This window comes from Gemmatimonadota bacterium, assembly GCA_041390105.1.
Lineage (GTDB): Bacteria > Gemmatimonadota > Gemmatimonadetes > Longimicrobiales > Gaopeijiaceae > JAGQIF01.
Window position 1 is genome coordinate 1 of the sequence record JAWKQO010000004.1, and the last position, 230,686, is coordinate 230,686.

The following is a 230,686-nucleotide window of genomic DNA, read 5'->3' on the forward strand; positions in this document are numbered from 1 at the left end:
GACCACCCGGCGCACGCCTTCTCAGGCGTTCGATGGGTAGCGAGGAAAACTAGAAAAGGGGGTTGCCAACGTCAACGGGCGCGGCCGGTCTACGCCCTGAAGCGCGCGGGCCCAGCAGGGGCGCGCTCGGACACGGGACTCAGAGCGCCCGAGCCCGACCCTTGCCCAGACCGGCCCAGGGCTGCTCGGGCGGCGTGATGAGCGGCCGGAGCGCCGAATCCAGCTCCATGGCTCGACGCTGGGCCTCTCCGCGACCTCGTTGCCACTCCCGCACCCGCATCAGGTCAGGCACCGGGTCGAGCCAGTCGATATCCCCGTACGAAGCCGCTGTCCCCCCAGGCACCGTCGCGGCGCTCCGGCCCAGCAGCGCCTTCAGTTGGAGGGAGGCCTCCCGGGCCCGGGGAAAGGTGAACCGCCGACGTACCCCCACCCGGTAGGTCGGCTCACGCGTAGGGACGCGCCCCAACGCCGCCTCGCGGGCAAGCACAGGGAAATTGAGCCCGGCGTGGATCGAGAGGGCCAACGTCCCCCAGAACTTCGGATTGATCTCGATCAGGTGGTATTCGCCGCTGCGAGGATCATGACGGAACTCCACCTGGGCGGGCCCCGACCACTGCAGCGCGCCGAGGACGCGGTGCGCCAGCTCCCGCACTGTCGGGTTGTCGGTCGTGACGTTGACGGCACCGACCCCGCCATAGACCGGCACCATCACCTGCCGGACCTGGGTCAAGGTCGCGAGCGGACGGGCATCGTGCCACACGGCGCAGGCATCGTGCAGATGTCCCGAGATGAACTCCTGGACGAGCGGAGCCTCGAAGCGTTCCGCGGCACCGCGGGCCCTCCGCTGCATCAGCGTCTGAACTGCAGCGAGCAACTCATCGGCCGTCTGCACGACGCGGAGGCCTGTTGCCGACCCGCTTCGCGGCTTGACGATAAGCGGGAAGCGCGCCTCGCGTGCCAAGGCCCGGACGTCACCTTCGTCCTCGGGAGTGAAGCTCCGGGGAACGGAGATCCCTAGGTCGCGACAGAGCTCGCCCGTGCTCGCCTTGTCATTGGCGATCCGGAACGACTCCACGGAGGGGAGGAGCGAGGCGGCCTTCCCTTCGAGCAGGTGGCGGTGGTGCACCGCCGCGTAGTAGGCCGGAAGGCCATAGGGGAGCACGACGTCATGACCGTCGCCGGCAACCCGGTCCCTGACATCCGCCATGTAGCCCAGCGGGTCTGCGAAGGCGGGTCGGGAGGCATGCCAGCGTCGGACGCTGCGGCTCCAGGACCGAGCGCCCAGCGGGCGCTCCCAGATCAGATCACAGACGTCACCGTCCCGCCACAGCGCACGCGCCGCCGAAAGCTCGGCCGGCCCCGGAGTACCGGCGATGAGGACAAGCGACACAGCGTCGTCAGACCACTCCCAGACGCGGCCGCGACGAGGACGGCTGCGCTTCGACTGCGGGGGCTGCCGTAGCCGGGGTGTTGGGAAACGTCATCAGGGTGTCGGAGCGCAAGCCGAGTCGCAGCGTCTCCAACCCGATCACGTCGGTCAGGGCGATGTTGGCCAGGTTGGCGTTGGGTCCGATGCGGCGGATGAACTCGACCTGAAGCTCCTTGTTGGGCGCTTCGAAGATGAGTCGGTCCTTGGGCAGGGCCGAATCCAGGATCTCGGCCACCAACCCGTAACGTAGCTCACCATCCGCGCGGCAGATCCCTGACTTCCCGGACTCGCGCGCCTCGGTGATGACCCAGCGCGCCCCGGCCTCCAGGTCCTCCGCGATGTACTCGATCCACTGGGCAGGAAACAGCTCCTGCGAGCGAGCCACGTCCTTGTAGCCCACTTCGCTGAGCACCGTGAACTCCTCCGCGAACTCCCGGATGTACCGAGCCTTCTCGCGGTTGCTGAGCGTGATGCTCCCGTTCGAGACCTCGATGTGCGTGCATCCGCACGAGCGCATGAACGCACGCAGGCCATCGAGACGGCCCTGCAGCAGTGCCTTCTCGAAGAGCGTCCCCCCGAAGAAGAAGTCCACGCCGCAGTCCTTCAGCACTCCCAGCTTGCGCTGGAGGTCCGGCGTCACCAGCGCGGTGCCCCACCCGAACTTCACCAGGTCGATCAGGGAGCGCTGCGATTCCAGCACGTCGTGGAAACGCCCCCCTGGCACCCCGTTGTCGATCAGGACGGTCAGGCCCTTCTGACGGGGCTTTTCCGTACGCTCGGGGAGGTCTAGAAAGGACTGCGCAGCCATCGTCATCCTCCTGACGGGGTCGGCCTCCGCAACGCGCAGAGCCGGGAGCCGGGGGTCGGTCGGCTCCAAGCTGCGAGATCGATGCCACGCATCGTCGGACCTCCGCAGCAGGCCGGCACCCCGTAAATCACCATATTTCAAGGGTTTTCCCCTCCTCGGCCCCCTCGCCTGCCGGCATGTGCCTTGCTAGCTTGCCGGATCGAATCGAGCAGCGATCGACCGAAACGATCCACACCGAGGTTCCCATCTCTCCGTCGCGCCTCCAGGCCGAGACACAGACGCCGGGTAGCCCCGGCGATCCGCCTCCGGCGAGCCCGGGCTCTCTGGATCGGTCGCTGGTTACCGGGGTCGCCTGGACCAGTGCCGGCAAGTTCGCGGTGCAGCTGGTCCGCTGGCTTTCCACGCTGCTCATCGCGCGGATCCTCGCCCCCGCCGACTATGGCATCGTCGGCATGGCCGTGCTGTTCACAGGGCTGATCGCGCTTGTCTCGGAGTTCGGCGTGGGCGCGGCCATCGTGCACCGCCAGGACCGGCTGAGCGAGGATCAGATCGCGCGCCTGGGGGGTGTGGCGCTGCTCACCGGCCTGGGGCTGGCCGGCCTCTCGGCGCTGGCCGCACCACTCGTGGCTGGGTTCTTCTCCGAGCCCGGAGTCCGGCCCGTGGTGATGGCGCTGAGCCTCCAGTTCGTGTCCGAAGCACTGCGCGTGGTGCCTCGCTCCCTGATGACCCGCGACCTACAGTTTCGCGCGCTGGCGCTGATCGAGGTGGTCGAGGGGGTGGTCCTGGCGCTTGCGACCCTCACGCTGGCGCTGCTGGGCGCCGGGTATTGGGCCCTGGTCGGGGGTCTCCTCATCCACTCTGCGGTGGGAACCATCGCCAGCTTCCTGGTCCGGAGTCACCGCATCGCGTGGCCCCGAGACCTGCGGAGCATCCTGTCCGAGGTGAAGTTCGGGTTCCACCTCGTCTTGAGTCGCATCGGCTGGTACACGTATTCGAATGCGGACTTCGGGGTGATCGGCCGCATCTTCGGCAAGTCGCCTCTGGGCGACTACACCATCGGCTGGAACCTGGCCAGCGTACCGGTCGAGCGGATCACGAGCATCGTCTCGCGCATCGCCCTCCCGATCTTCTCGCGCCTGCAGGACGATGCCGTAGAGTTCCGCCGCTCCCTTCGCAACATCACGCAGGCCCTGAGCATCATCACCTTCCCCGTCGCCGTGGGGTTGGCCCTGGTGGCCGAACCGTTCGTTCTGGTGGTGCTGGGCGATAAATGGGTAGGAGCCATCGAACCCCTGCGAATCCTGGCGCTGGCGGCCGTCCTTCGCTCGATCACGCCGGTGCTGTCCCCGGCCTTGATCGGGATCGGCCGCCCGGACCTGGCATCCCGCTTCTCCCTTTTCGGAGCGCTGGTGCTCCCGGCCGCCTTCGTCGTGGCGGCCTTGCGCTGGGGCATGGTCGGCGTGGCCTGGGTCTGGTTGCTCGTCTATCCGGTCCTGGCCTTTGGGCTGCAACTGCGCTGGACCTGCCGCGAATCGGGGTTGCGGGTACGCAACTACCTGCTCGCCCTTTGGCCGGCCACCGCCGGGACGGCGGGAATGGCCGCGGTCGTGCTGTTTGTGGAGTGGGAGTTCCTGCGGGGCACTGCGCCCGTCGTATCGCTGTTTGTGAGTAGCGCGGTGGGAATGATCGCCTATGGGCTGATCATGGGTGTGGTGTTCCGAGAGAAGTCGGTGCGGATGCTGGAGCTGGTGCGGTCCCTCCGGAGTTGAGTCCGAAGTCGCGCGTCACGGTTCGTCTCAGCAGCTGGCGGCCGGGGTTGGTCGGCCCTGGTGCGCCTGGACGCTACAGACCCCGCCTCGCCAAGAACTCCGCGATCTCGGGCGCTTCGACGTAGAAGGTCCCCAGCGTCCCGTCCTTGGTGCCGTGCCAATCCGATCCGCCGGTCATCACGAGCCCGTGCCGCCCGGCCGCCTGCTCCAGTTGGGCTTGATACTCTCGAGAGTGGGTGGGGCGGTAGACCTCGAGGCCTTCCAAACCGTCGCGGACGAACCCAGGGAGCAGGGACTCCATGCTCTCGCGGGGCGGATGGGCCCAGACGGCTACGCCGCCTGCCTCGTGGATGCGCGCAATGGCTTCGGCCGGGGACTGCAGGGCCGTGGGCACGAACGCCTCGTGGTCATCGGAGATGAAGCGGTCGAACGCCTCCTGGACCGTGGCCACGTACCCCGCGTCCAGCAACGCCCTGGCCAGGTGGGGACGGCCGATGCTCTTGCGGCGCTCGTCCGCTCCCGCGATGACCCGTACGGCTTCGATGGTCACGTGCACGTCCTGGCGCGCCAGACGCTCGATGATGCGGACCATGCGGCTCTCGCGGAACGTACGGGCCCGGTCTGCGTGCTCCAACAGAACGGGCGCAGCCGGGTCCACGAAATACCCGAGAATGTGAAGGTCGCGCTCCTCGTGGGTGCTGGACATCTCCACGGCGGGGATGACCTCGACGGATAGCTCGGCACCGGCCGCGGTGGCGGCCGCCACGCCCGCAGTCGTGTCGTGGTCCGCCAACGCAATCAGGTCCAGGCGACCGTCGCGCGCGAACTGGGCTACCTGCTCCGGAGCGAATTGGCCGTCCGAAGCCGTCGAGTGCATGTGGAGGTCGATCCGCATGCTGGGAACGCGCGCTCCTCGGCCGCCTAGGCCGGGACCGTAGCCACTCCCTCGCCGACGTGATCGGTCAGAACGATGACATCGTCGTTCTGGACACGAATGAGCCCTCCGGCGATATGGAACCGCTGGCTGCCCCCTCCGGGAAGATCGATCGCGAGCTCACCCGCACCGAGCGCCGCAATCAGAGGCGCGTGCCGGGGCAACACCCCCATACGCCCGTCCCAGGCTGGCGCCACGATCGAAGCCGCGTCACCCTCGAAGACGATCTGCTCGGGAGAGACCACGCGGACGCGCAACATCAGGTCCGCCATCAGCCTGCCATTCTCTCGGCATCGGCGATGACCTCCGCGATGCCGCCCTTCATGTAGAAGGCCTGCTCCGGCAGGTGGTCGAACTCACCCGCTGCCACACGCTCGAAGGACTCGATGGTCTCCTCGAGCTTGACGTAGCGGCCCGGTAGACCGGTGAACTGCTCGGCGACGTGGAACGGCTGCGAGAGGAAGCGCTCGATGCGGCGAGCGCGGCCCACCAACACCTTGTCTTCTTCGGAGAGCTCGTCCATGCCCAGAATCGCAATGATGTCCTGCAGCTCCTTGTAGCGCTGCAGAATCCGCTGCGTCTCCCGGGCCACCCGGTAGTGCCGCTCGCCGATGAAGTTCGGATCCAGGATCCGGGAGGTCGAGTCCAGCGGATCGACCGCCGGATAGATGCCCTTCTCCGAGATCGCGCGGGAGAGCACCGTGGTCGCGTCCAGGTGCGTGAAGGCCGTGGCGGGCGCCGGATCGGTCAAGTCGTCGGCGGGCACGTAGATGGCCTGCACCGAGGTGATGGAGCCCTCGCGGGTGGACGTGATGCGCTCTTGCAGCTCGCCCATCTCGGTGCCGAGCGTCGGCTGGTATCCGACGGCCGAGGGCATGCGCCCCAGCAGGGCGGACACCTCGGAGCCTGCCTGCGTGAAGCGGAAGATGTTGTCGATGAAGAGAAGCACGTCCTGCTTCTCCACGTCGCGGAAGTACTCGGCGATGGTCAGGCCAGCCAACCCGACCCGAAGGCGGGCACCCGGAGGCTCGTTCATCTGCCCGAAGACCAACGAAGTCTGCTTGATGACTCCCGACTCGGTCATCTCCAACCAGAGGTCGTTGCCTTCACGGGTCCGCTCACCCACCCCGCAGAACACGGAACGTCCGCCGTGCTCCATGGCGATGTTGTTGATGAGCTCCTGGATGATCACCGTCTTGCCGACGCCCGCTCCGCCGAAGAGGCCGGTCTTGCCGCCCTTCACGTAGGGCGCGAGCAGATCGATGACCTTGATGCCCGTCTCGAAGATCTCGGTCTTGGGCTCGAGCTGGTCGAAGCGCGGAGCCTCGCGGTGGATCGGCCAGCGCTCCAGCTTCTGGCCCTCGCCCACGGGGCCCATCTCGTCCACCGGCTCGCCGAGCACGTTCAAGATGCGGCCCAGCGCCGCCTCACCGACCGGAACCGTGATCGCCTGACCGGTGTCGAGCACGTCCATGCCGCGCAGCACGCCGTCCGTCGACGACATCGCGACCGCGCGCACCTGTCCGCGCCCGATGTGCTGCTGGACCTCGGCCACCAGATCGATGCTCTGGCCGCTCTCGGTGGTGCCCTTCAGAGAGAGCGCGTTATAGATCTCGGGCAGGTTCTCGGGGTCGAACTCGACATCGAGGACGGGGCCGATGACCTGGACGACCTTTCCAACGTTCGCCATGACGGTTTGATCTCCGCTATTCGAGAGCGGCGGCGCCACCCACGATCTCCGCGATTTCCTGCGTGATCTGGGCTTGGCGCGCCCGGTTGTACGTGCGTGTGAGCGACTCGAGCATCTCGCCCGCTTTGTCTGTCGCGTTCTTCATCGCCGTGCGTCGAGCACCTTGCTCGGCCGCGGCATTCTCCACGAGCGACCGATACACGGTGTTTCGGACGTAGGCGGGAAGCAGGCCCTCCAGAATGTCACCGGCGGAGGGAGATAGGATGAACGCGTCGGCCGTGGACTTGGCCCCGGGCTCCGCCTGTACGGGCAGCAACAGACGGGACACCGGCGGGGCGGACATGGCCGACCTGAAGATCGAGCTGATCACGTAGACGGCGTCCAGCTCGCCCGCCGCGAATCGATCTCGGAGCGGTGCCACGAGCCGCTCGGCATCCTCCGGCGTGGGGCGATCCGTCACCGAGAGGTCCGTAGAAGCGATGGGCTCACCCCGAAAACGGAAGTACACAGCCCCCTTCTTCCCGACCACGTGCAACTCCACCTCCATCCCCTGGCTACGCAACTCGTGCAAGAGGCGGTTGCCTTCGCGGATGAGGTTGGCGTTGAAGGCCCCGGCGAAACCTCGATTGGCCGTAAGCAGCAGCACGGCTGCCCGACGGACCTCGGCAGGCTGGCGCAGCAGAGGGTATTCCTTCCCAAGCGACGGGGAGAAGAGGCTCTTCACCACGTCGCCGATGGCCTCCGCGTACGGGCGTGCCGCGTGAACACGGTCGGTAGCACGCTTCAACTTGGAGGTGGCGACCATCTCCTGGGTGCGTGTGATCTTCGCCGTATTGTCGACGGAGCGGATCCGTCGCTTGATCTCGCGTGCTTTGGCCACGGTCGATCCTAACCGTTGCGCGCCTGGAAGGCGGCCTGATACGAGCCGATCACCTCGATCAGCTCCTTCTCCAGCTCATCGGTCAACTGACCGGAAGACCGGATCCCTGAGAGCAGCCCGGGCGCCTGTGCCGCCATGTAGTCATGGAAGCCGTGCTCCCATTCCTTGACGTCGCTGACGTCCACCGTGTCCAGGTATCCGTTGGTCACGGCATAGATGATGGCGACCTGGTTCTGCACCGGCATCGGCTGGTACTGCGGCTGCTTCAGCACCTCGATCGTGCGCTGGCCCCGCGCCAGCTGGCGCTGGGTGGCCGCGTCGAGGTCGGAGCCGAACTGAGCGAATGCCTCCATGGCACGGTACTGCGCCAGGTCGAGGCGAAGACGCCCCGCGACCTTCTTCATCGCCTTGATCTGCGCGTTGCCGCCCACACGCGACACGGAGATCCCGACGTTCACGGCAGGTCGCACGCCGGCGTAGAACAGATCGGGCTCCAGGAAGATCTGCCCGTCGGTGATCGAGATCACGTTCGTAGGAATGTAGGCGGAGACGTCCCCGCCCTGCGTCTCGATGATGGGCAAGGCCGTCAAGGAGCCGCCGCCATGCTCGTCGGAGAGCTTGGAAGCCCGCTCCAGGAGCCGGCTGTGCAGGTAGAACACGTCCCCGGGGTACGCTTCGCGGCCCGGAGGCCGGCGCAGCACCAGGGACAGCTGACGGTAGGCCTGGGCTTGCTTCGACAAGTCGTCGTAGATGACCAGCGTGTGCTTGCCCTGCCACATGAAGTGCTCTGCCAACGCCGTAGCCGAGTAGGGCGCGATGTACTGCATGGGAGCCGGATCGGAGGCGCTGGCCGCCACCACGATGGTGTAGGCCATCGCTCCCTGCTCGCGCAGGATCTCGACCACGTTGGCCACCTTGCCCGCGCGCTGACCGATCGCGCAGTAGATGCAGATGACGCCCGTGTCCTTCTGGTTGATGATGGTGTCGATAGCGATGGCGGTCTTGCCCGTTCCGCGGTCGCCGATGATCAGCTCGCGCTGCCCCCGTCCGATCGGGATCATCGAGTCGATCGCCTTGATCCCCGTCTGCAGGGGCTCCTTCACTGGCTGACGCTTGACGATTCCGGGAGCGACGATGTCCATGGCCCGGCGCGTCTCCGCGGCGATCGCGCCCTTGCCGTCGATCGCCTCGCCCAAGGGGTTGACCACGCGCCCGACGTAGCCCTCACCCACGGGCAGGTCCAGCACGCGTCCGGTGCGCCGCACCTGGTCTCCCTCACGCAGCCCCGTCCAGTCTCCGAGGATGACGGCGCCGATGTTGTCTTCCTCGAGGTTCAGGGCCAGGGCGGTCACCGCCTCGCCGGTCTCGCTCGAGACGATCTCGAGCATCTCGCTGGTCATGGCCTTGGTCAGGCCGTAGACCCGCGCGATCCCGTCCTTTACCTCCAGCACCTCGCCGATCTCCTCGGCCTGGAGCTGCTCGTCGTAGCGCTCGATCTCTTTGAGCAGAACGCCCTTGATCTCGCTCGCCCGGAGCTGGGAATCCGCGGTTGCCATCGTCTATCGTTCCTCAGGGCCTAAGGTTCGTTGCTGTTCTCTCGCCGGCGATGCCGCTCAGAGCTCCGTCTGGAGCATCCGGCGCCGCAGGCGTTCCATCTTGTGGCGCACGGAACCGTCGAAGATCCGGTCGCCGGACTTCACCACCACGCCCCCCAGGATGTCCGGCCGCACCCGCACCTGGGGAATGGCCTGTTTGCCGAGCAACCCGCTGAGGTGCGTGGCCAACTCCGCTCGCGCATTCTCGTCCAATGGGTGCGCCACGGTCACTTCCACCCGCTCCCTACCCAAGCGCTCGTCCAGGAGCCGTTGGTAGGCCTCGTTGATCGCGCCGAACAAGCGTTGCCGACGCTTGTCGATGGTGATCAGCAGAAAGTTCAGGAACGGACGGGGGACCTGATCTCCCAGCGCGGTCTTGAGCACCCGCTTCTTGGCCTGTGCGTCGATGCGCGGCGTACCCAGGAAGAGAGCCAGCTTCCGGTTCTGGGCGATGAGCTCGGCCACCGACTCCATCCAGGAGCCGTACGCCTCGATTCCTTCATGACGCTCGGCCAGTTCCAGCAGCGCCTCGGCATAGTTGCGGGCGACGGACTCGTCCCTCACGCCTCCGCTCCCTGACTCTTCGAGATCCGGCTCAGATAGTCCATGACCAACGCGCGATCGGACTCGGAGTCCAGGTTGCGCTGGATCAGCTTGGAAGCCGCCGAAAGGGCCAGCTCCACGGACTCCTTGCGGAGCGCCTCGATGGCCGCGTCACGCTCGTGCTCGATGTCACGACGGGCCCGCTCGAGGAGGGTCTGACCCTCCAGCCGGGCCTTCTCTTCGATGTCCTTGCGCACGCGCTCGGCGGCCTCGCGGCTCTCGGCCACGATGCGCTGTGCTTCGCGTCGGGCTTCGGCCAGCTGCAGGCGGTTCTCCTCGAGGAGCGTTTCGCTCTCTTCCTTCAGCCGCCGCGCGTCTTCGATGGTCGCGCGGATGCGAGCCTCGCGCGCGTCGAGCGCTGAGAGCAGCGGCTTCCAGGCGAAGCGCGTGAGCACGAAGAGCAGCGCCCCGAAGGTGAGCACCGTCCAGAAGGACAATCCCCAATCGACGCTGAACAGCCTGTCCCACCCACTCGCATCCTGCGCGCTCAGTGCGGTCGGCCAAGCGACCAGCGCCAAGACGGCGGCGGTTCTTTTCAGGTTCTTCATCGGTATTCCCGCAGGGTTCCTGGGCGGGGAGCGCCGGCAGGTCCGGCGCTCCCGGATCCCAGACCCTAGTTGATGAACTTGAACAGCGCCGCCACCACGATCGCGAAGAGTGCCGCGCCTTCAACGAAGGCGGCGAGCAGAATCGCGAGTCCGCGGATGTCGTTGGCCGCCTCGGGCTGGCGCGCGATACCCTGGGTCGCGCCGTCACCGATCCGGCCGATACCGAGGCCAGCTCCGATCACCGCCAGACCCGCGCCGATGCCGGCACCGAGCAGGGCCAGGTAGTTCTTGGCCGTGACGGGATCGAGGTTCGCCGCGCCTTCCTGGACCGCGGTCAGCATTGCGTGCAGCATGGTGTCTCCATCCTAGGGATTACGGTTTTGCAACCAGGTTGAACTTGTGCGTCAGTGCTCGTGCTGCATGAGGCCGATGAAGACGGCCGAAAGCATGGCGAAGATGTACGCCTGGATCAGGGCCACCAGCAGCTCGAGCAGCATGATGGCGCTCACCATGGCAAACGACGCCCCCGCCACGAACCAGCGGGCCACGACGTAGCTCTGGAACACGAAGATCAGGCCGAGCAGCGAAAAGATGAGCATGTGCCCGGCTGTCATGTTGGCGAACAGCCGGATCGCGAGTGCGAACGGCTTGGTGAACTTCGAAAGCAGCTCCACCGGGGTCATCACCAACAGCATGATGATCTTCCAGACCCCTTCCGTGCCCTCGGGGATGAAGAAGATCGTCTTCGCGTATCCTACGGGCCCCAGCTTGATGAAGCCTGCGATCTCCACCACCAGGAAGGTGATGACCGCCAGGGCAGCCGTGACCGAGAGGTTCCCTGTCGCGGTCCCCCCCCAGGGCAACAGCCCGAAGAGGTTCATGGTGAGGATGAAGAAGAACAACGTCAGGATGAACGGCACGAACTTCTCGTAGCCGTGGCCGATGTTGGTCTTGCACACGTCGTCGCGGAAAAACACCACCATGGCCTCGACCGCGTTGGCGAAGCCGCTGGGAGCGTCCTCCACGTACTTGCGACGCACGGCCCGGGCGACCACCAACATGGCCAGCCCGCTGAGGAGTGCCGCCAGCAGCATGAGCACCAGGTGCTTCGAGGGCGACAGGTCCAGGGCGATGGGACCGAGATGGATCGGTTCGAAGTGCGGGAAGTGCACCGGACCGATCAGGGGAAGCTCGTACTCGGCAGCGTCCAGGATGTGGTGCGAGAGCATCTCGCCCAGGTCGAACGCACCCTCGCCGTGCCCGGCGGCCTCGGCGGCGTGTTCGGCCGCTTGGGCCGCCTCACCGGCATGTTCCTGCAGAAAGGAAAGTCCCAGCATCTACGGATGGGCGGCGCGCGGCCGCATGAGGTCGAGGTTCTCCAGGACGGACTCGAACAACAACAGGGCCACCAGGTAGACCGTCAGCGCCAGCAGGAACGGGACGGCCCAGGCCGTGGGAGAGAGCGCGAGCCAAATGATCGCACCCAGCAAGACGACCATACGGGTCGCCGCCCCGGCGACCACGCCCACGGCGAAGCGCTTGGGGTCGCGCCGCACCCGGCGCAGCGCCACATAGAGCACGAGCTGGGTGGTCAAAGCAATGGCCGCCGCCAGGCTCACCCCGAACCAGGAAACGGGAGGAAGGAACAACCGCAACGCGAGCGCGGTCAGGCCAACGGCCAGCACCGATCCGCCAACGAAGGTCGTCGACCGTGTCACGTGTCCTCTTGGTCCTCTCGCCTCTTGCGCGGCTCCACGATCACGTGGAGGTACAGGTTGTAGAAACCCGTCGCACCTCCGAAGAACGCGCCCCCGATGGAAAGCCAGGGTACCGTTCCCAACCGCTGGTCCAGCCACAGACCGAGGAGGAAGAAGATCAGGGTCGACAGCGCCCAGGTCAGACCGAACCCGACGTAGCGTCCCTGCTCCCGCCACACTCTCCCCGGATCGTCTTCGGGCTCGGGCTTCTTCGATGCCACCGGAAGACCTCCGTGGGGTCCACAGCCTGACTATTCTAGGCGCTTGTGAAAAAAAGCGCAAGCGGATCGGCCGCCCCATTCCGAGGCCCGGATCGCTTGACGCCGCAAGGCCTTTTCGGACATTATCCGCCGGCCCGGTCGCCTGCCCGCTGGAGGCTGGCGGCCCCCCGCGTCCGGGGGGCGGGTCCGGCTTGATCGATTCCCGTGCCGGCGGAACCCAGCGTCGTCCTCCAGGGGGGGCCGGCCGTCCCCGGCCGACCGGCCACCAGTGCACCGGCGGTCGGGGCACCAAGGCGATGCCGGACGAGGGCTCCAAGGAGGGCCTACCCAAGGGTGACACAGGGACAGATGGTATCGGAGGATCGCGACGCGGCGCTTCTGAAGCGGGTGGCCGAGGTCGCAGAGACCTTGAGGCGGGAGGTCGAACAGCGGATCGTCGGACAACACGAGGTGGTGGAGGGGATCCTCACGGCGCTGCTGGCCAATGGCCACGCCCTTCTCGTGGGAGTGCCCGGACTGGCCAAGACCCTTCTTGTGCAGTCCGTGGCCGAGGTCCTCGACCTCGAGTTCAGCCGGATCCAGTTCACGCCTGACCTGATGCCCACCGACATCACCGGCACCGAGGTGATCGAGGAGGACCGCACCACGGGCAAGCGCGTCTTCCGGTTCGTGCGCGGCCCCATCTTCGCAAATGTGGTCCTGGCGGACGAGATCAACCGCACCCCGCCGAAGACGCAGGCCGCCCTCCTCCAGGCGATGCAGGAGCGTGCGGTGACGGCGGCGGGTCAAACCTACACCCTCGAGCCACCGTTCTTCGTTCTGGCCACACAGAACCCGATCGAGCAGGAGGGGACCTACCCCCTCCCCGAGGCCCAGCTTGATCGGTTCATGCTGGAGCTCTCCATCGGCTATCCCTCGCGGGCCGAGGAAGAGGAGATCGCGAGGCGGACCACCGGGGATGCCGTTTCACAGTTGCGCCCTGTGGTGGCCGCCGCCGAGCTGATCCAGCTCCAGCATCTGGTCCGCCGGATCCCCGCCCCGCCTTCCCTGGTCGCCTTCGCCGTGCGGCTGGCGCGGTCCACCCGTCCCGAGGATGAGCTCGCCCCGTCGTTGATCAAGAAATACGCGTCCTGGGGCGCAGGGCCACGAGCGTCGCAGTTCCTGGTTCTGGGTGCCAAGGCGCAGGCCGCAGCGCGCGGAAGCGCACTGCCCACCGTGGACGACGTACGGGCGGTGGCGCCGGCGGTCCTGGCGCACCGACTGGTTCTCAATTTCGAAGCGGAAGCGGACGATCGGACTACCCGTGACGTGGTCGCGGAGCTGGTACAGTCAAGCACGTCATGGACGTAGACCCAGGTCCCTGTAGCGACGACCCCTTCCCCCGGCGGCGCGGCATGGCCCGCCCGGCGGCTTGGCCCCGGCCATGACCACGGCCTGGCTCATCACCCTGGTCGTCCTTCTGCTCGCCTCGGCCCTCCTGTCCGCGGCGGAATCGGCGTGCGGCTCGGTGGCTACCTCCAATCTCCGGGCCATGCAGGAAGAGGGGTTCAGCGGTGCCGCCGAGCTGCTCCAGCTACGGGCGCAGGCCCCACGCTCCGCGACCAGCGTTCTGCTGCTCAACCTCCTCCTCGATACCGGCGCGGTGGGGCTGGTCGTGGTATGGGCCTCGGTACGCTGGGGAGCCGGTGGTGGCTTTCTCGCCTTGGCTCTCGCCGCCCTCGTCACCTTCCTGGGTGCGGAGGTGCTTCCCCGCATGCTCGGGGCACGGCGTCCGGTGCGGCTGGCACTCGTCAGCGCCCCCGTTCTCCTGGTGCTGGTGAGGACCCTGCGTCCGTTCATGGCACCGCTTTCGGGACTGGAGAGCTTCCTGGAACGACAGGACTCGCTGGACGGCTCGACCCGCGGTCAGCGCGAGCTTCGCGCCATCACCGCGCTCGGCCGCGAGGCGGGTGTGGTGGGCGAGGAGGAACACGATCTGGTCGAGCGGGCCTTCCGTCTCGACGAACGCACCGCCTGGGACGTCATGACGCCGCGGGTCGAGATCTTCGCCTGGAGTGATTCCCTCACCCTGGCCGAGATCGTGCCCGAGCTGGGGCAGGTGCCCTACTCCCGGGTCCCGGTCTACCACGAGACCATCGACGAGATCACGGGGATCATGTACGTCCGGGAGGCCTACCGAGCCTTCGCCGCCGGACGAGGTGACCTTCCCCTGGCCCGCCTGGCGCGGGAGCCGCTGTTCGTGCCGGGATCGCTCCCGCTCACCCAGCTGCTGCGCTACTTCCAGGGTCGACGGATCCACATGGGCATCGTCGCCGACGAATTCGGAGGCACCGACGGGCTGGTGACGATGGAGGACGTGCTCGAGGAGCTGGTCGGCGACATTCGTGACGAGACGGATCTGGAGGAACCGTCGGTGCATCGTGTGTCGCGATCCGAGGTCATCGCGGAGGGGGCGGCCGAGCTCCGCGAGATCAACTACGCGATCAACATCTCGCTTCCGCACCTCGAACACCGCTCCTTGAACGGTTGGGTGTTGGAGGAGCTCGGGCACGTGCCTCAGGCCGGTGAGGTGGTCGAACACACCGACGCGCTCGTCGAGGTCATGGAGGCCTCGGAAACCCAGGTTCTCAAGGCCCGAGTTCGCCGCCGGTCCCCCGTCCTTGGAGCCGAGGCGAGCTGACGGTGGCCTTGGTCGTGCCCTTCGCGGGGAAATCCCCCCGCATCGCCCCGGATGTATTCCTGGCCCCGACGGCCGTGGTGATCGGCGACGTCGTGATCGGACCGGGGTCCTCGGTCTGGTTCGGCGCCGTGCTGCGAGGCGACCACCCTCGCAATTCCATCGTGATCGGCGCCCGCGTAAGCGTGCAGGACAACTGCGTCGTGCACGTAGGGGATCCGGCTCCGACGTCCATCGACGACGACGTGACGATCGGGCACGGCGCTCGCCTGGAGAGCTGTTCGGTCGGCCGCGGCACGCTGGTGGGGATGAACGCGGTGCTCCTGCCGGGGGCGGTGGTCGGAGAGGCCTGCGTGGTGGGTGCGGGCTCCGTGGTGAAGGAGCAGGCCCATTTCGAAGACCGCAGCGTGATCGCGGGCGTTCCCGCCACCCTCAAGAAATCACTGCAGGGCTCATCGGCCACCTGGGTGGGCCGCTCCTCGAGCCACTACGTGGAGCTCTCACGGCAGTACCTGGCCCAGGGCTACGGAGCCGCTCCGGACGATGCCCTGCAGGTATGTGAGCGTTGCGGCTTTTCGATGTACGACCGGCACTGCAAGGTCGTCTGCCCCAACTGCGGCTACCTGAGGGACTGCTCGGACCCCTAGCGGACCGTATCCACAGAAACAGGGGCCCCCGCCATCGCGGTCAACCCATACCCAGGATGGAGACCGTATACCACTGCAGCAGCGGCTCCCCCCACACGTAGGTGACGGCCGCGCCCAAGGACAGGAAGATCCCGAAGGGGACCAACTTCTCCGTCTTGATCGCGATCGGCCCGAAGATCAGCGACCCGAGGAGCGATCCCAGGAACAGGGTGAGCAGCACGCCGCTGGTCCCCAGGAAAGCACCGATCATCGCCATCATCTTGATGTCGCCCCCTCCCATCGCGTCCTTCTTGAACGCGGCCTTCCCGAGAAGCGCCACCAGCCACAACAACCCGAATCCGACTGCAGCACCGATGAGCGCCCTCAGCGGCTCGATACCCGCCGGGAGAAAGGACAACGCGAGACCGAGTACGGTCCCGCCGACCGAGAACTCGTCGGGAATGATGTAGAAGCGGGCGTCCGTGAGCGCGATGCCCAGGAGAAGGGTCATGAGCACCGCTCCCCGAGCCGCCTCCGCCTGCGTACCGAGCGCGTAGAAGCTCCCGGCCCAGATGAGGCCCGTAGCCAGCTCGACGAGCGGGTACTGGACGGAAACCCGCGAACCGCACCGACGGCAGCGACCGCGCAGGATCACCCAGGAGACCACCGGGATGTTGTCGTACCACGCGATCTGCATGCCGCAGGCACCGCATCGCGACCGCGGCCGTACCACGGACTCGTCCTGGGGCCACCGGTAGGCGCACACATTCAGAAAGGAACCAAGCATCAAGCCGAGAATCCCGGCCAGCACCGGATCCGCCACCGGTCCGATCATCACACTCGTCCCCCGCGAGTAGCGTTGGGGCCGTGGCCCCGCAGCGCGTGCAACAACACGGACCCGGCCACCGCTGCGTTGAGGGACTCGACCCCCCCCGCCAACGGAATGGCCACGGTCCGGGCGCCCGGGGCTCGGACCTCGGAGCGGACGCCTGCGCCTTCGTTTCCGACCACGAGGGCGCGTGCTGCGCTGGTCTCGGGAACGTCCTCGACGGCGGCGCCACTCGCTTCCGCGATCAGCACCTGAACTCCGGAGGCGTCCGCCGCCTCCCGCCAACGCGCAACGGTACACTGGGCCACCGGGATGCCGAAGCAGGTGCCCGCGGCGGCCCGCACCGCCTTGGGGCTCCAGGGGTCCGCGGTCCCGTCCAGCGCCACCACACCGGTGGCCCCGAACGCGCGCGCCGATCGGATGAGCGTGCCCACGTTCCCCGGGTCCTGCACCTGGTCCAACACCAAGACCACGCCCGCTCCTCTCGTTAGGGTTGCCAGATCGACGCGCCCGGGCTCCGCAACCACCGCCAGCACGCCTTGGGGGCTCTCGGTGGCAGACACGGCGGCGAGATCCTCGTCCGCGACGTCCAGGACGCTGTCCGCAGAGGCCGCCAGGGAATGAGCAAGCGCCGCGCCACCCTCGAGGGTCTCCAAGCGGGGGGAGCACAGCGCGAGAGAAGGGCGGGCCCCGTCCAGGAGCGCCTGACGCACCGAACGGATGCCTTCGACCAGAACCTGCGCCTCCCGCTCGCGCTGCTTGCGCCGATGCAGGCGCTGGACACGGCGGCGGGTCGAATCCGCGAGCCCCCCAAGAGGTTTCTCGCGCCGGCCCTCCCTTCTACTCTTCATTCCCGTGAAACCCTATCGTCGCCCTATCGCGTGTACGGTTGCCGGCTCGGACTCTGGAGGGGGCGCCGGAATCCAGGCGGACCTGAAGACGTTCCACCAGTTCGGCGTCTTCGGGACCAGCGTCCTGACCGCGATCACGGCGCAGAATACGCTGGGTGTGCGCGCGGTGCATACGGTCCCCCTCGATGTGGTCACACTCCAGGTCGAGGCCCTGGCCACCGACCTTCCGCCGGCGGCGATCAAGAGCGGCATGCTGGGCTCGGCCGAGCTGGTCGACGCCGTAGCCGACGCCGTGGAACGCTGGAGCTGGCGCCCGTTGGTCGTCGATCCGGTCATGGTGGCAACGTCCGGCGATCGACTCCTCGCCGAGGGAGCCGAGCAGAGAATCCGGGAGCGCTTGCTCCCCCTTGCCACGCTGGTGACGCCCAATCGCGACGAGGCCATGCTGCTCACCGGTCAGGCGATCGATTCGCCCGAGGACGCCGAGCGAGCCGCCCGCACGCTGGTTGCCATGGGAGCGGCCGCCGCGCTCGTGAAGGGCGGACACGGTCCCGCCCCCAGCGAGACCCTGGTCGACGTACTGTTCGACGGCCAACGGATCCATCGCTTCGCGCACCGAAGGATCCCGACTCGGCACACGCACGGAACCGGGTGCACGCTGTCCGCCGCCGTCACGGCCGGGCTCGCCTGGGGACGGGCTTTGCCTGAGGCGACCGAGGCGGCCGTCGCGTTCGTAGCGCAGGCCATCGAGCGTGCGCCAGGCCTGGGTGCGGGATCGGGACCCGTCGATCACTTCACGCCTCCACCGGCGTGGGCGTCCCCGTTGGTGCGCTGACCGGTCGCGGAGCGGCCGATCGCAGCGCAGGGTGGTCCATCGAAGCGGACGGTCTCCGCCTCGGACCGATCACGAGAGCCCCGCCAGGACGTCCTCGATCAACTCCCCGAGGCGCTGGCCGGCCGCCTTGCCCACCTCGAGCACCTCATCGTGCTGGAGCGGCTGGCCCGAGAGCCCCGCAGCCGCATTGGTGATCATCGAGAAGCCGAGGCAACGCATGCCCGCCGCCCGGGCCGTGATGACCTCGGCCACTGTGGACATCCCCACCGCGTGCGCTCCCAGGCCCGCGGCCATGCGGATCTCGGCCGGGGTCTCGAAGCTCGGGCCCAGCAGGCCCAGGTAGACACCGCGCTGCAAACGCTCTCCCCGCGCCGAGGCTGCTCGCTCAGCCAGGCGCTGCAGGTCGCGATCATAGGGTGCGCTCATGTCGGGGAATCGCGTCTCGCCGGGCCGTACCGCTCCCAGCAGCGGGCTGTGTCCGGTGAGGTTGATGTGGTCGTCGATCAGCATCAGGTGGCCGGGCTGCAGCCTGCGATCGATGCCGCCCGCCGCGTTCGTGAAGATGCCGATGCCTGCGCCGAGAGCCCGCGCCACCCGCACCGGGGCCACGACCGTATCGACCGGGTGCCCCTCGTAGAGATGAAAGCGGCCCGCTTGCACCAGCACAGCACGGCCCGCCAGCCATCCGATGCGAAACTGGCCGGCGTGGCCCAGAACGCCTGCGGCCGGAAAGCCCGGCACCTGTGAGAAAGGCACCACGGCGGCGCGCTCTACGCGCTCCGCCACGTGGCTGAGCCCGGAGCCCAACACCAGATAGGCAACGGGCGCCGGCGGGAAGGCGTCCGGCGCGGCCCCGCGCAGCACCTCGGCGGCGCGGGCCACCTCGTCGGTCACAGCAGCAGTCCCGCCACGGTGGCGGTCATGAAGGCCGCCAGCGATCCGCCGATCATCGCCTTCAGTCCCAGGCGCGCCAGATCGGATTTCCGGGAAGGGGCGATGCCACCGATCCCACCGATCTGGATGGCGATGGAGGAGAAGTTCGCGAAGCCCGAGAGCGCGTAGATGGCGATCAATGCCGAGCGTGGCTCCATGGCGGCCTCGCGGCCCAGGAGATCCGCCAGCTGGAGGTACGCGACGAACTCGTTCAGCACCGTCTTCACGCCCATCAACCCCCCGACCGTCACGGCGTCCGACCAGGGAACTCCCATGATCCACGCGAGTGGGGCCAGCACGTAGCCGAGCAGCAGCTCGAGCGTGAGTCCCTGGAGTCCCAACCAACCTCCAGCCCACGCCAGCAGCCCGTTCAACATCGCCACGAGCGCCACGAACGCCAGCAGCATGGCGCCCACGTTGAGCGCCAGGAACAGCCCTTCGGACGCGCCCCGCGCGGCCGCCTCGATGACATTCACGTCCGGGCGCTCGACGGTGACTCCCAGCGCACCTGCCGTCTCCGGGTGGCCTTTCTCCGGAAGCATGAGCTTGGCCATGACCAGAGCCGCCGGCGCCGACATCACCGAAGCAGCCATCAGATGGCCGGCGATGTCGGGAAACGAAAACACCAACATGCCCACGTACGCCGCCAGCACGCCGCCCGCCACGGTGGCGAACCCGGCCGTCATCACCGCCATGAGCTCGGAATCGGTCATGCGCTCCACGAACGGCTTGATCAGGAGCGGAGCCTCGGTCTGGCCGACGAAGATGTTGCCCGCGGCCGAGAGGGTCTCCGCACCCGAGGTGCGCATCGTCTTCTGCATGACCCAAGCGAAGCCCTTCACCACCATCTGCATCACGCCGAGGTGATAGAGCACGGTCATAAGGGAGGAGAAGAAGATGATCGTGGGGAGGACGTTGAAGGCGAAGAACGCCCCCGCGCTCGCGACGCTGCCGCCGGTAGGCGTGAAGGGTCCGTTGCCGGGGTCCCCTTCACCGATGGGGATGGAGTTCAGGACCAGGTTGCCGAAGAGGAATCGCGCTCCCTGCTCCACATAGCCGAGCAGATCGAGCACCACGCCGTTCAGGACCTGGAAGATCTCCACGCCGAGGGGCGTCTTCAGGATGAAGAGCCCGAACAGCAGCTGCAGCGAGGTGCCCCAGATCACGATGCGCCAGGGCACCCCTCTCCGATCTGCGCTCAGCAGCCACGCCAGCGCCAGCAGCAGGCCCATGCCCAGCAGCGACCGGAGCCGATCGAGCGGGCGACCCTGGATCGGAGCGCTGCGCACGTCCTGGAGTCGTTGTTGGTCGGCGTTCTCCGCGGCCACCTCGATCGTCGCCGAGGAGGATTCGGCCCACACGGCTTCCAAGGCAGGCACCGACGCCTCGGCAGCGAGTCGGGACGGAAACAACAGTGCGGAGAGCGACAGCAGGGCGGACAGCGCCAGAAGCGCCAGACGCGAGGTCAAAGCCACCCTCCGTGTTTGATTTGATCGCGTGAGAGTACGATCCCCGATCGCTTGGCGGAGACCAACTGGGAATTGGCGAAAAGCCGCACGAGCAGGACCCCGGCAACGAATCCGCCGATGTGGGCCCAGAAGGCAACGCCTCCCCCCGTCACGTCCTGGGTGGCGGAGGAAAGCAGCTGTACCACGAACCAGTACCCCAACATGGCCCAGGCCGGGACGTTCAGGATCGTGATGAAGATGATGAGCGGCACCAGGGTCTTCACGCGCGCCCGCGGGTAGAGCACCAGATAGGCGCCCATGATCCCGCTGATCGCCCCCGAGGCGCCGACCGTCGGTATGGCCGAGCCAGGGTCCGAGATCACGTGCGCGGCAGCGGCCAGGAGACCGGTGAGGAGGTAGAACACCAGGTAGCGCAGGTGGCCCATGGAGTCCTCGATATTGTTCCCGAAGATCCAGAGGAACCACATGTTGCCGATCAGGTGCATCCAGCTCCCGTGCAGGAACATGGAGGTGACGAGCGCGCCGCGCGTCAGGCCGCCGGCCCGGCACGTCACTCCCTGGCCGAGCTGGATGAGCGCTCCTGGTTCGATCCACCCGAGGACCTCACCGGGGATGGCACCGTACGCACAGAGCGATCCCACAAGGGCCGCCTCGGATGCCCCGGCCCCCTGAAGCAGGATCCAGACGAGCACACACGCGGCGATGATCCCGATCGTGACGAACGGGGTGATCTCGGTGGGGTTGTCGTCGCGGAGTGGAAACACCGGCTACCCTGCCAGGAACCTCTGAACGAGTGGGGCAGCGCACCCGCGGCGACCGCGGGACGGGCACGGGACGCAGCCGCGCGCCCAGCGAGCCTCATGTTAGGAGGGCAGACCAGTGGCGGCCAGACCACTGCCCATTCGGCAGGCGCGGACCAAAGTGCGGCCATTCTGGCCGATAATCGGCGGTCCTAGCCCGGCATGTCGGTTGCTCCTTGGGCGGCGGATTCATTCGTCGCCGCCCCGGAGCGGGCGTGACGTCACCTGTTTCTCGACACGCGATCTGAGGAGAGCATGGGCAAGATCATCGGGATCGACCTCGGTACCACGAACTCGGTGGTGGCCGTGATGGAAGGCGGCGAGCCGGTCGTCATCCCCAACTCCGAAGGGGGCCGCACCACGCCTTCCGTGGTCGGTTTCACCAAGGACGGGGAGCGCCTGGTGGGCCAGGTCGCGCGCCGCCAGGCCATCACCAACCCCAGGAACACGGTCTTCTCGATCAAGCGTTTCATGGGCCGCAAGCGGTCCGAGGTGACCGAGGAGATGAAGCTGGTGCCCTACGACGTCACCGGCGACGCCCAGGACCGGGTGCAGGTCAAGATCCCGAACGCGGACAAGTCGTTCAATCCGCCCGAGATCTCCGCGATGATCCTGCAGAAGATGAAGCAGACCGCGGAGGACTACCTCGGTCATGAGGTGACCGAGGCCGTGATCACGGTGCCGGCCTACTTCAACGACGCCCAGCGCCAGGCCACCAAGGACGCCGGCCGCATCGCCGGCCTCGAGGTCAAGCGCATCATCAACGAGCCCACGGCGGCCGCGCTCGCCTACGGCCTCGACAAGAAGAAGGACGAGAAGATCGCCGTGTTCGACCTCGGCGGCGGCACCTACGACATCTCCATCCTCGAGCTGGGTGATGGCGTCTTCGAGGTGAAGGCCACGAACGGCGACACGCACCTGGGTGGCGACGACTTCGACCAGCGCGTCATCAATTGGCTGGTCGCCGAGTTCAAGCGGGACCAGGGCATCGATCTGTCCCAGGACGCGATGGCACTGCAGCGGCTGAAAGAGGCAGGCGAGAAGGCCAAGATGGAGCTCAGCTCCACGATGCAGACCGACATCAACCTGCCGTTCATCACCGCCACGCAGGAGGGGCCCAAGCACCTCAACTATACGCTGACGCGGGCCAAGTTCGAGCAGCTGGTGGACGATCTCATCCAGCGCACCATCCCGCCCATGGAGGCGGCGCTCAAGGACGCAGGCCTCTCCAAGGAGCAGGTCGACGAGGTCATCCTGGTCGGGGGCTCGACACGGATTCCGAAGATCCAGGAAGTGGTGAAGCAGTTCTTCGGCAAGGACCCGCACAAGGGTGTGAACCCGGACGAGGTGGTGGGCGTGGGCGCCGCCGTGCAGGGTGGTGTACTGGCCGGAGACGTGACCGACGTGCTCCTACTCGACGTGACGCCCCTTTCGCTCGGCATCGAGACGCTGGGCGGAGTGATGACCACCCTGATCGAACGCAACACCACGATTCCCACCAAGAAGGCCGAGGTCTTCTCGACGGCCGAAGACAGCCAGACCACGGTGGAGATCCATGTGTTGCAGGGTGAGCGGAAGATGGCGACGGACAACAAGACCATCGGCAAGTTCCAGCTCACCGGGATTCCGCCGGCACCGCGGGGCATGCCCCAGGTCGAGGTCACGTTCGACATCGACGCCAACGGAATCCTGCACGTGTCGGCCAAGGATCGGGCGACCGGCAAAGAGCAGAAGATCCGCATCGAAGCGTCCAGCGGCCTGTCGGACTCGGAGATCGAGCGCATGGTGAAGGACGCCGAGTCGCACGCGGACGAAGACGCCAAGCGCCGGGAGCAGGTGGAATCGAAGAACCAGCTCGACTCCCTGGTCTACCGGGTCGAGAAGGATCTGAACGAGTGGGGCGACAAGCTCTCCGCAGGGTCCAAGGACCGGGTCAATCAGGCCCTGGAGAGAGCCAAGCAGGCCCTGAAGGGCGACGATGCCGGAGCCATGAACTCGGCCCGCGACGAGCTCACCCAGGCCTTCAGCGCCGCCGGGGCCGAGATGTATCAGGCCCAGGCCGCCGAGGCCCAAGCCGAGGCCGCGGAGCCGCAGACGGAAGCGGAGGCCGCCCAGGCGGACGACGAGCAGGTGGTCGAGGCCGACTACGAGATCGTCGACGAAGGTAAGTAGGCCAGGCAACCAACGGGGGCGCCCCAGGCGTCCCAGGACCGACTCGGGGGGTCGGGAGACGACGCCGGAACACCGGACCGTCCCCCGCCCCCCCGGTGTACACACGCCAACGCAACCACGATCGCCGAAGAGGCATGACTCGAGAGGCCGCTCCGTCGCCGGGCCGGCCATCGTAGAAGGAGGAACCGATGTTCGACCCCCTCCGGGCGAAAACCAAGATCGTCATCTACACGTCTCTGGCGTTCCTCTTCGGATTGGGGCTCGCCTCCAGCCTGGACTGGACGGCCCCCTCGCACGCGGCGCCCGTCTTCGGCACCAGCAACGCTCAGGTGACGGAAGCGGAAGTAAGGCCCGCCCTGGACTTGAGTGACGCCTTTATCCGCGTGGCCGAGGAGGTCACGCCAGCGGTGGTGCGCATCGACGTTTCGAAGCCGGTGCGGGTGGCCCAGCAGCGCGTTCCCGAACAGTTTCGGCAGTTCTTCCGGGACCCGGAGCAAGGCGACGCGCCGGACCGCCAGTTCGGGGGAGGCAGCGGGTTCCTGATCTCCGCCGACGGCTACATCATGACCAACAATCACGTCGTGGCGGACGCCGACGAGATCAACGTGCGCTTCCTGGACGGACGTACCATGGAAGCGCGGCTTGTGGGCGCGGACCCCACGACGGACGTGGCGGTCATCAAGGTCGACGGCTCCGCCTATCCGCACCTCTCCTTCGGCAGCTCGGACGAGGTCCGGGTCGGGGAGTGGGTCCTCGCAGTCGGGAACCCCGGATTCGGTGCCGGCAGCACGCTCGACTACACGGTCACGGCCGGCATCGTATCGGCCAAGGGGCGTCCGCTGCAGCTGCTGCAGAACGAGCTCCAGGACGATCCGCGCTACAACCAGGGCGGCACGGGCAGCTGGGCCATCGAGGACTTCATCCAGACGGACGCCGTGATCAACCCGGGCAATTCGGGTGGGCCGATGGTCAACCTTCGCGGGCAAGTGGTGGGAATCAACTCGGCCATCGCCAGCCGCACCGGTTTCTATCAAGGCTACGGCTTCGCAGTCCCGATCGACCTGGCCCGCCGGGTGGGCGAGGACCTGATCGAGTACGGCGCGATTCGACGGCCGTGGATCGGGATCGCCATGACCTCGGTGGACCAGGTGGTCGCCGACGGGTTGGGGCTGCCCCGCGTATCCGGCGCCCGTATCACCGACGTGCGGGACGGCGGCCCCGCCGCGAAGGCGGGCCTCCGTCTCGAGGACGTGATCACCAAGCTGGACGGTACCGAGATCGCCCAGCCCGGTCAGCTCCAGAATCTGATCGCCCGGCACCGGCCCGGCGATGAGGTCGATATCGAGTACTACCGGAACGGGAAGGCGAATGCGGCCCGGCTCCGTCTGGGTGAGGCCCCCATCAACGATGCGCCGGCCCCCGAGGCCGTGGCCATGGAGGAGGCCTCCGACACCAAGATCGGGATCCGCGTCCAGGAGATGGACCGGGAGTTGGCCGATGAGCTCGGCTACGACGACGCCAATGGCGTGGTCATCACGGACGTGGAGCGCTACAGCGCCGCCTGGCGGCGCAACATCCCGATCGGGTGGCGTGTCCTGGAGATCAACGGCAAGTCGATCCGCTCGCAGGCGGACGTCCGGCGGGAGCTCAGCGCCGCCCAGCCTGGCGACGTGGTCAACCTGACCCTGCAGAATCCGGACGGGACGTCCCAGCGGCACTACGTCCGGGTCCCCAGCTGAGGCGGCCCCGGGCCGGCAGCCCGGGCTGGGAACGACAGCGCACGCGGCGCGTCCCTGGCAGGGGCGCGCCGCGTTCCGTTGAACCCCCTTCCCCGAGGGGATTATCTTTCCTCACCCCGCGAAAGTGGCGGAACTGGTAGACGCGCGAGACTTAGGATCTCGTGGCCCCGGCCGTGGGGGTTCGAGTCCCCCCTTTCGCATCGTTCCCCGATCCCTGAGCCACGGCCGAGACGCTTGAGCATGAGCCTCCAAGGCGCAGATCTTTCCATCGACGTCCAGGAGCTGGAAGCGTGGCGTCGCCGCCTCACCGTGACGGTGCCAGCCACCGCGGTGAGCGGCGAGCGGGCCCAGGCCCTGAAGCAGCTCTCCGGCCGGCTGCGGCTGCCTGGCTTCCGGAAAGGCCATATCCCCGCGGCCGTGGTCGAGAAGCGGTTTGGGGCCAGCGTCGAGCGTGAGGTCCTGGACCGGGTCATCCGGGCCGCCTACCAGGAGGCCATTCAGCGCCAGGATCTCCATCCCATCAGCGAGGGAGAGATCGACGATCTCGACTACGAGCCGGGCAAGGACCTGGCCTTTTCCATCTCCTTCGACATCCGTCCTACGGTCGAGGTGGGCCGCACCGGAGGGTTCGTCGTCGAGCGGCCCCGGGTCGAGGTGACGGATCAGGAGCTCGAGGCCGTCCTCGAGCGTCTCCGCCACCAGCATGGGACCTGGGCTCCGGCGGAAGGTCGCCCGGAGAGCAACGACCTGGTCCATGTCGAGGTGACCAACCTCGAGTCCGAGGAGGCGGAAGCCCAGCCGTATGAATTCGTGCTGGGTCAAGGGGAGGCCATCCCCGACGTCGAGGACGCGATTCGCACCCTGGAGCCGGGCGCCGAGGGTGACTTCGTCATCACCTTCCCGGACGACTTCCCGAACGAGGCCCGGCGCGGGCAGCAGGAACGCGTTCGCATCGCGCTCAAGGGGCGGAAGGCCCTGGAGTTGGCAGCCCTCGACGACGATTTCGCCCGGAGCGTGGGTGACTTCGACAGCCTGGAGACCCTTCGAGCCCGGATCCAGGAAGACCTGGAGAAAGAAGCGGCCGACCGTGCCGAGAATCAGCTTAGAGGGCAGTTGCTCCAGCAGCTGGTGGAGGCCAATCCGCTCGAGGTGCCCGGCTCCATGGTGGATCGCTATGTGGAGGGGGTGCTGGGCAACCTGCAAGGCGGCGACCCCGAGCGCTTGGCGGGCCTCCGCGACAGCGTGCGTCCGGAGGCCCAGCGGGCCGTGGCGCGGATGCTGATCCTTGAGCGGATCGCAGAAGTGGAAGAGCTTTCAGCAACCGAAGAGGACATCGACGCCCGGATCGAAGCCATCGCCGAGCGCAGTGGCACAAGCCCTGCTGAGGTATATGGCCGGCTGCAGAAGGCCGGGCGGATCGAGGCGCTCGAGCGAGAAATCACCGAAGAGAAGGTCTTCGAGTTCCTCAAGGGGCACTCGGAAATCGTGGACCCGGCCTGAGACAGACAATGGCGATCTATCCTCCGTACGTCATCGAGCGCACCAGCCGCGGCGAGCGCAGCTACGACATTTTCAGCCGCCTCCTCATGGACCGCATCGTGTTCCTGGGATCGGCGATCGATGACAATGTTGCCAACGTGATCATCGCACAGCTCCTCTTCCTCGACGCGGACGATCCGGAGCGCGACATCTACCTGTACATCAACTCGCCCGGTGGCAGCGTCTACGCGGGACTGGCGATCTACGACACCATGCAGCACCTGAGGGCGCCCGTCGCCACGTACTGCGTGGGCATGGCGGCGTCGATGGGCGCGGTGCTGGTGGCGGCCGGTTCGCCGGGCAAGCGTGCCGCCCTGCCGAACTCCCGAATCATGATCCACCAACCGTCCGGCGGATCGCAGGGCACCGCCGCCGACATCGAGATCGCCGCCCGGGAGATCCTGGAAGCGCGCAAGCGACTCAATGCCATCCTGGCCAAGCACACCGGTCAGACCATCGAGCGCATCGGTGACGACGTCGACCGCGACCGCTTCATGAGCCCCGACGAGGCCGTCGACTACGGACTCATCGACCGGGTGTTGACGGCCCGGGAGAACGGGACGAAGCCGGCCAGCACGCTGCTTATGGACGACGGTCCCTCGAGCGGGGCCTGAGGCCTTCAAGGACGACGGAGCGATGACGACCGACTCCCATCTGCGCTGCAGTTTCTGCGGGAAGTCCAAGGAGAGTGTCAAGAAGTTCATCTCCGGACCCAACGTCTACATCTGCAACGAGTGCATCTCCCTCTGCAACGAGATTCTCGCTGAGGAGGAAGAACGCGAAGCGCAGGAAGCCGTCGTCGCCAGCCCGACCCCGACGGAGATCAAGGATGTGCTCGACCAGTACGTCATCGGGCAGGATGCGGCGAAACGCGCGCTGTCGGTCGCGGTCTACAATCACTACAAGCGCATCAACCACCAGGGCGTGCTGGACGACGTCGAGATCGACAAGGCCAACATCCTCTTGATCGGACCGACGGGAGTCGGGAAGACGCTCCTGGCGCAGACCCTGGCGCGCATGCTCCAGGTGCCGTTCACCATCGCAGATGCAACGACGCTGACCGAGGCAGGATACGTGGGTGAGGATGTGGAGAACATCCTTGTCCGCCTCTTACAGGCCGCCGATTTCAACGTTCAGGACTGTGAACGCGGCATCGTCTACATCGACGAGATCGACAAGATCGCCCGCAAGTCGGAAAACCCCTCCATCACGCGGGACGTCTCGGGTGAAGGCGTCCAGCAGGCCCTGCTCAAGATCCTGGAAGGAACGGTGGCTTCGGTGCCGCCGCAGGGTGGCCGCAAGCATCCGCAGCAGGAATACATCCAGGTCGATACGCGCAACATCCTCTTCATCTGTGGTGGCGCCTTCGACGGCCTCGACGAGATCGTGGAGACCCGCATCGGGCGCCGCCGGGTCGGCTATGCGGACAACGAGAACGGCAAGGCACGCTCGATTGATCGCGCTGATCTCTTCGCCCACGTCGAGCCCGAGGACCTCACTCGCTACGGCTTGATCCCCGAGCTCGTTGGTCGGCTTCCCGTGGCCGTCCACCTCGATCCCCTGGACGAAGACGCCTTGGTGCGCATCCTCCAAGAGCCGAAGAATGCGCTGGTGAAGCAGTACACCAAGATGCTGGAGTTGGAAGGCATCGGCCTGACGTTCGATCCGATGGCGCTGCGGGCGATCGCCCGTCAGGCGCTGGAGCGCGGCACCGGGGCTCGCGGCCTGCGCTCGGTCATCGAGAATCTGATGCGCGATCTCATGTTCGACATTCCGTCCCGGGACGACGTGCGCGAGATCGTCATCACGCCCGAAAGCGTCGAGGGAGGCGTTCAGCCTCTCCTGGTGCTGCACCGCGAGAACCGGAAGCGCGAGGCCTGAGCCCCGCGCACCTCCGGGCCGTGCACCTCCCTTCTTTCGGCCAGCCCTCCGATTCTCTAGTCTAGGGGTAGCCTCGGCACGGTCGTCGTGCCGCCTTCCCCACCCCGCACTCGGGCACGCATGCCGACCCTCGAGCGCGTCGACGATCGCTTCGATGTCCCGGCCGAAGTGCCGGTGGTCGCTCTGCGCGACCTGGTCTTCTTCCCCTACATGGTGTTGCCGCTGCTCATCGGCAGGCCAGCCTCCGTGGCGGCACTCGAGGAAGCGGAGCGCTCGGGCGGCTTCCTCCTGCTGCTCGCGCAACGCGATCCCCGCGCCGACGAGCCCATGGAGGCCGATCTCTGGAAGCGAGGCACGCTGGCGCGCCCACTGCAGGTTGCGCGGCTCCCCGATGGGACCGCACGCGTGGTGTTGGAGGGATTGGGACGGGCCGAGGCCACCATGCTCACGCACGGCCCGCGGGGCTTTCGGGCGCGCATCTCCGTCCTGGAGCCGTCGCGGGAAGCGGATCTCGACCTGGAGACCGGAGCCCTGGTCAATGAGGTGGTGGAGCTGTTCGAGCACTACGTCGCGCAGAACGCCCGTATCCCTGACGAGCTCAAGGACACGCTTGGAGAAGTACGCGACCGTTCTCGCCTGGGCAGCCTGATCGCCGGACATCTGCTGCTTCCCGCCGCTGAAAAGCAACCCATCCTGGCCGCAGTCGGCGTACGCGCCCAGTTCGAGCTCCTCCGCGACCTCCTGGGCCGCGAGTTGGAGATTGCCCGGATCGAGGCACGCCTGGACGCGCAGATCCAGAACCAGCTCGAATCCGAGCGCAAGCAGTACTACCTCCAGGAGCAGCTCAAGGCCATCCACCGCGAGCTCGGCGAGGGCGAGGACGAGTGGGCCGCCTTGGAAGCCCAGATCGCACAGGCTCCGCTGCCAACCGCGGCCCGGGAGCGGGCCGAGCGCGAGTTCCGCCGGCTCGTGCGCCTCAACGCCACGGCGCCGGAGGCGTCGGTGATCCGCACGTACCTGGACTGGATCCTGGGTCTGCCCTGGAGACGCAGGACCGAGGACCGCCTGGACGTGGAGCAGGCCGCCCGCCTCCTCGACGAGGCTCACCATGGGCTGGGCGAGGTCAAGGAGCGCATCCTCGACCATGTGGCGGTGCTGTCCCTGGTGGGGGAGATGACGGGTCCGATTCTCTGCCTGGTGGGCCCACCCGGGGTCGGCAAGACCTCCCTCGGGAAGAGCATTGCCGAGTCCGTGGGTCGCGAGTTCGTGCGGGTCAGCTTGGGCGGGGTCCGTGACGAGGCAGAGATCCGAGGGCACCGGCGCACCTACGTGGGTGCTCTGCCCGGTCGGATTCTCCAGGGAATGCGCCGCAGCGGATCGAGAAACCCGGTGTTCCTGCTCGACGAAGTGGACAAGATGGCGCGCGACTTCCACGGTGACCCGGGAGCCGCTCTTCTGGAGGTGCTCGACCCCGAGCAGAACCGGACCTTCACGGACCACTACCTCGAATTGGAGTTCGACCTCTCGGACGTCCTGTTCGTGGCCACAGCCAACACCTTGCAAGAGATCCCCGAGCCCCTGCGCGACCGCATGGAGGTGATCCGCATCCCGGGCTATCTCGACACCGAGAAGAAGTCCATCGCGCGCTCGTTCCTCTGGCCGCGTCAAGCCCGCAAGCACGGTCTGGATCCATCGCTCCTTTCCCTCTCCGAGGGTGCGCTCGACCGCATTCTGGACCGCTACACCCGCGAGGCCGGGGTGCGTGAGTTGGATCAACGCATGTCACGCATGGCACGCAAGCTGGCGCGGCGTCAGGCCACGGGGCGGGCCACCGAGGGGGAGATCGCCGTCGGCGCGGAGGACCTGCGAGAACTGCTCGGTCCCCCGCCCTACCTCCGCGCCCTCCGGGAGGAGGGCCTGGAGCGCACCGGAATCGCCAACGGCCTCGCCTGGACATCGGCGGGCGGCGAGGTGCTGGACGTCGAGGTCGCCGTGGTGCCGGGCACGGGACAAATCCAGCTCACCGGTACGCTCGGGGATGTGATGAAGGAGTCCGCGGCGGCGGCGATGACCTACGCCCGCTCACGCGGCCCCGTCTTCGGCCTGGACGAGCGCTTCTATCAGAACGTGGACATCCATATCCACCTACCCGAGGGCGCCACGCCCAAGGACGGCCCGTCGGCCGGCATCACCATCGCGGTCGCGCTGATCTCGGCCCTCACCGGGACGCCCACACGCGCAGACGTGGCCCTGACCGGCGAGATCACGCTGCGGGGACGGGTACTGGCCGTAGGCGGAATCAAAGAGAAAGCCGTCGCCGCTCTCCGGGGAGGCGTGCGCACCGTCCTACTGCCCCAGGCCAATCTCCCCGATCTGGAGATGCTACCGGACGAGGTGCGGGCGGGGTTGCGCTTCCAGCCCGTGTCCACCATGGACGAGGTCCTAGAGGCGGCTCTTCTGCATCGCCCCCTGCGAACCCCCCGCTCGCCGGCCCTGGGGAGCGCGGACCCAGGCGTGCAGATCTCGCAGTGATCATCCGCTCAGCCGAGTTCGTCACGTCCATTGCCGATCCCGGCACACCCCCTCCTGACGCGATGCCGCAGGTCGCGTTCGCGGGGCGCTCCAACGTTGGAAAGTCCTCGCTCATCAACACCCTGCTGGGACGCACGCGCAATCGCATTGCCAAGGTGTCGTCCACGCCTGGCAAGACGCAGACCCTCAACTACTTCCGGGTCAACGACGCTTTCTGGCTCGTCGACCTGCCGGGCTATGGCTTCGCCAAGGTGTCGCAGGCCCAGCGGGCGTCCTGGAAGCGCCTGATCGATGGGTACCTTTCCGGCGCTTTCGCGCCGCAAGGTGTCGTGCAGCTCATCGATATCCGCCATGATCCCACCACGGAAGACCGGGGTATGATCGAACGGCTGGCCGAGCTGGAGCTGCCTACGCTGGTGGTGCTCACCAAGGCCGACAAGCTGGGGCGCGAGCGGGTGCGCGACGCGGTCACGCGGACGGCGGCATCGCTGGGACTCGATGTGGACCAGGTGCTCCCCTTCTCCGCGAAGACCGGTGAGGGCCGAGAAACGCTCCTGGAGTCCATCGAATCCCTCCTGGAGGAGGAAGCGCCGTGAGACCGGGATGGCGGGGGGTGGGCGCCTGTGGAGTGATGGCGGCCGCGCTGGCGGGCTGCGCAGCCACCGCCGCCATCCCCGCCTCCGGCGACGCCGGTGACGCACCCGTTCCTGCAGGATTCGGAAGCCTGCGCCAGGACGAGATCACGCTCGATCTTCAGTACGAGTCCCTTCTGATCAAGGTCACACCTCTCGATGAGGCCGTGATTCGCCTCACCGCCCCGGACACCTACCAGCGCCTGGGCTCGTTGGCCCGCTCGCGGCAGGATGAGTTGGAGCGGCTGATCGTCCCCGGGGACGCCCACCTGTTCCTCGTGTCGTTCTTCTCCTACCAACCCGATGTTCCCTTCCAACCGGAGGACCTCAACCTCCTGAGCTTGGGACTGCGCTTCCGCCCTCGCGCCATCGTGCCGATCACGCCCGGCTGGTCGCTCCAGAGGCTACGGCAACAGGAGACGCAGATGGCCTTGTACGCCTTCGACGCGCGCGTGGATCTGGAATCGGATCTGGATGTGGAGTACCGGGACGCCGTTCAAACCGAGTGGGACCGCGTGCTCGCGCGCGTCGAGGCGGAGCGCGCTCGCGTCCGCGCCCGCTCCGTGCGTCGTCTGGACCCGGCCCGCTGAGTCTGGACGCCCGTCAGGCGTCCATCTCGTACTTCTGGAGCTTGCGGTAGAGGGTGCGCTCGCCGATGCCCAGCGCCCGCGCTGCCCGCCGCCGGTTGCCCCCGTGCTGGGCCAATGCCGCCGCGATGGCGCGCTGCTCCATGTCGTCCATGGTCAGTCCCGGCCGATAGACCACAACGCGCTCGTCCTCTTCGGGCGCACGCACCGATGCGACGGCCTGAGGCGCCGGGAGCACCGCGACCGGAGGGGCGCGCCGGACGGAGTCCTGCTGATACAGCTCGAACTGGCGGCGCAGGTCGTCCATGTCCATGCGCAGCTCGACCAACGTCCGGAAGATGAACTCGAGCTCGGGAGCAGGACGCGCGCTCGGGACCGGGGCCTCCACTCGAGCCACGGGAAGTCCTGCATGGAGCAACTCGGGCTCGATGCGACGGCGACGGATGTTGTCCGGGATATCCTCGGGTCGAATCTCCCGGCCCGGGGCCAGGACCACCATGCTCTCGATCAGATTGCGCAGCTCGCGTACGTTCCCCGGCCAGCGGTGCGATTGCAGCAATGCCATCGCCTCGGGGTTGATTCCTACGAAGGTGCGATCGTGGCGGGCGGTCAGTTCCCGAATGAAGGCTCTGACCAGCAGCGGGATGTCCTCCTTGCGCTCGCGCAGGGGAGGTAGCTCGATGCTGAGAACGTTCAGACGGTAGAAGAGATCCCTGCGGAACTCTCCAAGGGCCACGAGCCGCCCCAGATCCTGGTTGGTGGCAGCCACGATGCGGACGTCCACGCGGATGGGTTTCTCACCCCCGACCCGGATGAACTCGCGCGTCTCCAGGACGCGCAGCAGCTTGCTCTGCGTCGTCAGCGGCATCTCGCCGATCTCGTCGAGGAAGATCGTGCCCCCGTCGGCCAGCTCGAAGAAGCCCCTGCGCGAGTCGATCGCCCCGGTGAACGCCCCCTTCTCGTGCCCGAACAACTCGCTCTCCAGCAGAGTCTCCGGGAGCGCCGCCACGTTCACCGCGATGAAGCGCTTGTGCCGTCGCGGGGACAACGCGTGGATCCCGCGAGCGACCAGCTCCTTGCCCGTCCCGGACTCACCGGTCACCAACACGGTCGAATCCACTGGCGCGATCTGTACCACGCGCTCCAGAGCCTGCTGAATGGCAGCGCTCTCCCCCACGATTCCTGTGAGCTCCTGTAGACGTCGCCGACCGATCGTCGCCCGGGCGATGACCAACACGTCATCTGCAGTGGAGGGCGGGCTGAACAACTCATCCGCGCCGAGTTGCTCGGCCTGGGCGCGCTCTTCGGGGAGATCGCTCTCCAGGAACGCGAAAAGCGGGATGCTCAGTGTGGTCTGGGCCTGGTGTGCGAGGCCGGCGGCGTCCGCAGTGCCCGTCAGCACCAACAGTGTCGCCTCGTCGTACCGGGCAAGATCTTCGTCGGGCGTCACCAGCTCGACCTGGTAGCCTGCTCGCTGAAAGGCCTCGCGCAGCGCACCGGCCGCGGGGAGGCGATGGGTCGAGATCAGCACACTCTCGTTCACCGACCCTCCTCTTGAGGCAGCTCGTGCTCCGTCTCTCCAGCCAACAAGCGGCAGACGTGGTCGATCAGAGGACGCACCGCCTCGAGGCCATCGGCCACGCCCCGGGGGCTCCCGGGTAGGTTGACGATCAGCGTGCGACCGCGCACTCCGGCCAGGCCCCGCGACAACGACGCCATCGGCGTGTTGTGCTCGCCGGCCCGGCGCAGGCGGTCGGCGATTCCGGGAGCTTCGCGCTCGAGGACGGCACGCGTGGCCTCAGGAGTGACGTCGCGAGCCGCCAGGCCCGTTCCCCCGGTAGTGAAGACGACATCGACGGCAAGGTCGTCGGCCCATTCCAGGAGAACAGGCACGATCGCGGACGGCTCGTCCGGAACCGTGGCCCGCGCGCTCACCTCCCACCCCCGCTCCAGACACCACGCCTCCAGACGACCACCGCTGGTGTCGGCGCGGGCGCCTTGGTGACACCCATCGCTCACCGTCAGCACACCGACGCGGGTGGCGCTCACCGACGGATGGAGCCGTCTCGGTAGAACGGAGGGCGCTCGACCTGGGCCCCGAAGTCCTTTCCTCGGATGCGGACCGACAGCGCGGTTCCGGCCTTGGCCAGCGCGGCGGGCACGTAGGCCAACGCGACTCCGCATCCCAACGTGGGGCTGAGCGTGCCGCTGGTGAGCGCACCGACCTCCTCGCCCCCGGCCACCACCGGGTAGCCGGCCCGGGGGAAAGCCCGCTCCGTCAGCCGCAGGCCGACCAACCGCTGCGCCGGACCCTTCTCCTTCGTGCGCACGAGAACATCGCGGCCCACGAACTCGCCCCGATCGAGCTTGACGATCCAGGACAGTCCCGCCTCGATCGGATTGCGGCTCTCGTCCAGGTCGTTGCCGTACAGCGCGTATCCGAGCTCGAGACGCAGGCTGTCGCGCGCACCCAACCCCGCGGGCTTGAGTCCCAGGGGAGCGCCTACCTCGAGCAGCCTGCGCCACAGCGGAGCCGCTGCGTCGGCAGCCACGTACAGTTCGAACCCGTCCTCACCGGTGTAGCCGGTGCGGCTGATGATCGCGTCGATACCGTCCACGCTGCCTTGGGCGAAGTGGTAGTATTCGATCGAGTCCAGGTCCGTCTCGGTGAGCTGCCTCAGGATGGCCGGCGCCGCAGGGCCCTGCAGGGCCAACAACGCAATGGCATCCGAGCGGTCCTCCAACGACACGTCGAAGCCCTCGGCCTGCCGGCTGGCCCAAGCCCAATCCTCCGTCCGCCGTGCTCCATTGACCACCAGCATGTAGTGGTCGGGAAAGCGGTAGACGAGCAGATCGTCGATGATCCCCCCGTCCGGTCGGCACATGGCCGAGTATTGGGCCTGCCCCACCTCCAGCTTCGACGCGTCGTTCACGGCCAGGTGCTGCACGAACTCCAGCGCCTGTGGCCCTCTGACGAGGAACTCCCCCATGTGCGAGACATCGAAGAGGCCCGCTGCCTTTCGCACCGCTTCGTGCTCGGCGGTGATCCCGTCCGGATACTGCACGGGCATCTCGTAGCCGGCGAATGGAACGATCTTGGCACCTAGCGCCTGGTGCTCTTCGAAGAGCGGGGTTCTGCGCAGCACGGAGTCCTCGGAGTGGGGGGTGAGCGTTACAGGATATAGCGACGGAGGTCTTCGTCCTCGACGATGCTCTGCAGCCGCTCCCGGACGAAAGTGGGGTCGACCAGGATCTCCCTGGATCCCGATTCGGGCAGATCGAAGAGCACGTCTTCCAGCAATGTCGTGAGCACGGTCTGCAGTCTCCGCGCCCCGATGTTCTCCATGCGCTCGTTGACCTCCATTGCGATGCGGGCGATCTCGTCGACTCCCTCATCGGTGAAGCGCAGCTCCGCTCCTTCGGTCTCGATCATGGCGCAGTACTGTGTCACGAGTGCGTTCTGGGGCTCTTTGAGGATGCGCACGAAATCATCCCGGCCCAGGCTCTTGAGCTCAACCCGAATCGGAAAGCGGCCTTGCAGCTCTGGAATCAGATCGCTGGGTTTGGCGACGTGGAATGCACCGGCTGCGATGAAGAGGATGTGATCGGTCCGGATCATTCCGTACTTGGTCTGGACGTTGGACCCTTCCACGATGGGCAACAGGTCTCGCTGCACCCCGCCCCGGCTGACGTCCGGGCCATGAGTGCCCCGCTCCGAAGCGACTTTGTCGATCTCGTCCAGAAAGACGATTCCGCTCTCCTCGACGCGAAAGAGGGACTCGTTCACCACATCGTCCATGTCGACGAGCTTGTCGAATTCGTCCTGCAGCAGGATGCGCCGCGCCTCGGACACCGAGACATTGCGACGCTTCTTCCGTTTGGGAAGCATCTCCTGCAGCATCTCGGTGAAGTTGAAGTCCATTCCCTCGAATCCGCCCATCGGGATCATCATCCCGTCCAGGGCAGGCGTCTGTTGGACTTCGACCTCGACCTCCCGGTCTTCGAGGTGCCCGTCGCGCAGCAGGGTGAGCAGCTTTTCGCGCGTGCGGCCCCAGCGCTCCTCGGGATCGGCATCGTCGGCGCCCCGACTCTCCACGCCCAGCGGGCCCGCCACGAAGACCTGGCCGGCGGCGGAGCTCGCCGGGGTCTGCGCCTCGTCCGCGGACTTGGGGAGGAGCAGGTCGAGGATCTTCTCCTCGACGCGTGCTTCGGCCTCCTCCTGGACATCCGCTTCGCGCTCGCTGCGCACCATGTTCACCGCGATATCCACGAGATCGCGGATCATGGACTCGACGTCCCGCCCCACGTAGCCGACCTCGGTGAACTTCGATGCCTCTACCTTGACGAAGGGAGCGCCTGCCAGCCGGGCCAGCCTGCGAGCGATCTCCGTCTTCCCGACCCCCGTGGGACCGATCAGGATCAGGTTGTTGGGCACGATCTCCTCGCGGAGGGTCTCCTCGACTCGCTGCCGACGCCAGCGGTTCCGCAGCGCAATGGCGACGGCCTTCTTGGCATCTGCCTGTCCTACGATGTACTTGTCGAGCTCGGCGACGATCTCTCGTGGTGTGAGCTCCTCCAACGCCGCCTCACCCTCCGCAGGTGCCGCTTCTTGCGACCCGACGACCTCGTGGCCGGTGGTCGTCTCCAACGCTCCTGTATTCACTCGAGCTCCAGCACGCTGATCTGACGGTTCGTATAGATGCAAATGTCCGCAGCGATCTCGAGCGCGGCACGCACGATCTCGGGGGCGGACAGATGGGTGTGCTCCTTCAGTGCGCGGGCCGCGGCCAGCGCGTAGGGGCCCCCCGACCCGATGGCGATGACCTCGTCGTCCGGCGAGATGACGTTGCCGTCCCCGCCGATGAGGAAGAGCTCGCTGGCGCTGGCGACCACCAGCAGCGCGTCGAGCCGGCGGAGGAACCGATCGGTACGCCAGTCCTTCGCCAACTCCACGCACGCCCGTGTGAGGTTGGCCGGATAGCGGTCGAGCTTCTCCTCCAGCTTCTCGAACAGGGCGAAGGCGTCGGCGACGCCCCCGGCGAAGCCGGCGAGGATCCGACCGTCCTTGAGCGCCCGCACCTTCTGGGCGGCCACCTTGACCACGGTGTCCCCCATGGTGACCTGGCCATCTCCCGCCATGGCGGTCTTCCCGCCCTGGCGGACGGCGATGACAGTGGTCGCCCTCAGGAAACGCTCTTCCATCTTCGCTCCAGTCAACATGTTAGACGTTCCGGCCCCGGCCCGGCTTCCCGGGTGCTGAACCCTCTGCTACCCCCCATGCGGCCCGAGGTGCACCGTCGGAGGCGCCCGGCTCATGCCCTCGGATGGGCATCGCGGTAGACCCGGTGGAGACGCTCCCGGGAGGTGTGGGTGTAGATGCGGGTCGTGGACAGGGACACGTGGCCCAACAACTCCTTCACGGCCAGCAGGTCCGCCCCTGCGTCCAGGAGGTGGGTCGCGAAGGAGTGCCTCAGTGAGTGCACGCTGAGCCCCTCGCTGGCGGCCACCCGCTCCAGCAGGTCACGGACCCGCCGTTGGATGCTCCGCCGCGACAGGCGTTCGCCCTTGCGATTCAGGAACAGCGCGTCCGCCTCGGCATCCAGGTGGGTCAGGACGTCCGCGCGCCGCAGCTCATAGCGGCCGAGCGCCCGCACGGTCGTGCGCGTGAGCGGTACGATGCGCTCCTTTCGGCCCTTCCCACGCACGCGCACCTGGCCCGCGCGGCGGTCGATGTCCTCGGGGCCGAGGCCGTACAGCTCGGACAGACGCAGGCCACTCCCGTACAGGAGTTCCAGCATGGCGAGGTCCCGGGTGCCCTCCAGCGTGTTCTGGGCCGAGGCCTCGGAGGCGCGTTCGAAAAGCGCCGCCATCTGCCCCACGCCGAGGTGACCGGGGAGGCGGCGCTCACTCTTCGGAGAGCGCACCGCTCGGGCCGGATTGCTCGGCACCTGGTCTTCCAGCTGCAGGTAGCGGAAGAGCGAGCGTACTGCCGACAGCTTACGCGCCAGCGTCCGCCGCGAGAGCCCGCGCCGCGCGCCAGCAGCCAGGAAACCCCTCAGCCCGCGACGATCGACATCGCTCCATCGCCAGTCAACCTCGTTCCGCTCGCGGTCCAGGAACGACACGAGATCGCCGAGGTCGCGACGATAGGCAGCCACCGTGTGCGGCGAGAGCTGACGCTCATCGCGCAGGTGGACCAGGAAGCGCTCGACCTCCCGAGACGGGCCCCGCGCGTCAGCGGATTCCACCGACCCCGACGGGAGTCCCCATGATGCTCTCCTCTTGAACCCAGCGCTCGAAGTCGGCTTGGGCTCGGGCCGCCAGCGCCTCTCGACGCTCCGGCTTCCCCCGCGGCGGGTTGGGGAGGGGATCGACCAGGCCCCAGTTCGAGTTCATGGGCTGAAAGCGCATCGGATCCGCCTCGCGGAGGAACCGCAGGAGGCCGCCCAGCATCGTCGTCGCAGGAGGCATCACCGGTGACCGTCCGGTCAGGATGCGGTCCAGGTTGATCCCCGCCAGGATGCCGCTCGCTGCCGACTCCGTGTATCCTTCCACGCCCGTCAGCTGACCGGCGAACACCAGGTCGGGGCGTCCGGGGAGCCCCCCATGCGGCAGCAGATGTGCAGGGAAGTTGAGGTAGGTGTTGCGATGGATCGACCCCCACCTCAGGAATTCCGCCCCAGCGAGGCCCGGGACTCTGCGGAATACCGCCGCTTGGGCTCCGACCTTCATGCGCGTCTGGAAGCCCACCAGGTTGAGCATCTGGCCTGCGGCATCCTCTCGCCGGAGTTGCAGGACCGCCCACGGACGCCGTCCGGTTCGCGGGTCCGTGAGGCCGATGGGCTTCATGGGACCGAAGCGCAGCGTGTCCCGCCCGCGGCTCGCCATCACTTCGATGGGAAGGCAGCCCTCGAAGTAGGGAACGCGGTCCCAGTCGTGACCGTCGTGGACCTCAGCGGCCAGCAGATCGTCGATGAACGCCTCGTACTCGTCCTTTGAGAACGGGCAGTTCAAGTAGTCGTCGGACTCCTCGAAGCGACCCGCCGCAAAGACGATGCTCTCGTCCAGCGACTCGCGGTGCACGATGGGAGCGATGGCATCGAAGAAGGCGAGTCCGTCGCTGCCCAGGCAAGTCCGGATGGCCTCGGAAAGCGCATCCGAAGTCAGCGGACCGGTCGCCACCACGGTCGGTCCTTCCGGAAGCGCACGCACCTCCCTGCGCTGCAACTCGATCCCGGGATGCTCCCGGACCGCCGCGGTCATGGCGCCTGCGAAGCGCTCGCGATCTACGGCCAGCGCGGACCCCGCCGGCACACGGGCGGCGGCCGCAGAGCGCAGGAGTATCGAGCCCAGCTGCGCCATCTCGCGCTTCAGCTGGCCGTGCGCGTTGGCGGGGTCTTCGCTCTTGAAGGAGTTGGTACAAACGAGCTCGCCGAGCAGGTCGGTCTGGTGAGCCGCCGTGCTGTGGGCGGGGCGCATCTCGATGAGGCAGACCTTATGCCCGTGCGCCGCCAGCTGGAGGGCAGCCTCGCACCCCGCCAGTCCACCACCGATGACGGTGACGGCGTGGTTCACTTCCGCGTCCGGCCGCGGCGCGCAGGAGCCTTCGTCTTCGTGCGTGTCGCCGCCTGGGCCAGCAGTGCCACGGCTTCGTCCATGGTCACGTCCTGTGGGTCGCGGTCCTTGGCGATGGACGCGTTGAGCTTCCCGTCGGTGACGTAGGGGCCGTAGCGGCCCTCGACCACCTCCAAGGGCTTGCCTGTCTCCGGGTGGTCGCCCAGCGACTTCAACACCGTCTTCCCGCGCTTGGGCTTGGAGTTGATCAGCTCCACGGCCTCGTCGAGGCCGATTTCGAAGACCCGCTCCAGCGACGGTAGATTCCGATACACGCGCTCCCGGTTCACGTAGGGTCCATACCGGCCCAGCCCTGCAAACACTTCGGCTCCCGTGTCGGGATCGGAGCCGAGACTGCGCGGCAACGACAGGAGCTTGCGCGCGTAGTCGAGCGTCAGCTCTTCGGGCTTCATGCCGCGGGGGAGACTCGCTCGCTTGGGCTTGTCGTCCTGATCGTCGGGCCCCAACTGAACGTAGGGTCCGTAGGGCCCCACCTTCAGGTAGATCGGCTCGCCCGTGCGATCATCGGTTCCGATGGGATCCTCGGACCGGGAGCGTTGCTCCAGGATCTCGTGGGCCTTCTCGGGAGTCAGCTCGTCGATGAGGACATCGAGAGGCACCGTCGCGCGCTCGTCGCTTTCGCCTCTCTGCACCAGGATGCTGTTCTTTCCGATGCGGACCAGCAACGACTCCCCGGTCTCCGGGTCATTCCCAACCGGGATCTGCGGGTACTCGATGCGAGGCAGCTCGGTCTCGATGGACTGCACCAGCCCCGGATCCCCGTCGCCTCCGCGGTAGAAGCTGGACAGGAAGTCCACGGAGTCGACCGCGCCCGAAGCGATCTCGTCCAGGGTGTCTTCCATCTTCGCCGTGAACGCCAGATCCACGTAGCGGCCGAAGTGCTCTCGCAGCAGCCGGATCACCGCCATCCCCACGTAGGTGGGCACGAGCTGACTTCCCTTCTTGACCACGTAGTGCCGATCCTGGATGGTCGAGAGCGTGGGCGTGTACGTCGAGGGGCGGCCAATGCCCTCCTCTTCGAGCCGCCGCACCAGCGTCGCTTCGGTGTAGCGCGGTGGTGGCCTGGTCTCGTGTCCCTCGGGCTCCAGGGACTCCAAGGGAACACCCGAGGCATCGTCCCCGACCGTCGAACCCTCCTCCAGGTGGGGAAGGAGCTGATCCTCCCGCTCGGTTTCGAGCACCTGCAGGAAGCCGGGGAACCGGAGCACGGATCCGTTGGCGCGGAAGTGATGCACCTCCTTGCCGCGGGCCTCCAGGTCGACGGTGGTGCGGTCGATGCGCGCATCGACCATCTGCGATGCCATGGAGCGCCGCCAGATCAGATCGTAGAGCGCCAATTGCTCCTTTGTCAGTACGCGCGCCACCGAATCGGGCGTGCGGCCCAGGACTGTCGGGCGAATCGCTTCGTGGGCCTCCTGCGCCGCTTTGGCGCGCGTCTGGTAGAAGCGGGGACCATCGTAGTACGCCTCACCGAACTGCTTGCGGATCTGGGTCGCGGTACCCTCCAGAGCCTCGGCGCTCAGGTGCACGGAGTCCGTCCGCATGTAGGTGATGAGACCCTCGCGCTCGCCTCCTCCGAGGTCGATACCTTCGTACAGGGCCTGCGCCACCCGCATGGTCTGCTTGGCCGACATCCGCAGGCGGGACCCAGCCGCCTGTTGCAGCGTGGAGGTCGTGAACGGTGCCTGTGGGCGCTGACGCGTCTCCTTGCGTTCGACGCGCGTGACCGACCACGGAATGGCGGAGCGGGCCGCTTCCACGACGCCCGCCGCCGACGCTCGATCCAGCACGCGCACTCCAGCGTCCGCATCGAGTGCCCCGGTGATGGAGTCGAAGTCGCGCGAAGTGGCAATACGCTGCGCGCCGATGGCAGTGAGCCGCGCGGTGAAAGGAGTGCCGTCCGCCTGAAACTTCGCCACCACGTCCCAGTACGCCGTGCTCTTGAAGGCCTGCCGCTCCTCTTCCCGCTCCACCACCAGACGCAGCGCGGCGCTCTGCACACGCCCCGCCGACAGCTTGGTCCGGACCTTCTTCCATAGCACGGGGGATAGCTCGTAGCCGAACAGGCGATCCAGGACACGTCGCGCTTCCTGGGCCTGCACCAACTTGCTGTCCACGTCCCGAGGCTGCGCGAGCGCGCGCTGCACCGCAGAGCGCGTGATCTCGTTGAAGGTGATGCGACGGACCGGCACCTCCGGCTCGAGCACCTCGAGCAGGTGCCAGGAGATCGACTCGCCCTCGCGGTCTTCGTCCGTGGCGAGCAGCACCTCGTCGGCCTTCTGCATCAGCTTCTTCAGGTCCTTGATGCGCGCCTGGTTCTCCTTGGGCACGACGTAGATCGGCTGGAAACTCCCTTCCGTATCCACAGCGAGCCGGGCCCAGGACTTCTTGCGATAGCGCGCGGGAATCTCCCGCGCCGAGCTGGGCAGATCCCTGATATGTCCGTACGACGCAGCGACCTTGTAGTCCTTGCCCAGGAACTTCTCGATCGTCTTCGCCTTGGCCGGCGACTCTACGATGACGAGCTTCACTGACTCTCCTTCAAAGCAGTTGCGATGCGTTCGGCGATCTCACGCGGCCGAGCGCCCTCGGTGTCGATGCTGAGGTCCGCGCGTTCGTACGACGCCGCGCGGTCCCTCCGTAGTCGTTCCAGCGTCTCCATCGGGTCGGGGCCCGAAAGCAAAGGGCGTTCCCGCCCGCCGTCCGCCAGTGCGCGCTCCAGCGCGACCCTGGTGCTCACCCGCAGCCAGACCGTGCGCGTACCGTCCGGCAGGGCGTCCCAGACCCCGGGCTCCGACGCCCAGCCGCCACCGGACGCGATCACGCACGCGGCCTCTCGGAGAAGCCCCGACATCACCTTCCGTTCACGGGCTCGAAAGCCCCGCTCCCCTTCGGCGGCGAACACGTCCGCCACCGAGCAACCTGCCTCTCGCTCGACGACCTCATCGGCGTCCGCGAAGGTCCATCCCCACAGGTCCGCGAGCTCGCGCCCTACCGTACTCTTGCCGCTTCCCATCGATCCGATCAACACCACGCGCCGGATGCCCGCGCTCATCCCGTCTCGGCACGGAGAGGAACCCGGTGGCGGGTGCGCTCGGCCAGATCGGCCATGTAGGCGCCAAGATTGCGCCGGGTCTCCTCGAGGGAATCTCCACCGAACTTCTCCAACATCGCGTCGGCAAGCACCAGCGCCACCATGGCCTCACCCACCACCGATGCGGCCGGAACGGCGCAGACGTCGCTGCGCTCGACTGCGGCGTCCCGCTCGCTGCCATCTCGCAGATCGATGGAGGGGAGGCGCTTCCTCAGGGTCGCGATCGGCTTCATCGCCGCGCGTAGCCGCAGGGGCTCTCCGTTGGTCATGCCCCCTTCCAATCCACCGGCACGGTTCGATGCGCGGCCTACACCACCACTCAACGCACGCTCCGGGTCGCTGGCCATGGCGTCGTGAACCCCCGAGCCCGGCTTTTGGGCGTTCTCGAACGCGGGGCCGATCTCGACCCCTTTGATGGCTTGGATCGACATGAGCGCGCCGGCCAACCGACCGTCGAGTCGACGGTCCCAGGCCACGTGACTGCCCAGACCGACCGGAAGGCCGCGGGCCACCACCTCGAAGACCCCCCCGAGGGTGTCCCCAGCCTCTTTGGCCGCATCGATGGCCGCCACCATGCGTGCCTCGGCGTCAGGGTCGAGCACCCGCACCGCCGATGGGTCGGCAGCGTCGTTCAAGCGATCGGGCAGACCCACCACCTCGGGCGCCACCACGGGCCCGATCGAGCACACATGACTCTCGACCCGTACACCCAGCTCTGCGAGCAGCCGTTTGGCCACTGCCCCCGCCGCGACGCGGGCAGCCGTCTCCCGGGCGCTGGCCCGCTCCAGGATGTCGCGTGCCTCGGAGCGGCCGTACTTGAGGACCCCAGCCAGGTCCGCGTGGCCAGGTCGGGGGAGGAAGACCGGTTTGAGGGCCTTCGGGTTCACGTCGGCAGGAGCCGCCTCCGCCCCCATGGCTGGAAGCCAGTTCTCGTGGTCGCGGTTCCGCACCAAAAGCGCGATGGGGGACCCGAGCGTCTCTCCCAGGCGGACTCCGGAGAGGACCTCCGCCCGATCCTGCTCGATGAGCATGCGACGGCCCCGTCCGTACCCGGCCTGCCGGCGCTTCAGCTCAGGATCGACATCGCGTTCGGCCGCCAGGGGCAGTCCCGCGGGGACGCCTTCGACCAGAGCGATCAGGCCGGGGCCGTGGGACTCGCCGGCGGTTCGGAAGCTGAATACGGACATGACTATATAAGTAGAGGGGGGATGCGGTCCCACCAAGCCCTGACTTCCCTCGGCCGCTTCTCCAGCGCCCACCAACAGGAAGGGCCCGACTCCCCGAGGGGAGCCGGGCCCTGACCTCTCAGGCCCCCGCGTCAGCGCGCGGGGTGGTTCTTGAGAATGTCGCCCTTGCGAACGTCGATGACCACCACGCCACCGCCGCTCGTGACGCCGTAGAGCTTGAGGACCACGCAACGGTCCTCGGTGGGCCCACCCGTCACCGGATAGGGCACCAACCCCGACGCGTCGGCGAAGATGTCCACGGCCGATCCGATGTTCTGCCCCGAGGCGTTGAACACCGGCTTGGTCAGACACTGCAGCCCCAGGTTGTCCTCCGGGAACGGCAGGGCCGCCCGCAGCGGTCCGGTCATCACGTCTCGGATGAAGATCCGTCCCAGACGGTTGAAGTGGAAGGCGTCGATGATGTCGATGGTGCCTTCCCCCGTCCCCAGGAACGCGAGGTGAGTGTCCGGATCGTACTGACCGGGCGACGTAAGCGTCGGATAGTTGGCGTGCAGCGGGTGCAGGGCCGCACCGGACCCGCCACCGGGCAGATCGGCGATCCCCTGCAGTCGCAGGTCCGTGCTGAAGAAGTAGGCCTGATTCCCGCGCGCGACACCGAGCGTGCCGTCGTTGTTCAGCCCGATGCCTCGGACCTCCTCGGAGGGGTTGGTCATGAGGTCGGTAACGGCTACGACATCGCTGATCCGGTCGGTGGACGCCTGGTACATCATGATCCGGCCCACCGGCTGACGGGAGCCTTCGCCGAAGACCACCCATCCGCGGTCACCCGAAGCCGCAACGAACGTCGTGTCCAGGAAGGTCATTCCCGGCACGTTCCAGCGACCTGTCCCCGCCACCACATCCGAACCAGCGGCCGCCAGGTCGGCGATCGCTTGCTGCAGAGGCGCCGGACCGGCCGAGATGACCGTGTTGGTTCCGGGGACGTGGTCCACCAGCGTGGCCAGATCGTTCTGCAGGCCGGCCGAATCCGGAGCCGACAGAGAGATCCCGACGTCGTCGATATTCCCGATGGCCGTGAAGTCGGGCGCCTCGACCAGTGAGGCGTGCTCGAAGAACATCACGACTTCACTTCGGAACCCACCTGCCGGCACGAAGGCCCGCCGAATGGTCCCCAGGTCGCCCAGCAGCGACGTCTTGGTGGAGTACAGGATCCGACCCGTGGAGTCGACGGCCGCATACTGGGGCCGATCCGAGAAGCCCGGGGGCGTCGCGTCCGGCACCACGAAGACGTTGTTGCGCTCCGCGCCCGTATCGTCCAGGGCCCGTTCGACGTCGAAGAAGTAGACGTCCGGAGTCAGGAAGCGACGGCTGCCATCCTCGACGTGGCCCGTGTAGGGATTGAAGGGATCCGTCGGCCCCAACCAGACGTTGGACATGTTGGTGCCGCCCGAGTTGGCGACGATCAGCGTGTCTTCGCCTCGGTTCATGGTCAGGCCCCAGGGCTCGGCACCGACCGGGACCGGGTCCATGAAGAGCTCGTCCTGCAGGCGGAAGACTTCGACCTGGTCGCGATCGATGTTCGACAGCCAGAGGTTGCGCCGGGTCGTATCAACCACGGCGTCCATGATCCGGCCGCCGCCGGGGAGCCGAACCGTGCGCCCGGCCACCACGGGCCGGATCACCCGCTCCCCGTTGGCTTGCAGAGCCACGGTCTCACCGGTCGGGAGACTCAAGCAAGCCAGACTCTGGTTGTTCGCGCTCGCGACCACGGCCGCGCAGTTGTTGTCTTCGTCGATCAAGTACCCCACCACCTCGAACACCAGCGTGTCGGGCAGGGCCAGGGAATCGACGTTGAACGGAGCAAAGGCGAAGACCTCCGAGACGTTCCCGGTACGAGACGGCGTGAAGGTCCGCTCCTGCGAGCGAATCAGCGTGTCGCCGCGCGTGGGCGAGATTGCGTAGGCGGTATAGCCCACCCTGGCCACGCCACTCCCCTGGGCATCATCGAGACCGGTGACCGTCACGCGGACGGAATCGCCCAGCTCCATACGCCCGGGAGCGTCCACAGCGATCTTCCCGGAGGGGCGGATCGTGTCCGCAGCCGCGGAGTTGACCACCACCAGGGTGATCGGACCGTCGGTTCCCTCCACGTCCAGGGTGCTGCGCGCACCCGCGACCAGCTGGAGCGGTCCAACCGCCGCATCCGGGATCACGAACGCAGTGTCGAAAGCGATCGAGTCCTGTGGCGGGTTGAAGCTACGGGTAAGTGTCTGCTCGTCCGCCCCGGTGGAGCGGAGCTGCACCTGCACGATCCCGTTCGGGTCGAACGCCTCGATGCGTACCGCCAAGCTGAGTCCCGAGAGGACTCGCTGGCCCTCGGTCACATTCAGCAGACGAACGCGCGGGGCACCCAGGCGCAGGTTGAGCGTGTCCGCCGCGAAGTTGCCCCCGTGGTCGAAGGCGGTGACCACGATCACCGCTGATTCACGCGTGCTGTCGGGCGTCGGCAGCAGATAGCGCCGCACGATGGTGTCCGTGGCGAAGTCCAGGGGCACCGTCTTGGAGATGAAGCGCTCGATGATCGTGTCCGTTCCCAGGCCAGCATCTCCCCGGAAGGAGAAGCCCTCGAAGCGCACCGAGTCGACGCCACCGTTGTCTTCGACCAACGCGGCCACCAGAAGCGAATCCCCGATCGGGTTCGCCGCTGGATCCCGGGGCTCCTGGATCTCCACCGTGGGAGCAGCGCCGTCTGGGCCGCGTCCACCACCGGGGGTAAACAGGTTCTCCCCTTCGCATCCGAGGAGGACGAGCGCCGCAGCCGCCCCCCAACCGAGGCGCGCGAAGCGCCCCGGCCGTGTCAGTTCTCTATGCATCATGGCTCAGGCTCCCGTAGCTCCTTACCCGTCCGTGCGCACGATTTGAGGCGTCACCAGGATGATCAGGTCACGCTGGATCTCCTGTTCACGTGTGACCCGGAACAGGCGGCCAACCACGGGAAGGCTCATGAGAAGCGGGATTCCCGACCGGGACTCCGTTCGCTCCGAAATCGTAAGACCTGCGATCACTACCGTCTCACCGTCTTCGACCAGCACCCGCGACTCGGCTTCCTGGGTGCGGAAGATGAAGCCGGCGTCCGACTGGGCTAGCTCCGCCGCTGACCGCTCGGCTCGCAGGTCCAGCAGGATGTTGTTGCCAGCCGTCACGTGTGGGGTGACGTCGAGCTTGATACCGGTCTCCTGGAGCTGGACGGTGGCCTGGGGGATGTTCCCACCCTGCCCACCACCACCACCACCTGCCTGAGACCCGAGGTCGATGACGCGCAAGGGCGTCCGCTCACCGACCAGCACCCGCGCGGCCTTGTTGTCCATGACCGTGAGCGTGGGCGCCGCCTGGACTTCGCTCAGATCGAGCGACTCCAAGGCGTCGATGAAGTTGATGAGCGTGTAGCGGCCAACCAACAGCGAGGTCAACACGCTGAGCGCGGGCGTCGGCAGGCGGTTGCGGGCGTTGCCCAGCGCCGCCACCGAGCTTCCGCCGAGGCTGATCACATCGGTTCCGCGTTCGACCTGCTCGTCGGGCAGGGACAGCACACCGTCACCGTTCTCGTCGATGGCGCCCGGCGTGAGCACGTTGAGCTGGTTCCCCCGCGAGTCCTTGAGGTCGTAGGTGATCCCGAACTCGTTCAGGTCCGTCCGGTTCACGAAGATGATCTTGGCCGAGATGTTGACCATCGGCGTGCGTACGTCCAACTCGCCGATCAGGTCCTCAACCGCTTCGAGCACTCGCGGCACGTCGGTCACGATGACCGTGTTTGTCCCGCTGCCAACGGTCACCTTGCCCCGATCGCTCAGCAGCCCCTGGATGGAGGTCGAGAGTTCGTCCGCTGCCGCGTAGTTGACCCGGAAAGGCCGCGTCTGCAGAGCTTCGATCGTCTCGCGCTGACTCAGGTTCTCGATGTTGTCCACGCGGATGATCCCGGTCTCCAACTCCCGGGCCGCGAGGCCCTGGGCTTCCAGGATCGTCTGTAGCGCGATGTCCCAGGGCTGGTCCCGGATATCGGCGGAGATGTTGGTCTGGACATTGGTCCCCGCCACGATCGACCGGCCCGCGAACTCTGCGAACGTGAAGAGAACGTCACGGATGGGCGTCTCGGCGAAGGCGACCGTGATGCGGCGCGCCTCCTGTTGCAGCGGCTGGACGTCCAACCTGGCTTCGCGGGTCGCGATCAAATCGGCAACCGCATCCGGCTCGGCCGGGGCAGGCCCCGAGGCCATCGGAACCGCCTCTGCAACCGTCGACCAGGGTTCGAAGGTCCCGGTCTGGCCCTGCAGCGACACCCTCACGAAGCCTGAGCCCGCCTGCACGTCATAGGTGACGGCCTGGTCGAGCTCGACGACGACGCGTACGACGTCCTCTGAGTACTGGCTCGTGCGGACGGCCTTCACGCCGCCGCGGTTGATGTCGAAGTAGTTGGCCTGTGGCAAACCGTGCCGGGCCCCCAACAAATCGACGACGAGGCGCGCCGGTGCCTCCAGAGTGAAGTCCCGATACTGCACTTCACCCTCGATCCCGATCACGATCTCGGTCCTCTCCGCGTTCGGCAGGACGTCCAGACTCTTGACCAGGTCGCCGCCGAACACCGAGACGGCCAGAGCCGTCAGGAAAGCGGTCATCGTGACCCTCCTTGACCGGGCCGCTTCACCTCGAGGGCCCTCTGTTCCGTGAGACCAAACTCTTCGACTTCAACGAGGACGCGCGAGCGCTGGATCTGCAGGACTCGCGTATTCCCCAGACGGTCGCCGCGACGGACCCGGAAGGTCTTCGCGGTCGTGCTTCCCGCTTGCTGCACCCCGACGCTCAGCAGCGCTACGCTGGCCGAGGGGTCGGTGGAGTAGATCACTCCGAGCAGCACCAGCTCCTCGAAGCGAGGGCCCGACTCGTCGCCCGAAGCGAGCGGACGGAAGGGATTGCGCCGCGCGAAGCTCGGATACGAAAAGACTTCGCGTTCGAACACCAATTCGGTCCCGGACGTGTCCGGAGGCGGTCCGGATCCCGGGTCGCCGGACTGCGCGTGCAGGTCCGGTGAGGCGAGGATCACGGCGAGCCCGGTCAGGGCGCCGATGGAACAACCCTTGAATCTCATGCTCCACCTCCGGCAGCCACCCCCTCACCGGTACCGGGCGCAGGAAGCGCTCCCGGCGGTGGGATGGTGTACGTCTGAATCTTGAACGTCGCCTGGATCGGCGTGTCGGCGTTCTCATCCGCCCCACGCTGTTGCGCCGCCGAAGCGGTCGCCACATCGAGATCGATGGGCGTCAGGATGCGCGGGAGGGAGGCGATCGCAGCCAGGAACCGCCCCACCGAGTGGTAGTTCCCGGTTACGCCGATCTGATACACCGTCTTCGTGTAGTGCTCGGTCGTCTCCGGCTGCGGATCGGGGCGCATGAGGGCCAGATCGACGTCGTTCTGGCGGGCCTCGATCGACATGCTGTTGAGGAGAGCCGGCACCTCTTCGCTCCGCGGAATCAACTGCTCGAGGCGCAGAAGGTGGCGCTCGTACAGCGCGAGACGCTCCTCCAGCTCACGTCCTCCGCGGGTGGCCAGGATCTGCGCCCGCCGGTTCTGATCGGTCAACTGTTCGAGGCGCGCCTCCATCTCCTGCATCGTCTCCTTGCGGGGCGCATACCAGTAGCTCTGGAACGCGTACAGCCCCAGCAAGGCGAGAATGCCGATGAAGAGTGCATTCCTCTTCTTGGGTTCGGTCGGGATCAGCTTCATGGTCGTCTCTTGTGCCTTAGGCCACGGCTACGGCACGATGTTGCCGCTGAGGTTTGCCGAGAACAGCGGAACGGTCTCGATCAATTCGGTGGGCGGATCTTCGTACCCGGCCTCGAGCGAGAACTGATGGACCTCGCGTTGGATGCCTCCGGGCAGACTCTCGACCACCTGCTCCGTCGAGATCAGGCGCACACCCCGTATGAAGGGCGACGCTTCCAGATTGTCCATGAAGCGGGTCAAGGCGAAGTTGTTGCCCGCCCGTCCTTCGATCCGGAACGAGGGCGCCGAGCCCCCGTCGACCTGCACCAGGCTGGTCAACCACGTGTAGTCCGGCAGCGCCCGCGCCACTTCGTCCATGACGTGGGGCCACACGTAGCGGTTGCCGTCGATGTCCTGGATGATCGCCACCTTCTGGCTGATCGTGTCGCGGCGGGCTCGGAGGCCTTCGGTCTGTTGGATGAGGTCGGCGTAGCGAGCGGAGTCGCGGGCAGCCTGCTCGATCTCCAAGGTGAGTTCCTTGGTGCGACCGCCTACGCCCATGAACATCCAGCCCATCACTCCCACAGAGAGCACAACGGCCGCTGCCGAGCCCAATACCCACGTGTCCATTCCGGACGAGGAGGCGGGACCCTTCCGCGTCGTCTTGCTCCGACTGGGAAGTGCGAACTTGAAGCGCTTGCCCCCGGCCTGACGCTTTCTCCCGCCGGGTAGGAGATTGACTTCGATCACGGTACTCTGACCCGGTTAGTTGGAGCGGAGTGCGAGCCCGAGAGGCAGCAGCAGCATGGGCGCGGCTTCCTCAAGGGAGAGGTCCATGGGGGCGTCCGGGCGGACTGGAATCCGTTCGAACGGATTCACGAGCTCGGTCGCGACGTTCATGCGCGTGGCGAGGGCCTCGGCCATCCCCGGGATGCGGGCACCGCCCCCGGACAGGTGGATGCGGCCCAGGCCGGCGCCGGCTTGGCGAGTCATCAAGAAGGCGGAGGCCCGCTCGATCCCCACTGCGATCTCGTCGGCGCTGGATTCCACGAAACGATCAAGGTCCGCGATGGAGCCCCGACCCTGCAGGACCGCCTCAGCCTGATCCGCGGTCAAGCCGCGCTCTCGCTGGAGGTCCTCGCGGATCCGGCGGGAGCCGAAGGGGATGTCGCGAGTGAGGACCGGCACGCCGTCTTCCAAGATGTTCACGTTCGTCATCTCGTGACCCACATTCACAAGGGCCACGACGCCGGTGCGTCCCTCGGGGTAGTTGAACTCGAAGGCGTTGTGCAGCGCGAAGGCATCGACGTCGATGACTCGCGGTGTCACGCCTGCTTCCATGAGCAGGTTGACCTTGTTGTCCACCAGCTCACGTTTGGCGGCAACGAGGAGAACCTCCATCTGGAGCCCCTCGCCGTGGGGATCCAGGATCTGGAAGTCCAACTCGACACTCTTGATGTCGAAGGGAACGTGCTGTTCGGCCTCCCAACGGATCACCTCACGAGCGTCGGACTCCTTCATCCGATCCATCTCGATCTTCTTGATGATCACGTCGTGGCCGCCGACGGACGTGACGACCTCGCGGGACTTGTATCCCATCTCGTCGAAGAGGCCGCGGATCGTCTCGGCAACGAGCCCGGGGTCCATCACCTCGCCCTCGACGATGGCGTCCTGGACGAGGGGCCGCATTGCCACCCGGGCGACTTCCGGCTGCCCGCCGGAGGAGTCTACTTCGACGAGCTTGACGAATCCGCTCCCGATGTCGAGGCCGAGCGAACTCTTCTTCCTTCCAAAGAGGCCCATTTAGGTTGCCGTCCCACACGTCCGGGATCGGCAAGAACCCCGGAGAAAGTTGGAAGAGATTACCATACGCCGCGAAACTGTGTCAAGCATGCCACACTGTATCTCGTGGTGCTTCATTTCGTCTCCACGACCCGTCGGGCTCAAGCGTTCGCGCCTACGCTCGCTTGCCTCGCGTAGTGCCCCCTGAACACCCGAGTCGGGTGTTGCAGAGGCGCGAAAGCGCGTTGCGTCAGTACGAATTCCGTGCCAGCCGAAAAGCCTGATGCGGGCTCGCCTTCCGGAGCCTCTGTTGCGCGTCCGCGGACACCTTTTTTGCCGGTCCGGGGCAGAGTTTGCCCCGGCAGAATGCCAGGTGGGGCCCCCTCACAGAGGCTCGATCCAGCCTCCGTCCGGGAGTGGAACCCCTCCCAGGGCGGTTCCGAGGGCCTCGAACGCGCGCGCCGAGGCGCACCCCGATCCCACGATGGCGCCTCCCCCCGACACCTGGACGTCTCCGGCGACCTGGACGAGCCCCTCGAGGCGAGCACCCCCCTCCACCCGCAGACGGCCTCCGACCAGGACGACCCCGCTATATCGGACCCCGCCCGAGAGCGTGAGGTCACCTGCCACGGCCAAGACCCCCTGCCCCTCTCCCCCGATCACCTGTAGGGCCCCGCTCGAGGCCATGAACGGCATATGCCCACCGCAAGGACCGCCGGGCGCCGAGGGAGTGCCCCAATTGCCGGGCCCCAGGATGCAGGTGGCCCCCGAGATGCGCGCCGCGGGATGTACGACCCCGGGCCCCACCATCGTCGCAACGGACAACAGGACGGGGAGATCGAGTGGCCCCACGCCCACGGGGCTCCGCAGAGGGGCGGTTTGCGGCAGGGTGCCGGTCGGAAACGCTGTGTAGAGCACACTCCCCCAGACTCCGCATTCGGCCGGGCCCCAGCCCGAGGGCCACACCGCGATGCTGTCCCCCTCGATTCGTCCCCCACCCCCGGTCGCCGCGCGACCGCCCAGGGCGACCACGGCCGGCGACCGCCCCAGGCGGGTTCCCACGTCCAAACGCCACAGCGTCCGCCCCAACCGGCGCAGCGCGGGCCCCTGAGCCGGTCTTCCCTCTGCGACCAACAGGAAGACCTCGTGGCTCACGCGCTCGGCCACGGCCGTGAACGAGCTCCCACCGGGCGAACGCCCCTGGAGAAACGGCAGCGTGGTACCGATCGCAGCCCCCAGCAGCGCGGGCGCGATGCTCGGGGCGCGCAGTCCGGCCTCGGCGGCCAGGCGGGCCTGGATGCGCTCGAGGTCGATGCGACCAGCGCGGCGGAGCCCCGTGGTCACGGTCAAAAGACCCAGCGCCAGCGTCAGCGCACCCCCCAGGAGCAGGATGAGAGGCACGAAGGCGAACCCGGCCTTCCTTCTCACGGCAGGGGGTTCCGAGCGCGGAGAGTCGGGCTCCGCACGAGGCCGGCCGAACCGCCTCCGATCCCGGAGAGGACCAGACCCACCGACGCACTCCCGCTCGTAAGCCGAGACCCGAGCGAGTCCAGCCGCGCATAGGTCAACGGTTGGCGCCCCGCCGCCCCCCGTCGGTAGCGCAGCGTGCCCCCCGCGAGGATGTACACGCCGCGCTCGTAGAGCCGGACCACCGTGGCGTCGGGGATCGACCGGTCGAGGACCCAGCGCTCCGGCCGCCCGTTCCCACAGGGTCCCGAAGAGGGCCCGACGCGTGTGAGAGCGGCCACGCTCCAGCGGCTGTCGCCGTCCAGGACCAGTACGGAGTCCTTGGCGGGAACGGCCACCCGATCGCCTCGGAATGAGACAGTCAGCTCGGCGCCCCGCGCGGCGCAGACGGTCGCCGTACCCCGAAAGGCGCGCACTGCCACAGAGTCGGGAGGATACACCCACCAGTCCCGACCGGGCACCCCAGCCCGCAACTCGTCGCCCAGGATCCGAGTCACCGCCGCGAAGGCGGACTCGAGCTCCGAGCGCGCCGTCGCATGCGTCAGTGCCCGTTGCAGGCGCGCCATCCCCTGAAAGCCCATCGCGAGCACGAGGACCGCCAGCAATACGCCCAGGACCCACTCGATCCCGGCTGCGCCGGAGCGGCCGGACGTCATGGAACTCGCGCCTCGATGCGGGCCCAGGGAGTGGTCGCCGTCGGGTCGGGGAGGAAGAGCTGCAGGTCCGCCCAAGGCCCCTGGACCGACCAATCGATCCGGCCCCAGGCTCCAGTCACGGTCCCCGATCCGCGGAGGCCGAACCAGACGATGGAGTCCGCCAGTGATTCCGCCGTGCTCAAGCCCGCGGCGCGTTCGGACGCCCGCGCCAGATGATCGAGTGTGCCCGCCACCGCACGCCACCCGACCACCAACGCGATCTCCAATACCGCGAGGCCGAGCACGACATCGACCAGCATGCTGCCGCTGCGCCTGTTCATCGCGCGAGTCTTCCGTAGCTGGAGACCGACAGGGCCGCCTGCTCGCTCCCGCGCGCGACGACTACCGTGGCGCTGGCGAAGCGCCCGATGCCAAGGCGATCGAAGGGTAGGCGCACGAGTCGGGGCCCGACCGGATGCTGCACCTGGACGCCGAAAGCGAGCGCCAGATCCACGGTGTCCCGCGCCCGACCCGCGACCTCCACCCAGACCCGCGCCGAATCCGGATCGATCACGACCGCTGCAGACCCCGAGCGCGTCGCCTCGGCTCGGGCGACCTCGGCCCGCGCGATGAGGGCATCCCGTGCGGCGAGACAGGCCATGCGATCGAGACCTCGTCCGACCTTCGGCAGCGCGATGACCAACACGAGCGCCAAGAGGGAGAGGCCCACGGCGAGTTCGAGCAGCGTCGTTCCCCGTTCCATGGGAAGACGTTCGCGAACCTCGAAGGGCGAGAGGATTGTGCTACGGGCCTGGCGAGGCCGCTGTGTGTACCGGGCCGCGGCCGGCCCTACTCCAGATCGTAGTCCCGGATCTTGTAGCGGAGGGCTCGCGGAGAAAGCTCGAGCAACTCGGCCGCGTGGGTACGGTTGCCACCCGTTCGTTCAAGCGCCAACTGGATCAAGCGCTTCTCCAGCGACGCCGTGTGGCGCTTCACGGAGAGGTCGTCGCCCAGGTCCGAGTTCGTGCTGGGCGCTCCCGAGCTTTCGGGGCGCCGCAGGCGCTCCGGAAGATCCTCGGCCCTGAGCGTCGGACGATCGGAGAGGACCATCGCCTGCTCGAGCAGGTTCTCGAGCTCGCGGATGTTGCCCGGCCAGGTGTGCTTGAGCAGGACCTCCATCGCTTCCGGCTCGACGCCGGTCACCGGGATCTTGAGGCGCTCGGAGTGACGCTCGATGAAGAAATGGACCAGATCCGGGATCTCCTCCGGCCGCTCGCGCAGCGGAGGCAGGTAGATCGGCACCACCGCGAGGCGGTAGTAGAGGTCCTCGCGGAAGTTGCCTTTCTCGACCTCCTCGCGGAGGTTGCGGTTCGTGGCGGAGATGACGCGAACATCCACCCGTTGGCTTTCGGTGCCGCCCACGCGGCGGATCTCTCCCTCCTGCAGGGCTCTCAGGAGCTTGACCTGCAGGCTGGCCGGGAGCTCCCCGACCTCATCGAGGAACAGCGTGCCTTTGTCGGCAGCTTCGAACAGACCCGGCTTGTCCCGATCCGCGCCGGAGAAGGCGCCCTTCACGTAGCCGAAGAACTCGGATTCCAGCAGCGTCTCGGGGATGGCTCCGCAGTTGACCGGCAGGAACGCCATCTCGGAGCGCTCGCTCTCCTGATGGATGAGACGCGCGACCAGCTCCTTTCCGGTGCCGCTGGGTCCCGTGACCAGCACCGGGGAAGGGTGCGGCGCCACCTTGGTTGCGATCTCCAGGGCGCGGACCATGGCCGGCGCGCGGGCGACGATCTCCCCGAAGCGCTGGTCGGCTCGGACCTGAGCGCGCAGCCTCCCCACCTCCCGGCGGAGCTTCTCGCGCTCCATGGCCTTCTTTACGGTGAGGAGGACCTCGTCCGCCCCGAACGGCTTGGGTAGGTAGTCGTAGGCGCCGCGCTTCATGGCGTCGATGGCGAGGTCGGTGCTGCCATACGCGGTCATCACCAGGACGAGCGCATCCCCCCGTGATTCCTTGTAGGCGTCGAGGAACTCGAGTCCGCCCATCCCCGGCATGCGTACGTCGGTCAGGATGATATCGGGCTGGGCCGCGGCGGCGATACGAAGGCCATCCTCACCGGCGGACGCCGTCAGGACTTCGTATTCGGCATCCTTGAGGATCATGGTCAGGGACTTCCGCAGCCCCGGATCGTCGTCGACGACGAGGATCTTCACCTAGCTCTCCTGCTCCTCGGTGGGTTCGTCCGCCGTGGCCTCGTCCTCGTCGGTCTCCAGCCCGACGGGAAGGCGCACCGTGAAGCGCGCACCTCCCTCGGGATTGTTGCCTCCCTCGATGCGGCCCCCCATACCCTCGACCAGTCGGGAGCAAACGGCAAGGCCCAGCCCCGTCCCCTTCCCAGGTTCCTTGGTGGTGAAGAAAGGATCGAACAGCTGGGGCAGGTGGTCTTCCGGGATTCCGGGCCCGTTGTCCTGCACGGTGATGGTGACGATCCGGTCCGTGGTCTGGAGGGGCTCCACCCGGAGGCCGCCGGCATCCCACGAGATCCGTCGCCGATGGCTGTAGTTGACCCCGGGCGGGTCGCTCTCCCTTCGAGAGGGGGCGCGGTAGACTTCCCCTTCCACTACGTCCAGTCGCACCTCGATCCGACCCTCCTTGCTGCCGTCGAGAGCGTCGATGGCGTTGAGGAGGAGGTTGACCAGCACCTGCTCCAACTCCTGGGGGTTCATCTCCACGAGCGGTGCCTCGTCCGGGAGCGTCCAGATGACCTTGACCCGTTCGAAGCGGCCCTGATTCTCCAGGAGGTTGCGAACCCGAAGCACGACTTCAACCGGGTCGACCGGACGGCGCTGCTCATCGCGGGGCCGGGCGTAGTGCAGAAGGGACCGGACGATGCCATCGATCCGGCGGGCTTCCTCCAGGGCGGACTGGAGCAGGTCGGGATCGAAGACGCCGCGCTCCGATCGGCTCTTGGCGAGATCGACGAACCCGATCACGGCCGACAGAGGATTCCCGATCTCATGGGCGATCCCCGATGCCAGCGTGCCGACCGAGGCAAGTCGCGCGGAGCGGATCACCTCGTCCGACGCCTCGATGAGCTCCCGGTTGGTCTCCTCCAGGGACCGGACGTTCTCGGAGAGCAGCTCCTGGTCGTGGATCAGGCGGGCCGCCATCGCGTTGACCGCTTCCGACAGCGCCGCCAGCTCCTCGGTGTTGACGGGCGCAATCCGGTGGCGGTAGTCCCCGGCAGAGATGCGCTGGGTATCGCTGACCAGCTGGTCCAGGGGCCCGAGCAGCGTGCGGCTGAGGAGCGCGCCGCCGAACGCCCAGAGAAACCCGACGCTCAGGCCCAGGAGGGCAAAGGCGAAGAGGATGGCGCGCGGCACCGAGTCCAGCGCGGGCAGGACGAGATAGAGCGAGAGCGCGGCCAGGGCCAGCACGCTCACGTATAGAATCGCGATCGAGAAGAGGAGCGTGCGTTTGAACGGCACCGAGGGGCCGGATTCGGCCCCGCGCAGCTGTCTCGAGTCCGGCGTCTGTGCCTCCGGTTCCACCCTGCCCTGTCAGCGCCCGAGGGAAACAGAAGAGGGGCGGCGGGAGACCCCGCCGACCCTCTGGGTCGAGCTACAGTGTCGGGTGTCTTAGTTGGTTGTGCAATAGATGATGCCAGGCTGGACCGCCGGTGAGGCATTGGCGGCAGACGCGTTGCCGTGGAAGATTCCGCAGTTCTCGCCTGCGAGTCCCGGGTGCGAGGCCGTCGCGGCCCACCCGCTGCTGGTCGACTCGTTGATGGCGATGGTCACGCTCTGAGTGACCGTCATCCCCAACCCGGTCGTCGTCCCCGCGTAGATGTAGTAGTCGTCGTAGTACGCTTCCTGAGAGATCGCGAGGTTCGCCAGATCCGAGCGGAGGGTGCTGAGCACCGCCTTGCTCCGCATCGAGTTGTACTTGGGAATCGCGATCGCTGCGAGAATCCCGATGACGACCACCACGATCAGGAGCTCGATCAGCGTGAAGCCTGCCCTCTTCATCGCCCGGTCATCCTCGCCGTCTGGGGGGTGGAAGGAGGTGCGGTGTCGTTGCTTCTGGTCCGCCGGACCCGGCACGGCCCGGGCAAGCCCGGGCCGTGCGGTAAGGGTCTTCTGCGGTTACACCGCGGGGGTCACCCTTAGCGGGTGCAGGCAACCTCGCCCGGAGCGGACGGAGTGGTCGGCGACGTCGGAGCCGTCGACGAGCCGTAGTAGATCGCGCAGCCCTCGCTGGCGCCCAGCGCGCTGTGCGTCGCCGAAGCATTCCAGCCGGAGTTCGTCGCGGCCGACCCGACGGTCACGCCCTGGCTGGACACGAAGCCCAGCGCGGTGGACGAGGTCGAGTACGAGTAGTTGTCCGCGTAGTAGATCTCCTGCTGCGCAGCCAGGTTCTTGAGATCCGACTTCATCGCGGCGAAGTAGGCCTTCTCACGCGTCGCCGAGAACTTCGGGATCGCGATGGCGGCCAGGATGCCGATGATCACAACCACGATCAGCAGCTCGATCAGCGTGAAACCCTTGGTGTTCCGCATCACCAGACTCCTTAAGATGAACTTCCCTGAAGTTGATTCCACCTGGGCCTTCCCAGGCTGGGTGCCGCATTGGGCAAAGCTAGGACCAACCGCAGAGGCAGACAGCCTAATGTCATACACAACAACGATTTACGTTCAAGTGTCGAATCGCTGCCTCGGGGGTTTTCCGGGCTGAACCGGCAGGATTCTGCAAATCTCTTGCAGATCACGGGGTACTTCTTGACCGGTTGGCCCGGGTGGGGCGACCTGCCAGACTGGCGCACCGCCGCGGAGTACCCTCAGCGGCGGTCCGTCAGGGTGGGGGAGCTCTCCAGGGCGGCCTCCAGACTGTCGATCTGGAGGGGGTCCGTTCCTTCGGGGAGCCGGGTGCGGGCCGAATCCAGCGCTGTGCGGGCGCCTACGGTGTCACCCGCCAGGGCTCGCAGATCCGCAAGCCAGTACCACTGCTGCCAGTGTTCGCCCTCGCCTTCCGCGATCGCGGCTTCGCGCTCCGCCACGGCCTCGGGGTAGCGCCCCAAGCGCCGATAGAGGTCGGAGAGCAGGTGTCGGCTGACCGCCACGGACGGGTCGAGGTCCCGGGCGAGCTCGGCCCAGGGAAGCGCTTCCTCGGCCCTGCCCTGACGATCCAGCGCGATGGCCAGATAGCCGGGGCCGGCATCCCACTTGGGCTCGTCCTCGTACAGCATGCGAGCCAGGACCTCGGCCTGCGCATAGCGTTCCATCCCGAGCAGCTTGCGCGTGACCTCGGACAGAAGGGAGTAGCCAGCCCCCACGGACCCGATGGCGTAGCGGTAGTTCCGCAGGGCCTCGCTCACCTGGTTGTTCTGCCAATGCGTGTCCCCTGCCACCCACTGGGCCCGGCCGGCCTCCAGGTGCTCGTCCATCATCGTCAGGAAGACGGTCTCCATGCTCTTCCAGGTGGGCGTCCGGGTCCAGGTTCGGAAGGTGAACACCGAGAGCCACAGGCCCAGGGCCAAGAGGGTAGTGGCCCGGCGACGCTCCCACCCCTGCATCAGCAACCACCCCGCCCCCAGGGCGAGACCCACGGACGGCAGGTAGAGGGTTCGCTCCCCCAGGAGCACCCCGGAAAGAAAGAAGAAGTTGGAGACCGGGGAGATCGTGATCACGAACCAGAGCACTGCGGCTCCCACGGCCCGCGCTCCGGAGCGACTCCGCCACGTGGCCAGGGCGAGGACCAGGAACAGGAGCGCCAGCACCGCGCCCGGAGCGTTCAGGGAGTTCCACCCGTAGTGGATGGTGATGACGCGCGGGGAGTAGTCCGCGCTCAGGTCCCAGGGGAAGAACAGCAACCGCACGTAGTGCAGCCAGATCTCACCCAGGGTCCAGATGCGGGGGATCTCCTTGAGGATGTCGGCGCCCAACGCCGGAAACGCGTTGGCTACCGACCCGAGCACCTGGTGCCGCCCCACGAAGACCAGCGCCGCACCGACCACCAGGGAGACATAGAGGAGCGCCCGATCACGCAGGTACCGCGGCACGTCTCGGAGCGTCAGGTCCTCGCGGTAGCCGTCCAGGAGCACGAAGACGCCAGGGAGCGTGATCGCGCTCTCCTTGGTCAGGATGCCCCACGCGAACAGGCCGGTCAGGACCAGGGACCGCCCGGGACCGAAGCCCGTCTCACGCCAGCGCAGGAAGAGCAGCGTGGCCAGCAGGAACGTGAGGGCCCCCCAGAGCTCCGCGAAGCCGATGACGTTCGCGACCACCTCGACGTGGACCGGATGCATGGCGAACACGAGTCCACCGAGGAGGCCCGCCACAGGGGCCCCCGTCAGCGTCGTCACCAGAACCGCGGTGAGTCCGGTCACCACGCCGTGCAGGCCGACGTTCAGGATGTGGAACGGAAGGGCACTACCGCCGAACGCATTCCAGACCAGGGCGTAGGTGGCCGTGGCGAAGGGCCGCCAGAGTCCCAGACCCTTCCCTTCTCGGTTGGGCCAGTAGGGTTGGGTCAGCGCCTCGCCGAATGTGTCCAGCGAGTGGATGAGCTCGTTGTCCACCACGATGTGCTGGTCGTCGTAGGCGTAGCCGTTGCGGAGCGCGTTGACGAAGACCAGGCACCCGATCAACGCCGGAATCCAGGCCGCCCGCCGGCGCGTCAGGCCGTTCACGCCGCCTCCCGGGCGGAACGTCGCTCGCCCTCCGCGCGCGCGCGGGCCGCGGCGGCGCTGTCACCCATCAGCTCGAGGATGTCTCCCATACGCATCCAATCCGCAGCGACGCCGCCCTGCTGGGCCAGCGCTGCTTCCCGGGCGCGCAGTGCCGCGGAAAAGTCACCCTTGGCGATGTACGTCTCGGATACGATGGCGTAGAGCTCCCGATCCGCGCGCGAGCGGGCCAAACCCTGGAGCGCCAGCGCGTGTGCGTCCCGGTACCGTTCGCGCAGGACGTACTGCGAGGCGAGCAGTCGATACGCATGTGGACGGTCCGGCGCCAGCGCCAGCGCCCGTCGCAGCAGTGCCTCGCCTCGATCCCAGTCCCGGCGCTCACCGTAGAAGTGGCCGACCTCCGTGAGCGCCGCGTAGTTGTTGGGCGACAGGGCCAGCGCTGCCTCATAGGCTTGAGCGGCGCCCGTGGGATCGCCCGTCCGCACCAACCCGGTGGCGCGCGAGCGGAGTGCCAGTGTGGACTCCGGATGTTCGGCAGCCAGTGTGGACAGGACCGTGAAGGAGCTGAGCCAGCTCGGATTGCGGGCCACGGTGCGTACGAAGAGTGCAACCGCAAAGGCAGCCGCCAGGGCGGTGGCGGAGCGTCGACGCGCCCCGCCAGCCCGCTGCAGTGCCAGGAACAGCCCAGCGCCCAGGAAGCCCACGGCCACGGAGGGCAGGTACAGCGTCCGCTCCCCGAGGAGCACACCTGTCGGGAAGAACACGTTGGACACCGGCGAGATCGCCACGGCGAACCATACGATCGCGGCCGTGGCCGGCGGGGCACGTCTCGCCAGGGTCAGGGCCCCGACTCCGAGTGCCACCACCGTCATCGCCCCCGCGAGCACGGACGCGTCCCACGCCTTGGGTACCAGCAGGACCGCCGGCGAGTAGTCCGCGGCCAGGTCGAACGGGAACAGCATCAACCTCAGGTATTCCGGCCACAGGGTGAGCGCCACCCGCAGCCGCTCCCCGACGCCGAGACCCTGCAGCTCCGGTGCTGGCGTCTCTCCCAGCACCGTGCCCACCGCCCCGGCGCGCAGCGCCAGATAGATGCCGAGTACGCCCGCCAGAGCCACGAAGAGAGGGGCATCATCCCTGAGCCGCCGCGGCAGGGAGCGGGTCCCCCCGCGCAGCCACAGCAGCACGACCAGGAGCCCGGGAAGCGTCACCGCGATCTCTTTGGAACCCAGCGCGAGGAGGTAGCAAGCCGCCACACCGATCAGTCGCAGCGCCCGCCCCTTCGGACCCGGGCTCCTCAGCCGGTCGAACAGCAAGCAGGCAAGAAGAACGAACAGACTCGCCAGGAGCTCGGCCCGCCCGACCACGTTGGCCACCGCTTCCGTGTGCACTGGATGGAGCGCGAACCAGCCAGCGCCGAGCGCCGCCGCTGGCCGGGGTACGAGTCCGGCCAGCAGCGCGAACAGCGCCAGGCTCACCGCCGCGTGCAGACCGACGTTGACGGCGTGGAAGAGGTGGGCGTTGCCCCGCCACAAGGGCCATTCGATGGCGAAGGTGGCGACGGTGACCGGACGATACAGCCCGGCCCCTGGTGCGAAGTCGGGCCAGTAGGGACGGCGGAGCGCGTCGGCCACGCGGCCCTCCACCACGATCGGATTGCGCACCACGATCTCGTTGTCGTCGTACGCGAAGCCGTTGCCCACGGAGTTGGCGTAGGCTGCCACCGCCACGAATGCGAGCAGCAGGGCAGCGCGCCCGGTTCCCACTATCGGGAGGGGACGGAGGGCTCTGTGCCCGGCTGGGGGGCGGGGCTCCGGCTCTCGCGAGCGCTGGCGCGCTCCTCCTGCCAGGCACGGTCTTCGGCCGCGGTGCGCGGATGGTCGCGACGCTCCGGTCGACGGAAGGGCTCGGCCTTCGGTCCCAGGAAGTTGCACTTGAAGATATGCCAGAGCGCCGAGACCCCGTCCTTCCAGCCGATCTTCTTGCCCTCCGCATACGAGCGCCCATGGTAGCTGATGGGCATCTCGTAGATGACGGCGTGCGCCTGCGCCAGGCGCGCGGTCAGTTCGGGTTCGATCCCGAACCGATCGGCGGCGAGCGGTAGCGCCTTCAAGAGGTCCGACCGGACCATCTTGTAGCACGTCTCCATGTCGGTGAGGTTGAGGTCGGTGCACATGTTGGAGACCAGCGTCAGGAAGCGGTTCCCCATCATGTGCCAGAAGAAGAGTACGCGATGCGGTCCGCCCAGAAAGCGCGATCCGAAGACCGCGTCAGCCTGTCCTAGTCGGATCGGCTCGAGCAGGGCGGGCAACTCCGAGGGATCGTACTCCAGATCCGCGTCCTGGACGACGATCACGTCGCCGGTGGCGCTCTGGAAGCCGGTCCGCAGCGCCGCCCCCTTCCCCTGGTTGACGTCGTGGAAGATCAACTGATCGATCAAGCCCTCGTCCCTCAGCTTCTCCAGGAGGTCGCGGGTCCCGTCCTTCGACCCGTCGTCGACCACGACCACCTCCAGGTCGAGGGGTACCTGGTGCACGCGGCGCAGGAGACGCTCCGCGGTGCGGATCTCGTTGTAGCAGGGAATGACAACGGAGAGCTTGAGGGAGTCGTTCATCCGTCCAGTCCGTACCGGTTCAGTTTGCGGTAGAGTGTCGAAGGATCGATCCCGAGAACCTCGGCCGCACGGGTCTTGTTCCCACCTTCCGCGTGGAGCACCCAGAGAATATAGGCCCGCTCCACCACTTCCATGGTCGGATTGGGCGGTGGAGTGTCCTCCACCAGCCGCGGCGCCCGCGCCTCCCGAACGCGCTCCGGCAGCCCCGCGAGGGTGATCGTGGAGCTCTTGCTGAGCACCGCTGCCCGCTCGAGGGCGTTCTCCAGCTCTCGGACGTTGCCCGGCCAATCGTACTGGGTCAGCCTCTCCAGCGCTTCGCCGGCGATCTGCAGCTCGCCCCCTTCATCCGTCGTCCGCTGCGCCAGGAAGTGCTCGGCCAGCAGGGGGATGTCGTCGCGCCGCTCACGGAGCGGCGGGAGCCGCAGCTGGATCACGTTCAGGCGATAATAGAGATCGCTGCGGAAGGTCCCCTTGCGGATCTCCTCCTCCAATTCCCGGTTGGTCGCGGCCAGGATGCGAACGTCGATGGAGACGGGCTCGGTGGCCCCGACCGGGATCACCTCACGCTCCTGCAGCGCTCTCAGCAGCTTGACCTGGGTCGCCGGGGAAAGCTCCCCCACCTCGTCGAGGAAGAGGGTCCCACCAGCGGCGGCCACCAGCAGACCTTCCTTGTCGCGCACGGCTCCGGTGAAAGCCCCTTTCACGTGGCCGAACAACTCGCTCTCCAGAAGACTCTCGGTGAGAGCGCCACAGTTGATCGAAAAGAACGGGCGCTCGGCCCGAGCGGACAGCGCGTGGATGTATCGCGCCAGGACCTCCTTCCCTGTTCCGCTCTCCCCGCCGATCAGCACGGTCGACTCCTGCGGAGCCACCGTCTCGGCCAGCTTGAGCACGTCCACGAACTCGCGACTACGGCCGATGGGGCGCTCGCCGCGCTTCCGGTCTCTGCGCTTGATCTCCTTCTTCAGCTCGCGATTCTCGACCCGGAGCAGCCGCGCCTCGGCCGCCCGGCGACAGATCGCGATCAGATCGTCGTTGGCGAAGGGCTTCTGCAGGTAGTAGTACGCGCCTTCGTTCACGGCGCGCATGGCCGTCTGCAGAGACGCCTGCGCCGTCATCAGGATGACCGGCATCTCCGGGTCGACCTCGCGCGCCTTCTGCAGGAGGTCGATGCCGGACGCTCCGGGCATGCGGATGTCGGTGAGGACCACGTCGGGGCGTCCGGCCTCCAGCGCCTCGAGCCCCTCGGCTCCACCCTGTGCCGTGGATACGTCGAAGCCCTCCCCCTTGAAGAGGATCCGCAGCGAGTCGAGGATGCTCGTCTCGTCGTCGACCACCAGAATCCGGATGGGATCGCTCACCTAGGCTCCACGTTCTCCGTGCGCGGGTAACACCATGACGAAGCGGGCACCGCCCAGGGCGCCCCGCTCCACCCAGACGTTGCCTTGATGGGCGTCCATCGCCCGATGGACGACTGCCAAGCCGAGGCCCGACCCCCCTTTGCGGGTCGTGAAGAACGGCTCGAACACCCGACCGAGGTCCCCTTCGGCAACTCCCGGGCCAGAGTCCTCGACGCTGATGCGAACGGAACCCGGAATCCCCAGCGCCCGTGGGTCCTCATCTCCCAGTGGACCCTCGACGGTGACGCGAACCGTGCCGTTCTCGCCCGCGAACTGGAGGGCGTTGAGGACAAGGTTGAAGACTGCGCGATGGAGCAGGTCTGCGTCTCCCCGGATCCGCAACTCGCGGCCCAGGCCCTCGCCCTGGAGCTCCACGCCGGCCGGCGCGTCGGGATGCTGCTCGGCCAGCCGCAGGGCTGCCCCGACCAATTCCGGTAGGTCGACGTCTTCGATCCGCTCACTCCGGATGCGGGCAAACTCGAGGAACTCGGAGAGCAGCCGACTCAGCCGATCGGACTCGGTCAGGACGAGGTTCTGCAGGAGCGCGCGATCGTCTGGAGAAAGGGTCGGTTTCGAGATCTGTTCCACCGAGCTCCGGATGGATGCGAGCGGGTTCTTGATCTCGTGGGCGAGGGAGGCCGACAACTCCGCGACCGCCTGCAGGCGCTCGGCGCGGATCTTCAGCCCCTCCATCCGTTCGGCATCGGTGATGTCCTGGAAGATCGCCGTGACCGAGGGCTGGCCGGTCCCGTCGCCGATCAGAACCGCGGTACTCACGCCGAAGACCGCGGCTTCCCCTCCGATGCGGGCTTCCAGCTTCCGCCGCAGCACAGGCCGTCGCGTCTGCCCCGAACCTCTAATCACCTCGGCCATCCCGGGCGCCACCCGATCGACCTCGTCCAGCACACGCTGCCCCAACCAGATCGAGGCGTCGAGGCCGAGGAGCTTCTCGGCGGCCTGGTTGATGTATGCCAGTCGGCCCCGACCATCCACGGTGAGCAAGCCCGTGCTGAGGTTCGCCAGGATGTCGCCCGTATCCAGGCGGAGCTGGCGCAACTCCGACTCCACTGCCCCCAGGGTCATGCCGGCCCGGCGCAACCCGGCCCCGAGCCAGCCCGTCACCAGGGAGACCAGAGCGAACAGGGCAAGCAGGACGAGGGTGCTGCCGCGGAAGGTGTCGGGATGGGCCCACGCGACATCGCCCGCGAAGAGCGTGGTGGTGCTGGCCCAAACCACCAGCTGACCCCAGGCGGGAAGCATGAGGGCGGCGGCCGTCAGCACCAGAATGAAGACGGGCGTGAAAGGGCTCTGGGCTCCTCCGGTAAGGTGGATGACCGAGGTGGTCAGCAACACGTCGAAGAGGGACTGCGCCAGCCGGAAGGACACCGTGGGCTCGACGCCCTGCGTGTGCGTGACCCGGTAGGACCATGCAGTGAACGCCACGGCCCCCAGGAAGATCATGGCGGCGGCGAAGGTCTGGTCGGGGGGAGCGGTGCCCCATCCGATCAAGGCCGCGAGCAGGATCCCCCCCGCCACAGCGAGGCGGCCGAGGTAGTTGAGGCGCAGAATCCCCCGCAGGCTGAGCGCCCGATTGCTGGCAGGCAGGTCGAGCTTCACCGGGCGTATCCGTGCGCGGGGGCGTCTAGCGGGCGGGTCCTGACCCGGACGAGACGGAAGGGGAATCCTTCATCGGGCAGGGTCAGGGAGCGAAGGCCGTGCCAGCGTTCGGATCTCTCCGGGGAGCACGTAGGCATTGCCCCCCAGTCGGCCCACCGCGGGAAGTGATTCGGGGCGGACGCGATGGGATCCGGGCTCGAAGTCCAGCTCCGGCGCCAGTCGAATCTGGCGGACCCTGCCGAGGACGAGCCGAGTCGTGGATGGAGCCAGGTCCACCTCTCGCTCGACGCTGCATAGGAGCACAGCTGGGCTTTCGCTCACGAATGGGATCTCCGGATCGTCGTTCCACTCGAGACGCACGTCCCCGAAGGCAAACTCGCTGGTCTCGGGTGGAAGCTCGGCCGACGTGAGGTTCATGGACTCCAGCTGCGGCACCGTCACCAGGTTCACGCAGAACCAAGGATGGGCACGCATGTTGGTCAGGGAGTCCTTCTCGGCACCGGTACGCCGTGGTGCAATGGAGACCCCGACCAGCATCGGCGTGGCCGAGAGCGCCGCATAGAAACTGAACGGCGCCAGATTCGGAATGCGTGCCGACGAGGTCGTCGAGATCCAGCCGATGGGGCGTGGTACCACGAGTGAAGTCAACAACTCGTAGCGTGCGCGCGAGCTCAGAGCGTCAGGCTCGACCACGGACGTGGCCCCGCGATGTTCGGACGAGTCAGCGCGCAACGGGGACACGCAGCAGCTGGCCCGCGTAGATTCGACTGCCAGAGAGCCCATTGGCTTCACGAATCGAATCCAGCGTCGTGCCGTACTTCTGCGCGATCGCCCAGAGGCTCTCACCGCGCGCTACGCGGTGACCTACTTCCTGGGAGCCTGCCTCGGGGCCAAGCTCGGTTCCGGTGAGCTGGGCGACGTACTGCTGATAGGGTTCGGGGAATACCGCGACGTGATAGTGGGGTGGACGGCGTTCGCGCGTCGCCTCCAGCACGCGCTTGCCCTCCAGGTCCAGGAGGACGCGCTCCAACCAGGCGCGGCAACCGGGGTCCGTGCTCCGCCGCAGATCCACGGCCATCCCGGTCGGATGGACCGAGCGGTCGGACGCGTTGCGGGGCTGCCGGGACAGGGGACGAGTCAGCGAAGTGACGATCAGCGGCTCCCCACAGGCCCTCCGGTACTGGGCGGCCAGGCGCTCGACGAAGAGCTTCACCTCGGGCCGGGCATAGGGGAAGGACACCGCCTTGAGTCGGAAGTCGCCATTGGCGTCCACCGGTACCAGATAGCCGCTCTCGACAAAACGACGCACCTGTGAGGTTGAAGCCAGGTAGGTGTAGTCGTGCCGAACGGCCTGGTCGTTCTGGCGGTCGAGCGACGTGGGTGAGCCGCGTAGGCTCTGCCCTGCCAGGGGCGACGTGGAGGCGAGCAGCAACAGGCAGAACGCCGGAGTCCATCCACGTGTCAAGCGAGTTGCCTGGGCCGTCATGCGCATCTGTGGGGCACGGGCTGAGGGTTCTCGTCCACGAATCGCGCCCTCCGGGACCCCGGCCAAGCAAGCTCCGGGCCGACTGCGGCGTCGGGGCCACATGTAAACAGATGAATCGCCATCCCGCAAGCCCTCGTGGGTGCGCCTCGGCCCCCCCCGGACACCGGGTCGACACCGTCGGCGGTGCCCAAGATCCCCTTGTGGCCCCTGGCCCCACCGGCAATTGTTGCAGCCCAGCCCCACCCCACCCGGCCGTTCCCGTTGGATCCCGAACCCAGGAGAAGCGATGCCTGCCCCAGCCGGCCAGTTCGAGCTCGGTGCCCGGATCGACCCCGGCACCCGCGATCGGCTGAGCGAGCCCGTCCATCTGCGGGCCTCCGACCTGACCACCCACGGCGTCATCGTGGGCATGACGGGGTCCGGCAAGACGGGCCTCGGCATCGTCATGATCGAGGAGGCGCTGCTGGCCGGGATCCCCGTTCTGGCCATCGACCCGAAAGGGGACCTGGGCAACCTGCTGCTCACCTTCCCCGACCTCCGAGCCGCCGACTTCGAACCCTGGGTCAGCCCGGGTGACGCGGAGCGCAAGGGTCTGAGCGTCGCGGACTACGCCGGCCAGCAGGCGGAGAAATGGCGCTCGGGCTTGGAGTCCTGGGGACTCGGACCCGAGCGGATCCGCGCTTTGCGCGAGCGAGCGGACCTGGTGATCTACACGCCCGGCTCCACCGCCGGCGTACCGCTCGACGTGGTCGGCTCGCTGGCGCCCCCGGCCGGCTCGGTCGATGCGGAAGCCCGCGCGGACGAGGTCGAAGGATTGGTGACCAGCCTGTTGGGCCTGGTCGGGATCGAGGCCGATCCGATCAGCAGCCGCGAGCATATCCTTCTGTCGACCCTGATCGGGCACGCCTGGGACCACGGGCAGACTCTCGATCTTCCCTCGTTGGTCCTGCGGGTCACCGATCCGCCGCTGCGCAAGCTGGGCGTCTTCGAGATCGACACCTTCTTCCCGGCCAAGGACCGCACCGCCCTGGCCATGCGCCTGAACGGGCTGATCGCCTCTCCGTCCTTCGCCTCCTGGACCCAGGGTCCGGCGTTGGATCCCGCATCTCTGCTCATCGCGCCCGACGGCCGACCCCGCGCCGCCGTCGTCACGCTCGCGCACCTGTCGGATGCCGAACGCCAGTTCGTGGTGACCCTGCTGTTGTCGCGCATGATCACCTGGATGCGCGCGCAGTCGGGAACCGGAGATCTGCGAACCCTGGTCTACATGGACGAGGTCTTCGGCTTCGTCCCTCCTACCGCAGCGCCTCCGTCCAAGAAACCGATCCTGACCCTGCTCAAGCAGGCGCGCGCCTTCGGCGTCGGGATGGTCCTGTCCACCCAGAACCCGGTGGATCTCGACTACAAGGCCCTTTCCAATGCCGGCACCTGGATGATCGGTCGCTTGCAGACGGAGCGCGACAAAGCTCGGCTGGTCGATGGTCTTCGTTCCGCGGCGGGGAGCGTGGACATCGGCGCATTGGAAACCACCATCTCCGGCCTGGGTGGCAGGGAGTTCGTGCTCCATACCACCCGCGGCAATCCGCCCGAGCTGTTCACCACCCGCTGGGCCCTATCGTACCTTCGCGGTCCGCTCACCCGGGATCAGATCCAGACGCTGATGCGGGAGCGCCCCGAGAAGCACGCGGACAGCACCACTCCTTCGCGCGGCGCTCCTCCTCCACCCTCGGACACAGTCGCCGCGGCTCCCCCCGTCGCGGCGGGCATCCCGGTCTACTATCTCGATCCCGCGGCCCCCTGGGCCGGTCAGGTCGGCGCCCGCTCCGGCAGCGCCCGCTACGAGCCAGCGGTGGTCGCTCGCGTCCAACTCCTGTTCGACGAGACCAAAGCCGACCTCCGACATCAGGAGGAATGGGAAGCAGTGTTCTTCCCCCTCGCTCCCACCCTCGACCCTGCCGAAGCCACCCACGTGGACTACGACGCGCGGGACCTCCGGAGCGAGCCTCCGGCCTCCGGGGTCGGACATGTGCCCACCGGCGCGCCACTGGCCGAGCGCCGCTATTTCACGGACCTCGAGTCCGCGCTCAAGGAGCACCTGTACCGCAATCAATCCGTGGAGGTATTCGCCAATCGGTCGCTGAAGCTCTTCTCACGGATCGGCGAGTCCCGGTCGGATTTCGAGGCCCGCTGTCGGGGGGCCGCCGAGGACGCGGAGGACGCGGATGCAGCGAAGATCCGCGATCGCTTCGAGGACCGTATGGAGCGCGTGCGCCAGGGGCTTGCCAAAGCCCAGGATCGCGTCGAGGAGCTCGAGGAAGCCTCCCGCCAACGAAAGGGGCAGGAGTTGCTCTCCGGCGTCGGCAGCGTACTGACCGCATTCCTGGGCGGACGACGGACCGCGAGCAAGATCGCCACCGAGATCCGCCGGGCGAGCAGCCGTCGCGGAAGCAGCTCGGCTGCGGCGCAGCGACTGGACTCCGCCCAGAATCGGCTCGACGAAAAAGGAGCCGAGCTCGAACGGCTGGAAGGGGAGCTGGCAGACCAGCTCCTCGAGATCGACGAACGATGGAACCAGCGAGCGGCGGACATCGAAGTGATCCACGTCGGGCTCGAGAAGTCCGACATCAACGTCGCCGAGATCGCCGTGGTCTGGGTCCCCCGCTGAAGTGCGCCCCCGCGCGCACAGCGTCCAGATCGCGGCGTGAGCAAGGACGAGGCGACGCTCCTTCCGGAGCGCCGCCTCGTCTGTCACGGTCCGCGCGCGGGTGAGCTCAGCCGCCGGCCCCTGCCAAGTTGGCCGCGACCACGTCCCAGTTGACCACGTTCCAGAAGGCCTCCAGGTAGTCCGGGCGGCGGTTCTGGTAGTGCAGGTAATAGGCATGTTCCCAGACGTCGACCCCCAGGATCGGTACGTGGCCGTCCATCAGGGGGCTATCCTGGTTCGCCGTGGAGTAGACCTCCAGGGCTCCCGAACCTCCCACGACCAACCACCCCCAGCCGGACCCGAAGCGGGAGGCGGCGGTGGCTTTGAACTTCGACTTGAAATCGTCGAAGCTGCCGAACGCGCTGGAGAGCGCGCTGGCCAGGGCGCCGCCGGGGCTCGTGGCGCCACCCGGCGTCATCACATTCCAGAAGAGGGCGTGATTCACATACCCTCCTCCGTTGTTCCGCACCGCGGTACGAATCTGCTCCGGCACAGACGCCATGTTCCGGAGGATGTCCTCCGCCGATTTCCCGTGTAGCGCCGGATGACCTTCGAGCGCGGCATTGAAGTTGTTCGTGTAGCCCTGGTGATGCTTCCCGTGGTGGATCTCCATCGTGCGAGCGTCGATGTGCGGCTCGAGGGCGTCGTACGCGTAGCCGAGCGCGGGAAGCGAGAACGGATAGGGCATGTGCTGAACCTCCTGGGATTCGCTGGCGGAGGGTCGGGCCCCGCCCGACCTGTGGTGGAGCGGTACCCCTGATTCTACCTTCCGGGTCCGGCCTCGCAACGATCCCCCGACGCCGCCAGGGAGACCTGCCACGACCGCTCCAACGGCCCCCCGTCGCCTGCTGCACGTGGACTGCGACATGTTCTACGTGCAGGTCGCCATGCTGCTCGATCCGGAGGGCGCCGGTCGCGAAACCCTGCTGATCGTTGGTGGAACACCGAGCGGTCGGGGCGTGGTGACTTCAGCTTCCTACCCCGTGCGGGCCTTCGGCGTGCGCTCGGGCATGCCGACGGGCCAGGCGCTGCGCCTGTGCCCCGACGCCGTGGTCGTGCCCGTTCCCCGCGGCGCCTGTCTCGAGCGCAGCACCCAGGTACGCGCCGTGCTCGACGAGTGGTCGCCTGTCGTTCAGGCCGCCTCGATCGATGAGTTCTACCTGGATCTCTCCGGCACGGAGCGCATTCCCGGCTACGAACACATGGAGCCGCTGGCCCAGCGCATGCGCAGTGACGTCTTGAGGCGGGCGCAGATCTCGGTCTCCATCGGCGGCGGCGGCACGCGCATCGTGGCCAAGCTCGCTACGTCCCGAGCCAAGCCTGGCGGCGTGCACATCGTCCCTACTGGTGGCGAAGCGGACTTCATGCGCCAGTTCCGGCTCAATGACATCCCCGGGGTGGGTCCCAGCCTGGGCGCGAGCCTCTCCCGGCGCGGACTGCATACGGTGGTCGACGCGTTGGAGGTGGACGAAGAGTGGCTCGTGCGGTGGCTTGGCGACGCACGGGGGCGCTGGCTGCACCGACGGATCCGCGGGATCGACGGGTCGTCGGTACAGGCACACGAGCCTCGCAAGTCCATCAGCTCCGAACGAACGTTCCTCGAAGACGTGGAGGGGGACGAAGAGCTCGAGGACCAGCTCTTCAAGCTCGCACTGTCTGTCGGCCACTCCCTGCGCAGAGCGTCTCTGCGGGCGCGGACGGTGACGGTCAAGCTGCGTGACCAAGACTTCACCACCCGGTCGGCGGCGCGCACCCTCGACGATGCGATCGAGTCCGATACCGCACTCTTCCAGGTGGGGCGCGCGCTCCTGGGCGAGTTGCGCCGCAAGCGACGGAGACCAGCCCGCCTGCTGGGCATCGGAGCCACCGGGCTGGTCACCGCGGAACGCGAGGGACAGTTCGAGATCTTCGAGTCGAAGATGCAAGGGGAGCGCGACCGGGACCGCCGCGTGAACCGGGCCGTCGACCAACTGCGCGCACGCTTCGGAGAAGCCGCAGTGCTACCGGGCCGCATCGCCGGCAGCAAGCGGGAAGATCCGGACCTGGACGGACGAGAGCGCTAGCAGAGCTCCCGCGCCCAACGGCAACTCAATGGTGAGCGTCGTCTCCCTCATAGAGGGAAGCGGCCCCGCCAGACATCCAGAGGCGGAAGAGTGCGTCGACCACGTCCGGGTCGAAGGCCTGACCGCGCTCCCCACGCACCAGCGCCAATCCTTCCTCCAGATCCTCCGGGGTCCCCCGGGCGTGAGCCACCGCGTCGAAGAGGTCCGCGACGGCTACGATCCGCGCCTCGATGGGAATCTCTTCGCCACTGAGACCACGGGGATATCCTTCGCCATCCCAACGTTCGTGGTGGCACCACGCGATGTCGGCGGCCATATCCGTCACTGGATGGCCGAGACCGCGCAGGATCTCCGCGCCGAAGCGCGTGTGCAGCTTCATGAGCCCGAACCGTTCAGACGACAGGGGCTCTGGATCCAGCAAGACGTCATCGGGAATGGACACCTTGCCGAAGTCATGCAGGGGCGCCGCGTGACGCAGCAACCGGGCCCGATCCTCTCCCAGGCCCAGCTCGATCGCCAGCAACGCCGACAACGCGCCGACCCGCTCGACGTGGATGCCGGTGGGGTCGACCCGCGACTCCGCAGCTCGCGCCATGCGGTGGAGCAGCTCGATCTCCACCGGCGTGTCGGAAGGCGTGGGCATCGGAGCGCTGCTGGCAGACCCGGCTGCGGTCGCACGCGCGTGGTGTAGCAGCAGCTGGCAGCGGACCGCGAACAGAAGGAGTCGGGGATCGACCGGGGACCGCAGCACGGAAGAGAACTGCTGTGGGTCCACCGCACCGGCGGCGTGGATCGGCTCGATCCCGATCAGCGCCGGAGCACGACTGGAGCCCGCCGAGATCGCCCCCAGCCGACGGGCGCCCGGTGCGTCCAGGTCGACGATCAGCACGGAGCAGGCAAGGAACTCCTGACCCGGCCACCCCACGTCCGGTAGAGCCGCCGCGAAGGTGTTGGTGAACCCGGCTTCGTGAAGCGCTGCGCTCAGCGCCTCGCGCTGGCCGACGTCAGGCGAGAGGATACCGACCTTCGCCGCTCGTAGCTGGCGCTCCAAAGCCCCGAATGCATCCCCACCCTCCTCCGGATCGATACGGTCCACCGGATAATGATTCATGCCGCCAGGATGGCGGGGGAGCAACAACAACGCAACTCCACCCGCTTCGGATCGGGGGTGGCGTCGCCGCCACTCCGCCTTCAGCGAACCGTCACGTGAACCGTGTCGACGACAAGCGGCTGCAGGGGTACGTGGGCAAAATCCGCCACCACCGCGATGAGGCGATGGACCCCGGGCGCGAGGTCCTCCAGGGTGGCTTCCGTCTGTGCCTGCCCGAAGTGCAGGTAGCCGGCCGTCGACGGCACGGGTTGTCCGGCGGGTGGGAGGTCGACATCCACCAGAAGATGGTGGTGTCCCGAGCGCGGTTGCTCGGTGCCGGCCGGGACGATGTCGAGTCCGGTGACCTCGAACACGACGCGCACCGGGCCCTCGACGGTGTCCCCGTCCTGAGGCTCCACGAGCCGCACGCTCATCGAGGGCTCGGCCGCGGCCTCCGTAGCTGGCGCCGCCCCCTGGGAGCGTTCACCCCCACAGGCCGCAGCCAGAGCGACCAGCAGCCAAACCGCATCGGTCCTGAGTGTCTTCAAGGCGCTCATGGCTTCCTCCCGGCCTTCGACCGGTGGGTCTCCGCCTGTTGGATGTAGGGTTTCCGCTCGAAGTAGGAGTCGGTCATCTCCTTCACCTTGCCGGAGAGGAGCGCCAGCGCAATCAGGTTCGGCCAGATCACGATGGCGAGAAAGATGTCTCCGAGGTCCCATACCACTGTGAGCGGTAGCACGGCACCGATGAAGTGCATGGCCACGAACGCCATCTTGTAGGGCAGGATGGCTTTCGCGCCGAAGAGGTAGTTCGCGCAGCGATCGCCGTAGTAGCTCCAGGAGATGGCGGTGGAGATCGCGAACATCAGCACCGAGATGACGACGATCATCTGCCCGAGCCCCGCCAACCCACCGAAGCCGCGCCGGAATGCCTCCAGGGTGAGCGGAGCTCCGTTCTCGGCCGCGAGCGCGTACAGGGAGGCGTAGGTGGTTCCGTCCTCGGCGAGGGCCAGGCCCTCAGAGGGCCGCACGACACCGGTGAAGGGGCTCGTCCGTTCGGCGTCGGTGAACAACTCCTCCAGCGGCGCTTCGTGCCACGCGAGCAACGTGGCCCCCGGTCCGTCGGCGGCGTGCCGTCCGTTGGAGAAACTGAGCTCGGCCGGCACCGAGGTGACCACGAAACGGCCGGATTCGGCCTCGGTGCGATAGGACAGGTCGCCGCCAGCCAGCGTGATCTCGGTGGGAATCCGGTCGTTCCACACACCGGTCATGATCACCACGAGGCCGGTCATGGTGCAGATGACGATGGTGTCGATGAAGGGCTCCAGCAGCGCGACGACACCCTCGGAGACCGGCTCAGGAGTCTTGGCTGCAGCATGGGCGATGGGGGCCGAGCCCTGCCCCGCTTCGTTCGAGAACAAGCCTCGGCGAACACCCCACATGAGGGTCACCAGCAGTGCACCCATCCCCGTACCAGCCACGCCGGCGGTGGGATTGAACGCCTCACGGAAGATCAAGCCCAAGGTGGGGAATAGCTGGCCCAGGTTTGTGAGGATGATGAACAACGCCCCCAGCACGTACAGGGCCGCCATCAGGGGCGCGAGAATACCGGTGACCTTCCCGATGCGGCTGATCCCTCCCAGGATCACCAAGGCGACCAGGCTCGAAGTCACCAGACCGGTGACCCAGGGAGCGACGCCGAAAACAGCCTGCATGTTGTCGGCGACGGTGTTCGCCTGCACGGCATTGCCCGTGAGGAACGCCGTGATGCCGAGAATGAAGGCGAAGAACAGCGCCATCCAACGCCACGAGGGACCGAGCCCGCGCTCGATGTAGTACATCGGCCCACCGGACACGGTGCCGGCCCAGCTACCCTGGGACTCCATGGTCCGGTACTTCTGCGCCAGCGTGACCTCCGTGTACTTCGTGGCCATGCCCAGGAACGCGGTCACCCACATCCAGAACAGCGCCCCAGGTCCTCCCCAGTGGATGGCGACGGCGACACCGGCGATGTTGCCGATCCCGACGGTGGCCGACAGGGCGGTGGTGAGCGCCTGGAAGTGGCTGACGTCCCCCTCGTCGTCGGGATCGTCGTATTTGCCGCTGGTGACGGCGAACCCGTGCCCCAACCGCCGCAACTGTACGAACCCGAGCCGCACCGTGAGGTAGAAGCCCACACCAAGGAGGACGATCACCATGAAGGGGATCGTCTCGTCGCCCATGGGGATCCCGAGCTGGACGATGTAGCGGTTGCCGAGCTCGGACAGGCGTTGGATGAGGTCCATGCGTCTTCTCGAGGGATGGGTTCGTGGGGAGGACTCCGGGACGACCGGGTCGAGGCAGTTTACCCCGGGCCCGCAGCGACTGCCACCCCGTGGCCGAAACCCACTGACCGAGGGGGGCGTACGGACGTTTGCCCCACCGCGACCCCGATCCGGAGTGCGCCATGAGCCGCCGAATCCTCACCATCCTCCCCTTCCTCGTGGCCACCGCCACTCCCACCCTGGAGGCGCAACGGGCGCAAGCCGATCCCGACGATCGTGGTCTCAAAATCGCGATCGGTGACTTCGGGCTCGGCATCGGTGACGTACCTCGCCTGAACGGCCTGCGCATCAACTTCTCCGACGACGACCTGGACCGGATCAACGGGGTCAACCTGACGTTGTGGAAGCCGGACGAGCCGGTGCGCGGGACCATCAACGGACTGTCGATCGGGTTGCTCTCCCCGTCGGCGGACGTTCTGCGCGGAGTGACGCTCGGGCTCGGCGCCCCCGTGGCACAGGACGAGATGGTGGGTGTGAACCTCGGCGGGCTGGCGGTGGTCTCCACGGGAGTGCTGCGGGGAATCAGCGCGGCGGGGCTGGCTTTGGTGGCCGAAGACGAGATCGAAGGGATCGGAGCAGCCGGTCTGGCTCTGGTTTCGGAAGGCGGGATCACCGGGGCACACGTCGGCGGACTCGCGGTTGTCAGTCAGGGGGAGATGCGGGGCATCCACGCCGGCGGTCTCGCGCTGGTGAGCCAGGGACCCATCGCCGGACTGGGACTCGGGGGATTGGCAGTGGTCACCGAGGGGGGCATCGACGGACTTGTGGCCGGGGGACTGGCCACCGTCGCCAGCGGCGATGTCCAGGGAGCCGCGGCCGGGGGCCTGGCCGTGGTGTCGGAAGGGCGTTTTCGGGGAATCGCCGCCGCCGGTCTGGCGGTCGTCGCCGGCGCCGATTTCACAGGGATCGGTCTGGGAGGTTTGGCCGTGGTATCCGGTGGTGACTACCGGGGCATCGCCCTGGGAGGTCTCGCCGTCGAAGCCGAAAACCGGCTGACCGGACTCGGCGCCGGCGCGTACAAGGTGAAGGCGTACGAGGTGAACGGCGCCGCCCTTGCCGTCGGCTGGACCGATCTCGCGCGTCTGAATGGATTCGCCGTGGGGGGCTACAATCGCATCGGATACCAGAGCGGTGTGAGCATCGGCCTCTACAACTCCGCCGAGGTGCTGTCAGGCCTCCAGATCGGGCTTCTCAACCGAGCCGACAACGCTCGCTTCCGCTACCTCCCCTTCGTGAACGCCAAGTTCTAGCGGGCGGCCCGAGCAGCTGCGGGGCGGGCCGGGCGGAGTGGAACCGGCGGCCCCCTTCGCGGGGTCGCTCGCCGCGGTCGGGACGTCACGTTCGGCGGCTCGCTGCCGGATGCGGGGCCTCGCGTCCCGGTAAGGCTGGCTTCCCGGGCTGCCTCGCATCCGAGCCCCCGCGGCGGGGGCCGCCGGCCCCACTCCTCACCGCTTCCGGGGTCCCGCTGGTGGGGCGCCCGGTGGGGGGGACAGGAAAGCAGCAGAAGGGGTGTGCCAGCCGGTGCGTCCCCCTGACCGAGGCCGCCTGACCCACCAGGGGCCCGCCCAAGCGGGCCCACCCTGAACCAAGGCGAGTCCGGCCAACGAACGTGCCCCCGCCAACAGGGACGCAGGCCCCGCCAGGGGCCGCCCGTCCCGCCGGTTGGGGTGCCGCGGTCCACCGGGGCCCCGCGCGCGGGGGCTCGGATGCGGGGTAGCCCGCGGCGCCAGCCCTACCGGACCGTGACGCCCCGCATCCGCGCAGCGAGCCGACGAAGGTGAAGCCCCGACCACGGCGAGCGACCCCGCGAAGGGGCCCCGCTGGACCGCGGCACCCGTCACCCTGCACGGACCGGCAGCCGCGCACACGGCGGGGCCCAACACGATTCGAGGGGGCCGCCGCGTGCTGCGACGAGCCCCCTCTGCGCTTTGGAGCGAAGCGCGGTCTTTCAGGCGGGAATCACCCCACCGCGTTGATCATGTCGAAGATCGGCAGGTACATGGCCACGATCATTCCGCCGACCACCACACCCAACACCACGATCATGATGGGCTCCATGGCGGACAGCAGAACCTCGACCGCGGCGTCAACCTCTTCGTCGTAGAAATCGGCGATCTTGGAGAGCATCTCATCGAGCCCGCCGGTCTGCTCACCCACGTTGATCATCTGGACCACCATGGGCGGGAAGACGCCGGATTCCTTCAGCGGCCCGGCGATGGTCTCACCGCCGGCGATCGAGGCCCGCGAGCCCATGACCGCGTCATGGATGACGCGATTGCCCGACGTCTTCGCAGTGATCTCGAGGCCTTCGAGGATCGACACACCGGACGACACCAAGGTCCCCAACGTTCGCGTAAAGCGTGCGACCGCGGCCTTGCGTTGAACGTCGCCAAGGATCGGAACCCGCAGCAGCAGCCGGTCGATCATCAGGCGTCCGTCATCCGTCCGATAGACCTGCCGGATACCGAACCCGGCGGCGATCCCGGCGAGTCCCACCGCCCACCAGTACCCCTTGAGGAAGGAGGACATGTTGATGACGATCTGCGTGGGCAACGGCAGGGGGATGCCGGCGGCGGAGAACATGTTCTGGAAGGTCGGAATCACGAAAATGAGCAGGATGCTGACCGCCGACGCCGCCACTCCCATGATCACGCCCGGATAGACCATGGCACCTTTGATCTTGCGGATGAGGGCGTCGTTCTTCTCCAAGAACGTGGCCAGGCGCAGCAGGATGGTGTCCAGGATACCGCCGGCCTCACCGGCTGCCACCATGTTCACGAAGAGCTCGCTGAAGATCCGTGGATGCTTGCGCATCGCGTCCGCGAGCGTATGGCCGGACTCCACGTCGTACAACACATCCTTGATGGTCTTCCGTAGCGTCTGGTTCTCGGTCTGCTCTGCCAGGATGTCCAGGCTCTGCACCAGGGGAAGTCCGGAGTTGATCATCGTGGCGAACTGACGCGTGAAGATCACGATATCGCGTGTCTTGACGCCGCTCCCGAACTTGAGCTGGAACTGCTTCTCGGCTTCCCGAACCGAGACCGGAATCATCTTCTGCTTGTGGAGGTACGCCATCACCTCCTCGCGAGTCGGCAGCTCGATCTCGCCGGTCTGGATGTCCCCCCCTGCAACGGGCCGGGCACTGTATGCGAACTTGGCCATGAGCTTCTTGGTTCCGGTTCAGGTTGCTGGGACGCCTACTCCAAGCCGGACGGGACCGGCTCGCCGACGGCTCGCAGGAGCTCGTTCGGGTCGGGGGAGCGCTTCAGGATCTCGTCCAGAGTCGCATCCCCCTTCATGTACAGATATGCCAGCGCATCGTTCATCGTCTGCATGCCGTGCTTCTTCCCGGCCTGCAGGAGGGAGTAGATCTGGTGGACCTTCTCGTCCCGGATACAGGCGCGGATGGCCGGCGTACACACCATGATCTCGGTGGCGATGCAACGACCCGCTCCGCGGGCCCGCGGAAGCAAGGTCTGTGTGATCACCCCTTCGAGCACGAAGGCGAGCTGCGCACGGATCTGCGGCTGCTGGTGCCCGGGAAACGCATCGATGATCCGGTTGATGGACTCGGCCGCGGAGTTGGTGTGCAGGGTGGCCAAGACCAGGTGACCCGTCTCGGCGATGGTCAATGCCGCCGAAATGGTCTCCAGGTCCCGCATCTCGCCGATCAAAATGACATCCGGGTCCTGGCGAAGCGCATACTTGAGGCCCGCCGCGAAGCTCTGGGTGTCCGTACCCACTTCGCGCTGGTTCACCACGCAGTTCTGGTGACGGTGGATGAACTCGATCGGATCCTCGATCGTGATGATGTGACCCTTCCGCTCACGGTTGATTTTGTCCAGCATCGCCGCAAGCGTCGTCGACTTACCGGAACCGGTGGGGCCGGTGACCAGCACCAGGCCGCGTGGCTTCTCGGCGAACTTGTTGGCGACACCGGGCAGTCCGAGCTTCTCCAGCGAGTGGATCTCGTAGGGGATCTGGCGGATGGCGAGCGCCACGCACCCGCGCTGCTTGTAGCAGTTGCCGCGGAAGCGCGACAGGTTCTGCACTCCGAAGGAGAAGTCGAGTTCGTCTTCCGTCTCGAAACGCTTCTTCTGAGCCTCGGTCAGGATCGAGTAGGCCAGCTGCAGCGTGTCCTTGGGAGTCAGCACGTGATCGACGGACGAACGCACCAGCGCCCCGTCCACCCGAATCATGGGTCGCTCCCCCACTGTGATGTGCAAATCCGAGCCCTTGCGACGGATGAGCTCTTCCAGGAGAATGCGAAGGCTGAGGTCGTTCCGCGGAGGGGGGCTCTGTGGGGACGGTGCGTTTGAATCCATGATGCCTGTCGATCCGTGAGAAGGTTGGCGGTCAGTTGGCCGCTGCGGTTTCCTTGAGAATCTCTTCGAGTGACGTCACGCCGCGCTCCAGCTTCTTCAGTCCGTCCATGCGCAACGTCAGCATGCCCTCGGAGACGGCAGCCTCACGGAGCTCGTCCGTGCCGACCGCCTGCATGATCAACTTGCGCACCGTGGACGTCACTGCCATCACCTCGTACAAGCCCTGGCGACCCCGGTACCCGCTGCCGCCACATTCATCGCAGCCCTCGCCCTTGTAGAACGTCACCCGCTGGATGAAGTCATCCGGCAGGCGGGCCGCCCGCAACTCCGACTCGGGATAGCTCGCTTCCACCTTGCACTTGCTGCAGATCCGGCGAACCAGGCGCTGGGCCGTCACCAGGTTCAGGGCGGCGGCCACGTTGAAGGGCTCCAACCCCATGTCGATCAGACGAGTCACCGTCGAAGGGGCATCATTCGTGTGAAGCGTGGAGAGCACCAGGTGTCCCGTCAATGCTGCTTTGATGGCGATGCCGCCAGTTTCCAGGTCGCGGACCTCACCCACCATGATGATGTTGGGGTCCTGACGCAGGAACGCCTTCAAGGCGGCCGCGAAGTCCAGGCCGATCTCCGGTCGCACCTGCACCTGGTTGATGCCGTGCAGGTTGTACTCGACCGGGTCCTCGGCCGTCATGATGTTCACTTCCTCGGTGCTGACCTTGGACAGCGCCGAGTAGAGGGTGGTGGTCTTTCCGGAGCCGGTGGGCCCCGTCACCAACACCATCCCGTAGGGGTTGGCGATGGCCGTCATGAAGTCCTGCTCGGCCTGCGGTTCGAAGCCGAACTTGGACAGATCGAACGTCAGGTTTCCCTTGTCGAGGATACGCAGCACGATCTTCTCGCCGAAGATCACCGGCAGCGTGGACACACGGAAATCGACGACCTTGTTCTTCATGCGCAGCTTGATGCGCCCGTCCTGGGGCACACGCCGCTCCGCGATGTTGAGATCGGAAAGGATCTTGATCCGGGAGGTAAGCGCCGCCTTCATCTTCATCGGCGGCTTCATGACTTCCTGCAAGGCACCGTCGATGCGATAGCGAACCCGGATCTCTTTTTCGTAAGGCTCGATGTGGATGTCGGAGACGCCCTTCATCACGGCGTCCGTTAAAAGCCCGTTGATGAACTTGACGACGGGAGCTTGCTCGACCTGCGCCTGCAGCGCAGCGACGGAGACCTCGTCGTCCTCGGCGTCCTCCACGAACTCGAGCTCGTCCTCCTCGATGAAGTCCGAGAGGAGGGTGACCATCTGATCGTCGGGCGCCTCGTAATAGCGCTCGAGGATTCCCCGCAGCGTGAACTCCCCGACGATGACCGGTTCGATCTCGGAGCGAGTGATGAATTTGACGTCATCGATCGCTCCCAGATCGGAAGGATCGACCATGGCAACGGTCAGCCGCCGGCCGACCCGTCGGAGCGGCAGGACCAGATGCTTGACCGCGATGTCCCCCGGAATCACCCGCAGGAGCTTCTCGTCGATCTCGATCTTGCTGAGGTCGACGGCAGGGACGCGATGCTGCTTCGCGAGGACGCGGGTAAGCGCCACCTCCTCGACAAAGCCGAGCTTGACCAGCTGGAAACCGACCCGGGTCTTGTGCGACCGGGCCTCCCGCATGGCCTCGCTCAGTTGTTCGGTGTTGATGAGGCCTTCCTTGACCAGGAGCTCGCCCAGTCGGTCGGCCGCCACTTTCGTCGCCATCCGCTCCCTACGCACCTCAGGTGGGTGGGTGTAGCGCCCCTCCCACAGCACAAACAATGCCATCTGTGGGACTGTTGCCTCGGACCCTCGACGCGGCCCGCTGCCGCCCCCGCGACCCATGGCACCCGAGCAAAAAGGGTGCGACGGCGGGGTAGAAAGGGCCCCGCGCCCGGTCTGGCCTTCGGGCTCAGGGAACGCGCAGCCTTGCACGAATCCGCGCCAGCGTGGCAGGACCCACGCCCGGCACCGCCAACAGGTCGTCCACCGAGGCGAAGCCCCCCCGTTCCTCTCGTGTCGCGAGAATGCGACGGGCCAGAGCGGGCCCGATCCCTGGCAGGGCCTCCAGGTCAGCGGCGGTCGCCCGGGCCAGGCTGACGACCGCTTCGGTTCCAGGCACCGGCGGCGCCAGGGGCCGGCTCGGCGGCACGCCACGGACCTCGATATGGGGCCGAAGACGCTCGAGCGTGGCCGGGCCCACGCCTCGCACCCGCGCCAGCGCCTCCACGGTAGCGAACGGGCCACCCCGCTCCCGCTCTGCGATGATGGCGCGTGCGAGGCCGGGGCCAACACGCGGAAGTCGATCGAGCTCCTCTTCGCCGGCTCGGTTCACATCGAGGAGCTCTCCGTCCTCGATCGGGCGGGTGCGGCGCTCCTGGTCCGCGACCGCGCTGTCGGTCGCGGTCAGCAGCGAATCGAGCGCTCCTGCTTCAGGATCGAGGAGAAGCGGAGCCGCCGGTGTCCAGGACAAGGCCAGGCGAACGGCTCCCAGGGCCAGAAGGAAAGCGACCAGGCGCCGCATGGCGTGGATCTCGTGTTCTCCCACGGAGAGAAGCTGTCGGCGCCACCGGGGCTGCCCCATGGGCGGGCAGGCCGAGCTGGGGTCCCGAGCGGGACGTCCTCGGAGCATCCGCGCCCCCCTGGGCGCCGAGCACCCCACCTGCGCAGAGCTTCCCTAGCGGAAGGCGTCTCCGGCAAAGAGGCGCGCCTGGGCCTGAAACTGCCCGAACAGGATGAGCTGGAACTGGGTCGAGCCGCTGCGCTGCCCGACGAACGAACGCCGGTCCACGTAGGCGAACTCCAGTCCAAGGTCGAGGTCCTGGACGGAGGAATCCAGCGTCAGGCTGAGGGAGCGGTTCAACTGGTCCACGAACGGGACGCAGTCCAGGCCCCCGATCACGGTACGGCACTCCTCCTGCCGCGAGTAGGTGGCTCGCAGCGACACCGCGACCGGTCGGATGAGGCGCTCCGCCAGCCCCCACGGTGGCACGAACGACGAGGTTACGGCGAGGCTGTGCAGTTGCCCATCCCGATCGGTGCGTCCGGTGGGGTCCGTTCCGTTGCCTCCGTCGAAGGAACCGCGGTAGGTGGTGTTCAGGATCCCCGCCCAGGCGACCGACGCATCGAGCGGGACCCGCACGTCGTCCTGACGCCGACGCTCCTCGGAGGCTCCGCCGAAGGACCGATCGGTCACGCGGCGTGCGTAGCCACCCGATAGCGTGACGCGACTGAGCAGGGGGCGGACCCGCTCAGGAACGGGAAGGTCAGCGAACGAGACCCGCACATTCGGCCAGGTGCGGTCCTCCCGGGTCCGATCGGACCGCGTGTCGAACGTGGCGGTGGTCGCCTGCTGGAAGTCGGCCGCCACCGAAAGCGACGCGGGCAGCTGCAGCCCCCCACCCAGCGTGAACGTGGAGCGATCGGCGAGGAACGCCGCCGTGTCGCCTGCCAGGAAACGGTACCCATCGATCCCGATCCAGCCGAGTTGGTAGGCCAAGCCGGGATCCACCGCTTCGCGGTTGAGTCGCACGTTGATCCCGTCTTGCCAGGAGGCAACCACTGGCGACAGGGCCTGGAGCGCCCGCCGGATCCACGGCGCGGTGCCTTCGGACCCGGCGAAGCGCGGAGCCAAGCGGGCAGGGTCGATCGACGCTCGGGCCTGGATCGAACGGCGTCCATCCACGTTGCGCTGCAGCGCCGGAGCAGGGTCAGCCGGGTCGGTGCGCCGGCGCACGAGGTTGGCGTCGCGGTAGGACCCGTACGTCGTGTTGAACTCGACGCCGCCCCTCAGCCAATCACTCAGCTCGGGCTGATAGGAGAAGCGCGTGGTGAGCTGGCGCGTGGTCTCCCACCCCAGATCCATGCCGAGCAGGGAGCTGCGCTCCCGCGCCAGCAATTGCTGGACGGCCATCTCACCGACGACCTCGGAGGGATCCAACAGGTCGCGCCCCGTCAGCCAATCGAGTCCGGCCCGCAACGACGGCAGGGGCTCGAAGGCAAGGTTGGCCCGCGTTTCCAGACGAGAGCGGGGTGCCTGCGTCGTCCCCTGCGCCGAGTCCCCGGGCTGCACAAGGATCTGGTCGAAGCGACGGATGTCGCTGTCGTCCCCCTCGTACGCGAGGCTCAACGCCAGGCGCGTGGGCGACCAACGCACGTCGGCCTCGAGCAGGGACGCGGCCCAGGCATCGGGCAGCAGCGCCAGCACGGTGCCTTCCATGAAGCCGGGCACGACAGACGTGGTCCGCGCGGAGGGCTCCGCGTGGAAGCCCACGCGCGCGTCTACCGATTGGGCGCTTCGAGTCGTCGTTACGGTCGTCAGATCCGCAGTGGTCAACCCTACATTCGCCTCCAGCCCTTCAAGCAACGGCCCGTACCACCCCTGCTCCATCGGCGTCGACTTGCGGAAGGAGAGGCCGATGCGGGTGCTGCCGTCGGCGGGCCGGCGCAGCCCGGCCAGCTGGTCGGCCCGCAGGTCGCTTCCTCCGAGGAAGCGCGGATCGTCCCCAGTTCGGGTATGGGTGACGGAGAACGGCACATCGACACCCCAGGTGTCGGGGACGAAACGGTCCAGCTGGACGGTGCTGCGCAGCGAGAAGGTCGACCGGTCGAAGTACTCGGGCTCGTCGCGCAGCTGCCGAAAGAACGGATTGCGGTTCGAGAAGGTCAACGTGGTGGTGAACACGCCCCCGGCGTCGAGGGCGACCTCCAGATGACTGGCCACGCCCGCGGTACGCACCGCGCGGGAGAGACGCAGCTCGTCGATCCAGACCTCCCCGCTGATCGGGAGCTGTCCCTCGTTGGCGACCCCCATCGAGATCTCCCGCACGGCCGCCAGCACAGGCGCGCGTGCACGATCCTGCAGCACGACAGCGTAGGTCGAATCCGCATTCCAGAACTCCAGCGGCGCTCCCGTCACGGCGGACGGATTCTCGATGAGGAACGCTTCGGCCCGCTGGCGCAGGTCGATCCACTCGTTGAAATCGATGAGGAGTTCGGGAAGCCAGTCCGTGGGATGCACACCCGACGTGGACGCGGCGCGAGGAAGCTTGGTACGGAAGAGATAGAAGTTGTCGGCGTCGGACCCCACCTTGAGGAACAACCAGGTCGGTACGTTGGCCCCCCACTCGCCGCTGGGAGCGACGGCCCAGAGGCGGGCCTGTCGGTAGGTGAAGAAGTTCCGGGGGCGCTGGGGAAAACGCTGAACCACTTCCGCGCGGGCGCCGGGCTGCACGTCTTCGAAACGCAGGCTCAGGGAGCGTTCCGAGAATTCGACGCCCTGCCCGCTCAGTCCGGTGGTGGGATTGTCCAACTGCTCGAGCACGCCCGGCGGTGGGTTGTAGCCGTCACCTGCAGACACCCTGCTGGCGGTGCTCACCGCCAGGGAGCCGCTTCCGCTGAGGTCGTCGCCGGCCAGTCCGTCGAGCACCCCCTCCAGTCCGCGTTTCACCCACCGGGAGCCCACGATGCGCGGGCGAGCCAGAACCAGCGGCGCCGGGCGCCGTCCGGCGAACGTCAGGCGAAGATGCTTCACGCCGCGCCAGTCGGCCTCGGTGAACAGGCCACCCGGGTTGATCGCATCCGGTGTGCGCAACGGAATGCGGTAGAGCCGGAACGCCGTCCCGGTCTCGGAAGCGGACCGGACCAAGAACGGAGAATTCCCGGCCAAGGGCACGACGTAGCGGATGAAACGCTCCAGGGTGTCCAGGTTTCCGTCGCCATCGAGGTCCTCGGAATCGACACGCCCGTTTCCAGCGGTGCAGACGGCGGAGGGATCGCCCACCCGGTAGATGGCGCCGCGCTCTCCTCGACACCCCTCGCCCCAAACGCCGAACTCGTCGAGCCCGTCCGACCAGATCTCGCCTCGCGAGGGATCGGCTTCCTGGTCGAGCCGCCCCAATCCCCAGCTCCTCCCGTTCGGTTTCACCCCGGACGTCGCCCCGACCGAATCGATGAACATGGCATCCTCGGACACCACGCCAAGGTCGATGATCACCGTCAGCGAATCGCCGTCGGCCACATAGAACTCGAGATACTCGGAGCGGGAGAGATCGACACCCGTGGGGCTGAGCGAGGTGGTCATCGAACGCCAGCGCGTCTCGGAGAAGGCGGCCTGCTGGCCCGCGCCGAAGCCGACCCGCAGGGCACTCTCCCGAGTGGGGCTACCCACCACCGTGAGCTGCCCGTCGATCTCCTGGGGGAGGAAGCCCTCGAACACGCTGGTGCTGTCCTCACCCGCTTGGGGCGTGCGCCACGTGTGCTGCCAGACCAGCGCGGCCGCCTCGTCCGCACCCAGGAAGGCAGGAAGCTCCTGCTCCGCTCCGTCCCGAACCGAGGGTGCGCTTCCCAGTCGCCACAACGACGAGAAGCGAGGGATGGGGAACTCACTGGAGGTGTCGAAGTCGTCGAGGAAGACGTCTCGTTGCGTGTTCGGGTTGGGCAGAGAGAACGCCAGCTCCCCGTTCACGCGCAAGCTGGAGGGGCGGGTCGGCGAGACCGGCAGGTTGGCCACCGCACGGTCCAGCCACGCGGCGGGCAGCACCACGTCGGCGTTGACCCCGCCCAGCCAGATCGCGGACGACTCCACGCCGAGCTGGGGCCTGCGCACCAGGTCGCGCTCGAACTGATACATGCCCAGGAGACTGACCCGTCCTCCGGGCCCCAGGTCGTAGTCCACCCCCATTCCCAGGATCGTGGTCGGGGCGATCTCGAAAAGAGACTTCTGTTCCCAGGTCGCGCTCAGGCTTTCGCGCGGAAAGCGGGCGAACAGCCCCCCGGGGTCGAGCAGCGTGACGCTTCCGATGTCGTAGTCGATCAGATAATCCACGCCGGGGCGCAGCCGGTAGTCGCCCAGCATCAGGCGCTCCGAGCCGTCGCGGATGCCGAAGGCGCCCAAGGAAAACGTGCCCAGCGAACCCTCGCTCTGCACCGTGAACTCGAGGTTCAGCCGAAACAGCCCCGCACTGCGCCGCTCCAACGGGTCCGGCTCGTCGTAGATCGCCGGATTGGCCAGCCCTCCCAACAGGGCCGCCGTCTGGGAAGCATCCAGGCCGAAGGCCGGAAGCGCCGGAGGCTGCGCGAAGGGACGCAGCGTGGGGAACACGAGGTAGGTTCCGGGCACCTGTGGGACATCTCCCACCGACTCGTCGGCGGGCCGGTAGATCACGGACCCGTCCACCTGATCCACCGGCGACTGACTGTCGACCCCGAAAAGCCTCAAGTAGGAGAACTCGCCCGGCGCCCCGCGGGTGAAAGTCCTGCCTCCGCTCAGCTCGCCCACGGAGATGTCGAGGTCGATGGAGGACGGGTCGACGTCCGAAGCGGCCGAGACCCGGTAGATCTGCCTCATTTCCAGCTCCCAGGTCGGGCGCCCGGGCTGGTGGTTGGGGCTGGTGGCCCGCAGGAGCCGCAGCTGGGGCCGGCCACCCAGTGTGTAGATGCGCTCCGGGTTGTAGTCGCCGATGGTATCGCCGCTGGCGGCGATGTAGGTCACAGCCAGCATCTCGCCCGCCAGCAGGGGCCGACGCAGGCCGACCCACAGGCCGCTCGGGTGCACGAAGTAATCGATGTCCGGCGAGAGACTGCGGAACCAGCCCGACTCGGTCACGACGTCCCCGCCCCGCTCCAGGGTGGCATCCGCCTGGATGAAGCCCTGCACCTGCTGGCGCACGACGGGCTCGGCCTCGAAGCGGTAGAGCTGGATGGGCGCTGTCCCGGGCGCCTCTTGGGGCGGGGCATCCGCCGGAGTGAGTGCCAGGACGTCGACGTGCGGGTAGCCCTGCAGCCGGGCAGGATCGAGCAGGAAGAAGAATTGGCCGTCCACATAGTCGGCGTCGTCGATCACGAGCGTGTCTCGGCGCAGAAAGCCCTCGGCGGCGCCCAGCGCGGCCGGCCGGAACTCGGTTCGCTCGACATCCCCTTGCTGCTGTGCGAAGACGGTCTGGAACGAGAGCGGCCCGGCCCGGCCCGTGGCTCGGATCCCCAGATTGGCGGCCGGGATCGACTGGGTGAGGAAGCGGGATTCGGGAAGCTCGAAGCTGACGTCCCCCAGCTCGATGCGCTGGAGGAATTCCCCAGGCCGCCCCTGGTAGTAGAGGTTGAGGGTGTTGGCCGCGGAGAATTCGCGGGCCTGCTCATAGTCGACGTTGACGTAGAAGCGATCGAAGATGCTCCCGCCCGCCTCCAGCCCGAACTGCAATTCAGGAGTGATCCGGGGGAGCAGCCCTGCTTCGCAGGATTCCTGGATGGCCACGTCACAGGGTCGGAAGCGCGTCCAATCGCCTCCGAGCTCTCCCCGCCCCCTGAACCGGACCTGGAGACCCTCGACGCCCGGGACCGTGTCCGCGGGTACGGGCGCCTGCCCGGAGAGCGGCGGCGCGACGGCCAGCGCGAGGACGGCCCCCCACAGGACCCGCCTGCCTCTCACCGGCTCGGATCCTGCGTTCCCTGGGTCCGACCAGGGGATCGGGTCGCGCTGCCCGGTGTAGACCGGGCCAGCCCGGTACCCGTCGAGCGGCCTGCCCCGACCCGAACAGAGACCCCATGGGCATCCTGACACGCTATCTGGCTCGATCTCATGTGGGCCCGTTCCTGTTCGCGCTGGGGGCGCTGACCGGACTGCTGTTCCTCAACGCCGTGGCCCAACGACTCAACCTCCTGGTGGGCAAGGGGCTGGGGTGGGGCATCATCGGGGAGTTCCTTCTCCTTTCCCTGCCCCATACCGTGGCGTTGACCCTGCCCATGGCGGTGCTCATCGCTGTTCTCTATACGTTCGCCGACCTGACCGGGGCCAGCGAGGTCACCGCCATGCGCGCCGGGGGGGTCCCCCCGTCCCGCCTGTTGGTCCCCATGCTGGTCCTGGGCGGGATCGCTGGCCTGACCACCTACTACTTCAACGATCAAATCCTGCCCGAAGCGAACCATCGGCTCAAGACGCTGATGATCGACATCGCCAACAAGAGCCCCACCTTCGAGCTCCGCGACCAGGTGGTCAACGCGATCGAGACGACGGAGTTGGGCACCGTCTCCTACTACCTGCAAGCGACCGAGATCGACCAGGCCACCAACGGGCTGCGGGACGTGACCATCTTCGACGTCACCGACCCCCGCCGCCACCGCACCATCTACGCCGACCGTGGCGAGATGGCCTTCAACGAGGCGCGGACCGACCTTTACCTCACCCTCCATGAGGGCGTCGTCTTCGAAACGGACGAGGATCGGCCTGGCAGCTTGATGCGGACCGGGTTCGCGACCCAGGTGATCCCCCTGCGAGGCGTGGGGGACCTGCTGGAGCGGGAGGACGAGCAGACCAGCCGCAGCGACCGGGAGATGTCGGTCTCCATGCTCATGGCGGAGGCCGCCAACTATCGCGCCCAACAGGTGGACGCCTCCGAAGAGGCCCGTGAGGAATCCCTGACCGCCGTACGAAAAGCCCTGGGGCTCCCGCTGGACGCCGATTCATTGCTGCCGCAGGATACGGCCCGAGCGGACGCAGCCATCACACAGGCCGCGTTCCTCCAGGAGGAGATCCCCGACGACGGGATGACCCGCGGCACGACAGTGAGCATCCGGACGAGCAAGGCCCGTTGGGAGATCGCCCGCGACAACCGCTCGCGCTATTGGGTCGAGATCCACAAGAAGTTCGCGATCTCGACCGCCTGCCTCGTCTTCGTGCTGCTCGGCGTCCCGTTTGCCATTCGCTTTCCCCGCGGAGGCGTGGGGATGGTGATCTCCGCATCCGTGGGGATCTTCGGCGTCTATTGGACCGGCCTCATCGGGGGCGAGAACCTGGCGGACCGGGGCCTCGTCTCGCCGTTCTGGGCCATGTGGGGTCCCAATCTCATCTTCGGCTTCTTCGCCGTGATCCTGGTCCGTCGCATGGGCCGGGAGACGGCCAGCATGCGGGGGGGCGGTTGGGACGACCTGCTGCATTCGCTCAAGGGGTGGCTGCGCCACCCCTTCGGAGGACGGGAGCGGACGGCGTGAGGATCCTCGACCGCTTCGTGGCGCGGAGCTTCCTCAAGCTCTTTCTCGCGTTCGTGATCGGAGCGCCCCTGCTCTTCTTGATCGGGGACCTCACCGAGCACGTCGACCGCTACCTGGCCAGGGGGGTCACGCCCGGCGAGATGGTGCTGGCGTACGTCTATCAGTTCCCGCAGTACATGCTCTGGTCCTTCCCCATCGCGGGTCTGATCGCGGCGGTCTTCACCGTCCAGGCCATGACGGCCCACCACGAAGTGGTCGCCGCCAAGGCCGGCGGGATCTCCTTCCACCGCCTGGTGGTCCCCATTGTCCTGCTGGGCCTCCTGCTGACCGGCGTGGGGGTGGGGCTCACCGAGCTGGTTCCCCGCACCACCCGTCGGGCCGCCGAGCTCTTCCGGGAGCGCGAGGTGCGCCGCGATTGGCGCACCAACTTCGTCTATCAGACCGAGGACGGCCTCAGCATCACAGTGGCGCGCCTCTCCCTCCCGGAGCGGACGCTGCAGGAGGTGGCCCTGGAACGGGAGGCTGCGGATGGAGAAGGGCTGGACTACTACCTCATCGCCGACCGGGCGGCCTGGAGCGACGAGGAGGGCTGGACCTTCCACAAGGGGTACGTGCGCCACTTCCTGCCCGAAGGCATCGAACGCGCCTACGCGTTCGACCAGTACCGCACACGTCTGTTCAGCGAGCCGCCCAACCAGCTCCTCGAAGACCCCCCGGACGAGGAGCAGATGACCTACGCCGAGATGGGCAGGATGATCGAGACCATCCGCCGTTCCGGTGGCAATCCCGTTCCCCTGCGCGTCAACCAGGAGCAGAAGCTCGCCATCCCGGCGGCCACCCTGGTCGTGATCCTGTTCGGCTTGCCGCTCGCCACCAGCTCCAAACGCGGTGGCGCATCCTTCGGGGTCGGCGTCTCCCTGGCGTCCACGATCTTCTACATGGTGTTCCTGCGCATGGCGGGCGCCATCGGGGAGAGCGGTGGGCTCCAGCCCCTGCTGGCCGCCTGGTTGCCCAACCTGGCGTTCCTGGCCGCCGGAGCATTCCTCTTCAGTCGAGTGCGCACCTGACGGGGACGCCGCTCCACCGCACCGCAGTCAATCCGCACAACGGCGTACGAGCGCCGTGGCCAGGGTGCCGCTCATCACTTCCTCGACGGGGCCACGCAGAACGACGCTCCAGTCGTCACGCACGGTGACCTGAAAGGTCCCTCCCTCCATCTGCACCACGTGGGATCCCGCCGGGAGCCGGCCGCTCTTCACCGCAGCGGCGGTCGCGGCACAGGCGGACGTGCCGGACGACGAGGTCCGACCCACGCCTCTCTCCCAGATGCCGATCCGCAACCCTCCGTTTTCCACCTGCGCCAACTGCACGTTGGTGCCCCGCGTAAAGCGCCGGTGGCTACAGATCCAGGGGCCCAATCGGGCGAGGTCCGCGTCGGGGTCCACACCGAACACGACGAAGTGGGGGTTCCCCATCGAAACGGCGATCCCCTCCAGCGGCCGTCCGGCAGCGTCCGCCAGCGCGTCCGACCCGACCAACCCTACGGCTTCGGGCCCAAAGGCGGCGTGGCCCATCTCCGCCTCGACGTCCAGTCTCCCCTCCTCGTCGCGCCCATGGATCTGCATGCGGACGGCGCTGCCACCCACCTCCACGACAAAGGGCTCAGCTCCGACTTCCCCTGCGGCGAGGAGCCACGCCGCTGTCACACGCAGACCGTTGCCGCTCTTCTCGAACTCACCTCCGTCGGGGTTGAACATGCGCAAGCGGATGGGCGTCTGCGACGCGTCCACGATCACGACCCCGTCGCCCCCGACGCCCCTCCAGCGATCGCACACGGTCCGCACCGCGCTCGCACTGACCGGCCACGACTCACCGCGCGCGAACACCAGGTAGTCGTTGCCATGCCCGTGGGCCTTCCGGAACGCATCGCCTGCCCACCACAGATCCGCCCCTTGGGTCTCGCTCGCGCTCACGTCGTTGTCCTCGTTCGTCGTGTTGACCACCCAACACCCCCAGCCCCTCTCCGCCGTGAAGCGGGCCCGGCCCCAGACAGTGGAGCGTGTCATTCTCACACGTCGGGAAACCCCTGCACAACCGGAGTCGTAGGGTCACGGGTTCCGGTACGGGACCGAGGACGCCCGGGTTCGCAACCTTTCTTGCGGGCCACCCGTCCAACCCTGTGCCGACGACCACTCGAGAGTACGGATCCCATGCAACGCATACATATGGGGGCTCTGGCCCTGTCCTTTCTGCTCACGGTCGCCCCGCTCGGGGCCCAGGAGGCTCTCGACGCGGAGCCGGCGAGCGTTCCGGGGCGGCGGGCGTTGCCGCCAATCATGGAAGCCGTCGCCATCACCACCGAGGAGCCCCGCATCGACGGGGATCTCGCGGATCCGGTGTGGCAGACCGCTCCGGTAGCCTCCGATTTCATCCAGTACCAGCCGAACGAAGGCCAGCCGGCCACCGAGCGCTCGGAGGTCCGGGTGCTCTACGGCATCGACGCACTGTTCGTGGCGTTTCGGGCCTACGATCGCGAGCCGGACCTGATCGCGGCCCAACTCACACGGCGGGACGAGATGGGCTACTCCGACCGCGTGCACGTGGTCATCGACAGCTACTTCGACCGACGTACGGCCTTCCACTTCGCGGTGAATCCGCTCGGGGTGAAGACCGACATGTACCGCTTCGACGACACCAACGAGGACGAGTCCTGGGACGCTGTGTGGGACGTGGCCGCCCGACGCGATGAGCAGGGCTGGACTGCGGAGTTTCGCATCCCCTATTCGCAGCTCCGCTTCGAGACTGCCCCCATCCAGACCTGGGGCATCAACTTCATGCGCGAGATCGCTCGGCGGCAGGAGCGCTCGGTGTGGGCCCCGCTCTCCCAGCAAGAGAACGCAGTGGTCTCGCGGTTCGGCGAGTTGCGGGGACTGAAGAACCTGACCTCACCCCGACATATGGAAGTGCTTCCCTACTCGGTCGCTCGCTTGACCCGTGCGACCGGGGATCCGGCGAACCCCTTCTACGACCGCAACGACCTCTTCGGGACGGTGGGCGCCGATCTCAAGTACGGAGTGACCAGCAACCTCACGCTGGACCTCACGGTCAACCCGGACTTCGGGCAGGTCGAAGCCGACCCCGGACAGGTGAACCTCTCCGCGTTCGAGTCCTTCTTCTCGGAGCGACGCCCCTTCTTCGTGGAGGGCGCCAGCATCTTCAACTTCCGACTGTCCCAGGGAGACGGCGACGACGCCAACGAGTCGCTGTTCTACTCACGTCGCATCGGCCGCGCGCCGCAGGGCAGCGCGGATCCCCAAGGGGGCTACGCCGAATCCGATCAGCAGACGAACATCCTGGGCGCCTGGAAGCTGTCCGGGAAGACCGCCGACGGGTGGTCGATCGGACTTCTGCACGCGCTGACCGGCCAGGAGCAGGCATCCGTTGTCACAGGGACCGGCCAGCACGAGAGCCAGGCCATCGAGCCCCTTACGAACTACGCGGTCGCCCGCGTCATGAGGGACTTCCGCGACGGAAAGAGTGCCGTCGGCATCGTGGCCACCGGCGTCAATCGAGACAAGACCATTGCGGATGAGCTGGGACTACGCTCTGGCGGATACACGGGCGGTGTGGACTTCCGCCACCGCTTCGCCAACGACGAATGGGAAGTGCAGGGCTTCCTGGTGGGCTCCCACGTGGTCGGCTCCGAAGCCTCGATCGAGGCCACACAGCGCTCCTCTGCCCGGTACTTCCAGAGGCCGGACGCGGATCACGTCGAGCTCGATCCCACTCGGACCTCTCTGACGGGATGGTCGAGCAACTTCAGCATCGGGAAGATGGCCGGCGGATTCTGGCGGTACGCCACGGGTTTCCAGGCACGGTCTCCCGGATTCGAAGCCAACGATATCGGCTTCATGCGGTCGACCGACGCGCTCTCCCCGTGGGTGTGGGTGGGATACCACCACTCGACCCCCACCGAGCGCTTCAACCGTTGGAACCTCAATCTCAACGGGTGGAGTGCCTTTACGTTCGATCGCGAGCGCACGGGCCTGGGCGGGAACGTCAACGGGAGCTTCACGCTCAAGAACTTCTGGGGAGGCTACCTCGGCGTCGGCCGTCAGGTGGGCTCGTATTCACCGACGCTGCTGCGCGGCGGTCCGCTGTTCAAGACGGAGTCGGCGTGGAACGGGTGGTCCGGCCTCTGGAGCGACAGTCGCCGACCGCTGCGAATGGAAATGAACGGATGGTGGGGCGTGCGACCCGAGAGCGATTCCTGGAATGTGGGAATCGGCACGGGCGCCACCTGGCGCGCGTCCAACGCGACCCAACTGTCGCTGCGGCCGCAGTTGGGCTTCAACGTCGACGATCGTCAGTGGGTGACCCGCATCGGCGCTTCCGCAGACCCGACCTATCTGTTGGCCCGGCTCGAGCAGAAGACCTTCGGCATCACGGCTCGGTTCGACTACACCTTCACTCCGGACCTGTCCCTGCAGCTCTACGCTCAGCCCTTCCTGGCCAGCGGGAGCTACACCGATTTCAAGACCGTGGCCGATCCCCGCAACGAGCGCTACGAGGAGCGGGTCCAACCCGTGGGCGCGTCCGAGAGCGACGGGGTCTACACTGGCGACGCGGATGGCGACGGAACGCCCGAGACGTGGGACAACCCCGACTTCAACTTCGGTCAGTTCCGCTCGAACGCGGTGCTGCGCTGGGAGTATCGACCCGGCTCCGCGCTCTTCCTGGTCTGGTCGCAGGGACGGGACCGGTACCGGGCTCTCGACGGAAGCCTGAGCGTGGATCGGGATCTGGATCGCCTCTTCGGCCGGCGCCCCGACAACATCTTCCTGATCAAGGTCAGCTACTGGCTGAACCCCTGAGGGCTCCGCGCCCGTCCGTCTCCGCGCCGTCCTCCCCGTCCCCAGCCCCTGGGGGTGGGGAGGACGCCTGCGGGAACCCACTCCGGCGAGGGGTGTAGGCCCCGCTCGACAACATGGAATCCGTGGTGATTTGCGGCGTATTGCGGCCACGTAAAACAACCCGCTAAAAGGCCCGCCCCCTGGGGCGTTCTCTTCGGCGGGGGTCCTCGCCGTTCCTCACCCCGACAATCGAGCGCCGGCGCCGCCGCGTCGCCTTCCGTGGTCCGGAAGGTGCAAGAGGCCCCGTGCCTCCCCTGAACCCGAGAGACGACGTGACCCATCAGGCCCCATCGATCCGAGAACTCCTCGAGCGCCTTCTCGCGGAGCGCATCCTGGTCCTCGACGGGGCCATGGGGACGATGATCCAACGCCATCGGCTCACGGAGGCGGACTTCCGCGGCGAGCGCTACGCCCATCATCCCCGGTCCCTGCAGGGCAACAACGACCTCTTGGCCCTGACGCGTCCCCACGTGATCGAGGGCATCCACCGCGAGTACCTGCAGGCCGGCGCGGACATCCTCGAGACCAACACGTTCAACGCCAACCGCGTCTCCCAGTCCGACTACGGCACCGAGGGAGACGCCTACGAGATCAACGTCGCGGCAGCCCAGCTGGCGCGCGGCGTAGCCGATGAGTTCACCGCGCGCGATCCAGCGCGGCCCCGTTTCGTGTGTGGCGTGCTCGGCCCTCTCAATCGCACTGCCTCCATCTCGCCGGACGTCAACGACCCCGCGTTTCGCAACATCACGTACGCTCAGATCGTCGAGGCCTACCGCGAAGCCGCCCAGGGCCTCCTGGACGGAGGCGCGCACGTGCTGATGGTGGAGACGATCTTCGACACCCTGAACGCGAAGGCGGCGCTCTTCGCGTTGACGGGCCTCCTGGAGGAGCGCGGGGTGGATGTCCCCATCCTGATCTCCGGGACCATCACCGACCAGAGCGGACGGACCCTGACCGGGCAGACGCCGGAGGCGTTCTATCGCTCCATGCGTCATGCCCGACCGCTGTCCATCGGGCTCAACTGCGCCTTGGGTGCCCGTCAACTGCGGCCGTACCTGGAGGAGATCGCCGGGCTCGCCGAGTGTTGGGTCAGCTGCCACCCCAACGCCGGCCTGCCGAACGAGTTCGGCGAGTACGACGAGTCCGCCGACACGATGGCCGGCCTCGTTCGCGAGTTCGCGACCAGCGGATTCGTCAACATCGTGGGGGGTTGTTGCGGCACCACCCCCGCGCACGTCGCGGCCATCGCACGCGCCGTGCAGGACCTCCCGCCGCGGCCACGGCCGACCCCGGATCGAGTGTGCCGGCTGGCTGGCCTCGAACCTCTGACGATCACTCCCGATTCGCTGTTCGTGAACATCGGCGAGCGCACGAACGTCACCGGCTCCGCGCGCTTCGCTCGACTCATTCGAGAGGGAGACTACGAGACGGCACTACAGGTGGCTCGCCAGCAGGTCGAGAGCGGCGCCCAGATGATCGACGTCAACATGGACGAGGGACTGCTGGACGCCGAAGCGGCCATGACCCGTTTCCTCAACTTGATCGCGTCGGAGCCCGACATCAGTCGAGTCCCCATCGTGGTCGATTCGTCCCGCTGGGAGGTGATCGAGGCAGGTCTTCGGTGTATCCAGGGCAAGCCGGTCGTGAACTCCATCAGCCTCAAGGACGGCGAGGAGGACTTCGTCACCAAGGCGCGCCTGGTCCGCCGCTACGGGGCCGCGGTGATCGTCATGGCGTTCGATGAACGCGGGCAGGCGGACAGCGAGGATCGCAAGGTGGAGATCTGCACGCGGGCCTATCGCATCCTGACGGAGCAGGTCGGCTTCCCGCCCGAGGACATCATCTTCGACCCCAATATCTTCGCGGTCGCGACCGGGATCGCCGAGCACAACCGCTACGCACTCGATTTCCTGGGAGCCACCCGCCGGATCAAGGACTCGTTGCCCGACGCCCTCGTATCGGGTGGCGTCAGCAACCTCTCCTTCTCCTTCCGCGGCAGCCCCCACGTCCGAGAGGCCATGCACTCGGCGTTCCTCTACCATGCCATTCGAGCCGGGATGGACATGGGGATCGTCAACGCTGGGGCGCTGGTCGTGTACGACGAGATCCCGGCGGAGCTCCGCGACGCGATCGAGGACGTCCTCTTCGATCGACGGCCCGACGCTACCGAGCGCCTGACCGCCTTGGCCGATCAGTTCCGCGGAGCGTCCAACGCGGTCACTGAGACGTTGGAGTGGAGGTCCCTCCCCGTCGAGGCCCGCATCGAGCACGCCTTGGTCAAGGGCGTGGCCGACTTCATCGAAGAGGACGCAGAGGAGGCCCGTCGGGGCAGAACCCGCGCCATCGAGGTGATCGAGGGCCCTCTGATGGACGGTATGAACGTGGTGGGTGATCTCTTCGGCGCAGGAAAGATGTTCTTGCCCCAGGTGGTCAAGAGCGCGCGCGTCATGAAAAAGGCCGTCGCCTATTTGGTTCCCTTCATCGAGGAAGAGAAAGCAGCCAGCGGCGAGACGCGGTCGAAGGGCAGAATCCTGTTGGCCACCGTGAAGGGCGATGTCCACGACATCGGGAAGAACATCGTCGGTGTGGTGCTGGCCTGCAACAACTACGAGATCATCGATCTCGGCGTCATGGTACCTTCGGATAAGATCCTGGAGCGAGCCCGCGCGGAGCACGCGGACGTGATCGGACTCTCGGGGCTCATCACCCCTTCCCTCGAACAGATGGTCCACGTGGCCAGCGAGATGGAGCGCGAAGGCTTCGAGATCCCGCTGCTGATCGGGGGAGCCACCACCTCCAAGGTGCACACCGCAGTCAAGATCGAGGAGCGCTATCACGGCCCCACCGTGCACGTCCTCGACGCCTCTCGCAGCGTGGGCGTGGTGGGGACCCTGCTCGACGCCAGCCAGCGGGATGCGTACGTGGCGCAGGTCCGCGAGGAATACTCCCATCTGCGCCGCCACCAATCGGCGCGCCGGGCCGGCCAACGCACGCTCACTTTCGAGGAAGCCCGCCGCCGCCGGCATCGGGCCGACTGGAGCGCCTACCGACCTGTGGCACCGCGCAGGCCGGGCATCACGGTGTTCGACGACTATCCGCTGGCTGAGCTGGTACCCTTCATCGACTGGACGCCCTTCTTCCGCACCTGGGAATTGGCAGGACGGTATCCGGACATCCTGGACGACGCCACCGTGGGCGTGCAGGCCCGCGGACTGCTGGAGGATGCCCACGTGCTGCTGGAGCGGATGGTTCGCGAGCGGCTTCTCACCGCACGCGCCATCGTCGGTCTCTTTCCTGCGGCCGCCCACGGGGAGGATGTCCACATTTTCCCCACCGGCGACCGCGCCGGTCCGGGCGTCGCTTTTCGTCACCTGCGACAACAGTTCGACAAGGACGGGCGCCCCAACCTGTCACTCGCCGACTTCGTCGCTCCACGCGACTCGGGCGTGGAGGACTGGACCGGCGCCTTCGTGGTCACGGCCGGAGTCGGCCTCGACGGGCTGGTTGCGACCTTCGAAGCGGACCACGACGACTACCACGCCATCCTCGCAAAGGCGTTGGCCGACCGTCTTGCCGAAGCCTTCGCCGAGCACATGCACCAGCGGGTGCGCCGCGAGCTGTGGGGCTATGCTCCAGAGGAGAGCTTCGACAACGAGGCGCTCATCGCGGAACGGTATCGCGGAATCCGTCCCGCGCCCGGATACCCCGCCTGCCCTGATCATACCGAGAAGCGCGCCCTCTTCGACGTCCTGGCAGCCGAGCGTATCGGGGTTTCGCTGACGGAGAGCTGTGCGATGCTTCCCACCGCCACCGTGAGTGGGTGGTACTTCGCCCACCCCGACAGCCAGTACTTCGGCGTCGGCCGGATCGGGCGGGACCAGGTCGAGGACTACGCCCAGCGCAAGAGCATGCCCACCGACGAGGTGGAACGCTGGCTCTCACCCAACCTCGCCTACGACCCGGGAAGCGTATGAATCTGTTGCGGGAGTGGATCGGAGACGAACGCGTCCACATCATGGACGGCGCCATGGGCACGTTGCTCTACGAGCGTGGCGTCTTCGTCAACGTCTGCTACGACGAGCTGTCCATCTCCGAGCCCGACCTGATCCGCGGCGTGCATGAGGAGTACGTACGGGCCGGCGCCGAGATCCTCGAGACGAACACATTCGGCGCCAACCCCGTGAAGCTGTCGGCATTTGGGTTGGACACGCGCACAGAGGAGATCAACGCCGCCGCGGTGGCCTGTGCCCGCGAGGCGGCTCGGGGCGCGGCGGCCGTGATCGGAGCCATCGGACCGCTGGGCGTGCGAATCGAGCCCTGGGGCCCCACCTCGTACGAAGAAGCAGTCGGCTACTTCCGCCGACAGGTCGTCGGGCTGCTCGAGGGGGGCGTCGACGGCATTCTCTTCGAGACCTTTGCCGACCTGGACGAGTTGCGCGCAGCGATCGAGGCCGCACGCGCGGAGACCGACCTGCCCGTCATCGCGCAGATGACGGTCGACGAAGACGGCCGCACACCGCTGGGCACGCCGACGGCAACCCTGGCCGCGGCGCTCGAGGATTGGAAGGTTGACGTCGCCGGACTCAACTGCTCCGTCGGGCCGGCGGTCATGTTGGACGCCATCGAGGAGATGGCCGACATCGTGACCATGCCGCTCTCGGCCCAACCCAACGCCGGCGTGCCACGTACGGTCCGGGACCGGAAGATCTACATGGCCAGCCCGGAGTACATGGGGCGCTACGCGCGTCGTCTCATCGAAGCGGGCGCCCGCTTCGTGGGTGGTTGCTGCGGCACCACGCCGGAACACATCCGTCGCATCCGTGACTCGGTGGCGGCCATGCAGCCGCGAGGCGCGCACGTGCAGGTGGCGCTGCCCGCCCCGTCCGCCAGCGCGGCGCCGGTGCTCGCGACCCCCATCGAGGAGCGCTCTCGACTCGGGCGCAAGCTCATTCGCCGCGAATGGATCACCAGCGTCGAGATCGTCCCGCCCAAGGGTTGGGATCCCTCCGCCATGCTCGAGCGCGCACGGCAGGCGTATCTAGCCGGGGTCGACGCCGTCGCCGTGTTGGACGCTCGCGGGCACGGTCGGATGGGCGGCATCGCCTCGGCTCTGGTGCTGCAACGCGAGGTGGGCATCGAGCCCATCGTCCACTATACCTGCCGCGACCGGAACATGCTGGGCATGATCTCCGATCTCCTGGGGGCGGCGGGGGCTGGGCTGCGCAACCTGCTGGTCACCACGGGAGATCCCTCCGCCATGGGGCCCTACGCGGAGGCTTCCGCGGTCTTCGACATCGACTCCATTGGTCTGACCAACGTCTTGAGCGCGCTGAATCGCGGCGTCGACCCCGGTGGCGCGTCCATCGGTGAGCCCACCCGCTTCGTGATCGGCATCGTGGCCAGACCGGCGGCGATCGATCCGGAGCGCGAAGTGGAGCGGTTCGCGTACAAGGTGGAAGCCGGCGCGGAGTACGCGCTGACCCAAGCCGTCTTCGATCCCGAGCGGCTCGTGTCGTTCCTGGACCGGACCGCGCGCTGGCGCATCCCCACACTGGCTGCGGTGCGCCCTCTGCTCTCCGTACGCGACGCGGAGTTCCTACACAACGAAGTACCGGGAATCGTGATTCCCGATGACGTTATCGAACGGATGCGTCGCGCCGAGACGCAAGGGGCCTCCCACGCCATCGAGGAGGGCGTGCGCATCGCGGTGGAGACGGCTGTGGCCTTGCACGATCGAGTGCAGGGATTGCACGTCAGCGCGCCCAGCGGTCGCCACGACCTGGCGCTGCGCGTCCTGGACGAGGTGAGGGTCGAGCGGGGCTGAGCGGCCAGCCACGGAGCTCCTTCCCCGTGGCAAGGGCGGTCCCCCAGCGCGCAAGCGCGCGTCGCTCACGTGCGACACCGACCAGGATTGGCCCCCAACTTGCCGCCCCTCGGGGGATTCAGCTCCCGACCCCCCGCTTTCCCCGAAACGCCGTGCCACGCCGTCAGCCGACCTACGCGATCCGCTACGTCGACCCGTCCCACCCGGAAGAGGCGTGGGCCCCCGCACTGGTCGCCGGAGGCATCGCCGCAGTCGTGGGGGGCGCACTCTGGTCCGTCGTCATGGCCGTGTCGCCTCTGGGGCTGGATGTCCTCGCGGTGGGCATCGGCGTCCTGGTCGGGGTGGCCATGGCGGCTGCGACCGCCGCGCGGCGAGCCATGCTGAGCGCCACGGCCGCTCTGCTCACCCTGGTGGGGATCCTCACCGGCATGTTGCTTACGGTGCAGATGTCGCCCGATCTCGGCGTATCCCGGATGATCGTCGATGATGCGGACGCACTTGCGGGTGTCGCCTTCTGGAAATTGCAGCGGACGCATCAGGTTCCGGAGGGAACGCTCAGAGAGCTAGAGGCGTTGGGACCCGCCGACACGGTTCCGGATCTGCTCTGGGCGGAGATGCTGACGCTGGGGCACGACCACGTACGCTCCCTGGACCCCGACGCTCGGGAAGCCCTCGCCCGCGAGTTCACCGAGGGCTTCATCCGCGAGGGGGGGGCCCTGGGGCGGCTCCGCACCGAAACGGACCTGCTGGACCTGCTGTGGGGCCTGGTCGCCATGGCGGCGGCGGCATGGCTGGCGGGGCGGGCGCGCGAGTCCAGTCCCGCTGGGGGCCCCTGAGCGGGTCACGCACAGCTTCGGCCCATGAGGGTTCCCACCACCCTCGCCCAAGGAGTTCTCCCGACATTCCCGGCACCGCCCCACGGCCTACCCTCAGCTAGTGTTCCAAGTCCTCAACGGAGGGAGGTGTCCATGTCGCGCCTCGCATGTGTACTGCTGCTCGGCGCCGCCGCTTGTTCAGGGGACGCCCGTCCCGAGGTGGACGTCGGCGCCCTGGCCATCGCCGACACCATGCGGCAAGCCGAGGCGGCATACGACGTCGGCGCATTCGATTCCATATCCTGGGCCAATGCCGACAAGGCCGCGGAGCGTGGCGCCGTGGTCTTCCGCTTCAGTTGTGAGAAGTGTCACGGCATGAGGGGGTACGGCAACGGAGGGTTCGTGGCCCAGGGGGACACGGTGCGGCCACCGTCGTTCCGCGACGCAGACTGGCGCTTCGCCAACGATCACGAAGGGCTCCGGCGCCACATCTTCATCGGGACCGCCGAAGGGATGCCGCACTGGGGCCTGGAAGGGCTGAAGCCTCGCGACATCGACGCTGTCGCGTACTACCTGCGCGGTCCGCTGCGCACGGGCCCATAGTCGCTCGCGGGTGCGGCCCCCGACCCGGGAGGCCGCACCCGCGTGGTGGATCACGCCAGTCCGCGGATCGTCCCGTCGGGCTCGATGCTCATGGCTTCCGCCGCCGGCGTGGCCGCGAGGCCAGGCATGGTCATGATGTCGCCGGTCTTGGCCACGACGAATCCCGCTCCCGCTGATGCCGTCACTTCGCGCACGGTGATACGGAAACCGCTGGGCCGGCCCAGGCGCTTGGGGTCGTCCGAGAACGAGTACTGGGTCTTGGCGATGCAGACCGGGACGCCACCCAGACCCAGCTCCTGGAGACGCCCGATCTCCTTGGCGGCGGCGGGCAGGAAGTCCACTCCGTCCGCGCCGTAGATCTCCTTCGCGACCGTCTCGATCTTCTCGGCCAATCCCAGGTCGTCGGGATACAGGGGCCGGAAATCGGCAGTTCCTCCCTGGACCGTATCCCAGACGGCGTCGGCCAGGTCGAGGCAGCCTTCGCCACCCCCACCCCAGGGATCCGCTTCCACAGCCGTAACGCCGGCGGCCCGGCAGGCCGCCAGAACCTCCTTCACCTCCGCATCGGTGTCGCTGGTGAAGCGATTCAGCGCGACCACAGGCGGCACCCCGAACTTCCGGACATTCTCGACATGCCCGAGGAGATTCACCACGCCGCGCTTGACGGCCTCGACGTTCTCACCAGCGAGCTGCGATAGGGGCACGCCGCCGTGCATCTTGAGTGCCCGCACAGTGGCCACCACGACCGCGGCCGCTGGCTTCAGGCCGCCGAATCGACACTTGATGTCGAAGAACTTCTCCGCGCCCAGGTCGGCGCCAAAACCGGCCTCGGTCACCACGACGTCGCCCAGGCGCAGGCCCGACTCGGTGGCCATGAGCGAGTTGCATCCGTGTGCGATGTTCGCGAAAGGCCCCCCATGTACGAGGGCCGGAGTCCCACCCAGCGTCTGCACGAGATTGGGCTGGAGGGCGTCGCGGAGAAGGACGGTCATGGCCGGGGGCGCCTTGATCTCACGGGCCCGCACCGGAGTGCCATCGCGTGTATAGGCCACGATCATGTCGCCAAGACGGCGTTCCAGATCCTGCAGATCGCGGGAGAGGCAGAAGACGGCCATCACCTCGGAAGCGGCGGTGATCACGAATCCGTTCTCGCGAGGCACACCGCCGGCAGTGCCGCCGAGTCCGATGACGATCTGGCGAAGCGCCCGATCGTTCATGTCGACGGCGCGTGGCCATACCACGCGCCGCACGTCGATGCCAGCCGTGTTGGGCCGGTAGATGTGGTTGTCCAGCATCGCCGACAGCAAGGCGTGCGCCGAGGTGATGGCGTGGAAGTCTCCGGTGAAGTGGAGATTGATGTCCACCATCGGCACCACCTGTGAATAACCTCCACCGGCCGCGCCGCCTTTGATCCCGAACACCGGCCCCAGGCTGGGCTCGCGCAGGCACAGGACCGGGTTCCTTTCGCGCAGCGCCAACGCGTCGGCGAGGCCCACCGAGACCGTCGATTTGCCCTCACCGGCCGGAGTGGGCGTGATGCCCGTCACCAGGATCAGCTTTCCAGAGCGGTCTGGACGGCTCCGGATGGTCGCGACCGGCACCTTGGCCTTCGTGCGGCCGTAGGGTTCGATGTCATCGGCCCCCAGCCCGATCCTGGCGGCGATCTCAGCGATGGGGCGAAGGGTGTGGGACTGGGCGATCTCGATGTCCGTGGGCACGGCGACTTCCTTCGTGACAGAGGGTCCGTGGTCGGCAGCTCCGGCCACCGGACGGGCAGCGCGGAAAGGCCCGGACATCCTTCACGCCCCGAACGGATGCGTCAACTGCGGGTGTCCGGGTCCACCCGCAGCCCTGACACCTAGTTCGTGGCGAGGACGGCGCGCAGCCGGCGCTCGGCGCCGCGGAAGCCCAGGTTGGAGACGTAGACCTTGTCCGCACCGACCGACCGAAGCGAACGGATGGTGCGGGCCGCGATGTCCTCCGGGGTGGCCCCCCCCTGGAACTCGTCGGTCAGCGCCTCGAGGGGCACGGGGAAGTAGTCGGCCAGCCGCTCCAACGTCCGCGGATTGGCGCTGCGGTACAGGAAGACGCCGAACACGACGGGAAGGTCGACCCCCGCCTGGTCCAGCGCCTTCAGCAAGGCCTCCACCCGATCGAGGGAATGGTGCGAGACCACCTGCGTCAGGATGAAATCCGCCGTGAACGCCGGGTCGGCCGCAAAGGCAACCTGCTCTTCGAGGCGCCGATGGGGGTTGATCCAGCCGCCGAGCGCGAGTCCCGGGACCGTGGACCGGATCTTCTGGCGCAGCTCGTAGGCGTGAGGCACGCAGCGCGGCGGCCCCCCGAAGCGGTCCCCGCCCAATACGGTCAGTGCCTCGAACCCGGCCGAAGCCGCTCGCGACGCGTAGAGCAGGCAGTACTCCAGCGTGTGCTTGCAGGTGAGGAACGGTGCGATCCCCTTGGGGGAGACACCGCTCGGGAGATTGGCCGTGAGGTGTGCCAGGTTCTCCTCTTCCTCGACGGCCACGGCATTGTCGGTGATCAGCACCGGACGACCCGCGCGGGCCAGTGCCTGGAGCGAGTGGTGCATGTCGATCCAGACGTCCATGCTCTCCTGGGCCCCCAACCCGCTGCGCGGTGGCCGCAGCTCGACCGACACGAGCGGGCCCGGGGTACGCAAGCGCTCGACGATCCCCTCGGTGTTCACCCACCCACTCCATCGCGCAGCGCCAGCACGGACTCCAGGTCGTCCGGCAGCGCAGCCGTGAGGTTCTCGACGCCTTGGGCGGTCACCAACGCGTCGTCTTCGATCCGGATCCCCAGCCCCCGCAGTTCGCTCGGAGCACGCTCGTCGTCCGCCGGGATGTAGATCCCCGGCTCGACGGTCAGCACCATCCCTGGCTCGAACGTTCGCGAGGCCCCGTGCACGCGGTAGGCGCCCACATCGTGCACATCCAGTCCGAGCCAATGGCTGGCCTTGTGGGGAATCAGCGCCTTGAAGCGGGCGCGGCGGACCTCTTCGTCACCGGCAGGAACGACCCCCAGCGCGGTCAGCGCTTCCTCCAGACGAGTCCGCACGGCGCTCTCCACATCATCGATGGTGGCCCCGGGCCGGATCGTGTCGAACCCTGCACGCTTGGCGTTCAGGACGGCCGCGTACAACTCCCCGGCCAGGGGGTGGGGGCGACCGGCCACGGGGAGCGTTCGCGTCACGTCGCCGGCGTATGCCGCCGCTTCGGCCCCGGCGTCGATCAACACCCATCCTTGATCCGGAAGCGGCTGATCGTTGGCCGTGTAGTGGAGCACACAGGCCCGGGGCCCACCGCCCACGATCGTGCCGAACGCGGGTCCCTGTGCCCGCTGCCGCAGGAAGGCACCTTCCAGGGCAGCCTGCACCTCCCACTCCCCTGCCCCCGCTCGCACCGCGGCGACTCCGGCGCGGAACCCCTCCACGGTGATCGCACACGCATGTCGGATCCGCTCCAGCTCTTCGGCGTCCTTGATGAGCCGCATGTCATCCAGAACGGCCCCGGGATCGAGGACCCCGACCGGTCGCCCACCGTGGCGTTGGGCACGACTCCGCGCCGACGTCAGAGTCTGGAGCAGCAGCCGATCGAGCCCTTCCTCCGAGCCCAGGCGTGCGTACAGGTGCTCGGCGCCGTCCAACAGCTGCGGCAACCGCTCAGACAACTCGGAGATGGGGTAGGCGGCGTCCGCCCGGAGGAGCTCCCTTGCTCCGTCACATCCCAGCCGGGCGCCGGTCCACAGCTCCGCTTCCGGCAGCCGGGGTGGCACGAACAGGACGAAACGGTCCTCGTCTGCGTGCGCCCTCAGCACGAGCACCGCATCCGGCTCACCCCAGCCACTCAGGTAGAGGAAGTCGCTCGTGGGTCGGAAGCGATACTCGCTATCCGCGTTCTTGAACCGCAGCGGCCCGGCACTCAGCACGAGGGCGGAGCTACCGAGCTGGTCTAGGACCCGCGCGCGTCGGGCGGAGAAGCGCGCCAAGGAGACCCCCGGTGACCGGTCCGCGATCAGCACGCGGTCGTCACGATTGCGGTGAAGCGCTGGCCCGAGCGGACTCGTTGCCGAGAAAGTGCTCGAACCACGAGCGGATGCGCTCGAGGCGATCGACGAGCAGCCAGGGCTCTCCCGTGCGAGAGAGCCCATGCGAAGAGCGCGGGTACCGGACCAGTTCCGTCGGCACGCCTCGTTTCTTCAGCGCCATGAACCACTGCTCGCCGTCGCCGATCGGAGTGCGGTAGTCGTTCTCGGAGTGGATGATCAGCGTGGGAGCCGTGACGTTCTCCACGTAGGAGATCGGTGACAGCCGACGGTACAGCTCGCGCTGCTCCCAGGGTGGGCCGAAGAACTCGTACTCGGTGAGACCCTGTGCATCAGAGCTCCCGTACCAACTCTCCCAGTTCACGATGGAGCGCGAGGTGACCGCGGCGGCGAAACGATCGGTGGTCGCGGTCAGCCAATTGGTCATGAACCCCCCGTAGCTCCCCCCCGAGACACCGATGCGGCGCGGATCGATGTCGGGAAACCGCTCGAGGGCCCGATCGACGGCCGTGAGGAAATCCTCCTTGTCCACCACTCCCCACTCCCCGCGCGTCGCGTACTGGAACGCATGGCCGTACCCGGAGGAGCCCCGTGGATTGGTGTACAACACGAAGAAGCCGGCCGCCGACAACACGTGGAATGTCGGAAAGAAGGTGTTTCCGTACGCGCCGTGGGGGCCGCCGTGGATCTTCAGGACCATGGGGTAGCGGGTCCCCTGGCGGTAGCCTACGGGCGGCACGATCCAGCCCTGGATCTCGGTGCCGTCCCGCACGCGGAACCGGACCTCCTCCGGACGCACCAGCGCGACCTGCGCCAGCCAGTCGTCGTTGAACGCGGTGGCCCGCTCTTCGCCGCTGCCGTCGCCACGCGCGACGAACAACTCCGTCGGCGTCACCGCATCGTTGGCCGTGTAGGCCATGACCTGATCGTCCGCCGAGAACGAGACGTCGGCCAGTTGGCGCTCCCCGCGGGTGAGAACCTCCACAGCTCCACCTGCGGCCGGCACCTGGACCAGCTGGACATCCCCGCCAATCTGGGCCTGGAACCGCAGGAAGCGCCCGTCCGCGCTCCAGGTGGGAGGGCCGGGTGCGAGATCCCAGTTCTCCGTCAGGTTGACCGGGGAAGCCCGGAAGTTGCCGCTGTTGTCCAGCTCCACGACCTGGAGATCGGTCTCGGCTCCGCGGGCGGGCGTGGACAGAAAGGCCAGGTAGTGCCCGTCGGGGGACAGGTGAGGAGCCGTCTCCGACCCCGGGTTGGAGGTCAAGCGCCGCACCCCACCACCCTCACTCGAGACCACCCAGATGTCCGAACTGGGCTCGCGCTCGCCTTCCTCGTCCTCGGAAGCATCGCCGGAGAAGAACAGCAGGCGCCCGTCCGCGGACCACAAGGGCGAACCCACGTTGAAGGGTACGTCGGTGAGTTGCTGGACCGCTCCACCTTCGGTGGAGACCGCGTAGAGCTGGCGTTTGGGCTCCGTCGAGAAATGCGGCCGCAGCGCGAGGGTACCGTCCCGCTTGTAGCGCGTGGAGGTGACCACGCGGCCATCGAAGCGCTCGGGATCGAGGGTGTGCGAGACGGCGTCCGGTGCCACCCAGCCTTCCCGCGTGCCCGGGGCGCGCGGCGCCGCTGTGACGAAGGCGATCCACCGTCCGTCTGGAGACCACACCGGCGTACCCTCCACCCCGTCGATGTGGAAGGCCTCTCCACCGCTGGCCTGGACACGCAGGAACCAGGTGGTGTTGGGATCATCCCCCCGCTTGGAGTCGAAGGCCAGCAGGCGACCGTCGGGAGACCACGTCGGTGCAGTGGCCTCGTCCGTCGGTGCGGTGAAGCGGTAGGGTCGTCCCGCCGGGCGACCGCCGGAGAGGGACTGCATCCACACTTCCCGGTGCCGACGATTCTCGGCTTCCACGACGGTGGTCACCACGAACGCCACTTCCGTCCCCTGCGGCGACACCTGCACGTCGCCCACGGTCACCAGGCGATAGTAGTCCGAGGGCTGATAGCCTCGGGTCTGGCCCAATGCGGCGGGCGGAGCCAGAGCCGGAACGCAGGTCACCAACGCGGTGATGGCGAGGAGGGGGCGGATGGGCATCTTCCAACTCTGCTGGAACGTGGGGACCTGGCTCCAGGGGGTCGGGTAGCACCTGACGGTTCGGCGGCGACCCCGCGGGCAGGAATCTAGCAGGTCGCCAAAACCCCGCTCAACGGAGCCACTCCTCCCCTGGTCCCGGCATGATTCCCCGGCAACCTTCGCCCAACGAGGGGCCAAAGGCGCTGCAGCGGTTGGCCGGGCTGGTGACCGCGCTGGCCCTCCTCGCAGCGCTCGCCCTCCCGGCCCAGGCTCAGGTCGTGCGCGGCACCCTGCGGGAGGCCGGCAGCGGCGCCCCCATCGAGGGTGCCATGGTGGTGCTGCTCGGCACGGATGACGCGCCCGTGTACCAGGTGCTCACGGACGCGTCGGGTCGCTTCTTCATGGAGCGGCGCTCACCCGGCCGCTACCGCCTGCGGGCCGACCGCATCGGGCACGCCAGCTCCTACCATCCGGCGTTCACGTTGGCGGAAGCCGATACCGTCGCGGTGGAGATGATCGCGACCGTGGAGGCGATCCAACTGGAGGGCATCGACGTCGAAGGGGATACCCGGTGCCGCGTCCGACCGGAGGAGGGCCTCGCAGTCGCCACCGTTTGGGAAGAGGTACGCAAAGCGTTGGCGGCCGCTTCCTGGACCGGGGAGCATGGTGTCTTTCGCTACGACCTCACTCACCTCGATCGCAACCTCGATCGCAGGGCCCAACGCGTCGAGCGTGAAGATCGCCGTCTCGAGCGTACGTCTCGTCAACGAACGTTCATCAGCCTCCCCGCCGGGAAGCTCATCTCGGAGGGCTTCGTGGTCACAGACCGCGACGGCACCGTCTTCTACGGACCCGACGCGGACGTGCTCCTCTCCGACGACTTCCTCGAGACCCATTGTTTCCGGCTGCGGCAGGGTCGCCGATCCAACGAGGGACTGTTGGGGCTGGGCTTCGAGCCGGTGGGAGGCCGTCGCCTGACGGAGATCAGCGGCACCCTGTGGCTCGATCCCTCCACCAGCGAGTTGCGCCTTCTCGAATGGCGCTACGTGAACCTCCATCCCGACCTCGATAACGAGAACCTCGGTGGGCGGGTCGAGTTCGTGGCGCTCCCCAGTGGTCCCTGGATCATCCGCAAGTGGTGGATCCGGATGCCCCTCATCGGCCTCGACCCCCGCAACCGAGCCAATTCAGGCCGCCAGCTGGTCGGCATCCGCGAAACCGGCGCACAGGTCCGGCGCATCGCGGAGGCAACCGGTCGCATCGTGATGGAGTTCGAAGGCGGGGCCGTGCAGGGGACCGTGCGCGGCGGGTACCAGGCCACACCCCTTTCGGGCGCCCAGGTCGAGATCGTCGGTGTGCCCATCGAGGTGCGAGCGGATCGAAGCGGGCGCTTCACGGCAGTGGGGCTCGAGGAGGGCACCTACGCCGTGCGCTTCTCGCATCCGAGCCTCGACTCCCTGGGGTTCCGAGCGCCCGACCGCCTGGTGGAGGTCCCCGACCAGGGTGTGGTCGAGCTGGAGCTGGTGGCCCCGACACCGTTCGAGATCATCGCCGCCCAATGCAGCGACGAAGAGATGTCGGCGGGCACCGCCGCCCTCATGGGCTTCCTGCGCCGGGAAGACACGGGCGAGCCGGCCACAGGGGCCACGCTGCGCGTGACCTGGGCGCGCTACGACGTCCCAGGCCAGGGCGTGGTGAGGGAGACCGCGTCCGGCGTGCGGGCGGTCCCCGACGAGCGCGGGTTCTACCTGGCGTGCGGAGTCCCCACCGACACCCCGCTCGAGGTGACGGTCGAGAACGGCGACCGACTTCCTTCGACGTCGCTGCGCATCCCCGCCGAGGAATGGCGGTGGTATTTCGACGCGGCCGTTCCCGGCGCACCCGTGCCCTAGGCTCGGGGGGAGGCACCTGCCGCCGTCGCCTCCCTGGTAGTGTCGCCCGTCCCGGTTGGGTAGGTTGAAGTCGCTTCGCCCCGCCTCTGTCCCGGACGGGCGCCCAGGTCCAAGTCAGCGAGGAGCCCCTCTGAGCCGTCTGCCGCGCACCGGTGCCGCGCTGGCCCTGATCGCGCTCGCCATGGCCGAGCCGTCGCGTGCCCAGGCGCCGGCCCCCCGTCCTTCCGTCGTCGATTCCCTCGCACCGGATACGCTCACCGCCTTCCGTCTGGACTCGCTCGTGGTGGGTGTGCTGCGCACTCCGATCCGGGCCAACGAGTCGCCCTATTCGATCGCCGCCCTCGGAACCCCCGACCTCTTCGGAGCCAAGGCCGCCAGCTCTCTGGACGAGATGCTGGAGGGCCTACCCGGGGTGGAGATCCAGAACCGCTTCAACGACGGCGTCGGCGAGAGGATCTCGATCCGCGGATTCGGCTCCCGGGCCACGTTCGGCGTTCGGGGCGTCAAGGTGGTCGTGGACGGAGTTCCGGCGACCATCGCCGACGGGCAAGCGACGCTGGACCACGTCGACTTCGCGTCGCTGGGACACGTCGAAGCGCTGCGTGGACCCGCCTCCATGGTATGGGGCGGCGCCTCCGGTGGGGTGCTCCTCCTGGAGTCGCGGCGGCCGCCGGACGGGGACCGCTTCCGCGAGGAGATGCGGCTGGTGGGCGGCAGCGACGGCGCCCTGACGATTCACAGCACCAGTGGCGGCCGCAGCGGGGCGCTGGGTTGGGTCGCTGCGGCGGGGCTCAGCCGCAGCGATGGATTCCGAACGAATCCGGTCGAGCCTGCGACGACGTTCGGGCACTCGGAGAAGGCGCAAGGCAACGCCACGCTGGACTACGCGGGTGAGCGGGACCACGTGCGGGCCGCCTTCAACTTCACGCGCATGGATGCAGAGAATCCGGGCTCGCTGGCCGACTCGGCCTTCCGAGCCGCGACGCGCGAGGCCCTACGCTTCAACGTGATCCAGAACGCATCCAAGCAGATCGACCAGGGGCAGGCAGGCGTCACCTGGACGCGGGCGCTCGGGAACGGGGCGAAACGTCTCGAGCTGTCCGGCTACGGCATCCTGCGCTCACTCGACAATCCCATCACCACGGTGGTGATCGATCTCGATCGACGCGCCGGTGGCATCTCCGCCCAATTCAGCGATCGTGTGGAGCACTCCGGACGGACACTGCGCTGGAATGCAGGCACGCAGCTCGACCTGCAGCGCGACGCGCGCCTCAACCATGTCAACGAGGGAGGTGAGGCAGGCGCGCTCTCCTTGGACCAGATCGAACGCGTGCGTACGGCGGGAGCGTGGGTGAACGGTCTGCTCGACGTGTCGCGACGCTGGGTGCTGGCCGCGGGACTTCGCTACGACCGCTCGCGCTTCGAGGTGGAGGATCGCTTCATCTCCGACGGCGTCGACGACTCCGGCGAACGCGTGATGGACGCTCTCAGTCCCTCGGTGGGATTCCGCTTCGAAGCACGACGGGCCCTCTCGCTGTACGGGAATGTGGCGACTTCGTTCGTCACGCCCACGACCACCGAGCTCGCCAACCGGCCCGACGGGCAGGGCGGGTTCAACGCCGAGGTCGATCCCACGACCGCTGTCTCGGTGGAGGTGGGGGCGCGCGGCTGGGTGGGCACCAGGCTGGCCTATCAGGTCGCCTTCTTCCGCACCGCCCTCGAGGGCGAGCTGATCCCGTTCGAGGTGCCTAGCCAGCCCGGCCGTCGGTTCTTCCGCAATGCGGGCTCCTCGCGCTACTACGGTGCAGAGGCGCTGGTGCACGCTCGACTGGGCGAGCATCTCTCGGCTCGGCTGACCTACTCCTATCTGGACGGACGCTACCGCGACTTCGTCACGGACTCGGACGACTTCTCCGAAAACGTGATCCCGGGGGCCGCCCCCCACCGATTGGACGGACTACTGCGGATCGAGGACGAGATCGGATTCGTGGAGGTACACGGGGAGGTCGCCGACCGGATCGCGGTCGACGACGCGAACAGCGCTTTCGCCCGCGGCTATGGGCTGCTCGACGTGCGCGGCAGCCTGGGCGCCGGCGGGATACGCGTCGGCGGCTCGACATTCACGCCCTTCGCGGGCATCACCAACGTCTTCGATCGCGTCTACGCCTCGGCCGTCTCCGTCAACGCGTTTGGCGCGCGCTTCTACGAGCCGGGTCCGGGGCGTCGTTTCTATGTGGGACTCACCGCAGGCTGGCCGTCGGCGGGATTCTGAGCACAACCGGGAGGATGGGCATGGGGGGTGGGCGCGTACGGGCAGGACTCGGTCTACTGATGCTGGTCCTGGGCCTGCCGGCCGGAGCGCAGGGGCAGAACGGCGGTGCGGGTGGGGCACCCGCGACCCCGGCGCCGGTGGTCCGCGCGATGCGCGTACCCGAGGCACCTACCGTGGACGGCGTGCTCGACGAGCCCTTCTGGCAGCGGATCGAACCAATCACCGATTTCCGGCAGAGGGAGCCGGTGGACGGCGCGCCGGCCACCGAGCGGTCCGAGGTCCGGGTGGCGTTCACGGAGGACGCGCTCTACTTCGGACTGCTGCTCCGTGACGGCGAGCCCAGTCGCATCCGTCGCAGCATCCTGCACCGGGAAGGCCGGATCGACCAGGACGACCGTGTCATCATCGCTCTGGATTCCTACCTGGACCGGCGCAACGCCTACATCTTCGAGCTCAACCCCTTCGGCACCCAGGGCGATGCGCTCATCTCGGACGAGAGCATGACCCTCTCGGACTGGGACTGGGAAGGGGTCTACCGTTCTGAAGGCCGCGTGACCGATGAGGGTTGGGTGCTCGAGGTGGAGGTTCCCTTCACCACGCTTCGCTTCAGCGAGGACGAGACGCCCGAGATGGGGATCGCTTTCTATCGGTCCATCCGTCGCAAGAATGAAGAGGTGACCTGGCCGCACATCGGTCAGCAGTATCGCTCGGGAATCTTCCAGGTCTCACGCTATGCGACGCTCGTCGGGCTGGAATCCCTGCAGCGGGCGCGGCACGTCGAGGTCAAGCCCTACGCGATCGGGGGCCGTCAGAGTCTCGCCGGGACGCAGACCGAGACGCTCTCCGATGCCGGCGTCGACGTGAAGTACGGGATCACCTCCAGCCTCACGCTGGATCTGACGCTCAACCCGGACTTCGCCCAGGTCGAAGCCGACAACGTCCAGATCAACCTGACCCGCTTCAGTCTGTTCTTCCCCGAGAAACGCGAGTTCTTCCTGGAACGCCAGGGACTTTTCCAGTTCGGGGACGCGAGGGAGACGGAGGCCTTCTTCAGTCGCAGGATCGGCCTACCCAACGACATCCGCGGCGGAGGGCGGGTCACCGGACAGATTGGGCGGCTCTCGATCGGAGCATTGGCCCTGGGTACCGCCGATGCGACCGATGCCAGCGGCGCTCCCCTGCCCGGGGGCGTGAACTCGGTGGTACGGCTACGCGCCGATGTGCTGCCACGCACCACGGTCGGAGGGATCTTCACGACGTTGGAGTCGGATGCAGGCTACAACCGTCTGGGTGGCGGCGATCTCCAGATGCGCTTCGCGGGGTCCAGCTCGTTCGATGGCTGGTTCGCGCGAGTGTGGCACGGCCAGGGAAGCCCGAGTTCGGCAGGGAGCGCCCAGTTGGATCTCCGTAGCGCCACGGCCTCGGCAGGCGCGGGGTTCACCAGCGTGGACTCGGACTACGACCCCGCGCTCGGGTTCGTGCGCCGGCGCGACATGCGCCGGGTCGACGGAAGCGCAGCCTGGTTTCCGCGATTCGAGTCGAGCCGCTGGGCACGGCGAATGACCATGGCCGTCACGGGTGAGTACATCACGGGGCAGGATGGCGACGAACAGAGCACGAGCCTGCTCTCACACAACATGCTGACCTTCCAGAGCGGGGACTGGCTCATGCTGAACGTGCGTCGGCGCACGGAGATCCTCGAGTCCGCGGCCTCCATCCAGGGGCGCCAGCTGGAGGTGGGCGACTACAGCTTCACGAGCGCCGACGTGAGCTTCCGCACCAACGAGAGCCGAAACTGGTCGGGCACCGGCGGATTCACCTTCGGGCAGTTCTGGAGCGGTACGCGCCAGGAGCTGACGGGCGGCGTCACCTGGAAGACCGGCCCCCACCTCACGGTTGGCGTGAGTGCCACGCGCAACCAGATCGACCTTCCGGTGGAGGACGGCGAGTTTTCCACGACCGTGTTGGGCGTCAATCTGTTGGGCGCGCTCAGCCGCAGCCTCTTCGCCAATGCCTTGATCCAATACGACGACGTCTCCGATGTGCTCCAGGCGAACGTGCGCATCGACTGGATCCATACGCCCGGTAGCGACCTCTTCGTGGTGTTCGACACCGGATATCGGACGGGCGACGCCCTGGACCCTCGGGAGAGCCGCTGGGCGCGTCGCACGGGTGTGGTGAAGCTGACCTATCTGAAGGCCTTTTGAACGCCCGCTCCGCCCTCGGCCTCTGCGGCTCGCTCGCGCGCGGAGGCCGGCTCGGTCACTGCGGACGGGGCCGGGTGGCCCCACTCCCCCAGGGACTTAGCTTTCCTTCGTGAGCCGCAACCAGACCGATCTGTTCTCGGGCGAAAACGCCGCCCTCGAGCCGTCCGCGGTGGGGTCCGCGCCGGTCGAGCCCCTTTTGAGGGAGCTCGCTGCCACGCTCCCGCCCGGCCTGCGCATGGGCACCTCCTCCTGGTCGTTCCCGGGCTGGGCCGGGATCGTATACGCGGAACGCGCCCCGGAGGCACTGCTGGCGCGGAAGGGCCTGGAGCCGTATGCCCGCCACCCTCTGCTGCGCGCCGTGGGCATCGACCGCACCTACTACGAGCCCATTCCCGCGGTGACCTTCCGTGAGTACGGGGATGCCGTGCCCTCCGGGTTTCGCTTCCTGGTCAAGGCCGATCGGCGCCTGACCATTCCACAGTTGGCCGGCCCCCAACACCCCCACGGCGCGCCGCCACCACCGGGCGAGCGCGCAGAGCGCGTGCGCGCCCGAGGCGGCATCCATGCGAGCAATCCGCTGTTCCTCGACGCGACGTACGCGATCCGCGAGGTCATCGAACCTGCACGAGCCGGACTGGGCGACAAGCTCGGCGCGCTCCTGTTCCAATTCCCGCCCTTGGATCCGCGGGACGTAGGCGGGGCCGGCGGATTCGCGGGACGTCTGCGACAGTTCCTGGCGGCGCTGCCGGCGGGGCTACCCTATGCAGTGGAGGTGCGGACCTCCGCACTGCTTACGCCAGCCTACCGCGACGCACTCAGCGCGTATGGCGCGGCCCACGCCTTCAACGTGCACCCCACCATGCCGCCCATTCGCCAGCAACGTCAGTTGATTCCGCTGCCCGCGCAGGGGCCTCTCCTCGTGCGCTGGATGTTGGGACACGGACTCACGTACGAGGACGCACGGGAGCAGTTCGCACCCTTCGACGCCCTCGTGGCCGAGGATGTGACGTCGCGCCGTTGGATCACGACCGCAGCCGTGGAAGCCCTGGAGGAGGAACGTGAGGTGACCGTGATCGTGAACAACAAGGCGGAGGGGTCGTCGCCGCTTTCGGTGTTCAAGCTGGCCCGCATGATCTCGGGCGCTCTCGGCTCATGAAGAGCGTCGCGTGCTTGCTCCTCGGTTGGCTCCTGAGCGGTGCCTCACCGAGTGCTGGGCTGGGTCAGACTCCCGGAGAACCAGACCTCTTCCGGTTCGGGATCACTCTGGGAAGCACCGCGTTCTTGGGCATCAGCATGGAGTATGTCCGGGATCAAAGCGCCGTCGAGCTGACGCTGGGGACGTGGGCGCTACGCGACGTCAGCGTTTCGGTGGTGGGAAAGCAGTACCTGGGCCAGGGCACAGTGCAGGGCTTCGTGGGGCTGGGCCTGTGGAACGTGACCGCCCGCCAGGAGGAGGGCATCGGCAGTGGCCTCATGCTGAGGGCACCGGTGGGTTTCGAGGTCGAGACCTTCCGTAGGTCGGACATCGGTGCGGAGCTCAACGTCAGCCGAGCGCTGTGGATCCACCGGGCCGATCCCGAAGACGATACGCCACCGGCCTCGCGCATCGTCCCCTTGCCGGGGTTCTACCTCAAGTGGGCCAGTGTCCGGGACTGAGACCCACCCCGGGGACGGAGGTCCTGTCTAGCGGCCGCCCTGGACACCGGGTGCCAGCCCTTCCGGGAGCAGCGCAGCCCGCAGGCGCGCACGCAGCTCCGGTAGGAGGGGCTGCAGGCTGTCCACCGCGATCAAGTCCCGTTCCTCCGCCGGATCGTGATCCAGATCGAACAGTTCCTCCACGCCGTCGCCGTTCAGGATGTAGTGGTACGGCCCCACAGCGACCGACTTCATCGGACCGCGGGAAACCGGTCCGCTCTGCTCATCCAGAAAGCTGGGAACGACCTGGGAAAAGGCGATGCTCGTCCCCGGGCTCGGCGCCTCCAGGAGGGATCGTCCCGGGAAGGATGAGGCGGCTCCCGGCTCGATGAGGTCTGCAATGGTGGCGGGCAGGTCGCGCAAGCTCACGGCGGCCTCGATCCGCTCTCCCGCCGGCACTCTCGGAGGGTACGCGATCACCAGCGGCGCGTGCACCAGTTGGCTGTAGAGGCTGTTGGCGTGGATGACGATGTCGCGCTCGTGGAAGTGCTCACCGTGGTCGGCCGTGACGATCACGATCGTGTTTTCGAGACGGCCCCGACTCTCCAGCTCCGCGCACAACTCTCCCAAGGCACGGTCCATCGACATGATGGCACCGTCGTAGAGGTCGACCTCGGTCTGCTCCTCTTCGGACAGCGCTCTCCAGACCGAGGGCTTCACCATGACGGAGTCCCGCGGGGCAGTCCCCCCCCGCCCGACGGCCTCCGTCCGGAATCGAGGTTCGTAGGGCCCATGCGCGTCGAAGTAGTTCAAGAACGCGAAGAAGGGCCTGTCTCCGATCCGGTCCACCCAGCCCAGGAACTCCGTGTTGACGGCTGCTGCGAACTTCCGTCCCGGCCCACGGTCCCCGCCGGGAATGTGCGCACGGATCCGATTGAGGATCCAGCGGGTGGCGATCGCGGAGTAGAGCCAGGTGTCCAGGCGGACGGGATCGTCCAGGTAGGTGGAGAATCCCCGATCGAGGCCGGAGGCAGCACTGGTGTAGAGCAGATTCCCCACGAATCCGCCCGTCGCGTATCCGCGGTCGCGCACGTACTCCGCCACGGTGAGATGCTCGTCATCCAAAGGCCGTGCCCATCCGCCCGACTGCGCCCAGGGGTACTGTCCCGTGAGCATGCTCGCGTGCGAGGGAAGGGTCCAGGGAGCCGTACTGAAGGCACGGTCGAAGACGGCGCCGCGTCGACCCAACGCCTCCAGAGTCGGCGTGGTCGGACGAGTGTATCCGTAGAGGCTCAGGTTCTCGCGTCGCACGGTGTCGAGCACCACCAGCAGGACGCTGGGAGCCCCCCGGGCGGGCACGGGCCCGCCCGAGAGCGAGCGCTGCGCACGGAATCGGTACACGGGCTGCTGCCAAAGAAAGGCGCCCAGCACGAGCAGAGCCAGCATGGGCGCCGTAATCCGCACCAGTCGCAGCATTCGGTTCGGATGATCTTGGGCCGACCTCCCCAGGTGGACGCCCAGGCCGAGCGCGAGGATCCACAGCATCCGATCGTCGATCCCCAGGCGCATGACCCGCACGGCTCCGTACGCACCAACCGCCACCAGGATCACCACCAGCGCCCGCAGGGAGAGACCGCCGCGGCGCCCGCGCGCGACGAGGTAGAGGACCAACCCCGAGGCGATGAACAACACGGCAGCGGCGGTCGGCGTCATCCACCAGTAGTCTGGATTGGACCAATACTCGAAGATCCCCTCACCCCGCCGCGTGAGCGCCCTGCCTCCCGACTCCAATAGACCGAACCCCAGACCGGCCCAGGCACTCACCATGAGAGTCGCGGGCAGCCCCAGAGTGGGTCCGCTCTGCAGGACCCTTGCACGCAGGGAGTCGAGGGGAGCACGGAAGCGATAGGCCAGCGCCGCAAGCACGAGGCCCGCCACCAGCGCTGCGGTGGCCGCCAGCGCCGCTTTCCGCCACAGACCGAGGTACACGCGGACCCCGTTCTCGGCCTGTCCCGTGATCAGGGCGTTGAGGGCGGGGAGGCTCTCGCCCCGGTAGGCGGAGCGGATGAGGTTGGGTACGACAACGAACGCGAACCCGGACCAGCCGATGCTCAGCACCACGAGTGCGGTCACCCACACCCGTCGTGCGGTCCGGACGTCCGTCATCCGCCCCGGATCCAGCCCAGAATGCGTCCGCGCGGTCCACTCGCGTCCGGATCCCAGATCTTCACCTGCAACGCGTCATGGTCCAACGGGATGCGTGCATACGCCCACCCTCCGGCATCACTGACGCTGGCGGCCACCGGTTCGGCCTCCATCCAATCCCCGGCCTCGGTGCCCAGGTAGATGGGTCCCGTCACTGGAGCCATGCGCCAGCGCTCGTTCAGGATCAAGGTGTCGCCCTCGATGCGGATGTCCCGCAATGGACCCGGATCCCGCGGAGCGATGCCGCGGACGACCAGGTCGAGCGGGGCCTGGGCACCCGTCACGGAGAACTCGAACGACCTGGGTGCCAGCGCCCGCCAGCGCGTCGTGTACCAGGGCGTGTGGGAGACCCAGCCCAGCTTTCGGCCCTGGTCCTCGATGGGCTGTTCGTTGATCGACTCCAGCGGGATGTCGTTGCTCGTGGCGATGACCGTGTCGGCGAGGGCATCGCGCACCCAGAGATTGAGTCCGAACGTGCCAGCTGCAGGATACCCGCTTCCTCCCGGGCCGTACCACGCGCCATCCAGGCCCTCGCCCGCGCTGAACCCGACCGATTCGTTTCGCTGCCAGCGATCCAGCGGGCGCTCGGCCATGCCCGCGCGGAGGCTGTGATGGTAGGCACCCCATTCGTCGATGAAGCCGGTGGCCTGACGGTACTGGCTCACGCTGTTGGCTGCGTTGGTCACCAGGACCACCGCTGCGACGGCCAGCAGGGGGCGCCTCCAGGGGCTGCGCAGCGCAAGGGCGGCCAAGACCACCAACAGCGGCAGGAAGTGGGCGGAATAGAGGAAGGTCTCGTCCCCGAAAACAGAGTGAAGGACGACCTGTGAGCCGATGGCCAATACCAGGAAGGCTCCAAGCCTCCTGTGCTCGGGAGCGCGCAACGCGGTATAGAGTCCCACCGCGAGCAACACGAACCAACCTGCCGTAGCCACGCCCCCCAGGAGACCGGAGGAGCCCAGTCCGGAGCGTTGTGTCAACAGCAGCGGCCACTCCCCGATGTTGGGTACGTCCACCACCGCGATGGCGGGGAACACCATCGTGTGGCCGAACATGCTTCGGATCACCCCCCAAAGACCCATCCCATCCGCAGGAAACACCGCCGCCTCTTCGAGTCGGCGGCGGGCCAGAAACCAGTTCGTATCCGGGAAGATCCAGTCCTGCACGGACCAGAGGATCACGACCACGGCGAAGGCGTTGACGGCGATGCGACCGACGCGTCTCCAGCCGTGGCGCGCGAAGGAGGCCAGCATGCCGATCGCCCAGTTGGTTTTGGTCGTGGCAAGCATGGCCGCGCTGGCCAAGACGTCCCACCCCCCCTGCGGGACGCGCTTCACACCAGCCGCGACGGTGAACACGCCGAGCGCGATCGCAACCGACCCGAACGGGAACGTCTCCGGCACGGTGAACCAACAGACGGCGCTGGCGCTGGTGAGCGCGACCCCGGTGAAGGTCAGCGCCTCCAGCCGGCCAAGGCCGATGCAGCGCAGGCTCAGGAAGACGAGCCCCCCGAGCGCTCCACCCAACGCTGCAATGACCAGCCGTACGGCAACGACAGCGTCCAGTCCGGCGGCGTGCATCAGCGCGAAGGTAGGCGTGTAGCCGATCAGGGAGAACGCGGGGTGATGCGAGGTGCGCCCGTGATTCGACCAGCGTTGCGTCATGTTCTCGAAGACGCGCGCGACATCGGCCTGAAACCACGCGTCCAAGGTGGGACGACCGAGCATCCGGGGATCGAACCAGGAGCTCAGCAGCAGGAACCACCCGAACCCGAGCGCTGCCACGAGCAAAGCCAGCGGAAGGTCGGGAAGCGCGCCCACGCGGCCGGCGGGCGAGCTGCGACGCGGCGCGTCCCTGCGCACCGGTTCCGGCGGAGCGAGGACAGCCTCGGACATAGATACCCCCCACACGGTCCCCCGCTCGACGACGCGCGGGGGCGGAAACCGGTGGCGACCCCGCCGGGGGGCATGCGGACGACGTTCCGCGTGTTCAAGGCCGCTATTTGACGAGTTTCTGAGCTTAGCGGTCCGAAGTTGAAGCGGCAAGGGGGTTTGACGCGCCTGGGGACCGCGCCCTTCCGGCGCCAGCAGCCCCTGAGGGGGGAGAGGCAGGGCCCGACGGGGGCCGCTCCTGGCGCGGATGGAGTGGTTCTGGTTGGCCGGCGAGCCGCCCTCTACCTTCACGGTGTCCATCACCCTGGAGGGAACGATGCTCCGCCGCCTCTCGTTTCACGCCCTCGCCTCGGCCCTGGTCTGCGTGGGGATGTGGGTCCGGCCCACGACGGACCTGCAAGGGCAGGACGCGTCCCAGAACACGCTGAAGTTGGAGACCTACCTCGATTGGGAGTGGGTCTCCGACCCCCAGATCTCTCCCGACGGCCGGCAGATCCTCTACACGCGGTCCTACGTCGATCAGATGCGGGACCGGCGTGCCTCGTCCGTCTGGATCATGAACGCCGACGGTTCGCGCAACCGCTTTCTGGTCGACGGCTCCTCGCCGCGCTGGTCTCCCGACGGCACCCGGATCGCCTATACCGACGACGGAGAGCCATCCGGAACGCAGATCTTTGTCCGCTGGATGGACGACGAAGGCGCGACCACGCAGATCAGCCGCTTGGAGCGCCCAGCCTCGGACCTGCAGTGGTCGCCCAACGGTACGCAGATCGCGTTCACGATGTCGGTTCCTGACGATCCGGAGTGGCGCGTCAAGCTCCCCGGTCGCCCAGAGGGGGCCAAGTGGACCGAGGATCCCAAGATCGTCGACCGGCTCAGCTACCGACGGGATCGGCAGGGCTTCATCGATGACGGCTACGCGCACGTCTTCGTCATTCCCGCCGACGGTGGCACGCCTCGGCAACTGACCGACGGCACCTGGAATCACCGGAGTCCCCGCTGGATGGCAGACGGCTCCGCCTTGGTGTTCTCTTCGCTGCGCGTGGAGGAGGCCGACCACGAGTGGCGGGAGTCCGAGATCTACCGGGTGGACGTCGCCAGCGGGCGGATCCAACAGCTGACCACCCGCAAGGGCCCAGACGGGAACCCCGCACCTTCACCGGACGGGCGCTGGATCGCCTATACCGGCTACGACTGGACCGACGACACGTACATCACCTCGAAGATCTACCTGATGGGTGCCGACGGATCCAACCCACACATGATCTCCGGCGACTTCGACCGGGACCCCGGCCAGCTCGAGTGGGCCGCCGATGGCAGCGGGCTCTACTTCAACGTCCAGGCCGATGGCGCCGCGAACCTGCACTTCGTGTCCGTTCAGGGGGGCGTGCGCGCGGTGACGCAAGGCAATCACATGCTCGACGTGGGTTCCATGGCCGGAGGTGTGGCGGTCGCCACGGTCGCCACGTTCCAGGCGCCCGAGGACCTCTACAGCTTCCCGCTCAACCGCCCGGACCGGATGACTCGCCTCACGCGCGTCAACGAGGACGTCCTGACGGGTGTGCGCCTCGGCGAGGTGGAGGAGTTCCACTATCGGTCGGTGGACGACTACGACATCGAGGGCTGGATCGTGAAGCCCCCGAACTTCGATGCGTCCAAGAAGTACCCCCTCATGCTCTCCATCCACGGGGGGCCCCACGGCATGTACAACGTGGGCTTCAACTTCTCCTGGCAGGAGCACGCCGCGCAGGGCTACGTGGTCCTGTACACGAATCCACGGGGCAGCTCCGGCTACGGGAGCGCATTCGGCAATTCCATCAAGAACGCGTATCCAGGCAAGGACTTCGATGACTTGATGAAGGGGGTCGACGAGGTGGTCGCCCGCGGCTACATCGACGAACAGAACATGTTCGTCTACGGCTGCTCGGGCGGCGGGGTGCTGACCTCGTGGATCGTGGGTCACACGAAGCGCTTCGCGGCTGCCTCCGCCAACTGCCCGGTGACCAACTGGCTCTCTTTCGTCGGCACCACGGACGGTGCCAGCTGGTACCGCAACTTCGAGAAGCTGCCTTGGGAGGATCCGTCGGAGCACCTGCGCCGCTCGCCCCTGATGTACGTGGGCAACGTGGAGACGCCGACCATGCTCATGACCGGCGAGATGGATCTGCGCACGCCCATGCCGCAGACCGAGGAGTTCTACACCGCCCTCCGCCTGCGGAAGGTCCCGACGGTGATGGTGCGCTTCAAAAACGAATGGCACGGCACCAGCTCGCGGCCGTCCAACTTCCTGCGCACCCAGCTCTATCTGCAGGACTGGTTCAAGAAGTGGCAACGTGGGAGCAACGTGACCCAGTAGGGTCCGGGCCCGCTGGGCCCAGCGCCGGGGCTGAAGGGATCGGCCCCTACGAGTAAGGAACGGGGCCGGCGGATCACATCCGCCGGCCCCGTGGTGCGTCAGCCCTCCGAAGGATTGCTGGCGGGCCGCCGAGCTATCCCTGATCCTCGCTCACCGCGCGACTCTCCGCCGGATTCTCCAGATACACTTCCAGCCAGGCCGTCCAGCGGGCCCACAGGTCCAGGAGCGTCTCCTTGGTCGCCGGTCCGTGGTCCTCGAAGGGGTAGAGGTACATCGCAGCCGTCTTGCCCAATCCGTTGAGCGCGTGGAAGAGCCGCGGCGTGTGATCCGGATCGGTTCCCACGTTCTGATCGTGCATGCCGTGGTACATGAGCAAGGCACCGGTCAGGTTGTTGGCGTACAAGAAGGGGGACATGGACAGGTAGGTGTCCTTCGCGTCCCAGAGAATCCGTCGCTCGTTCTGGAAGCTCAACGGGGTGAAGGTCCGATTGTAGTTGCCGTCCCCCGCGATGCCCGCTTTGAAGAACGGCGTATGCACCATGGCGTTGGCCGTGGAGAACGCACCGTAGGAGTGCCCACCGATTCCCAGTCGTTGGCGGTCGATGATCCCCCGCCTGTCGAGCTCGTCGATCACGGCCGCGAGGTTGTTGCGTAGATCGTGCTCGTAGTTGTTGTTCATCTGACCTTGACGCCCGACGATAGGGGCGTCGGGCTCGACCACTGCGTAGCCCAGGCGCACGAGGTATTGCATGGACCTCGTGCCGAAGTTGGGGAAGGCGTTCTTGTCGAACGTCCGCGCTCCCTCGTCATAGTTCTCCTGGTCCGTGTACTCGCGTGGGTAGAACCAGAACATCGCGGGGAGCCGCGTGCCTTCCTGGTAGTCCGGGGGCAGGTTGACCGTGACCCGGAAGCGGAATCCGTCCGGGCGCTCCACCACGAAGCGCTGGACGGGGGCACGAGTCAGGTCGGGGGTGTAGTCCCGGTTGTGCGTGAGCTGGGTCAGTCGACCCTCGGCGCGCAGATAGGACTGCGGCACGTCGGCCTGCGACTCACGGCTCACGATCAGGCGCCCGACCTCCGCGTCCAGCACTGCGAGCAGTTGTTCGGAGACGCCCTCGTTGTCGCCCTCGAACAGTCGCGTCTTCTCGCCGCCCCGGATGGGCACTCGGTCCAGGAACGCCTTGGGTCCCTCTTCCATGGGGTCCTTGGCGTACGTGGTCCCCACGTAGTAGACGTGACCTCCGTCCGGCGAGAGCTGGACCACGGCGCCGTTCCCTGGAGGTCCTCCACGACGGAAGCCCCCGAAGCCACCGCCCCCGCCCACTCGACCATCGGCCATCAGGAGCGCCCCGGGGTTCGCGTAGAAGTCGTCGCTCGCGTAACGCGCCAACGTGTGCTTCTCGCCGGGAGCAGACAGATCGACCGCGTACTCGTGCACCCGCTGGCCGGTGCGCTCGGACAGGAAGAGGGTCCGATGGTCCGGCGAGAAACGATGCGTGCTGATGCGGCTATCCGACTCGTAGACGACCGTAGCGGCCCCCTCCTCGAACGGGGGCAGCCACTGCAGCACGCGGTCCTTGCGGCGGGGCCGACGCTCCCCTTCCTCCGCCGGCTCCGCTTGCTCCTCGCCCTCGGGGGCGGGCTCCTGCTCCAGCCAGGTGAGGCCGTTCCCGTCGGCACGCCAGGCCAGCTCGCGCTTCCCGTTCTGGTCGCCGCCTCCAAAACCGCCGTTCTGTGGCGCATCGTCGTCCTGCACGCCCAGGTCGAGCGAGTCGACGCGCAGCGTGGCCAGGGCCACGCCACTCCGGTCCCACACCTCCTCGACGCTGCCGAAGTTGCCCACCGGCACGATATAGCTGAAGGGCTGCGTCATCCGCGTGACCCGTACGAACTCCCCGTTCGGGGAGAGGTCGAGCGACCGCACCATGGTGGGCTGCCCGATCGGCGTGACCCGGCGGCTCTCGACGTCGATGACCGCGACCTGCCCGGTGACATGCCACTCCAGAAGCGCCTTGTCGTGGGGCGTTGCCAGCAAGCTGGCGTAGGTTCGGAGCATGTTCTGCCCGTCCTCCGTCAGCTTGAGCCGTGGACCCGCAGGCACCGAGCTCTCGGTAGGCATCGGGGCGCGGCGGTCCGGAATCAACACGGTGGCGAGCAAGCGGCCATCGTTTGACCAGTCGAAGCCCGTGTACAGCGTGGCCAGCACGGGCGTGCGCGTGAGCTGTCTGGCCCGCCCGTTCGCCGGATCGGCCACGTAGAGGTGCGTTGCATCGTCCGTATGCACGAAGAACGCCAGGCGACTCCCGTCCGGGGACCAGGTCGCGTTGGAGACCCGCGCTCCGCGCGGCACCTGGACATCGCGGACGGATCCGTCCGCGGCCGAGATGATCTGGATCCCCACGTTGCTCCGAATCGTGAGGTTCCGGTCCCGATTGGCGCGGAAGTCGATGAACTCGCCGCCCAGATCGTGGAACGGCTTGGAGAAGCGGTCCATGGTGACCGGACCGTCCCCGACCTCGTTGACGAACCAACGTCCGTCGGGGCTGACCTCGCGGAGCGTCACGTTCAGGTAGCGCGGCGCGAGCACGGCGTCGGCGATGGCGCTTGGTGGCGCCACGTACTGTTCTTCACGCAGCACGTCCTGAGCACGCCAGGTGCCGACGTCGTTTGCGTTCTGGGCCAGCAGGGACACCGGGGCCAGGGCCAGGCCCACGCAGAGCGCCAGCGTCCGAAAGACCCGGGGAGCAGAAATGGTTCGACAAAGGGCGGCCACGACAGCCTCCTGAGGCAGGCAGGGCACCGGATGGGTCCGCGCCTCGCGGACCGCCGGATTCAGCGTGCCGCAATCTCCGGCCGAGCCTGCCCCGCGGGCAAGCGCCCAGCCGGGAGTGACGGGACGCTTGCCAGTCTGCACGCCGAGCCCGAGCATGCGTCCACCGCGCCCGCCCCGGCTTCCCGGAGAGATCCGCCATGTGGATGAGGTCCTGCCCAACGCGTTGCGCCCTCGTGTCGGCCGTCGTCTCGTTGGCGGCCGCTTGTGTTCCGACCGACCGGACGGCCCAGACCGACCCGACCCTGCCGCGGGCCTCGGACGATCCGGCGGCCCTGGGTGTCCGCATCCAAGCCCGGCTCGATGCGCTCGACGCCAAGACGAGCGTGTTCGCTCAACACCTCCGGTCCGGCCAAACCGTCGAGGTGCGGGCGGACGAGCCCATGAACACGCTGAGTGTGATCAAGATCCCGATCATGGTCCTGGCCTTCCGGGACGCGGAGGCGGGCCGCCTGGAGCTGGACCAGCGCATCGCCGTTCGGCCGCAGGACCTGCGCCGGGGTAGCGGCCTTCTGCAGACCTTCGCCCCCGGCCTGCAGCCCACCGTTCGCGACCTGATCACCCAGATGATCATCACGAGCGACAACACGGCCACAGACCTCCTCATCGGGAAGGTGGGTCTGGAGCGTGTGAATGCGATGTTGGCGGACCTGGGGTACGAGCAGACGCGCCTGAAGAGCACCACCGGGCAGCTGTTCCGTGAGACCTGGATCGACACGGATGCGGGCTTCGCCACGCTGTCGGACCGCGACGTCTTTGAGAGGGGCTTTCCCGGGGACTCGGGCGCCGCCGCGCGATCCTTCGCCCTGGAGGGCGATTCTGCTCGTTGGCTGGGCCGGACCACCGCCCGCGAGATGTCACGACTGCTGATGCAGATCCAGGCCGGCGAGCTGGCCAGCGCCGAACACTCCAGCGAGATGATCGGCATCCTGCGGCGACAGTTCTACTCGTCGCGGTTGCCGCAGCGGATGCGGGGCCGAGCCAGCGTCGCGCACAAGACGGGGGACTGGCCGCCCTACGCCGGAAACGACGTGGGCATCCTGTACTACGAGGGCGGCCCCACGGTCGTCTCCGTGTTCACCAACCAGAATACCGGCGACTTCTTCGAGCTCGAGGCTGCGCTCGGCCTCATCGCCGAGGACCTGGTGGAGGCGTGGCGGTGACCGGCGAGCGAGTGACGGCCAGGCAGCCCGGCCCAGCTCGCAGGCCGGCCCAGTGAGCGAGACATCTCCCCCCGGCACGCCGGCGATGTACGGGCCCTTGGCGTCCTGGTGGCCTTTGGTCTCGGCGCCCGAGGACTACGCGGAGGAAGCCGCTCTCTATGTCGAGGTCTTGCTGGACCGCGCTCCGTCGCGCCCTACACTCCTCGAGTTGGGGAGCGGTGGAGGAAACAACGCGTTGCACATGAAGCGGCACTTCACCGCCGTGACCCTCGTGGACCTGTCCGAGGGCATGATCACAGTCAGCCGCACCCTGAACCCCGACTGCGAACACCTTACTGGCGACATGCGCTGCGTGCGCCTGGATCGGACCTTCGATTGCGTCTTCGTGCACGACGCGATCTGCTACATGACCTCAGAAGACGATCTTTCCGAGGCCCTGCAGACGGCGTTCGCCCACCTCGATGCAGGCGGTGTCGCACTGTTCGCGCCCGACTACGTGCGGGAAACCTACGAACCGTCTACCGATCACGGTGGACACGACGGCTCCGACCGAAGCGTGCGCTTCTTGGAGTGGGGCTGGGATCCGGACCCGAATGACTGCACCTACGTGGTCGACTACCTGTTCGCGCTGAGAGAGTCGAGCGGCGAAGTTCGCACGATCCACGATCGGCACATCGAGGGGCTGTTTCCCCGGGCCACCTGGAGGCGGCTGCTGGCGCGAGTCGGCTTCGAGGTGGAGGAGCTGGCACTCGCGCACTCCGAAGTGGATCGGCCTCTCATCTCGTTCGTAGGGAGGCGCCCTCGATGATGGGGCGCCTGGCCCATGCTCAGTCGATCGGGGTCATCCCCACGTACTTGAGCCCCGAGCCGGTGTTGAAGAGCACGACCTCGTCGTCGGGCGAGATGACCCCCGTCTCCAACAGCCTCGGCACGGCTGCCACCACGGCCCCGCCTTCCGGTGCGGCGAAGACGCCGGTGTCCGCTCCCATCCAGTGCACCCACTGCTGCATCTCGTGGTCTGGAATCGCCACCGCCGCACCCTTCGACTCGCGGACCGCGCGCAGGATCAAGAAGTCGCCGACGGCCGCGGGCACCCGGAGTCCAGACGCATAGGTGGCCGCTCCCTCCCACATCCCGGCGTCCTCGACGCCCTTCTCCCAGGCTCGCACGATGGGCGCGCAGCCCGCAGCCTGCACGGAGATCATCTTGGGACGCTCGGAGCCGATCCACCCCATACGCTCCATCTCATCGAACGCCTTCCACATGCCGATCAGCCCCGTGCCGCCTCCGGTCGGATAGACGATGACGTCCGGCAGCCGGAGCCCGAGCTGTTCGAAGATCTCGTAGCCCATCGTCTTCTTCCCCTCCACCCGGTAGGGCTCCTTGAGTGTGGAGAGGTCCCACCAGCCGTGCTCTTCGGCACCCTTGCGCACGATCTTGGCGCAGTCGGTGATGAGACCATCCACAAACTGGAGGTCAGCCCCCAACGCGCGGATCTCTTCCACGATGGGAGCGGGCGTATCGCGCGGCACCACCACGTGCACCGGCATGTCTGCGGCCGCACCGTAGGCAGCCGCCGCAGAGCCCGCGTTGCCGGCGGAGGGGAGCGCCAGCTCCCGGGCGCCCAACTCCTTGGCCCGAGAGACGGCGAGGCAGAGCCCCCGCGCCTTGAAGCTGCCGGTGGGGTTCTGTCCCTCGTCCTTCACCCAGGCGCGGCGGATGCCGAGACGAGTGGCCAGGCGCGGTGCATCCAACAACGGCGTCCATCCCTCGCCCAGTTGGATCATGCAGGCCGGGTCGCGCACAGGTAGCACCTCGGCGTAGCGCCACAGGTCGGCGCGCCGGCCTGCGAGCTCTTCGGGCTGGAACCCAGGGGCGATCTGCTCCAGGTCGTAGCGCGCGAACAGCGGCTTCCCCGAGGGAGCGAGTCCGATCAGCTGCTCGCTTTCCAGGAGTTCTCCGGTGCGGGTGTCCTCCAGATGGCTCGCGCCCTTCCTATGAAGCGTCATGGTTCGGATCCGGCGTCAAAGGTGCATGTGGATCGTTGGACAGCAGGTAGATCCCGGTGACGAACGACATCAAGGCAGGCAAGATCAGCCATACGGGTGGAGCGAACTCGGGATCGCTCAGCCAGGCGCGAGTCGCAGGTAGAAACGCCAGGAGCACGATGGTGCCATTGTTCAGGAGATGCATCATCGAGCTCAGGAGGATCGAGCGGGTGCGCCACACCGTCCAGGCCAGGATCACGCCCAGCCAAGCCGTCGGTAGCAGCCGGAAGACCGTCTCCGTGCTCACGTGGAACAACCCGAAGGCCAGTCCGTTGAGCAGCACTGCGCTGCTGGCGGAAAGCGTTCGCCGGGACCCGCCCAGCAGCACTCCGCGGAACACGATTTCTTCGCAGATCGCCGGCGTCACCGCAACCAGCACGAGGAGCCAGACCAGGCGACCCAGCGACTCCGCGCTGACGAGGTCACTGAGCCCTTCGACGAGATCCCAGGGCACCGGAAGCACGAACGACTGCAGCCAAGCCAGCAGCCAGGCGATGGGGGTACCGCCGGCGATCAACAACAGAGCACCGCCGACGTGGCGCGGGTGCGGCAGCCGCAGCGACAGCGTGTCGGGCACCTGGAAGTGGCCGAGCCGCACGAACAGCACCGCCGGCAGGAACAACAGCAGCCACTCCGTGGCGAGCAACCCCTTCTCCAGCCAACGCGCTTGCAGGGGAATGCCCACGTAGAAGAAGAGCGCGGCCACGACGGCAACGAACAGCAGGGCCTGGCCCAGCGTGGGTACCGCGGCAGCGGCTCCCTGAGCGGCGCGCCGGAACAGGCCCCTGAGGGGTCCCCGCTTGGTGGCGTCCCCGCCGAACAGCACGTCCTCCCTGCCGAAGGACGACGCCGCGAAGGCGAGTGCGCCCCAAGCGTAGAACGCGGTCGACACCACGGCCGCCAAGCCGAGACCGAAGGGGGCCCGCCCGACCATCAGCTCCCGGAAGAACAGCGCCACCCCCGCGATGGGCGCGACCGCGAGCGGCCCCGTGAACTCGATGCCCGGAAAGAGCGGGAGGATCGCCGGCATCAGGGCCAGCATGTAGATCGGCGTGAGCGCGTTCTGCGCCTCCTTGAATGACCGAGCCCGCACCGCCACGCCCAGGAACAGCGACCCGAACAGCACGGCCAGGGGAACGAGCGTCACGAAGATCAGCAGCAGGCGGCCCAGCGGCAGCGTGAACTCGATGTCGAGAGCGTTGCCGAACTGGAACAGGCCGGTCTGGAACGTGAGGAGCATGCTGAGCAGGTTGAGCCCAGCAGCCACTACGCCCACGACCGCCACGGTGAGAAACTTGCCGGCCACGATCTCCCGCGACGGTACAGGGGCGGTCAGCAGCGTCTCCAGCGTACCGCGCTCCTTTTCGCCCGCCGCCAGATCGATGGCAGGGTAGAACGTGCCCAGCAGGGTGATCACGATCAGCAGCATCGGCAGGAAACGACCCAGCGCGTATCCCCCCACCTCCTCGGGACGCGCCACCGACGAGTCCCCTACGTGGATGGGGTCTGCGAACCAGGCCGGGAGTCCCTGCTCGGTGAGTCGGCGCTCCAGCACGCTCTCCTCCCAGCGGCCCAGCGCGGCGACCAGCACATCGCGCCCGCGCCGGGACCGGTCGTCGGCCGCGTCGAACAGCACCTGGACATCGCGGGTGATGGGCGTGGAACCGTCCAAGGCCGCGGGGTCGGGGAACCCCTCCGTCTCGGTGCGGGGACGGTCCGCCTGACCGAAGATGGCCACGGCCGCCACGTCGTGACTGCGAACCGCTTCCGCCGGCTCGGTGCCTACCAGCTGCACACGCTCCAGATCCTGGGCCTCTCCAAGGAATCGGTCCAGATCCGCATCGCCCGCCGCCCCCACCACCGCTACGCGAGCAGGCTCGCGCTCCAACTGGCGCATTCCGAAGAGCGCGAGCTGTTCGGAGGCGATCATCAGGGCCGGGTAGAGCAGGACGGGCACCACGACCATGATCAACAGCGTCCGGCGATCCCGGATGGTTTCCTTCAGTTCCTTCAGGAAGACGACCCAAACGCGGCTCACGCGCTCACGCCTCCAGCAGGCGCAGGAAGGCGCGCGCCAGATTGGTTTCACCCGCACGCTCGATCAGCTCGTCCACCGTCCCTTCCGCAACCAGCTTTCCCCGCGACAGCACGCCGACGCGATCGGCCAGCAGCTCGACCTCGGCCATCTGGTGCGTGGAGAAGAGGATGGCCTTGCCCCGACTGCGCTCGGCGTCGATGAACCGGTAGATGGTCTCACCCGAAAGCACGTCGAGGCCGAGGGTGGGCTCGTCCAGGATCAACGCGGGCGGATCGTGGACGATGGAGCGCGCGATGGAGACGCGCTGGCGCTGCCCCGTCGACAGCTTGCCGCAATAGCGGTCCTGAAACGACTCGATCCCGAAGATGCGGACGGTCTCGTCGACGCGCGCCTCACAGGCCGGCCCCTCCAACCCGTGCAGTTGCGCGAAGTAGCGCACCAACTCCCGGGCGGTCAGCCGCTCGTACAGGCCCATCGACGCCGCCAGAAACCCGATCCTGCGCCGGACCTCGTGGGGGTCGTCCCGAACGTCGCACCCGTCCACGCGGGCGGTCCCCAGGGTGGGTACCAGCAGGGTGGCCAGACAGCGCAGCGCCGTGGTCTTCCCTGCCCCATTGGGCCCGAGCAGCGCATAGACCTCGCCCGGCCGAACCTCCAGGGACAAGGCCCAGACGGCCGTGAGGTCGCCATAGCGCTTGGTCAGGGCTTCGAAGGAGATCATCCGGGTCCTGCAGTCCGATGGGGCCGGGGACGCATCACGTTCCACCGCCCCGGATGGCGAGAGCCCCCGTAGTTACCCACCCGGAAGCCGCCAGGCAACCCTGGAGTGGGCTAGCGGGTCCTAAAGACGGACCATGGACCGGGATGGACGGTTGAGCGAAGCCCAGTTGATCCGTCGGGCCTGCGACGGCGACGGCCGCGCGGTGAGGGCGTTGTACGAACGCTACTCCCCGCGGGTGTACGCCGTGGTGCGCCGGATCGCTGCGGACGAGGACCTCGCGCACGACTACGCGCAGGAGGCGTGGATCCGGGCCATACGGGCCCTTCCCACCTTCCGCGGAGATGCCCGGTTCTCCACCTGGCTCCACCGGATCGCGGTCAACTCGGCCCTGCAGGCCCTGCGCAGGGCCGAGACCAGGACCCGCCGCGAGCAGCCCATGCCGGAGACGGTCCCGGTACCACCCGCGTCCGGCGATGCCCTGCTCCAGCAACAGCTGGAGGGCGCTCTGAACCGCCTCCCCGAGGGCATGCGGGAGGTCCTGATCCTCCACGACGTGGAGGGCTACACCCACGAGGAGATCGGTGACCTCCTCGGCGTAACGGCAGGCACGTCCAAGTCACAGTTGTTCAAGGCGCGCGCGAAGATGCGCGCGATGTTGGCCCCCATCGGGGACGATGTGGGCTCTTCAGGAGCGGAAGCATGGAGCCTTTGACGCACGAGTGGATCGCGGAGCTGGTCGATCGGGAGCCCACCACCCAGGAGCGGGAGCTGCTGGACGCGAATCCCTTCTGGGCTGCCGAACTCGAGGCGATGCGAGCCCAGACCAGGGACCTGGCCGGTCTGCCGCGCATGGTGCCCCCGCGGGGCGATTGGGAACACCTGGAGGCCCGCCTGCTGTCCGAGGGTCTCATCACGCCGGCGGGCGCTGGCTGGATTCGGGTGCCGACCTTCGGGACCGCCTGGACTCGCCTGGCCGCGGCCGTGGTGCTGTTCCTCGGCGGTTCGCTCACCGGGGCCACGCTGGCCCGCTCCGGACCGGCCTCCGGTCCCCCCCGGGCCTTCGACGTGGCCGGCGTAGCGTCCCTGGACGAGGCGGCCGATCTGGTGGAGCGTACCGAACAGCAATACGTAAGCTCGCTGCATCGCTACCGGCAGCTCGCCGAGCGCGCAGGGCGCGACCCGGGCGCCAGCCTCGATCCTTCGCGGCGGGCGGAGGCGCTGGACCTGCTGGTGCAGGCCAGCCGCAACGCCCTGCGCACGGCGCCCTACGACCCGTTCATCAATGGCATCCTGGTCAACGCCCTGGCCGAGCAGCAGGCGGTGGTGCGGCAGACCGGTCGCGGCACGGACGACAACTGGTTCTGAGCACGATGATGAGGAGGAGGATTCGCGACGTGGCCGTGGCGCTGGTCCTGGGAGCAGGCCCGTCGGCCCTCCCGGCGGGGCTGGGCGCCGCGCTGCAGCAGACCGTGTCGGTCGACAACCGGGTGCCCGGTTGGTTGGGGGTCAATCTGGACGTGATCAGCACCGTGGAGGACGGTCAGACGGTTGCGTCACGCATGTCGGTGGTCGACGTCCACGAAGGCACCGGTGCGTTTCGGGCTGGCCTCTTGCGAGGTGACTTGATTCTCCGCGTGAACGGAGAAGACGCGACGCTCGAGGTGTTGACCCGCACCACCGGGGCCCTGAAGGCGGGAGACCCCGTGGCGCTCGAGGTTCAACGCGACGGGCGGCGCCTCGCGGTCGCAATCACTGCGAGTCCCCGTCCGGAGACACTCCCGGGGCCGGCCGCGACCGTGGCATCAGGCCCTGCCATGCGCCGCGTCGTCGTCTTCTCCCCGCGCTCGGCGAGGCAGGCGTCCTGGAGCGCGCTGCGCGACTCGCGCACGAGCGATGTGACGGGCCGGCCCGGCGAGCAGGAGGCACGCAGTGTGCGCGTGCGCACGTCCGAGGGCAACGCGGTAACCATCGTGTTCCAGTCCTCCGACAGCGAGGGGACGTCGTCGTTCAGCTACTCCCTGGCGGATCCCCGGACGATCCGCACCTACATGCTGCACACGCCCGAGGTCGAGGCCCTGATCAGCGGGATCGATGCGATGCGCCTCGAGCTGAACGACATGGTCGAATGGCAGGAGCGCACCCCGCAGGATGGCCCCACGACGCTCTGGCGGATCTTCGGCGGCCGCCTCGTGCGTCCACCCAGCCCGGAGTCGGAGGTGGTCATCGAGCGGCTGCAGAGCCGGATCCGCGAGATGGAGCGCGAGCTGGCCTCACGCGCTGTGGAGCGGATCGGACCGGTCTCGGACTCGGTGCTGACGGTGACCATCGCCGACAAGCGGCCCATCACCCCCTACGCCTACCTGGGCCGGCGCTACCTGGCCGGGGCATTCCTGGTGGCCCTGAACCCCGGCATGCAGGAGTATTTCGGGGTCAGTCAGGGGGCCTTGGTGTTGGATGCCGTCGAGGGGGCTCCCGCGCAGGAGGCAGGCCTGATGCCCGGCGACGTCATCGTCGCGATCGACGGGCGCCTCGTGCCGGATCCGGACGGATTGCAGTTGGCGCTGGCAGACGCCCGCCCGCCCTATGCGTTGACGGTGGTGCGCCAGGGCAACCGCATCGAGGTCGTTCTGCCCTGACCCGGCGGGGCGCTATTCGTAGCGCAGCGACTCGATCGGATCGAGCTTGGCCGCGCGCTGCGCCGGCCAGATCCCGAAGAACAGGCCGATCCCCGCTGAGAAGCCCAGAGCCATCAGTACGGCATCTGGGCGCACGGCCGTCTCCCACCCGAGCGTATTGGTCAGGGCGGACGCACTTCCGATCCCCAGCAACACACCGATGGCACCGCCGAGCGTGCACAGGACCAGCGCCTCGATCAGGAACTGCATCAACACCGTGCGTCGGGTCGCACCCAACGCCTTGCGCACCCCGATTTCGCGGGTACGCTCGGTCACGCTGACCAACATGATGTTCATGATGCCGATGCCTCCCACCAGGAGGCTGACGGCAGCGATGCCGGCCAACAGCCAGCTGAATACCTCGTTGGACTCGTTGAAGGTCTCGAGGATGTCGGTCTGGTTCGAGATATTGAAATCGGGCTCTTCGCCGGGTTGCAGCTTGTGCTCGCGGCGGATGACCCGGTCGATGGTCGCGAACGCCTGATCCATGGTGGACCCCGGCTGCACCTGCGCATAGACGGCGCTCAGGCGATCGCGGCCGCCCATGACCCGGTACTGGGCGGTAGACAGCGGGATGAAGACGTCGTCGTCAGGGCGACTGAAGCCCATCGCCCCTTTCTCCTGAAGGACACCTACCACCTCGAACGCCACGCCCCGGATCTGGATGGTGCGTCCGATCATCAGCGACGGAGGGGTCTCGCCCAACTGGGTGGGAACCTCGGAGCCGATGACCGCCACCCGCCGGCGGCCCTGCACCTCGCCTTCGTCGAAGAGGCGCCCCTCCGCCAGCTTGAAGTTGTTGATGGCGAAGTAGTCCGGCCACACGCCGATCACGTCGTTGCTGACGTTCCAACGCAGGTAGCTGACCTGCTGGCGGCCCCTCACTTCAGGCGAGATCGCAAGCGTGCCTGCCGAGCCGTCCCGCAACGCTTCGGCGTCCTCGACAAACAGCCGCGCGTCCCCGGAGGAGATGCCCCGGAACATGTTCTGACCGGGACGGATGGTCAGGACGTTGGTCCCCATGGCCGCGATCTGGGACTGCACACGCCGCTGCGCACCCTCCCCCAATGAGACCATGGCGATCACCGCGGCGACGCCGATGATGATGCCGAGCGTGGTCAAGGCGGAGCGCAGCGCATTGGCGCGGATGGCCCCCAGCGCGACTCGAATCGTCTCACCGATCAGCATGTTCTCTCCACAGAGCTCGAAGGTGCCCGCCTACCGTCGACCACCCCCGGGAGGCCCTCCGCCTCCGAACGGGCCCGTGTTCCGTTCCCGGATCCGGTTCAGGAACTCCTGTTGCTGGGCCTGCAACTGCGCGGCGCCGATGAGCGCGACCCGCTCACCTTCCTCGACACCACTGATCACCTCCGTCTGATCCCAATCCGACAGCCCCAAGGTGACCATGCGCGGCTCGTAGGAGCCAGCGGGCGTCACCACGAACACGATGCCGCGCCGCCCGTCACGCCCGCTGGGCGCGGCGGCTCCCTCCGTTCCAGGGGCCGGCGTCGCCGAGGCCGCTCCGCCGGGGCGGCCCCCGCCCAGGGCCCGGAAAAGTACCCGGGCAGAGTCCTGGGAGATCTCGCCGCTCTCTACCTTCTGACGCACCTCCAGGAAGCGCTGGCGCTGCTCTTCACTCATCTGGCCACCGGGGCCGGCAGCTCCGGGCGCGCCCTGCGGCGCGGGCCGGGCCTCCGCCGCTGGCGCCTGGGCAGCCGCGGCAGCAGCGGGCGCATCGGCGGGGCTGGCACCGTTTCGTCCCGCGAAACCGGCCCTTGGGTTGAACCCCAGGCTCTCCGGGTCCAACCCCAACGCCATGGCGGCCGGGGCGAACTGACGGGGCTCGACCACCGCGTTGTTGGGCACGGTCAGCACATTGGGCTGCTCCGCCACCACCACCTCGACCTCGGCGTTCATTCCCGGCTTCAGCAGCCCGGCCCGATTGTCGAGGTAGATGATCACGGGGAACATCGTCACGTTCTGCTGCACTTCGGCCTGCGGCTCGATCTTCTCGACGTCTCCGCGGAAGGTGCGCTCCGGGTAGGCCTCCACCTTGACCGTCGCGGGAAGCCCCGCGCTCAACTGGCCCACGTCGGTCTCGTCCACGAGCGTGCGCACCTGCACATCGTCGAGGTTGGCCATCAGGAACAGCGTGGTTCCGCCCGAGATGTTGCCGGAAGCCGACTGGATGACGCCCCCCACCTCCACGTTGCGTTGGATGATGGTGCCGGCCATGGGCGCACGGATGGTCACGTCCGTCAGGCGCAACTCGGCCAACTCCAGATTGGTCTGGGCCTTCACCAACTGGGCCCTCGAGTTGGCCGCTTCCAGGTTGGAGCTCTCGTACTCCTGCTGCGTGATCACGCCCGATCCGAGGAGCTCCCTGGCGCGCTCCAACTGTGCGGCGCTGATATCGACGCGCGCCTGCGCGACCTCCAGGTCGGCCTTGGCCTGCTCATAGCCGTTGCGCACGTCACGAGGATCGACCTCGGCCAGCAGTTGTCCGGGTTGGACCCGGTCACCGGTGTCGACGTGCAGCTTGAGGATCTCCCCCGAAGCCTTCGATTTGACCTCGACGGTCCGGATGGGCTCCACCAGCCCCGTTGCCTCGGCGCTGATGCGCAGGTCGGTCCGTTGCACGGCTGCCGCCTGCGCGGTCGGGGCGCCTTCGCTCGCTTCCGTCGCCTCACCGCACCCGGAAACGGCCAGCGTAAGCACTGCCAGGGCGGCAGTGATCTCCGCTTTGTACTGGAACGCGTATCTCATCGTGTCGCTCTCTATCAGGCGTCCGCCCGTGCGTGCTCGTTCAGGAAGTCTTTCTCGATGATTCCGTCGCGCAGGTGGACCTGCCGGCGCGCATACTCCGCGATGTCGTGCTCGTGGGTCACGAGGATGATGGTTTGACCCTGCTCGTGCAGCCGAACCATGATCTCCATGATCTCTTCACTGGTCTTGGAGTCCAGGTTCCCGGTTGGCTCGTCCGCCAGAAGGATGGCGGGATCGTTCACCAGGGCGCGGGCGATGGCCACGCGCTGACGCTGCCCGCCGGACAGCTCCGGGGGGCGGTGCCCCATGCGATCCCCGAGGCCCACGAGGTCGAGCTTGGCCTCGGCCCGGACGCGCCGCTGCTTTGCGGGCACGCCGGCGTAGATGAGCGGCAACTCCACGTTCGCCAGCGAGGTGGCGCGCGGAAGCAGATTGAAGGTCTGGAAGACGAACCCGATGTCGCGGTTCCGCACCCGGGCGAGCTCGTCGTCCGTCAGTTCGCTCACCTTCTGGCCGTTCAGCCAATACTCGCCGCCACTCGGCGTGTCCAGGCACCCGATCATGTTCATGAACGTGGACTTCCCGCTGCCGGACGGTCCCATGATGGCCACGAAATCGCCGCGTTCCACCTTGAGATCCACCCCCCGCAGGGCGCGCACCGTCTCGGCACCCAGCACGTAATCCTTACGGAGCCCCCGAGTCTCGATCACCACCTCGCTCACAGTTCCCTCCCCAGGATCGACTCGAGCTCCGCCCGAGCAAGCAGATAGTCGTACCGCGCGAACACCTGGTTGGCCTCCGCTTCCTCCACGGCGATCTGACTCGTGATCAAGTCCAGGATCGTCGCGACGCCCACTCGGTAGCGCTCCTCGATCACCCGCAGATCTTCGGCGGCCACCAGGGCGGCCTCGTTGGCGATCTCGATCGCCTCCTCCGCCGTTCTCAGCGTCTGCAGGGCGCCATCGGCCGCCTCGCGTGCGCGCAGCTCCGCGTCCGTGCGAGCCAGACTGGACACCCGCGCACTCGCTTCCGCGCGGTCGATCTGCGACTCGCGAGCGAATCCGTTGAAGATCGGATAACTGGCGGACAATCGGAGGTTCCAGCTCGAATTGCCACCACTCAGCGCCGCCTGGTTGTTGTTCCAGGTCATGCCAGATGAGACGCTCAGGCTCGGGAACCACGCGGCCCGAGCCGAGCCCACACCGGCCTGGGCGGCGCGCTCGTCTGCCGCCGCCGCGATCACGTCCGGAGAGTTCTCCACGGCGATGCGGTAGATCTCCTGATCCCCGAGGGCGAGCGTAGCAGGCTCCAGCGTTGCCGGCTGCTCGGGCACCACCGGACCCTCGCTGCCGACCTGACGGCCGAGCGCGAATTGGGCCGCTCGGAGCGCGGCCCGCGCCTGCAGCTCGGCCTGGCGCGCGTTGGCCAGTTCCAGGCGCGCGCGCAGCGAGTCCGAGCGGGTGGCCGAGCCGAGCTCCACCCTCCGTCGGATGTTGGCCAGGCTTTCGTCGGCCCGCCGCACACGCGACTCCTGCACGACCAGCAACTCTCCCTGCCTGAGGGCCGCGAAGAAGCTGGACTTGGTCTGCAGGATCACGTCGAAGCGCTGGCGATCCTGCCGCGCCGTCGCGGCGGACACATCCGCGTTGGACAGCTCCAGCTGGCGCACATTGCGAAATCCGTCGAAGAGGTCGTACGACGCCGACAGCCCCGCGGAATAGGACGTCGAGCTCCCCTCCACCTGACGCTGGGTCGCCTGATCGAACCGCTGCGTGCTAGAGAGAGAAGCGCCCGAGGACGTTGCGATGCTGGGCAGGAACGATCCGATGGCAGTGCGCCGCCCGCTGGCCGCGTTCTCCACCGCCGCGCTGCTCTGCGCGTAGGCCGGGCTCCGGGTCAGCGCCCGCTCGATCGCCTCATCGAGGCTGATCGTCTCCTGTCCGAGGACCGGAACGGCGCCCACCACCGCCAGCAGCCACGCTCCTCCCCACCGCATCCAGGCTCTCTTCATGTCTCGTCTCCATCGACGCGCAACCGGGGCCTCGTGGACGACCTACGTCCCGGGCCCCGGATATGTTCGCCGCCTTCCCTGTCTGGCCTCAATGCCCCACCCCGGACGGAGGGCCTCCCCGCCGGGGCCGTAGGGCCTCCAGCTTGGTCCTCTGTTCGGCGGTGAGGACCTCGGAGGCCGCCTTGTCGTGTGGCTCCAGGGCTTTCCTCATCTCTTCCATGGTGGCCCGCATGGCCTGGCGCTGCTCCTCACTGGGCCGCTCGCCGGACCCACGCTGAGGGCGGCTCGCCTGCATCTCCTCGCGGAACGGGCGCACCGCTTCCTCGGCTTCTCCCCGGATCTCCTCCAGGCGCCCGACCTGGGCTTCACTCAGCCCGAGCTCGTCCTTGTGCTCCAGAGCCAACGCCGCCGCCCCCATTCCCATGGGGCCCGGCCCGCCACCCATGCGACCACGCGGCCCGGCCTGCCCCGCCAAGGGCACTGCCGTGCTCGCGACCATCAACCCCAACCCCAGCACCAAGGGCCACCGTCTCATCGCTCCACACTCCGGTTGGTGTCCATCCAAGGGGGAGACAGCCGCCCTGCCGCCACCGTTAGCCTGGAACGAAGAAGCGGTGGCGAACCCCAGCGAGGGGTCCACCACCGCTCCACGGGTCAGCGCGCCGACGCGGCCGCTCAGGCCGCGCCCTTCCAGCGCCCGTACGGCAAAGTGGGACGGGGTCGAACTCGCCCGCCCCAGATAAAGGCAGCGATCGCCGGTGTACGCTCGGCGTTTGCCTTGGAATCCGTGATCACGATGCCCCGGGCGTCGCCCCGGGCTGGCACTCTCCGGCCCTGTGCCGGTTCCGGCAGCGCATGCGCTTCGCCGGGACACTTCCCCACCATCCCCTCCCACTCCTTCCACGGTCGTCTCACCCGCCCCTCTCGGGAGCGAGGCCGGACCCCCGTCCGAACCGCTGCTGGTACACCTGGGGCGCCAGAAGTTCTACCCGGGCCTCACGAACGATCGGCGCCTTCCGGTGACGACGGCGGTCGGGCCCGGGCGAAGAGCTCCAGCAGGCGATCCGGGTCCAGGTCCTCCGGATTCTGGAAGGCTGACAACGTCACGCGCTCCTCGGAGCCGTCATCGGCGGTGAAGCAGAGCTCGGCCAGAGGCACGCCCCCGGTGCCCTGGTGGCTGCCCCGCACCGTGATCACCCAGCGCCGTTCGTCGGCAGAGAGCTCGACGCCGAGCTCCGGGGCGGCTGCCGCAGCGGGCAGGCCCTCCCGAACGGGCCGGGGAGCCATGCGGGCAGGCGGAAGGCTCGCGCCGCTACCCCCGCCGTCAACAGGCGCATCGGGCCCCGTCATTCTGCCCGCACCTCCGCCGACAAGGTGTCGCTCTCCCGCACGACCACCGAAACCAGACGCGCCGCTCCCGGAATCCGATCCACCAGCTTCCTCCAAAGGTGGTGGGCGAGCTCCTCGGTGGACGGCTGGGTGGCGCCTGTGCGAAAGGGCTCGATGACCTGATTGAGATCGCGCTGATCGAACGGCGCCCGGATCTGCTCCTCGAGCAGTAGGTCCAGGGCACCCAGGTCGACGAGGAACCCGGTCTCGGCCTCGACCTCGCCGCTCACCTTGACCTGGACTTCATAGTTGTGGCCGTGCGGATGCACGCCCGCCCCGAACACCTGCCGGTTGCGCTCCGCGCTCCAGTCGTCGCGGCCGTAGTGATGTCCAGCACTGAAGCGGACCGTCCGGGTCAAGATCGTGATCATCGCGCCGGCCAGGGGAGAGGTCTACACGAAGCTACCCCACCCACAGGTCCGCGGGAAACAGGAACCGCCCGCCGGCGAACCGGCGGGCGGTGGGGACCGGGACGGTCGGAAGCGCCAGAGGCGCCGATTGGGTGAGGGACCGCCCCAGGGTGGGTCTATGCCGAGATCACGGAGGGGTGATCATCGAGTAGTAGCTGGCCACGTTGAAGCCCGCCGGGTCGATCTCGTAGTACTGGGACCGAATGAAGTGGCCGGTGGTCGGGAAGTAGGGCGGCGGCTCCGAAGCCGCACAGGTGTCGTAGGAATACCGCTTCAGGTATCCCGTGCCGGTGGTAACGCCAACCGCGCCACGCGTGTTCTGGATGATGCCGCCGGTCAGGTAGATGCAGCCCCGCCCCCAGGCCGACGCCTCACAGGGCTCGGCGCTCGTGGAGCCGGTATTGTAGGACTCCACCGTGAAGTTGTTCAGCGCCAACACCACGCTGTGGATGAACTCGTCCTTGGTGTCGTCGTAGGTGAGGTAGGGATCACTCGTCGAGACGGGCCGCAGTGGCTGATTGAGCGCGTTGTCGCTGATGCGGACGTCGTCGCCGGAGAAGAGACCCGCGATGTCTTTGCAGGTCCCCAGACCGGGATCCGTGGCGTAGGTGAGATCATCCACGATGTTGATGTCGTCCGTGGCCGCGATGGTCAGGTGACCGCGAAGCACACCGCTGACGGCCACCTTCCCGTCCACGAAAACCACACCCTTGAAGTTCGGGTTGAAGGCGCGAGACAGGGGCCACAAGTAGGCGGCGTCCGCCGGCCGCGCCGCCGCTACCGCTGGAGCCACCGTACCGGGCCACGCCTGCCAGGCGCCCCCGTGGGGGACGGCGCCGATGAGCGCATTGAAGACGCCGCCGTTCAACGCCGGATCTCCACCCAGGTAGCAGCGACGTCGTGACGTCTTGAGGGAATCGCGCGCCGCGCTCGAGCCGACCGTTCCCTTGAGCCAGATCCCGGACCGGAAGGGATTGGCCATGCCGCCCGCGTGCATGCCGCAGGTCTCGCTGTCGTCCAGATCGCGATCGTTCACCCAGCCAGACGCGTAGTCCGCGTTGCCCGCCTGGTAGACCCGCATGAAGCCTTCGTTGTCGTCCGTGACATCGCCGTCGCCGTTGATGTCGATGGCCAGGAACTCGATGCGGGTGGTGGCCACGCCGCTTGCCCCGTTCGAGTTGCCGACCACGCGCGTGTTCCCGGCGATGGCCTGGTTGCGCAAGAGATTGAGGTCGGCGGTCGTGGGCATGGGAATCTCGGGCGCGTTCTCCGTATAGCCTTGATACCAGGTCCCGTACCCCGGATTCTGCACCGTCTTGGCGGTGCGCACGGTGCTGTAGAACGAGGCGCCCGTCGAGTGGATCTTGATGAAGTCGTTCGAGTGCACGGGGCCGAAGATCGCGTCACCGCCACCGAAGTAGATGTTGGACGGCTCGATGTCGGTGAAGTAGGCGAACTTGGCAAAGCTCTCCTGCGTGACCTCCGCCCTGCGGATCACTTTGCCGCCGCCGGCGTCCTCGACCATGGAGATGATCGTGCCGAACACGCCGTACTGCCCCGAGGTCACGCCGCTGGGGCCGACCCAGGTGGTGCGGGTCACTCCGGGCAATGTGCCGTGTATGGCGTCGCTCACCGGCGCAGCGCTCTCCAAAGCCGTGTACCCAGTGGTCGGGTAGTAGGACTTGTTGGCGTTGATCAGCGCACGGGCCTGCTCGAGTCCGGCGTCGGCGGCCGCTTCCAGCGTGCTGTGGCGATCGTAGTAGCGGTTGATCAGCGTATGGTTGGTGCCCACCAGCGCAGCGCCGGTGGCCAGCGCACCGACCGCCAACACGATGAACAGCGTGATCGCCATGGCGATCCCCTGCTCGTTGCTCTGGAGGCGGAAGTCCGTCTTCATGGTCATGGTCCTCGGTAAGGCCCCGTCAGTTCACCGTGACGGGTGCGGCTTCGAGCATCCCCGAGAGCTTCGGGGTGCAGTCCTGGGCGGCCACGGCGTAGATGTAGGTGTCGCCCACGGTCACGTTGGTGTCCAGGTAGCTGTAGGTGACTGCGCCGGCCGGAATGCTCACGAACGGGTCTCCCCACGGGTTCCCGGTGAGCCTCCGCCAGATGGTGTAGCGGATGACGTCCTGTTCGCCCATCGTCTCGTCGGTCGCTGGATTCCACTGCAGCAACACCGCGTCGACGCCACCCAGGGTATCCACATCGAAGGCGGCGAAGCCGGCCGTGCCCAGGATGGGGTCGTCCCCGCAGCTCTGCAGCCGCGGGTACTTGGAGTTGCGCATGTCGATCATCAAGGACAGATCGGCGGTGCGCTCCTCCGGGCCCGTGAGGCCGTTGGTGCCACGCACCTGGACGCGGACCGAACGGAAGAGATCCAGCTTGCCGGACTGGCCGGTGTCCGCCACCGACGCCTCCAACTTGGCCAGGTGCTTCAGGGGAAGCTGGGCGTTCGGAATGCTGTCGTTGAACGACGCGACGCCCACACTGTCCCGCTGGTAGAAGTACCGGAAGAACGGCTCGCTCCCCGCCTTGAGCAGGTTCCGCGAGACCAGCTCCGGTGGGTTCGAGTTGACCTTTCGGTAGAGAGCCCAGTCGTCGGAGCGCGTCGTGGCCGTGTCCTGTTCGAAGTAGAACATGATCACTTCGGCGGGGCTTGGGATCGCGCTCCCCGGAGGATCCTGGTACAGGGTGTCGCCCACCACGAACGACGTACCGGGAATCGTGACCGGCGTGCGCAAGGACGAGACCGTCCCGCTGGGGGCCCCCGGATCGTAGTAGACTGCCCCCAGGTTCCCGGAGACATTGGTCGCGTAGTCCGCCGAGAAGGCGAGGACGTTCTCGCCCGCATACAGCATCCAGGGCTGTCCGGGTGCCACGCCGGTGCCCGCCGTCTGGATATCCGTCTCCAGGCGATCGAGTGTGAAGCGCAGGTTCTGCAGCGCGGTCATGCGCTCGGCACCGCGGTAGAACGCCTTGCTCTGGGTGGCCATGAAGCCCATGGCGCCGGCCACGATGAAGGCGAAGATCGAGATCACGATCAGGATCTCGACCAGGGTCATGCCCCGCCGGTCCGTGGTCTGAAAGGTCTGATGCTGGTTCATGGGGCCCCCACGACCGACTCGCGCACGATGGTGTCTGCCAGGAGGGGCCCGAACACCGAGACGGTGACGCGCTTGTAGTCCATCTTGACCGGCCCGCCCACCGCCTGTTCGATGTGCGCGATGGCGGTGGTCCGCGTGAAGCCGGTCAGCCCCGGGAGATTGGTTTCGGACCCGACATAGATCGAGTCGAGAGCCGAGTATCTGGGATCCAGCACGATCTGTTGCAGCTTCTCCCCCGCAGCCTCGACGGCCAGAGCACGGAGCTCGGTGCTACCGGCGGTCTGGATCAGGCGTCCGGCGGAGGCAGCAATCCCCAGGATGGCCACCGTCAGGATGATCAAGGCGGTCATGAGCTCGACCAGCGTGAAGCCTTTCTGGTCCATCAGCACTTCTCCTCCCAGCTACCGGTTTTGTAGCTGAAGCAACGGATGCGTCCGGTGGCGCGCTCGATCTGGATGGCGCGCGCGTGCTCCGGGAAGGTGTTCCCGAGGGCGGCCTGCTTGGTGGTGATGTAGACCGTGCCCGCTTCGCTGGTGCTGCCGTTTCGGTAGAACCGCACCACCGGGAGGGAGCTGCCCCAGGTCTGGGTGAAGGTGACCGCCGAGGTAGCCCCGTTCAGAGTCGGCGCTCCACCCCGCCCGAACACCACACCTTGCTCGAACTCCACGACCCTCTGTTCCTCGTTGGTACCAAGCAGCTTGTCGTTGTCGGCGTCCAGATGGAGGATCAGGCGGTTCAGGGTCGTGTCGAAGACGTAGTTGACGTTGTGACCCCGCAGCAGCGCCGTCTGCTGGGCACCGTGGAGTCCGGTGCTGAGCTGGAGCGCCGCCGTATCCATCCGGTACTTGGCGAGGTCGATCCGCGGGCCGGCGATCCCGGCCACGATCCCGATCAAGGCCATGATCACGACCAGCTCCATGAGGGTGAAGCCTCGGGAGTGGCGCACAGCGTCTGGAACGGGGAGTCGCATCATATCCAGGGTGTCTTCCCGGCCGCATGAGCCGGGCAATTCGCGAAGCCTGTCCGACGTCTGCCGACGCCGGCGCCGTGGAAGGAGGCATGGACCAGGCCGCGCTCCGGGTGACGGACCCGGGACACAGCCCCCGGTGCCCCCGGCCGGACAATGTGACATAATCCAATGCAGAACAAAGAGTTAGAGACTTCGTTGCGCCGGGCCCGATGGTGTGTTCCCGGCGCGACGGCCGGCACGGCCTTGCCGGAGCAGCCGAAACTTTGTGCTGAGGGAGGGCCGGTCGGCGACGTCCGCGCCCAATCGACCGCCCTCCGGCTGGGGGCGGGTCCTTCGTTCGTGCGGCACCATCATTGCTGCCACCCCCGGGGAAAACCGGTTTTCTTCTTCAAGGGTGGACCGTCGGCCAAGGGCCCCGGTCGGTGGGAGCGTTTGTGAATCCGAGCAGTGCGGCACCGTCGACGCGGGAGATTCCAGCCAGCCTGCGCCGTGAGTTGTCCCAGCTCCTGGGGCTCAACGAGCACTTGTTGAGCGAACTGGAGCTGCTGCGCCGGGAGTTGGGCGCGCCGTTGACGGCGAATCTGCTCGATTCGATCCGGGGACAGTCCGACACTCCGGTGCCGCGCCTCTTCGAGGACGCGGCCCGGGCCATCGATCAGGCGCTCGAAGTCCTCAAGGCGTGCGATGCCGAGTTGCAGGCCCAGGTCCGCCGCCCGCTGGGGGCGGTCCACCTCGAGGGCCTCCCCGCCCTACCCCCGCGCCTGTCCCGCTTCCTGGCCGAGCGGCAGGACGTGCCAGGATTCCACTACGAGCTGCGCAGGGACCGCGTGCGCGGCTGGGTGGTGCATTGGAAGGAGTACGGGGCCGACGGCGCCCTCCGGGGAGCCGGTCAGTTCTACGAACGCCCCTACGCCTGGCTGGAGGACTGAGCAGCAGGTCGACCTCAGTCGATCGGGGAACCCGTCGGCTCGAGGGCACTCAGCGCGTCGTCGCCGTAGAACATACGGATGTACTTCCGCTGCGCAGGCGTAACCCGGCGGACAGCCCATACCAGGTGCACATAGTTGGGCTCGGCGGGTTGAGTGAGGAGCCGCATGCCCGCCTGGGTCGGAAGCCGGTCCGCTTTCCGGTTGTTACAGCTCGAGCAGGCCGTGACCACGTTCCCCCACGAGTTGTCCCCGCCCTGCGAGAGGGGAAGCACGTGGTCCCGGGTCAGGAACTGACGGCCCGCCAACTCCGATCGATGGCGACCGCAGTATTGGCACCGGTACTCGTCCCGGGCGAAGAGAAAGGTGTTCGTGACCTGCCTCCGGAAGCGGCGGGGCACGTGGACGAACCGCACCAACCGGATGACGACCGGCACCGGCAGCTGTTCGGTGGCCGAGCGGAACAACCGCGTAGGATCGGCCTCCAGCACCTCAGCCTTGTCATCCAGTACGAGACGAACCGCTCGCCGAGCAGGAACGATGGTGAGCGGCTCGTAAGACGCGTTCAGCGCCAGGCACATCATGACCTGAAAATACAGGGGCGCTGCCAGCCTCAGCAACGCAGGCCGGTCACAGCAGGGCGACGGGATCCCGGTCGACGACCACGCGCACGTCCCCTGGCGCCTCCTCTCCCGCCTCCAGGAGCGCATGCGCGGCACGCCCCAGATCGGCGGCCGGTCCGCGAAGCAGGAAGTGCCAACGCCAGCGGCCGTGCAGTCGTTCGATCGGCGCCGGGGCTGGGCCAGTGAGCCGCAAGCCGGGGTAGCGTCCGGCCGCCAACCACCCCAACACCCGATCGGCCAGTCGCTCCGCCTCCTCGGCCGCCTTGGGCTGATCGGGACTGCTGATCACCACGTTGATCAGGCGGACGAAGGGCGGGTAGCCGGCCGTGCTCCGTTCCACCAGCTCACGCGCCGCGAACGCTTCGAAATCGTGGCGTAGGGCCGCCTGTACCACGTAGTGCTCGGGCACCGCGCTCTGGATCAGGACCTGACCGCCCTTGGTCCCCCGACCGGCCCGCCCCGCAACCTGGCTGAGCAATTGAAACGTACGCTCACTGGCCCTGAAGTCGGGGAGGTGGAGCCCGACGTCCGCGTTGATGACCCCGACGAGCGTCACGTTCGGGAAGTCCAGCCCCTTCGCGATCATCTGGGTGCCCAGGAGAATGTCGACCTCTCCCTTGCCCACCCGCTCCAGGATCCGGTGGTGCGCCCACTTCCCACCCGTGGTGTCGAGGTCCATGCGAGCGATCCGCGCACCGGGGAAGGTCTGGGCCACGACGCGCTCGACCTGTTCCGTACCGATGCCGCGGTAGCCCAACTCTCCTTCGCGACAGCGTGGACACGTGCGCGGAGCCTCCTCCTCCCGGCCGCAGTGGTGACACACCACCCTGCCCCGCGCCCGATGAAACGTCATCGAGACGGAGCAGTCCTCGCACTCGGCGACGTAGCCGCACGCTTCGCATTGCAGGAAGCTGGAGTAGCCACGTCGGTTCAACAGCAGGATGGACTGTTCCTCGCGCTGTAGGCGCGTCCGCACGGCGACGATAAGAGGAGGCGAGAGTACCAGGCCGCCTTCCCCCCGGGCTGGGACCTCCTCGTCGGGAGGGGCGCGTCGCCTCCCCTCGGCCTCCTTCTTCACGCGGAGATCGATCACCTCCACCGGAGGCAAGGCTCCTCCCGAGACCCGTTCGGGCAGGCTGAGCTTGTGGTACTTGCTCCGCTCCGCGTTGACCCAGGTCTCGAGCGACGGCGTCGCACTCCCCAGGACGCAGACGGCCCCCTCCAGGCGCGCACGCACCACGGCCACGTCGCGCGCATGATAGCGCGGGGTTTCGGATTGCTTGTAGCTCCCGTCGTGCTCCTCGTCGACCACCACCACGCCCAGTCGTTCGATGGGTGCGAAGATGGCGGAGCGGGCGCCCACCGCGATCCGCTTGCGTCCCTCCCTGAGCGCGCGCCAGGCGTCGTAGCGCTCGCCGTCCGACAGCCCCGAGTGCAAGACGGCCACGCTGTCGCCGAAGCGGCCCCGAAAGCGTGCCACTGTTTGGGGGGTGAGCCCGATCTCGGGTACCAGCACGATCGCACCGCGGCCCTGCTCGAGGGCGCGAGCCAGGAGCTCGATGTAGACCAGCGTTTTCCCCGACCCTGTGATGCCGTGCAGCAGGAAAGGGGCCGGGTCGGGGCGCCCCAAGCCTTCGACCAACGCGCCGAGCACCTCCGCCTGGCGCGTGGTCGGTGTCAGCGCCGCCGTCGGCTCGACAGGCAGGTCCGAGAAGGGGTCGCGCTCGCGTTCGACGTCCATCGCGCTGGCGATCCCACGCGCCACCAGCGCCCGCGCCGCTGCCGCCAGTCCGTCGGCCGCCAGCGTGCCCAGGTCCAGCTCCCCTCCGGCCTCTTCCAGGCGTCGGTAGGCCTCGCGCTGTCTGGGCGCCCGGGACAACACCTGCTCGCGCGTGTCCAGGGTCTCCAGCCACTGTTCCAGGCGGATCACCCGTCGGGTCTGCGCCGCGGGCTCGCGTGGCGTGCTCACCGAGTGGTGGGCCAACCCTCGGCCGACCAGCTGGCGAACCTCCGGCCAGATGGATCCCAGACCCAACTCCTTGCCGAGGGCCGGGACCGTGCGTGCACCGGAGGCAGCGCGCAACGCATCGAACACGCGCAGGGCTCTACCGCCCAGGTCGCCCGGTCTACGCGTGTCGGGATGCACGAGCACCAGATCGCGCGAGTGGTCGGACAAGAGCACGGGCAGCGCCGATCTCAGCACCAGACCGAGAGGCGCGACGTAGTACTCGGCGATCCAGCGACTCAACTCCAGGAGCGGCACCGTCAGCGCGGGCCGGTCGCCATCGAGAACGTCCACCACCGTCCGCAGCCCGCGGGGACGCTCGCGCACGTCGGTGTCCACCACCCAGCCCACCCGCAGCGCGCGGCGAAACGGCACCAATACCCGCGCCCCCAGCGGCGCTGGGGCGTCGTCCGGGAGCGCGTACGTGAACGTGCGATCGAGAGGAAGGGGCAGCGCCACGTCCACCAATCGGGACGGAGGAGCTACCGAAAGGGAGGTCTGCCCGGGAGACCCCACTGCAGTGGCTAGGGAAGCAGGAAGACGTCCCGCTGAGGATCGGGGGTCGTCACCTCCGGCCCCCCTTCGCCCCAGAAGACATCGACCTCGGAGCGAACGCCCAGGATCTCGGGGATGTAGATCCCCGGCTCCACGGAGAAGCCCACGCCGGGGAGCAGCTCGCGATCGTCGCGGCTCTCCAGGTTGTCGAGGTTGGGCCCGCTCCCGTGCAGGTCGCGGTCGATGGAGTGTCCAGTACGATGGACGAAGCGCGGTCCGTACCCGGCTTCCTCGATCACCCGACGAGCGACGTCGTCCACCTCGTATCCCCGGACCTCCTCACCGGCCGTATAGCGCGCCTGGAGGAAGCGTACCGCCGCCTCGCGTGCGTCGCGCACCGCGGTCCACACCCGTGCCACGTCATCCGGAAGCGGGGCCCCGTAGAACGCCATCCAGGTCTGATCCGCCGGCACCGCCTCGTGCGAGGTTCGACCCCACAGGTCGATGAGCAGCACGTCCCCGGAGCGGATTGGCTCACCGACGGCGCCCGGGTCGTAGTGAGGATCCGAGGCCCGGGGCCCGATCGCCACGATGCACCCCACGTCGACGCCCACCCCGGCCTCGGCCAGCTCGGCGCGGATCCACTGCGCGAGCGCGCCCTCCGTGGTCGGGGACCCGGAGCGTTGGGCGTCGCGGGCCCGTTCGAACGCCGCCCGGGCCACCCGCCGCAACACTTGGGCGGCCTTCCGGTGCTCGTGCAATTGCTCCGTGGACCAGCGTGCGTAGAACTGGCTGACCAGGTCCCCCGAGCTGAGGATCTCGACGCCGGCTTCGCGGACCAGCTCGACAATGCCCATGGGCACCCGGTCGAGCGTCGGAACGGCGGAGCGGGACGAGACCTCCATCGCCACGCGCTTGACCCCGGACAACAGTTCGCCCAACGCCGTTTCCAACTCCCTCCAACCGGAGTAGAAGCGCGCCTGCCACGGCCAATGCTGCCACTGGACCCGCTCGATGGCGTGGATCAGCGCCACCGGCTCCCCCTCGGCGGGAATCAGCGCGAAGCCCCTACGAGTGGTCCAGGGAATGGACAACAGCGACGCAGCCACGGGATTCGAGCCGCGGAACTCGAACAGGAGCCACCCGTCCATACCGCGCTCGCGCAGCGCGGTCTGGATGGCCTCGACGCCCTCCGGGCGCAGCACCAGTCCATCACTCATGAGGCCTCTACGCGTTGCCGAAGAGAGGGAGGTCGGACACGTCGGAGGGACGGGTCCCCATACGGTCCGAGGCCGGTGCCGCAATCGGTGCCACGGTGGCGAGCCCGGTGCGGGTGCCCTCCAGCACGACGAGGGTCAACAGCTTCTCACGGGCGAGCAACCGGTGCAGGCGAGATCCCTCTCCCCAGACGCCCAGCGCGCCGCGGAGCCCCCACCGCTTGAACGCCCGCCGCGACACGTCGATGCGCTCGCGCCAGGAGAGCCGGACGGCCAGATCGGGGAAGGGCTCGACCGCTTCGCTTCGCAGCGCCGTCCGTCCGTCGGACCAGTCCTCCGCGTGGATCGACTCGATCCCGGCGTCGGACAACACGCGCTTCCACTCCACGAGAGCGAGAGGAGAGAACCCGAGCAGTCGTTCGATGCGACGGCGTCGGGCGGGAGCCACGGGCGCGGTCCACGCCAGCTGAATCAGTACCACGCTGCCACCCGGCCGCGTCACTCGCGCGATCTCGGCCACCGCATCCTCGGGGCGTGACCCCGCCGTGGTGCCGAGCCCTCCGATGCTGACGTCGAAGATGCCGTCCCGATACGGGAGGGCGTCCATGGGGGCGACCTGAACGTGCATGCGGTCTGCCAGCCCCGCCTCGCGGGCCCGTGCTTCCGCCCGCTCCACTGCGTGGGTGTCGACGTCCACGCCCGAGCCGTGGACGCCGAAGGTCTCCACCAGGAACTGGAGCCCGAACGCCGTTCCGCAGCCCACGTCCAACACGTCCTGGCCGGACGTCAGGCCCGCCAGCAGCGCGGCGTGGCGATACAGGGCTGCGCCGCCCGGAGGTCCCACCTCACGGGCGGCCAACCCGATCAGATCGCGGGCGGACGGCCCGGCCGGGATCTCCCGGCCGTTCGGGTCGAGACTGGAGGACATTCGGGAAATCTACGGGTCCCGGAGTCGCCGGGTCAATAAACCTCGAAGGTGTCCCGCTCCGCCTTTTCCAGCTGCGCGAGCGCCTCCTGCACCCGGCGCTCCTCCTCTTCGTCCAACTCCGGCAACTGCTCGGGGTTCCGGTCCCGCAGGTGCCGAAGCACCAGCGCGACGATGAGCAGCCCGCTGAGGAGGGCGAAGGGTGGGATGATCCAAGCGAGAAGCCCCTGACCCCGGCTCTTGGGGTAGGCACGGTACTCCTCCCCGATCTGGGCGAGCACGGCCTCCACGATGGAGTCGGCCGGCTCCCCACGAGCCGCGCGCGCTCCGATGGAGTCCCGCAACACGGCCGCCTGGGGTGAGGGACAGACCTCGAGCATCAACCCGGGGCAGTACGGCGAGCGGATCCGGCCGATGGCGCGGTCCGCCACGTCCGGGTTCGGGCGGGCCACCTGCGCTTCGGGCGCTTGCGCGAGCGCCGGCGAGGCCACGGCCACCCAGGCCAACAGTGTCAGCAGGACCCTGCTTCTCCGCGTCATTCTCGGCTTCCTCCAGGTGCGGACCGCGCGGCCAACGCGCGCAGCACTGCGACTGCGCCGGCTCCGGTGCGGGCGGGATCGTAACCGCCTTCCAGCAGCGCCACCACCCTACCCTCGCACCAGTCGCCCGCCCGGTCCAGAAGCGAGCGCGTCATCTCATACAGGTCGACCGGCTCCAGGTTCAGATCCCCCAGGGGATCACCTCGCATACAGTCGAACCCGGCGGAGACCAGTACGAAGTCCGGTTGGAAGCGCTCCCCGATGCTGTCGAGGGCCCGCTCCCACGCCAGGCGATGCTCCGCCGCCGAGGTGCCGGGCGCCAGGGGCACGTTGAGCGTGGTGCCCTCTCCCGCTCCCCGTCCCCGCTCGTGCGCGGCGCCGCTGCCGGGCCAGTGCGGAAACTGATGCAACGAACAGAAGAAGACGCTGCCGTCTTCGTAGAAGATGTCCTGGGTGCCGTTCCCGTGGTGCACGTCCCAGTCCAGGATCAGTACACGCTCCGCATGCCCGTGCTCCTGGAGCCAGCGGGCCGTGATCGCCACGGAGTTGAAGAGGCAGAACCCCATGGCCCGACTCGGGGTGGCGTGATGCCCCGGCGGGCGCGCCGCCACGAACGCGCCGCTCAGTGCGCTGCGCGCAACCGCGTGCGCGGCTTCGATGGCGCAGCCGGCGCTGCCCAGTGCAGCCTCCCAGGAGGCCTCCGAGACCCGTGTGTCCGGGTCCAGGGAGACGAGGGTCTGCTCGATCCGCGCCCGCTCACAGGCCGCACGTACGCGATCGACGTGCGGCTGCGCGTGCACACGCAGAAGGTCGGCCACCGTGGCCAGGCTGCCTTCGCGCTGCTCCACGTGTCCATGCAACTCGAGGAGATCACGACCCACCGTCGACGCCAGGGCCCGCAGGCGACCCTGGTGCTCTGGGTGCCCCCAACCGGTGTCATGCAGGGCCGAGGCCGGGTGGAGGTAGAACCCGGTGGGCTGCGCACCGGCGCTCATGGGTCCTGGCAAGTCTACGATCAGACCGTCACGCCCTGGCGGGCGTCGGCCGCGCGCTCCTGGACGGTCCGCACATGATGGCGGTCGCCGCGGATGGCGATCAGCGCATCGAGCGCGGCCTTGGCCGAGGCCATCGTGGTCAGGTACGGGACCTTGTACGTGATGGCGGCCCGCCGCAGGGCATAGTCGTCGTACTGGGATTTTCGACCCAGGGGCGTGTTGATGAGCAGTTGGATCTGCCCGCTCACGATGAGGTCCACCATGTTGGGGCGGTCCTCGCCCACCTTGTAGGCCAGCTCGGCCGGGATCCCGTGCTCGACCAGGTAGTGCTGCGTTCCGGCGGTGGCCAGGATACGGAACCCGACCTCGTGATACTTCCGGATCAGCGGAACCACGGTCTCCTTGTCCCGGTCGTTGACCGTGACGATCAAGGTGGCCGGTGGCTGCTCGGGCAATTCGTTGTAGGCCGACGCCTGCGCTTTGGCGAAGGCCATGCCGAACGTGTCGTCGAATCCCATCACCTCACCGGTCGAACGCATCTCCGGTCCGAGGATGATGTCGACCTCGAAGCGATTGAACGGCAACACGGCTTCCTTCACGGCCACACCACCGACCCGCGGGTTCTCCGGAATGTCCAGATCCGCGATGCGCTCCCCAGCCATGACGCGAGCGGCCAGTCGGGCGAAGGGAATGCCCGTGGCCTTGCTCACGAAGGGCACCGTCCTCGATGCCCGGGGATTGACCTCCAGCACGAAGACGCGTCCATCGCGGATCGCGTACTGTACGTTGATCAGTCCCACCACGCCGAGCTCCAACGCGAACTTGCGCGTCAGGGAGCGGATCTCGGCCGCCACGGCCGGATCCAGACCCAAAGGGGGCAGCACACAGGCGGAGTCCCCCGAGTGCACGCCGGCATTCTCGATGTGATGCATCACGCCCGCGACGACGACATCCGTACCGTCGGCGAGCGCATCGACGTCCGCCTCGAATGCGTCCTCGATGAAACGGTCGATCAAGACGGGATGATCGGGTGAAGCGCGGATCGCCTCTTCGAAGAAGCCGCGCAGCGACGACTCGTCATAGACGATCTGCATGGCACGACCGCCCAGGACATAGCTGGGTCGCACCAGCACGGGAAAACCGATCCGCTGCGCGACCTTCGCGGCATCGTCCACGTTCGTGGCGATCCCGTTGTCCGGCACCGTCGCACCAATGCTTCGGCACACCTTCTCGAACCGCTCGCGATCCTCGGCGCGGTCGATGGCGTCGACCGACGTCCCCAGGATGGGCACACCGAGATCGCCCAGCGCCTCCGCGAGGTTCAGGGGGGTCTGCCCGCCCAATTGGACGATCACTCCGAGCGGCTTTTCGCGTTCGATGATCTCGAGCACGTCCTCCAGGGTCAGCGGTTCGAAGTACAGCTTGTCGCTGACGTCGAAGTCCGTGGAAACGGTCTCCGGATTGGAGTTGACCATGACCGTTTCGTAACCCGCCTCCGACAGCGCCAGTACCGCCTGCACACAGCAGTAGTCGAACTCGATGCCCTGGCCGATCCGGTTGGGCCCGCTGCCGAGGATCACGACCTTCTTCCGATCCGAAGGCGCCGCCTCGTCCTCGTCTTCGTACGACGAGTAGTAGTAGGGCGTCTGGGCCGGGAATTCGCCGGCGCAGGTGTCCACCACATTGTAGGTGGGGCGAATGCCCCAGGCCCAACGTTGCTCCCGCACGGCCCTCTCGCTGCTGCCGCGCAGGTCCGCGAGCTGACGGTCGGAGAAGCCGTTCCGCTTCATCCGTCGCAGATCGGCGGCGGTCACCTCCGCGAGCGCGGCGTACCAGCGCTCCAGCTCCACGACCTCCATGAGCTGGTCGACGAACCAGGGGTCGTACTTCGTCGCTTCGGCCACCTGCTCGACCGTGAGTCCCGCCTCCAAAGCGCGCTTCACCTGGAAGGGCCGCTCCGCGGTGGGTCGTCGAATCGCCTGCAGCAGCGACTCCGGGTCGTCCGCCGTGAGGGCATCGTCCAGGAGCCTGCGTCCGACCGTCCAGCCAGGCCGACCCAACTCCAGGCCACGCAGCCCCTTCTGCCACGCCGCCTTGAAGGTCCTGCCGATGGCCATGGTCTCCCCCACGGCCTTCATCTGGACACCGAGCGAGGGGTTGACCTCCGCGAACTTCTCGAAGGCGAAGCGTGGGAACTTCACCACGGTGTAGTCGAGGGTGGGTTCGAATGAGGCGGGCGTGGTCTTGGTGATGTCGTTGGGCAGCTCGTGCAGCAAGTACCCGACGGCGAGCTTGGCACCCACCCGCGCGATCGGGAACCCCGTGGCTTTGGAAGCCAATGCAGAGGACCGCGACACGCGCGGGTTCATCTCCACGACCAGCAGTTCACCGCTGCGGGGATCGACAGCGAACTGCACGTTGCAGCCCCCCGCCTCGACACCGATCTCCCGAATGATGGCGATGGCGGCGTCGCGCATCCGCTGGTACTCGACGTCTGTGAGCGTCTGCGCCGGCGCCACCGTGATGGAGTCGCCCGTGTGCACCCCCATGGCATCGATGTTCTCGATCGAGCACACGATGATGACGTTGTCCGCGCCGTCGCGTACGACCTCGAGCTCGAACTCCTTCCAGCCGATCACGCTGCGGTCGATGAGCACCTCGGTGATCGGGGAGGCATCGAGACCCCGCCGCACCGCTGCTTCGAACTCCTCGAGGTTGTAAGCGATCCCCCCACCCGTGCCGCCCAGGGTGAAGCTGGGACGGATGATGGCCGGATACCCGGTGTTCTCGACGATGGCGCGCCCTTCGTCCAGAGTCCGCGCAAAGCCGCCGTGGGGGAGCTCCAGGCCGATCCGAGCCATCGCCGCCGCGAATTGCTCGCGATCCTCGGCCATGGCGATCGAGCGCGCGTTGGCGCCGATGAGCTCCACACCATGCTCGTCGAGGAAGCCACTCTGGTGCAGCTCGATCGCCAGGTTGAGCGCCGTCTGCCCACCCATGGTGGGGAGCAACGCGTCCGGCTTTTCCCGCTCGATGACCCGCTGCACCCACTCGACCGTGAGCGGTTCGATGTAGGTCCGATCCGCAAGGTCCGGATCGGTCATGATGGTGGCGGGATTGGAATTGACGAGGATGGTGCGGTAGCCCTCTTCCTTCAACGCCCGTACCGCCTGCGTTCCGGAGTAGTCGAACTCACAGGCTTGGCCGATCACGATCGGCCCGGATCCCAGGATGAGGATCGATTCGATGTCTGTCCGTTTAGGCACGGTCCCCGCGGGTAAAAAGTCGGCCTAAACTAACGGAGGAGGCAGGGGGGGCAAGGCGCGGTCCGCGGGGAGGGGAATGCCTGCTGCTACTCCTCACGCTGCACCAGCATCCGGATCCCGCCCGTCCCCGCCAGGGGTCGGTTCTGGACGTCCACTGCCTGGATCAGGACCCCGACCGGAAGCGGTGCGCGTCGGTCCACCACGGGAATGCGGAAGGAGGGGGGCTCCCCGGTCCGGGACGTGACCACCACACGCCACCCTCCCCCCGGGAGCTCGAATCCGACGGCTCGCGACGCGCCCGCTCCCTCGACACCGAGGATGCCTTCGCCGGTAAGCTCGACCAGGGCCGCACCGACCTCGACGCCTTGGGACTCGAACGAGACGCGCACATGCCCTGGGCCCGCGACTTCTTCCCCGCACCCCGACGTCCCCCAGCCCAGGAGAACGATGCCGACGAGGCACCCGATCACCTCGGTCGCGCGGCGGCGCCACCCATTCGACACGACAGGAACCGTCATCGTGGGCGCCCCGGACCGACTTTGGTCGAGCCCACGAGTACGCGCAGCACTTCGCGCTCCTGAGAGCTCAGGGGCAGGTCCGGGTTCGCCACGACGAAGGCGCGCAGGTCACCCAGGTCGTAGACGCCGTTCCGGTTCCCGCTGCGGTCCAGGTACTCACGCTCCACGGGGTCCGGCTCCTGTCCGCTCAGGAGGAACGGTCCGGCGAGCCGGTCCAGCCCCAGCTCCGGTGCCGCCACCTGCAGCGTCAGGGGGACGGTGGCCGCCAGTCCGAGGGCATCCTCGACCTGCATGGTGAGCGGGAAGGTCCCCGAGACCAGCGCGGCCCCTCGGATCGCGCCGGCCGGATCCACGCGAAGACCTGCCGGCAGGACCCCACTGGTCTGCCTCCAGCGCACCGGCAGGTTGGCGTTGGCGACGTCCATCACCACCTCCACCTCCCGGGCCGCGGTCAGCTCGATCGGTGCGGGGGGCACGGTGGCCACGAAGGTGACGTCGAAGCGGGCTTCTGCGTTGAGCGGGCCATCGACGCGGCGCACGGCAGGGTTGGGCTGGCCCGCGAGATCACCCGCCCACTCCCGAAACGCGAAGCCGGTGTGCGCGCGAGCCTCGATCGAGACCTCGGTGCCTTCCGCCACCCACCCGTCGGCAGCGGAGGGTGAGATCAGCAGGTCGGCGGGGTCGACGCCGGACTGGTTGCTGCTCTTCGCGATCGCCACCTCGTACTCGGTACCACCATAGCGAGCCGTCAGTGTGCTGTCGGCCAGGCCCGTCACGAAGGTGCGAACGCGGGGGGCACCATCGTCCCACCCCAGGAAGCCGGTGCGGACCCCCGCGGCGAGCGGCTCCCCAGGTTCTGCGGCGAAGGTGTGCTCCTGGAACGGAGCAGACGAAAGGATCATCTGCGGAGCGCCGGGCGCCGCGCCGTCCACCGCGACCAGACCGGCCGCTCCGGCGGTCCCGGCCGTCCGCACCGTGAGCGTCTGGTAGCGGGTCCAGAGCGCAAAACGGACCGTGCCGCCGACTTCCTGGATGTCGAGAAAGGTGACCCCCATCGGGGTCCCGTCCCCGGTTCGCGTGGCCGGCAGGGATCCAGCGTGCAGGACGTGCGCGGCCGCTGCGCCCGGGAAGGGGTCTCCGGCATCGCCCCTGCCCCCGCCGGGCAGCGTCAACTGAGCTCGGCCATCCGCTTCCAGCAGACGCACGCCCCTGCGATTCACGTTCGAGTTGACGGTGTTGGAGAGCCAGCGGCCGGAGAGTTCCGCCTCGTCCACAGCCCAGACCAGCAGGCCGCCCCGTTCCATGTTGTCGTCGAACCCCAACGGCTGTCGGTTTTCGAGCAGCAGGTAGTCACCGCTGCCGGTTCCGGACGGGACGCGCAGGACCTGCCGGCTGGTCTCTACCGGCTGGAGCGCTCGCACGCCGAGCGCTGCACCCGGGGGCAGATCCACCGGCGTGAGCCAACCCAGCGCAAGCTTCGACCAGGCGCTCAGGTGACAGGGCCGAGCCGGATTGAATGGGCCCGGACAACCCCAGGAGCCGGACCCCATGAGTCCCCACTGGCCGATCCCGGCGTGCGCGGCGGTCCCGACCGCGTACAGATCGGGGAGGCCGAACCCGTGCGCGAGCTCATGCGCGTAGACGCCGATCTCATTGATGGTGGTTCCCGCGCATGACAGCACCGGCTGGATGGTGTAGTCATCGACCCGGATCACGCCACCGCCCGCCGCAGGCGTCAGCGTCTGGAAGGGCCCGGCCCCCTGCGCCGCCAGGGTCCATCGGTGCGACCAGATCTGATCGGAGCGCTCGTTGCCACTGCATTCTGCTCCGCTGGTCGGGTGCATCACCGTAAGCACGTCGACGAACCCGTCGTCGTCTCCCGAGTTGGGAATCCCGTCGGGACCATCGTTGTCGAATGCGCCCCAGTCCACCCCGGCGCCATCGAGGATCCCCACGAGCTCGGCGATGAACGCACCCACCTTCGCCTGGAAGCCCAAGCCGCTCGAGCCACCCGCCACCTGAGCGCCGGTGAGCTGGCTCCGCATCCACGGGAGCGCCACGCCCTGCATCTCCACGAGACCGCCGGACATCTCGCGGTAGAACTCGCGGATGGTCCCCGTGGGATTGGGTCCGTCGAAGAAGTGCGTCTGGACCTCGGCCGGCGTGAAGGGTCCCTGACCCGGCGTGTCGGCAAAGAGTCCAAGCACTACGGGGAATACGAAGTTTCCCTGCACGGCTCCGCTGCGGGGCCCCAGCGGCACCTCGCTCCTGCGGAGCGGACCGCCCAGCGCGCTGCGCACCTCGGAGGTCCGAGCCCGAAAGGCCCGCGCGAACTCGAACGCGTCCCGTTGAGAACGGAGGCGTTCGTAGTAGCCCGCTGGTGGCCGGGTCCCGTAGACGCTGCCCAACAACTCCACGTCCTGGGCCCGCAGGCCCGCCACCGGCGATCCTCCGAGGAAGACCAGAACCAAGGCCAAGCGCCGCAGCATGCTCCGCTTCATGCGAGGTCCGCTCAGGCTCGCGTCAGATCCTGCGCCCGGATCCCCAGGTCGGCCGCTACCGTCTTGAGCCCATCGATCACATTCTGGATGTGTTCGCTGCGCTCCATTCCGATCAACTCCATCCCGCGCGCCACCTCCTCCCGACTGACCCCGGCGGCAAAGGCCTTGTCCTTGAGCTTCTTGACCACCGACTTGGGGGTCAGATCATCGATGCCGTTGGGGCGCACCAGGCAGCATGCGTACACCAGCCCGGACAGTTCGTCACACGCGCACAGCACCTTCTGCAGGTCCGTGACCGGCTCCACGTCCGAGCGATCCGGATAGGCGTGCGCCAGCACCGCGTCGATCACCTCCTCGGGATACCCGTCGGCCCGCAGTTGGATCACACCGCGGTGGGGGTGCTCGTCCGGGTACTTCTCCCAGTCGAGGTCGTGGAGGAGTCCGGCGAGGCCCCAGAGCTCTTCATCCGCCCCGTATCTGCGCGCATACCAGCGAACCGCGGCCTCTACGGCCAGCATGTGCTTGCGCAGTCCGGCGTCGTCCACCCACGACTGCATCAGCTTGAGCGCCTCATCCCGCGTCGGCATGTCCTTCCTCGAATCCAGGGTTTGGGGCAGCGCGCCCCTTCGGGTCCGCGCTCGCGTCCGTCAAAGCTGAGCCGAAGGGCACAAATCCGCGACGACGCAGTCCCGGCAGCGGGGGCGTCGGGCGATGCAGACCTGACGGCCGTGGAAGATGAGCAGGTGAGATAGCATCGTCCACCGCTCCGTGGGGAACAGCTCCATCAGATCCCGCTCGATCTTCACGGCATCCGAGTGCGCGGTGAGCCTCAGCAGCCGGGCGAGCCGGGTCACGTGCGTGTCGACGACCACACCCTCGTTGATCCCGAAAGCGTTTCCCAGGATCACGTTCGCCGTCTTGCGCCCGATCCCCGGCAACTTCACCAACTCCTCGAGCGAGCGCGGCAGCTCACCCCCGTGTTCCGACACGACCGCGTCGGCCATCCCGATCAGGCTCTTGGCCTTGTTGCGGAAGAAGCCGGTGGAGCGGACGATCTCCTCGACCTCCTCCTGCTTGGCTGCCGCCAGATCCTCCGCCGTCGGATAGCGGCGAAACAGAGTCGGGGTGACCATGTTGACGCGCTCGTCGGTGCACTGGGCAGACAAGATGGTAGCGGCCGCGAGCTCGTAGGCGTCCCCGTGGTCCAAGGCGCAATGGGCGTCCGGGTACTCCTCCAGAAGTCGGTCGTAGATGGTATTCGCGCGCTGGCGCCGCGCTCGCTTCGATTCCCGTGGCATGGCTTTCCTCGAGTGGGTCGGACAGGCTCGGACGTTGGCGCGGACCCCGAAGGACGCAGGCCCGCCGCGGCCCACCGCCTCAGCCGACCCGACGATAGGGGAGCCGGGACGGTCTCGGCACCCCCTCCGACGGCGGATGCAGGAGCGCGGACAGCGACTCGGGGTTGGCGTGGAGCCAACCGTGCACCAGTGCCAGCAACGCATGGACATCGCCGGCGGTATCCAGCGACAACAGCCCGGCCTCCTCACCGCCGGGTAACGTGCTCCCGAAGCGGGGGCCTGCGGCCGCAGTCCCGGCCTCCACGGCGGCCTGCGCGTCGTCCAGCGCGAGCGGGGGTGCGACCACGATGCCCAGCCCGGGCCTGCCCTCGCGCATCCCGGACGCTACGAGCGCTCCGACCTCGCGACCGCGCACCTCCCAGTAGATCCCGTCGACCGGCTCCGCCGGGCCGTCCGGATCGGGCCGAACCCAGAAGAGGCCCCGAGGCAGCTGGAGATGGCCCGCCTCGGCCAGGGGTGCGGCGGGAAGGGCCGGACCTCGTTCCGCCAGTCGTCTGGTGATCCGCTCGGAGATCAGCAGCGGTCCCTCCGAAGCGGCCCAGGCGCGAAAGCAGTACCAGACCAAGGCGCCATACGCATAGGCAAACTCCGGGGCAGCGTCCGGCGGCTGCACTTCGTCCAGGATGCGGGCGACCTCGGTGAGCCCCGCGAAGCGCAGGGGGTCGGCGAGCGGGACGGCGCGCGCGTGCGCCTCGCGGCGGATCGCTTCGAAGCGATCCGTGACGTCTACCCCCTCGGGAACCAGCAATTCTGTGGGCGTCCGTCGCAACCACGCGTCGTGGAAGTCCACTAGGGCTCGTCTCCGCACGGCTGGGCTGTCACAATCGTCTCTCCCTTGGTGGGCTCTCCCCGCCCGAGCGCCGCGCCCAGACGTTCCCGCCAGCGTCTACGCCGGACGAGGACGATCTGCACCTGCGACAGCTGCTCGGGCGTACCCTCCACGATCAGGAAATGGAGATCGGCCGGTCGCTCGGGTACGTCGACGCTCCAGCAGCGACCTCCATGCTCGAAGTGTAGCGTCCGGGGAGGCGTCGTCTCCCACGCGCTCTCGAGGAACCACTGATCCTCGAAACGGAATCCGCCCTCCTCGGCCGGCTCACCACTCCGGTAGTACCACGGATCGAAGGGCTCTCCGTCCAAGCGGGCGAAATGCTGATCCATGGCATAGTCGACACCGCCCAGGCCATCGTCGCTGGCGAGGGACTCGAGGTGGTGCTTGAGCTCATGGGTCAGGGTCTCCCACAGCTCCCCCTCCCAGTCGAAGGCAGGGTCCGACTCCGCCAGTCGGCGAAAGGATCCCCAGTACAGCACGACCAGCGAACGCACCGTCTCGGCACTATCGAAGCCGGACGGATAGCTTTCGGTCAGACACTCGCCGAGCGTGAAGACGTCGGGTCGCTCGGGGTGGGGTTGCGCCTCCCGGGACACAACGAGTCCGTCGATCCCTTCGCGGTAGGCCTCCGGGATCTGTCCGAACGCTTCGCGGGCCAGGTGCTCGAACGCTTCGAATCGCAAGCAGGATCTCCGCCCCGGGGGACCGTCGACCGGCGAGCACCTCCCCCAGGGAAGGCCACGAGCTCACCGAGGCGAAAGATCGGCCCTCCCAGCACGCGCGCAACGCCGGGCGCCCCTCGGAGCCCCCCCGGGGACCGTCGTGACCCGGCCGAGGTCGGGCGCCCACCCGACCCCGCTCCGGTCCCCAGCGCCCTCGCCCGCGGAACGAGCCATCCGCGCGAAACCCGCCTTCTCGTCCACCGTAGTCTTCTCAAGCAACACTGTGGACATCCGGTGACTCCAATGGAGGGAGTTGCCGGTGCTTCGTGTCTTCTGCCGCTACGGATCATGGATCGTTCACCCGCACGGTTCCGCGCGCTTCTTCCGTTTCTGACGCTGTGGCTCCTGAACCCGCTCGTAGCCTCCGCCCAGGACGGCGCCCTACCCGAGATCCCCTACACGAAGTTCGTGCTCGACAACGGACTCACTGTGATCGTGCACGAAGATCACAAAGCACCCATCATCGCAGTCAATGTCTGGTATCACGTGGGCTCCAAGAACGAGAAACCCGGGCGTACCGGATTCGCACACCTGTTCGAGCATCTCATGTTCAACGGGAGCGAGAACTACGACCACGACTACTTCCAGGTCCTCGAGCCTTTGGGCGCGACCGAGCTGAACGGCACCACCAACAACGATCGCACGAACTACTTTCAGAACGTGCCCACCTCCGCGCTGGACGTGGCTCTCTGGATGGAGTCCGACCGGATGGGCCATCTGGTGGGTGCCATCACCCAGGAGAAGCTGGACGAGCAACGCGGCGTCGTGCAGAACGAGAAGCGGCAGGGAGAGAACAACCCGTACGGGCAGGTCTTCAATACGCTGTACGCCAACACCTATCCGGAGGGACACCCCTACTCCTGGCCGGTGATCGGGTCGATGGAGGACCTGGAAGCGGCGTCGCTCGACGACGTGAAGCAGTGGTTCCAGACCTACTACGGCGCTGCCAACGCGGTGCTGGTCTTGGCCGGAGACATCGACGTGGCCACGGCTCGCGAGAAGGCGCAGGCCTACTTCGGAGACATCCCGCCGGGTCCGCCCATCGCGAAGCACGATGTGTGGGTGGCCCGTGGCACCGGCACACATCGGATGACGATGCAGGACCGGGTACCGCAAGCACGGATCTACAAGGTCTGGAACGTACCGGAGTGGGGCTCCGAGGCTACCGTCGAACTGGCGTTGGCGGCACGAGTGCTGTCGTCCGGAAAGACCTCGCGGCTGTACAAGCGCCTGGTCTACGACGACCAGATCGCCACGGATGTGTCGGCCTTCGTCTTCGAGCGGGAGATCGGCTCTTGGTTCATCCTGCAGGCCAGCGCGCGACCGGGCGTGGAGCTGGCCACGGTGGAGGCGGCGTTGGACGAGGAGCTCCAACGTTTCCTCGCGGAGGGCCCCGGTGCGGACGAGCTGGCCCGCGAACAGACCGAGGCGCGGGCCGGCTTCATCAGGGGCATCGAACGTATCGGCGGGTTCGGGGGAAAGTCCGATGTATTGGCTGAGAGCGAGGTCTTCGGTGGAACCCCCGATGCGTACCGGCGTCGCATGGAACTCCAAGGCGCCGCGACACCGTCACAGGTGGGCTCGGCCGCTCGAACCTGGTTGGAGGACGGCGCCTTCGTGCTCGAGGTGCTCCCGTATACCCACGGGCGCTTTCAGGCCGTGGCCTCGGGGATCGATCGCACGCGACTGCCCGAGGCGGGCGCTCCACCGCTGGCACGTTTTCCTGGGCTGAGCCATCGCACCCTATCGAACGGCCTGGAGGTCGTGGTCGCTGAGCGGCCCTCCATCCCGGTGGTGGACATCACGCTCATGGTCGATGCTGGCTACGCGGCCGACGCCGGGGCGGTGCCCGGAACCGCGAGCTTGGCCATGGCGATGCTGGATGAAGGCACAGCACGGCGAAGCGCTTTGACGCTCGCGGACGAGCTGCAACGCCTGGGCGCCTTCTTGGGCGCCGGCTCCGACCTCGACATGTCCTTCGTATCCCTCAACGCCCTCGCGGAGAATCTGGATGCTTCGCTCGACGTGATGGCGGACGTGGTGTTGCATCCCGCGTTCCCCGAAGCCGACTTCCAACGGCTGAAACAGCAGCGTCTCGTGCAGATCGAGCAGGAAAAAACTCAGCCGGTCGCAATGGCGCTGAGGGTCCTCCCCAAGATCATGTACGGCGAGGGTCACGCGTATTCGATTCCCCTCACCGGCTCCGGCACCCAGGAGAGCGTGGGCACGCTCACCCGCGACGACATGATCCGCTTTCATCGGACGTGGTTCAAGCCCAACAACGCCAAGCTGGTGGTCGTGGGAGCCACCACGGCGGACGAAATCGTACCGAAGCTGGAGCGTGCGTTCAGGGATTGGCAGCCGGGCTCCGTTCCCGAGAAGAACCTCGCTGCGGTCGAGCAACAGGAAGGCCAAGCCATCTACATCATGGATCGGCCCGAAGCGATGCAATCCATGATCATCGCGGGGCAAATCGCCCCACCCAAGTCCACTCCGGACGATCTCGCCATCGACGTCATGAACACCGCGCTGGGCGGAGACTTCACGGCACGGATCAACATGAACCTGCGCGAGGACAAGCACTGGTCCTACGGTGCGACCAGCTTCATCTGGGACGCCCGCGGACAGCGCCCCTTCGTGGTGTTCGCTCCCGTGCAGACGGACAAGACCAAGGAGTCGGTACAGGAAATCCTCTCCGAGCTGACGGGCGTCACCGGCGAACGGCCTCTCACGCAGGACGAGTTGGAGCGGGCCCAGGCCTCGCGCACGCTGACGTTGCCCGGGAGCTGGGAAACCCAGGGTGCCGTCGCCACCTCCATTGTCAACATGCTCGAATACCAACTGCCCGAGGATCACTTCGACACGTTGGCGGAGCGGATCCGCGCGCTTCGCCTGCAGGATGTGAACTCCGCTGCCCGCGGGCTTCTGCGCCCCGACCGACTGATCTGGGTGGTGGTGGGCGACCGGGCGGAGATCGAAGAAGGGCTCAGGGCGTTGCACCTGGGTCCGATCTACGAGATCGACGCCGACGGCAACGTAAAGGGTCGGCCCATCAGCTGAAGAGCGGCACGCGGAAACGCGGGAGGAGCCGGCCTCCGAATCGGTTCCGCCCTCAACGGAGACGCCAGAACTCTCCGGTGAGACCGTGCTGGCTCAGAAGGGCTTCCGCGGCCTCCGGCGACCGTGGCTCGTAGTCGTGCGCCAACCTACCCAGGTACCACACGCGAGCGAGCGGTGCGAACCGCTCCGCCGACACCAGCGCCCCCTCGGGGTGTCCCGAGACCGTGCACCACTGGCGAGCCTCCTCTTCCGACCGGAAGAGCCGGATCGTGCTTCAGGTGAATGCAATGTCGTCCCAGAAGCGCGCGGCGGGGACCACGAAGTGGATGACGCTCACCGTGGGTCGGAGCCCGCCGCCTTGAATCAGCAAGCGCAGGGGCGCGCCCCGTAGCGCCGCGTCCACTTCGATGACGGCGTCTTTGTCCAGGAGGGCGGGCAGCGCCAGCGCATCCCAGATGCAGGGTGTGTGATAGAGTGTCCCGCCGGCCTCGACGCGCACCCCCGATTCGAAAGCGCCGAAGGGATGGGCCATGCGGATCGTTTCGCCGTCGTCGGCAAGCACGATCTGGTGCTGGGCGGCCAGCCCCGCCAGGGCCAGCCGCACCTGCCCGGCGGGCCGCTCCAGGAGACGCGCAAGCGCGGCGAGCGAGGGCGCGCTCCCGGCCTGTGCGAAGTACTGGTAGACCATCCAACGGGCTGCGCGCTCCAGATCGTTCATCGCCGCCTTCAATCCAGCAACAGGAGCGCCCTCAGCCGCCAGGCGTCCACCTCCCGGTAGAAGATCTGCACGGCCGGCACGGTGAGCGTGCGCGTGCGACCGTCTTCAAGCCAGGTGACCACCCGCTGCGTGAAGGCGTACGCGAAGCGATCCGATTGCAGGAAGTCGATCACGACGTCCTGCACGCGTTCCTCCGCACGACGCTCCTTCTGCCACAGCTCCAGCGCTTCCTCACGGCCCGTCGCGCGCTCTCCCGACCTTCCCTGGAAGACGACCTCCTCCATCCACAGCTCGGCCATGCGCAGGCGGTCGCCCGCGAACCATGCGCCGGAAAGTCGATCGAGCAGCGCTCGGATCTCGGGCGACTCGCGACTGAGGTCCACCGCCGTGAAGTCGCTGCCCCCTCCTCCGAACGACGGCAGACCGGGAGCCTGCGCATCCGGCGCCGTGGAGAAGAGCTGGGAGCGGATCTGCCAGGTGCGTCCCATCTCCAGGACCATCACGAAGTCACCGCTCCAGGTCTGGCCATCCTGTTCGTGCTGCCAGGGACCGGCCAGGTAGACATAGCGACCGGATCCCTCCAGGTCGGTCAGCCCGGTCTGGATCTCACCCGCCAAGGGGAGGGCCTGGGCCATGAACCGACCGACCAGCTCGCTGCCGCGCAGGGCTCCGCTACGGGGCGGGCGATAGACGGCGTCGTCAGCGTAGAAGCGGACGATGGCATCCGCGTCGTCGCCGTTCCACGCCTCCCGCCAGCGCTCCATGCGCCCCCGCACCTGTTCCAACACCCGGGCCCGGTACTCGGCGCGCGCGCGGCGCGCCTCCGGGGCGCCGCTCCCGCCGGGCACCACCTGGCCGGGAATCCCGGATGCACACACCGCCATGGCCGCGACCCCGAGCCCGGCTCGGCGGAGCACGCGTCGGAGCTTCACGGTCTACCGCGCCGCCAACCGTTCCTGGACCCACGCCCGTACGCCTACCAGTGGCACACGGACCTGTTCGAGGGTGTCCCGGTCGCGAATGGTGACCGTGTCGTCCTCGGCGGTCTGTCCATCCACCGTGACGCACCACGGCGTCCCAGCCTCGTCCTGTCGGCGGTAGCGGCGGCCAATGGAGCCGGCCGCATCGAAGAAGGACGGAACCGAGGCGCCCCGCAGTTCGGCATGGAGCTTCTCCGCGATCTCCGGCAAGCCGTCCTTCTTGACCAAGGGGAGCACGGCAGTCTTGAGGGGCGCCAATCGTGGATGGATGCCCAACACGACGCGCTCTTCGCCTTCCACCTGCTCTTCCCGGTAGGCGTCCGCGAGCACCACCAGCACCGTGCGGTCCACTCCGACCGCCGTCTCGATCACGAACGGAACGAAGCGTTTCCCGGAATCAGACTCCACATACTCCAGGCGCTTCTTCGAGTACTCCTGGTGCCGGGACAGGTCGTAGTCGGACCGATTGTGGATGCCCTCGAATTCCTTCCAGCCAAAGGGAAACTCGTACTCGATGTCCTCGGCTCGTTTGGCGTAGTGCGCCAGCTCGGTCGGGCCATGGGGATGGAAGCGGAGCTTGTCGGGACGGATGCCCAGGGCATGGTGCCAGGCGAGTCGCTGCGCCCGCCAATACTCGAACCACTCTTCGTCGGTGCCAGGCTCGACGAAGAACTGCATCTCCATCTGTTCGAATTCGCGCGAGCGGAAGATGAAGTTGCCGGGGGTGATCTCGTTGCGGAACGCCTTCCCGATCTGCGCGATCCCGAACGGCACCTTTTGCCGCGCCGCGGTCTGCACGTTCAGGAAATTGACGTAGGTCCCCTGCGCCGTCTCGGGGCGAAGGTATACCGTGGCCGCCTCTTCCTCGACCGGACCCATGAAGGTCTTGAACATCAAGTTGAAGAGGCGGGGTTCGCCGAGCTGGCAGGCGTCCACTTCACCCGGTCGCTTGCTGGGCTTCTGACCACACGTGGAGGACTCGAGTTGGTCCTGGCGGAAGCGCTTCTTGCAGGTCTTGCATTCCACCAGGGGATCCGTGAACCCGGCAACGTGACCCGAGGCCTCCCACACGCGCGGATGCATCAGGATTCCGGCGTCGAGCCCCTCGACGTCGTCGCGCTGCAGGACCATCGCATCCCACCAGGCGTCCTTCACGTTGCGCTTGAGCTCGACGCCCAGGGGGCCATAGTCCCACACCGAGCCCGTGCCTCCGTAGATCTCGGAGGACTGGAAGACGAAACCCCGCCGCTTGGCGAGAGAGGTCAGCTTATCCATCACGTCGGCGTTGGCCATCGACGCTCGTTTGCGACAAGGGGACGAAGGCTGAAAGGGCTTGAAACCTAGGGTTCGCGCCGGTGGACGAGCAACCGCTCGCGCAGTCCTCCGAGGTCAGCGCCGGGCCTGAGGCCGTGGTGCTCCGGGCTGCGGGGTGCCCCACCCGCGCAGGGCTTCGCTAGTACGCAGGACGAGGCAAGCGACCGTCCACCAGGAACTGCTCCCGCGGAAAACGGTGGGTGACCCGGACGAAGAAGTCCTTCTTGCGCAACTCCACCGCCGCCGTGGTGGTGACGGCATACCAGGTTTCGAAATCGCGCGGGCGGTGGCGACCGAAGACCGCGGGCGTGAACACCGCCACGGCCACTCCGGCCTCCGCGTCGCGGGCCGACCGATACAGGGCCATCTCCACCCCGTCCGTCCGCATGGAGCGACCGAGGTCCTGGGTACTCCCATAGTCGGTCGGGGAGCGCAGCTCCGATTCGAAGTCCTGGAACGGCGCCTGGGTCAGATCGACCCCACGTCGGGTGCGGGCTCCGACGCGAAAGACGGTGTGTTCCGTGGCGAGAGGCCGCAGGGCGGCCTCAGTACCCTCGACGAACAACAGCCGATAGTAGGCGGTCTCCGCGAGGGCCGTCCGCACCTCCTCCGCTCCGTACCAGATGCCGCGCTCCTCGCGGCTGCCGAAGCGCGAGCCCCAGGGTAGCGGTGGATAGCGGAAAGGCGTGGAGAGCAGGTAGTGACGGCGCCCGGACGCCGGATCCGGGGGTTTGGCGTCGTCCAGAAGGGTCTCCAGGACCTCCTGCTCCGCGTCTGAGTCCACAAGCTGACGAGTGGAGACCAGATGCTGGGCTTCCACCACCCGCCAGGGGGTGCGCTCGAGGGTCGCGAGCCTAGTTTCGCCCGCGCATCGCGTCCAGATAGCGGACGACATCGACCAACCCCTCCACGCTGCGGATCCGTTCAGCGGGGACACCCCCCACGTGCTGATTGGGTGCTTCCAGCCAGGCCTGGGCCGCCCGCTGGTCGCCGCCGACCAACGCGTCCAGGCTGCGGAAGAGCCGGATGAAGAGCAGCGCCAGCTCACCGGATTTGCTGCTCGGATCCAGGGGGCGTCCGTAGCGCAGGCGTGACACGGACGCCTCCGAGGTTCCCAGGATCTCGGCGAGGACCCTGGCCCGGACGCCAAGCCTCCCTGCCGCGTTCAACACGGCCTTGGCGAGGACTGCGGCCGGCTCCGGCCGCTCGCGCGGGATCGGCAACGTCTCCATCACCTGAAAATATCTAAGAACTCTGTTTCCCACGCAAGAACCGCCGGAGGGGTGCCACCCAGGGCCTCAGGGCAGCCTTTCCCACCTGCACGCCACTGTGCAGCACCTGGCGGAGCACCTCCACGAGCCAGGGGCGGAGCGGCCCCCAGTCATCGCGCTTCACTTCGTCCAGATGGACCCCAGGGCGGAAATCGGCCACGAAATCGACGAGCACGCGGCCGGCGGACGGGAGACGGGTCGCCACGGATTCCCGGGGCGTCCGGCTCAGACGCTCCACCGCGTAACGCTCCAGCATCTGCAGGTCCCCGATCAACCATCGCTCGGTGACGCCGACCCGGTAGGCAGCAGCGGTGGGCAGGGGTCGTCCCAGGAAGAGCGCCGCGACGAAGTGGGGAAAGTTCAGACCGGAGTCCAAGGTGACCGTGCCGCCCGCCGAGAAGCGCCCGTTCAGCTCCATGAAGACATAGCGGCCATCGGGTCGGCGCTTCCATTCGGTCATGCCCACGCCGTGCCATCCGAGGTGTTCCAGGAGCCGGTCGCTGAGGTGCGCCTGCTCCTCGGGGAGTGGGATGCTGCGCCGGATGGTGGCCACGCCTCCCGTGAGCGGGTTTTCGCGGACCCGATCGTAGGCAAGCATGGCCCGTCGTCGACCATGGTCGTACACACCCTCGATGCCAACCCCCAGGCCGAGCACGTATTCCTGCACGATCAACGCGGGGGCGAGCCCCGGCCACCCACTCAGGATCTGCTCCAGCTGACCTCGGTTCTCGGCGAAGGTCACCTTGAGATCCAGCGTCTGGCCCGTCTGCGCGCGCACGAGGACACCTGGGCCGAACGGCTTGATGGCGACAGGGAACTCGAAGTCGCGGGTCCGCTCGAACAAGTCGGCGAGGCTCTGTCCCTGGGCCTGTCTCGGAATGGGGAGCCCCAGGCGCTCCGCCAGGGGGAGCATCTCGCGCTTGTCCAGGCTCCTGCGCACTGCCGCCGAGGGGGCCGCAGCCAGCGGCGCGACCGCATCGACCTCCTCTCGCCGGCCCTCCAACGCCACCAGCGCCGACTCGGTCGCCGGTACGATCAGCGCTGCCCCTTCCGAACGGGCCACGTCCAGCACGTCCCCCACGAACCGGTCCGCGTCAGCGACCGAGGGCGCTACGGTCCGGCAGACGGTGGCGTAGCGGGAGGCGAAGCCGAGGGGCCGCCCGCCGGAGCCCGCCGCGATCACCGGAATGCCCGCGCGTCCGAGTCCCCGCACCACCAACAGGCCAGGCCGGCTCTCGGCCCCCGCGACCAGCACCGGAGGCCAGGACCCCGCCGATGGGGACGCCGCGCTCATGCCCACTCTCGCTCCGGCCCGCTGGACCTTGCCCGGTGTGTTCGGGGGTATGCTGGAGGTCTTCCGCACGGAGAAGCTCCATGATCACGTTCACGGATCGCGCCAAAGAAGCTGTGCTCTCCTTCATGGGTGAAGGCGAGGATGCGCTGGAGGCGCTCCGCATCCAGGACGGCGCCGATCCGGGTGCCCCTTCTCGCTTCGAATTGACGCTCGTCAGTACAGACGAGCGGACGGACCGCGATCAGGTCGTCGATCTGGGCCCGTTCAAGGTCTACGTGGACGCCGATTCCTCCGACGCGCTCGCCGGAGCGGTGGTCGACTTCGTGGAGCGGGTCAACGAAGCGGGCTTCGAGGTGCGGACGGCCCAGGCGCCTGCCCCGCCCGAGGGCCCCATGGCCGAGCGGGTCCGCGCGGTGCTCGACGAGCGCATCAACCCGGCGGTGGCGTCCCACGGTGGCGCCATCGAGCTCGTGGCGGTGGAAGGCTCGGAGGTCTTCATCGAAATGACTGGGGGCTGCCAGGGGTGCGCCATGTCCAGGATGACGCTCCGGCAAGGTGTCGAACGCATGCTGAAGGAGGTCATTCCCGAGATCTCCGCCGTCCACGACGCCACCGACCACACCCGGGGAGCCAATCCCTACTTCACCCACCCCGTCTGACGCCTCCAGCGCCCGCCGGGTCGGGCGAGCGGCCTGCGCGGTCCCGGATCCGCACGCCCGGTTCACGCGCTCGGGCGCGACCGGGCTGCGAGGACCGACTGCAGCCACAGGTAAAGAGGTCCTCCGACCACCTTCGCCACCTTCTTGGTGTTCCACTGGACCCAGTGGCGCCGACGGTGGGAGCCGCGTCCCTCCACCAGGCCGACGACCTCATCGTCCGGGGTGCCGCGCTTGACGCAGAAGCGACCCAGCACGGTGCAACCCTCGACCTGCTCCACTCGGCGCTGTGGCTCGGACGTGAACAGTATCCGGTACCCCGCCTCGAAGGCTGCTCGAGCCACAGTGCGGGAGTAGTGCCCGCCCGGGACCGACGCCACGACCACACTCTTCTCCAGAACGCGCTCCAGCGCCTCCCGGCTACGCGTCCATTCCTCGACCAGACGGGGATAGGGCACCCTGGACATGCGCGCGGGATGTGACTCCGTGTGCGAACCGACCACGTGTCCTGCGCGGTCGAGCTCCCGAAGTTGCCTCTCACTCACGAACCCGGCAGCGCCGATCTGCCCCGTGGTGATGAAGAAGTGCCCAACCCATCCGCGACGCTCCAGGGCCGGAGCGATCTCCGTGGCGGAGGTGACGCCCCCGTCGTCCACCGTGAAGAGCCAGGGATCGGTCGTGGACGCCCGCAGCGCGTCCACCACCCCCAGGGCAGGTCCGCAACCCGTTTCCGCGATCGCGGCCAGATGTCGGAGGAAGACGGGGGCTTCGATCTTGTAGGCATCGGCGGCCGGAGAGACGAAGCCGGAGGACGCCTGCTCGCCCGGTTGCACCACGTCGTGATACAGCAGTGTGGTGAGCTTCACGCGCGTCGCCTCGCCGCCCTCTTCCACGACAGCCAGCGCGTGAGCCAGGGCTGACCCCAGGTCCCCGAAGGGCGGCCCCGCGTATCGATGGTCGGGGCCGTGCCGGCGTCGATGGCGCGGAACGTTTCGGCGAGCCGGTCGAGGTTGTCCAGCACCACGCGCGACTGGATCACGAAGTGGGTCTCAGCGACCTCGTCGATGTCGTAGCTGAAGTACCCGTACACAGGCCCGGTGTCGACCCCTTCGTCGATCTTCAAAAGGGTCATCCCGACCTTGTCCCGGTCGCCGTTGGCGAGCGCCCAGAAACAACCGTGGGCGTTGCGATACTCGGGGCAGACACCTGGGTGCATCACGTAGGTGCCCAGCCGCGGAATCCCGAAGATCTCCCGCTTCAGGAGCTGCTTGCAGCGAGCCACCATGAAATCGGGGGCGAGGCGCTCGATGAACGCTTTGGCTTCCGCGGTATTGGGCGAATGGATCTCGAGGCGGGGCAGGTTCGCGGGAAGCGCCGGCAATCGCTTCGCATACTCAGCCACCGTACGCTCCTCCCAGGCCCGGTCGCGGGCCGCGTGGAAGAGGCGGTACCAGACTCGGAACGCCAGGACGTCGAAGAAGCGCACCCAGCCGACGCGCCGCACCTCCCGCCGTACGCGCTTCATCACGCGGGTGCGCGTCTCGTCCAACTCGATGATCCCGACCAGCTCCGTGGACTCCGCCAGCCAGCGGGCGAGCACCACCTGATCCAGGGGCGCTCCTTTGTGGCAGATCAGCAGGCTCTTCATTGCTGGACGGATCCTCGGGTTGCACGACTCCAGAGCGCGGGCCGTACCCCACTCGTGGAGTCAGGAGCCCCCGGACGCCCTACAAGATCCGATCCATCAGGTGTGGTGGTCGCGGGGCCGGGGGGGCTCCGCGGGTGTGCAGGCTCAGCCGACGGCGGTCTGCGCCGAGCCCCAAGGCATGGGGCGGCCCACGAAGAAGCCCTGGAACATCGTGCACCCCAGCTGCGTCAGCGTCTCGAAGTCGCGACGGGTCTCGACGCCCGAAGCGATGCACTCGATGCCCAGATCGACGCAGAGCCCGGACAGCGAGCGGATCAGCCGCTGGCGGCGGTCGTGGTTCTCGACCCCTCGGACCAGCACGCCGTCCAGCTTGACGAAGTCCGGCTCCAACTGCGCCAATGCGGCCAGGCCGGATGAGCCCGCACCCAGGTCGTCGACCGCGACGCGGAAGCCGCGGGCGCGTAGCGTGGCGAGTCGGTCCAGAACCGCGGTGTCGTCCAGGGCAAAGGCCTGGGCGCGCACCTCGAAGACCACCCGGTCCGCGATCAGGCGCACCGGATGGCCCTTCGGAAACAACTCGCCTTCCATCAGCTGGTTGGGATCCACGTTCATGAAGAGCGCGGCCTTGGGCTCATGGCGCAGGAAGGGGTCGACCGCCGTGAGCCAGATGTGCTCGGCCAGCTCGGCCACGCGTCCCAGGTCCGCCGCGGCCTGCAGGAAGTCGGGCGGGTTGCGCAGCGTAGGCTCTTCGGTGCGCAGCAGAGCCTCGTAGCCGATGATGCGCCAGCCGCGATCGATGATGGGCTGGTAGGCGATCCACAGCGATGCGAGCGCGTTGTCGAAGCGTTCTGCCAGCCGCGTCCGCTCGGGTGCAATGCTCGGCACCGTCTCCCGCTGCATCCGCACCATCCTTTGCTGCAGTGCAGACCGGCGAACCACGCGGAGGAGGTCCTCGGACTCGACAGGCTTCTTGACGCAGACGAACGCCCGCGAGTCGAACGCAGTCACCGCCGACTGCACGGACGAGTCGGTCGAGAGAAGAATGAAGGGCGTCGCGCGCGACTGGCGTCGGATACTGCGGAGCACGTCGACCGTGTTCGCGGTGACATCGTCGAGGTCGGAGAGCACGATCTGCCCTTCCGCCAAGTCGATCCCCTCGAGTGACACGGGGCCGCAACCCGCGTCGATGACGTCGACGCGATACCCCTCGCGCACGAGCAACTCCCCGGCAATGCCAGCAGCGCTCTCGCCATCGCCGACCACCATGACTCTCGTCTCGGGGGACTTCGGCTTGGCTTCCTTTCCTTCCTTCATGAACGCGTTCCGCATCCGCAGGCGATACAGGTTCGGACGTCGGGGGGTCGACCGACCCGAACCCGAGCAAAAGGGAGGCCGCGCCACACGGTGCAGCGGGGGTCCTACGGCTCCGCACCGGACAGCGCCGGACCGCTGAACCGTGGAGCCGATCGTCCCCGCACAACGGCGGACACAGGCCTTCACGTCAGGGAGTATCGGCAGGCCTGTCGACGCAGTGCAGGAGGAGCGATCGCCCCCCAAAACGACACGTCCCCCGGTCGAAGACCAGGGGACGTTGGCGCGAGGCTGGGCTCAGTTGGGTGCCTGGACGGACGGGCCTGCTCAGAACGGTTTTATCGAGTCTATTTGGCGCCCTCGTCGGCAACCCGTGCCGAGCCAGTCACGCTTCTCAAATGGCAAGGGTGGTACCGCTCGGAGCGCCCGTTCGCGAAAGTCCGTATCGACAACGACTTGTGGCCAACCGCCCTGGACTGTCCCCAGGCCTCCGCGCGCCGGGGATCCGGGCATGCAGCACGATTCCTGGCAGATCGCGGCGGCGCTCAGCGCACCATCGTGAGCCAGTCCCAGCGGTCTTCCGCACGCCCCATGGCAATGTCCAGGAAGCGACGCTGCAATTGCAGCGTGATCGGTCCCGCGGTCCCGCCCCCGATCGGAATGCGGTCGACGCTGGTGATGGGCGTGACCTCGGCCGCGGTCCCCGTGAAGAACATCTCCTCCGCAGCGTAGAGCGCCTCTCGCGGGACCAGCTGCTCGCGTACCTCGAGGCCCATTTCGCGGGCAAGCACGATGATGGAGTGGCGGGTGATGCCGCGCAGCGATGTGCCATCCAAGATGGGCGTGATCAACACGCCGTCCCTCACGAAAAAGAGGTTCTGGCCGCTCCCCTCGCTGACCAGGCCGCTCGGTCCCAGCGCGATGCCTTCTGCGTATCCGTTCTCGAGCGCTTCCATCTTGATCAGCTGCGCGTTGATGTAGTTCCCACCGGCCTTGGCGGCCATCGGAAACGTATTGGGCGCGGCCCGATGCCAGGAGGACACACATACGGCCACACCCTTCTCCAGCGCGCCGGCACCGAGATAGGTCCCCCAGGAGAAAGCCGGAATCCACGTCTCGATGGGGCTCGCGACCGGATTGAGGCCAGCCGATCCGTAGCCCCGAAGGATCATGGGCCTCACGTAGCAGGAGCTGAGTCCGTTCTGGCGGACCACCTCGAGGCACGCCTCGGCCAGGGTCTGAGCGTCGAAGGAAGGCAGCATGCGATAGATGCGCGCCGACTCGACGAGGCGCTGGATGTGGGCGTGCAAACGGAAGACGGCCGGCCCCTTCTCCGTCTCGTAGCAACGGATGCCCTCGAAGACGGAGGTCCCGAACTGAACGGCCGTCGCCAGGACGTGGACGGTCGCGTCCTTCCACGACACCAGTGAACCGTCCTTCCAGATGTACTTCGCCTCCGTGATCTGCGTCGACATCCGATCCTCCGTTCGGGTCTCAAACCTTCAAGTAGATGCGCCGATGGTCCATCCACCGGAGTACGGCCCACCACAAGACCACCGTGGACACGGCAAACGCAAGGGACGCGTTGACCGGAGAGGCCCACGGCAGGAAGAGGGTTTCGTACAGCCAGGCATACAGCGAGCGCTGACCGCCGTCGGGAGCTGCGATCTGGGTGCGGATCAGCATCTTGGCCAGCAGACCGGAGCCGACGAACACCGCGATGGCGTTGCGGCCGTAGACCTCGAAAGGCCGCGCCCAGGCGCGCCAGCCCGCCACGTCGATGGCCAGCATGCAGCCCGCCAACGCCAACAGGGCAGCCCCGGCGGTGAAAACGACGTAGGAGCTGGTCCACAGGCTCTTGTTGATCGGAAACGTGCGCCCCCACAGCAGCCCGATCAGGGTGAGCGTGACGCCGGCGGCACTGAGCACGCGGACGGCGTACGTGCGGTCCCGCTGTGACCGCAGGTACTCCCCGGTGAACACTCCCAGCAACGCGCTGGCCACCGCCGGAAGGGTGCTGAGCAGACCCTCGGGATCCCAGGTCCTCGACTGGGACCAGAGATGCCCACCGAGGAGCGCCCGGTCGATGAAGGCCCCCAGGTTGCCGTCCGGTGTCAGGTCCCCGGGGGTGTGGCCCGCCCAGGGGACCCACATGAGGAGCGCCCAGTAGCCGAGCAGCAGCGTGGCAGTGAGCGCTGCACGAACCCGTACCGAAAGAAAGAGGTAGGCCGGCGCCGCGACCAGATAGACCAGACCGATTCGTTGCAAGACGCCCGGAATGCGGATCCCTCCGAGGTCGAAGCGCGGAAAGCCGGCCATGAAGAGTCCCAGACCGGCGATGACCAAGGCGCGCCGCACGCTGTGACGCAGCAGGGAGATGCGGCTCCCTCCCCGCTCCAGTCTGCGCGCGAACGAGAACGGCATGGCCACACCGACAATGAACAGAAAGAAGGGGAAGATCAGGTCGGTGGGAGTCCAGCCGTTCCATTCGGCGTGGAGCAGCGGAGGATAGACGTGGTTCCAGGACCCCGGGTTGTTGACCAGGATCATGGCGGCGATCGTCAACCCTCGGAAGGCGTCGAGGGAAACGAGGCGGCCCGAGGGCCTCCGACCCTCGGCGCCCGCGTCCCGCGCCTTCGCGTCCCGCGTCTCCGTGGCCGGCATGGCGGTCCAACCTGTGGATCGGTGCCCCGCCGGGCAACGGGGCCGGGGAGCCACCGGAATTGGCATGTCTCCTGCGCTGCCCAAGGGATCATGCTCTCGTGCGTCCACCACCTCCGTTGCTTGCGAGTCGCCCGCGCGGCGCGCGGCGTCGGGCTCGGTGTGTGGGTGGGGCTCGGCGGGCTGGCGTGTGATACCCGTCTTCCTTCCGGCCCGGAGGGATCCGCGCCCGTGGACAGCATTGCTGCTCTGGAGCCACTCCCGGCGAGCGCGGTCTGTCGCAGTCCCGACGGGGAAGCGCCTCCTTTCGACCTGGCCAGTGGCTTCACCCAGTCGGTCACGTTCACCGAGGAGGCCGATTTCCGACCGGCGGCGGGGGACGGAGGCAACCACCCGGATCAGATGACCCTGAACGAGACCGGCCCCGATGCGGGCCGCTTCCTCTACCGCACGCACGAGACCGAGGAGAACAGCGCGGTCACGGTGACGGACCTCGTCACGGGCCTCACCACGGTCGCCGCGCAGGCCTTTCGCTACGAGGCCCTGGACGGGATCGTCTGGACCCCGTGGGGCAGCCTTCTCTTCGCCGAGGAGGTCGTGGTGCAGCGCTTCCCGGAGCCGGGAGTCGAACACGCCCTCCGTGGGCTGGTCCATGAGCTCGACCCGTCCACCGGTATCGTGGGCGCCCGTCCGGCGCTGGGCTCCCGCTCACATGAAGGTATGGCTTTCGGGAGCGACGGAGCACTCTACGGACTGAGTGAGTCGCGTGGCGTGTCCCGCCGCGGGCAGCCCGGACAGTCCGGCGCGATCCTTCGCTTCGTCCCCGACGTCCCCGGCAACCTCAGCGCGGGGCGTCTCTATGCCTTGCGTGTCCTCGACAGCGCGACCCGGCTGGGCGACGCCGAGTGGATCGAGCTCGAGCGCGCCGCTTCCGAGATCGACTCCGATGCGGAGGCCGTTCGCGTCGGGGCCACCGGCTGGGAGCGTCCGGAGGACATCGAGCGGTGGACGCTGGGGAACGGCAACGACGTGCTGTTCGTCTCGATCACCGACGAACATCTCGTGCTCAGGATCGAGCTCGACGGCGAGCGGGCCTCCGTCTCCGAGTTCATCCGCGCCGGACTGAACGCACCCGCAGCGGGTGACCCCTCGTTCGAATTCCCGGACAATCTCGCGCTGGACGCCCAGGGCCGCCTCTACGTCGTGGAGGACAACGGACCCGGTGATCTCTGGTGGGTGGACGGCACACCCGCGGACCAGACCGCGAAGGGCCTCAAGCTGTTGGCCTCTCTCGCGGACTGCGCCGCAGAGCCCACGGGGATCTACCATGATCGCTGGCGGGACGTGCTGCGGGTCCACGTTCAGCATGCCGGCGGGCGGGGCAACGACCTGGAGGTCGTGATCGCGCGCTCCACCCCCTGACGACCCGGCGGGGACCGGCGTAGGTTGGACCCATGAGCACGCCGGTACTGATCGGGACCGCGGGGGGATCGGGCTCCGGAAAGAGCACCGTCGTCGACCGCATCGCCCAGGTCCTCGGTCCCTCGCGGGTAGGCTGCCTGCACGCGGACGCGTACTACCGCGACTTCGGCCACCTGTCCCTGGACGATCGGGCCCTGGTCAACTTCGATCATCCCGAGGCCCTGGACCTGCCGCTCCTGCTTCGCCACGTCGATGCCCTGAAACGCGGCGAGGGCGTCGAAGAGCCGGTCTATGACTTCGCCACCCACACCCGCACCGAGCGCACCCGCCTTCTCCACCCCACTCCCGTGGTCATCGTCGACGGGATCCTGATCCTGGCGGAGCCGACTCTGCGTGAACGGCTCGACATCAAGATCTTCGTCGACACCGACGCCGACGTTCGCTTCATCCGTCGGCTCGAGCGGGACGTGGCCGAGCGCGGGCGCACCGTGGAGTCCGTCATCCGGCAGTACCTGGACTCGGTGCGGCCCATGCACCTCGAATTCGTGGAGCCCAGCAAGCGCTGGGCGGATGTCATCATCCCCGTCGGCGGCGAGAACGAGGTGGCAATCGAGATGGTCGTCGCCCGCCTGCGCTACCTGCTCGACCCCCGTCCCTGAGGGAGGCCCGGGTCGGCGGATCCGGCGCTGTAATCCCCCTGCAGGATCGGTCGTACCCTGATATATCCGTGTCCGATATATCTGCGAGAGACCGATGTCACGCACCCCGCTCCGCCCCCTGAGGCCACCCGTCCTCCACCTTCTCCTGGCGCTGGCGTCCGGGCCCTCCCACGGCTATGCGCTGGCCCAGGTCGTCGAGGCCCGCACGGGCGGCCGCGTCCGGATCGGCCCGGGCACCCTGTACGCGTCCATCCAGCGGATGGAGAAGGCGCGCTTGATCGAGGAGACGGAGGCACCGGCAGGCGCCGATGCCGACGCCCGCCCCCGTCGCTTCTACCGCTTGACCGAGGTCGGGCGGGCCCGCTTGGTCGAGGAGCTCTCGGCCATGGAGTCCCTGGTTCGCCACGCTCGCTCCCTCTCCCTCCTTCCCGCCCCGGCGGGCGCCTGACTGGAGGCTCCCATGACCCGAAACGAGGACGTCGCCCGCAGAGCGGCCTCGTGGCTGCTCTGGCTCTACCCGGCCCGCTTCCGCGCCCGCCACGGGCCCGAGTTGGAGGAGGCCCTCCTCCGCTGGAGCCGCGACCCCCGCTACCCGTCCACCCCCGCGGGGCGCTGCCGCCTGCTCTTCGATGTGTGGTTGGACGTGACTCGTTCGTCCCTGGATGTGTGGAGCCAGGAGCTCTGGTCTCCTGCGCCCGTCCTGATCGCCGTCCCGAGCCCCGGAGGTATCCCCATGACCGCCACACTGACCCACCCGCCCGCCACGGCCCACGCCCGCTTCAAGGAGGGCTTCAGCGAAACCCTCTGGACCTCGATTCTCGCCGCCACGGTCCTCCACTTCGCCGTGCTCAACTATTTCCCCGAGCTCCACGCCAAGGACATCACCCGCCCGATGAGCACGATCGCGGTGGTCCCACCGGTCGAGGTTCCTCTCCCGAAGCCCCCGGAGGACCTCGTGCGGCCAGGCGCTCCGGTGATCGCCGCCGACGCGACTGAGGTCACCCTGACCCTTCCCGACGCCAGCACGCTCTGGGAATCGAGCCCCAACCTGCCTCCCCCGCCCTCCCAGGCCTCGGACCCGGACGCGCACTACTCCTTGCTGACGCCCAGCATGGTGGCTCCGGCCATCAAGAACCGCGACGAGGTCGCCCGCGCCCTCGAGCGGGAGTATCCGGAGCTCCTGCGCATCGCGGGAATCGGTGGCGTGGTGCAGGTGCAGTTCCTGCTCAACGAAACCGGGGGGATCGACGAGGTCAGCGTGCAGCGCTCGTCGGGTCACTCGGCCCTCGACGAGGCAGCCTTGAAGGTGGCCCGCATCGCGCGGTTCACCCCGGCACTCAACCGGGACCAGGCCGTGCCCGTGATGGTCACCTTCCCCATCCGCTTCGAGGTGCGCCGCTAGGGAAGCGGTCCCCTCGTCATACGGGCGCCCCGGGCCTCCGGGCCCTCGGGGCGCCCGTGTTGCCACTGGGGCACGAATAGTGTATCCTTGCATCCAGAAATATGGATGCAATCGTTGCCCGTGCCGAGATCCTGGGCCGCCTGGAAGCCCTGAGCGACGAGAACCGTCTACGAATTCTGGCCCTTTTGGACCAGAGCGAGTTCACGGTCTCGGAATTGACATCTGTTGTACAGCTCCCACAATCGACGGTCTCCCGGCATCTGAAAGTCCTTTCCCGGGATGGTTGGCTTCGGGTCCGGGCGGACGGCACCAGCCGTCACTACCAGCTGTCCCCGGAGCTCCCCGATGACCAGAGGGATCTCTGGCGTGTGGTTCGCTCCACGCTCACGGAGACCCCCTGGCTCGCCGAGGACGCGGAGCGGGCCAGCGCGGTCCTGGCGGAGCGACGGCGTCGCTCGGAGGAGTTCTTCTCCGGTGCGGCCGCCGACTGGGATGCGCTGAGAGCCCAGATGTTCGGGCACCGAAGCGAGTTGTCCGCCCTCTTCGGGCTCCTGGATCCGGAGTGGGTGGTCGGGGACCTGGGGTCCGGGACCGGCACGCTCGCGGAGGCCGTGGCGCCATTCGTGCGGCGCGTGGTGGCGATCGATCGGTCCCCCGAGATGCTGGAGGCGGCCCGGGCCCGCCTGGCCGACAGCGCGAACGCCGAGTGGCGCCAGGGGGAACTGGAAGCGCTGCCACTGGCCGACCGGTCCCTGGACGTGGCCCTGCTCGTGCTGGTGCTGCACTACCTGCCGGAACCGCAGCGAGCCCTGGCGGAGGCCTACCGGGTCCTCAAGCCGGGAGGGAGGCTGATCGTGGTCGACATGCGAGAGCACGGCCGCGGCGAGTATCGCGAGACGATGGGGCACTTGTGGCCGGGCTTCAGCGACGAGCGCATGCGGGCCTGGGTCAAGGGAGCCGGCTTCGGCTCGTACCACCACCGGGGATTGGTGCCGGATCCCGAGGCGTCCGGTCCCCTGCTGTTCGTCGGAACCGCCCGACGCGCTCGATGAACGTCACGCAACACCGAACCCAACCGAGGATCTGAACACATGGAAAGTGGAGTCCTGACGCGGCAGGCCGCGGCCACGGACCGGCCCGCCTTCAAGGTCGCCGACCTGAGCCTGGCGGAGTGGGGCCGCAAGGAGATCACGCTCGCCGAGCACGAGATGCCCGGCCTGATGTCCGTCCGGGAGGAATACGCCGAAGCTCAGCCGCTGGCCGGCCTGAAGGTCATGGGCTCGCTGCACATGACGGTCCAGACCGCGGTGTTGATCGAGACCCTGATGGACCTGGGCGCCGACGTGCGTTGGGTCTCGTGCAACATCTTCTCGACCCAGGACCACGCCGCCGCCGCGGTCGCGGTGGGGCGAGGCGGTACTCCCGAGCACCCGAACGGGGCCGCGGTCTTCGCCTGGAAGGGCGAGACGTTGGAAGAGTACTGGTGGTGCACCGAGCAGGCCCTGATGTGGCCGGACGGCTCGGGACCCGATCTCCTCGTGGACGACGGGGGCGATGCGACCCTGCTCCTGCACAGGGGTGTGGAATACGAAGCGGTCGGTGCGGTACCCGACTTCGACGCGGCCAGCGAGCCCGAAGAGTGGGGCGTCATTCTCGACCTGCTTCGCCGCACGCTGACGTCGGACCCGGGTCGCTGGACGCGGCTGAGCGCCACGATCAAGGGCGTCTCTGAGGAGACCACCACAGGCGTGCACCGGCTCTACGAGATGGAGAAGGCGGGTACCCTGCTCTTCCCCGCCATCAACGTCAACGACTCGGTGACCAAGTCCAAGTTCGACAACATCTACGGCTGCCGGCATTCGGTCATCGACGGTCTGAACCGGGCCAGTGACGTGATGATCTCGGGCAAGACCGCAGTCGTCTGCGGCTATGGCGAGGTCGGAAAGGGCTGCGCCCAGGCGCTCAAGGGGCAAGGCGCCCGCGTGATCGTCACCGAGATCGACCCGATCTGCGCCTTGCAGGCCGCGATGGAGGGCTTCGAGGTCAAGCGGGTCGAAGACGTGCTGGACTACGCGGACATCTTCATCACCGCCACCGGCAACAAGGACGTGATCACCTACGATCACATGGCGCGTATGAAGAACAAGGCCATCATCGGAAACATCGGCCACTTCGACAACGAGATCGACATGGCCGGTCTGAAGAAGCACAAGGTCGAGCGCCGCAACATCAAACCCCAGTACGACGAGTTCATCTTCCCCGATGGACATTCCGTACTGATCCTGGCGGAGGGACGGCTGCTCAACCTGGGCTGCGCCACCGGGCACCCCAGCTTCGTGATGAGCGCGAGCTTCACCAATCAGGTCATCGCGCAGCTGGAGCTGGCCAGAAACGCGGGCGAGTATGAGAAGAAGGTGTACATGCTGCCCAAGCACCTGGACGAGAAGGTGGCGACGCTCCACCTCGAGCATCTCGGGGTGAAGCTCACGGAGCTCACTGCGGAGCAGGCCTCATACATCGGCGTACCCGCGCAGGGGCCCTACAAGCCGGAGCACTATCGGTACTAGGAGGGCACTGCCCGCGGCGGAGGGATCGCCTCGAGCCCTTCGATCGCGAGGCGAGCCCTCGCGGAGGGCCGGAACAAGGGGGTGGGCACCGACCTGGTGACCACCCCCTCGTCGCGGCCCCCAGCGATGTCCTGCTGCGGGCGGCACCCCACCTCAGACGCGTGCGGCGCGCTAGCGGTGTCCCAGCCGGTACCCGAAACCCACTGAGACCACCGGCCTCAGCTTGGGCTGGTGGATGGCGTCGTCCGCGTCGGCGTAGGTGTAGTCCTCACGCGGGTTGACGTTGTCATTCCCCGGCGTGTACGAAGTGTCGTGCCCCGTGAGCCTGCTCGTGTGGTAGTACTCCAAGCCCGCCGTCAGGACGAGGTCCAGCACCGACGACATGGCATGGTAGCTCTCCAGGCCGGCACCCAGGCCCCAGTGGTTGCTCACCACGTCGAAGTCCTCGTTGCCACCGACGTACTTGAAGTTGCCCCGGAAGCGTGAGTAGCGGACGCCGGCGTACCAGAATGCTCGCTGCCACGAAACCAGATCGCTGTCGAACATCACGTCGAAGGACGCATCCAGGGTCCGACCGCGTGTAGCGGGAGTCCCGTTGGTGGCGTTGTTGATGAAGATCCGGCGGGCGCCCGGAGCGCTGCCCGGGTCGGTGCCCACGTATCCGACGCTTCCCCGTACCATGACGGGCAAGCCCTCAGCCACGTTTCCCTTCACCGCGAACAGGTGCACGCCTACCCCATCCACGTAGCCGAATCGGCCCCCGACCATGAGATCCGAGGTCTGTCCCGCTACGGTGACGGGGAGCGCGCCGATCGCGAAGATCACCGCTGCGACCGATCGTTGAAGCATGATTCCCTTCCGCTTGAAATGTCCCCTCCGCGCGGAGAGCGCCGCGCGTCCTGCGCTCTGCCGCGAACACCGTGCCGCCGGTGGCGCCGCGGAATCACGCGCAACTGCGCGGCGGTGCGCAGGTCGGTGGAAAGGACTTTCTGCCTCGGCCGTCGTCGCTTGCCGAGGCGAGCTTGCGACGTCGCCGAGGCGCAGCACGAACGAGACAGGAATTGCGCCTCGCCAAAACCGCTGGCCCGATCCTCGCGGAGTCGCCATCGCGTCGAGCGGGCCCCGCCGAAGGTGCAGCCCGCCCCGCCTGCCCGCTGAAGCACAGACCCCCCCGGGTCCGTACATAGAGGACGACCGTTTCACCCGAGAGGAGACGCCATGACCGACGAACAGCGGGGCCGCTGCGCCACCATCATCCACGGAGCGGGAACGGCCTCAGCCGCGGTGGGGGCCGGCCTGGCCCAGGTACCGGGTGGCGACGCCATCCTGATCATGCCCGTCCAGGTCGCCATGATCGTGGGCCTGGGCCGTGTGTTCGGGATCGAGGTCAGCGAGGCGGCGGCGCGTTCGGTGGTCTACGCGTCCCTGGGGACCATCCTGGGCCGCGGCGCTGCCAAGGTGCTGTTCCGTTTCGTCCCGGGCCTCGGGAACCTGCTGAACGCCGGGGTCGCTTTCAGCGTCACCGAAACCATGGGGTGGGCCATCGCCGAGCGGATGGCCGACGGGCGCTTCGGGGGCACCACCGTCTAGAGGAGGCGAGCGGAGAATACCGTACCGTACCGTACCGTACCGCCCCGCGAGCCTAGAAGAAGAACACGGCCCCTCCTCCTCGCCCACGGAAGCGCAGCCTGGGGTTCACCACGTTGTTGTAGATCGAGCCGAACTGGTACTGGAACCCGATCGAGGTGAAATACCGGAAATCGGTCTGCAGCTGGCGCAGGCGCAAGAGGATCTCCTCGTCGTTCAACTCTCTTCCCGACAGGTAGAGCTGATCGCGGATCCATGAGTAGGACCCGTTGAGTCGGAGGGTGAGGCCGCGCGTCAATCGCAGGTTCATGCCCCCGAAGGCCGTCACGGAGTACTTCCCCGCGTCGTGGAGGAACTGCGACCCGATCAGATTGAAGTTGACGGAGCCCCAGGGCTGGTTCTGCTCCACCGCCGCGGCAAGCGTGTGATCGAAGCGGATCTCCGAGGTCCGCCCGAACAACGTCTCCTCCGTGTAGTCGAAGGAGTTGACTCCGGCCGAGTACTGGACCGTGAGCTGTCGCCGCGTGGACTCTGCATACGGATAGACGTTGTACTCCACCGCTGGCGCCAGGCGCAGCGTGAGATCCTGATTGAGACGGTCGTCCTTCGACGCGGTCGCCTGGGCGCCCGCTGCCCATTGTGCTCCGATGCTGCGCACGATGGAGGCGCTGGCCGTTGCCTCACGGGTGATGCTGAGGGAGGTGCCGGTCGAAAGCTCGTATTGCTGTTCGCTGTAGTCGCTGCTCACGCCCAGATCGATCTTCCAGTCCTCGGTGACGCGGCTGGCGGACACGTTGGCGCCCACATTGGTGAAGCGCGTGGACGACTCGCCGTTCAAGAAGCTGTTGACCCCGATACGGAAGACCCAGTGGTTCCACGGGTCCTCGACGGCGGTGGGGGTGCCGGGGCCCCCGCGTCGCCCCGCCCCCGGCCCCCGTGCCCGGATCTCCACACGCCCGAGCGCTCCTGCCCGGGCCAGGTAGCGCATCAACCCGGCGCGGACCACCTCTTCGATGGCGCCCCGTTGCTCGTCCCGGGTGGCGGCGGCCTCGGTGTTCTGACGGAGCGTGTCGCTCACGCCGGCGAACGCTTCCCGGCCCAGGAACGCCAGCGTGTACTCCCGACCGCCTCCCCCGGTCACCTCGGAGGTCACCAGCACGTGCACGTCCGCGTCCGCTCGGTCCCGCACCCAGCTCACGAAGGTGATCTGCTGGCGGAGGTAGGTTTCGTCACAGCCCGAGCCGGAGCAGTCGAAGAAGACCCGCAAGTCGCCGGTGGGGACATCCTGGCCGGAGGCGGGCCGGGCGAACAACGGAGGCAGGACGAACAGGAGGACCAGGACCGCTCGGCGAGCAGCGTAGAGGCGGATCATGCGGCTCCCTGCTTCGGAGGGGTGGACCGAACGTAGCCTATACGCACTCGAGCCGCAGCAGCTTACTCCGCGACTTCCCGCAGCACGGTGAGGGGCGTGCGCGATAGCACCCCCCTGCTTCCCGCCATCCCGACCAGCACCGTCAGAACGGTTGCCCCGGCCCAGACGCCGAGCGCCAACCGAGGGGACAGCACCACCGGCCCCTCGAAGACGAAATGGATCACTCCAGCCGAGGCCAGCGCCGCGAGCACCAACCCCGCGAACGCGCCCAGCGAGCCCAGCGCGACGTATTCGGTGGTCAGGATGCCCAGGATCTGATTGCGGCGCGCCCCCAGGGTCTTGAGCAGCGCACCTTCGCGCATGCGTTGGAAGCGCGAGGTGGCCAGGGCCCCGATGAGGACCAACAGACCGCCCAGCACGGAAAAGCCTGCGAGGAATCGGATGGCCCCGCTGACGGTGCCCAGGATGGTGTCGAGGGTCTGCTGTACCTGAGCGAGATCCAGGACGGAGACGTTGGGGAACGCCCGCACCAGGTCCCGCTGCATGGTGGAGCGGGCGGCAGCATCGGGCACGCGGGCCAGCGCCAGCAACGTCTGGGGTGCGTCCTCCAGAACTCCGGGCTCGAAGACCACGAAGAAGTTGGTCTGGAAGCGGGCCCAGTCGACACGCCGCAGGCTGGTGATCTCCGTTTCGATCGAACGCCCTTGCACGTCCCAGGTGATGCGGTCTCCCAGCCCCACCTGAAGGTCTGCAGCCAGGTCCGTTTCCACGGATACGGCCGGCAGCCGCTCGGGCGAGGGATGCTCGGCCGCTGCGGTGGTGTCCCACCAGGTGCCGGCTATCAACTCCTCGGCATCGGTCAGGCCACCGCTTCGATAGGTGTTGCGGTAGACGCGACGCACGGCCCAGCGTTCGGGCGCGGCGTCGCTGCTATCCGCCAGCAGCTCACTGGCCAGGACGCCGTTCACAGCGGCGATACGAGCCGTGACGATGGGCGTGACCTCCACAGGACCCTCGGCGACGCGCCCCACCAGCTCGGCTACGCCCTCCCGCTGGTCCGCCTGCACGTCGAAGAGCAGGACGTTGGCGCGCGACGCTCCTGCGTCGAAGGACAGTTGTGTCTGCAGGCTCTTTTCGATGAAAAGGACCGTACCGATCAGGTACACGCCGAAGCCCAGCGCCAGGGTGATGGCCACCGTCTGGTTGTGGGGGCGGAACAGGTTGGCGACGCCCTGTCGGACGGTGTAACGCGCCCGTCTCGGGAAGAACCGGCGCATGGAGCCCACCAGCGCCCAGGCTGTGCCCCACAGCAGCCCGAGCGTGAGGGCCAGGCCCAACGCGAAGCCAACACCCACCCCCGGGGTCGGCGCCTGCCACACGCTCAGTGCCAGGATGCTCAGCACCAGCGCCGCCATAGCAAGCCCACGCCCGCCGCGACGGTTCGGCTCCACGTCCCGCCGCAACGCTTGCAAGGGTGCCACATCCCGCACCGCCAACAGGGGAATCAGCGCGAACACCAGCGCCACCCACACGCCGATCAGGAGCCCCGCCGACACGGCCAGGACGTCGAGGCGGGGCACGATCGTCACAGGCAGCAGGTCCCCCACCACACGCGGAAGCAGGCGCTGGAGAGCAAGCCCAAGGGCCACGCCGGCCCCGGCCCCTCCCAGCCCCAACAGCCCGGCCTGCAAGAGGTAGGCAGAGAAGACCGTTCGCTGGCGCGCTCCCAGGCAGCGCAGCACCGCCACCGCGCTCAGCTTTCCCTGTACGTACACGTGGATGGCACTGGCCACCCCGATGCCGCCGAGCAGCAGGGCCGCCAGACCGATGAGCGCCAGGAAACGAGCCAGGATGCGCGTTCCCTCCGTGAGGTCTTCGGCCTGTTCGTCGGCCGTCACCATGCGCGTATTCTGCTCACGCATGAGCTCCCGGTAGCGCTCGTCGAGCGACGCCGCATCCTCGCCGGCCGGAAGGCGCACGTAGACCTCGTAGCGGGCCAGGCTCCCGAAGGTCAGCAAGCCGGTGGCCGGCAGGGCATCGGCGGGCAGATAGAGGCGCGGTCCCACGGCCGCCTGGAAGCCCACATCGGTGGGCAGCCCAGCCACCGTTCCCGCCAGCGTGAAGCGGGAGCGGCCTACCGAGACGGTATCGCCGATGCGGGCATCGAGCTGGATGAGGACCGCCTCATCCACCAGGACCGTGTGGTCGTCGCCCAAGCGAGCCCAGGCACCTGCAGGCTGGGTGGCCACGGCGCCGTAGAACGGGAAGCCGGACTCCACGCCACGGACCTGCACCAGTCGGGTGGTGCCGGTCCGCTCGTTCAGCACCATGGAGGCCAGAGTGGTCACGTACGCCGAACGCGCCCCGCCTTCCCTCAGGGAATCGACCACGGCGCGGACCGAATCCGAAAAGGGCGTGCTGCGGCCCATGCGCAGATCGGCGCCGAGAATGGAGCGGGCCTCCTGCTGCACGGAACGCGTGATGTCCCCCCGGAACGAATGGATGGCCACCAGCGCGGCCACTCCCAGCGTGATGGACGCCATGTAGACGCCGATCTGACGCACGCTGGAGCGCGCTTCCCTCCAGGCCAGATGCAGCGTGAACATGGGCTCAGTCCGCCGACGCGGGAGCGTAGACCTGGGCGCGCCGCTCGTCGGAGACCACCCGCCCGTCCTTGAGCCGGATCACGCGAGTGGCCCGGTCCGCCAGCGAGAGATCGTGCGTGACCAGCACCAGGGTGGTCCGAGCTTCCCGGTTCAAGTCCTCGAGGAGCCCGATGACCGTCTCGCCCGTCGCCGAGTCCAGGTTGCCGGTCGGCTCGTCCGCGAAGAGGATCTTGGGCTCGCCTGCGAACGCGCGCGCCAACGCCACGCGCTGCTGTTCTCCTCCCGAGAGTTGCAGCGGATAGTGATCCAGACGGCCGGCGAGGCCCACGCGAGCGAGCAGGTCCGCGGCCCGTTCGCGAATCGGCAGCCCTCCCGCCGTGTGGGTGGCGCCCCGGAGCTCGAGCGGCACCAACACGTTCTCGATGGCGGTCAGCGTAGGCAGGAGGTGGAACGTCTGGAACACGAATCCGATGTGCTCCGCCCGAAACCTCGCCCGCTGGTCCTCGGTAAGAGCGAAGAGATCCTGCCCCAACACACGGAGCGATCCGGAGGAGGGCTCGTCGAGTCCGGCCAGCAGGCCGAGGAGTGTGGTCTTTCCGCTCCCCGACGGCCCCAGGATCGCAACGAAGGCCTCAGGTTCCACGGAGAGATCGATGTCGGCCAGGACCGTGAGCGGGCGCCCCGCGCTCCGATATGTCTTCGTGAGACCCTGGGCGTCGATGATCATGCGTGCATGGTCCCGGGTGCTGGGTATCGGGTTGGTGGGGATGCTGGCGTGCGCTCCCACGGAGCGCGGCCCCGACCCGGTACGCTCCGATGCGGGGCAACGTTCCTCGACCACGGACGCGAGCCCAGCGCGGTCGCCCTCTTCCCCGGAGGGAGGGGACCCGCGCCCGGTGGTGCTCTTCCTCGGCACGTCGCTCACGGCCGGCTACGGTCTAGAGGACCCGACGCAGGCCTTTCCGGGACTCATCCAGCAGAAGATCGACTCCGCAGGGATGGGCTTCCGCGTCGTCAATGGAGGGGTGAGCGGCGACACCAGCGCGGGCGGTCTCCGGCGGCTCGAGTGGTTGCTGAACGAGCCCGTACGTGTGCTGGTGCTGGAGCTCGGGGCCAACGATGGACTACGCGGCCTCGCCCTCGAGCAACTCCGCGCGAACCTCCTCGAAGCCATCCGGCAGACGCGGGCCCGCCATCCGGAGGCCCGCGTCCTGGTGGCGGGCATGGAAGCGCCACCCAACCTGGGCGAGCGCTACACCGGCGACTTCAGGGCCGTGTTCCGCCAGGTGGCGGAAGACACCGGCTCGACGTGGCTCCCCTTCCTGCTCGACGGCGTCGCCGGCGATCCCGCGCTCAACCAGGCCGACGGGATCCATCCCACGGAGGAAGGACACCGACGGGTGGCCGAGCACCTCTGGTCCACCCTGGAGCCGCTGCTGCGCTAGGAGAAGCGGCGGACCCGTGGCGCAGCGAGGGTGGGGAGCGCCACTCCCACTGCGCGAGACGACCCCAGGCGCACCGGTCCAGGTTGCGCCGGGCCGCGGAACGCTGTCTCCTGCCCAGACGTGGCGCCGGCCCTGGGGCCGGGCCTCTCCTCGCAGCGGAGTCGGCACGATGGAGCGTCGCGACTTTCTACGCACGACGGCGGTCAGCGCCGTCGGACTGGGAGTGGGTCCCGAAGGGCTTGGGGCCGCACCCGCCCCGGTCCAGGCGACCCGCAAGATCCTCATCGCGGGTGGTGGATTCGGAACGGCCTTCATCCGCACCATGGCGGAGCTGACGGGCAAGGCGCGTCCACGTCTGTGCTACCTGCCCACAGCGTCGGCCGACTCGGAGGCGGGCATCATCCGCTGGTACGAAAGCTGTGCCCCCCTGAACGTGGAGCCGCACGTGCAGGAGAGCTTCATCAGCAGCTACCGCATGGACCGGACCTGGGAGGACGTGTTCCTCTCGATGGACGGCATCGTGGTCTCAGGCGGCAACACCTTGAACCAGCAGGCCATCTGGCGTGTGCAGGGCATCGACGCGGTGCTGCGCACGGCGTGGGACCGCGGCATCGTGCTGGGGGGTGCGAGCGCGGGCTCCCTCTGCTGGTTCGAAGAGGGCACCACGGACTCGCGGCCTCGCGAGGTCACCAAGATCGAATGCCTCGGGTTCCTGCGGGGCAGCCACTCGCCCCACTACGATGCCGAGGCCGCGCGGCGGCCCACCTACCATCGGCTCATCCAGTCGGGAGAGCTCAAGCCCGGCTACGCGTGTGACAACGACGCCGGCATCTACTTCGAAGACAACGAGGTCCGCCGGGTGGTGGCCACGCGCGCCGATGCCAAGGTCTACTACGTGAGCCTCGAAGGCGGGCGCATCGTGGAACGCTTGCTCGAGCCAGAGCGCATCGAGTAGCGCACCCCTGGTTCGATGACCCCGTGGGTCCCTCGATCATCCCACTGACCCTCCAGCTGGAGCGGCGCATGCCCAGGCCTGGTCTTTCGGCGTCCTTGCTTCTCGTCGTTTTCTCCCATGCGGGTCCGCTGGCGGCGCAGGTCAGCGAAACCACCTACACTCGCGCCGAGCAGTTCCTGGGCGCCAACGCGGGACGCCTGGTCAGCGGCGATCAGATCGCGCCCACCTGGATGGAGGGAGACCGTTTCTGGTATCGCGCTCGCACGGCGGCGGGCACGGAGTTCGTGCTCGTCGATCCGACCGTGCCGTCCCGGCGGCCCGCCTTCGACCATGCCCGACTGGCCGCAGCGCTCTCGCTGGCGGCGGACACGGCCTACGTCGGCAGCAGGTTGCCCTTCGAGCGCATCGAGTGGGTGGGCACCGATGCCATCCGCTTCAACACGGCCGACTCCACACAATGGACGTGCTCGCTCAGGGACTACGCCTGCTCGGGCCCCGAGGCCGAGCCGGAACGCCCCCGAACGGAGGTCACCTCACCGGACGGTCGCTGGGTCGCCTTTTCGCGCGAGGAGAACCTCTGGGTACGCTCGAAGGAGAGCGGCGCCGAGGTTCAGCTGTCCCGGGACGGATCACCCGATTTCGGATATGCCGTTCCCCCGGAGGGCTGCTGCTCCGTAGTGACGCTGGCCCGCCGGGGCACGGACGCGCCGCCCGTGTTGGCCTGGTCCCCCGACTCCAGGCGCATCGCCACGCACCGCTTCGACGAGCGCGCCGTGCTTCAGCTCCATCTCCTGGAGGCCAAGACGGGCCGGCCCACCCTGCGCAGCTACCGCGTCGCGCTGCCAGGCGACTCGGTCATCCCCACCTATGAGGTGCACGTCTTCGACGTGGAGGCCCAGACGAGTGTGCGTGCGGACGTGGGGACCCTCGAGGTCGTCAACACGTCCTGCTGCGGGGTGGCATCCGACACCGTCTGGAAGGACGCCCGCTGGGGGACCGGTTCGGACGAGGTCTTCTTCACGCAGGGCGTGCGCAGCTTCGACACGCTGCGCCTGTGGGCAGCCGACACCCGCACGGGCGCCTCGCGTCTGGTGTTGGAAGAGCATGGCCAGACCTTCGTCGAGAGCAACGGACAGTCGGGCGGCATGCCCAACTGGCGGGTCGTGAACGACAACTCCGAGGTGGTCTGGTGGTCCGAGCGCGACGGCTGGGGACATCTGTATCTGTTCGACGCCGCCACGGGCACGCTCAAGAACCGCATCACCGAGGGCCCCTGGATGGTGCTGGACCTGTTGCACGTCGACCCGGTGGGCCGGTGGGCCTACTTCACGGCGTCAGGCCGTGAGCCCGATCAGGACGTCTACAACCGCCACCTCTACCGGGCCCGCCTGGACGGTGGCCGCATCGAGAGACTCACGCCCGAGGCCGCGGACCACCAGATCATGGCGAGCCCCTCGGGCCGGTGGTTCGTGGATCAGTACGGCAGCTTCGCCTCGCCGCCCACAGCCGTGCTCCGCGACCCGGCAGGGCGCCCCGTGCTCAACTTGGAGACGGGCGACTACTCCCCCCTGTTGGCCACCGGCTGGCACTACCCGACGCACTTCGAGGTCAAGGGAAGGGACGGCGTCACGCCCGTGCATGGCCTCCTCTTCTTTCCCTCGGACTTCGATCCCGAACGCAGCTACCCCGTGGTGGACTACATCTACCCCGGGCCGCAGGTGGGCACGCTCCGCGGCCACGTGGCGCGCGTTTCCCAGGGGGGAAATGCGGCTGCGCTGGCCGAGCTGGGTTTCGTGGTCTTCATGGTCGATGCCTTCGGCACCCCGGGTCGGGACAAGACCTTCCACGACACCTATTACGGCAACATGCGCGACAACGGCCTGCCCGATCACATCGCCGCGCTCAAGCAGCTCGCCGTCACCTACCCAGCAATGGATCTGGGCCGCGTCGGGATCTTCGGCCACTCGGGCGGAGGGTTCTCCTCGACGGACGCAATCCTGAGCTATCCGGAGTTCTACAAGGTCGCGGTCTCCAGCGCGGGCAACCACGACAACCGCAGCTACGACTACACCTGGGGTGAGAAGTACCAGGGGCTCCTGAAGCGGAACGCCGACGGCTCGGACAGCTTCGACTCCCAGGCGAACCAGAACATGGCCGCCAACCTGCAGGGCAAGCTGCTGCTGATGTACGGCACCCTGGACGACAATGTGCATCCCAACGCCACCATCCTGTTGATCGACCAGCTGATCCGGCTCAACAAGGACTTCGACCTCATCGTCATGCCCAACCGCAACCATGGGTATGCCAACGAGCCTTACGTGGTGCGCCGGACCTGGGACTACTTCGTCCGCCACCTGCTCGGGCTGGAGCCCCCGCATGAGTTCCGGATCGTCCAGCCCCAGGGCTGATCGGCCTGCCGGCGGGCACCGCTGCCCGCCGGCACGCCCCCTGCTCGGAGACAGGCGGCGCCCGAGGCCCTCCGGCCCCGAGGAAACCCCACAGCCCCCAGGCCCGTACTACCGATTGTGAACCGGCGCTTCCTGTTGTCCCGGATCCCCCTCGTCGTGGCTCTGGGTCTGGATCTCTTCTTCCGGACCGGGCCGCTGGGCGAGCTCATGCCCCCGCCCAATCCGTTCCGGGCGGCGTTCGCAGCACAGGACGCTCACACCGAAGAGCTCCTGGCGCTGCCCGGGGTGGTCGGCACCGCGATCGGGCTGGGGCCCGACGGCCGGCCGGTGCTGAAGGTCTACGTGGCCATGGCCGGCGCGGCCATGCTGCCGATGGCCTACGGCGAAGTCCCCGTGGTGGAGACGGTCACCGGGCGCTTCGTGTCCCTGGTGGAGGAACCTTCGCCGGATGCACCGACGAACCCGCGGGCCCACTTCCCCAGACCCGTGCCCATCGGGGTATCGTCCGGCCAACCCGACGTCACGGCAGGGACCATCGGCGCCCGCGCCCTGGCGGGGGGCAAGGTGTTCGCCCTGTCCAACAACCACGTCTTCGCCAACTCCAACAAAGCGAAGGTGGGAGACAACGTGCTGCAGCCGGGGCGGGCGGACGGCGGGGCCGACCCGGACGACGCCATCGGCACGTTGTACGACTTCGAGCCCATACAGCACTGTGGGCGGGGGCCGTTCCCCTGCCCGGAGAACCGCATCGACGCGGCGATCGCGCTCACGTCGCCGGATCGCGTCGGCAACTCCACGCCCCCCGGCGGCTATGGCACGCCCCGCGCAAAGACGGTGGAAGCCAAGCTGGGGATGCGCGTGCAGAAGTATGGACGCACCACGGGTCACACCCGCGGGTTGATCGACGGCATCCGCGCCACGATCACGGTGGGCTACCCCGGCGGTCAGGCGCGCTTTGTGGATCAGATCATCATCTCGGGTGGCGGCTTCTCTGCCCCCGGCGACTCCGGCTCCCTGGTCGTCACCGACGGCAGTGGCGCGCAGGACCGCCGCCCGGTGGGGCTGGTGTTCGCCGGAAGTCAGCTGGCGTCGATCGCCAACCCCATCGATCTTGTGCTGGACCGCTTCGGAATCACCATCGACGGCAACTGAGGAGTCGCCATCGTCTGACAGGAGGGACCCATGCGCACGGACCCACTCGATGATGCCCGCCGGGCGCTGACGGACAGCGTGCTCGGCCTGCCCGGCGTGGTCGGCACTGCCGTCGGCCAGTGGGGAGACAAGAGCTGCATCATGGTGCTCCTGGAAAAAGACGATCCGGCACTCAAGGCCCGCCTTCCGCGCTCTTTCAAGGGCTTCGACGTGGTTCCCAAGGTGACGGGGGCCTTCCGTCCCTTCTGATCCTCCTCGCGCGCCCCGCTTGACCGGTCCGAGGCCACGCGCCAAGGTCGGGGACCGTCCCGACGCCCATCCACCTCGGTCCCGGAATCGCTCCATGCGCACCTCGGTGCTTCTCCTCGTCTTCTTGGCTGCTCTCGCCCGTCCTCTGCTCTCCCAGCAGCTCTCGACACCGCGCACCGGTCCGCTGATCCGGGAGTTCGGTCCCGTGTTCGCCACCGACCCCGTCGACCTGGCCACGCCCACGGATCACGTCTACCGGGTGGTCTTCGACGTGTCGCAGGCCCCTGAGGACGCGGGTACGCTCAACGCGCGCATCGAATCGCTGGCGCGCTTCCTCAATATGCACGCGGCGGCGGGCGTGCCGGCCGAGAACCTGCAGCTGGCGCTGGTGCTGCACGGCGGGGCGGCCAAGGCGGTCCTCGACAACGCCACCTACAAGGCCCGCTTCGGAGCGGACAACGCCGATCTGCCGCTGCTGCAGGCACTCCATGCCCACGGCGTGCGCGTGCTGGTGTGTGGGCAGACCGCGGCCAACCGCGGGTTGGCCAAGAAGGACTTCGCCCCGGGGATGGAGTTGGCTCTGTCCGCCATGACCGCCTTGGTGTTGTTACAGGAGGACGGGTACCAGCTCATCTCGTTCTAGGGGGAGCGGGTCAGAGCCGGAGTTTCCCAGGCGTTTGCTTCAGCCGCTCCGCAAAGGCTCGCCGTCCGGGCGCCACGCCGTCGACGAAGTCGGGTGCGCGTATTCCCTTCGGCTGCTATGCTGAGGAGGAAAGCCGACCCTGGACCCTCGGTCCTCCGCGCGTTGCGGCGAGGTTGATCCGTGCGACTGCTGGACACCCGAGCGCCCCTCCCTCCCCGCCGAGCCCCATGGCAGCGTGCCCGGGCCCGTGTGCTGGTGCTGGGCGCGTGCCTTCTCGCTCCCACCGCCCTCGCAGCACAGCGCGTTCGGGGCACGGTCACCGACGCGGCTGGAGGCGGGTTGGCGGGGGCGCTGGTTCGGTTGCTGCCCGACGCGGGCGGCTCCGGCCTGACGCGACTCACCGGCCCCGAGGGGCGCTTCCGGATCGACGCCCCGGGGCCCGGCCGCTTCCGCCTGGTCGGGGAAGTGATCGGCTACCGGACGGAGGCCATTGGGCCCTTCGACCTGGCCGCCGGTGAGACGATCGAGATCGACCTCGCGCTCACCGCCGACCCGCTTCGACTCGAGGGCCTGACCGTCTCGGCCGAGCGTCGCTGCGATCTAACGGGCGACGCAGCGCTCGTGATCGAGCGCGTGTGGCGCGACATCCGCACCGCGCTCGAAACCAGCCTGCTGATCGAGCAGGACCCGGGCGCGCTCTTCCACGTGGAACTGAGCGAACGGCGCACCGAGGCGCGCACGGGCGAGGTGACCCGCAGCAGCCGACGCAAGCTGAACGTGAAGGGTGCGCACCCCTTTCGCAGCCTCGCGGTGGACGACCTGGTCGAGGGCGGGTTCGTGCGGGAAGAGGGTGCTGCCACGCTCTACTTCGCACCGGACGCCCGGGCTCTGCTGTCCGACGCGTTCCTGGAGACCCATTGCTTCGGGCTGGATGCGGAGGCGGGCCAAGTCCCGCGCGTGGGATTGGCCTTCTGGCCGGTACCGGGGCGAGGCCGCCCTGACATCGCCGGCACTCTGTGGCTGGATCCGGTGACCCTCCGCCTTGATGAGCTGGAGTACTCGTACTGGGAACCTGGAGCGCCGCTTCGACACATCGGACCTGGGCGGCCTCGTACGATTCACGGCGCTCGCTTCGGGCGCCTGGATCGTCTCGTCGTGGCGGATCCGCACGCCCGTGGTGACGGACCGCGTCGGCATGTTCGCGTTGGACGACGTGCTTCTGGGTCATGACGATGTGGGCGGGGATCTGATCGCCTACGACCCCACCGGCCAGGGGAACTGGACGGTGGTGGCACCGTCCGCGGTGGGCCGGATCGAGGGGGTGGTCTTCGATAGCGTGGCCGGTGCCGCGATGCCGGGTGCGAGGGTGCTGATCGACGGATTCGACGACTTCGCCGTCACCGATTCGGCGGGCACCTATGCGCTGGAGGGAGTGCCGCCCGGACGCTACCGGTTGCGGCTGGCCCACCCACGTCTGGACTCATTGCAGGTGGAGTTGCCTTCCGTGGCGGTCGACGTCCGCCTGGGCGCAACCGGCTTCGGAGATCTGGCCATCCCCTCGCGTGGGACACTGGCCGCCGCGCGCTGCCCCGACCCCCGAACGGGCGGGACGTTCACCCTGGTGGGCCAGGTGAGGGACGACCTCACCGGCGTGCCGCTCGGCGGCGCCACAGTCGTGGCAGCACCGGTGCCCGAACCGAAGGCAGCGGTCCGTGCGCGTATGCTGACAGATGGGTGGTACGTCGCCTGCGGACTCACGACCTCGACGTCGTGGACGCTCCGTGCGGAGGGGCTGGGGCGCGCGAGCGCCCCGATCGAGGTGTCACCATCTCAGGAGCCCATCCTGCGGGCCGACCTGGTGTTGGGCCTGGCCGATCCGCTCACCCTACAGGGCACGGTGGTGGCCTACGGAAGCGGGAGGCCGCTTCCCGACGTCGAGGTCGTCATGAGCGACGCGCGCAGCGCGATCACGGACGCACAGGGTCGGTTCAGCTTCACGGCCGTGCGGCCGGGCACGGTGTATCTGGAGGCACGCCACCTGGCCTATGGCATCCATGGTGACAGCATCCTGCTCCAGGGATCCGAGACCGTCCACGTCCGCCTCGAGCTCGCCGAGGAGGCGATCCAGCTGGCGCCCGTCACCGTCACCGTAGAACGCACAAGCTTCCTGGGGCGGCCGGAGGCACGCGGAACCCGACTTGACCTCGTCACCCGGGCCCAGGTGGACTCGATCCTCAATCGAGGGGGTGTGCGCGACTTCGGGCAACTGCTCGCCGCCGCGCTGATCACTGGACTGCGCGTCACCCAGCGATGGGTGAATTACGGTGGGCCGGGGCACCCGTATGGTGGCTACGTTCTCTGCATCGAATCCAACCGCCGCCGTCGCTCTCCCGACTGCAATCCGGTGGTCGTCTACCTGAACAACATCAAGATCTCGGATCCGGAGTGGATGCTCGAGGACCTACTCGACCCCAATGCCGTCTCCGACATCGAGTTCATCCCGGCGCTGGAAGCCGGAGCCCGCTTCGGCACCGGCAGCGGAGAGGGCGTGCTGTTGATCTATACGCGGAGGTAGCGGCGGCACTGCCCTTGCCGGGCCGCAAGGAGAGACCCCGTCCGGCCCCCGCCCCCCCCTAGCGGACGCCCACTAGACTGTGCGGAGCGTCCACCGCACCCCAACGCCAGGGCGCGCCCTCGCGTTCCGCTGCACAGCGGATCAAGGTCTCGACGACGTCCCCGTCCAGGGCACTGCCAGACATGCCGCGTAGGATCTTGGTCACCTGCTCGAACTGCATGGGCGCGCGGTAGGGTCGGTCTGCCGTCAATGCCTCGAATACATCCGCCACCGCCATGATGCGGCAGGGAAGGTCGAGGCGACTGCCGTCCAATCCGCGCGGATAGCCGGTGCCATCCAACCGTTCGTGGTGGTTGGCCGCAGCCTCGAGCACGTCCCCGAAGGCGTCGACGCGCGCCAGGATCTGATGGGTGTGATGCGGGTGCAGCTTGACCTGGGCGAACTCCTCCTCGGTGAGCTTCCCCGGCTTGTCGAGGATCCGGTTGGAGACTCCCAGCTTCCCGATGTCGTGTAGCAGGCCCGCGCGATGGATGCGGCGGGCCTCCGACGCGGACAGGCCGAGCTCGAGCGACAGCTCACGGGCGACGCGAGCGACACGCGTGGAGTGCCGGGCCGTGAAGGGCGTCTTGGCGTCGATGACCTCCGCGAAGACCGCGGACACCCGATCCAGACCGTCCTCGTCGATCTGCAGCACCCGGTCGCGGGGCTCCAGACCTCCGAGATCTTCGGGTCGCCCGGCGCGCCGTACGCTCTCCCACCAATCCCCTCGGCCCTCCCAGAACAGCACCTGATCGGCCAGGCCCGGATCGAACCAGGTGCCGCGCCGATCGCGGACCATGGCGAACATCTCGGTCACTCCGCGATCGGCCAGGAACACGTCCAGTGTCTGCGCAAGGCAGCAGATGCGAGCCAGCAGCGGGATCTCCGCCCCTCGCACTCCGTCCGGATGGCCTTTGCCGTCCCAATGCTCGTCCAGATGGCGGATCGCATCGGCGGTCGCCTGCGGGAAGCCGAGGTCGCGCACGATGGCCGCGCCACGCTCACAGCGGATGCGGGTGAGCTGCTTCGCCTCGGGCGGCCCGGCCAGCGCGATGCGCACGATGTGTTTGACCTTGACCCACGCGGACCCGCCGACAGCCGCGTTCCGCACGGCATAGCGCCCCGCGGCGACGAAGGACGACCAATCGGTGGTCTTCAGGTCGCGCTTGACCGGGTGATCGTCCGACCCGAACAGCTCGGACACCGGTGCCGCATTGGCGGAGCACCCCGCGTCCTTGAGCAGCAGCGCGTAGAAGAGGGCCGACTGGTCCGCGAAGTCCAGCCCGATCGCCCTGCCGATCTCGATCCCCAGGATGCAGGAACGAATGGAATGGCCCTCGGGCTGGCCTTCCGTCAGGTCCAGCGCGTACGAGAGGGCTGCAAGGACTTCCGTGAGGAGAAGCGATCGTTGCACGTGCGCGGCCACCGTGGCAGGAGTTCCCGCCTCCCGTGGCAAGGGACATGCCCGCGAGCCGCTCCGGCCGCACCCGGTGTCGGGGCGCTCCCAGAGCCGAGCCGCGGGGGGGCGGGACACCGCGTCCCACCCCCCACCTGGATCAGCCCACGATCCAGCCGAGCAGCGCGGTCATGCGAGGACCGCCTCTGGCCACACCCACGGAGAAGTTGACCGGCACATACATCTCACCGAACGGAAGCGTGGCGCCGGCCGCGACCTGGATGGAGGTGGTGCTCGAGTTGTGCTTCGGATTCACGCTGAAGTTGGGACCCACGCCGAACTCGAGCCCGCCCTCGACGCGATACCCGGTAATCCACGCCAAAGAGAGGTTGGTCTCGTTCTGCTCCAGGCCGCCCACCAGGAAGATCCACTCCATCAGCGCCTGATTGGCGCTCTCCAGCGAGACGATCTGCGTCTCGAACTGCCAGCCGAACTGGGTCATCAGGCTCTCGTAGCCCGCCTCCTGGCGCTGGTCCGCCACATCACCGGTAAACACCGTGAAGCCGAAGCGCGGCCCCGCCAGCTGCTGTCTCGGTAGCTGCACGGCCCGTTTGTCTTCAGGCACCGCCGGGCGCGTGTTCTGTTGGGAATACAGCGGACCGGCGAAGGTGGCCGATGCGGCGCACGCGAGAATCAACGTGACGATTCTCATGGTCCGTCTCCTTGTGCATGGGGGAGGTGAAGCCTGCAAGGAGACGATCACGGCATCGTGGCGCCGGTGGAGCCCGGTCGGTGACGTATGCGCGTGCGAGGGGTGACGTAGGGAACCGGGGCGCGGCACACCGCGCCCTGCCCCCCGTCACCCGATGACGATCCAGCGCGGAACGAGGCCCCGCTGGCGGATCAGCGGCTGGACACCTGCCGGCTGCGCAGCGTGCGGTCCAGGAAGCGACTGGTGGCCTCGTAGGCGGCCAGCCAGTTCTTGTGCAGCAGGAAGCCGTGCACCTCGTCCGGAAAGATCAGCTGCTCCGCCTCGATGCCGCGATCCCGCAGCGATTCGACGAGATCGACGCTCTCGCTGAACGGAACGTTGCGATCATCGTCTCCGTGGATGACCAGGACCGGCGAGCGCCAGCCGTCCAGGTGTGCCATGGGCGAGGACTCGTACGCCAGGCGCGACCATTCCTCGCGCGCTTCGGCGTTGTAAGAGGGCACGAAGTTCTTGACCACGACGTTCCAGTCGTGCACGCCGTGCAGATCCACGCCGGACGCGAACAGATCGGAGGCGCGCGCCAGACCCAGCGCAGTCAAATAGCCACCATAGGAGCCGCCCCACAGGCCGATGCGCGCCGGGTCCACGTCTGCGCGCCCCCTCAGATAGAGCCCGGCGCCGAGGACGTCGTTGAACTCGCTCGCGCCGCGGGCCCCATAGTCGAGGGCTTCCCGGAACTCCAGACCGTAGCCGATGCCGCTCCGGTAGTTGACCGCCAGCACCACGTACCCTTGCCCGACCAGGAACTGGTTCAGCGCGTAGGCATTGTGGTAGTAGTCCCGGTAGTGGAAGCCGAGCAGCATCTGGCGGCGGGAGCCGCCGTGGAAGAACACCACCGCCGGGCGCCGCTCACCGGGCCGGACGTCGCGCGGGCGGAACAGCTGTGCGTGGATCATCATCCCGTCCGCCGCCGGGAAGGCGACCTGCTCGGGCTCGACCAATTGCTCGGACGGGAAGCCCGCCAGCGCGTCCCCCACCAGCGCACGAGACCCAGTTCCCTCCAGGATGCGCGCGTGCGCAGGCGTGCGCGGGCCCGAGGCCAGGAACGCCACCCGCTCCCCGTCGCTCACCGACTCCCACTCGATGGAACTGCCCGACGTGAGCGCCTCGGCGCGGCCGCTCGCCACAGTGATGCGCCACAGGTGGCGCCGGTCGATGTCGTCGCGGTTGGAGGCAACCAGCACCTGGCTGCCGTCCGGGCTCAAAGTGGCGTTCTCGACCTCGAAGTCGCCGGAGGCCAACGCACGCGCAACACCGCCGGCGGCCGGCACGGCGTAGAGATTGATCCACCCGCTCTTCTCCCAGGGAAAGACCAACACGTCGCCGGCGGCCCACAGGATCTGGTCGGGAGAGGCAAGCCCCTGGAAGACGCTTCCGTACCCAGGGTCCGCCGTGAACGCCACCTGGGTCTGCCCACTCCGGACGTCGTGCACGCGGATGGACCAGGGGTGACCGGTACGCCGCGGCTCGAAGGGCAGGGCGTCGCGGACGTTGGGCGAACGTGTGAACGCCAGACGCGTACCGTCGGGAGACCACGTGGGGTCGCCATCCTGATCGACCGACGGATCGAGGTAGGTGATCTCCCTCGTGTCGAGCGTGACCACGCCCACGAAGGAGTGATCGCCCCGGCGGCTCACCAGGGCCAGGTGCCCTCCATCCGGGGAGAAGCGCAGGGAGGAGGCCGAGCCCCGGATCTGTAGCAGTTGTTTGGCGTCGCCACCCGTCAACGGGACCGTCCACACCTGGCCGCGATCGACGTACGCGACCACCTCACCGTTCGGCGAGACGACGGCGCCACTTCCCTTGGCGAGAATGGTCGGCTCACCACCCGAGACCGCCAGCGCGTGGATGCCACGCTCGGGCCATTCCGGATCCGAGGTGGGATTGGGGATCTCGCCCGCTCGGTTGGGAGCGCCCCCGCGCACGAACAGCAACGTCCCGCCGTCCGGCGTGAAGGTCAGGCCCGACACTTCCTGACCATCGTCCTGCGCGTAGGTCGTCAGCTGCCGACCCGTGTAGTCGGGCGCTTCCGCCACCCAGATGTTGCGAACCCCCCGATCGTTCTGGACCCAGGCGAACGCCCCCCCGGCCGGAGACGCCACCAGGCCGGAGGGGAAGGGCGTGGACATCAGGTCGGCCAGCGAAGGGCCCTGAGCCCGGACGCCGCCGGGCACGAGCAGGGCCAATACGCCGAGTGTCGACCCGAGGCGGTGCGGGCGCATGGGATGTCTCCTTCGTTGAGCGGGGCAGCAGTCCCTCGCGGAGGACCGTTCTCCTAGGGTACGCGGTCCGGGCCCGTTGCGTCAGGTGCCCGCCCGTCCCAGCGTGCGTACCAGGTTCCGCCACTCGCTCCAGGCGCCCCCACATGGCCCTGCCCGTCCGCCCAGGTGACGTGGAGCACCCCCGACTCGTCCACAGCAGCGCCGCCGTACTCTCCGTAGATGCCCCGGAGTCCTTCTGAGGGTGAGAGCCGCACCGCTTCACTCCAACTCAGCCCCCGGTCCATCGAGCGGCGGGCGAATACTCCCAGGGGACCGGCGCGGTCATCGAACCACACCAGATAGAGCTCGCCGGCGGGTCCCGCCGCGACCATGGGATAGTAGACGTCGGCCGGACCGTCCCCTGCCGCGCGCGGCGCGCTCGGTAGCATCTGGACCTCGCTCCACGTGTTGCCATCGTCGCTGCTGGCAAGCCAGTGGAGTGTGTAGGGAGCCCCCGCCTGGCCGCTCGTGTACGCCACGAAGACGCCGCCTTCCCGGTCCACAGCAACACTCGCGAACGGGATCTGAACCGGGCAGGCGGGACCGTGGACGCAGCGGTCGGGACGCGCGCTGCGCGTCGCCTCCGTCAAGCGTCGGATCGTGAACGATCGCCCGCCATCGTTCGAGCGCAGCAGACTCACGGCAACGCTCAGCACAGAGTCGTTCTCGCTCGGCTGCTGGCGAACATCGGCCACATGAAGCGCACCCGACGCGGAGCGTGCGATGCCGGACGGCCAATGCCCTGCCCGTCCGGAGTCTGCCACCGATCGCAACCAGGTCTCGCCACCATCGTCGGAGGTGACGACATCCAGCGTCCCTGGTCCCATGAAGGCGATGTGGATCGTATCCCCATCTGGGGAAGTGGCGAGCTCCGGCTTGTCCGCCACGCCGCTGGCGACATTCGCCACCATCTGGCGTGACCAACCCTCCCCATGGTCGGTGGAGCGCGCCAGCTCGAGCCCGCTCCGTTCCGGGTCGATGGTCCCGTCCTCTCGCCACTGCACCGCGATCCAGGTGGCGAGGAAGGTCCCGTCGATCGTCAGAGCGATGCGTTCGTCACCCCCTCCCGGGCTCAGCACGCGCTCCTGAAGGAAGGCACCGTCCGCTCGCGGGGCGAACCAGGTGACGATATCCGAACCGCCCATCGGGCCCCGACCAGGGTCGCCGGCGGGAACGTGTCGCCCGGCGACAACGACCACCCCACCCTCGGGTCCCACAGCCAACGAAGGCTCCCAGTCATCCGCGTCCCCCGACAGGAAGACCCGTTGAACGGGATCGCTGTCCAACTCGGCTGTCGCAGTGCAGCCCGTCAGCGTGCTGCCCACGAGGAGCGCGGTAAGCGCCGCAGCATGCACCGCGCTGGGAATCCTGACCTCGCCCCTCCCACGCTGTGGAGCCCGAGCCGCGTGGACGACCCCCCCGAGCGAGGTCCCCAGAAGAAGCGCAGCCGGGATTCCGTGGAGCGCGCCTCCATCTCCCCGCGCGGCAGCGATCATGGCCGCCGTGGCCGCCAAGGCTCCCGCGGCGAGAGCGTGCAACCGGGGAGCGGCCCCCGCCACGCGCGACGCGGCCCAGCCCGCACCGACCGCGAGGAACGCCGCGCTGACGCCGATTCCAACCTGCCGCAGCAGCGTAGGGGCGATCGAGGCACCACCGACCCCCAGCGGCGCGAGCGCAAGGACACACCCGGCGAATACAGCAGGGAGCGAGCGTCGCAGTGCTGCCTTCCAACCCCGCTCGGCACACGCGGACCACAGAAGTCCCGGTATAGAACGCAGTATATCTGCAAGAAACAGGAGTTCGGATCGGAGGCGCCCATGCCGCGCCAACCAAAGGGCGCGGGTCTCCTCCCAGTCGCCCAGGAGCGCCTCTCCCAGCTCGTCGCGCGGCACCAGAAGGGCCACCCACCTTCGCCAGCCGATGCCACTCATGCTGGTCTCCAACGCGGAGAGAGGGCCGCGGCCCGGCGTACGGCCCGCTGACGTTCCGTTTCGAGCGCGGCTCGACCGGCAGCGGTGACCTGATAGAGCCGCTTCGCGCGCCCTCCTCGCACAGCGGTGGGCTCACCCATCTGGGCCCGGAGGAGGCGAGCGCGCGCGAGCTTCGTCAACGCGCGATGGACCGAACCCGTGCTCGGCGCCTCCGCGTGTAGCATCTCCCCGACGCGCTCGCGCACCAACACGCCGTAGGCATCGGGTTCCAGCTGGGACACCGCCGCCAGAACGGCGGCTTCGAGTTCGTTCATATCTTTCATTATTGGAAATATATAGATGCGGGTCAAGGTCCCACGCCTCGCGTTGCGCTCAGGGGCGCGGCGCCTCCGCAGGTGCACCCCACAGGAGGTCCATCCCCGCCGCGTAGCCTGACAGCACGGGGGGGCCTCCGGCCTCGACGGGCGCGAAGACGTAGGCGACGCGTCCCGGGTGACCCGCGAGGAGCGCAGCGTTCCCCTCCGGCCCCAGGTCACGCGCGAACATCACGCCTCGCTCCTCGCCCAGGCCCGGCAGATCCCCCTGCCACAGCAGGGGTGCCAAGGCAACCGCTCCGAAGCGGTCCGCCCGGGCATTCCGCACGCACTCCGGCGTCCAGGCTCGAGTGCGATCCACCAAGGCCCCGAGGGAGGGTCCCGTCTCCACGCGCTCCAGCGTGGGCGGTCCCCCGGGCGCGACGGATCGATCCAGTGGTCTGGGCGAGGGCTGTCCCGCTTCCCGAGCGCCCGCATGGGTCTCGACATCACAGGCGTCGTTGCGACGCAGGACCGGATTCAGGGAGTCCGCCCGCATTCCCGCTGCTTGCAGACGCGCGCTCAAGCGCTCGTTCCAACTCGCGTGCACGAAGACCAGCGCGGGTCGCGAGTCGGGGAACTCGGGGACGCGGATCCGCGCCAGCGTCTCCGCGCTCCATTGGTAGCGGGCCACGCGCTGCGGTGCGAAGACGAACAGTCCCAGCACAATACTCGCGCCCAGGGTCGCGAGCGCCACGGTCCGTGGGCGCCCCGACGTTTCGCGCATCCACCACGCCGCACCGAGCACGCCCAGGCCCACCCATCCTGGGATCGACTCGAACAGCATCCGCGGTTGGTGGAACCAATACAGGAAAGCGCCCAGCAATGGCAGCAGCGCCCACGCAGCGAGCACGCGCTCCCCCGAGGTCAGTCGCGAGGCCAGCAACAGGAAAAGCGCGCCCACCACCGTGAGCGGGATCGGTGACTCCATCAGCTGCAACCCGAACGCCACCAGATCGGCCGAGGTGTAGCCGAGCGCCTCCAGAGGCCCATAGGGATAGCCCCAGGGATCTACGTGGAATCCCAAGCGGTGACCGGCTCCATACGACACCTCGTAGCCCAGGCGTGTCACCGCGCCGAAGAGCCGGTGATTGTACCACGCGAGGGTCACGGCGAAAGGCAGTCCACCGAGAGCCCACAGGGCAACGCGGCGTGCCACCCCTGGAGGGTGGAGGCGCGCACGCGCCTCCACCCAGACCCACACCGGCAAGGCGGCGAGCGTGAGCCCGGACCAGGGACGACTCAGTACCGAGAGCCCCACGGATGCTCCCGCGAGCAGGGCCCACGAGGCGGTGCCATCCCGCGCGCGCAGGGCCGCCCACACCGCCACCGCCGCGAAGGCGAGCGCGGAGAGGTGACTCATCGTCCCGGCGCCGAAGACCGCCAGCATCGGCGAGAGCGCCACAACGACCACCGCGGCCCGCGCTACCAGCGCCCTGTCGGGAAGCAGCCGCAGGAACGCGGCGGCGGATGCGCCCGCGATGAGCGCCGCCAGGGCCGGTCCGAGCAGGTGCGGCACGCCCAGGCGGTGCGCGAGAGCCAGAAGTGCCACGTGACCGGGCGGATACTGCGAGAGCCAAACCCCGTCGAGAAGCAGCGTGTTGGGGATCAGCCAATGCGCCGCCCCGCTGCCCACCCATCCGCCCACGCTGCCCGCCGCGAAGTAGCGCGCATGCACCCACATCGCCATCTCGTCGATGTTGGTGAGCAACCCCTGAAGCAGAACGCGCGAGACCCAGCCAGCCGCCAACGCGGCCACGATCGCTGCACCGATCAAGAGGCCCCGCCCCGGCACCGCGAGCACGGCGCCGCGGAAGCGCCGAAAGAACACGTGCAGGGCCTCGCTCCGCCGGCGAGCCAGGCCGCGCGCAACCGTTGCGGCCACGATCCCCAGGAGCACGGCCAACACGATGCCCCAGCCGGCAACCGCCAGGCTGGTTTCCGCCTGTCGGATCGTCGCCTCACCCCAGGGGCCCGTTGGCCGACCCGCCAGCAGGCGGAACAACGGCACTACGGTCAACACCGCGAGGGCGGCGCCCAGCAGGCGGCGCAGGGTCCTCAAGGCGTTCCCCCTTTGCTCGGCATGGCCGCCAAGCTACCGCTGGAGCGGCTCGCCAACCACCGCCCCCCTCCGTACTTTCGGGCCGTCCCCGATCCGGAGATGCAATGAAGCCGTTGAAGCTGTTGTCCCTGGCGATCGATCGGTTCTCCGATCTCTGGGGTGCCGTGGCAACGATCCTCATCCTGGGAATGGTGGGGTTCGGCTCCTACAACGCCATCGTTCGCTACCTCGGTCGCTTCATCGGCCTCAACCTCAGCTCCAACGTCTACCTGGAGCTGCAGTGGTACTTGTTCAGCCTCATCTTCCTGCTGGGCGCGGGCTGGACCCTTCGGAAGGACTCCCACGTTCGCGTGGACGTGTTCTACTCGGCGCTGACTCGGCGTGGCCAACGACGGGTCAACCTCATCGGCACGTTCCTCCTGCTCATCCCCTTCTCCGTGTTCGTGCTCTGGACATCCCTGGCCTACGTCCAGAACTCCTGGACGACCCGCGAGATGTCTCCCGACCCGGGCGGGCTGCCACGCTATCCTCTGAAAGCGATCATCCCGCTCTGCTTCGTGCTGCTGCTGCTGCAAGGTCTCAGCGAAGCGATCAAGCTGTTCACCCAGCGCGGGGAGCAGACCGACGGGGAAGCGGAGGCCGCTGAATGAGCATGGAGTTGCTGGCACCGCTCATGTTCGTGGCGGTGTTCCTGGTCATCTTCCTGGGATATCCCGTCGCGTTCGCGCTGGGCGGCACCTCGCTGCTCTTCGCGGCCATCGGCGTGGAGATGGGCCACTTCGATTGGCACCTCTTCAACGCCATGCCGCAACGCGTGTTCGGCATCATGTCGAACTACGTGCTCCTGGCGGTGCCCTACTTCATCTTCATGGGGCTCATCCTGGAGAAGGCCAAGCTGGCGGAAGATCTGCTCACCACCATCGGCCGGCTGTTCGGGGCGCTGCGCGGGGGTCTGGCGCTCGGCGTGGTCATCGTGGGAGCGCTGCTCGCCGCCGCAACCGGCGTGGTCGGTGCGTCGGTGGTGGCCATGGGGAGCATCTCGCTGCCGGTGATGCTCAAGTACGGCTACGACAAGAAGCTGTCCGCCGGGGTCATTCTGGCTTCCGGAACGCTGGGCCAGATCATCCCGCCGTCGATCGTGCTGGTGGTCCTGGCCGACCAGCTGGGCGTCTCGGTGGGCGACCTCTTTCTCGGCGGCCTGATTCCCGGGTTGACCCTGGCCGGTCTGTATGCGCTCTACGTCGTGGTCATCGCCATCGTCAAGCCCGCAGCGGCCCCAGCGCTTCCCGAGGAGATGCGGCCCAAGGGTGGAGCCCGTCTCGCCAGGGACGTCGTCACGGTGCTGTTCCCGCCCCTCGCACTGATCCTGGTGGTGCTGGGAAGCATCTTCCTCGGCATCGCCACTCCTACCGAAGCGGGAGCGCTGGGCAGCGTCGGCGCCATCCTGTTGGCTGCGGGACGCAAGCGCCTGAGTCGAAAGGTCCTTTGGGACAGCGCCCGCGAGACCGCGCTCCTGACGGTGATGGTGATCTTCCTGTTGATCGGCTCCACGCTCTTTGCGCTGGTCTTCCGGGGGCTCAACGGAGATCTCTGGATCGAAGAGATGCTCACGAACCTGCCCGGCGGGAAGGTGGGCCTGCTCATCATCGCCAACTTGGTGATCTTCCTGCTCGGCTTCTTCCTCGACTTCTTCGAGATCGCCTTCATCATCATCCCACTGGTCGCGCCGGCCGCACAGCTCCTGGGCATCGACCTGGTGTGGTTCGGGGTGATGATCGGGATGAACCTGCAGACGTCGTTCCTGACGCCGCCGTTCGGGTTCGCGCTCTTCTACCTACGCGGGGTGGCCCCTCCCGAGGTGACGACGCGCGACCTCTACCGCTCCGTGATCCCGTTCATCGGGATCCAGGTGATCGGACTGCTGCTGATCATCCTGTTCCCCGGCTTGGTCACCGGGCTCATTCAGTAGGGGCGGGTCCCGATTTGAGGGCGACCAGCTCCGCCGCGTCCAGGACTCTGCGGAACTGGTCTTCGGACTTGGCGAGCGTACCGCGGTAGGCCAGGCGCGCCCCGATCCAGGAAAGGATGCTCGCGCCTCCGAACACCGCGGGTAGCACGGCAGCGCCGGGCTCGAAGGCACCCAGGCCGATGAGGACCGCGAACACGACCGCGAATCCACCGAAGATGCCGCCGAGCACCGTTGGCAGCTGACGCATCGACTTCAAGCTCTGGCGGATTGTAATGGAAGTGCCCTCCCCGTCGGGCTCCACCCGAACCCGGATGGCCGGCCGTCCCCCGCTGTCGTTCTTGTCCGTGGTGGTGGCCCATTCTCGAATCCGACCGAACTGGGAGGTAGCGCCGGCAACGCCAAATGTGGAGCGCAGCTCGCCGACGATGTGCCCCCAGAGCTCGTCATCGACCGGCCCCGAAAAGACGCGGACGTGCGCCAGCTCGTCGGGATTGCTCGACACCGGCGCCGGGAGACCCTGCTCCCTCCGCAACTGCAGTTCGCGAGCGGCCGCCGTAACGTGCTCCGGATCGATCCCGGCCTCGGACGCCACCGCCTCGAGATCAGACAGCGTCAAACCGGTGCGAGCCAGGGCGCGACCGTGGCCCGTTTGCTCCTGCCGCTCCGCCGCGCGCGCCAGGATCAGCCGGATCTCGTCGTCCGTAAAGCGCTCGTTCGGGTCCATGGCGCTACCGGCAGCCTACAGATTCGAGTAGATGAAGTCCTGGTAGGCCTTCTCGTTGGTGCTGAACCAACCGAAGGAAGAATCCCGGAAGGTCTTCCACTGGTCGTAGACCCTGCGGTAGGTCGCGTCCGCGGACGCAGCCTCCTCCAACATCTCGTTGGTGGCGCTCTGCGCCGCTGTCAGAATCTCGGTGGAGAAGCGGCGCAGTTGCGTACCACCGGCAACCAACCGGCGTAGCGCCTCCGGATTGCGCGCATCGAAGGTGTTCAGCATCTGCGCGGTGGCCGTGTAGCACGCGTTCTCGAAGATGGCCTGATACTCCGAGGGCAACTGGTCCCACGCCTGTTGATTCACGAGCGCCGTCATCGAGGGGCCGGGCTCCCACCAACCGGGGTAGTAGTAGTAGGTGGCAGCATCCTGGAGCCCGAGCTTCTCGTCGTCATAGGGGCCCACCCACTCGGTGGCGTCGATGGCGCCGCGCTCCAGTGCCGGGAAGATGTCGCCCGCCGCCAGCACCTGCACCGTCGTCCCCAGTCGGCTCAGCACTTCGCCGCCGAGGCCAGGAATCCGCATCTTGAGGCCGTTGAGATCGCCGACGGTGTTGATCTCGCGGCGGAACCAGCCCCCCATCTGACAACTCGTGTTCCCGGCCACGAAGTTGATGATGCCGAAATCGGAGAACAGCGGACGCATCAACTCCATCCCGCCGCCCTGTAACAGCCAGGCGAGCTGCTGCCGGGGAGTGAGACCAAACGGCACGCAGGTGTCGAACGACAGGACGGGGTTCTTCCCCTGGAAGTAGTAGCTCGGCGCGTGGCCGCATTGGACAGAACCGTTCTGCACCGCGTCCATGACCTCGAGGGCCGGAACCAGCTCCCCGGCCGGATAGACCCGGATGGTGAAGCGCCCACCGGACATCCGTTCCACCTCCGCGGCCAAGCGCTCCGCGGCCCCGAAGATCGCGTCCAGCCCACGGGGGAACGCCGACGCCATGCGCCACTGGACTCGAGGACTCGTCTGCACGGCGGGGGCGCCGCCTTCTCCACTCTCCCCGGCCCCGCAGGCGGCCAGAAGCCCGCCGCCCACCGCGGCCGACCCGGCCTTCTCCAGGAACGCTCTGCGCCCGACCCTCTCCGACTTCTCACTCATGCTCGAGTCCTATGCGTTGTGTCGACGACCTGGGGCCTGCACCCGGCTGGCGGGCGACTAGGATCCCTTCCGTGGCGGAACCGAGCAGTCTGCGCCTCGGGCGGGCCTGGGGCAACCGGGCGCCCATGTGACTTTCCCATCCAGGGGTGGTCTATAGGCACCGTGAGCGGGGTCGCCAGTACGGGACCCGGGGTCGCCAGGACGGGGCCTCCGCCTTCGGGCGCGCGATCCCATCTCTCCTCGCGAGGATGGAGGGGAGTCCGCAGTGCGGGGGTGCTGCGGCTCCCCAAATCCTTTTCCACCCCTTGTCCTCGCGCGAGTGGTCCGGCGAGCATAGGCCCATGAGCCCAGCCGACCGCTCTCCCCGCCGCCCGTGGCGCAGCACCCTGTCGCTACTCCTCCTGCTCTCCGGTTGTGGAGGCGAGGATCCGCCCGCCCTGATCGTCGGTGAGCTCAGCTACTCCGAAGGCGAGTTGCTGGGTCTGACGCGCTCCCGCCGCGAAATCCTCGCCGACATCAGCGCCCTGGCCCTCGACCGGCTGGAGGCAGACCCGCCGTCCCTGGGGCCGGTGCGGACGTGGGCCGCCCGGCGCGCAGCCGCCTCCCGCCTCGAAGCCGAACTCGTGGTGGGAGCGCGCTCCCTGGGTGAGACCGCGCTCCGCGAGCTGTACCTCGTCGATCCGGAGCTCGAGCTGGAAGTCCGCCACGTGGTCTTCCTGTCCGACCGGCGCCTGCCCCCCGACGAGCGCGCGCCCGCACGGGCCCAGGCAGAGGCGGCGCTGCAGCGAGCCCGCGCCGGAGAGGACTTCGCCGGGCTTGCCGCAGAGCTGTCCGAGGAGCCTGGCGCCGCCGACCGCGGAGGACTGCTGCGGCCAGGACGGGAGGGCGACTGGGTCGCGGAGTTCTGGCAGGCCGCCCGCTCCCTCGCCCCCGGGGGGATCAGCCCGGTGGTGGAGACCGAATACGGCTTCCATGTGCTGAAGCTGGAGGCCCGCCGCATCGTCCCTTTCGCGGAAGCCCGCGACCGGGCGGTGGTGCGCATCGCCTCCGGGCTCCCTTCGGACTCGGCCGAGGCCTGGGTGGCGCGCCTGGCGGCCGAGATCGAGGTGGAAGAGGAGGCGCTGGCCGACTGGTCGGCGGCAGAGCCGGAGACCGCGTTGGCCCACTGGAACCAGGACGTCTTCACCGTCGCGGAGCTACGCTCCTACCTCCTGGCCAGGAGCGCCGAGCCCGATGCGCCGGCCCCCGCCGCACTCGACCCCGACGCCGTTCGCGCCGCCCTGCGCGAGGGCGCCCGCCTTCGCTTCATGGCGGACGAAGCGGCCCGAAGGACCCTGGGCACGCCTGGCGGGGAGCCGGCCCCGGTGGTGGAGGCGCGGCGGGCGCTGGAGGGGTGGGCCACGATCTTCAAGCTCCCACAAGTGCGGGAGCCGGAGGCGCTGAAGGCGGCCGCGCTGGCTGCGCTCGGGGCGACCGGCCAGAGTGCCGAGATCGCGCGGCGCGAGGTCGGACGGTTTTCGGCGCTGCTCAGGAGCGCCCACCCGGTGACCTGGGGGAGCGAGGCGTGAGCCGGGGCCGGGTGGCTGGGGCACAGCGCGCGGAGCCTCCCTGCCGAAACCGACCCGGGGCCGGGCGCGTAGGACCCGGTATGTCCAGATCGGCACACCCTCCGCCCAGACCATCCGGCTGCCCGGCCACGGGCCCCTCCGGAGGGCACCCGTGAAGCGGTCGGGTGCCCTGGGGTTCGTTGCGGCCTTCGCCGTCTATTTCGGACTGATCTGGATGTTCTGGGAGTCACCGGTCATCTACCCGGTGAAGATCTTCGTCGTCCTGTTGCACGAGCTCAGCCACGCCCTGGCGACCGTCGCGACCGGAGGGAGCGTACGGCACATCACGCTGGATGCGCTCCAAGGAGGGGCCACCGTCTCGGCCGGGGGCTCCCGCTTCCTCATCCTTTCGGCCGGCTATCTGGGGAGCCTCCTTCTGGGAGGGCTCTTGCTGATGGCGGGCCTGGAGTTGAAGCGAGGCCTTCGACCCGCGCTCGGAGGGGTCGCCTTGGTGGTCCTGGGTGCGACCGCACTCCTGATCCGTTCCACGTTCGGCGTCGTCTACGGCCTGGCGGCCGGGTTCGCCCTGCTGGCCGTCGCCCGTTTCCTGCCGGCGCTGGCCAGTCGCATCGCCCTGACGACGCTGGGGCTCACCAGCTGTCTCTACGCCATCCTCGACATCAAGAGCGATGTGATCGACCGGCCGGGAGCGCCGTCCGATGCGCATATGCTGGCGGAGCTCACCGGGGTGCCCACCATGGCCTGGGGCGCACTCTGGATCGCCTTGGCGTTCCTGTTCAGCGCCATCCTGATTCGCTGGGCCTACCGGCGGGCCGCGCGGCACTGACCCCGCCCGTCGGGCCTCTGCGCGGCTCCGCTCAGCGCCCGCCGGCCAGCAACGCGTCGGCGACCGACCTCTGCAGGGGTCCAACGTCCGGGTAGACGCCCTCTGCGGTCACTCCTCCATGCTGTCGATTGGTGAGGAGAACCACGCCGAGCCCGCGCTCCGGCACCCCCAACACCCAGGTTCCAGTGAATCCGCTGTGCGTGAAACTGCCGGCCGGAGCATACGCGGGCACCTGCCATCCGAGCGCCTGGCCATCGACGATCGGGTCGAGGAAGCGGCGCACGGTGGCCTGCGAGATCAGGCGACGGCCGCGACGTAGCCCGCCATCGAGCAGGAGCTGCAGCAGAGAACCCAGATCCGCGGCGGTGGAGAACAACCCGGCGTGACCGGCGACGCCGCCCCAGGCATGCCAGGCGTTTCCGTCGTTCACTTCTCCGGTCAGTGTGTACGTTCTCCAGTCGTCCCACGCGTCGGGGTCTCCCTCGATGCGATACCCGAAGGTGGAGTCGTGCACCATGCGATGCTCGTAGGGGTTCCCATGCGACGTCGATGCCACGCCCGCCTCCGCCGACGTGCCGCGCGGCCGGAACCCGGTCGACCTCAACCCCAATGGACGGGCCAGCCGCTCGCGCAGGAAAGCGTCCAGGGGCTGGCCACTCACCTGCTCGACGAGTCTGCCCAGGACCATGAACCCCAGGTCCGAGTAGTGGCGCCCTTCGCCCACCGCCCATGCCAGCGGCACGCCACGCACGAAGGCCCAGGCACCCTCCGGGTCGGAAGCGTGGTAGTAGACGGGAAGCCACTGCGGCAACCCGGAGCGATGGGTCAACAGATGCTCGACGGTGATCCGCTCGCGACCCTCCCCCCTGAAGTCGGGCAGCCAGGTCACGACCGGCCGCTCCAGGTCGAGCGTGCCTTCGTCCACGAGGATCATCACGGCGAAGGTCGTGGCCATCACCTTCGTCACGGACGCCAGATCGAAGCGAGTGGCGACAGTCATCGGCATCGGCTCCGCGAGGTGGCGAAGGGCGTTGCCACGCCGAACCCCCGCCGCCGCTGCTCCGTACTCCCCCGCATCGTACTCCAAGGACCGCGCCACGCCGTAGGCACGTTGCAGGAGCACGCGGCCGTCCTGCTCGACCAGCAGCACGGCACCTGGAACAGGCCCTTGCCCCACCCAATCCCGAACGACGGAGTCCGCCCGCACGAGCGCTGCGACGGGAAGCGGAGTGTGCGGTAGCTCCAGCTGGCGGTGCGCCAGACTCAGCGACAGTGCGAGAACGAGCGAGACCATGCGAGATGATAGCGCGTCGGAGGAGGCACGCTACTCCGCCTCCTCGAGGCCCAGCTCCTTCATCTTCCGCCACAGGGTGGTGCGGCCCATGCCCAGCAGCTCGGCTGCCTTGGCACGCACGCCGTCCGCTTCGGCCAGGGCCCGGCGGATCGCTTCGCGCTCGTCCGGCTGGGTCTCGGGTGCGCGGTAGCGGCCCAGCGAACCCGGTGCACCACCCGCCGCTTCCCGCACCTCTTCGGGGAGGTGCTGGCCCTCGATGCGCGCTCCACCCGAGCGGATCCAGGCGCTCTCGATCGCGGAGAAGAGCTCGCGCACATTGCCCGGCCAGTGATAGGCGCGCAGCATGCGCATCGCCAGCGGCGACAGCAGCGCCTCTCCGGCCGGCCGAGCGCGTCCTGCCAGAGCCGAGAGTTCGCTCAATCGGTGTTCGGCCAGCAGGGGCACATCCTCGGCCCGCTCACGCAGAGGCGGTAGCGCGATGCGGAACACGTTCAACCGATAGAAGAGATCGTCACGGAAGCGTCCGGCCTCCATCTCCTCCCGCAGATCCCGGCGGGTGGCAGCCACGACCCGGACGTCCACGCGCTGCGGCCGCACGTCGCCGACCCGCGTCACCTCCCGTTCCTGGAGCACCCGCAGCAGGCGCTGTTGCAGGCCCGGACTCACATCGCCGATCTCGTCGAGAAGCAGCGTGCCTCGGTCCGCGGCCTGGAACAGCCCGACCTTGTCCTTCACCGCACCGGTGAATGCGCCGCGCACGTGACCGAACAGTTCGGATTCCAGCACGCCCTCGGCCAGCGCCGCACAGTTGACCGCGATGAACGCACCACTCCGACGCACGGACGCCGCGTGGATGGCCCGCGCCACCAACTCCTTGCCGGTGCCGGTCTCGCCCGTCACCAACACCGTGGCTTCCGTGGGCGCGACCTGCTCGATCTGCCGTAGCACCTCGGCGATCGCTGGAGAGCGCCCGACCAGCGGCCGCTCCGCCTCGGCCCCCGAGGCCGTCCCGGGACGTCGCTCCAGAAGCTGGGCCACGCGTGCACTCAGCACGTCGGGCTCCACGGGCTTGGTGAGGAAGTCGTCGGCCCCCGCGTGCAGGGCTTCGACGGCCGCCTCGACCGTCCCGTATCCGCTGATCATGAGAATAGGAATGCCTTCACCCCAGGTGCGCAGTGCCTCCACGATGCGGATACCGTCGAGCCCGGGCATGCGCAGGTCGAGCAACAACAGATCGAAGCGCCCGGCCTTGAGCGCCTCCACCCCCTCCGCGCCCGTCGCCGCGCCCACGACCTCGTAGCCCTCTTCGCGAAGGAGGGCGGCCGTCGAGATCCGGAAGGCGCGATCGTCATCGACCAGGAGGAGGCGTCCCGCGCTCACGAAGCCGCCACCGTGGCCGGCACCGCTTGCAGCTCGATCTCGAAACGCGCGCCGTGCGCGTCATCGCGGTTGGCCGCCGTGAGTCGGCCCCCGGCGCCGCGCACGAGGCCCTCCGCCGTGAAGAGCCCCAGGCCCACGCCCTGTACGCTGGTCTTGGTGGTGAAGAAGGGGTCGAAGATGCGGGGAAGCTCGGTCTCGTCGATCCCCGGACCCGTATCCAGCACCGTGATCAGGATGCGGTCTCCACGCTCCTCGATGCGCACGTCCAGCACTCCGCCCTCCCCCATCGCCTCCCGACCGTTCTGCACCAGGTTGACCAGGACCTGCTTGAGCGCTTCGGGCGCGATGGCAGCGCGGGCGCGTGTGCTCCCTTCGAGGCGGATCTGGAGCGCGTCGTCGGCACCGACCTGTGCGAGCGCCGCCACCTGCCGAGCCACTTCCATCGGGTCGCACTCGGTGGCTCCCAGACCGCGGGGGCGGTTCAAGTCCATCATCTGCTCCGCCAGCTCGTGCATGCGCAGGAGCTCGTCGATGGCCAGGTCCGCCACTTCGCGTGCCTCCGCGTCGTCCCGCACACGCCGCCGCAGGAGCTCGAGACAGTTCCGCACCGAAGCCACCGGGTTCCGGATCTCGTGCGCAAGTTGCGTGAGCAGCCGGCCGGCGGCGGAGAGCCGGTCGCGCTGGAGGACCTCCGACTGCAGAAGCGCCAGTCGCTCCTGCCGATCCTCCAGAGCGTGGTTCGCCTCCTCCAGCTCCCGCATGCGGGCCGCCAGGCGCTGCCGCATGACGTCGAAGGCATCAGCGACGTGCAGCACCTCGCTCACGCCGGAGCGCTCCAGGGGCGCACCCAGGTCCCCCGCGGCGAAACGGTCCGCAGCCGTAGCGAGGGCGCGCACCGGTCGGGCGAGCCGGCCGGCCACCAGGGTTCCCAGCAGCAACGCGAAGCCCAAGGCCAGACCCATGCTGACCAACGCCACCCGACGCAGGTCCGGCACCACGGCCAGCTCACGGTCGAGATCGCGCGCGAAGAGGATGGACGCGGTGCCTTCGCTGAGGGTCCCGCGCGCGGCCAGCCAACGCCGGCCCGCCGCCACGACCCGCGTGGCCTGACTGTCGGGAAGATCACGCGCCGCTGCAACCAGGGCGGACAGAGCTTCCCCCGACAGCGTACTGGCCACAGGGACATCCCGAGGCCCGAGCACCACGACATCGGAGCGGGTCAGGCCAGCCAGGGTGGCCGCTTCGGTATCGTCAAGGGCGCTGACGACTCCGGCCGCGCCCAGCCAACGGCCGTCGGACTCGATCGGCGCGATGGCCAGCACGCGCACGACACCTTCCTCCGCCAACAGCACCACCGGCATGGCCCCGCTGCGCGTCGCCTCCAGCAGCGCGTCGCTGGGGCGGGGACCCATTCGGCTCACACCCTGGGCGTCGACCAGCACCGGCGTCTCCAGGAGGCCCCGCGGGGCCTCCTCAACCGCTGCGCGGGCGGCCTCGGCATCGTCTTTGAGTAGCGCCTCGATCACGGCCGGGGACTGTGCGACATCCTTGGCGTGCATCATCTGCATGCTCGCGGAGGCGTCGAAGCGATCGGCCAGCACCCGCGGTGCCAGCGAGAGATCCTCCGCGGCCTTCTCCTCGAGCGCGGCCGCGAGGCGATGGTCGAGTGCCAGCCCCACGGGCACCGAGCCGGCCAGCAGCACCGCCACCACGAGCCCGATCAGGGCCCGACCCAATGTCACCTTGGCATCCTCACTCCAACGTCACTCGACCGGGTCGCACACCGCGCGCCCCACTCTCGACTCCAGCACCCTGCGGGCCGCCCGCCCACCTGGGGAGAGACTCCCGTTGTGGCGGGCCCTTTCGGCCGCTGCGACGCGGGCCCGAGCGTTCCTGACTCGAAGCGCGCGGGCGCAGGAAACGTTCCACGGAACGTTGCCTCCACCGGGTCCGGACCGTAGCTTCGCGGTGATCCTCTACGGATCTGGGTCGCAGGAACAGGGCCTCAGTGGCTCGGCTCCGCGGACCGCGGGTCAGGCAAGCCCGCTGGTGTTCGGCCCGATGTTTCCCCTTAATAAGGAGGTGATCCCTTGTCTAGTCCATGTACACTGCCCACATCCGGCACGGGCAAGTGATCGCCGCTCCGCACGAGAGCTAACGATCACGTCTGTTCCGACGGCGTGGTGATCGCGCCGGGTGGGGCAGTCAGAGGCGCCGTCGGCATCGGCCGACGGCGCCTCGTTCGTTTCCAGCGGCCGGCCGACGCCGCTCGCGTCGGTCCACCCGCCAGAGGCGTGTGGGCGGCGGCCCTCAGAACTCCGACGGAACCGGACGCTCCACGGGCGCGAGCGAGCGCAGGTAGTTCCACATGGCCTCGCTCTCGCGCTCATTGAACGCGCCGAACGCCGTCCAGGGCATGAGCTGCGAGTCGAGGCTCCGGCCGTCCGGGCGCGTACCCCCTTGGAACGCGGTACGGAACTGATCCAAGGACCACTGACCGAGCCCGGTGGCGGGATCGGGCGTCAGGTTGGGCGCCCAGTGCGGTGCGGGGCCGGTCTCGACCACCTTTCCGCCCAGGTCGGGCCCGTGACAGAACGCACAGAGCTGGACCAGGTACGCACCGAACTCCGCCGACGGGGGCGAAGCGGGGTGCGCGACCTCCTGGTCGATGCCCCGATACTCGAACAGCTTGTCCGCGGCAGTGGCCGCCACCACACGCCCGATCGGCCCGATGCTGCGTTCGATCAGGGTGCGCTCCTGGCGGGGCACACTGACCAGGTACGAAGTGATCGCATCGATCTCCTCATCGGAGAGATGGGCGAAGGCGCGCGACGGCATCACCACCAGCGGACGCCCGTCCGCCCCGATGCCATGCCGGATGGCCCGCTCCAGCTGCTCGGGCGTGAACGTTCCACCAGTCAAGTTCGGAGCGGGCAGGTCCATGAAGGGCATCCCGACGATGAAATCCGTCCCCGCCAGATCGCTCCCGTGGCACTCCCGGCAGGCATACGCCTGCACCAGGCGACGTCCTTCGGCGACCCCTGCGGAGTCGGCGCTCGTGGCAGGCGTATGTGACGGCGCTCCGATGGACGCCTGGAAGCGGGTCGTACCGAGGCCGATGGCTCCTGCAGCGATCAACACCACGAGCAGGAGCAACGCTCCCACGAGCTTGAAAGCGAGCTTCATTCCAAGGCTCCGAAAGGGGGTGAGGCCTGGGCGGCCAGGGGCACGCCGGGCCGGAAAGGGCATAGGTAGGACACTGCAGGCGTCATGACAAGCCTCCCGCAGGAGGCCGCCCAGGGTATCCGCGTCTACCGAAGCCTGCCCCAAGGCGGAGGGCCCCCGACCGCGAACCCCCGAAGCTCAGACGCCGAACCAGCTCGGCGCCTCACCTGGCTTCCACTTGATGTTGCATCCGAGCGAAGGGCGCTGCTCGGCAGCAGGAGTCCGCCCGTCGAGGACCGCGTCCACGGCGACCCTGAGGTCGACCCCCGTGACCGGCAGGTCGAGGCTCGGTCTGCTGTCGTCGAACTGTCCGCGATAGACGAGACGTCGCTCGCCGTCGAAGAGGAAGAAGTCAGGTGTGCACGCTGCCTGAAAGGCCTTGGCCACCGCCTGTGTCGCGTCGAACAGGTAGGGAAAACCGAAGCCGTGCGCTCGCGCCTCCTCTGCCATCCGATCGGGCGCATCGGCCGGCACCGCCTCTGTGTCGTTGCTGTTGATGGCCACGACCGCGAGTCCCTTGGGCCCGTACTCGGCGGCAAAGCGCACGAACGCGTCCCGCAGATGCTTCACGAAGGGACAGTGATTGCACCAGAACGCGACCAACAGCGCCGGCGCCGCTTCGAAGTCCGCCAACGAGACCGTGCGGCCGCGGACGTCGGGAAGTGCGAAGTCGGGCGCTGGCCGTCCCAGCGGCACCATGGTCGAAGGTGTGCGGACCACGACTCTCTCCCCTCACATGGATCATCCAGGCGTCGCCTCGGTACGCCTTGTGGCACCGGTACACGACGACCGGCCTCACGTGCCCGTTCGAACCATCGCGCCCATGCGCATCGTCTCCCTGGCCTGCTCCAATACAGAGATCCTGTGGGCGCTCGGCTGCCTGGATCGTCTCGTCGGCGTCGACTCCAACTCCGACTTCCCGCCCGACGTGGTCTCCGGCCTCCCCCGCCTGGGCCAGGACCTCGAGATCGACATCGGAGCCGTGTGTCGGCTTCAACCCGACCTCGTGCTGGCTACGCTCACCGTGCCCGGGCACGAGACCGTGATCGAAGGACTGGAGGCCGCCGGCGTGCCCTTCCTGGCACCCGACCCCGAGTCGCTGGACGACGTCTACCGCGACATCCGCGACATCGCCGCCGCGCTGGACGTTCCCCGTCGCGGGGAGGCGGTGGTTCGACGCATGCAGGACGAGATCGGACCGGTGCCGACGCCCGCCGCCGACGCCCCTCGGGTGCTCGTCCAGTGGTGGCCCAAACCCGTCATCGCTCCCGGGCGAGAGAGCTGGGCCACGGACATCCTTCACGCTGCGGGCGGACAGGGCGTGCTGGACGACGAGGATCTCAAGAGTCGGCCGATGACGGACGAGGAGGTGGCACGCCAGGCCCCCGACGCCATCGTGCTGTCCTGGTGCGGGGTGGAGCCCGCCAAGTACCGCCCCGAGGTCGTGAAGGCGAATCCGGTCTTCAGGGCGGTCCCCGCGGTCGTGCAGGGGCAGGTCCACTGCATCCCCGAGGCCTATCTGGGCCGCCCCGGACCGCGGCTTGTCGAGGGCGTGCGCGCCCTTCGTGCGATCGTGGGCTCCGTGGTCAGCGCTGGAGCGCGCGGCCCGCGTACCCCGTGAGCTCGACGTAGCCGCGCCCCTCCGACCCGGCGCCGTCCGTGACCCGCACCGCTCCTTCCCAGTAGCGGAAGGTGTGAACCAGCTCCTGATCGTCGAGGAGGGGAATCACGGTCACGTCCACATCCTCCTCCGCGAGGCGGATGCGCCATCCTGACGGGTAGATGGAGCCGTCCACCGCACTGGTCCAACGGTCCAGGACCTCGACCGCGACCTGGCCCGAGTCCACACGCCGGGCCGTTCCGTCCGGGCCAACCAGGGTCCCGTCGACGCGCGGCGCCCCGACACGGGAGCGCAGCTCGAAAAGCATCAGGTCACGACCGTCGGGCAAGTGAAGGGCGAACCAGTCCCACCCTTCCTGGTCTTCGCTGAGCACGCTGGTGCTCCACTCACGGTCCATCCACGCGACGCCGGTGACCGCCTCCGTACCTCGCGCGGTCCGGATCTGACCGCTCAGCGGCATGCGCGGAAACGAGTAGTAGTAGGACGCCTGGCCTGGCTCGTCGCCCTTGGGGCTGAGCCCCCCCTCGCCCTGCGCGACCAACCCGCGACCGGCTTCGAGCACCAGGTCCACGGACACGGTCGAGTCCGCTGCGGCGAGCCGGAGCGGGAAGATACCTTCCGCGCCCGCGCGCGTGGCCTCCAGGGAGCGAATCTCCCAAGCGTCGACCCACACGCGGAACTGAGGCTCCGAGCGCGCTCCCGCGATACCCGCTGCTCCCCGCGCAAACCGCTCGAAGGAGAAGAAGCGAGCGCCCTGGACGTCGCCTACGGCGAAGTGGGCCATGTAGGCCTGCCGCGTCTCCCATGGTGAGGTCGGACCGGGCAACGCCACCACTGCGCCGGGTGGGGCCAATGCAGAGCGGAACACGGTGAACTGCACGCCGTATTCGGCGCCGGACTCGCCCTCCAGATTCGCCGTCACATACCACCACTCCGTGCGGAACTGGGGGTGCGGACCGTGGTCCTCGGGAAACACGAAGGGTCGTAGCTCGGTGGCCCGTGCAAAGCCGCTGTCGGGGACGCCGGCCAGGCTCGCCGCGGGGTCCAAGGAGCGGGTCTGCCTCTCGGCTTGCGGCCCGCAGGCACCCGGCAGCAGGAGCGCCGCGCAGGCGAGAGCGCGTGTGTTCATTCGTTGCGGAGGGCTGCGGCGGGCGAGGTACGCGCCATGCGCCACGACGGGATGACGCCGGCCAGCAGTGCGCCCACCAACGCCAACCCCACCGCCTGCGCCAGCACGGAGGCGGGAACGTAGGTCTGCAGTGTCCATCCGAACGAGCGCTTGTTGATCACGTCGATCATGATGCGGGCCAGGGTCAGGCCAGCGGGCAAGGCCAAGATGCCGGCGACCATTCCCACCAGCGCTGTCTCCAGGGTCACCAGGCCCCAAAGCCCACCAGGTGTCACGCCCTGCGCCCGCAGGACCGCGTGCTCGCGAGCGCGTTCCAGCTCAAGGGCGAGTAGCGCGCCGAGCACGCCGATGAAGGCAACCGCCAGCGCCAGCAGCCGCAGCACTGCAGTGACGGCGAACGTGCGATCGAACACCTCGAGCGAAGCCTCGCGCAAGGTGCGGTTGCTGCGCACCACTGCCCCGTCCGCCCCGGCCAACGCACGGACGCCCGCCACCAGATCGTCAACGGGGATACCCGCTGCGCCGTAGAGGCCCAGGGAAGTGACGCGCTCGTCCTCCCAGAAGCGGTCGAACGTGGAACGGGCCATCATCACAGTCCCGAGCTCCGAGCCATACTCGTAGAAGACGCCGGCGACGGGAAAAGCGCGCTCACCGACCGGTGTGGGCAAACGTACGGTATCGCCGCGGGAGAGCCTGTGCCGGTAGGCGAAGGGCTCGGAGATCAGCACTGCGCCACCGCGTCGAAACGCTGCGAACGCGTCGCTGGCCGCCCCCGCCTGGAATCGGAACGCGCGCTCCCCGGGGACGGCCAGATCCAGCGCCACCAACCTCGTCGGCCCATATCCACTCTCGAACTCCAGACCCCGATAGGTGGAGAGCGCGTCCAGCCCGTCCAGGCCCCGCACGGCCTCGACGAACCGAGGATCCAGGGCGCCCTGGGCACGGGAGGCCAGGGGCGACGGGGGAGAGATGTAGACGTCTGCTTGCAGGGTCTGGTCCAACCAGCGCGCCACGGTGTCGCGAAAGCTCGCGATCATGACGCCCAGTCCCACCGTCACGGATACGGCAACCACCAGCGCCGCGATGGCGGGCGCGGTGCGACTCAGCGAGCCGGTGACACCGCCGGCCGCCAGCCGACCGATCGGTCCAGCCGCCCAGGCCAGCGGCCGCTTCAATCCCTCCACCAGGAGCGTGGCACCCCAGGGCGCCACCAGCGCGAAGCCCATCACGACGCCGAACAGCCCGGCAAAGCTCGGAAGGAGGGAGGCCCAGCGCGGCAGCAACAGCGCGCCTCCCAGCGCCAGGCACGCAATGCCAGCCCCGGCGCTCCGGCCGACGAATCGTCTTGCTCTCCCCTCCAACTCGGAACGCAGCACTGCGATGCGAGGCGTCGCCGACGACGCCTCGCGCACCGGGGGCAACGCGGCCAACAGCGTGGCCAGCACCCCGAGCAGCGACGCCTTGAGCAGGAGCGCGGGAGGCACCGACAGGCCATCGGCCGCGACGACCACATAGAGATCGTTGATGGTCCGCGTCACCAGACGCACCAGCCCCCGACCGAGGAGCGTTCCCAACCCCACCCCCAACGCCGAGCCCACCATGCCCACCGCCAACGACTCGGTCAACATGAGCCGCCACACCTCACGACGCGTAACTCCCAAGGCCCGCAGCGCACCGATCAGGTCGCGCCGCTGCACAACGGAGAACGTCATGGTGTTGTAGATGAGGAACATCCCGAAGAGCAACGCCAGGAGGCTGAGCGCGGTCAGGTTCAGATCGAAGGCGCGCGTCATCTCGGAGAGGGTCTGTGCCCGGGCGCCCGTGGTCTCGACCACTGCGTCCCGGGGGAGGACCGCTCGCAGATCCTCCAACATGCTCTCGCCTTGTGGCCCCTCGGGCAGGATCAAGTCGATGCGCGAGAGCCCGACCGTGCCGGCCAGCGCCTGCGCCGCAGCGATGTCCACCACGATCACATCCCGTGTGGCCTCGCGGGCGAGCTCGCCTTCGGCTTGGAAGGTGCGCACCACCTCCATCGAGAACGACCCGCCGGGGGCACGGACCTCCAGCGGATCGCCGACCCCTACGCCGGCCTCGCGCGCCGCGTCTCCGGAGAGTGCCAGCGCCCGCCCCAGCAGCGGAGCCGATGTCCCGTCGTCCGCCGACGCCGTGAATCCGCGGAAGGGCGCTTCCGAGAGGGGATCGATACCGAGCACACGCAGGGGCCGACCCGGGAGGCGATCGGCGCTCACATAGATTTCGACCAGCGGCGCGGCCCGCGTCGCGCCGACGGCTCGACGCACCGACGCGAAAACCGTGTCGGGCAGACCCACGGCGCCGCCCAGAACGGTGTGGGTGGTCCGGCCCGCCACGGTCTCGGTGGACGCGCGGAACGCCGCCCGCGAGCTCTCGATGGCAAGATCGATGGACAGTGTAACCGCCACCCCCAGCGCCACACCCACCACGGCAAGCAGAAGTTGCCCCGGGTGGCGCCGGAGGTAGCGCGTGGAGGCACGAGTCAGGATCCGCATCGGAACGTTGGCGCCTGGCGCGCCGTCACGAACGGGACAGGAGCGAGCGATTCCTCAGCTCCATGATGCGGTCGGCGCGGCTGGCGAGGGCCTCACTGTGCGTGACCGTCAGCATGGTCTTCCCTCGGCGGTGCAGCAGGCGGTCCATCAGCTCCATCACGTGCGCACCTGTCTCGGCATCGAGGTTGCCCGTGGGCTCGTCGGCCAGGATGATCGGCGGATCGTGCGCCAGGGCCCGCGCGATCGCCACGCGCTGACGCTCACCCGTCGACAATCGGTCCGGATAGGCGCTCCTGCGATCTCCTAGCCCCACCTCGTCGAGGATGTGCATGACTTCGGCCCGGCGTCCGCTTGAATCCAGTCGGTTCAACTCGAGCGGAAGCAGGAGGTTCTCCTCCACGGTCAGCGTGGGGAGCAGGTTGAAGGACTGGAAGACGAATCCGATGCTCCGCCGGCGAAACAGCGTGCGTTCGCGCTCTCCCAGGCCGGTCAAGTCGACTCCTGCCACACGCACCCTGCCGGCGTCCGGTCGGTCGATGCCGCTGATCAGGTTGAGCACCGTGGTCTTGCCTGAGCCGCTGGGGCCGAGCAGAGCCACCCACTCTCCTTCCTCGACACGTGCGTCGGTGGACTCGAGCACCGGGCGCAGCCGCTCTCCTTCCCGGTAGCTCTTGGAGACACCCTCCAACTCGATCATGCGGGACCGGCCACCCCCAGCGCGTCACTGAGCGCGGGCAGGACCGTGCCGAGCGGTCCCTCCACACGCATGGCCGCCAGCGGATCGCCCCGTGTGGGACCGAGGTTGGCGATCGCGATCGGGCGCCCTTCCTGGCTTGCCTTCAACACGAAGCGGTAGCCCGAGAAGACCGTCAGGGACGAGCCCACGACCAGGAGCACGTCGCCGTCCCGGTAGAGCGACCACGCGTTCTCGACGCGCGGCTTGGGCACGTTTTCACCGAAGAAGACCACGTCCGGCTTGAGCATCCCGCCGCAGGCCTGGCAGGCGGGCACCCGCACCCCAGCGATGAGCGCCGTCGGCACCTCCGCATCCCCATCGGGAGCAACGGGAGCGAGCGTCTCGCTCAAGGCCGGGTTCTCCGCGAGGAGACGCTGCTGCAGCGCCTCGCGCGTGCTCCGGTCGTCGCAGGAAAGACAGCGCACGGTGCTGAGGGTCCCGTGAAGCTCCAGCACGCGGGAGCTGCCTGCGCGCTGGTGGAGCTCATCGACGTTCTGCGTGATGATGCCCCGGATGAGGCCCGCCTGTTCGAGCCTGGCCAGGGCACGGTGTCCCGCATTCGGCTGGGCGTCGGCGACCCGCCGCCACCCCACGCTGCTCCGGGTCCAGTATCGCTGACGCACCGCTTCGTCGCCGATAAACTCGCGGAATTGAATCGGTGGGCGCCGGGGCGCGGACGCCGGGCTACGGTAGTCGGGAATCCCCGATTCGGTGCTGATGCCCGCCCCCGACAAGACGACGGTCGGCCGCTCCCGCATGAGCGCGGCCAGCGCCTCGATCAGGGGCGGGAGCTGCTCGGCAACCGGGTCCGCCTCCGGACGCACGGTGACTACTGGCTCATCCCGAGCTGCTGGGGCAGGGTCAGCACTTCCAGCACCCTGAAGACCCGCCGGCCCACGGGCAGCTCGATGGACACCTCGTCCCCGCTGGCCGAACCCAGCAACCCACGCCCGATCGGAGAGGCCATTGAGACCTGTCCACCGTCGAGGTCCATGAAGTCACTGGCCACGATCGTGAATGTGACCTCCTCCTCCATGATCGGGTCGTGCACCTTCACGCGCGACCCGAACCCCACGCGATCATGCGGCATCTCCTTCACGTTGATCTTGGAGAGCTCCGACATGCGCTGGGTGAGATGTCCCAATCGAGCTTGGACGAACTGCTGACGCTCGAGCGCCGATTTGTACTCGGCATTCTCCCGCAGGTCTCCCAATTCCACCGCCTTGCGGATGCGATCCGGCAGGTGAACGGTGAGCTCCTCCGTCAGGTGGGCGATCTCCCCTTCCAGCTTCTCTCGGATTTCGTCGAGCATAGGGTTGCCTCGGGACTGCGTTCTTCGGGACTGATGACCGATGGGTCGGTGGGGCGGCCCCGTGTGTACGTGGGGCCCGAACGTCTGGGGGCGGAGCCCTCGGGCTCCGTCCTAGCGGAAGCTATCCAAGGGACGCGGAGGCGCCAAGGTCCGCCCCTTCCCCACCGCCTTGCCCGCCCCTGGGGCTGCCATCAGCTTGGATTCATGAGACCACGAATCCTCAAGTTCGGCGGCACTTCGGTAGCCGATGCCGACCGCATGCGCAGGGTGGGCGTCCTGGTGCGGGACGCGCTGCCCGCTGCCCCCGTGGTGGTGCTGTCGGCCACGGCAGGGACCACCAACACGCTGTTGTCGGCCGCCGAATCCGCCGAGGCCGGTGAGGTGGAGCGAGCGCTCCTGGACGTGCGGGCCCTGGGGGAGCGCCATCGCACGCTGGCCCACGACCTCCTCGGACCCTCGCACGAACTGGACGACGACATCGACGCCTACGTGCACGAGATCGAGCTGCTGATCCGAGGCATCGGTTTGCTGCGCGAGCTGTCTCCACGCTCCCGGGATGCCATTGCGAGCTTCGGCGAGCGTTTGTCCACCCTGATCTTCACGGATCACCTTCGCGAAGAGGGCGTGTTCGTCACCCACGTGGATGCGCGCACGGTCACCCGCACCGACGACGATTTCGGCAAGGCCCGCCCCGACCGAGCGGCTCTCGCAGGCCTCTGTGCCACGCTCGTTGCTCCGCACGTCGGTCCCGACAAGGCGGTGGTGACCGAGGGCTTCATCGGAGCCACCGAAGACGGGGTGACCACCACGCTGGGCCGCGGTGGGAGTGACTTCACCGCAGCATTGCTCGGCGAGTCCCTCGGTGCCGCGGAGGTACAGATCTGGACGGACGTCGAAGGGGTCTATACCGCGGACCCCCGCATCGTGCGGGACGCCCGGCCCATCGCGGAGCTGTCGTTCGCAGAAGCGGCCGAGCTTGCGGCCTTTGGCGCCAAGGTGCTGCACCCCGCCACCATCCAGCCGGCGGTCAATGCCGGCATCCCCGTCACGGTTCGCGACACGATGCGCCCGGACGGCCGCTACACCACCATTCAGGCCGAGGTGGAGACCGGCCGGCCCGTGACCGCGATCGCCAGCCGGACCGGCATCACCGTGATCACGGTCACGTCTTCACGCATGCTCCTCCAATCCGGCTTTCTGGAACGGCTCTTCGAGGTGTTCGGTCGTCACGAGGTGGACGTGGACCTCGTCGCCACGGCGGAGGTCAGCGTGTCGCTGACGGTGGGTAGCGACGTGTCGCTCAAGGAGGTCCTCGCAGAACTGCGTGAGTTCTCCCGGGTGGCAGTGGCGGAAGGTCGCGCGGTGGTCGCGGTGATCGGCGAGCGCCTGAAGGCCACCGCCGGCGTGGGAACCAAGATCTTCGGGGCGTTGGCGGACATCAACGTGGAGATGATCTCCATGGGTGCCAACGAGATCAACCTGTCTCTGGTGGTGAAAGAGGAAGACGTGCCGGAGGCGGTGCGCAGGTTGCACGCAGCGCTGTTCGGGTAGGACGACGGCGTCCCGAGCTCGTCAGCGCCGCATCACCGCTTCGATCTCCTCCACCGTCTTGGGGGCCGTCACCGACAGGTTCTCGTAGCCGTCCTCGGTGACCAGGATCATGTCCTCGATCATGATGGCGATACCCAGCTCGGGGATGTAGAGCTTGGGCTCGACCGTGAACACCATCCCGGGCTGTAGCGGGGTGCTGTAGTCGCGGCTATCCGTGGCGTCGAGCCCGATGTGATGACCGAGGTCTCGGACACCGGTGCCGCGTGCGCCGCTGTAGTGGGTCAGCTCGCCCGGGCCATCGACCCAGTAGGTCGGCGAAGGCATCAGCCCCCAGACCCGGTCCGCGCCCATGGTATCGATGTCCTCATTGCGCTGCAGGCCGTGGGCCTTGAATACCCCCGCGGCCGCCCGAATCACGTCCTCCATGCGCACGCCCGGCCGGATCCTGGCGAGTGCCGCCTCCTGGGCCTCCAGCACGATCTCGTAGTATCGGCGTTGCTCGTCCGAGAAGTGACCGGACACGGGAAACGTGCGGCACAGGTCGGACCCGTACATGTCGTACTCCGCGGCTCCGTAGTCGATGAAGATCAGCTCACCGTCCTTCATCTCGCGCCAAGTGTGGTTGTACTTCTCCGAGCGGAGCGTGTACAGAGAGACCGCCGCGTCTCCCGACACCACGATCGGGGCAAAGGCAGCTCGCGTGGAGCCCTCCGCCTTCCAGGTGGCCTCCATCACGCCAGCGATCTCGAGGTCGTTCTTGCCCGGAGCGATGGCTTTCATGGCGGAGAGGAGGCCGGTGGCGGAGATGCGTGCCGCAGTCCGTAGCGCCTCGATCTCATGAGCATCCTTGATCAGCCGCATACGGTGAAGGAGTGGACTGACATTCTCGATGCGCACGCCGGGGAGACGCGAGGCCACGGCCTCCTCCAGCTGCTGACGGTAGGACCGCGGCCCACTCAGCCCCGGAGGAGCGTAAAGGCGGCCGGTGTCGCGCAGGAACCAGAGCACCTCGGAGTCTCCGACGAGTCGCGCCAGCGCGTCCGTGAATCCGTCGATCGGCAGAGACTCCTCCACGCCGAGCCGGCGCGCCGTTTCCTCTCCCGGAGCGATTCTCAGGATGGTGCGATTCCAGGCCGAGTAGCGGAAGCGTTCGTCGGGAATGGAGTACTGCGCGCCGGCGAATTGGAACGAATCGGGGAGGAAGACCACGCTGGCGCCGTCCGGAGTGCCGTCCGGGTAGATCAGGAGCACGGCGTACGGCGACTCGATTCCGGTCAGGTACCAGAAGTCTGGATCCTGGCGACCCTCCCCCCCCGAGCGGACGAGGTAGGCACCGGGCACCAGGACGGGCTGACGACCCACCTGCTCGAACAGGCGGGCGCGGCGGGCGGCGTAGGCAGACGTGGGCACGGCGATCTCCCGCTGCGCCGCCGCGCTGGCCGGGGCCAGCAGAAGCAGGCAGCATAGGAGGCCGGGGACGGGTCGCATCATCGAGTCAGCGCCTGTGGTGGTAGGTGACGGCCAAGCATGGGACCGCGCAGGCACAGGCGCCACCCGCTGCGGACCGGTTACCTCCGCGGCCGTCCCGCCACCGCTTGCCCGCCTGCGGCCTCCGTCGACATCGTGCCGTCTCTACTCCAAGCCCTCGACAGGAATCGACATGCGCATCCGCCGCCGAGCACTCGTGCCGCTCCTCTTCCTGTTCGCGTGCCGTCCGTCGCCCGACGCCGCACCGGTGACGGAATCGGTGCCCCAGATCCCCGGCCCCCGCCCGGATGTCCTCGTCGTCGTCGTCGACGATCTGCGCTGGGACGAGTTCGGGGCGGCCGGACATCCCTATCTGGAGACACCCAACATCGATCGCTTGGCCGCGGAGGGCGCGCTCTTCACCCAGTCCTTCCACGCGGTCCCGCTGTGTTCGCCCAACCGTGCCAGCATCCTTACGGGCCAGTACCCCTCGCGGCACGGTGTCATCGACAACGTGTCACGGAGTCTGCTCAGTCACACCCTGGAGACATTTCCCCAGGTGATGCAGACGGAGGGGTATCGCACCGCCTTCCTCGGGAAGTGGCATATGGGGAACGATCCGACGCCGAGGCCCGGGTTCGACTACTGGGTGGGGCTTCCCGGGCAGGGACGGTCGACGGATCCGGAGCTCTTCGAAGACGGCCGCCTTCAGGTTGTGCCGGGATACACGACGGACCTGCTGACGGATCGAGCGCTCTCCTTCATCGATGCGCAGCCCGAGGGTCAGCCGTGGCTCGTCTACCTCGCGCACAAGGCCGTGCACCCGGACATCCGGCAGCGCGACGACGGCTCCGTGGACCCGAGTTCTTCTTTGGGCTATGTCCCGGCGCCCCGGCACCGTGGACGGTACGAGCAGGAGGTTTTCCCCCGGCGGCCGAACGTGGTCGACTCCGCCGAGGAACTGGACGAACAGCCGGCGCTGCAGCGCGCCTTGGCCTACCGCGCCACTCCCGCCATCACCCGCGACTTCGGCGGGATCCTTGATCCCGGCACCAGTGAGGAGTCGATCCGACGACGAGCTGAGATGCTCCTGGCGGTGGACGAGAGCCTGGGTCGCCTTCTCGAGGCGCTGGAAGCGCGGGGCACGCTCGACCGTACTGCCATCGTCCTCACGAGCGACAACGGCTACTTCTTCGGCGAACACGGTTTGAGCCTCGAACGACGACTTCCGTACGAGGAGTCCGTGCGCAACCCCCTGCTCGTGCGTTATCCGCCCGTGGTGTCCGCCGGCCTCCGGCCGGAGGCGATCGCCGTCTCCGTGGATATCGCCCCCACGGTGCTCGACCTGGCTGGGCTCCCCATCTCCGATCAAATCCAGGGCCGGTCCTTGCTCCCCGCGTTGTCCGGACAGACCCCGGCGAACTGG

Annotated in this window: 186 protein-coding genes, 1 tRNA gene, 1 pseudogene and 1 riboswitch (1 of these 189 cut by a window edge); of the genes and pseudogenes, 60 read left to right on the plus strand and 128 right to left on the minus strand. The window is 67.9% G+C overall.

All coding sequences use genetic code 11. From position 1 onward, the window contains the following. Positions 1-139: 139 nt before the first annotated feature. Positions 140-1,390, minus strand: coding sequence for an ATP-grasp domain-containing protein (locus R3E10_16715; GenBank protein ID MEZ4417399.1), 1,251 nt, complete (start codon positions 1,388-1,390; stop codon positions 140-142). 7 nt (positions 1,391-1,397) lie between these two features. Then, positions 1,398-2,237, minus strand: coding sequence for a phosphosulfolactate synthase (locus tag R3E10_16720; GenBank protein MEZ4417400.1), 840 nt, complete (start codon positions 2,235-2,237; stop codon positions 1,398-1,400). 191 nt (positions 2,238-2,428) lie between these two features. On the opposite strand from R3E10_16720, the gene R3E10_16725 reads away from it, so the two are divergent. Next, complete coding sequence (locus R3E10_16725) at positions 2,429-4,006, plus strand: lipopolysaccharide biosynthesis protein (protein MEZ4417401.1); 1,578 nt, start codon at positions 2,429-2,431, stop codon at positions 4,004-4,006. A gap of 73 nt (positions 4,007-4,079) precedes the next feature. On the opposite strand, the gene R3E10_16730 is transcribed toward R3E10_16725, so the two are convergent. The 11 genes from R3E10_16730 to R3E10_16780 all read right to left on the minus strand — a co-directional run bounded on the left by R3E10_16730 (position 4,080) and on the right by R3E10_16780 (position 12,234). Next, positions 4,080-4,901: a PHP domain-containing protein gene (locus R3E10_16730; GenBank protein MEZ4417402.1), complete on the minus strand. Its 822-nt coding sequence runs from the start codon at positions 4,899-4,901 to the stop codon at positions 4,080-4,082. A gap of 26 nt (positions 4,902-4,927) precedes the next feature. After that, on the minus strand, positions 4,928-5,212 hold the full coding sequence (gene atpC / locus R3E10_16735) for an ATP synthase F1 subunit epsilon (GenBank protein MEZ4417403.1): 285 nt from the start codon (positions 5,210-5,212) through the stop codon (positions 4,928-4,930). After that, entirely contained in the window at positions 5,212-6,630 is a 1,419-nt protein-coding gene (gene atpD / locus R3E10_16740) for a F0F1 ATP synthase subunit beta (GenBank protein ID MEZ4417404.1), read from the minus strand. Before atpD ends, atpC begins: the two co-directional genes overlap by 1 nt. Positions 6,631-6,646: 16 nt before the next feature. Further along, positions 6,647-7,510: an ATP synthase F1 subunit gamma gene (gene atpG / locus R3E10_16745; GenBank protein ID MEZ4417405.1), complete on the minus strand. Its 864-nt coding sequence runs from the start codon at positions 7,508-7,510 to the stop codon at positions 6,647-6,649. An 8-nt stretch (positions 7,511-7,518) separates the two neighbouring features. Next, positions 7,519-9,066 (minus strand): F0F1 ATP synthase subunit alpha, encoded by a 1,548-nt coding sequence (gene atpA, locus R3E10_16750; protein ID MEZ4417406.1) that lies wholly within the window; start codon positions 9,064-9,066, stop codon positions 7,519-7,521. Positions 9,067-9,123: 57 nt separating this feature from the next. Continuing rightward, positions 9,124-9,669, minus strand: coding sequence for an ATP synthase F1 subunit delta (atpH, locus tag R3E10_16755; GenBank protein ID MEZ4417407.1), 546 nt, complete (start codon positions 9,667-9,669; stop codon positions 9,124-9,126). Continuing rightward, positions 9,666-10,256: a F0F1 ATP synthase subunit B gene (gene atpF, locus R3E10_16760; GenBank protein MEZ4417408.1), complete on the minus strand. Its 591-nt coding sequence runs from the start codon at positions 10,254-10,256 to the stop codon at positions 9,666-9,668. Before atpF ends, atpH begins: the two co-directional genes overlap by 4 nt. A 65-nt stretch (positions 10,257-10,321) precedes the next feature. Further along, positions 10,322-10,597, minus strand: a complete 276-nt coding sequence (locus tag R3E10_16765; GenBank protein MEZ4417409.1) for an ATP synthase F0 subunit C — start codon at positions 10,595-10,597, stop codon at positions 10,322-10,324. A 63-nt stretch (positions 10,598-10,660) separates the two neighbouring features. Further along, positions 10,661-11,593 carry a F0F1 ATP synthase subunit A gene (gene atpB, locus R3E10_16770; GenBank protein MEZ4417410.1) on the minus strand — a complete coding sequence of 311 codons (933 nt, stop codon included), beginning with the start codon at positions 11,591-11,593 and terminating at the stop codon, positions 10,661-10,663. Continuing rightward, complete coding sequence (locus R3E10_16775; GenBank protein MEZ4417411.1) at positions 11,594-11,974, minus strand: hypothetical protein; 381 nt, start codon at positions 11,972-11,974, stop codon at positions 11,594-11,596. Continuing rightward, complete coding sequence (locus R3E10_16780; GenBank protein MEZ4417412.1) at positions 11,971-12,234, minus strand: AtpZ/AtpI family protein; 264 nt, start codon at positions 12,232-12,234, stop codon at positions 11,971-11,973. The genes R3E10_16775 and R3E10_16780 overlap by 4 nt, the downstream gene beginning before the upstream one ends. A 348-nt stretch (positions 12,235-12,582) precedes the next feature. Here R3E10_16780 and R3E10_16785 point away from each other — a divergent pair, with 348 nt between their 5' ends. The 3 genes from R3E10_16785 (at position 12,583) to R3E10_16795 (ending at position 15,558) form a co-directional block, all read left to right on the plus strand. Next, positions 12,583-13,584 carry a MoxR family ATPase gene (locus R3E10_16785; GenBank protein ID MEZ4417413.1) on the plus strand — a complete coding sequence of 334 codons (1,002 nt, stop codon included), beginning with the start codon at positions 12,583-12,585 and terminating at the stop codon, positions 13,582-13,584. Positions 13,585-13,657: 73 nt separating this feature from the next. Beyond that, entirely contained in the window at positions 13,658-14,914 is a 1,257-nt protein-coding gene (locus tag R3E10_16790) for a hemolysin family protein (GenBank protein MEZ4417414.1), read from the plus strand. A 2-nt stretch (positions 14,915-14,916) separates the two neighbouring features. Beyond that, positions 14,917-15,558, plus strand: coding sequence for a gamma carbonic anhydrase family protein (locus R3E10_16795; GenBank protein MEZ4417415.1), 642 nt, complete (start codon positions 14,917-14,919; stop codon positions 15,556-15,558). Positions 15,559-15,598: 40 nt separating this feature from the next. Here the strand turns inward: R3E10_16795 and R3E10_16800 are convergent, their stop codons facing one another. Together R3E10_16800 and R3E10_16805 are read right to left on the minus strand one after the other, a co-directional pair. After that, on the minus strand, positions 15,599-16,372 hold the full coding sequence (locus tag R3E10_16800) for a prepilin peptidase (GenBank protein ID MEZ4417416.1): 774 nt from the start codon (positions 16,370-16,372) through the stop codon (positions 15,599-15,601). Then, positions 16,372-17,217, minus strand: coding sequence for an RNA methyltransferase (locus R3E10_16805; protein MEZ4417417.1), 846 nt, complete (start codon positions 17,215-17,217; stop codon positions 16,372-16,374). Before R3E10_16805 ends, R3E10_16800 begins: the two co-directional genes overlap by 1 nt. Before the next feature lie 4 nt (positions 17,218-17,221). On the opposite strand from R3E10_16805, the gene thiD reads away from it, so the two are divergent. Further along, positions 17,222-18,052 (plus strand): bifunctional hydroxymethylpyrimidine kinase/phosphomethylpyrimidine kinase, encoded by an 831-nt coding sequence (thiD, locus tag R3E10_16810; GenBank protein MEZ4417418.1) that lies wholly within the window; start codon positions 17,222-17,224, stop codon positions 18,050-18,052. Between the two features lie 69 nt (positions 18,053-18,121). On the opposite strand, the gene R3E10_16815 is transcribed toward thiD, so the two are convergent. From R3E10_16815 to R3E10_16825, 3 genes are read right to left on the minus strand one after another with little or no spacing between them, the layout of a single operon-like run. Next, positions 18,122-18,946 carry a purine-nucleoside phosphorylase gene (locus R3E10_16815; GenBank protein MEZ4417419.1) on the minus strand — a complete coding sequence of 275 codons (825 nt, stop codon included), beginning with the start codon at positions 18,944-18,946 and terminating at the stop codon, positions 18,122-18,124. Further along, complete coding sequence (locus tag R3E10_16820; GenBank protein ID MEZ4417420.1) at positions 18,943-20,454, minus strand: nucleoside transporter C-terminal domain-containing protein; 1,512 nt, start codon at positions 20,452-20,454, stop codon at positions 18,943-18,945. Before R3E10_16820 ends, R3E10_16815 begins: the two co-directional genes overlap by 4 nt. Beyond that, the gene (locus tag R3E10_16825; GenBank protein ID MEZ4417421.1) at positions 20,451-21,218 is read right to left on the minus strand and encodes a rhomboid family intramembrane serine protease; all 768 of its coding nucleotides are present in this window, start codon (positions 21,216-21,218) and stop codon (positions 20,451-20,453) included. The genes R3E10_16820 and R3E10_16825 overlap by 4 nt, the downstream gene beginning before the upstream one ends. A 291-nt stretch (positions 21,219-21,509) precedes the next feature. Between R3E10_16825 and dnaK the strand changes: the two genes are divergently transcribed. The 9 genes from dnaK (at position 21,510) to R3E10_16870 (ending at position 32,339) form a co-directional block, all read left to right on the plus strand. After that, positions 21,510-23,426, plus strand: coding sequence for a molecular chaperone DnaK (gene dnaK / locus R3E10_16830; GenBank protein ID MEZ4417422.1), 1,917 nt, complete (start codon positions 21,510-21,512; stop codon positions 23,424-23,426). A gap of 188 nt (positions 23,427-23,614) precedes the next feature. Next, a complete protein-coding gene (locus R3E10_16835) occupies positions 23,615-25,165 on the plus strand; it encodes a trypsin-like peptidase domain-containing protein (protein ID MEZ4417423.1) in 1,551 nt (516 codons plus the stop codon). A 118-nt stretch (positions 25,166-25,283) separates the two neighbouring features. Next, positions 25,284-25,365, plus strand: a tRNA-Leu gene (locus R3E10_16840). A gap of 40 nt (positions 25,366-25,405) precedes the next feature. Then, entirely contained in the window at positions 25,406-26,665 is a 1,260-nt protein-coding gene (gene tig / locus R3E10_16845; GenBank protein MEZ4417424.1) for a trigger factor, read from the plus strand. Between the two features lie 8 nt (positions 26,666-26,673). Then, the gene (locus R3E10_16850) at positions 26,674-27,318 is read left to right on the plus strand and encodes an ATP-dependent Clp protease proteolytic subunit (protein ID MEZ4417425.1); all 645 of its coding nucleotides are present in this window, start codon (positions 26,674-26,676) and stop codon (positions 27,316-27,318) included. Between the two features lie 22 nt (positions 27,319-27,340). Then, positions 27,341-28,585, plus strand: a complete 1,245-nt coding sequence (gene clpX, locus R3E10_16855) for an ATP-dependent Clp protease ATP-binding subunit ClpX (protein ID MEZ4417426.1) — start codon at positions 27,341-27,343, stop codon at positions 28,583-28,585. A gap of 120 nt (positions 28,586-28,705) precedes the next feature. Further along, positions 28,706-31,117, plus strand: coding sequence for an endopeptidase La (gene lon, locus R3E10_16860; protein MEZ4417427.1), 2,412 nt, complete (start codon positions 28,706-28,708; stop codon positions 31,115-31,117). Continuing rightward, positions 31,114-31,713, plus strand: a complete 600-nt coding sequence (yihA, locus tag R3E10_16865) for a ribosome biogenesis GTP-binding protein YihA/YsxC (protein MEZ4417428.1) — start codon at positions 31,114-31,116, stop codon at positions 31,711-31,713. Before lon ends, yihA begins: the two co-directional genes overlap by 4 nt. After that, the gene (locus tag R3E10_16870; GenBank protein MEZ4417429.1) at positions 31,710-32,339 is read left to right on the plus strand and encodes a hypothetical protein; all 630 of its coding nucleotides are present in this window, start codon (positions 31,710-31,712) and stop codon (positions 32,337-32,339) included. The genes yihA and R3E10_16870 overlap by 4 nt, the downstream gene beginning before the upstream one ends. Positions 32,340-32,352: 13 nt before the next feature. Here the strand turns inward: R3E10_16870 and R3E10_16875 are convergent, their stop codons facing one another. From R3E10_16875 to R3E10_17025, 31 genes and pseudogenes are all read right to left on the minus strand, one after another. After that, positions 32,353-33,879 (minus strand): sigma 54-interacting transcriptional regulator, encoded by a 1,527-nt coding sequence (locus tag R3E10_16875; GenBank protein MEZ4417430.1) that lies wholly within the window; start codon positions 33,877-33,879, stop codon positions 32,353-32,355. Further along, positions 33,876-34,385, minus strand: coding sequence for a MogA/MoaB family molybdenum cofactor biosynthesis protein (locus R3E10_16880; protein ID MEZ4417431.1), 510 nt, complete (start codon positions 34,383-34,385; stop codon positions 33,876-33,878). The genes R3E10_16875 and R3E10_16880 overlap by 4 nt, the downstream gene beginning before the upstream one ends. Then, positions 34,382-35,482: a glycine cleavage system aminomethyltransferase GcvT gene (gcvT, locus tag R3E10_16885; protein ID MEZ4417432.1), complete on the minus strand. Its 1,101-nt coding sequence runs from the start codon at positions 35,480-35,482 to the stop codon at positions 34,382-34,384. The genes R3E10_16880 and gcvT overlap by 4 nt, the downstream gene beginning before the upstream one ends. 26 nt (positions 35,483-35,508) lie before the next feature. Further along, complete coding sequence (hslU, locus tag R3E10_16890; protein MEZ4417433.1) at positions 35,509-36,915, minus strand: ATP-dependent protease ATPase subunit HslU; 1,407 nt, start codon at positions 36,913-36,915, stop codon at positions 35,509-35,511. 80 nt (positions 36,916-36,995) lie between these two features. Continuing rightward, entirely contained in the window at positions 36,996-37,538 is a 543-nt protein-coding gene (hslV, locus tag R3E10_16895) for an ATP-dependent protease subunit HslV (GenBank protein ID MEZ4417434.1), read from the minus strand. A gap of 110 nt (positions 37,539-37,648) precedes the next feature. Continuing rightward, on the minus strand, positions 37,649-38,584 hold the full coding sequence (locus R3E10_16900) for a tyrosine recombinase XerC (GenBank protein ID MEZ4417435.1): 936 nt from the start codon (positions 38,582-38,584) through the stop codon (positions 37,649-37,651). Then, positions 38,571-39,911, minus strand: a complete 1,341-nt coding sequence (trmFO, locus tag R3E10_16905) for a methylenetetrahydrofolate--tRNA-(uracil(54)-C(5))-methyltransferase (FADH(2)-oxidizing) TrmFO (protein MEZ4417436.1) — start codon at positions 39,909-39,911, stop codon at positions 38,571-38,573. Before trmFO ends, R3E10_16900 begins: the two co-directional genes overlap by 14 nt. Next, positions 39,908-42,502, minus strand: a complete 2,595-nt coding sequence (gene topA / locus R3E10_16910) for a type I DNA topoisomerase (GenBank protein MEZ4417437.1) — start codon at positions 42,500-42,502, stop codon at positions 39,908-39,910. Before topA ends, trmFO begins: the two co-directional genes overlap by 4 nt. Then, the gene (locus R3E10_16915) at positions 42,499-43,026 is read right to left on the minus strand and encodes a shikimate kinase (protein ID MEZ4417438.1); all 528 of its coding nucleotides are present in this window, start codon (positions 43,024-43,026) and stop codon (positions 42,499-42,501) included. The genes topA and R3E10_16915 overlap by 4 nt, the downstream gene beginning before the upstream one ends. Next, the gene (gene aroC / locus R3E10_16920) at positions 43,023-44,252 is read right to left on the minus strand and encodes a chorismate synthase (protein MEZ4417439.1); all 1,230 of its coding nucleotides are present in this window, start codon (positions 44,250-44,252) and stop codon (positions 43,023-43,025) included. The genes R3E10_16915 and aroC overlap by 4 nt, the downstream gene beginning before the upstream one ends. Before the next feature lie 131 nt (positions 44,253-44,383). Next, positions 44,384-47,128, minus strand: a complete 2,745-nt coding sequence (locus R3E10_16925; GenBank protein MEZ4417440.1) for a hypothetical protein — start codon at positions 47,126-47,128, stop codon at positions 44,384-44,386. 21 nt (positions 47,129-47,149) lie between these two features. Beyond that, positions 47,150-48,925, minus strand: coding sequence for an AMIN domain-containing protein (locus R3E10_16930; GenBank protein MEZ4417441.1), 1,776 nt, complete (start codon positions 48,923-48,925; stop codon positions 47,150-47,152). Next, entirely contained in the window at positions 48,922-49,395 is a 474-nt protein-coding gene (locus R3E10_16935) for a hypothetical protein (protein ID MEZ4417442.1), read from the minus strand. The genes R3E10_16930 and R3E10_16935 overlap by 4 nt, the downstream gene beginning before the upstream one ends. After that, positions 49,392-50,030, minus strand: coding sequence for a type 4a pilus biogenesis protein PilO (pilO, locus tag R3E10_16940; GenBank protein ID MEZ4417443.1), 639 nt, complete (start codon positions 50,028-50,030; stop codon positions 49,392-49,394). The genes R3E10_16935 and pilO overlap by 4 nt, the downstream gene beginning before the upstream one ends. 27 nt (positions 50,031-50,057) lie before the next feature. Beyond that, positions 50,058-50,759 carry a PilN domain-containing protein gene (locus R3E10_16945; protein MEZ4417444.1) on the minus strand — a complete coding sequence of 234 codons (702 nt, stop codon included), beginning with the start codon at positions 50,757-50,759 and terminating at the stop codon, positions 50,058-50,060. A 15-nt stretch (positions 50,760-50,774) separates the two neighbouring features. Next, positions 50,775-51,812, minus strand: coding sequence for a type IV pilus assembly protein PilM (gene pilM, locus R3E10_16950; GenBank protein ID MEZ4417445.1), 1,038 nt, complete (start codon positions 51,810-51,812; stop codon positions 50,775-50,777). A gap of 363 nt (positions 51,813-52,175) precedes the next feature. After that, entirely contained in the window at positions 52,176-53,219 is a 1,044-nt protein-coding gene (locus R3E10_16955; protein MEZ4417446.1) for a hypothetical protein, read from the minus strand. Then, a complete protein-coding gene (locus tag R3E10_16960; GenBank protein ID MEZ4417447.1) occupies positions 53,216-53,914 on the minus strand; it encodes a hypothetical protein in 699 nt (232 codons plus the stop codon). Before R3E10_16960 ends, R3E10_16955 begins: the two co-directional genes overlap by 4 nt. Next, positions 53,911-54,234: a hypothetical protein gene (locus R3E10_16965; GenBank protein MEZ4417448.1), complete on the minus strand. Its 324-nt coding sequence runs from the start codon at positions 54,232-54,234 to the stop codon at positions 53,911-53,913. The genes R3E10_16960 and R3E10_16965 overlap by 4 nt, the downstream gene beginning before the upstream one ends. After that, positions 54,231-54,656: a hypothetical protein gene (locus R3E10_16970; protein MEZ4417449.1), complete on the minus strand. Its 426-nt coding sequence runs from the start codon at positions 54,654-54,656 to the stop codon at positions 54,231-54,233. The genes R3E10_16965 and R3E10_16970 overlap by 4 nt, the downstream gene beginning before the upstream one ends. A gap of 86 nt (positions 54,657-54,742) precedes the next feature. Next, the gene (locus tag R3E10_16975; GenBank protein ID MEZ4417450.1) at positions 54,743-56,107 is read right to left on the minus strand and encodes a sigma-54 dependent transcriptional regulator; all 1,365 of its coding nucleotides are present in this window, start codon (positions 56,105-56,107) and stop codon (positions 54,743-54,745) included. After that, a complete protein-coding gene (locus R3E10_16980; GenBank protein MEZ4417451.1) occupies positions 56,108-57,382 on the minus strand; it encodes an ATP-binding protein in 1,275 nt (424 codons plus the stop codon). 150 nt (positions 57,383-57,532) lie between these two features. Continuing rightward, positions 57,533-57,922 carry a prepilin-type N-terminal cleavage/methylation domain-containing protein gene (locus R3E10_16985; protein ID MEZ4417452.1) on the minus strand — a complete coding sequence of 130 codons (390 nt, stop codon included), beginning with the start codon at positions 57,920-57,922 and terminating at the stop codon, positions 57,533-57,535. 137 nt (positions 57,923-58,059) lie between these two features. Further along, positions 58,060-58,452, minus strand: a complete 393-nt coding sequence (locus tag R3E10_16990; GenBank protein MEZ4417453.1) for a prepilin-type N-terminal cleavage/methylation domain-containing protein — start codon at positions 58,450-58,452, stop codon at positions 58,060-58,062. 278 nt (positions 58,453-58,730) lie between these two features. Then, positions 58,731-60,581 carry a tetratricopeptide repeat protein gene (locus R3E10_16995; protein ID MEZ4417454.1) on the minus strand — a complete coding sequence of 617 codons (1,851 nt, stop codon included), beginning with the start codon at positions 60,579-60,581 and terminating at the stop codon, positions 58,731-58,733. Further along, on the minus strand, positions 60,578-62,344 hold the full coding sequence (locus tag R3E10_17000) for a tetratricopeptide repeat protein (GenBank protein MEZ4417455.1): 1,767 nt from the start codon (positions 62,342-62,344) through the stop codon (positions 60,578-60,580). Before R3E10_17000 ends, R3E10_16995 begins: the two co-directional genes overlap by 4 nt. A gap of 161 nt (positions 62,345-62,505) precedes the next feature. Further along, positions 62,506-63,192 (minus strand): annotated as a pseudogene (locus R3E10_17005) (glycosyltransferase family 2 protein). Next, positions 63,189-64,553, minus strand: a complete 1,365-nt coding sequence (locus R3E10_17010; GenBank protein ID MEZ4417456.1) for a sigma-54 dependent transcriptional regulator — start codon at positions 64,551-64,553, stop codon at positions 63,189-63,191. Before R3E10_17010 ends, R3E10_17005 begins: the two are co-directional and overlap by 4 nt. Next, entirely contained in the window at positions 64,554-66,209 is a 1,656-nt protein-coding gene (locus R3E10_17015) for an ATP-binding protein (GenBank protein ID MEZ4417457.1), read from the minus strand. It lies immediately after the preceding gene. A gap of 69 nt (positions 66,210-66,278) precedes the next feature. After that, on the minus strand, positions 66,279-66,902 hold the full coding sequence (locus R3E10_17020; protein ID MEZ4417458.1) for a flavin reductase family protein: 624 nt from the start codon (positions 66,900-66,902) through the stop codon (positions 66,279-66,281). 28 nt (positions 66,903-66,930) lie between these two features. Further along, complete coding sequence (locus tag R3E10_17025) at positions 66,931-67,674, minus strand: DUF5715 family protein (GenBank protein MEZ4417459.1); 744 nt, start codon at positions 67,672-67,674, stop codon at positions 66,931-66,933. Between the two features lie 307 nt (positions 67,675-67,981). Here R3E10_17025 and R3E10_17030 point away from each other — a divergent pair, with 307 nt between their 5' ends. After that, positions 67,982-70,360, plus strand: coding sequence for a DUF87 domain-containing protein (locus R3E10_17030; GenBank protein MEZ4417460.1), 2,379 nt, complete (start codon positions 67,982-67,984; stop codon positions 70,358-70,360). 106 nt (positions 70,361-70,466) lie between these two features. Here the strand turns inward: R3E10_17030 and R3E10_17035 are convergent, their stop codons facing one another. Continuing rightward, complete coding sequence (locus tag R3E10_17035; GenBank protein MEZ4417461.1) at positions 70,467-71,087, minus strand: superoxide dismutase; 621 nt, start codon at positions 71,085-71,087, stop codon at positions 70,467-70,469. 178 nt (positions 71,088-71,265) lie between these two features. On the opposite strand from R3E10_17035, the gene R3E10_17040 reads away from it, so the two are divergent. Beyond that, the gene (locus R3E10_17040; GenBank protein MEZ4417462.1) at positions 71,266-72,462 is read left to right on the plus strand and encodes a DNA polymerase IV; all 1,197 of its coding nucleotides are present in this window, start codon (positions 71,266-71,268) and stop codon (positions 72,460-72,462) included. A gap of 25 nt (positions 72,463-72,487) precedes the next feature. On the opposite strand, the gene R3E10_17045 is transcribed toward R3E10_17040, so the two are convergent. From R3E10_17045 to R3E10_17055, 3 genes are all read right to left on the minus strand, one after another. Then, the gene (locus R3E10_17045; protein MEZ4417463.1) at positions 72,488-73,573 is read right to left on the minus strand and encodes an HD domain-containing protein; all 1,086 of its coding nucleotides are present in this window, start codon (positions 73,571-73,573) and stop codon (positions 72,488-72,490) included. Positions 73,574-73,653: 80 nt separating this feature from the next. Further along, complete coding sequence (locus R3E10_17050) at positions 73,654-74,109, minus strand: DUF4399 domain-containing protein (protein MEZ4417464.1); 456 nt, start codon at positions 74,107-74,109, stop codon at positions 73,654-73,656. Then, positions 74,106-75,836, minus strand: coding sequence for a sodium:alanine symporter family protein (locus R3E10_17055; protein MEZ4417465.1), 1,731 nt, complete (start codon positions 75,834-75,836; stop codon positions 74,106-74,108). The genes R3E10_17050 and R3E10_17055 overlap by 4 nt, the downstream gene beginning before the upstream one ends. 161 nt (positions 75,837-75,997) lie before the next feature. Here R3E10_17055 and R3E10_17060 point away from each other — a divergent pair, with 161 nt between their 5' ends. Further along, positions 75,998-77,125 carry a hypothetical protein gene (locus R3E10_17060; protein ID MEZ4417466.1) on the plus strand — a complete coding sequence of 376 codons (1,128 nt, stop codon included), beginning with the start codon at positions 75,998-76,000 and terminating at the stop codon, positions 77,123-77,125. 709 nt (positions 77,126-77,834) lie between these two features. Here the strand turns inward: R3E10_17060 and R3E10_17065 are convergent. From R3E10_17065 to R3E10_17085, 5 genes are all read right to left on the minus strand, one after another. Continuing rightward, positions 77,835-79,037 (minus strand): type II secretion system F family protein, encoded by a 1,203-nt coding sequence (locus R3E10_17065; GenBank protein MEZ4417467.1) that lies wholly within the window; start codon positions 79,035-79,037, stop codon positions 77,835-77,837. 35 nt (positions 79,038-79,072) lie between these two features. Next, on the minus strand, positions 79,073-80,200 hold the full coding sequence (locus tag R3E10_17070; protein MEZ4417468.1) for a type IV pilus twitching motility protein PilT: 1,128 nt from the start codon (positions 80,198-80,200) through the stop codon (positions 79,073-79,075). 31 nt (positions 80,201-80,231) lie between these two features. After that, positions 80,232-81,953 (minus strand): type IV-A pilus assembly ATPase PilB, encoded by a 1,722-nt coding sequence (gene pilB, locus R3E10_17075; GenBank protein ID MEZ4417469.1) that lies wholly within the window; start codon positions 81,951-81,953, stop codon positions 80,232-80,234. A gap of 187 nt (positions 81,954-82,140) precedes the next feature. Further along, entirely contained in the window at positions 82,141-82,752 is a 612-nt protein-coding gene (locus tag R3E10_17080; GenBank protein MEZ4417470.1) for a ComEA family DNA-binding protein, read from the minus strand. A gap of 153 nt (positions 82,753-82,905) precedes the next feature. Continuing rightward, a complete protein-coding gene (locus R3E10_17085) occupies positions 82,906-88,653 on the minus strand; it encodes a hypothetical protein (GenBank protein MEZ4417471.1) in 5,748 nt (1,915 codons plus the stop codon). A 116-nt stretch (positions 88,654-88,769) separates the two neighbouring features. On the opposite strand from R3E10_17085, the gene R3E10_17090 reads away from it, so the two are divergent. Both R3E10_17090 and R3E10_17095 read left to right on the plus strand, forming a co-directional pair. Next, positions 88,770-90,212 carry an LptF/LptG family permease gene (locus R3E10_17090; protein MEZ4417472.1) on the plus strand — a complete coding sequence of 481 codons (1,443 nt, stop codon included), beginning with the start codon at positions 88,770-88,772 and terminating at the stop codon, positions 90,210-90,212. Next, complete coding sequence (locus R3E10_17095; protein ID MEZ4417473.1) at positions 90,209-91,279, plus strand: LptF/LptG family permease; 1,071 nt, start codon at positions 90,209-90,211, stop codon at positions 91,277-91,279. Before R3E10_17090 ends, R3E10_17095 begins: the two co-directional genes overlap by 4 nt. A gap of 27 nt (positions 91,280-91,306) precedes the next feature. On the opposite strand, the gene dapF is transcribed toward R3E10_17095, so the two are convergent. Next, positions 91,307-92,278 (minus strand): diaminopimelate epimerase, encoded by a 972-nt coding sequence (gene dapF, locus R3E10_17100; GenBank protein MEZ4417474.1) that lies wholly within the window; start codon positions 92,276-92,278, stop codon positions 91,307-91,309. Between the two features lie 144 nt (positions 92,279-92,422). Here dapF and R3E10_17105 point away from each other — a divergent pair, with 144 nt between their 5' ends. From R3E10_17105 to R3E10_17125, 5 genes are all read left to right on the plus strand, one after another. After that, complete coding sequence (locus R3E10_17105; GenBank protein MEZ4417475.1) at positions 92,423-95,086, plus strand: DUF5916 domain-containing protein; 2,664 nt, start codon at positions 92,423-92,425, stop codon at positions 95,084-95,086. A gap of 112 nt (positions 95,087-95,198) precedes the next feature. Beyond that, positions 95,199-95,273: riboswitch (SAM riboswitch) on the plus strand. A 124-nt stretch (positions 95,274-95,397) separates the two neighbouring features. Continuing rightward, positions 95,398-99,099, plus strand: a complete 3,702-nt coding sequence (metH, locus tag R3E10_17110) for a methionine synthase (protein ID MEZ4417476.1) — start codon at positions 95,398-95,400, stop codon at positions 99,097-99,099. Beyond that, entirely contained in the window at positions 99,096-100,949 is a 1,854-nt protein-coding gene (locus R3E10_17115; GenBank protein MEZ4417477.1) for a bifunctional homocysteine S-methyltransferase/methylenetetrahydrofolate reductase, read from the plus strand. The genes metH and R3E10_17115 overlap by 4 nt, the downstream gene beginning before the upstream one ends. A 152-nt stretch (positions 100,950-101,101) precedes the next feature. Next, positions 101,102-101,785: a hypothetical protein gene (locus R3E10_17120; protein ID MEZ4417478.1), complete on the plus strand. Its 684-nt coding sequence runs from the start codon at positions 101,102-101,104 to the stop codon at positions 101,783-101,785. Between the two features lie 132 nt (positions 101,786-101,917). Further along, positions 101,918-102,367, plus strand: a complete 450-nt coding sequence (locus R3E10_17125; GenBank protein MEZ4417479.1) for a c-type cytochrome — start codon at positions 101,918-101,920, stop codon at positions 102,365-102,367. A gap of 50 nt (positions 102,368-102,417) precedes the next feature. On the opposite strand, the gene R3E10_17130 is transcribed toward R3E10_17125, so the two are convergent. The 4 genes from R3E10_17130 to R3E10_17145 form a co-directional block, all read right to left on the minus strand. Then, complete coding sequence (locus R3E10_17130; protein ID MEZ4417480.1) at positions 102,418-104,085, minus strand: formate--tetrahydrofolate ligase; 1,668 nt, start codon at positions 104,083-104,085, stop codon at positions 102,418-102,420. A 140-nt stretch (positions 104,086-104,225) separates the two neighbouring features. Further along, the gene (locus R3E10_17135) at positions 104,226-105,074 is read right to left on the minus strand and encodes a hypothetical protein (GenBank protein ID MEZ4417481.1); all 849 of its coding nucleotides are present in this window, start codon (positions 105,072-105,074) and stop codon (positions 104,226-104,228) included. Next, the gene (locus R3E10_17140) at positions 105,071-106,408 is read right to left on the minus strand and encodes an aminopeptidase P N-terminal domain-containing protein (protein MEZ4417482.1); all 1,338 of its coding nucleotides are present in this window, start codon (positions 106,406-106,408) and stop codon (positions 105,071-105,073) included. The genes R3E10_17135 and R3E10_17140 overlap by 4 nt, the downstream gene beginning before the upstream one ends. 7 nt (positions 106,409-106,415) lie before the next feature. After that, positions 106,416-108,527, minus strand: coding sequence for a S9 family peptidase (locus R3E10_17145; GenBank protein ID MEZ4417483.1), 2,112 nt, complete (start codon positions 108,525-108,527; stop codon positions 106,416-106,418). A 140-nt stretch (positions 108,528-108,667) separates the two neighbouring features. On the opposite strand from R3E10_17145, the gene R3E10_17150 reads away from it, so the two are divergent. From R3E10_17150 to R3E10_17170, 5 genes are all read left to right on the plus strand, one after another. After that, complete coding sequence (locus R3E10_17150; GenBank protein ID MEZ4417484.1) at positions 108,668-110,398, plus strand: carboxypeptidase-like regulatory domain-containing protein; 1,731 nt, start codon at positions 108,668-108,670, stop codon at positions 110,396-110,398. A gap of 64 nt (positions 110,399-110,462) precedes the next feature. Next, complete coding sequence (locus R3E10_17155; GenBank protein ID MEZ4417485.1) at positions 110,463-112,670, plus strand: TonB-dependent receptor; 2,208 nt, start codon at positions 110,463-110,465, stop codon at positions 112,668-112,670. Positions 112,671-112,690: 20 nt separating this feature from the next. Then, complete coding sequence (locus R3E10_17160) at positions 112,691-114,877, plus strand: DUF5916 domain-containing protein (GenBank protein ID MEZ4417486.1); 2,187 nt, start codon at positions 112,691-112,693, stop codon at positions 114,875-114,877. A gap of 109 nt (positions 114,878-114,986) precedes the next feature. Further along, positions 114,987-116,033 carry a DUF72 domain-containing protein gene (locus R3E10_17165; GenBank protein MEZ4417487.1) on the plus strand — a complete coding sequence of 349 codons (1,047 nt, stop codon included), beginning with the start codon at positions 114,987-114,989 and terminating at the stop codon, positions 116,031-116,033. Next, complete coding sequence (locus R3E10_17170) at positions 116,030-116,533, plus strand: hypothetical protein (GenBank protein MEZ4417488.1); 504 nt, start codon at positions 116,030-116,032, stop codon at positions 116,531-116,533. The genes R3E10_17165 and R3E10_17170 overlap by 4 nt, the downstream gene beginning before the upstream one ends. A 27-nt stretch (positions 116,534-116,560) precedes the next feature. Here R3E10_17170 and R3E10_17175 read toward each other — a convergent pair whose 3' ends face one another. Together R3E10_17175 and R3E10_17180 are read right to left on the minus strand one after the other, a co-directional pair. Further along, on the minus strand, positions 116,561-118,678 hold the full coding sequence (locus R3E10_17175) for a sulfatase-like hydrolase/transferase (protein MEZ4417489.1): 2,118 nt from the start codon (positions 118,676-118,678) through the stop codon (positions 116,561-116,563). Continuing rightward, entirely contained in the window at positions 118,675-120,612 is a 1,938-nt protein-coding gene (locus tag R3E10_17180) for a hypothetical protein (GenBank protein ID MEZ4417490.1), read from the minus strand. Before R3E10_17180 ends, R3E10_17175 begins: the two co-directional genes overlap by 4 nt. 313 nt (positions 120,613-120,925) lie before the next feature. Here R3E10_17180 and R3E10_17185 point away from each other — a divergent pair, with 313 nt between their 5' ends. Further along, on the plus strand, positions 120,926-122,965 hold the full coding sequence (locus R3E10_17185; GenBank protein MEZ4417491.1) for a S9 family peptidase: 2,040 nt from the start codon (positions 120,926-120,928) through the stop codon (positions 122,963-122,965). Positions 122,966-123,098: 133 nt separating this feature from the next. Here R3E10_17185 and R3E10_17190 read toward each other — a convergent pair whose 3' ends face one another. Beyond that, complete coding sequence (locus R3E10_17190; GenBank protein ID MEZ4417492.1) at positions 123,099-125,738, minus strand: prolyl oligopeptidase family serine peptidase; 2,640 nt, start codon at positions 125,736-125,738, stop codon at positions 123,099-123,101. Between the two features lie 203 nt (positions 125,739-125,941). Between R3E10_17190 and R3E10_17195 the strand changes: the two genes are divergently transcribed. Both R3E10_17195 and R3E10_17200 read left to right on the plus strand, forming a co-directional pair. Continuing rightward, positions 125,942-126,958, plus strand: coding sequence for a serine hydrolase (locus R3E10_17195; protein ID MEZ4417493.1), 1,017 nt, complete (start codon positions 125,942-125,944; stop codon positions 126,956-126,958). A gap of 52 nt (positions 126,959-127,010) precedes the next feature. Continuing rightward, a complete protein-coding gene (locus tag R3E10_17200) occupies positions 127,011-127,766 on the plus strand; it encodes a class I SAM-dependent methyltransferase (protein ID MEZ4417494.1) in 756 nt (251 codons plus the stop codon). Between the two features lie 19 nt (positions 127,767-127,785). Here the strand turns inward: R3E10_17200 and R3E10_17205 are convergent, their stop codons facing one another. Genes R3E10_17205 through R3E10_17215 form a run of 3 tightly spaced genes read right to left on the minus strand, consistent with a single transcriptional unit; the run spans position 127,786 to position 131,765 of the window. After that, complete coding sequence (locus tag R3E10_17205; protein MEZ4417495.1) at positions 127,786-128,967, minus strand: threonine synthase; 1,182 nt, start codon at positions 128,965-128,967, stop codon at positions 127,786-127,788. Further along, entirely contained in the window at positions 128,954-131,044 is a 2,091-nt protein-coding gene (locus R3E10_17210; protein ID MEZ4417496.1) for an ABC transporter permease subunit/CPBP intramembrane protease, read from the minus strand. The genes R3E10_17205 and R3E10_17210 overlap by 14 nt, the downstream gene beginning before the upstream one ends. A 4-nt stretch (positions 131,045-131,048) precedes the next feature. After that, positions 131,049-131,765: an ATP-binding cassette domain-containing protein gene (locus R3E10_17215; protein MEZ4417497.1), complete on the minus strand. Its 717-nt coding sequence runs from the start codon at positions 131,763-131,765 to the stop codon at positions 131,049-131,051. A gap of 151 nt (positions 131,766-131,916) precedes the next feature. Between R3E10_17215 and R3E10_17220 the strand changes: the two genes are divergently transcribed. Genes R3E10_17220 through R3E10_17230 form a run of 3 tightly spaced genes read left to right on the plus strand, consistent with a single transcriptional unit; the run spans position 131,917 to position 134,401 of the window. After that, on the plus strand, positions 131,917-132,477 hold the full coding sequence (locus R3E10_17220; protein ID MEZ4417498.1) for a sigma-70 family RNA polymerase sigma factor: 561 nt from the start codon (positions 131,917-131,919) through the stop codon (positions 132,475-132,477). Continuing rightward, a complete protein-coding gene (locus tag R3E10_17225) occupies positions 132,465-133,130 on the plus strand; it encodes a hypothetical protein (GenBank protein MEZ4417499.1) in 666 nt (221 codons plus the stop codon). Before R3E10_17220 ends, R3E10_17225 begins: the two co-directional genes overlap by 13 nt. Positions 133,131-133,135: 5 nt before the next feature. Then, positions 133,136-134,401: a PDZ domain-containing protein gene (locus R3E10_17230; GenBank protein MEZ4417500.1), complete on the plus strand. Its 1,266-nt coding sequence runs from the start codon at positions 133,136-133,138 to the stop codon at positions 134,399-134,401. Between the two features lie 12 nt (positions 134,402-134,413). Here the strand turns inward: R3E10_17230 and R3E10_17235 are convergent, their stop codons facing one another. From R3E10_17235 to R3E10_17285, 11 genes are all read right to left on the minus strand, one after another. Continuing rightward, positions 134,414-135,628, minus strand: coding sequence for an ABC transporter permease (locus tag R3E10_17235; GenBank protein ID MEZ4417501.1), 1,215 nt, complete (start codon positions 135,626-135,628; stop codon positions 134,414-134,416). A 30-nt stretch (positions 135,629-135,658) separates the two neighbouring features. Continuing rightward, a complete protein-coding gene (locus R3E10_17240; GenBank protein ID MEZ4417502.1) occupies positions 135,659-137,206 on the minus strand; it encodes an efflux RND transporter periplasmic adaptor subunit in 1,548 nt (515 codons plus the stop codon). 14 nt (positions 137,207-137,220) lie between these two features. Further along, positions 137,221-137,928 carry an ABC transporter ATP-binding protein gene (locus tag R3E10_17245; protein ID MEZ4417503.1) on the minus strand — a complete coding sequence of 236 codons (708 nt, stop codon included), beginning with the start codon at positions 137,926-137,928 and terminating at the stop codon, positions 137,221-137,223. Further along, the gene (locus R3E10_17250) at positions 137,925-139,217 is read right to left on the minus strand and encodes a TolC family protein (protein MEZ4417504.1); all 1,293 of its coding nucleotides are present in this window, start codon (positions 139,215-139,217) and stop codon (positions 137,925-137,927) included. Before R3E10_17250 ends, R3E10_17245 begins: the two co-directional genes overlap by 4 nt. Positions 139,218-139,305: 88 nt before the next feature. Beyond that, complete coding sequence (locus R3E10_17255) at positions 139,306-139,752, minus strand: Spy/CpxP family protein refolding chaperone (GenBank protein ID MEZ4417505.1); 447 nt, start codon at positions 139,750-139,752, stop codon at positions 139,306-139,308. Between the two features lie 461 nt (positions 139,753-140,213). Beyond that, positions 140,214-140,567, minus strand: coding sequence for a hypothetical protein (locus tag R3E10_17260; protein ID MEZ4417506.1), 354 nt, complete (start codon positions 140,565-140,567; stop codon positions 140,214-140,216). Further along, entirely contained in the window at positions 140,564-140,965 is a 402-nt protein-coding gene (locus R3E10_17265) for a 6-carboxytetrahydropterin synthase (protein MEZ4417507.1), read from the minus strand. The genes R3E10_17260 and R3E10_17265 overlap by 4 nt, the downstream gene beginning before the upstream one ends. Positions 140,966-141,143: 178 nt before the next feature. Beyond that, positions 141,144-142,919, minus strand: coding sequence for a hypothetical protein (locus R3E10_17270; protein ID MEZ4417508.1), 1,776 nt, complete (start codon positions 142,917-142,919; stop codon positions 141,144-141,146). A gap of 19 nt (positions 142,920-142,938) precedes the next feature. Next, a complete protein-coding gene (locus R3E10_17275; protein ID MEZ4417509.1) occupies positions 142,939-144,120 on the minus strand; it encodes a type II secretion system protein in 1,182 nt (393 codons plus the stop codon). Continuing rightward, positions 144,117-144,503: a prepilin-type N-terminal cleavage/methylation domain-containing protein gene (locus tag R3E10_17280; GenBank protein MEZ4417510.1), complete on the minus strand. Its 387-nt coding sequence runs from the start codon at positions 144,501-144,503 to the stop codon at positions 144,117-144,119. Before R3E10_17280 ends, R3E10_17275 begins: the two co-directional genes overlap by 4 nt. Continuing rightward, on the minus strand, positions 144,503-145,093 hold the full coding sequence (locus tag R3E10_17285; protein ID MEZ4417511.1) for a prepilin-type N-terminal cleavage/methylation domain-containing protein: 591 nt from the start codon (positions 145,091-145,093) through the stop codon (positions 144,503-144,505). Before R3E10_17285 ends, R3E10_17280 begins: the two co-directional genes overlap by 1 nt. A gap of 431 nt (positions 145,094-145,524) precedes the next feature. On the opposite strand from R3E10_17285, the gene R3E10_17290 reads away from it, so the two are divergent. Continuing rightward, positions 145,525-146,019 (plus strand): hypothetical protein, encoded by a 495-nt coding sequence (locus R3E10_17290; protein ID MEZ4417512.1) that lies wholly within the window; start codon positions 145,525-145,527, stop codon positions 146,017-146,019. 14 nt (positions 146,020-146,033) lie between these two features. Here the strand turns inward: R3E10_17290 and R3E10_17295 are convergent, their stop codons facing one another. The 13 genes from R3E10_17295 to R3E10_17355 all read right to left on the minus strand — a co-directional run bounded on the left by R3E10_17295 (position 146,034) and on the right by R3E10_17355 (position 161,973). Next, positions 146,034-146,636 (minus strand): HNH endonuclease, encoded by a 603-nt coding sequence (locus R3E10_17295; protein ID MEZ4417513.1) that lies wholly within the window; start codon positions 146,634-146,636, stop codon positions 146,034-146,036. A gap of 10 nt (positions 146,637-146,646) precedes the next feature. Next, positions 146,647-149,103 (minus strand): primosomal protein N', encoded by a 2,457-nt coding sequence (priA, locus tag R3E10_17300; protein MEZ4417514.1) that lies wholly within the window; start codon positions 149,101-149,103, stop codon positions 146,647-146,649. A 65-nt stretch (positions 149,104-149,168) separates the two neighbouring features. Beyond that, positions 149,169-150,359: a Xaa-Pro peptidase family protein gene (locus R3E10_17305; protein ID MEZ4417515.1), complete on the minus strand. Its 1,191-nt coding sequence runs from the start codon at positions 150,357-150,359 to the stop codon at positions 149,169-149,171. 7 nt (positions 150,360-150,366) lie between these two features. Then, the gene (locus R3E10_17310; GenBank protein MEZ4417516.1) at positions 150,367-151,284 is read right to left on the minus strand and encodes a methyltransferase domain-containing protein; all 918 of its coding nucleotides are present in this window, start codon (positions 151,282-151,284) and stop codon (positions 150,367-150,369) included. Between the two features lie 32 nt (positions 151,285-151,316). Then, positions 151,317-151,820, minus strand: coding sequence for a cytochrome c-type biogenesis protein CcmH (locus tag R3E10_17315; GenBank protein ID MEZ4417517.1), 504 nt, complete (start codon positions 151,818-151,820; stop codon positions 151,317-151,319). Further along, entirely contained in the window at positions 151,817-152,815 is a 999-nt protein-coding gene (locus R3E10_17320) for a histone deacetylase (protein MEZ4417518.1), read from the minus strand. The genes R3E10_17315 and R3E10_17320 overlap by 4 nt, the downstream gene beginning before the upstream one ends. Before the next feature lie 20 nt (positions 152,816-152,835). Beyond that, entirely contained in the window at positions 152,836-156,081 is a 3,246-nt protein-coding gene (gene carB, locus R3E10_17325) for a carbamoyl-phosphate synthase large subunit (GenBank protein MEZ4417519.1), read from the minus strand. Positions 156,082-156,167: 86 nt separating this feature from the next. Beyond that, on the minus strand, positions 156,168-156,599 hold the full coding sequence (locus tag R3E10_17330) for a hypothetical protein (protein ID MEZ4417520.1): 432 nt from the start codon (positions 156,597-156,599) through the stop codon (positions 156,168-156,170). Next, a complete protein-coding gene (locus tag R3E10_17335; protein ID MEZ4417521.1) occupies positions 156,596-159,100 on the minus strand; it encodes a M6 family metalloprotease domain-containing protein in 2,505 nt (834 codons plus the stop codon). Before R3E10_17335 ends, R3E10_17330 begins: the two co-directional genes overlap by 4 nt. Before the next feature lie 11 nt (positions 159,101-159,111). Next, positions 159,112-159,687, minus strand: a complete 576-nt coding sequence (locus R3E10_17340; GenBank protein MEZ4417522.1) for an HD domain-containing protein — start codon at positions 159,685-159,687, stop codon at positions 159,112-159,114. 60 nt (positions 159,688-159,747) lie between these two features. Then, positions 159,748-160,398 carry an endonuclease III gene (nth, locus tag R3E10_17345; GenBank protein MEZ4417523.1) on the minus strand — a complete coding sequence of 217 codons (651 nt, stop codon included), beginning with the start codon at positions 160,396-160,398 and terminating at the stop codon, positions 159,748-159,750. Between the two features lie 79 nt (positions 160,399-160,477). Continuing rightward, entirely contained in the window at positions 160,478-161,248 is a 771-nt protein-coding gene (locus R3E10_17350; protein MEZ4417524.1) for a hypothetical protein, read from the minus strand. After that, the gene (locus tag R3E10_17355; GenBank protein ID MEZ4417525.1) at positions 161,248-161,973 is read right to left on the minus strand and encodes a metallopeptidase family protein; all 726 of its coding nucleotides are present in this window, start codon (positions 161,971-161,973) and stop codon (positions 161,248-161,250) included. The genes R3E10_17350 and R3E10_17355 overlap by 1 nt, the downstream gene beginning before the upstream one ends. 327 nt (positions 161,974-162,300) lie before the next feature. Here R3E10_17355 and R3E10_17360 point away from each other — a divergent pair, with 327 nt between their 5' ends. Then, the gene (locus tag R3E10_17360) at positions 162,301-165,072 is read left to right on the plus strand and encodes a pitrilysin family protein (protein MEZ4417526.1); all 2,772 of its coding nucleotides are present in this window, start codon (positions 162,301-162,303) and stop codon (positions 165,070-165,072) included. Between the two features lie 52 nt (positions 165,073-165,124). Here the strand turns inward: R3E10_17360 and R3E10_17365 are convergent, their stop codons facing one another. The 7 genes from R3E10_17365 to R3E10_17395 all read right to left on the minus strand — a co-directional run bounded on the left by R3E10_17365 (position 165,125) and on the right by R3E10_17395 (position 170,649). Next, positions 165,125-165,268: a hypothetical protein gene (locus R3E10_17365; protein MEZ4417527.1), complete on the minus strand. Its 144-nt coding sequence runs from the start codon at positions 165,266-165,268 to the stop codon at positions 165,125-165,127. A gap of 78 nt (positions 165,269-165,346) precedes the next feature. Further along, positions 165,347-165,790: an organomercurial lyase gene (gene merB / locus R3E10_17370; protein MEZ4417528.1), complete on the minus strand. Its 444-nt coding sequence runs from the start codon at positions 165,788-165,790 to the stop codon at positions 165,347-165,349. A gap of 8 nt (positions 165,791-165,798) precedes the next feature. Next, a complete protein-coding gene (locus R3E10_17375) occupies positions 165,799-166,722 on the minus strand; it encodes a nuclear transport factor 2 family protein (protein ID MEZ4417529.1) in 924 nt (307 codons plus the stop codon). Between the two features lie 3 nt (positions 166,723-166,725). Continuing rightward, positions 166,726-168,063 carry a glycine--tRNA ligase gene (locus tag R3E10_17380; protein MEZ4417530.1) on the minus strand — a complete coding sequence of 446 codons (1,338 nt, stop codon included), beginning with the start codon at positions 168,061-168,063 and terminating at the stop codon, positions 166,726-166,728. Between the two features lie 160 nt (positions 168,064-168,223). Then, a complete protein-coding gene (locus tag R3E10_17385; protein MEZ4417531.1) occupies positions 168,224-168,979 on the minus strand; it encodes an RES family NAD+ phosphorylase in 756 nt (251 codons plus the stop codon). Continuing rightward, positions 168,939-169,316 (minus strand): MbcA/ParS/Xre antitoxin family protein, encoded by a 378-nt coding sequence (locus R3E10_17390; GenBank protein MEZ4417532.1) that lies wholly within the window; start codon positions 169,314-169,316, stop codon positions 168,939-168,941. Before R3E10_17390 ends, R3E10_17385 begins: the two co-directional genes overlap by 41 nt. A 13-nt stretch (positions 169,317-169,329) precedes the next feature. Next, positions 169,330-170,649, minus strand: coding sequence for an ATP-grasp domain-containing protein (locus tag R3E10_17395; GenBank protein MEZ4417533.1), 1,320 nt, complete (start codon positions 170,647-170,649; stop codon positions 169,330-169,332). Between the two features lie 80 nt (positions 170,650-170,729). Here R3E10_17395 and R3E10_17400 point away from each other — a divergent pair, with 80 nt between their 5' ends. Then, positions 170,730-171,308, plus strand: coding sequence for a NifU family protein (locus R3E10_17400; protein MEZ4417534.1), 579 nt, complete (start codon positions 170,730-170,732; stop codon positions 171,306-171,308). Between the two features lie 62 nt (positions 171,309-171,370). Here R3E10_17400 and R3E10_17405 read toward each other — a convergent pair whose 3' ends face one another. From R3E10_17405 to R3E10_17425, 5 genes are all read right to left on the minus strand, one after another. Beyond that, positions 171,371-172,171 (minus strand): polysaccharide deacetylase family protein, encoded by an 801-nt coding sequence (locus R3E10_17405; GenBank protein ID MEZ4417535.1) that lies wholly within the window; start codon positions 172,169-172,171, stop codon positions 171,371-171,373. Further along, positions 172,168-172,953 (minus strand): formyltransferase family protein, encoded by a 786-nt coding sequence (locus R3E10_17410; protein ID MEZ4417536.1) that lies wholly within the window; start codon positions 172,951-172,953, stop codon positions 172,168-172,170. Before R3E10_17410 ends, R3E10_17405 begins: the two co-directional genes overlap by 4 nt. Positions 172,954-173,097: 144 nt before the next feature. Beyond that, entirely contained in the window at positions 173,098-174,267 is a 1,170-nt protein-coding gene (locus tag R3E10_17415) for an EAL domain-containing protein (GenBank protein ID MEZ4417537.1), read from the minus strand. A 542-nt stretch (positions 174,268-174,809) separates the two neighbouring features. Then, positions 174,810-175,739, minus strand: coding sequence for a branched-chain amino acid transaminase (locus R3E10_17420; protein ID MEZ4417538.1), 930 nt, complete (start codon positions 175,737-175,739; stop codon positions 174,810-174,812). 19 nt (positions 175,740-175,758) lie between these two features. Then, entirely contained in the window at positions 175,759-176,928 is a 1,170-nt protein-coding gene (locus tag R3E10_17425) for a DUF5009 domain-containing protein (protein MEZ4417539.1), read from the minus strand. Positions 176,929-177,156: 228 nt separating this feature from the next. Here R3E10_17425 and R3E10_17430 point away from each other — a divergent pair, with 228 nt between their 5' ends. From R3E10_17430 to ahcY, 6 genes are all read left to right on the plus strand, one after another. Continuing rightward, positions 177,157-178,347: a DUF839 domain-containing protein gene (locus tag R3E10_17430; GenBank protein ID MEZ4417540.1), complete on the plus strand. Its 1,191-nt coding sequence runs from the start codon at positions 177,157-177,159 to the stop codon at positions 178,345-178,347. A gap of 32 nt (positions 178,348-178,379) precedes the next feature. Beyond that, a complete protein-coding gene (udk, locus tag R3E10_17435; GenBank protein MEZ4417541.1) occupies positions 178,380-179,006 on the plus strand; it encodes a uridine kinase in 627 nt (208 codons plus the stop codon). Between the two features lie 94 nt (positions 179,007-179,100). Further along, a complete protein-coding gene (locus tag R3E10_17440; GenBank protein MEZ4417542.1) occupies positions 179,101-179,454 on the plus strand; it encodes a PadR family transcriptional regulator in 354 nt (117 codons plus the stop codon). Between the two features lie 12 nt (positions 179,455-179,466). Continuing rightward, on the plus strand, positions 179,467-180,408 hold the full coding sequence (locus R3E10_17445) for an energy transducer TonB (GenBank protein ID MEZ4417543.1): 942 nt from the start codon (positions 179,467-179,469) through the stop codon (positions 180,406-180,408). 101 nt (positions 180,409-180,509) lie between these two features. Next, the gene (locus tag R3E10_17450) at positions 180,510-181,460 is read left to right on the plus strand and encodes a metalloregulator ArsR/SmtB family transcription factor (protein MEZ4417544.1); all 951 of its coding nucleotides are present in this window, start codon (positions 180,510-180,512) and stop codon (positions 181,458-181,460) included. A 39-nt stretch (positions 181,461-181,499) separates the two neighbouring features. Continuing rightward, on the plus strand, positions 181,500-182,975 hold the full coding sequence (gene ahcY, locus R3E10_17455; protein ID MEZ4417545.1) for an adenosylhomocysteinase: 1,476 nt from the start codon (positions 181,500-181,502) through the stop codon (positions 182,973-182,975). A 171-nt stretch (positions 182,976-183,146) separates the two neighbouring features. On the opposite strand, the gene R3E10_17460 is transcribed toward ahcY, so the two are convergent. After that, on the minus strand, positions 183,147-183,824 hold the full coding sequence (locus R3E10_17460; protein ID MEZ4417546.1) for a hypothetical protein: 678 nt from the start codon (positions 183,822-183,824) through the stop codon (positions 183,147-183,149). A gap of 369 nt (positions 183,825-184,193) precedes the next feature. On the opposite strand from R3E10_17460, the gene R3E10_17465 reads away from it, so the two are divergent. Next, complete coding sequence (locus R3E10_17465) at positions 184,194-184,565, plus strand: hypothetical protein (GenBank protein MEZ4417547.1); 372 nt, start codon at positions 184,194-184,196, stop codon at positions 184,563-184,565. Positions 184,566-184,617: 52 nt separating this feature from the next. On the opposite strand, the gene R3E10_17470 is transcribed toward R3E10_17465, so the two are convergent. The 3 genes from R3E10_17470 to R3E10_17480 form a co-directional block, all read right to left on the minus strand. Further along, positions 184,618-185,934 carry a hypothetical protein gene (locus R3E10_17470; GenBank protein ID MEZ4417548.1) on the minus strand — a complete coding sequence of 439 codons (1,317 nt, stop codon included), beginning with the start codon at positions 185,932-185,934 and terminating at the stop codon, positions 184,618-184,620. Positions 185,935-185,996: 62 nt separating this feature from the next. Further along, a complete protein-coding gene (locus tag R3E10_17475) occupies positions 185,997-188,540 on the minus strand; it encodes an FtsX-like permease family protein (protein ID MEZ4417549.1) in 2,544 nt (847 codons plus the stop codon). 4 nt (positions 188,541-188,544) lie between these two features. Further along, positions 188,545-189,267: an ABC transporter ATP-binding protein gene (locus tag R3E10_17480; GenBank protein ID MEZ4417550.1), complete on the minus strand. Its 723-nt coding sequence runs from the start codon at positions 189,265-189,267 to the stop codon at positions 188,545-188,547. Between R3E10_17480 and R3E10_17485 the strand changes: the two genes are divergently transcribed. The 8 genes from R3E10_17485 to R3E10_17520 all read left to right on the plus strand — a co-directional run bounded on the left by R3E10_17485 (position 189,266) and on the right by R3E10_17520 (position 197,967). Beyond that, positions 189,266-189,985 carry an arylesterase gene (locus R3E10_17485; GenBank protein MEZ4417551.1) on the plus strand — a complete coding sequence of 240 codons (720 nt, stop codon included), beginning with the start codon at positions 189,266-189,268 and terminating at the stop codon, positions 189,983-189,985. The two genes, R3E10_17480 and R3E10_17485, sit on opposite strands and share 2 nt — an antisense overlap. A 169-nt stretch (positions 189,986-190,154) precedes the next feature. Next, positions 190,155-190,940 carry a peptidase E gene (locus R3E10_17490; GenBank protein MEZ4417552.1) on the plus strand — a complete coding sequence of 262 codons (786 nt, stop codon included), beginning with the start codon at positions 190,155-190,157 and terminating at the stop codon, positions 190,938-190,940. 68 nt (positions 190,941-191,008) lie between these two features. Continuing rightward, positions 191,009-193,348 carry a DPP IV N-terminal domain-containing protein gene (locus R3E10_17495; GenBank protein MEZ4417553.1) on the plus strand — a complete coding sequence of 780 codons (2,340 nt, stop codon included), beginning with the start codon at positions 191,009-191,011 and terminating at the stop codon, positions 193,346-193,348. Positions 193,349-193,465: 117 nt separating this feature from the next. Beyond that, a complete protein-coding gene (locus tag R3E10_17500; protein MEZ4417554.1) occupies positions 193,466-194,500 on the plus strand; it encodes a hypothetical protein in 1,035 nt (344 codons plus the stop codon). A gap of 30 nt (positions 194,501-194,530) precedes the next feature. Further along, positions 194,531-194,749, plus strand: a complete 219-nt coding sequence (locus R3E10_17505; GenBank protein ID MEZ4417555.1) for a hypothetical protein — start codon at positions 194,531-194,533, stop codon at positions 194,747-194,749. A 94-nt stretch (positions 194,750-194,843) separates the two neighbouring features. Further along, positions 194,844-195,392 carry a DsrE family protein gene (locus R3E10_17510; GenBank protein ID MEZ4417556.1) on the plus strand — a complete coding sequence of 183 codons (549 nt, stop codon included), beginning with the start codon at positions 194,844-194,846 and terminating at the stop codon, positions 195,390-195,392. 180 nt (positions 195,393-195,572) lie between these two features. Further along, positions 195,573-196,622 carry a carboxypeptidase-like regulatory domain-containing protein gene (locus R3E10_17515; GenBank protein MEZ4417557.1) on the plus strand — a complete coding sequence of 350 codons (1,050 nt, stop codon included), beginning with the start codon at positions 195,573-195,575 and terminating at the stop codon, positions 196,620-196,622. Next, complete coding sequence (locus R3E10_17520; GenBank protein ID MEZ4417558.1) at positions 196,588-197,967, plus strand: carboxypeptidase regulatory-like domain-containing protein; 1,380 nt, start codon at positions 196,588-196,590, stop codon at positions 197,965-197,967. The genes R3E10_17515 and R3E10_17520 overlap by 35 nt, the downstream gene beginning before the upstream one ends. 58 nt (positions 197,968-198,025) lie before the next feature. Here R3E10_17520 and R3E10_17525 read toward each other — a convergent pair whose 3' ends face one another. The 6 genes from R3E10_17525 to R3E10_17550 form a co-directional block, all read right to left on the minus strand. Further along, positions 198,026-199,420, minus strand: a complete 1,395-nt coding sequence (locus tag R3E10_17525; GenBank protein ID MEZ4417559.1) for an HD domain-containing phosphohydrolase — start codon at positions 199,418-199,420, stop codon at positions 198,026-198,028. 142 nt (positions 199,421-199,562) lie between these two features. After that, on the minus strand, positions 199,563-200,114 hold the full coding sequence (locus R3E10_17530) for a hypothetical protein (GenBank protein ID MEZ4417560.1): 552 nt from the start codon (positions 200,112-200,114) through the stop codon (positions 199,563-199,565). A gap of 191 nt (positions 200,115-200,305) precedes the next feature. After that, positions 200,306-202,396, minus strand: a complete 2,091-nt coding sequence (locus R3E10_17535) for a prolyl oligopeptidase family serine peptidase (protein MEZ4417561.1) — start codon at positions 202,394-202,396, stop codon at positions 200,306-200,308. Positions 202,397-202,449: 53 nt separating this feature from the next. Next, positions 202,450-204,366 (minus strand): sialidase family protein, encoded by a 1,917-nt coding sequence (locus R3E10_17540; protein MEZ4417562.1) that lies wholly within the window; start codon positions 204,364-204,366, stop codon positions 202,450-202,452. After that, positions 204,363-204,680, minus strand: a complete 318-nt coding sequence (locus tag R3E10_17545; protein ID MEZ4417563.1) for a helix-turn-helix transcriptional regulator — start codon at positions 204,678-204,680, stop codon at positions 204,363-204,365. Before R3E10_17545 ends, R3E10_17540 begins: the two co-directional genes overlap by 4 nt. A gap of 58 nt (positions 204,681-204,738) precedes the next feature. Then, complete coding sequence (locus R3E10_17550) at positions 204,739-206,781, minus strand: hypothetical protein (GenBank protein ID MEZ4417564.1); 2,043 nt, start codon at positions 206,779-206,781, stop codon at positions 204,739-204,741. Positions 206,782-206,885: 104 nt separating this feature from the next. Between R3E10_17550 and R3E10_17555 the strand changes: the two genes are divergently transcribed. Then, positions 206,886-207,431 (plus strand): TRAP transporter small permease subunit, encoded by a 546-nt coding sequence (locus tag R3E10_17555; protein ID MEZ4417565.1) that lies wholly within the window; start codon positions 206,886-206,888, stop codon positions 207,429-207,431. Continuing rightward, positions 207,428-208,750, plus strand: a complete 1,323-nt coding sequence (locus R3E10_17560; GenBank protein MEZ4417566.1) for a TRAP transporter large permease subunit — start codon at positions 207,428-207,430, stop codon at positions 208,748-208,750. Before R3E10_17555 ends, R3E10_17560 begins: the two co-directional genes overlap by 4 nt. On the opposite strand, the gene R3E10_17565 is transcribed toward R3E10_17560, so the two are convergent. Together R3E10_17565 and R3E10_17570 are read right to left on the minus strand one after the other, a co-directional pair. Beyond that, positions 208,740-209,474, minus strand: a complete 735-nt coding sequence (locus R3E10_17565; protein ID MEZ4417567.1) for a hypothetical protein — start codon at positions 209,472-209,474, stop codon at positions 208,740-208,742. The genes R3E10_17560 and R3E10_17565 overlap by 11 nt on opposite strands. Before the next feature lie 15 nt (positions 209,475-209,489). Further along, positions 209,490-210,623 (minus strand): TRAP transporter substrate-binding protein, encoded by a 1,134-nt coding sequence (locus R3E10_17570; protein MEZ4417568.1) that lies wholly within the window; start codon positions 210,621-210,623, stop codon positions 209,490-209,492. A gap of 341 nt (positions 210,624-210,964) precedes the next feature. On the opposite strand from R3E10_17570, the gene R3E10_17575 reads away from it, so the two are divergent. Together R3E10_17575 and R3E10_17580 are read left to right on the plus strand one after the other, a co-directional pair. Further along, on the plus strand, positions 210,965-212,191 hold the full coding sequence (locus R3E10_17575) for a peptidylprolyl isomerase (GenBank protein MEZ4417569.1): 1,227 nt from the start codon (positions 210,965-210,967) through the stop codon (positions 212,189-212,191). 151 nt (positions 212,192-212,342) lie between these two features. Then, on the plus strand, positions 212,343-213,017 hold the full coding sequence (locus tag R3E10_17580; GenBank protein ID MEZ4417570.1) for a M50 family metallopeptidase: 675 nt from the start codon (positions 212,343-212,345) through the stop codon (positions 213,015-213,017). Positions 213,018-213,048: 31 nt separating this feature from the next. On the opposite strand, the gene R3E10_17585 is transcribed toward R3E10_17580, so the two are convergent. From R3E10_17585 to R3E10_17605, 5 genes are all read right to left on the minus strand, one after another. Then, positions 213,049-214,311, minus strand: coding sequence for a serine hydrolase (locus tag R3E10_17585; protein ID MEZ4417571.1), 1,263 nt, complete (start codon positions 214,309-214,311; stop codon positions 213,049-213,051). 30 nt (positions 214,312-214,341) lie between these two features. Continuing rightward, entirely contained in the window at positions 214,342-215,691 is a 1,350-nt protein-coding gene (locus tag R3E10_17590) for a sigma-54 dependent transcriptional regulator (GenBank protein MEZ4417572.1), read from the minus strand. Further along, the gene (locus tag R3E10_17595; GenBank protein MEZ4417573.1) at positions 215,688-217,433 is read right to left on the minus strand and encodes a HAMP domain-containing sensor histidine kinase; all 1,746 of its coding nucleotides are present in this window, start codon (positions 217,431-217,433) and stop codon (positions 215,688-215,690) included. The genes R3E10_17590 and R3E10_17595 overlap by 4 nt, the downstream gene beginning before the upstream one ends. 568 nt (positions 217,434-218,001) lie before the next feature. After that, positions 218,002-218,877 (minus strand): cytochrome c, encoded by an 876-nt coding sequence (locus tag R3E10_17600; protein ID MEZ4417574.1) that lies wholly within the window; start codon positions 218,875-218,877, stop codon positions 218,002-218,004. Between the two features lie 177 nt (positions 218,878-219,054). Further along, positions 219,055-219,636: a thioredoxin family protein gene (locus tag R3E10_17605; GenBank protein MEZ4417575.1), complete on the minus strand. Its 582-nt coding sequence runs from the start codon at positions 219,634-219,636 to the stop codon at positions 219,055-219,057. 79 nt (positions 219,637-219,715) lie between these two features. Here R3E10_17605 and R3E10_17610 point away from each other — a divergent pair, with 79 nt between their 5' ends. Further along, on the plus strand, positions 219,716-220,537 hold the full coding sequence (locus R3E10_17610) for a helical backbone metal receptor (protein ID MEZ4417576.1): 822 nt from the start codon (positions 219,716-219,718) through the stop codon (positions 220,535-220,537). Here the strand turns inward: R3E10_17610 and R3E10_17615 are convergent. Genes R3E10_17615 through R3E10_17635 form a run of 5 tightly spaced genes read right to left on the minus strand, consistent with a single transcriptional unit; the run spans position 220,503 to position 226,242 of the window. Continuing rightward, positions 220,503-221,666 carry a lipocalin-like domain-containing protein gene (locus R3E10_17615; protein ID MEZ4417577.1) on the minus strand — a complete coding sequence of 388 codons (1,164 nt, stop codon included), beginning with the start codon at positions 221,664-221,666 and terminating at the stop codon, positions 220,503-220,505. The two genes, R3E10_17610 and R3E10_17615, sit on opposite strands and share 35 nt — an antisense overlap. Further along, positions 221,663-224,194 carry an ABC transporter permease gene (locus R3E10_17620; protein MEZ4417578.1) on the minus strand — a complete coding sequence of 844 codons (2,532 nt, stop codon included), beginning with the start codon at positions 224,192-224,194 and terminating at the stop codon, positions 221,663-221,665. Before R3E10_17620 ends, R3E10_17615 begins: the two co-directional genes overlap by 4 nt. Positions 224,195-224,219: 25 nt before the next feature. Further along, a complete protein-coding gene (locus tag R3E10_17625) occupies positions 224,220-224,891 on the minus strand; it encodes an ABC transporter ATP-binding protein (protein ID MEZ4417579.1) in 672 nt (223 codons plus the stop codon). Further along, on the minus strand, positions 224,888-225,754 hold the full coding sequence (locus R3E10_17630) for an NAD-dependent protein deacetylase (protein ID MEZ4417580.1): 867 nt from the start codon (positions 225,752-225,754) through the stop codon (positions 224,888-224,890). Before R3E10_17630 ends, R3E10_17625 begins: the two co-directional genes overlap by 4 nt. Before the next feature lie 5 nt (positions 225,755-225,759). Continuing rightward, positions 225,760-226,242, minus strand: a complete 483-nt coding sequence (locus tag R3E10_17635; GenBank protein MEZ4417581.1) for a GreA/GreB family elongation factor — start codon at positions 226,240-226,242, stop codon at positions 225,760-225,762. Between the two features lie 204 nt (positions 226,243-226,446). Here R3E10_17635 and lysC point away from each other — a divergent pair, with 204 nt between their 5' ends. Further along, positions 226,447-227,793 (plus strand): lysine-sensitive aspartokinase 3, encoded by a 1,347-nt coding sequence (gene lysC / locus R3E10_17640; protein MEZ4417582.1) that lies wholly within the window; start codon positions 226,447-226,449, stop codon positions 227,791-227,793. Positions 227,794-227,814: 21 nt separating this feature from the next. Here lysC and R3E10_17645 read toward each other — a convergent pair whose 3' ends face one another. After that, on the minus strand, positions 227,815-229,284 hold the full coding sequence (locus tag R3E10_17645) for a Xaa-Pro peptidase family protein (GenBank protein MEZ4417583.1): 1,470 nt from the start codon (positions 229,282-229,284) through the stop codon (positions 227,815-227,817). 169 nt (positions 229,285-229,453) lie between these two features. Here R3E10_17645 and R3E10_17650 point away from each other — a divergent pair, with 169 nt between their 5' ends. Continuing rightward, a protein-coding gene (locus R3E10_17650; protein MEZ4417584.1) for a sulfatase-like hydrolase/transferase crosses the window boundary here: on the plus strand, positions 229,454-230,686 show its 5' portion. It continues 264 nt past the right edge of the window; 1,233 of the gene's 1,497 nt are visible here — the first part of the coding sequence; its start codon is at positions 229,454-229,456; its stop codon lies beyond the right edge, outside the window.

Coding starts and splice junctions, on each gene's coding strand:
- R3E10_16925 (MEZ4417440.1), bottom strand. CDS start 47,128: ATGATGCATAGAGAACTGACACGGCCGGGGCGCTTCGCGCGCCTCGGT.
- atpC (MEZ4417403.1), bottom strand. CDS start 5,212: ATGGCGGACCTGATGTTGCGCGTCCGCGTGGTCTCTCCCGAGCAGATC.
- R3E10_17330 (MEZ4417520.1), bottom strand. CDS start 156,599: ATGACGGTTCCTGTCGTGTCGAATGGGTGGCGCCGCCGCGCGACCGAG.
- R3E10_17150 (MEZ4417484.1), top strand. CDS start 108,668: ATGATTCCCCGGCAACCTTCGCCCAACGAGGGGCCAAAGGCGCTGCAG.
- R3E10_17425 (MEZ4417539.1), bottom strand. CDS start 176,928: ATGCCGGCCACGGAGACGCGGGACGCGAAGGCGCGGGACGCGGGCGCC.
- R3E10_17385 (MEZ4417531.1), bottom strand. CDS start 168,979: ATGTCGTCCGCTATCTGGACGCGATGCGCGGGCGAAACTAGGCTCGCG.
- hslV (MEZ4417434.1), bottom strand. CDS start 37,538: ATGGAAGAGCGTTTCCTGAGGGCGACCACTGTCATCGCCGTCCGCCAG.
- R3E10_17620 (MEZ4417578.1), bottom strand. CDS start 224,194: ATGCGGATCCTGACTCGTGCCTCCACGCGCTACCTCCGGCGCCACCCG.
- R3E10_17360 (MEZ4417526.1), top strand. CDS start 162,301: ATGGATCGTTCACCCGCACGGTTCCGCGCGCTTCTTCCGTTTCTGACG.
- R3E10_17570 (MEZ4417568.1), bottom strand. CDS start 210,623: ATGAGTGAGAAGTCGGAGAGGGTCGGGCGCAGAGCGTTCCTGGAGAAG.
- R3E10_17400 (MEZ4417534.1), top strand. CDS start 170,730: ATGATCACGTTCACGGATCGCGCCAAAGAAGCTGTGCTCTCCTTCATG.
- R3E10_17280 (MEZ4417510.1), bottom strand. CDS start 144,503: ATGGACCAGAAAGGCTTCACGCTGGTCGAGCTCATGACCGCCTTGATC.
- R3E10_17160 (MEZ4417486.1), top strand. CDS start 112,691: ATGGGGGGTGGGCGCGTACGGGCAGGACTCGGTCTACTGATGCTGGTC.
- R3E10_16915 (MEZ4417438.1), bottom strand. CDS start 43,026: ATGAGCGCGGGCATCCGGCGCGTGGTGTTGATCGGATCGATGGGAAGC.
- R3E10_17390 (MEZ4417532.1), bottom strand. CDS start 169,316: ATGGAGACGTTGCCGATCCCGCGCGAGCGGCCGGAGCCGGCCGCAGTC.
- R3E10_17305 (MEZ4417515.1), bottom strand. CDS start 150,359: ATGAGTGATGGACTGGTGCTGCGCCCGGAGGGCGTCGAGGCCATCCAG.
- pilO (MEZ4417443.1), bottom strand. CDS start 50,030: ATGAAGCTGATCCCGACCGAACCCAAGAAGAGGAATGCACTCTTCATC.
- R3E10_17105 (MEZ4417475.1), top strand. CDS start 92,423: ATGCAACGCATACATATGGGGGCTCTGGCCCTGTCCTTTCTGCTCACG.
- R3E10_17310 (MEZ4417516.1), bottom strand. CDS start 151,284: ATGTCCTCCAGTCTCGACCCGAACGGCCGGGAGATCCCGGCCGGGCCG.
- R3E10_17030 (MEZ4417460.1), top strand. CDS start 67,982: ATGCCTGCCCCAGCCGGCCAGTTCGAGCTCGGTGCCCGGATCGACCCC.
- R3E10_17340 (MEZ4417522.1), bottom strand. CDS start 159,687: ATGCCGACGCGGGATGAGGCGCTCAAGCTGATGCAGTCGTGGGTGGAC.
- R3E10_17115 (MEZ4417477.1), top strand. CDS start 99,096: ATGAATCTGTTGCGGGAGTGGATCGGAGACGAACGCGTCCACATCATG.
- R3E10_17045 (MEZ4417463.1), bottom strand. CDS start 73,573: ATGAATCATTATCCGGTGGACCGTATCGATCCGGAGGAGGGTGGGGAT.
- lon (MEZ4417427.1), top strand. CDS start 28,706: ATGCCGACCCTCGAGCGCGTCGACGATCGCTTCGATGTCCCGGCCGAA.
- R3E10_16935 (MEZ4417442.1), bottom strand. CDS start 49,395: ATGAGATTCAAGGGTTGTTCCATCGGCGCCCTGACCGGGCTCGCCGTG.
- R3E10_17125 (MEZ4417479.1), top strand. CDS start 101,918: ATGTCGCGCCTCGCATGTGTACTGCTGCTCGGCGCCGCCGCTTGTTCA.
- R3E10_17555 (MEZ4417565.1), top strand. CDS start 206,886: ATGAAGCCGTTGAAGCTGTTGTCCCTGGCGATCGATCGGTTCTCCGAT.
- atpD (MEZ4417404.1), bottom strand. CDS start 6,630: ATGGCGAACGTTGGAAAGGTCGTCCAGGTCATCGGCCCCGTCCTCGAT.
- nth (MEZ4417523.1), bottom strand. CDS start 160,398: ATGCCACGGGAATCGAAGCGAGCGCGGCGCCAGCGCGCGAATACCATC.
- R3E10_17565 (MEZ4417567.1), bottom strand. CDS start 209,474: ATGGACCCGAACGAGCGCTTTACGGACGACGAGATCCGGCTGATCCTG.
- R3E10_17645 (MEZ4417583.1), bottom strand. CDS start 229,284: ATGATGCGACCCGTCCCCGGCCTCCTATGCTGCCTGCTTCTGCTGGCC.
- R3E10_17230 (MEZ4417500.1), top strand. CDS start 133,136: ATGATGAGGAGGAGGATTCGCGACGTGGCCGTGGCGCTGGTCCTGGGA.
- R3E10_17470 (MEZ4417548.1), bottom strand. CDS start 185,934: ATGATCCGCCTCTACGCTGCTCGCCGAGCGGTCCTGGTCCTCCTGTTC.
- R3E10_17585 (MEZ4417571.1), bottom strand. CDS start 214,311: ATGGTCTCGCTCGTTCTCGCACTGTCGCTGAGTCTGGCGCACCGCCAG.
- R3E10_17195 (MEZ4417493.1), top strand. CDS start 125,942: ATGAGGTCCTGCCCAACGCGTTGCGCCCTCGTGTCGGCCGTCGTCTCG.
- R3E10_17495 (MEZ4417553.1), top strand. CDS start 191,009: ATGCCCAGGCCTGGTCTTTCGGCGTCCTTGCTTCTCGTCGTTTTCTCC.
- R3E10_17465 (MEZ4417547.1), top strand. CDS start 184,194: ATGACCGACGAACAGCGGGGCCGCTGCGCCACCATCATCCACGGAGCG.
- R3E10_17270 (MEZ4417508.1), bottom strand. CDS start 142,919: ATGACCATGAAGACGGACTTCCGCCTCCAGAGCAACGAGCAGGGGATC.
- R3E10_17185 (MEZ4417491.1), top strand. CDS start 120,926: ATGCTCCGCCGCCTCTCGTTTCACGCCCTCGCCTCGGCCCTGGTCTGC.
- R3E10_17540 (MEZ4417562.1), bottom strand. CDS start 204,366: ATGAGTGGCATCGGCTGGCGAAGGTGGGTGGCCCTTCTGGTGCCGCGC.
- R3E10_16965 (MEZ4417448.1), bottom strand. CDS start 54,234: ATGAACAGGCGCAGCGGCAGCATGCTGGTCGATGTCGTGCTCGGCCTC.
- tig (MEZ4417424.1), top strand. CDS start 25,406: ATGAGCCTCCAAGGCGCAGATCTTTCCATCGACGTCCAGGAGCTGGAA.
- R3E10_16805 (MEZ4417417.1), bottom strand. CDS start 17,217: ATGAAGAGTAGAAGGGAGGGCCGGCGCGAGAAACCTCTTGGGGGGCTC.
- udk (MEZ4417541.1), top strand. CDS start 178,380: ATGAGCACGCCGGTACTGATCGGGACCGCGGGGGGATCGGGCTCCGGA.
- R3E10_17235 (MEZ4417501.1), bottom strand. CDS start 135,628: ATGCTGATCGGTGAGACGATTCGAGTCGCGCTGGGGGCCATCCGCGCC.
- pilM (MEZ4417445.1), bottom strand. CDS start 51,812: ATGGGCCTCTTTGGAAGGAAGAAGAGTTCGCTCGGCCTCGACATCGGG.
- R3E10_17065 (MEZ4417467.1), bottom strand. CDS start 79,037: ATGGCCAAGTTCGCATACAGTGCCCGGCCCGTTGCAGGGGGGGACATC.
- R3E10_16970 (MEZ4417449.1), bottom strand. CDS start 54,656: ATGGAACGGGGAACGACGCTGCTCGAACTCGCCGTGGGCCTCTCCCTC.
- aroC (MEZ4417439.1), bottom strand. CDS start 44,252: ATGTCCGTATTCAGCTTCCGAACCGCCGGCGAGTCCCACGGCCCCGGC.
- R3E10_17440 (MEZ4417542.1), top strand. CDS start 179,101: ATGTCACGCACCCCGCTCCGCCCCCTGAGGCCACCCGTCCTCCACCTT.
- R3E10_17395 (MEZ4417533.1), bottom strand. CDS start 170,649: ATGAGCGCGGCGTCCCCATCGGCGGGGTCCTGGCCTCCGGTGCTGGTC.
- R3E10_16765 (MEZ4417409.1), bottom strand. CDS start 10,597: ATGCTGACCGCGGTCCAGGAAGGCGCGGCGAACCTCGATCCCGTCACG.
- R3E10_17070 (MEZ4417468.1), bottom strand. CDS start 80,200: ATGGATTCAAACGCACCGTCCCCACAGAGCCCCCCTCCGCGGAACGAC.
- R3E10_17315 (MEZ4417517.1), bottom strand. CDS start 151,820: ATGACGCGGAGAAGCAGGGTCCTGCTGACACTGTTGGCCTGGGTGGCC.
- R3E10_17545 (MEZ4417563.1), bottom strand. CDS start 204,680: ATGAACGAACTCGAAGCCGCCGTTCTGGCGGCGGTGTCCCAGCTGGAA.
- R3E10_17205 (MEZ4417495.1), bottom strand. CDS start 128,967: ATGACGCTTCATAGGAAGGGCGCGAGCCATCTGGAGGACACCCGCACC.
- R3E10_16730 (MEZ4417402.1), bottom strand. CDS start 4,901: ATGCGGATCGACCTCCACATGCACTCGACGGCTTCGGACGGCCAATTC.
- R3E10_17145 (MEZ4417483.1), bottom strand. CDS start 108,527: ATGCCCATCCGCCCCCTCCTCGCCATCACCGCGTTGGTGACCTGCGTT.
- merB (MEZ4417528.1), bottom strand. CDS start 165,790: ATGAACGATCTGGAGCGCGCAGCCCGTTGGATGGTCTACCAGTACTTC.
- R3E10_16960 (MEZ4417447.1), bottom strand. CDS start 53,914: ATGACGTCCGGCCGCTCCGGCGCAGCCGGGATCGAGTGGGTCCTGGGC.
- R3E10_17255 (MEZ4417505.1), bottom strand. CDS start 139,752: ATGAGACGGTGGCCCTTGGTGCTGGGGTTGGGGTTGATGGTCGCGAGC.
- R3E10_17050 (MEZ4417464.1), bottom strand. CDS start 74,109: ATGAGCGCCTTGAAGACACTCAGGACCGATGCGGTTTGGCTGCTGGTC.
- R3E10_17485 (MEZ4417551.1), top strand. CDS start 189,266: ATGCGTGCATGGTCCCGGGTGCTGGGTATCGGGTTGGTGGGGATGCTG.
- R3E10_16835 (MEZ4417423.1), top strand. CDS start 23,615: ATGTTCGACCCCCTCCGGGCGAAAACCAAGATCGTCATCTACACGTCT.
- R3E10_17090 (MEZ4417472.1), top strand. CDS start 88,770: ATGGGCATCCTGACACGCTATCTGGCTCGATCTCATGTGGGCCCGTTC.
- R3E10_17635 (MEZ4417581.1), bottom strand. CDS start 226,242: ATGCTCGACGAAATCCGAGAGAAGCTGGAAGGGGAGATCGCCCACCTG.
- pilB (MEZ4417469.1), bottom strand. CDS start 81,953: ATGGCGACGAAAGTGGCGGCCGACCGACTGGGCGAGCTCCTGGTCAAG.
- R3E10_17080 (MEZ4417470.1), bottom strand. CDS start 82,752: ATGCGGCGCCTGGTCGCTTTCCTTCTGGCCCTGGGAGCCGTTCGCCTG.
- R3E10_17285 (MEZ4417511.1), bottom strand. CDS start 145,093: ATGATGCGACTCCCCGTTCCAGACGCTGTGCGCCACTCCCGAGGCTTC.
- R3E10_16850 (MEZ4417425.1), top strand. CDS start 26,674: ATGGCGATCTATCCTCCGTACGTCATCGAGCGCACCAGCCGCGGCGAG.
- dnaK (MEZ4417422.1), top strand. CDS start 21,510: ATGGGCAAGATCATCGGGATCGACCTCGGTACCACGAACTCGGTGGTG.
- R3E10_17275 (MEZ4417509.1), bottom strand. CDS start 144,120: ATGAACCAGCATCAGACCTTTCAGACCACGGACCGGCGGGGCATGACC.
- R3E10_17240 (MEZ4417502.1), bottom strand. CDS start 137,206: ATGAGATACGCGTTCCAGTACAAAGCGGAGATCACTGCCGCCCTGGCA.
- atpF (MEZ4417408.1), bottom strand. CDS start 10,256: ATGAAGAACCTGAAAAGAACCGCCGCCGTCTTGGCGCTGGTCGCTTGG.
- R3E10_17625 (MEZ4417579.1), bottom strand. CDS start 224,891: ATGATCGAGTTGGAGGGTGTCTCCAAGAGCTACCGGGAAGGAGAGCGG.
- R3E10_17380 (MEZ4417530.1), bottom strand. CDS start 168,063: ATGGCCAACGCCGACGTGATGGATAAGCTGACCTCTCTCGCCAAGCGG.
- R3E10_17410 (MEZ4417536.1), bottom strand. CDS start 172,953: ATGAAGAGCCTGCTGATCTGCCACAAAGGAGCGCCCCTGGATCAGGTG.
- R3E10_17335 (MEZ4417521.1), bottom strand. CDS start 159,100: ATGAAGCGGAGCATGCTGCGGCGCTTGGCCTTGGTTCTGGTCTTCCTC.
- R3E10_17445 (MEZ4417543.1), top strand. CDS start 179,467: ATGACCCGAAACGAGGACGTCGCCCGCAGAGCGGCCTCGTGGCTGCTC.
- atpB (MEZ4417410.1), bottom strand. CDS start 11,593: ATGCTGGGACTTTCCTTTCTGCAGGAACATGCCGGTGAGGCGGCCCAA.
- lysC (MEZ4417582.1), top strand. CDS start 226,447: ATGAGACCACGAATCCTCAAGTTCGGCGGCACTTCGGTAGCCGATGCC.
- R3E10_17490 (MEZ4417552.1), top strand. CDS start 190,155: ATGGAGCGTCGCGACTTTCTACGCACGACGGCGGTCAGCGCCGTCGGA.
- R3E10_17480 (MEZ4417550.1), bottom strand. CDS start 189,267: ATGATCATCGACGCCCAGGGTCTCACGAAGACATATCGGAGCGCGGGG.
- R3E10_17505 (MEZ4417555.1), top strand. CDS start 194,531: ATGCGCACGGACCCACTCGATGATGCCCGCCGGGCGCTGACGGACAGC.
- R3E10_17225 (MEZ4417499.1), top strand. CDS start 132,465: ATGGAGCCTTTGACGCACGAGTGGATCGCGGAGCTGGTCGATCGGGAG.
- R3E10_17180 (MEZ4417490.1), bottom strand. CDS start 120,612: ATGTCCGAGGCTGTCCTCGCTCCGCCGGAACCGGTGCGCAGGGACGCG.
- R3E10_17560 (MEZ4417566.1), top strand. CDS start 207,428: ATGAGCATGGAGTTGCTGGCACCGCTCATGTTCGTGGCGGTGTTCCTG.
- R3E10_17415 (MEZ4417537.1), bottom strand. CDS start 174,267: ATGAAGGAAGGAAAGGAAGCCAAGCCGAAGTCCCCCGAGACGAGAGTC.
- R3E10_17060 (MEZ4417466.1), top strand. CDS start 75,998: ATGAGCCGCCGAATCCTCACCATCCTCCCCTTCCTCGTGGCCACCGCC.
- R3E10_16790 (MEZ4417414.1), top strand. CDS start 13,658: ATGACCACGGCCTGGCTCATCACCCTGGTCGTCCTTCTGCTCGCCTCG.
- R3E10_17535 (MEZ4417561.1), bottom strand. CDS start 202,396: ATGCGCCCGCACCGCCTCGGGTCGACACTCGGCGTATTGGCCCTGCTC.
- R3E10_17575 (MEZ4417569.1), top strand. CDS start 210,965: ATGAGCCCAGCCGACCGCTCTCCCCGCCGCCCGTGGCGCAGCACCCTG.
- dapF (MEZ4417474.1), bottom strand. CDS start 92,278: ATGACACGCTCCACTGTCTGGGGCCGGGCCCGCTTCACGGCGGAGAGG.
- R3E10_17420 (MEZ4417538.1), bottom strand. CDS start 175,739: ATGTCGACGCAGATCACGGAGGCGAAGTACATCTGGAAGGACGGTTCA.
- R3E10_17040 (MEZ4417462.1), top strand. CDS start 71,266: ATGTTCTACGTGCAGGTCGCCATGCTGCTCGATCCGGAGGGCGCCGGT.
- R3E10_16800 (MEZ4417416.1), bottom strand. CDS start 16,372: ATGATCGGACCGGTGGCGGATCCGGTGCTGGCCGGGATTCTCGGCTTG.
- R3E10_17615 (MEZ4417577.1), bottom strand. CDS start 221,666: ATGAACACACGCGCTCTCGCCTGCGCGGCGCTCCTGCTGCCGGGTGCC.
- R3E10_17175 (MEZ4417489.1), bottom strand. CDS start 118,678: ATGACGGACGTCCGGACCGCACGACGGGTGTGGGTGACCGCACTCGTG.
- R3E10_16985 (MEZ4417452.1), bottom strand. CDS start 57,922: ATGAAGAGGGCAGGCTTCACGCTGATCGAGCTCCTGATCGTGGTGGTC.
- R3E10_16990 (MEZ4417453.1), bottom strand. CDS start 58,452: ATGCGGAACACCAAGGGTTTCACGCTGATCGAGCTGCTGATCGTGGTT.
- R3E10_17530 (MEZ4417560.1), bottom strand. CDS start 200,114: ATGAGAATCGTCACGTTGATTCTCGCGTGCGCCGCATCGGCCACCTTC.
- R3E10_17510 (MEZ4417556.1), top strand. CDS start 194,844: ATGCGCACCTCGGTGCTTCTCCTCGTCTTCTTGGCTGCTCTCGCCCGT.
- R3E10_17250 (MEZ4417504.1), bottom strand. CDS start 139,217: ATGAAGAGAGCCTGGATGCGGTGGGGAGGAGCGTGGCTGCTGGCGGTG.
- R3E10_17520 (MEZ4417558.1), top strand. CDS start 196,588: ATGTTCGCGTTGGACGACGTGCTTCTGGGTCATGACGATGTGGGCGGG.
- R3E10_17215 (MEZ4417497.1), bottom strand. CDS start 131,765: ATGATCTCCTTCGAAGCCCTGACCAAGCGCTATGGCGACCTCACGGCC.
- R3E10_17170 (MEZ4417488.1), top strand. CDS start 116,030: ATGAAGAGCGTCGCGTGCTTGCTCCTCGGTTGGCTCCTGAGCGGTGCC.
- R3E10_17600 (MEZ4417574.1), bottom strand. CDS start 218,877: ATGAAGCTCGCTTTCAAGCTCGTGGGAGCGTTGCTCCTGCTCGTGGTG.
- R3E10_17460 (MEZ4417546.1), bottom strand. CDS start 183,824: ATGCTTCAACGATCGGTCGCAGCGGTGATCTTCGCGATCGGCGCGCTC.
- R3E10_16785 (MEZ4417413.1), top strand. CDS start 12,583: ATGGTATCGGAGGATCGCGACGCGGCGCTTCTGAAGCGGGTGGCCGAG.
- clpX (MEZ4417426.1), top strand. CDS start 27,341: ATGACGACCGACTCCCATCTGCGCTGCAGTTTCTGCGGGAAGTCCAAG.
- atpA (MEZ4417406.1), bottom strand. CDS start 9,066: ATGGCAACCGCGGATTCCCAGCTCCGGGCGAGCGAGATCAAGGGCGTT.
- R3E10_17055 (MEZ4417465.1), bottom strand. CDS start 75,836: ATGGACCTCATCCAACGCCTGTCCGAGCTCGGCAACCGCTACATCGTC.
- ahcY (MEZ4417545.1), top strand. CDS start 181,500: ATGGAAAGTGGAGTCCTGACGCGGCAGGCCGCGGCCACGGACCGGCCC.
- R3E10_16720 (MEZ4417400.1), bottom strand. CDS start 2,237: ATGGCTGCGCAGTCCTTTCTAGACCTCCCCGAGCGTACGGAAAAGCCC.
- R3E10_17260 (MEZ4417506.1), bottom strand. CDS start 140,567: ATGACGGGGCCCGATGCGCCTGTTGACGGCGGGGGTAGCGGCGCGAGC.
- R3E10_17450 (MEZ4417544.1), top strand. CDS start 180,510: ATGGATGCAATCGTTGCCCGTGCCGAGATCCTGGGCCGCCTGGAAGCC.
- R3E10_16930 (MEZ4417441.1), bottom strand. CDS start 48,925: ATGACCGCTTTCCTGACGGCTCTGGCCGTCTCGGTGTTCGGCGGCGAC.
- R3E10_17320 (MEZ4417518.1), bottom strand. CDS start 152,815: ATGAGCGCCGGTGCGCAGCCCACCGGGTTCTACCTCCACCCGGCCTCG.
- R3E10_17035 (MEZ4417461.1), bottom strand. CDS start 71,087: ATGCCCTATCCGTTCTCGCTTCCCGCGCTCGGCTACGCGTACGACGCC.
- R3E10_17475 (MEZ4417549.1), bottom strand. CDS start 188,540: ATGTTCACGCTGCATCTGGCCTGGAGGGAAGCGCGCTCCAGCGTGCGT.